The organism is Pseudomonas brassicacearum subsp. brassicacearum, from assembly GCF_008801605.1.
Taxonomy (GTDB): Bacteria; Pseudomonadota; Gammaproteobacteria; order Pseudomonadales; family Pseudomonadaceae; genus Aquipseudomonas; species Aquipseudomonas brassicacearum.
Genome location: NZ_VZPJ01000001.1, coordinates 922,331 through 1,145,892, shown reverse-complemented (window position 1 = coordinate 1,145,892; position 223,562 = coordinate 922,331). Strand labels below are relative to the sequence as shown.

Sequence of the window (223,562 nt, the reverse complement as noted above, 5' to 3'; positions counted from 1 at the left end):
CGCCGACAGGCAGGCGTACGCCAGGGCCGTGCCCATGCCCACACCAGCGGCGAAGCGCGCTTCGCGAGGCTGACGACGACCCAGGGCCTGGCCGACCCGCACCGTGACGGCCATGCCCAGGGAGTAGGGGATCATGAACACCAGGGAGCTGAAGTTCAGCGCGATCTGGTGCCCGGCCACCACCGTGGCACCGAGGCTGCCGATCAGCAGCGCGATCACCGCGAAAATGCTCGATTCGGCGAACACCGCAATGCCAATCGGCAAGCCGATGCCCAGCAGGCGCTTGATGACCGCCCATTGCGGCCAGTCGAAACGGCTGAACAGCCGGCTCGACTGATAGGCCGGTGCCCAGCGGGCCCACCCGGCCATGCCCAGGGCCATGACCCACATCACGATGGCCGTGGCCCAGCCGCAACCGACGCCGCCCATGGCGGGCACGCCGAGGTGCCCATAGATGAAGATGTAATTGAGCGGAATGTTCAGCGCCAGCCCACACAGCCCCAGCACCATCGCTGGCCGCGTGCGTCCCAGGCCGTCGCTGAAGCAGCGCAGTACGTGATACAGCGCCACGGCCGGCAGGCCCGTGCCGATGCCCCGCAGGTATTCCATGCATGGGCCAATCAGTTCGGGGTCGACATTCATGATGTGCAGGATCGGTTCGGCGCTGAACAGCGCCAGTGTGGCGATCAACCCCACCACCAATGCCAGCCACAGCGCCTGGCGCACCAGCGGCCCGATCTCGTCGAACGTACCGGCGCCGAAGCGCTGGGCAACTTTCGGGGTGGTCGCCAGCAATGTGCCGGTCATCAACAGGAACACCGGCACCCAGATCGAGTTGCCCAAAGCCACGGCGGCCAGGTCCCGCGGGCCAACCCGACCGGCCATCACCGCATCGACAAACCCCATGGCGGTGGTTGCCAGTTGCGCCACCATGATCGGCAAGGCCAGGGCCAGCAAGGTCCTGAGTTCAAGACGAACCCGGGCCGGGCGGGAGAGGGTGGTGGGGGTATCGATTGCAGGGTTCACAGGGAAAGCGTCCGAAAAGATTAAGCGCAAGGCGGCGAATTCTACGCTTTGACACAGTGGTCAGGAAAAATCCTGTGTTGTGGATTTGTAATCGTTTTTTCAGTTTTCGAGCACCTTTGGGAGCAAGGCTTGCCCGCGATGAAGATGATGCGGTCTGCCGAGGAACCGAGGCGCCGGCATCGCGAGCAAGCTTTGCTCCCACATACATTCCCTCGCCACAACATCATTCGCTCCGGGTAATGCACAGGCCCAACGGAACGCCTACACTGCCCCTCCCGCCAAAGGAGCTTTGCCATGCTGATCGTCGCCGACGAAAACATCCCCCTGCTTGATGCATTTTTCCAAGGATTCGGCGAAATCCGCCGGGTGCCGGGCCGGGGGATCGACCGGACGATGGTCGAGCAAGCCGATGTGCTGCTGGTGCGTTCGGTCAGCCAGGTCAATCGGGCGCTGCTGGAAGGCAGCAAGGTGCGCTTCGTCGGCACCTGCACCATCGGCACCGATCACCTGGACCTGGACTATCTTGCCGAGGCTGGTATCCGCTGGGCCAGCGCGCCGGGCTGCAATGCCCGTGGCGTGGTGGACTATGTGCTGGGCAGCCTGATGACCCTGGCAGAAATCGAAGGCGCGCAACTTGAGCAACGAACCTTCGGTGTGATCGGCGCAGGCCAGGTGGGCGGGCGGTTGATCGAGGTGCTCAAGGGGCTGGGCTGGACCGTGAAGGTCTGCGATCCGCCGCGTCAGGCCGCCGAAGGGGGCGACTATGTGAGCCTGGAGCAGATCATCGAGCAGTGCGATGTGATCAGCCTGCATACACCGTTGACCCGCGACGGCGAGCAACCGACCTGGCACCTGTTCGACGAAGCGCGTCTGAACCAGCTCAAGCCCGGGACCTGGCTGATCAACGCGGCCCGCGGCCCGGTGATCGACAATGCCGCGCTACGTGAAGTGTTGCTGGAACGCGAAGACCTGCAAGCGGTGCTGGATGTCTGGGAGCAGGAGCCCACCGTGGATGTGGACCTGGCCGATTTGTGCGTGATCGCCACCCCGCACATTGCCGGTTACAGTCTCGATGGCCGCCAGCGTGGCACCGCCCAGATCTACCAGGCCTTGTGCGCTTTCATGGAGCGGCCGGTTGAAGTCAGCCTCAGCGACCTGTTGCCTCGGCCTTGGCTGGGTGGCATCACCCTGGATGCCGCAACCGACCCGGCCTGGGCCTTGGCGGCGCTGTGCCGGAGCGTGTACGACCCCCGTGGTGACGACGCGAACTTTCGCCGCAGCCTGGTGGGCACAGTCGGCGAACAACGCAGCGCGTTCGACGCCTTGCGCAAGCACTACCCGCCACGGCGGGAAATCGACAGCCTGAAGGTTGGTATCGAGGGGCAGTCGGCGGCCTTGCAACAGATCGTGACAGCGCTGGGTTGTGGGAGCAAAGCTTGCTCGCGATGAACGATGACGCGGTCAGGGGACCGAGGTGCCTGCATCGCGGGCAAGCCTTGCTCCCACAACGTTTCTCGCAGGCATAAAAAACCCGACATCAAGGTCGGGTCCAATTGAAGACGGGCTGTATCACTTTTGTTCGGCAGGCTTGACCAGTCGTTTTTCCAGCTCGCTGCAGGCTTTCTGGATCATGTCTTCGGTGATCGGTACTTCGCGCCCTTGGGCATCGATGAACGAGCAGCCCAGAGACTGGTCCGGTTGCGTGCGGATTACTTGAATCTTGTCGTCGCTGCTGTGTTGCAAGGACATGGCCTGTCTCCTCATCAGGTTGTGTGCCTACTTTAATGTCGCCAGGTGACCGAGCCATGACACTCCTTGTAGGTTCATGGCGACACCTCCACTCAATCAGAAACATAGTTGCGTTTCCAGCCAGACTTTAGACCGATAACATCTAGCCTCTAGTCGTTGTGGTCATATTTAACCTGACTCATTCTGATTCAATTTGGTTCCGCTACGCTTTGGCGTCGCTGGCCGGCCTTTTTCCTGCTGCATTATCGGATGCCCTTGATGCTTTCTTCCCGACATCGCCGTGCCATACGCCTGGCCAGCGGCTTCATCGCCCCTTACCGCAAACAGGTCGTCGGCGCCTTGCTGGCCCTGATTGTCACCGCCGGTATTACCTTGTCCATGGGCCAAGGCATCCGGTTGCTGGTGGATCAGGGCTTCATGACCCGCTCACCGCACCTGCTCAATCAATCCATCGGCCTGTTCATGATACTGGTGGTGGGGTTGGCGATCGGTACGTTTTCACGTTTTTACCTGGTGTCCTGGATCGGCGAGCGGGTGGTGGCCGATATCCGGCGGCAGGTCTTCAACCATCTGGTGTACTTGCACCCCGGTTTCTACGAAAACAACCGCAGTTCGGAAATCCAGTCGCGGCTGACCGCCGATACGACCTTGCTGCAATCGGTGATCGGTTCGTCGCTGTCGTTGTTTTTGCGCAACGCCTTGATGGTGGTAGGCGGCATCGTGCTGCTGTTCATCACCAATCCCAAGTTGACCAGCATCGTGGTGATTGCCCTGCCGCTGGTATTGGCACCGATCCTGGTCTTTGGTCGTCGGGTGCGCAGCTTGTCGCGCCAGAGCCAGGACCGGATTGCCGACGTCGGCAGCTACGTCTCCGAAACCCTTGGGCAGATCAAGACCGTGCAGGCCTACAACCACCAGGTCCAGGACGAACAACGATTCTCCGTGACGGTGGAACAGGCTTTCGACACTGCCCGCAAGCGCATCGCCCAGCGGGCCTGGCTGATCACCCTGGTGATCGTGCTGGTGCTGGGCGCGGTGGGGGTGATGCTCTGGGTCGGCGGCATGGATGTGATCGCCGGGCGGATTTCCGGCGGTGAGCTGGCGGCATTCGTGTTCTACAGCCTGATCGTCGGCAGTGCCTTCGGCACCCTGAGCGAGGTGATCGGCGAGCTGCAACGGGCGGCGGGTGCGGCAGAGCGCATTGCCGAGTTGCTGCGTTCGGAGAACATTATCCAGCCGCCGGCTTCAGGTCTTGTCACGTTGCCGGAGCGGGTCCGGGGCGACCTGCGCCTCGAAGGCGTGCGTTTTTCCTATCCCTCCCGGCCTGACAGCTATGCGGTCGACGGCCTCGACCTGACTATCAAGGCCGGTGAGACCCTGGCCCTGGTCGGGCCTTCCGGTGCGGGCAAGTCAACGGTGTATGACCTGCTGCTGCGTTTCTACGATCCGGTGCAAGGGCAGATACTGATCGACGACGTGCCGTTGACTCAACTTGATCCGTTGGACCTGCGCCGTCACTTCGCCCTGGTTTCACAAAATCCGGCACTGTTTTTCGGCACGGTCGAAGAGAACATCCGCTACGGCAACCCTGGCGCAACGTCCGAGCAGGTGCGTGAGGCCGCGCAGATTGCCCACGCCCACGATTTCATCGAAAAAATGCCCGACGGCTACCAGACCCACCTGGGTGACGGTGGTCTCGGGTTATCCGGCGGTCAACGCCAACGCCTGGCCATCGCCCGGGCGTTGCTGGTGGACGCGCCGATCCTGCTGCTGGACGAAGCCACCAGCGCCCTCGATGCGCAAAGCGAACACCTGATCCAGCAAGCCCTGCCCAACCTGATGAAAAACCGCACGACCCTGGTCATCGCCCACCGCCTGGCCACGGTGAAAAACGCTGACCGGATCGCGGTGATGGATCAAGGCAAGGTGGTTGCCGTGGGGACTCACCAGGAGCTGGTTGCCAGCAATGCGCTGTACGCGCGGCTGGCGGCGTTGCAGTTCAATGTTGGCCTGGAGGCGGCAGCCGACTAAGTATGGTCCCTTGTGGGAGCGAGCTTGCTCGCGATAGCGGTGAGCCAGCTTGCATCCATGTTGAAGGTGCCACCGCCATCGCGAGCAAGCCCGATCCCACAAGGTCCAGCAAGCGAGCAAAAAGAAATGCCCGCATCTTTCGATGCGGGCATTTTTTCTTCTCAGGAACAGCTTTCGCTAATAATCACTGATCATCGAAATACCGCTCATGCCAATCCACCAGCGGTTGCGGCGAGTTGAGTTTCTGGCCGTAGATCACCGAGTACGACAACACGTTCTGCACGTATTGGCGGGTTTCGTCGAACGGGATGCTTTCGACCCAGACGTCGAAGCTCAAGTGGTCGGCGCCACGCAGCCACTGGCGCACGCGACCGGGGCCGGCGTTGTAGGCCGCCGAAGCCAGGACGCGATTGCCGTTGAACTGGCTATGAACCTGGCTCAGGTACGCCGCGCCCAACTGGATGTTCTTGTCCGGGTTCAACACTTGCTGTGGTGAGGCCAGGGGAATGCTGAACTTGCGCGCGGTTTCCTTGGCGGTGCCAGGCATCAGTTGCATCAGGCCGGCGGCACCGACGCCGGAACGGGCGTCGTCCATGAAGGCGCTTTCCTGGCGGGTAATGGCGAACGCCCAGCTTGGATGCAGGCCGCGGATCTTGGCTTCGCGCACCAGGGTGTCGCGGTGGGCCATCGGGAAGCGGATGTCCAGGTCGTCCCAGTACTTGGCCTGGCTGATGGTGCGAATGGCCGGGAAATACCACTTCAGGTCATACGCCAGTTTGGCCTGGGCGACCATTTCGTCGCGGTTGAAATGACGGCTGACGTGATACCACTCGCGGCGCCCGTCGACGATGTCCCCACGGGCATGAAATTCCAGCGCCCGACGCACGCCAGGGGTGTTGCGCACTTTGTTGATCAGCGCCTGGCTCATCACCAGCGGCTTGTTGACTAGCGAGTACGGTGACTGGGAGCGATCGGCAGCCAGGAAACCATAGAAATCCCGTTCACGGGCCAGGTGCTTGTAGAGCGCCAGCGCTTCGGGGTTCTGCGGCTGCGCCAGTTCCAGCGTGCGGGCTTGCCAGTACCGCCAGCGATTGGTGCTCGACAGCGACTCGGGCAGGCGACGGGTCAGTTGGTAGGCGTCGTCCCAGCGGGCCAGGCGCAGCAGCAGGCGCAAGCGCCATTCCGAAACGGTGTCATCGCGCAGTTCCGGGTCGTATTTCGTCATTACGTCCAAGGCCCGGCTGTCGAAGCGCTTGGCCAGGGTCAGGCCGATTTCCCGGGCAATCGCAACTTTTTCATCACGGGAAAAATGCATGGTACTGGCGTAGCCGTCCAGCAGTGCCATGGCCTTTTCCGGATCCTGGCGGGCCAGGCGACGCAGGCCGAGGCTGACGATATCGGACATCGGTTCATCGGCCGGGATGAAGCGCGAGGGCTGGTTGAGCAACTCGGGCTTTTGCGCCACGTCCACCAGCAGCTTGCCGCGGGGGGCGAGGGTGGTCAGGCCGCTGACCAGGCTGTTGGCCAGCGGGTAGTTGCGGGCCTGGGCCGCCAGTTTTGTGCGTTCCCAGCGTTTCTGTTCGGTCAACTGGCCCTGGGAGGCCCATAGACCGAACAAGGCATCGCACGCCTGGGGCTGGGATTTACCGGAGAGCCACAGCTTTTCGGTATTGGCATAGCCTTCGGCCTTCAAGCCATGGCTGAGCTGGTACTGGGCGTTAAGGCAGTCCAGTTCGGTGAAATTGAGCTTGGGATCGTAATACTTGACGAAGGTCTCCCAGTCGCCGCGTTCGGTCAGCCAACGCAGCCAGCGCAATTTCATCCAGTTGGCCTGGGGCAGGTCACCATGTTCGGCGAGGAACTTCTCGATTTCGGCGTTGCTGGCGCTCTTGAGGCGAGCGGTCAATTCGTCGTAGGCCAGATAGGGTTCCAGCGGATAATCACGCAGGGCCTGGCTGTAGCGAAAGTAAGGGCCGGAATCACCCTTGGCCAAGGCGCGCTTGGCCTCGTCGTAATATTGGCGTTGAGTGGAGATATCCACCGCCTGCGCGGATTGAACGGCAGTGGCACATACAAAAAGACACGATAAAACACTTAAAAGGCGACTGCGCATGAGACGTCCGGGCATAAAAAAACATGACAAGCCCAAGGGGTAACCCAGGGTAACTGTCTGTAGCTTAGCCTTTTGCCAGCAGCCGGCGAAAGCTTTGCAGGGCCGTCGGTGCAAGTTCGCAACATTTGTTATACAGAGTGCTTCGGTGGCGAAATTGGCGGAACCTTGAGGCCTCATCTCAGGTAGAATGCGCGCCCGGTTTTTGGAGAAGCTCATGACCCTGCTCAAATTCAGCGATGTGTCCCTTGCTTTCGGCGCTATGCCGTTGTTGGACAAGGTGTCCTGGCAGATCGCCCGTGGTGAGCGGGTGTGCATCATCGGCCGCAACGGCACTGGCAAGTCCAGCATGATGAAGCTGGTCAAGGGCGATCAAAAGCCCGATGACGGCTCGGTCTGGCGCGCGCCAGGCCTGAAAATCGGCGAATTGCCCCAGGAACTGCCGGTGGCCGACGAGCGGACCGTATTCGATGTGGTCGCCGAAGGCCTGGACGGTGTCGGCGCGCTGTTGGCCGAGTACCACCACCTGAGCCAGAACATCGTCACCGATGCCGACCTGGACAAGTTGATGCACGTGCAGCACGACCTTGAAGCCCGAGACGGCTGGCGTCTGCAGCAACTGGTCGACAGCACCCTGAGCCGCCTGCAATTGCCGGCCGACAAGACCCTGGCCGAGTTGTCCGGCGGCTGGCGTCGTCGCGTCCTGCTGGCCCAGGCCCTCGTGTCCGAGCCGGACCTGCTGCTGCTCGACGAACCGACCAACCACCTGGACATCGGCGCCATCGCCTGGCTTGAAGAAGCCTTGAAGGACTTCCAGGGTGCGGTGCTGTTCATCACCCACGACCGTTCCTTCCTGCAAAACCTGGCGACCCGCATCCTTGAACTGGACCGTGGCGGCCTGATCGACTGGAACGGCGACTACGCCAGCTTCCTGGTGCACAAGGAAGCGGCGCTGGCGGCGGAAGAAACCGCTAACGCGTTGTTCGATAAGAAACTGGCCCAGGAAGAAGTCTGGATTCGCCAGGGTATCAAGGCGCGTCGCACCCGCAACGAAGGCCGTGTGCGGGCGCTCAAGGCCTTGCGCATGGAGCGCAGTGAACGTCGCGAGCGCACCGGCAAGGCCAACATCCAGCTGGATACCGCTGACAAGTCCGGCAAGCAGGTGATGGTCCTTGAGAATGTGAGTTTCGCGCACCCGGGCGGCCCGTTCCTGATCAAGGACTTCTCCATGGTGCTGCAGCGTGGCGATCGCATCGGCCTGCTGGGTGCCAACGGTACCGGCAAGACCACCTTGCTCAAGCTGATGCTCGGTGGCCTGGTGCCGACCAATGGCAAGGTGGAAGAGGGCACGAAGATCGACGTCGCCTACTTTGACCAGTTGCGCCATCAGTTGGACCTGGAAAAGACCGTGATCGACAACGTCGCCGAAGGCCGCGATTTCATCGACATCGATGGCCAGAGCCGCCATGTGCTGAGCTACCTTGGCGATTTCCTGTTCAGCCCCCAGCGTGCCCGTACGCCGGTCAAGGCGCTGTCGGGTGGCGAGCGCGCCCGTCTGTTGCTGGCCAAGTTGTTCAGCAAGCCGGCGAACCTGCTGGTGCTCGACGAACCGACCAACGACCTGGACGTGGAAACCCTGGAGTTGCTGGAAGAGGTGTTGCTGACCTTCAACGGCACCGTGCTGATGGTCAGCCACGACCGGGCATTCCTCGACAACGTGGTCACCAGCACTCTGGTGTTCGAAGGCGAAGGCCTGGTGCGTGAATACGTCGGTGGCTATCAGGACTGGCTGCGCCAGGGCGGCTCGCCGCGTCTGCTGGGAGTAACCGAAAGCAAGTCTGGCAAGGCCGACCTGAATTCGGCCGTGGTCAAGGCCGAGCCAGCCCCGGTAGCTGCCGCGGCGACCCCGGCACCGGCCAAGAAAAAACTCAGCTACAAGCTGCAGCGTGAGCTGGAGGCGCTGCCGGGTGACATCGACGCGAAGGAACAGCAGATCGCCGCGGTGGAAGCCGAGATGGCTGACGCCGGCTTCTACCAGCGACCTGCTGCCGAAACCGCCAAGGTCATCGCGCATCTGGAGCAGTTGCAGGTCGAGCTGGACGCACTGGTCGAGCGCTGGGCTGAACTGGACGCTTGATCTGCTGTTGAAAAAAAATCCCGGAATTCAGCAATGAACGCCGGGATTTCTATTTGAGACGCTATTCCCCTGTAGGGGTGAGCCTGTGGGAGCAAAGCTTGCTCCCACAAGGTCAGGGTCTGGGGTTATGTGCGCTTGACCAGATGTACCGCCAGCACATCGCAAGGCGCGCCATGCAGCACGTCGTTGGCGGTCGAGCCCAGCAACAGCGCCAGGCCGTGGCGACCATGGCTGCCGACCACAATCAGGTCGCAGCCCTGTTCCTTGGCCAGGTGATGGATCTCCTGGCGCGGCTGGCCGTAGGTCAGGTGGCTGAATTCCTTCTTCAGGGCAGGGTATTTCACGATCAGTCGGTCAAGGCGTTCCTTGGCCTGGTCGAATTGCTGCTGCTGCAATTGGGAAAGGTCCATGGGCACGTCGCCGCCGAAGGCCATGGCCATCGGTTCGACGATATGCACCAGCGACAGCTTGGTGTCCCGGCTTTCGCAAAGGGCGAGGGCGCGCTTGACGACCGGATCGCATTCTTCAGTGAGGTCGACGGCGACCAGAACGTGTTCGTAGTACATGGAAAGCACTCCAGAGAATTGCGATACGGTAAGTATGGCTGGTTTCAAGCGCATTGACGGCGACGTGGCTCAATGGGCTCATCAGAATTCGGGAGTACGAATATGACGGTCTGGATAGTGGTGTCAATCCTGTTGGTGGTGTTAAGTCCACTGGCATGGTTGCGTCCGTCCCGTGTTCAGAGCGGTCGCATGGCCCTGCGCATGGAAGCACGACGCCTGGGCCTGGCCATGCAGCTGGCGCCGCAGGAGTGGCCGCACTGGCTCGGCCAGCAGCCGCCAAACCCCTGCGCCCAGTACCACCGGCCCCGGCGTGGCAAGGAACCGGCGGTCTGGAGCTATTGGCAGACTGCGCCAGGCGTCTGGGTCAACCAGTGGCGAGAAGTCTGCCAGGATGAGTCCCTGCTCAATCATTTCGAAAAATTGCCGGCCAACGTCTACAAGGTCGAAGCCGATCGGCAAATGATCGCCTTGTACTGGGGCGAGAAGGGCGAAGCGACTGTTTTGCAAGATATTTGCGCGGTGCTCAAGGCGCTGGCCTGAGGCATAAAAAAGCCCGACAGTCTCATCGGGCGGGTTGGCCAGGCAGGCCGGTAATCAATCTCGTGTCAGGACGTGCGTTCGTAACGTCCTTTGTTCCCAATTTTCAATCGCGTCCCGACAGCGTAGACGGCTGGATCCGATATGTCTGGAATTAGGGCGATTTTTCTAATTATTGATCCTATGAATAGCTGCTCATGCGGCGCCGTGTTGCGGATCCGTACGGTACGGAAATGACCGAGAAGTCGCGTTCACGCCTATGTTTAGGGCGATTGACAATTGTCGGAAATTCCGTGAAGGTGACGTACCCAAATCAAACGGGCGTATGAATTGAGCGTTTGTATTTTCAGAATGCTCCTACAGACCCCGACTATCGCGTTGACGGGTGTGCCTGGCGGATTGGCGTAGCATCGACGGTAAACGTCAATGCCGAACCAGTGGTCAGCGTTCAACGTGTACTGTTCAGCTTCCATATCGTGGAGATCAGTTGATGATTTACGAAGGTAAAGCCATCACGGTTAAGGCTCTTGAAAGTGGCATCGTCGAATTGAAATTCGACCTCAAGGGTGAGTCCGTCAACAAGTTCAACCGTCTAACCCTGAATGAATTGCGTCAGGCCGTGGACACTATCAAGGCAGATGCTTCGATCAAGGGTGTGATCGTCAGCAGCGGCAAGGACGTGTTCATCGTCGGTGCCGACATCACCGAATTCGTCGACAACTTCAAGCTGCCCGATGCCGAACTGATCGCTGGCAACCTCGAAGCCAACCGTATTTTCAGCGACTTCGAAGACCTCAACGTACCGACCGTCGTGGCCATCAACGGCATCGCCCTGGGTGGCGGCCTGGAAATGTGCCTGGCGGCGGATTACCGCGTCATGTCCACCACGGCCAAGATCGGCCTGCCGGAAGTCAAGCTGGGCATCTACCCAGGCTTCGGCGGCACCGTGCGCCTGCCGCGCCTGATCGGTGCCGACAACGCCATCGAGTGGATTGCCGCCGGCAAGGAAAACCGTGCTGAAGACGCGCTGAAGGTCGGTGCCGTGGATGCCGTGGTCGAACCTGGCAAGCTCCAGGAAGCGGCCCTTGAAACCATCAAGCGCGCCATCAGCGGCGAGTTCGACTACAAGGCCAAGCGTCAGCCGAAGCTGGAAAAGCTCAAGCTCAACGCCATCGAACAAATGATGGCCTTCGAAACCGCCAAGGGTTTCGTGGCCGGTCAGGCAGGCCCGAACTACCCAGCGCCGGTCGAAGCGATCAAGACTATCCAGAAAGCCGCGAACTTCGGTCGTGACAAGGCTCTGGAAGTCGAAGCCGCCGGCTTCGTCAAGCTGGCCAAGACCTCGGCTGCGCAAAGCCTGATCGGTCTGTTCCTCAATGACCAGGAACTGAAGAAAAAGGCCAAGGCCTACGACGAAATCGCCAGTGACGTGAAGCAGGCCGCCGTGCTCGGCGCCGGCATCATGGGTGGCGGTATCGCCTACCAGTCGGCGTCCAAAGGTACGCCGATCCTGATGAAGGACATCAACGAACACGGGATCGAGCAAGGCCTGGCCGAAGCCGCCAAGCTGCTGGTCGGCCGTGTCGACAAAGGTCGCATGACCGCTGCGAAGATGGCCGAAGTGCTCAACGGCATTCGTCCGACCCTGTCCTACGGCGATTTCGGCCATGTCGACCTGGTGGTTGAAGCCGTTGTCGAGAACCCGAAGGTCAAGCAGGCGGTACTGGCTGAAGTCGAAGACAAGGTCAAAGAGGACACCATCCTGGCCTCGAACACCTCGACCATCTCCATTTCGCTGCTGGCCAAGGCCCTCAAGCGTCCGGAGAACTTCGTCGGCATGCACTTCTTCAACCCGGTGCACATGATGCCGCTGGTGGAAGTGATCCGTGGCGAGAAGTCCAGCGAACACGCCGTTGCTACCACCGTGGCCTACGCCAAGAAAATGGGCAAGAACCCGATCGTCGTCAACGACTGCCCGGGCTTTTTGGTCAACCGCGTGCTGTTCCCGTACTTTGGCGGTTTCGCCAAGCTGGTCAGCGCCGGTGTGGACTTCGTGCGCATCGACAAGATCATGGAAAAATTCGGCTGGCCGATGGGCCCGGCGTACCTGATGGACGTGGTCGGCATCGACACCGGCCACCACGGTCGCGACGTCATGGCCGAAGGCTTCCCGGACCGCATGAAGGACGACCGTCGTTCGGCCGTCGACGTGCTCTACGAAGCCAAGCGCCTGGGCCAGAAGAACGGCAAGGGCTTCTACGCCTATGAGACCGACAAGCGCGGCAAGCAGAAGAAAGTTGCCGACTCGTCGGTTCTGGAAGTGCTCAAGCCGATCGTCTACGAGCAGCGCGAAGTCACCGACGAGGACATCATCAACTGGATGATGATCCCGCTGTGCCTCGAAACCGTGCGTTGCCTGGAAGACGGCATTGTCGAAACCGCCGCCGAAGCCGACATGGGTCTGGTCTACGGTATCGGTTTCCCTCCATTCCGTGGCGGTGCGCTGCGCTACATCGATTCGATCGGTGTCGCCGAGTTCGTTGCCCTGGCTGACCAGTACGCTGATTTGGGCGCGCTGTACCACCCGACCGCGAAGCTGCGTGAAATGGCCAAGAACGGCCAGAGCTTCTTCGGTTAAGCGCCCAACGACTAGAGCGAGAGAACATTTATGAGCTTGAATCCTAGAGACGTCGTGATTGTCGACTTCGGTCGTACGCCAATGGGCCGCTCCAAGGGCGGCATGCACCGCAACACCCGCGCCGAAGACATGTCGGCGCACCTGATCAGCAAACTGCTGGAGCGCAACGTCAAGGTCGACCCCAACGAAGTCGAAGACGTGATCTGGGGCTGTGTGAACCAGACCCTGGAGCAGGGCTGGAACATCGCCCGCATGGCCTCGCTGATGACCCAGATTCCTCACACGGCGGCGGGCCAGACCGTCAGCCGCCTGTGCGGTTCGTCCATGAGCGCACTGCACACCGCCGCCCAGGCGATCATGACCGGCAACGGTGACGTGTTCGTCGTCGGTGGTGTCGAGCACATGGGCCACGTGAGCATGATGCACGGCGTCGATCCGAACCCGCACATGTCGCTGTACGCGGCGAAAGCCTCGGGCATGATGGGCCTGACAGCGGAAATGCTTGGCAAAATGCACGGCATCACCCGCGAACAGCAGGACGCCTTTGGCGTGCGCTCCCACCAGCTCGCCCACAAGGCGACCGTGGAAGGCAAGTTCAAGGATGAGATCATCCCGATGCAGGGCTACGACGAGAACGGTTTCCTGAAGCTGTTCGACTTCGACGAAACCATTCGTCCGGAAACCACCCTGGAAAGCCTGGCGGCCCTCAAGCCGGCATTCAATCCGAAGGGCGGCACCGTGACAGCCGGTACCTCGTCGCAGATCACCGATGGTGCCTCGTGCATGATCGTGATGTCGGCCCAACGTGCCCAGGACCTGGGTATCCAGCCGATGGCGGTGATTCGTTCGATGGCCGTGGCGGGTGTGGATCCGGCGATCATGGGCTATGGTCCAGTACCGGCCACGCAGAAAGCCTTGAAGCGCGCAGGCCTGGGTATTGCCGATATCGACTTCTTCGAACTCAACGAAGCTTTCGCCGCACAGGCCCTGCCAGTGCTGAAAGATTTGAAAGTGCTCGACAAGATGAACGAGAAGGTTAACCTGCACGGCGGCGCGATCGCCCTGGGTCACCCGTTCGGTTGCTCCGGTGCGCGTATCTCCGGCACGCTGCTCAACGTCATGAAGCAGAATGGCGGCACCTTTGGTGTGTCCACCATGTGCATTGGCCTCGGCCAGGGCATTGCCACTGTCTTCGAACGCGTCTAAGCGTTGCGTTGATGGAAGCCGGGGCCAAGTGCCCCGGTTTTTGTTTTTTCGGGTTTAGTAAAAAAGATTTTGTTTTTATTTTGAAAAAATTTGAGTGAGGGCCAAAGCATGCCGATACAACCTGGGCTCTACCAGCATTACAAAGGTCCGCAGTACCGCGTATTCAGCATCGCGCGGCATTCCGAGACCGAGGAAGAAGTGGTCTTCTATCAAGCCCTGTATGGCGATTACGGCTTTTGGGTGCGTCCCTTGAGCATGTTCGAGGAGTCCGTCGAGGTTGACGGCGAACAGGTGCCACGCTTTGCTTTGGTGCAGGCCGAGGAGAGCATTTTTTCCAAGCCTTGAGGCCGGTAAGCGGGCAACCCTGCGCTTGACCTCACCTTGCAGCCACTATATATAGCGGTGCCGCGTCAGGCGCCAACCGCCTTTCACTTTTTAGAATTCAGGAATTTTCTGATCCATGGGCAAATCGCTGGTCATTGTGGAATCCCCGGCTAAGGCCAAGACCATCAACAAGTATCTGGGCGACCAATACGTGGTGAAGTCGAGTATCGGCCATATCCGAGACCTGCCCACCAGCGGTTCGGCTAGCGCCAGCAAGGAGCCAGCCGCCAAGCGCGGCAAGGCTGCTGCCGGTGAAGCGCCGGCGCTGTCGCCGAAAGACAAGGCGCGCAAGCAGCTGGTCTCACGCATGGGGGTCGATCCGGAACACGGCTGGAAAGCCAAGTACGAGATCCTCCCGGGCAAGGAAAAGGTCATCGAAGAGCTGCGCCGGCTCGCCAAGGATGCTGACACCATCTATCTCGCGACGGACTTGGACCGCGAAGGGGAAGCCATTGCCTGGCACCTGCGCGAAGCCATTGGTGGGGATGACAGCCGCTACAAGCGCGTGGTGTTCAACGAAATTACCAAGAAGGCCATCCAGGAAGCCTTCTCCCAGCCGGGCGAGCTGGATATCGATCGGGTCAACGCTCAACAGGCGCGTCGCTTCCTCGATCGCGTGGTGGGCTACATGGTCTCGCCCCTGCTGTGGGCCAAGATCGCCCGCGGCCTGTCGGCCGGTCGCGTGCAGTCGGTCGCCGTGAAGCTGGTGGTGGAGCGCGAGCGGGAGATCCGTGCGTTCATCCCTGAAGAGTACTGGGAAGTCCACGCCGACCTCGGCACCGCCAAGGGCGCTACCGTGCGCTTCGACGTGGCCCGGGAGAAGGGCGAGGCCTTCAAGCCGCTCAACGAAGCCCAGGCCATGGCCGCGCTGGAGAAGCTCAAGGCTTCCAGCTACAGCATCGTCAAGCGCGAAGACAAGCCGACCAGCAGCAAGCCGTCGGCGCCGTTCATCACCTCCACGTTGCAACAGGCCGCGAGCAATCGCCTGGGCTTTGGCGTGAAGAAAACCATGATGATGGCCCAGCGTCTGTACGAAGCCGGCTACATCACTTACATGCGTACCGACTCGACCAATCTTTCGGTCGATGCCGTGGCGATGGCACGCACTTATATAGAAAGCGAGTTCGGCAAGAAGTACCTGCCGGACACGCCGAACGTCTACAGCAGCAAGGAAGGCGCACAGGAGGCTCACGAAGCGATTCGTCCGTCCGATGCCAACACCGAGCCAAGCAAGCTGTCGGGCATGGAGCGCGATGCCGAGCGTCTCTACGAGCTGATCTGGCGCCAGTTCCTGGCCTGCCAGATGCTGCCGGCGCAATACCTGTCGACCACGGTCAGCGTCGGTGCCGGCGACTTCGAGCTGCGCGCCAAGGGCCGCATCCTGAAGTTCGACGGCTATACCCGCGTCATGCCGCAGATCACCAAGCCTGGGGATGACGACGTCCTGCCGGACATGGCCCAGGGCGACGTGATGAAGCTGATCAAGCTTGATCCGACCCAGCATTTCACCAAGCCACCGGCTCGTTACTCCGAAGCCAGCCTGGTCAAGGAAATGGAAAAGCGCGGCATCGGTCGTCCTTCGACCTACGCAGCGATCATCTCCACCATCCAGGACCGCGGCTATGTGGCGCTGCACAACCGTCGTTTCTATTCGGAAAAGATGGGTGACATCGTTACCGAGCGTTTGTCCGAGAGCTTCTCGAACCTGATGGACTACGGCTTCACCGCCGGTATGGAAGAGAACCTCGACGATGTGGCCCAGGGCGAGCGCGACTGGAAAAACGTTCTCGACGAGTTCTACGGCGACTTCAAGAAAAAGCTCGAAGTGGCCGAAAGCCCTGACAGCGGCATGCGCGCCAACCAGCCGGTCATGACCGATATCCCGTGCCTGACCTGCGGGCGCCCGATGCAAATCCGTACCGCCTCGACCGGCGTGTTCCTCGGTTGCTCGGGCTACAGCCTGCCACCCAAGGAGCGCTGCAAGGCGACGGTCAATCTGGTGCCGGGTGACGAAATCGCCGCGGACGACGAGGGTGAATCGGAATCCCTGGTGCTGCGTGGCAAGCATCGCTGCCCGATCTGCAGCACGGCGATGGACGCCTACCTGCTGGATGAAAAGCGCAAGCTGCACATCTGCGGTAACAATCCGGACTGTGCTGGCTACGAGATCGAAGAGGGCACTTATCGCATCAAGGGCTACGAAGGTCCGAGCCTGGAGTGCGACAAGTGTGGCAGCGAGATGCAGCTCAAGACCGGCCGTTTCGGCAAGTTCTTCGGCTGCACCAACCCGACCTGCAAGAACACCCGCAAACTGCTCAAGAGCGGTGACGCGGCGCCGCCGAAGATGGACCCGGTGAAGATGCCTGAGCTCAAGTGCGAGAAGGTCAACGACACCTACATCCTGCGCGACGGTGCTTCCGGCCTGTTCCTGGCGGCCAGCCAGTTCCCGAAAAACCGTGAGACCCGTGCACCGTTGGTGATGGAAATCGTGCCGCACAAGGACGAGATCGATCCCAAGTACCATTTCCTCTGCGAAGCGCCGCAGAAGGATCCGGAAGGGCGCCCAGCGGTCATTCGCTACAGCCGCAAGACCAAGGAGCAATACGTGCAGACCGAAGTCGACGGCAAGCCGACCGGCTGGAAAGCCTTTTACGACGGCGGTAAGTGGACGGTGCAAGACAAGAGTTGATGGCAGCACTCGCGTGTGACAAAGGGACTTGCTGTGGCGAGGGCGCTTGCTCCCGCTGGACCGGTCCGACGTTTCGGGCGCAGCCGTCCCAATAAGTCCCATGTGAACAAAAGGCCGCATGACAACCCATAGGTTTTCATGCGGCCTTTTTGTTTTTGGCTTGCAGTGGCCTCGGTTGATCCATGACACTGTCGCACTTGCGTGAAGCTTTCATTTCGTTGGGGAGATGCCGCCATGGCCCACGAACTCTATACCCGCACCAATCAGAAAATCTATTTCGCCGGTCTGTCGCTTGAGGCGCTTACCAGGGCCGAGGACGGACGTGCGATGAATTCCCCGGCGCTGCTCCAGGCAGGGCGCGAATCCGTGCTGTTTCACCTGTACGGTGCATTGTTGGGGTTGTGCCATGAAATCGCCGGTTTCTATCGCCTGCCTCAAGCGAATGCACCGCGGGCCGAGCTGTTGTTGACCCGCGAAGTGCTGGAAACCATTGCTATCCCGGAATTGGCCGAAATGGTCGAGCTGGCGCACAACCCGGAAACCTGGCTGGCGAAGCTATTGGCGGCCCATGCGGCGCTGTTCGAACCGCCACGTGCCCCGCGCAAGCCCAAGGGGGACGTGACCCAGCCGTTGATCGTGGCGGTCAATCTGGACGAACAAGAACCCGAGCAGGAGTTGAGCCGGGAGGAGCTGGAGAGTTGGCGCCAGAACCTCAAGAGCCTGGCGATACGCTTTCGTGAAGGTTTGAACGAGTGCTGAGTTTCCTCTCGGCCCGTTACGTTCGTTGATAACGCTTGGTCAAGATCCCGAGCGGAGCCTGGCCGATGACTATATAATCCTCGCCTTTCGTGGAGAACAGACTTTTATGCCTACGTCCTTTCTAGAAATTGTCGAACTTCCTGATGGCCGCATCGAGCTGCGCAGGGCTGAGGACGAGGGTTCTCTGGTTACCCTGAACTTCTCCGAAGATGCCAAGGTATTCCTCCAGGGCCAACACGTCGAAGTCGCCAAGGCGATGCTGAGCGTGGGCGTTCAGATGGCAGGTCGCCTGGTTGAAGGCGAATTCAACAAGGAAGAGGGGCCGCGGGTTCTTCATTGATCCCGTCTGTCGGCTTTTTTGGATAGTGTGGCTGGTCGGCTTCTCTGCCTTGGAGAAGCCCCGCGTTTGTCTTAGCCCAATCGAATGTTCAGACTTTGTGCGTCCCCGGTACGGGCGGCGCTGATCAACTGTTGCCGTGCGGTGGCGGTCAACGGGTTGAGCCAGCTGACCACGGTGTGGCTGCGGCCCAGGCGCAAGGCTTCGCAGGTCAACTGTTGGGCGCTTTGGGTGCCCCGCGGCTGCAACAACAGGATGCGTTCGCGGTTCAGGCCGGCATCCCGCAGCCAGGCCTGGGTGACGCTGGCCGGTGGTGCGATCAGCGTCAGCCAGCGAGCATCCTGGTCCTGGCTGAGTTCTCGCAGAATCGGCGCCAGCAGGTTCAGGCAGTTTCCAGCCGCACCACGTAACGACAGTTCGCTGAAAGCCTCGGGCTCGACGCCCCAGGGCGACTCGATGACCTCTTTCAGGACTGGAACCAGCGGTTGGGCCATAAATGCCTCGAACAGCGGAAGTTGTGTGTGTTGTGGTGTGTGAGGGAACTGCATAAAGCCTCCTTTAGCGGCGAATGACGCCGACGCTCAAGCCTTCGATGACCAGGTCCTGATCTTTCAGATTCACTTCGATGGGCGCGAACTCCGGGTTCTCGGCGATGAGCCAGACCTTGCTGCCGTCGCGCTTGAAGCGCTTGACGGTCACTTCGTCGCCGATTCGCGCCACCACGATCTGGCCATTGCGGGCTTCGCGGGTGGTGTGCACGGCCAGGAGGTCACCGTCGAAGATGCCGATGTCCTTCATGCTCATGCCGTGTACACGAAGCAGGTAGTCGGCCCGAGGATGGAAGAACGAAGGATTGATGTTGCAGGACTCCTCGACATGCTGCTGGGCCAGGATCGGTGCGCCTGCCGCTACCCGGCCGATGATCGGCAGGGTGGTTTCGTCGGCCTTGGCTTCGAAGCCGGGGATGCGAATGCCACGGGATGCGCCCGGGGTCATTTCGATAGCACCCTTGCGCGCCAGCGCCTTGAGGTGTTCTTCAGCCGCGTTGGGCGACTTGAAACCCAGTTCCTGGGCGATTTCCGCGCGGGTTGGCGGGTAGCCGTTGTCTTCGAGGCAGCGTTTGATGAAGGCCAGAATCTCTGCTTGGCGTGGCGTCAGCTTTAGCATATTGATCGCTCTGTCTTTTTATACAGTGACTGGGATTATATACAGTGGAGGGCGCTTGGCAATCCTCCTTTTTTCACCGGCCGCTGGACGGTCGGTCAGGCTGTTGGATGCGACATGGCTACCACCCGTGAAAAGGTGTGGTTAAATACGTGACCGGGCGTTCGCAAAACGCCCCGGCAGGCTTGACAACCCCTAGGCTGAAACGTATGTTTCAAACAAGTGTTTGTCAGGCGGAGTAACCATGGCCCAGTCGGAAACCGTTGAACGCATTCTCGATGCTGCCGAGCAGTTGTTCGCGGAAAAAGGTTTCGCTGAAACCTCGTTGCGTCTGATCACCAGCAAGGCCGGGGTGAACCTGGCGGCGGTGAACTATCATTTCGGCTCGAAAAAGGCCCTGATCCAGGCGGTATTCTCGCGGTTCCTCGGGCCTTTCTGCCTCAGCCTCGATCGCGAGCTGGAGCGCCGGCAGGCCAAGCCTGACGTCAAGCCGACCCTGGAAGAACTCCTGGAAATCCTGGTCGAGCAAGCCCTTGTCGTGCAACCGCGCAGCGGTAACGACCTTTCCATTTTCATGCGCCTGTTGGGCCTTGCTTTCAGTCAGAGTCAGGGCCACCTGCGACGTTACCTGGAAGACATGTACGGCAAGGTTTTCCGGCGCTACATGCTGCTGGTCAACGAAGCCGCACCGCGTATTCCGCCCATCGAGTTGTTCTGGCGAGTGCATTTCATGCTCGGCGCCGCGGCGTTCAGCATGTCCGGTATCAAGGCGTTGCGCGCCATTGCTGAAACCGACTTTGGCGTGAACACCTCGATCGAACAGGTGATGCGCCTGATGGTGCCGTTCCTGGCAGCCGGCATGCGCGCCGAAAGTGGCGTCACCGATGAAGCCATGGCTGTCGCGCAATTGCGTCCGCGCAGTAAATCGACGCCGGCGCTGGCCAAGGCGTAAGTGCACGGGTGGGCGCGGCTGCCTACATCCGCTAAGCTAGCCGCCCATGCCGACTCTCGTTTCGAACCCGTTCCATTTGTCATTGCGTGACCGCGACCTGCCGGGCCTTGGGCCTTGCCGTGTGGTCGTGCCTGTGTTGTCGCGCGGGTTCATCGTTATTAAGGAAATGCTATGACTGCTGGCCTGCAAGGCTCGTTGATGGTGGACGTCGCCGGTACCTGGCTGACGGCCGAAGATCGCCACCTGTTGCGCCAGCCTGAGGTAGGCGGGCTGATCATCTTTGCCCGCAATATCGAGCATCCACGTCAGGTGCGTGAGTTGAGCGCGTCGATCCGCGCCATCCGCCCTGACCTTTTATTGGCGGTGGATCAGGAAGGTGGTCGTGTCCAGCGGCTGCGCCAGGGTTTTGTGCGGTTGCCGGCGATGCGGGCGATAGCCGATAACCCGAACGCCGAGTACCTCGCCGAGCAGTGCGGCTGGATCATGGCCACAGAAGTGCTGGCGGTCGGTCTCGACTTGAGCTTTGCCCCGGTGCTGGACCTCGATTACCAGCGCAGCGCCGTCGTCGGCAGTCGTTCCTTCGAGGGTGACCCCGAACGCGCTGCGTTATTGGCCGGTGCCTTCATCCGCGGCATGAACGCCGCCGGGATGGCCGCCACTGGCAAGCATTTTCCGGGGCATGGCTGGGCCGAGGCCGATTCCCACGTGGCGATTCCGAACGATGAGCGCAGCCTGGAGCAGATTCGCGCCAACGACCTGGTGCCGTTTGCCAGGCTGAGCAAACAACTGGCCGCCGTCATGCCGGCCCATGTCATCTACCCGCAGGTTGACCCCAATCCAGCCGGGTTTTCCCGCCGCTGGCTGCAGGACATCCTGCGCGGCGAGTTGCAATTCGATGGCGTGATCTTCAGTGATGACCTGTCGATGGCCGGGGCTCATGTGGTCGGTGATGCTGCCAGTCGTATCGAGGCTGCTTTGACGGCGGGTTGCGACATGGGCTTGGTGTGCAATGACCGTGCTGCCGCGGAGTTGGCCTTGAGCGCTGCCCAGCGCCTGAAGGTCAAGCCTTCGGCACGGATCGCCCGCATGCGCGGCCAGGCCTGTGCCTCCACTGAATACCGTCAGGACCCTCGCTGGCTGGCGGCGCTCGGCGCGCTGAGGGCTGCCCAGCTGGTTGATTGAGGAAGTGTCGTGACTGATATGCGTAATGCTCGGCGGTGCCCATGACCCAGCCAATTGAGGTGCTTCTTGAGACGGATTGGGGAGAAGACTTCCATCAGAGTTACCTTCAGCGCGGGTTCGACTACGCCGAGAGAGACCGAGTACGGATACTGCGGATAGACGAGCAATCGATTCACGCCGAATGCGAGGGTGGCGGCGATAATGTCTATCAGCAGGTGATCGAGCTCACTCGTTATCGGGGCTACGACGGCGTTCGTTACGAATGTTCGTGCCCGGTCGGTAACAGCTGCAAGCACTGCGCTGCCGTCATGTTCCATTTGATGTGGAATCCGCAAGCGCTGGAGGCCGGCTCCGCCAGCGAGCGCCTGAGTTCTGAACTTGAAACCTGGATCAAGGGTATTCCCGAGTGGGACGCCGATTCGCTACCGAGCAAAAAAGACGCCGATGTCCGGATCTTCTACAAACTCAAGAAGACGCACATAGGGCAGTGGATTTTGGAACTCTTCAAGGGGCGCCAGCTCGATGATGGTTCCCTGAAGGATCTGAAAGCGTTTGGCCAACTGACGGACATGCTGAATCGTTCTCCGAATTATATGTCCGACGTCGACAAGCAAATTGGCCAGTCGCTTATCAGCAGTCAGCATTATCACAGCCAGAACAGCTTTCCGTTGCAAGGTCGCAGCGGCGCCGAAGTGCTGGCGCTGGCATTAAAGTCCTCGCGCTTGTTCCTGGATTTCGACCCGCCGCAGCCATTGGGCGCAGGTCCGCTAAAAAATGCGCAGTTTTTCTGGGCTGAGCAGGCCAATGGCAACTATCGGTCTCGGTGGCGCAGTGGCGATCAGGTACTGGATAACCTCCTGGTGCTTGAGCCGCTTCATTATCTGGATTTATCGCGCAGGGAACTTGGCCGGCTGTCCTATGAAGTGGACGACAAATTGGCGTGCCATTTATGCCGTGCGCCGGAGGTACCCGCTCGGGATGTTGTGCTTTTCAGCCATAGGATCAACGCTGTCGACCGACCTATCCCGCCGCCGAAAGAACTGACTGAGCGCATCATCGAAGGTGTTGAACCGCGAGCGTTGTTGACGTTGGGAAGTGCAATTACCTTCCGGCACTGGAAATCTGTTCCAGAACATCGCGCGGCACTGACCTTTATTTATGATGGTCATGTGGCGGACGACAAAGCATCCACCGAACTGTCGATCCTGTCCGGAACCGAAATTTTGCGCATTCAGCGTAAACCGGATGTCGAGCAAGCCTTTCGCACCGTTCTGCGTAAGGTAGGTTTCAAGAAAACCAGTCGCAAGAGCCTTGCGCTGGCGGACATCGGGGGTGAGCTATTTCAAATGGCGGATGACCACGCCTGGTTGGCCTTCATGGACAAAGGCCTGCCGCGATTGCGTGCCGCCAATTGGCAGATCGATATCGAAGCGGGTTTTCATTTCGATCTGCAACCGTTGGAGCAGTTGTACGCCGACATCGAGGAGTCTCCCGGTCGAGAGTGGTTCGATTTACAACTGGGCATTGTCGTGGATGGAAAACGGCACAGCCTGCTGCCGATCTTGCTTCATCTGCTCCGCTCAAGCCCCGAGATGATGGATCCGGACAACCTTGATCGGCGTGGTGATGAAGAGTTGATGTTGCTCGATCTCAACGGCGGAAAGTTCGGGGCGGGTCCTGGTGTGAAGGTCGCGTTGCCATATGGGCGGGTCAAGCCGCTGATGGCAACGCTTGGTGAGTTGTACATGAAGGAGCACCGGGGTGACTCGATACGGTTGAATGCCTTTGATGCGGCCAGGTTGAATGTGCTTGAAAGCGTGCCATTGACCTGGCAAGGCGGGGAGCGCTTGCGTATGTTCGCCAAGCGATTACACGAGTCGACTCATGCTCATGTCCCGGCGCCGATGGGGCTCAAAGCCACCCTGCGACCTTATCAACTGGAAGGGTTCAATTGGATGCAGACCCTGCGCGAGCTGGAAGTCGGCGGCATCCTGGGCGATGACATGGGCTTGGGTAAAACCTTGCAGACCCTGGCTCACCTGCTTTGTGAGAAGCAGGCCGGGCGCCTGGATGTCCCGGCGCTTGCAGTCATGCCCACCAGTCTGATTCCCAACTGGCTCGACGAAGCGGCACGCTTCACGCCGCAGCTCAACGTCGTGGCGCTTCATGGTGCAGCCCGGCAAAAAGATTTCGCCAGCCTTGCACAGTACGACCTGATTCTGACGACTTATGCCTTGTTGCCGCGGGATCTGGAGGCGCTGAAACCCCAGGCCTGGAGTGTGCTGATTCTCGATGAAGCGCAGAACATCAAGAATCCCACCAGCAAGGCCGCCCAGGCTGCTCGCGAACTCAATGCCCGGCAGCGCTTGTGCCTGTCCGGTACGCCCCTGGAAAATCACTTGGGCGAACTCTGGTCGCTGTTTCATTTCCTCCTGCCCGGCTGGTTGGGGGATAACAAAAGCTTCAACCGAGACTACCGGACGTCGATCGAAAAACATGGCAACAGCGAGCGAATGCACCATCTGACGGCGCGAATAAAACCGTTTCTACTGCGGCGTAAAAAAGAACAAGTCGCTACTGAGCTGCCACCCAAGACTGAAATCGTCCATTGGGTCGACCTCAGTGACGGACAGCGGGATGTCTATGAAGCCGTGCGTGTGGCCATGGACAGGAAAGTGCGCGACGAAATCGCTCGCAGCGGCGTGGCCCGTAGCCAGATTATCATTCTCGACGCGTTGCTCAAGTTACGCCAGGTCTGCTGCGACCTGCGGCTGCTCAATACCGTACAGACCGCCAAAGCGCTACGTTCCGGCAGCGGCAAGTTGATCAGTTTAATGGAGATGCTTGAAGAGTTGCTCAGCGAAGGGCGCAAGATTCTGCTGTTTTCCCAGTTCACCTCGATGCTGTCCCTGATCGAGGAGGAACTGCAAAAGCGCAGCCTGACCTATTCCTTACTGACCGGATCCACCACGGATCGCCGCACCCCGGTGAGGGAATTTCAGAGTGGCAAGGTGTCGCTGTTTCTAATCAGCCTCAAGGCCGGCGGTACGGGGCTCAATCTGACGGCTGCCGACACGGTGATTCACTTCGATCCGTGGTGGAACCCAGCGGTGGAAAATCAGGCGACCGACCGGGCTTATCGGATCGGTCAAAACAAGCCAGTGTTCGTCTACAAGCTGATTGCCCGAGGCACGGTGGAAGAGAAGATACAGGCGCTTCAGGAGGATAAGGCCGCGTTGGCGGGCAGTCTGCTGGATGGCGGCGCGACGGGTGGGTGGAAGCTTGAGCAGAGCGATATCGAAGCGTTGTTTGCACCGTTGCCCAAGACCTGATTCACCGGCACATTCACTGGCTATGTCGCCTGATAGTCAGCCATCGCGAGCAGGCTCGCTCCCACATTGGAGTGGGGCGGGCTCCGGCTTTGTGGACGCTGCAAATCCCCTGTGGGAGCCGAGCGTGCTCGCGATGGCGGCAGTGCAGTCAACATCTGTGTAAGCTGAACCACCGCCATCGCGAGCACGCTCAGCTCCCACAGGAAACGGTGTGAATCAGCGCTTTTCCAGTTTGTCCGGCAGCGGCGCGAACAATGCTTCGATATCGTCGCTCTGCAGTTTCCAATCCCCGGCCACACGCCCGTCCAGCACACCGGCCGCGAGGTCGGATTTTTCCTTTTGCAGTAGCTGGATCTTCTCTTCCACCGTGCCTCGGGCAATCAGCTTGTAGACGAATACCGGTTTTTCCTGGCCGATGCGGTAGGCGCGGTCGGTCGCCTGGTTTTCGGTCGCCGGGTTCCACCATGGATCGTAGTGAATCACTGTGTCGGCCTCGGTCAGGTTCAGGCCTACACCGCCAGCCTTCAGGCTGATCAGAAAGATCTGACGCTTGCCGCTCTGGAATTCCTTGACGGGCGTGCGTCGGTCGCGGGTCTGGCCGGTCAGAATGGCGTACTCGACGCCGCGTTTCTTCAGCTCCTCTTCAATCAGCGCCAACATGGACGTGAATTGGGAAAACAACAGCACCCGGCGACCTTCTTCAAACAGTTCTTCGAGCATTTCCATCAAGCTGTCGAGCTTGCCCGAGGTGCTGCCTCGGGCGGGCAGGGTGGCGTCGTTGATCAGGCGCAGGTCGCAACACACCTGGCGCAGCTTGAGCAGCGCTTCGAGAATGATGATCTGGCTGCGGGCCACGCCTTTGCGGGTGATCTCGTCGCGGACCTTCTTGTCCATCGCCAGGCGCATGGTTTCGTAGACGTCCCGCTGGGCATCGCTGAGTTCGACCCAATGGATGATCTCGGTCTTGGGCGGCAACTCTGTCGCCACTTGCTCCTTGGTCCTGCGCAGCAGGAAAGGTTTTATCCGACCATTGAGGTGCTGCAGTCGTACATCGCTGCCGCGCTTTTCTATCGGTACACGGTAATCGCGGTTGAAACTCTTGACGTCCCCAAGCCACCCCGGCAGCAGGAAGTGAAACAGCGACCACAATTCGCCCAGGTGATTTTCCAGCGGCGTGCCGGACAGGCACAGCCGCTGGCGGGCGTTGAGCTCGCGGGCGGCCTGGGCGGCTTTGCTGGTGGGGTTCTTGATGTACTGGGCTTCATCGAGGATCAGCACGTGCAACGGCTGCGCGGCCAGGCGCTCGACATCCTTGGGCAGCAGGGCATAGGTGGTGAGGACCAGGTCGTAATCGGCCAATCGGTCGAAATGCTTTTTGCGCCCGGCGCCATACAGGGCCAGCACCTTGAGCTGCGGCGTGAAGTGAGCCGCCTCGTCGAGCCAGTTGGGGATCAGGCTGGTCGGCATGACGACCATGCACGGTCGGTCGAGGCGTCCGGCGTTTTTTTCGCTGAGAATGTGCGCCAGGGTCTGTAGGGTTTTGCCCAGGCCCATGTCGTCCGCGAGAATGCCGCCGACTTCCAGCTGTCGCAGCGATTGCATCCAGCTCAAGCCTTCGAGTTGATACGGCCGTAGCGTCGCGTTCAGGCCCTCTGGCGCGGTGGCGGTGTAATCCTTGATGTCCCGCAGGCGTTGGGCCAGGCCGCGAATGTGTTCGCCACCTTCCCAGGTCAACGGCATGTCCTGCAGCGGGTTCAAGCGCAAGGCGTCCGCGCTGTTGAGGCGCAGTTTGGTGGTGCCGGGTTCTTGCAGGTAAAACTCGCCCAGGGTCGCCAGCACCGGTTTCAGCCGGCCATAGGGCAGGGCCACCTGCTGCGGGCCGAACTCCGAGTTCGGACGGTTGGGCAGGTTGACCAGAATGAGTTCGTCGTCCCGACGCCGGGCCAGGCGTTCCGGGTTGAACAATTCGATGTGCGAGCGCATCAGGTTCAACAGGATCGGTAGCAGGCTCAGGCGCTCACCGTTGACGATGATCCCCAGTTCGAGGTCGAACCAGTCCCGCTCCGGCGTTTCCTCGACGGTGGCGTACCACTCGTCCACTGCCGTCAGGTCGAAGCCGAAGTCCTCGTCGATCTGCAGTTCCCAGCCCTGGCTGCGCAGTTTCGGCAGGTCGTTGAGGGTGAAGGTCAGCCAGGCACTGTCGTTGACCATCTCGTACAGTTCGCCGGCGCTTTCCGGCAGGGCCTTGCTTTGTCGGGTCGCGACCTTGAAGCCGAGGATTCGCAGCTGTTCGCGGTAGGACTGTTCCACGTCGGTGTGGCGTTTTATCCGCAGTGTCTGGGTTTCCTGGCGAATCAGCACGTCGGTGTTGCGCTGGCCGCTGACGTATTCGTCCAGGTAGCTGAACGACAGCGCGGCGCGGTGTTGAATGTAGCGCTGCATTTTGCCGTTGCGCGGCTCGAAGGCGCTGAACTCGATACTGGCCAGCCACAGGCGCGGCACCGGTTGCACGTTGTCCACCAGCACTTGTGGCGGGGCCTTGGGGCTGCGGTTGTCCAGCACGGCCTGGAGTTTCTCCAGTAATTGCGCGTCTTTTTCGGCGGCTGGGTAGGCCAGGGTTTCCTGGACTTGCAGCAACACGGCTGCGCAGTGCTTGCAGTTGATGCGCACCGGGCAGGAGCACGCGGCTTCGAGCAGAATCAGCGTGCCCTTGGCTGACTCTTTAAGGCGAATGGTCTGACGGTAGACGTTACCGCCAGAGCCTTCGCAGCTGGCGGTGATGGTGCTGTCGCCGGCCTCGACAATCCTGACGCGGTTTTCCAGCGCATAACGGCGCCCGCGCTCCAGGCTCTGTTCCTTGAATCGATTGACCCAGGAAGGTGCCAGGGGTTTGCTCAGGGGCGAGGGCATAGGCGCGCCAATCAGTCCGGAATGACTTCAGGTGCCTGCCGTGGCGCGGGCGCGGTCAACGAGGTGATCTTGATCAGCAGGCCAAGATGACCGTTGTCGAGGAAGTTCAGTTGGCCATTCTTGGTATGGCTCTGCTGCTTGAGACGCTCGCTGGCGGTGACCAGGCCATTGGCGTTGATCTGGTTGATCCAGAAATCGGCATCCACGTCGGTGAAACGGCCCAGCTTCAGTTCCAGGGTGCCTTCGATGGGGAATTGCCCGAACTGTTCGGCACCGTCGCTGATGGCGACTTTGCGTCCCTGCTCACCGAGGGTCTGCTGCCAGGCCTTATGCATCAATACCGTGTATTGGCCGCTGGCGGTGAGTTTCTCGACGATGTTGCCCATGGCCGGTGTGCGCTGGCTATCCGCGTCCAGGCGTTGCGCGCCGGCGTCCCAGTCTTCCGGTGCGGCACGGCTGACAATCGCCGGCTCGGCGTTCTGGCGCACCAGGATCATTTCAACCTGATACAGGTCATCGGCAAACGCCAGGGGAGCGACCAGGGTCAACAACAAGGTCAGTGAGCAAAACAGGCGCATGTGGCGTCCTTCAAGCAGTGGTCGGAGTGAGGCGCTCGAACAGCGCCTCTACGATATTGAAACGCTCTTCCGCGCGCTCCATGGGCACCATGAATTTGAACATCGTGGCACCTTCGAACTTGTAGCGTTTGGGCTGGCCCTGGATCAACTTGATCAGCACCAATGGATCGACCGGGGTCTGGGCCTCGAACTCGATCCGGCCGCCGTTGGGGCCGCCGTCGACTTTCTTGATGCCCAGTTGTTCGGCCTTGAGCTTGAGCTGCGTGGTACGCACCAGGTTCTTGGTCGGTTCCGGCAGCAGGCCGAAGCGGTCGATCATCTCAACTTGCAAGTCCTTGAGGCCTTCCTCGTCGCTGGCCGAGGCGATGCGTTTGTAGAGGATCAGCCGTGCGTGAACGTCCGGCAGGTAGTCTTCCGGGATCAGTGCCGGCACCCGCAGGTTGATTTCCGGCCCGCCGCCCAGGGGTTGATCGAGGTTCGGCTGTTCGCCCTTGCGGATCGACTTGACCGCGCGCTCGAGCATTTCCATGTACAGGGTGAAGCCGACGGCCTGGATCTGGCCGCTCTGGCCGTCGCCGAGCAATTCGCCGGCACCGCGGATTTCCAGGTCGTTGGTGGCCAGCACGAAGCCGGCGCCAAGGTCCTGGGTATTGGCGATGGCTTCCAGGCGCTTTTCCGCATCCGGGGTGATTTGCTGGCGCGGTGGCGTCAACAGGTAGGCATAGGCCTGGTGGTGGCTACGACCGACCCGGCCGCGCAACTGGTGCAGCTGGGCCAGGCCGAATTTGTCGGCGCGCTCGATGATGATGGTGTTGGCGCTCGGCACGTCGATGCCGGTCTCGATGATGGTCGAGGCGATCAGCACGTTGAAGCGCTTGTGGTAGAAGTCGCTCATCACCTGTTCGAGTTCACGCTCGCGCATTTGCCCGTGGCCGATGCCGATCCGCGCTTCCGGCACCAGTTCGGCGAGGTCGGCGGCGCATTTCTCGATGGTCTTCACGTCGTTGTGCAGGTAATAGACCTGGCCGCCACGCAGCAACTCACGCAGCAAGGCTTCCTTGACCGTGCTTTTGTTCTGCTCCATGACAAAGGTGCGCACCGACAGGCGCCGGGCCGGCGGCGTGGCGATGATCGACAGGTCGCGCATGCCCGACACCGCCATGTTCAGCGTGCGCGGGATCGGCGTGGCGGTCAGGGTCAGGATGTCGACTTCGCTGCGCAGGGCCTTGAGCTGTTCTTTCTGGCGCACGCCAAAGCGGTGCTCTTCGTCGATGATCACCAGCCCCAGGCTCTTGAACTTCACGTCGTCCTGCAGCAGCTTGTGCGTACCGATGACGATGTCGATCTTGCCCTCGGCCAGGTCGGCCACGGCGGCGTTCACTTCCTTGGTGGATTTGAAACGGCTCATCACTTCCACGGTCACCGGCCAGTCGGCAAAGCGGTCGCGGAAACTGTTGTAGTGCTGCTGGGCGAGCAGGGTGGTCGGCACCAGGATCGCCACCTGCTTGCCACCGTGCACGGCAATGAACGCAGCGCGCATCGCCACTTCGGTCTTGCCGAAGCCCACATCGCCACACACCAGTCGGTCCATGGGTTTGGGCGCGAGCATGTCGGCGCGCACGGCTTCGATGGTGGTCTGCTGGTCGACGGTTTCTTCGAACGGGAAACCGGCGCTGAAGGTTTCGTAGTCGGCTTTCGGATCGGCGAAGGCATAGCCCTCGCGGGCCGCGCGGCGGGCGTAGATGTCCAGCAGCTCGGCGGCCACGTCGCGCACCTGTTCGGCCGCCTTGCGCTTGGCTTTCTGCCAGGTTTCCGAGCCCAGGCGATGCAGCGGGGCCAGGGCGTCGTCGCTGCCGGTGTAGCGGGCGATCAGGTGCAGGTTCGCCACCGGCACGTAGAGCTTGGCGCCTTCGGCGTATTCCAGGGTCAGGAACTCGGCGGCCTGGTTGTCGATTTCCAGTGTCGCCAGGCCCAGGTAGCGGCCCACGCCGTGGTCGATGTGCACCACGGGTGCGCCTTCGCGCAGTTCGGTGAGGTTCTTGATGACGGCGTCGTTGGCGGCGTCGGCGCGTTTCTCGCGACGGCGGCGCTGCATGACGCGCTGGCCGAACAAAGGACTTTCGGCGACCAGGGCCAGGGCCGGGTCATCCAGGACCAGGCCGTCGTTCAACGGCGCGATGGTAATTGCCAGGCGATCCTTGCCGGCGACGAAGTCCGGCCAGCTGTCCACCGTCTTCGGTCGCAGCTTCAGGCGCTCAAGCAGCTCCAACAGCACTTCGCGACGACCCGCGGATTCGGCGGTGAACAACACGCGACCGGGGAACGCATCGAGAAAGCCAGCCAGCGCCGCCAAAGGTTGCGTGGCCTTGGCTTCGATGGCCAGGTCTGGCAACGCCTTGGCCGGGAAACGTTCACGGCCGACGCCGGTTTCCACGTCCTGCTGGCTCGCCACCACCCGTGGCCAGCTCTTGAGGCGGGCAAAACAGTCTTCCACCGGCAGGAACAGCTCGGCCGGCGGCAATAGAGGCCGGGAAGGATCGATGCGACGTTCTTCGTAGCGGTTGCGTACGTCGTTCCAGAAGTTTTCCGCAGCCTGCTCGATGCCCGGCAGGGAAAACACTTGGGTGTCCTGGGGCAAGTAATCGAACAGGGTGGAGGTTTCTTCGAAAAACAGCGGCAGGTAGTACTCGATACCGGCGGGCGTGATCCCGCTGCTCAGGTCCTGGAAGATCGGGCAGCGCCGGAAATCCACATCGAAGCGCTCGCGAAAGCGCGCCTTGAAGCGGGTCACGGCATCTTTCTGCAGCGGGAACTCCTTGGCTGGCAACAGGCGGATCGACTGCACTTTGTCGATGGACCGCTGGTTTTCCGGGTCGAAGGTGCGCAGGGTCTCGATTTCGTCATCGAACAGGTCGATGCGATAAGGCAGTTTGCTGCCCATCGGGAACAGGTCGATCAAGGCGCCGCGTACCGCGAACTCGCCATGCTCGTACACCGTGTCGACGCAGCGATAGCCACTGGCCTCAAGGCGCGTGCGCATTTGCTCGACATCGAGCTTCTGGCCGATGTCCAGCACCAGGCTGCTGCCAAGCAGGAATTGGGTCGGTGCCAGGCGATGTAGGGCCGTGGTGATCGGCACTACCAAAACGCCATGACTGAGTTCCGGCAGCCGGTAAAGGCTGGCGATTCGCTGGGAAATGATGTCCTGGTGCGGTGAAAACAGATCGTAGGGCAGGGTTTCCCAGTCCGGGAAATGCAAGACCGGCAAATCCGGGGCGAAGAAACTCAGCTCCTGTTCCAGCCGCTCGGCGCTTTGGCTGTCGGCGGTCAATAGCAGGGTGAAACGCTTTGCAGCGCTGGCAGCCTCGGCGATGGCCAGGCTCAGGGCGGCACCGGGCAGGTTGCCCCAGTGCTGTTTACCTGCCGCGGCAGGGAGAAGCGGAAGACGCAGAACGGGCACGGAAGGTTGAGCTCCAGCGTTGCGACAAAGTCGACAATTGTAGCGGGGGAAGGGGCCTGCTGTCAGTCGCAGACTACCCAGGCAGACAGGAAAACCACGGTGCGACAGGCGCGCATTGCTCCGCCGAGGACTCGGCGGCATAATGTAGCCCCTTTTTTCAGCCCCTACATGTGGAAGGTTACCGTGACTCAGAAGCCCGACCAGTGTCTTGGTGAATGGATTGATCGTGAAGCTCTCGCAGAAGCGATGATCCCTCTCATCGGTCAGCTCTACCGCAATAACAACGTGGTGAGCTCGATCTATGGCCGCAGCCTGATCAACCAGTCTGTCATCGCGATCCTCAAAGCCCACCGCTTTGCTCGCCACCGTTCTTCCGACGACAGCGAACTCTCCGTCCACGAAACATTCCCCCTGCTCAAAGCCATGAGCGAGCTCAAGCTCGGCGCGGCTTCGGTGGATCTGGGCAAGTTGGCGTTCAAATTCCGCAACGAAGGCAATGGCCGTAGCGCCGAGCAGTTCGTTCGTGAAGAGATGGCCGATGTGGTTGGCCAGCAGAACGCTTCGCCTCGCAAAGGCACTGACGTGGTCCTGTACGGCTTCGGTCGTATCGGCCGTCTGCTGGCGCGCATCCTGATCGAAAAAACCGGTGGCGGCGACGGCCTGCGGCTGCGGGCCATCGTGGTGCGCAAGGGCGCCGAGAACGACCTGACCAAGCGCGCCAGCCTGCTGCGTCGTGATTCGGTCCATGGTTCGTTCAACGGCACCATCATCATCGATGAAGAAAACAACACCATCCTCGCCAACGGCAACCTGATCCAGGTGATCTACGCGAAGAACCCGACCGAGGTCGACTACACCCAGTACGGCATCAAGGACGCACTGCTGGTGGACAACACCGGCGTATGGCGTGATGCCGAGGGCCTGGGTCAGCACCTGACCTGCCCGGGCATCGCCCGCGTCGTGCTGACTGCGCCTGGCAAGGGCAAGCTGAAGAACATCGTTCACGGCATCAACCACGGCGAAATCACCGCTGACGACAAGATCATCTCCGCTGCTTCTTGCACCACCAACGCCATCGTGCCGGTGCTCAAGGCAGTGAACGACAAGTTCGGCATCGTCAACGGTCACGTCGAAACGGTTCACTCGTACACCAACGACCAGAACCTGATCGACAACTTCCACAAGGGCGACCGCCGTGGCCGCAGCGCCGCGCTGAACATGGTCCTCACCGAGACCGGTGCTGCCACCGCCGCTGCCAAGGCCCTGCCTGAGCTGGCTGGCAAGCTGACCGGCAACGCGATCCGTGTGCCGACGCCGAACGTGTCGATGGCCATTCTCAACCTGAACCTTGAGAAAGCCGCCACCCGTGAAGAGATGAACGAGTACCTGCGCTACATGGCGCTGCACTCCGATCTGCACAAGCAGATCGACTTCGTCAATTCCCAGGAAGTGGTGTCCACTGACTTCGTGGGCTCGCGCCACGCCGGTGTCGTGGATGCTGAAGCCACCATCAGCCAAGACAACCGCGTTGTTCTGTACGTCTGGTACGACAACGAATTCGGTTACAGCTGCCAGGTGGTTCGCGTGATGGAAGACATGGCCGGTGTAAACCCGCCAGCATTCCCGCGCTAAGCCTTAGCCGCTTGTGAAAACGCCCCGACTTGTCGGGGCGTTTTTGTATCTGAAGGTTTGTGTTGGCTGGGCCGGCCTCTTCGCGAGCAGGCTCGCTCCCACAGTTGACCGAGTTGTTGCTGATGTATGCGGTCCAATGTGGGAGCGAGCTTGCTCCGGGCGGCGATCCGACGATAGCGATGTGTCAGGCGCCGCCGACGACTGAAGCTTGTGCAGTCCGCAGTGCATGCCGATTGCCCTTGAACAGCACCAGAGTCGCAATCAACCCCAGCACCGCCGCACCACTGAGCCATATCCCCGGTGCTGCCTTGTTGTCGAGCACATGAATCAGATACGTACAGGCTGCCGGGGTAAATCCGCCGAACGTCGCTGTCGCCAGGCTGTAGGCCAGGGAGAAACCGGTGGTGCGCACCTCGACCGGCATGATTTCCGTCAAGGCCACTACCATTGCACCGTTGTACGATCCATACAGGAATGACAACCACAGCTCGACGATCAGCAAATGACTGAAGCTGGGGTTCGCCACCAACCAGGACAGCGCCGGATAGGCGGTGAGGATCGCCAGGACAGTCGCACCGAGCAGCAGGGGTTTACGTCCGATCTTGTCGGAAAACGCCCCCATCACGGGCAGCCAGAAGAAATTCGACAAGCCGATGCACACCGTGACCAGCAGCGCATCCAGGTCCGACAGGTTCAGCTCGGCCTTGCCGAAGGTCGGTGTGTAGGCGGTGATCAGGTAGAACGACACGGTGGTCATCACCACCAGCGCCATGCCGGCCAAGACAATGCCGAAGTTCTGACCGATGGAGCGGACAATTTCCGACAGGCTGGGACGATGTTTTCTCGCTTGGAACTCAGGTGTTTCTTCCAGTGAGCGACGAATCACGAATATCGCCGGCACAATCATGCACCCCACCAGGAACGGTACGCGCCAGCCCCATTCGCCCATTTCCTGGGGGCTCAGCCATTGATTGAGGCCCACCCCCAGCAGGCCGGCAAACACCACGGCAGCCTGTTGGCTGGCGGATTGCCAACTGACAAAGAAACCCTTGCGCCCCGGCGTGGAAATTTCCGCCAGGTAAACCGACACGCCGCCCAGTTCCACGCCCGCGGAGAAACCTTGCAGCAATCGGCCCAGCAGCACCAGCAAGGGGGCCGCCACGCCCAGGGTGGCGTAGCCCGGCACGCAGGCGATCAGTATGGTGCCCATGGCCATCAGCGCCAGGGTGATGATCAAGCCTTTGCGGCGGCCGTGGCGGTCGATGTAGGCGCCGAGAAAAATCGCTCCGAGGGGACGCATCAGGAACCCGGCACCAAACGTGGCCAGGGACAGCATCAGCGAGGCGAACGCACTGTCGGCGGGGAAGAACGTCTTGGCGATGGCTGTGGCGTAGAAGCCATAGACCATGAAGTCGAACATCTCCAGGAAGTTGCCGCTGACAACGCGAAAAATCGCCTTGCCGTTGCTCGTTTGGGAAGACATGTGTAGGTACTCACTCTGGCAAATCTTGTATGGAAGCGCTGCGTCCCCTGCGGGAGCCTTGGTGCCTTGGAACCTGTGGGAGCAAAGCTTGCTCGCGATGAACGATGACGCGGTCTTGCTGCTAAACCGTATCGTCTGCATCGCGAGCAAGCTTTGTTCCCACAGGGCTCCATTGGCTCCCACAGTTTTTGCGTGCGCTGGAGTTCATAATGGCCGGCGCGGTTTTGAGGGGAGATGAAGATTTGTTAACTGGACGATGGATTGGGCTTATGGTGCTGGCCGGCGTGTTGTCGGGTTGCGGCAACGGCGACACCCTGGAACGCTTCGACGGCCCGACCATGGGCAGTCACTATTCCATTCAGTACGTCAGACATTCCGCCGGGCCCGCTGTGAAAACGGTGCAGGCCGAAGTGGAAAGCATCCTCGCTGAAGTGGATCGGCAACTCTCGACCTATCGCAGCGACTCGGACATCGAGCGTTTCAACGCGCTGCCGGCCAACAGCTGTCAGGTCATGCCTGGCCCGGTCCTGGAGTTGGTCCGCGTGGGTGAGCAGTTGTCGGTTCAAAGCGACGGCTCCTTCGACCTGACCGTGGAGCCGCTGCTGAACCAGTGGGGCTTCGGTCCCCAGTCCCGGGAAGAGAAAGTGCCGACCGCAGAAGCTTTGGCCCTGGTGCGCCAGCGCGTCGGCCATGGTCATTTGCGCATCGAGGGTGATCGGTTGTGCAAGGACGCTGCGGTGGAAGTCGACTTCAACAGTATCGCCGCAGGCTATGCCGTCGACCGCATCGCCGCCAGGCTCCAGGCCCTGGGTATCGACAGTTACCTGGCCGAAGCCACCGGCGAACTCAAGGCCGCGGGGCACAAGCCCGATGGTTCGGCCTGGCGCATTGCCCTGGAGGAGCCTCGGGACGACCGGCAAGTGGCCGAGCGTGTCATCGAGGTCGACGGCTACGGGGTTTCGACCTCGGGCGACTACCGTAAATATTTCGAACAGGGCGGCAGGCGTTATTCCCACACCTTTGATGCACGTACTGGTGCGCCGGTCCTACACAACCTGGCGTCAGTCACGGTGATTCATCCTTCGGCGTTGATGGCCGATGGACTATCGACGCTGTTGCTGATTCTCGGTCCTGAACGGGGTTGGGACTATGCCCAGAAACATGGCATCGGGGTATTTTTCGTGTTGCGCGATGGCAATCGTTTTGTCTCCCGTACCAACGATGCATTTGAACGGATCAGCAGCGGAAAAACCCAATGATGACAGCGCCCTGAAAGGTTACCTGTGGCGAAATAGCACAGGCAAAACTAGCCTACGACGCGACCAAGGGGTAATGTGCGCGGCGTTGACGCTTCTATAGACTGTGGCCGGGCTCGTGAACCGGCCCCAAATTGTTCCTTCATGCCGCAGGCCGGCATGATTTAGCCGTCGGTGCCAAGTGAGGCACAGCGGCCTGTTCTGAGGAGTACGCATGGCTGTCTACAACTACGACGTGGTGGTACTGGGCTCCGGCCCGGCGGGGGAAGGCGCGGCAATGAACGCGGCCAAGGCAGGGCGCAAGGTGGCGATGGTCGACAGCCGTCGGCAGGTCGGCGGCAACTGCACCCACTTGGGTACCATCCCGTCCAAGGCCTTGCGTCACTCGGTCCGGCAGATCATGCAGTTCAACACCAACCCGATGTTCCGGGCCATCGGCGAGCCGCGCTGGTTCTCCTTCCCGGACGTGCTCAAGAGCGCCGAGAAGGTGATCTCCAAGCAGGTGGCCTCGCGCACCGGCTACTACGCGCGTAATCGCGTTGATGTGTTCTTCGGCACCGGCAGCTTTGCCGATGAGCAGACGGTTGAAGTGGTCTGCGGCAATGGCGTGGTCGAGAAGCTGGTGGCCAAGCACATCATCATCGCCACCGGTTCGCGCCCGTATCGCCCGGCCGACATCGATTTCAACCATGCACGTATCTACGATAGCGACACCATCCTGAGCCTGGGTCACACCCCGCGTAAGCTCATCGTCTACGGCGCTGGCGTGATCGGTTGCGAATACGCCTCGATCTTCAGCGGCCTGGGTGTGCTGGTGGAGCTGGTGGATAACCGCGGCCAGTTGCTGAGCTTCCTGGACTCGGAAATCTCCCAGGCCCTGAGCTATCACTTCAGCAACAACAACATCACCGTGCGCCACAACGAAGACTACGACCGCGTCGAAGGCGTCGACAATGGCGTGATCCTGCACCTCAAGTCCGGCAAGAAGATCAAGGCCGATGCCTTGCTCTGGTGCAACGGTCGTACCGGCAACACCGACACCCTGGGCCTGGAAAACATCGGCGTGAAGGTCAACAGCCGCGGCCAGATCGAAGTCGACGAGAACTACCGCACGTGCGTGCCGAACATCTACGGTGCCGGTGACGTGATTGGTTGGCCGAGCCTGGCCAGTGCCGCTCACGACCAGGGCCGTTCGGCCGCCGGCAGCATTGTCGACAACGGCAGCTGGCGCTTCGTCAACGACGTACCGACCGGCATCTACACCATTCCGGAGATCAGCTCGATCGGCAAGAACGAGCAGGAGCTGACCCAGGCCAAGGTGCCGTACGAAGTGGGCAAAGCGTTCTTCAAGAGCATGGCGCGGGCGCAGATCGCCGGCGAGCCGCAAGGCATGCTGAAGATCCTGTTCCACCGCGAGACCCTGGAAGTGCTGGGCGTGCACTGCTTCGGCTACCAGGCCTCGGAGATCGTGCATATCGGCCAGGCGATCATGAACCAGCCGGGCGAATTGAACACGTTGAAGTACTTCGTCAACACCACGTTCAACTACCCGACCATGGCCGAAGCCTATCGGGTAGCGGCCTATGACGGGCTCAACCGGCTTTTTTGAGCGGCTCCGGCCGGTGGCCTGAGCCGGCCGGGGAGACCGATTTCAGCAATTCTCGAGGGTGGCAGTGGCCAAACCGGGAAAGTCTGTAATCAGGCTGTCAGCGCCAAAGTCGGCGAGCCTGCGCATCAGCGCGGGCTCGTTGACGGTCCACACCGACACATGCAGCCCCTGGCGCTGCGCCTTGATCAGGCGTTCCGGCGTGCACAGGGTCCAGTTCAGCGCCAGAATCTCGCAGCCGTAACTCTGGGCGACCTTCAACGGGTCGAGCCAGGCGTATTCGGCCACCAGTCCGCGGGAGATGTCCGGGGTCAGGTCCAAGGCTGCCTTGAGCACTTCCCGGGAGCTGGACGTGATGGTGATTTTGTCCAGCAGCCCGAAACGCTGGGCCATTTCGCGGATGCCCAGCACCGTGGCGGCGGCGCGGGTGCGCGAGGCGCTCTTGACCTCCAGTTGCCAGTGCTCGAAATCACACTTCTCGAACAGCTCCTCCAAGCGTGGGATCGGGCATGGCTTGATCCAGCCCGGGCCACCCTTGCGCGCATCGTAGGTCACCAGCTCGGCGGCGGTATGCTCCACCACCTTGCCCCGGCGATCGGTGGTGCGCTTGAGGGTCGGGTCGTGGATCACCATCAACTCGCCGTCCATCGAAAGGTGCAGGTCCAGCTCGCAACGGCGTACGCCGTGCTTGAGGCACTCCTGAAAGCCGGTCAGGGTGTTTTCCGGTGCTTCGCCCTTGGCGCCGCGGTGGCCATAAATGAGGGTCACGGTTCTTCCTTATTGATACCTGAGTCGTTCTGTTCCCGGGCCAGGCGACGCTCTTGCGCCTGTTTCTGCAGGATATAGCGGGCCAGCAACTGGCGCTGGGCGTCGGTCGGGCGTTCAAACTCGGTGCCGACGTCGAAGCCGTCGCCCTTGGGGTCGCAGTGGGTGACCCGTGCCCGCAGCAACAAGCCGAGGGCTTGCGGCATCAGCACCAGTTTGATCGACAGGTGGGTGCCGACCGCGATCGGCGTGGGGTGTTGGAAGTCGATGCCGCCTTCGGAAATGATCACCGGCTGCGGCTCGCCGATTTCGCCGAGCACCGTCAGGGCAATGACCTGGCTGAGCAGGTCGATGCGTTTGTTCATTGCCTTGAGGTATGCCGCGATGCTGCGTTCGCGCTCGCTGATCTGGCGCAGCAGGTGCTGTGACTCGAATTCGCTCAGGTGCAATTCACTGAGCAGATTGAACAGTGGAGAAGCATCCTGCAACACTTCCTGATCAGCAGCTTCAGGAATGGACAGGGGCCGAATTTCCAGTGCGATCGTGTCCTCGATACGGTAGTATTCGCGGCGATCTTCTTCATCTAATGTCGACATGGCGAACCCATGGTAGCGGCGGTGGTCTGAGTGTAAAGCTGGTTTGTGACCCCCGCCACAAGGACGTTCCTTTTCCCTCCGAACAAGCCCCGACATGTTCAGACCTCTCTTCGTATTTATCGGCACGCGTTATACCCGTGCAAAGCGTCGCAATCATTTCGTATCGTTCATTTCCCTGACGTCCATCATCGGGCTGGCCCTTGGCGTGGTCGTGATGATCGTCGTGCTCTCGGTGATGAACGGCTTCGACCATGAGATGCGCACCCGCGTGCTGGGCATGGTGCCCCACGCGACCCTCGAATCCGGCGAAGCCATCAGCGATTGGCCGAGCCTGGCCGCCAAGGTCAAGCAGAACCCGCAGGTGCTGGCCGTTGCGCCGTTCACCCAGATGCAGGGGCTGCTGACCAATGACGGCAAGGTGTCCAAGGTCTTGCTCAATGGCATCGACCCTGGGCTCGAGCGGCAGGTGTCGATCATCGACAACTTCATGCAACAGGGAAAACTCGATGACCTGGCGCCAGGCAGTTTCGGCATCGTCATCGGCGACAAGGCCGCGGCCAAGCTCGGCGTGGCCATCGGCGACAAGCTGACCTTCGTCGCCCCGGAGGTCACCGTGACCCCGGGCGGCATGTTCCCGCGCATGAAACGCTTTACCGTGGTCGGCATTTTCCATGTCGGCGCCGGCGAGCTGGATGGTTACCTGGGCGTCACCAATCTCCAGGACCTGGCGCGCCTGCATCGCTGGAAGCCGGACCAGGTCCAGGGCCTGCGGCTGAAGTTCGACGATCTGTTCCAGGCACCGCGCGTTGCGTGGACCATCGCCCAGCAGCTCGGCGAAGACCGTTACTACGCCCGGGACTGGACCCGTACCCACGGCAACCTGTACCAGGCGATCCGCATGGAAAAAGCCATGATCGGCCTGCTGCTGTTGCTGATCGTCGCCGTGGCGGCGTTCAACATCATCTCCACGCTGGTGATGGTGGTGAACGACAAGAAGGGCGACATCGCCATCCTGCGCACCCTCGGTGCCACGCCGGGGCAGATCATGCGGATCTTCATGGTCCAGGGCACGGTCATCGGCGTGATCGGTACGTTCGTCGGCGCTCTGGTCGGGATGTTCGCCGCGCTGAACGTCAGTGCCGCGATTGCCGCCCTCGAAGGCCTGATCGGGCACAAGTTTCTCAACGCCGACGTGTACTTCATCGACTACCTGCCATCGCAATTGCAGGCCGATGACGTGTTGATGGTCTGCGGCGCCGCGTTGGTCCTGAGTTTCCTCGCCACCCTGTATCCTGCCTGGCGTGCCGCGCGCACCCAGCCTGCGGAGGCGTTACGTTATGAGTGAGTCGGGCATGAGTGAAAAAGCAATCTTGAGCTGCCGCAACCTGGGCAAATCCTACGAGGAAGGTCCGGAGTCGGTGGTGGTGTTGTCGGGCCTGCAACTGGAGTTGCATCCTGGCGAGCGCGTGGCGATTGTCGGCACCTCCGGGTCGGGCAAAAGTACCTTGCTCAACCTGCTGGGCGGCCTGGATACGCCGACCGCCGGCAGTGTCTGGCTGGCTGGCGAAGAACTTTCGGCACTGAACGAGAAGGCCCGTGGCCTGTTGCGTAACCGTTCCCTGGGTTTCGTCTACCAGTTCCACCATTTGCTGCCCGAGTTCACCGCGCTGGAAAACGTCTGCATGCCGCTGTTGATCGGTCGCACGGCGATTCCTGAGGCCCGCCAGCGTGCCACGGCGTTGCTGGAGCGGGTAGGGCTGGGGCATCGCCTGGAGCACAAGCCGGCCGAATTGTCCGGTGGTGAGCGCCAGCGCGTGGCGATTGCCCGGGCCCTGGTCAACAAGCCTGGCCTGGTGATGCTTGATGAGCCGACCGGCAACCTCGACTCCCACACCGCCCAAGGCATCCAGGATTTGATGCTGGAGCTCAGCACGTCGATGCGCACCGCGTTCCTGGTGGTGACCCACGACATGAACCTGGCCCGGCAGATGGACCGCGTCCTGCACTTGCAGGAAGGTTGCCTGACGCCCATCTGACCGACCGAAACCCGGCGTTTGCTACACACGCCGGGTCTTTTATTTTTATACGGTGCCCCGCGAATGTTCAGACCGTTATCGATCTTTATCGGCACGCGCTATACCCGCGCCAAGCGCCGCAATCGCTTTGTTTCGTTCATCTCCATGACCTCGATGATCGGCCTCGCCCTGGGTGTGCTGGCGATGATCGTGGTGTTGTCGGTGATGAACGGCTTCCAGCGCGAAATGAGCTCGCGCATCCTCGGCATGGTGCCCCACGCCACTATCGTCGGCGTCAATCCGATCGACGATTGGCAGCCGGTGGCCGCCGCGGCGTTGAAAAACCCTGAAGTGACTGCCGCCGTGCCGTTTACCGAGATGGAAGGGATGCTGAGCCATAAGGGCTCGATGCAGCCGATCCAGATCAGCGGCGTCGACCCGGCCCAGGAAGGCAAGGTGTCCATCGTCGCCCAGCATATCGTCCAGGGGCGTCTCGATGCCTTGAAGCCGGGCGAGTTTGGCGTGGTGATCGGCGAAATCACCGCCCGGCGTTTTCGTCTGAATGTCGGCGACAAAATCACCCTGATCGTGCCGGAAGTCAGCACGGCCCCCGGCGGCATCACCCCACGGATGCAGCGTTTGAATGTGGTGGGTGTGTTCAAGGTGGGCGCCGAGCTGGACGGCTCCATGGCGCTGATCCACCTGGCCGATGCCGCACAGATGCAGCATTGGCAGCCGAACCAGGTGCAAAGCGTGCGTCTGGCGGTGAAGGACTTGTACGCAGCGCCGAAGGTCTCCGGTGACATTGCTACCGGTCTTGGCGCGGCCTACAAGGCCGACGACTGGACCCACACCCAGGGCAGCCTGTTCAGTGCCATGAAAATGGAAAAAACCATGATCGGCTTGCTGCTGCTGATGATCGTCGCGGTGGCGGCGTTCAATATCATCGCCACCCTGATCATGGTGGTGAACGACAAAGGCGCGGACATCGCGATCCTGCGCACCATCGGCGCCACGCCGCGGCAGATCATGGCGATCTTCATGGTCCAGGGCACGGTGATTGGCGTTGTCGGTACGCTGATTGGCGGCGTGCTGGGGGTGATCGCGGCGCTGAACGTCAGTGCGCTGGTGGGCTGGCTGGAACGGGTCAGTGGCCAGCACATCTTCAGTTCCGATGTGTATTTCGTCAGCAACCTGCCGTCGGAGCTGCAGCGCGGTGATGTACTGCTGATCTGCTCGGCCGGGTTCATTCTGAGCTTCCTTGCCACCGTGTACCCGGCGTGGCGTGCGGCGAAGATCGAACCGGCGCAGGCGTTGAGGTATTCCTGAAACGACACAGACCTCCGTGGCAGAAGGGCTTGCTGAAGATTCCGCTGTGGGAGCAAGGCTTGCCCGCGATGCAGACGACGCGGTCTGCGGGAGAAACAAGGCACCGGCATCGCGGGCAAGCCTTGCTCCCACAGATATGTTCCTTCGCCACAGGGGGGGCGTCGGGCTTAATCTCCCTTCGGTAATTCGATCAGGAACCGCGTCCAGCCATCGGCCGATTCACAGCGGATCTGTCCGCCATGGGCGCGGATGATCGAGCGGGTGATGGCCAGTCCGAGCCCCGCGTGTTCGCTGCTGCCCTCCTGGCGGGCTGGGTCGGCGCGGTAGAAGCGGTCGAACAGGCGCGGCAGCAAGTCCGCTGCAATCCCCTCGCCACTGTTTTCCACGCTGATGTTCACCCCTTGAGCCTCATCGACAATTCGCACCCGTACTTCGCCGTCAGCGGGGGTGAAGCGCAGCGCGTTGTCCAGCAGGTTGGAAAGCGCCCGGCGCAACATGTTGCGGTCACCCTCGATGCGGCCATCGCCCTCGCGGCTCAGGCGTACGTTGGTGTCTTCGGCCAGCGGCGCGAAGAAGTCCAGCAGCACGTCCACTTCCTCGGCCAATTGCAGCGGTTCGCGATTGAGCGCCAGCAGGCCGTGGTCGGCCTTGGCCAGGTACAGCATGTCGTTGACCAGTTGCGCCATCCATTGCAGTTCTTCGAGATTGCTGTGCAACGCCTCGCGGTAATCCTCCAGGGGGCGTTCGCGGGTGAGGGTGACCTGGGTGTGGGTCAGCAGGTTCGACAGCGGCGTGCGCAATTCATGGGCAATGTCGGCAGAGAACGCAGAGAGTCGCTGAAACGCATCGTCGAGGCGTCCGAGCATGGCGTTGATGCTGTGGGCCAATTCCGCCAGTTCGGCGGGCATTTGCTCCTCCGGCAGTCGGGCGTTGAGTGAGCGGGCCGAGACACTGCCGGCAATGGCGCCCATGCGCCGCAAGGGGCGCAAGGCCCGTCGGGCGGCCCAGGCGCCGAGCAAGGCAGTGGCCAGGGCCGAGAGACCGACGGTCAGCCAGATCAAGCGCTGCATGCGTTGCAGGAAGTGCTGGTGATGGGTGATGTCCAGCAGCAGGGTCAGTTGCGGCGAGTCGGCTCGATCGGGATACAACGGCGCATTCAACACCCGGTAATCGGTGTCGGCATCGTTGAGGGTCGACAGGCCGGGCCGCTCTGGCAATTGAGCGGGAATCCGGATCGAGCTGTCGTACCAGCGCACACCATCGCTGCCCTTGATGCGCAGCGCCAGGTCGGCCTGACGGCTCAGTTCATCCTCCAGGCGGGCCTGGGTCTGCTCGGCGTCGAGATCTTGCAGGGCCCGGCGCAGGCCGATCAGCTTGCCTTCGAGCAGTTGCTGGTCCAGCTCGATGAAATGCGCCTCGCTGCCACGGCTGAACAACACCCCGGCAAACAATGACACCACGGCAGTGCAGGCGGCGAACAGCAGCGCCAGGCGGCTGCTCAGTGACCACCGCCTCACAGGCTGCGCTCTTCAAGCACATAGCCCATGCCCCGCACGGTATGGATCAGTTTGCTGGGGAAGTCATCGTCAATCTTGATTCGCAGGCGTCGTATCGCGACTTCGATGACGTTGGTGTCGCTGTCGAAATTCATGTCCCAGACCTGGGACGCGATCAGCGATTTGGGCAGCACTTCGCCCTGGCGGCGCAGAAGCATTTCCAGCAAGGCGAATTCCTTGGCGGTGAGGTCGATGCGCCGACCGCTGCGTTCGACGCGACGGCGGATCAGGTCCAGGCGCAAGTCGGCCAGTTGCAGGCTGGTTTCCTGCTGTGTCGAACTGCCTCGACGCAACAGGCTGCGCACCCGTGCCAGCAACTCGGAAAAAGCAAAGGGCTTGACCAGGTAATCATCGGCGCCCAGCTCCAGGCCGTGTACCCGATCCTGTACCGCATCCCGCGCGGTGAGAAACAGCACCGGTGTATCCAGCCCGGCGCCACGGACGGCTTGCAGGATCTGCCAACCATCGCGGCCGGGCAACATCACGTCGAGGATCAGCAAGGCGTATTCACCGCTCAAGGCCAGTTGCTGGCCGGTGATGCCATCGGCCACCAGATCGGCGTTGAACCCGGCTTCGCCCAGGCCCTGGCGCAGGTATTGGCCGGTTTTGGTTTGGTCTTCGACGATCAGCAGTTTCATGGGCAGCTCAGGGCATGGTTTGAACGTGGGCGTTATACCGCGGCGGCCGGGGTCGTGGCACAACCTGACAGAGTTGTAATGCAACTGTCAGTCAATTGGCAGCCGCACCGATCTAGAGTCTTGGGCAAGTTGAACCTTACCTTGTCGGAGTATGAACATGTTGATGGTAAACCGTCTGATCCTGGCCGCCTCTGCGTTGGTATTGAGTACCTCGTTGTGGGCATCGCCCGGTGCGCACTTTAATTTCGGCCAGCCCGCACCGGCGGCCAAGGCCAGTCGCACCATCGAGGTGGTGATGGGCGACATGTCGTTCAATCCCGGTGCGCTGGATATCAAGGCAGGCGAGACGGTGCGGTTCGTACTGATCAATAAAGGCCAGTTGTTGCACGAATTCAACCTCGGTAACGCCGCGATGCATGCCCAGCACCAGCAGGAAATGCTCAAGATGCAACAGAGCGGCATGTTGACGCCAACCGGGATGAAGCCGGGAATGGACCATGCTTCGATGAATCCGGCCTCGATGGAGCACGGTGGCAAAGACGGCATGATGGGCCACGACGACGCTAACAGCGTGCTGGTTGAGCCGGGCAAGTCCGCCGAGCTGACCTGGGCTTTTGGCAAGGCTACACGGCTGGAATTTGCCTGCAACGTCCCCGGTCATTACCAGGCCGGGATGAAGGGCGACCTGACAGTCAGTCAGTAAGCACTCAAAGGCTGCGGCAAAGGCTGATAGAATCGGCTGATTCTTCAGTCAGGTTTCCGTCATGCATCCCGCAGCCGAACATTCGCCGCTGGGCAAATCCAGCGAATACATCGCCACGTACACGCCGTCACTGCTGTTCCCGATCCCGCGCACGGCGAAATGGGCGGAACTGGGCCTGACGGCCGAGACCCTGCCGTACAAAGGCGTGGATTTCTGGAACTGTTTCGAGCTGTCCTGGCTGTTGCCGTCCGGCAAGCCGGTGGTGGCCATCTGTGAATTCGCGATCCCGGCGGATTCGCCGAATATCATCGAATCCAAATCCTTCAAGCTGTACCTCAACTCCTTGAACCAGACCCCGTTTGCCGATACCGCGAGCCTGGAAGCGACCCTGCGCCAGGACCTGTCGGCGGCTGCCGGCAAAGCAGTGGGCGTGCGGATCCGCAGCCTCAAGGATGTGGAGCGTGAAGGCATCGTGGCATTGCCCGGTACGTGCATCGATGATCTGGACATCAGCGTCGACTCTTACGCGCACCCGCGTCCGGAGCTGCTGCGTTGCGATGCTTCGCGCATCGTCGAGCAAAGCCTGCACAGCCATCTGCTCAAGTCCAACTGTCCGGTGACCAGCCAGCCAGACTGGGGCAGCGTAGCGGTGGAATATCGCGGCGCGGCCCTGGACCCGGCCAGCCTGCTGGCCTACATCGTCAGCTTCCGCCAGCATTCGGATTTCCATGAGCAATGCGTGGAGCGGATCTTTCTCGACCTGCAGCGCTTGCTCAAGCCAGAGAAATTGACGGTGTACGCGCGGTATGTGCGTCGGGGCGGGTTGGATATCAACCCGTATCGCAGTACTGAAGACGTTCAACTGCCAAACCATCGCCTGGTCCGCCAATAAACGTTCCTTGTGAAAGTGAGCTCTTGTGGGAGCGAGCTTGCTCGCGATGAGTCCGGTACATTCGACATTGATGTCAGCTGACACACCGACTATCGCGAGCAAGCTCGCTCCCACAGGGATTGCATTGCAGGTCGTGAAACTAAAAAGCCCCGCTAGCGATAGCAGGGCTTTTTGCATTTAAAGGGTTCAGATCCCCATATTGCCCAAGGCTTGCACGATGTTGCGCAAGGTCCCGGCAAGGGTAGGGTGTTCCACCTCGAAGCGCTCGACAGCCAGGTTCACATTGTCGGCGAGGTTGTTGTCCGGTGCTTTGGTTTCCAACTCAAGCTCAAGTTCGATCTTTTGCATCAGCGCGTGCAGGTCATCGCGCTCGATTTCGGAAAGCGGTGGATTCTGGTCCAATTGCTCGCGCAGTTTGTTGAGCTGTTCTTGCAATTCGCGGGCAGGCATTGGCGTACTCCCTTTATTGATAGGCACTGCCATGGACCGCGACGCCGGGTCAAAAGTCCATGGCCTACCTTAAGAGTAATCTACCCTCGTGTTCCCTGCATGATCCCGGTCATGGCTTCTCGCCTTTGAGTCGGCGCAGGCTGATGTCCGCCAGGCAGGTGTCGAGTTCGCCCAGGTGATCGATCACCGAATGCACCCCCAGGCCGAACAATTGCACGGTGGCCTTGGCGCGCTTGGTTTCCCGTTCCTGTTGGCTCAGCGCCTGCCATTCGCCAGGCGTCAGGCCACACAGCGAGCCGCAGGACGCCAGGCCGATGGTCCACAAACCGGCGTTGAGCCCTGACTGCAACAACCGGGGTTCGCCACTGACCAACACGCAACCGTCCAATTGCTGGACGTTCAACGCCATCAGCGCCTGCCAGCAGGCATGTGGCGCCGGCCAAGGATTATTTGTTGCAGGAAGTTGCGGCGGTTCGATCCATGTCGGCAATGAAGCCGCCAGGGCATGGCTGACGGCAGGTGGCAATTCGTCGAGCCAGGCGCAGGGGATTTCCTGGAGCTGCAAGTGGTGCAAGCTCTCCAGGGCGCCAAGTGTTGGCTGTGCATGCTCATCCGGCGCTGCCCCTGGCTGACGGATGCGCGCGCCGAAGTCCACCAGACATCCGCTCAGGCCAAACAGTACCGCGGTCAGGCTGGGGGCGGGGAGGGGCAGGGCTTCGGGGCGGGGCATGGGAACGTCCTTGAAATAACCAGCAGCCTAAAGGGCCTCGATGACAGTCCGGTGACAGTGAAGTGAAGGGTGCCAGTCGTGGAAACGTCCTACGGCCTACTTGTTTTTTCGGTGCTGCCTATCCACGCGTTCCGTCTTATACTAGCCACCTTACCGCCTGGGCTCGGCGCCCTTGCCTGATTAATCCAAGGAGTTTTCCCCTATGCGCTGGAGCCATCGTCTAGCTCAGCTGTGTTTGTCTGCCAGCGTAGTGCTGGTTCCGTTCGCTGCCCAGGCCGCCACGGAAGAAGATCCTTGGGAAAGCATCAACCGTCCGATCTTTACCTTCAACGACACCATTGATACCTATGCGCTCAAGCCACTGGCCCAGGGTTATCAATACGTGACGCCGCAGTTCCTCGAAGACGGCGTCCACAACATGTTCCGCAACATCGGTGACGTGGGCAACCTGGCCAACAACGTGCTGCAGGCCAAGCCGGCCGCGGCCGGGGTCGACACTGCCCGGTTGATCTTCAACACCACCTTCGGCCTGCTGGGCTTCTTCGATGTGGGCACCCAGATGGGCCTGCAGCGCAGCGATGAAGATTTTGGCCAGACCCTGGGCTACTGGGGGCTGGGCAGCGGGCCGTATGTGATGCTGCCGCTGCTGGGGCCAAGCACCCTGCGTGACGCCCCGGCCAAGCTGGTCGATGACTACACGGCCCCGTATCGTTATATCGATAACGTCTCGGTGCGTAACTCTATTCGAGGCCTGAACGTCGTCGACACCCGCGCCAGCCTGTTGTCGGCCGAGAAGATGGTGAGCGGCGACAAGTATGTCTTCATCCGCAACGCCTACCTGCAAAACCGCGAATTCAAGGTCAAGGACGGCCAGGTCGAAGACGATTTTTAATTCCGACCAGTAAAACCACGAAGGCGGCCCAAAAGGCCGCCTTCTGTGCTTTGGCGTCGTGTTTGAGCGGGTTTGATCCTTCCATTGAGTTACGCTTCGCTCGGTTCTTATAACTCTCTGGACTTTGACAAATAAAGACGGCAAGCGGCTATCTGCCTGAGCTTGAAACGCCCCGCGGATGGGAGTACCGTCTGCGCCTTAGAAGGGCACCTCTGATGTAGCTGTGTGTAGGGCAAAGGCCTGAAACCGGTACGACAGAGAGGCTAGAAAGCGAATCCAGTAGTGCGTGCAAGGCCAGACGGCCCAGCCCGCTACGCCAACCTAATTCTGGCGCCGTTTGCCCACATGCCAAAAACCAGTGCCACGCTGCTGATAATCGATGATGACGAAGTGGTGCGAGCCAGTCTCGCAGCCTACTTGGAAGACAGTGGTTTCAGCGTCCTGCAGGCCAGCAATGGCCAACAGGGTCTTCAGGTATTCGAGCAAGACAAGCCCGACCTGGTCATCTGCGACCTGCGCATGCCGCAGATGGGCGGACTCGAACTCATTCGCCAGGTCACCGAGCTTTCCTCGCAGACCCCGGTGATCGTGGTTTCGGGCGCGGGCGTGATGAACGACGCGGTCGAGGCGTTGCGCCTGGGCGCGGCGGATTACCTGATCAAGCCCCTTGAAGACCTGGCGGTGCTCGAGCACTCGGTGCGCCGGGCCTTGGACCGTTCGCGTCTGTTGGTGGAAAACCAGCGTTACCGCGAGAAGCTGGAAACCGCCAACCGCGAACTGGAAGCCAGCCTGAACCTGTTGCAGGAAGACCAGAACGCCGGGCGCCAGGTGCAGATGAACATGCTGCCGGTCAGCCCTTGGGCCGTCGATGATTTCCGTTTTGCCCACCAGATCATCCCGTCGTTGTACCTGTCGGGCGATTTCGTGGACTATTTCCGGGTCGACGAGCGGCGAGTGGCGTTCTACCTGGCGGACGTTTCCGGCCATGGTGCTTCTTCGGCATTCGTCACGGTGCTGCTGAAGTTCATGACCACGCGCCTGTTGTTCGAGTCCAAGCGCAATGGCACGCTGCCAGAGTTCAAGCCTTCTGAAGTCCTTGGGCATATCAACCGAGGCCTGATCAGTTGTAAGCTGGGCAAACACGTCACAATGGTCGGTGGAGTCATCGACGAGGAGACGGGTTTGTTGACCTATAGCATCGGCGGTCACCTGCCTTTGCCTGTGTTGTATACGCCAGACAGTGTGCGTTACCTGGAAGGGCGTGGTTTGCCGGTGGGCCTGTTCAACGAGGCCACCTACGAAGACCACGTACTGGAATTGCCGCCGACATTCAGCCTGACGCTGATGTCTGATGGCATTTTGGACCTTTTGACAGAACCTACACTCAAAGAGAAAGAAGCGGCCTTGCCTGAACGGGTGAGCGCAGCGGGCGGCAGCCTGGAAGGCTTGCGTCAAGTGTTTGGATTAGCCACGCTAGGGGAGATGCCGGATGATATCGCCCTGTTAGTGTTGAGCAGGAACCTTTGATGAGTACCGGTAGAATCCAGTTCGCCGAGCAGGACGGCACCTTTGTCCTGAAGTTTGTCGGTGAAGTGCGCCTGACCCTGTGTTCGGCGCTGGATGCGACTATTGAGCGGATCTTCACTTCGTTGAATTTCAACGCCATCGTGATCGACCTGACCGAAACCCGCAGCATCGACAGCACCACATTGGGCCTGCTGGCCAAACTGTCGATCCTGTCGCGGCAGAAGGTCGGCCTGCTGCCGACTGTCGTCACCACCCACAACGACATCACCCGTCTGCTGCAGTCTATGGGCTTCGACCAGGTGTTCAACATCGTGGGCGACCCTGTGCCGTGCCCGGAATGCCTGGACGACCTGCCTGACCAGGACCAGTCCGAAGAGGAAGTGCGGGTCAAGGTGCTCGAAGCCCACAAGATCCTGATGGGGCTCAACGATTCCAATCGTGAAGCCTTCCATGACCTGGTGAATGCGCTGGAAGGGCCTTGATCCCTGGATTTTGCTTAGGCTGACCGGCCTCATCGTCGGAACGCCGCCCGGAGCAAGCTCGCTCCCACATTGGAATGCAGTCACCTGTGGGAGCGAGCTTGCTCGCGATAGCGTTTATCGATCCGCCACATCCCTCAGGACAAGCCACATAAAAAAGGGCGAACCCACCAAGGTTCGCCCTTTTTGCATGCCTTGTGAATCAGCTCAAAGCTTGGCTTGCAGCAACGCCTCCAGCTTCTCCTGGTCCCGGGCAAACTGACGAATGCCTTCGGCCAGTTTCTCGGTCGCCATGGCGTCCTCGTTGGACAACCAGCGGAACTGCGCTTCATTGAGGATCAAGCGCGCCTCCCCGGCTTGCCCTGGCGCCAGCTTGCGCTCCAGCTTGCCTTCGTCGGCGGCCAGTTTTTCCAGCAGGTCCGGGCTGACGGTCAGGCGGTCGCAGCCGGCCAGTTGCTCGATCTGGTTGAGGTTGCGGAAGCTCGCGCCCATGACCACGGTCTTGTAGTCATTGGCCTTGTAGTAGTTGTAGATGCGTGTCACCGACTGCACGCCCGGATCATCAGCGCCGGTGTAGTCGTTGCCATTGGCTTTCTTGTACCAGTCGTAGATACGGCCCACGAACGGCGAAATCAGGAACACCCCGGCATCGGCGCAGGCGGCGGCCTGGGCGAAGGAGAACAGCAAGGTCAGGTTGCACTGGATGCCTTCACGCTCCAGTTGCTCGGCGGCGCGAATGCCTTCCCAGGTGGAAGCGATCTTGATCAGCACGCGCTCGCGGCCAATGCCGGCCTTTTCGTACAGATCGATCAGGCGATGGGCACGCTTGAGCATGGCCTCGGTGTCGAACGACAGGCGCGCGTCCACTTCAGTGGAAATACGCCCTGGGATCACTTTCAGAATTTCTTGCCCGACCGCCACGGCAAAACGGTCGCTGGCCAGGCCCACATCGCCCTTGCAGTCCGCCACACAGGCGTTCAGTTGCTCGGCATAACCTTGAATGGCCGAGGCCTTGAGCAGCAGGGAAGGGTTGGTGGTAGCGTCCACGGGTTTGACGCGGGCGATGGCCTCGAAGTCGCCGGTATCGGCCACGACGGTGGTGAACTGTTTGAGTTGTTCCAGCTTGGAAGTCATGAGCGTGCTCTGTCCTATGGGTCCGTTGACATTACCCGAGGGCCGGCAGCCACTCAAGGGCGTGAAGGGGTATCGTCGGGCCCCAGCGGCAACAACCTGAAAACGGCTGTTTGAAAGGCCGGGGCGGTATCGGTAGATACGATGCCAAAACAGCGCGCAGGTTCAAAGCAAGTGACGGTTAACGCCCTTCCAGCAATTGCCCCGCCTGATCCAGCAGCGCCAATGGATCCTTGGTCTTGTGAATATCCACCGACAACAACTGCCGAAACCGCCGCGCCCCCGGGAACCCGGTGCCCAACCCCAGCACATGCCGAGTGATGTGATGCATCGCCCCACCCGCGGCCAGATGATCGGCGATATACGGCCGCAACTGCGCCAGCGCCTCGGCCCGGGTGATGACCGGCGCGGTGCTGCCGAACAGTTGCTGATCCACTTCGGCCAGCAGATACGGGTTGTGATAAGCCTCGCGCCCCAGCATCACGCCGTCGAAGGTCTGCAAATGCTCGTGGCACGCCTCCAGCGTCTTGATCCCGCCGTTGAGCACAATCTCCAACTCCGGAAAATCCGCCTTCAACCGCGCGGCCACGTCATAACGCAGCGGCGGGATGTCGCGATTCTCCTTCGGCGACAACCCCTCCAGAATCGCAATCCGCGCATGCACGGTAAAACTCGTGCAACCGGCCTCACGCACCGTCCCGACAAACTCACACAACTGCTCGTAACTGTCCCGCCCATTGATCCCGATGCGATGCTTGACCGTCACCGGAATCGACACCGCATCGCGCATGGCTTTCACACAGTCAGCCACCAAACCCGGATGCCCCATCAGGCAGGCGCCGATCATGTTGTTCTGCACCCGATCGCTGGGGCAGCCGACGTTGAGGTTCACCTCGTCGTAGCCGTGCTCCTGGGCCATACGGGCGCAGGCGGCCAAGTCGGCTGGGACGCTGCCGCCTAGTTGCAGGGCTAGCGGGTGTTCGGACTCGTGGTGGCGCAGGAAACGTTCGTGGTCGCCGTTGAGTAGCGCGCCGGTGGTGACCATTTCGGTGTAGAGCAGGGCGTGCTTGGAGAGGATGCGTAGGAAGAAGCGACAGTGGGCGTCGGTCCAGTCCATCATCGGGGCGACGGAGAAGCGCCGAGACAGCTCTTTGCGGGATGATCCAGTGTTTACGGGGGCTTCAGGTTTTTCTAAATTCATTGATACTGATCTTTTATACAGCGGTTTTTACCCATTTTTCCTTGTTTTCGGATAGCGGTTGCTACATTGTAGCAACCGGTCTCGGCAATGTAGCAACTGGATATGGGCACGATCACATCACGCAAGCGCAAGGACAATTCGACGGCCTATACGGCGCAGATACGGATTAATCGGGACGGGAAGACAGTTTATCAGGAAAGCCAAACCTTCGACCGGAAGCAGGTGGCTCAGGCATGGATCAAGCGACGGGAGACGGAGCTGGCCGCGCCAGGTGCTATCGAGCGTGCGAACCGGAAGGGGGTGACGATCAAGAAGATGATTGAGCAGTACCTGGACGAGTACGAGAAGATTCGGCCATTGGGGAAGACCAAGCGAGCGACCCTGACGGCGATCAAGGAGACTTGGCTGGGAGAGATCGATGATTCGGAGCTAAGCAGTCAGAAGCTGGTGGAGTTCGCACAGTGGCGGATGAGCAAAGAAGGCGGTGGTGTCCAGGCGCAGACGGTAGGCAATGATCTCTCGCACTTGGGAGCGGTGCTGTCAGTGGCCCGGCCTGCCTGGGGCTATGAAGTGGATCCGTTAGCGATGCCTGATGCGCGGAAGGTGTTGCGTAAGCTAGGCATGGTGAGCAAGAGCAAGGAACGAAACCGACGGCCTTCATTGGAAGAGCTAGACAAGCTCATGGCGCATTTCTTTGAAATGCAGGAGCGCCGCAACGCCCAGATCGACATGCCGAAGGTGATCGCCTTTGCGCTTTTCTCGACGCGCCGACAGGAAGAAATTACGCGGATCCGCTGGGATGATCTCGACGAGTCTCGGCAGTCTGTCCTAGTGCGCGATATGAAGAACCCCGGACAGAAGATCGGCAATGATGTGTGGTGCTACTTGCCAGATGAGGCTTGGACCATTCTGCAGAGCATGCCGAAGGTCCAGCGGGAGATATTTCCTTACAACGCTAAGTCGGTATCGGCCTCATTCACGCGGGCATGTCCGATGCTTGGCATCGAGGATCTCCATTTTCATGATTTGCGACATGAGGGGGTAAGTAGATTATTTGAACTTAATTGGGATATTCCAAGAGTTTCAAGTGTGTCAGGACACCGAGATTGGAATTCATTAAGAAGATATACTCATCTCAGAGGTAACGTAGATAGCTATAAGAATTGGAAATGGTTGGAGCGGGTCTGCAAGCATCCTTCAGCTCCACCTACAAATGGTTAATGAGATCATTAATAATGATTTGGCTGATCGCTTTCGGTCAGTCTGTAGGGCTGTAGCGATGTCAATTTTTCGTGACTTTTTAGCTCAAAATGCTATTTTGACGCCATCTTAGGAGGCGTCAATGCGAGTCGTGGATCTTTTTTCGGGGTGTGGGGGGATGAGCAAAGGTTTCGAATCCGCTGGATTCGAGCTGGCGCTGGGGATAGAGAGGTGGGCACCTGCTCGAAAGGTGTACGAGGAAAATTTCCATCATCCGGTTATCGACCTTGATTTGGCGTCAACTGTTGACGCCGCTGAAGCGATCCAGCCCTTCAGGCCTGATGTGCTCATTGGTGGGCCACCGTGTCAAGATTTCTCTGCTGCGGGCATGCGAATAGAAGGGGATAGAGCCAATCTAACTTTGTCATTCGCAGAAATAATCTGCAAAGTTAAACCTAGGTGGTTTGTTGTTGAAAATGTAATTGGGCTACGAACCAGCAAGGTTTGGGAGCGTAGCCGCGATTTATTAAAAGATGCGGGATACGGAGTTACAGAGTCCGTATTAAATGCGTCTTTTTTCGGCGTTCCGCAGAATAGAAAACGATTTTTTGCTGTCGGTCGAATTGGGCGTGATGATGGCTTTTTGAGTGACTACCTTGAGCAGGGCAAAGCTGAGCGCCCGCTGACAGTTAGGGATTATTTGGGCGATGAATTAGGGGTCGAGTTTTATTATCGGCATCCTCGCAATTGGGGAAGAAAGGCAATCTACTCTATAGACGAACCTTCAGCCACCATACGGTCCACTAATCGACCGGTAGCGCCGGGATACAAACCTCATCCTGATGATGCTGGATGTAATACTGTCGCAAAAAAACTATCCCCAAAACAACGTTCCAGGCTGCAAACATTTCCTCACGACTTTAAATTTGTCGGTACGGATACCAGTCAAGATATGATGATAGCGAACGCTGTCCCGGTGAATTTGGCAAAGCATGTAGCTAGCGCAATTCTGCGGTGTGAGAAGGATCTCTTGGCTGAAAAAGAGGAGCTGTTTAAGGGGTGGCTGTATTCGCAACAAGGCTACACCAATAGAACGATTAGTAATGTGTTGTCGCGGATAAACAGAGTTGAAAAAATACTGCAGATAAATTGTGTTGGCGCTAATGCCGCTGGTGTAATAGAGCTGCTTAAAAAGTCAGATCAATATAAGCAAACCAGTTCTAGTGTGAGGTCTCAGCTTAAAAAAGCTTTATTCTTGCGAAGTGAATACATAAACAATTTTGGTTGAAAGTTAGAGGTAGCGAGATGTGATCGCTACCTCAACTTAATTAAGAAGCGTATAAGCAAGTGCTAGTTTCGGTCGGTGCTACCAGTACTGGCCACCAAAATGGCATCTGACCTGTCCAATCTTTACCATTCTGTCGCAAAAGTACTAAAGCAGGCTCCTTCCTGGTTCTAGCCAGCAGATCTCGAATAGCCTTACCGCCAACTATTGACTCACCTGACTTGTCTTTTGACTTTAAGCCAATGTCCCGGTCGGTAGCGACTAAGATTTTTACTTTGTTGTTTGCGCTTTTGCTATAATAGCTGAGTAGTCCACTCATTGCCTCCCATTGAAACTTGCTTAAGTGCTCTAAGGATATGGCTTTTTGAGCTGTTGCAATAAGTCCCAGAGCTTCATCCAGCGTAATTTCGGAAAGTAAAGTTTTGTCTTTATAATTTTCCAGTGCTTGGTCTAGCTTCGCAAGTGCAGAGCTTGCTAATGTTCCCGGTTTTGTATCAAAGCCCTGTGGCAGCAAATAACCTGATGGCCTCACCGAGATCACTTCGCTCATTGCAACCTTGCTAGGTGAGCACGGGGTAATACCTGATTTTGAGTTGTTCTCTATAAAAATAACGGCCGAATCTTGTCCTTGCTTTTCGAATGCTTCACGTAAAGCAGTATCGGAGTGATGAATCAGCTTTAGACGAGTGAAGACAGATTGGGATGTATAGAAACGTGTCACCGCTAGATCATTTTCTGGGCGCGCGCCATACATCCGGGAGTGCTGGAGTACGGTGTCGGCCTGCATTCTCTTGGGGTTCCTGCCATAGAAGAATGAAATCAGTGAGGGGATGGTAATGCCCCTATCGAGCAGGCTGCCTCCGATAAAAATGTTAGCTTGTACCCTTAAATTTAATTCGGCAGTTGCAGGGTCAAGAAGTGAGGCAACCTGAGAATCAGAGTTTACGACTTGTACCAGATGATCTCCATCTGCTAGCAAAAGCTTTAAAGCAGCATAGCACGTAGATTTGTCTAAAATCTCGCCACTTTGCCAATTAACGGACTCCGCTAAATCCCCAAAGCAAATTTCGAAAAGCTCCTTAAACTCGATTGCATCAACATCCGCGGCTTGCTCGAAGGCAACGATAATATTGTTTACGTTTTTGTCTTGAAGATCATGAGCGGAGCGCTGCGTATCGTTGTGAATGATCATCGAGTATTTTGACAGGGTTTCGCCTTTAGCGGATTGTTGCTGGCGGCGTATGGTTGTCGCTAGCAAAAACGTTAATACGGCTCTCCTGAGGGTACTGATGCTCTCGGTTGTCCATATATCAGCGAGTTCGACATGGGTCGAATGCTTTGGCCTCAATGCATTTTGTTCGGATTCCGGTACTTCGATAAAGAGCTTGCTTCTATAGTCGTTTAGGCCGTGATCACCAAAGTAATGATCTCCACCTACATATGCTGAGTGGATCGGTAGTAATTCAGTGAAGTGTGGTTTTTTAGGGAGATATACAAAAGGATCGTATGACTCTGGTTGAAGATAGAGGGCGTAAGGCGTAGCAGTTACTTGAAGGAAAGAAATTTTCGGAACTTGCATTCTTAACTTATCAAGTTGTAGGGCAATGGAACCCTGTTCAAGCTCGCTCCGACCTTTCCGTTTTGCAAAGCGTACACTTGCCATATCTGCTTCGTCATCGACAAGCAAAACTTTTTTGTCTTTCAGGTCGGGATGTTTGTCAAAGAAAGATATAACCCTCTCCAGATTTTTTATCTCTTTCTTTGCCACGATGATGATTTTCTTTTTTAAGTCGGGGCGAGTCAATTTTGTTAAATTCATGATATCGAAGATTATTATTTTCTCTTCGTCGATGAATGTCTTGAAATCTTTGCTGATTCGACTTACGGTTTGCTGAGCTAACGTTTTAGTGCCCTTGGTTAGGACTAAGGAAATGTCATAACCCTCATCAAATGCTTTAGCGATAATACCAAGAAATCCGCCGGTTTTACCGGACTGTATTTTACCTAGGAGCATCCCAGGTTGGTCCATTGATGTGCCACTTGCTGCAAGCTTGGTCACTACATTATGAATACATTGTGTTAGAAGGGCATTATCGTTGCGTTCTGCGCTCAGGCGTCCGTAAAAGCTTTGCATTGGCACTCTATCCCTTTGGTGGGACGTAGAAACTGGATTGCTTCACGTCCTGGATGTGTTGGGTGATTGGATCCTAATGGATCCAGTCCCCCAGACACAACCTTGGGATGGCGTTTTGCCCATGGTGCATTTGCCACGAAAATCCCACCTAGACTGATAGGCCCCCGACTCGCTGTCTGTTCATCAGTTTGTCGTTCTCAAGGGTAGCCTTGGTTCGCTGTCTATCGATGTATTCTGCTAAATCTTTCAGATGTATCCCCAGCCCAGCTTTTTGGCTTTGCGCACCGAGCCGAACGACGGGAATGTCGATCTCTCCTGTCATTTGTTTGTGCTTAAATTTTTCAACCGTCAAATTCATGTAGTCGGCGCAGACTCGGGCTAGTGGAATCACGGCCTGTCCGTCATATTGAGCCATGAGCAAAAAAAGCGTGTTCATGCGGCCTCCAAGGTCTCGGCCATCAATTTCTGAGCAGGCGGCTGGCGCATATACCCCAAAAAAGGCTGCGCGAGCGAGCGATTTTGAGCAATTAGCGTTGCATTAGGTTTCGCTGCCTCGCGCAGCTTTTTGTGGGGTATAAGTGCCTCGGCAGTGGCGCTGGAAGAATCAATAATGCCTGCTGCTGCGCAGCAGAGACTGTTTTTTACAGGCGCGTCGACCCTGCTAGCGCTGCGGAGCAAAGCGGCCTGGGATGGGGTGTGGTTCTGTACTTGCTTCATGCCGCTTTCCTCCGGTGTTCGATAGCGAGTTGGTCCATCAGGCGCTGGTGGTAGGTGAGCTGGGCTTCGGTGGGTGACCACGGCCGGATGCGTTCGGGCGCGGGTTCGATGCCGACAAGGCAATCCCAGGTGGCCGGGTCAGGTGGCATCAGGTCGCGGCGCTCGGTGGCCAGGGCGATCAGGTCGGCTTGGGTGACGGATGCCGGCAGGTCCTGATCGATGCTGAAGCGGGTGCAAATGCGTTCCCAGATCCATGTCTCGACGTCCTGGTAGGCGTGCATCCACTGTTTGAGCGGCCGCACCATGTCGCCGATGTAGGCTTCGGTCGCGTCGTGGAGGAGGGCGGCGAGCTTGTGCTCGGCCGGCACCAAGTCCGCAACCAAGCAACTATGCTGGGCCACGCTGTAAAACTCGCGGGTGTGGCCGTTGAAGCGGCACAAATGAGCGAGCGAGTGCGCAATGTCTCGGGGGTCGATCATGTCGACGTCCGGCTCGAACAGGTCAAAGCGTTTGCCGGTATGCGTGAGGATCCAGTTCATGCTGCCTCCTTGACCAGGTCGGCGAGCAGCAGGGCGTTCTGGGTGTCCTTGTGCAACTTGCGCAGGGCGTCGTAGTCGATCAGCAGCGACAGCTGCCGGTCGAACTCTTTGCGGAATCGTGTCACTTCGCGCAGTTTAGCGGTGGCTTTGGCGTGTTGCTGGTGCAGCACGCCGGCAGCCTGTGGAGTCAGGCGTAACGTTGGAATGTGGCGGCTCATGCGGCACCCCCTACAGTTTTCTGCGTGGTGGTGGCGATTGCTTGGTGTTCTTGCTGGAAATACAGGGCAGCTTTTTTTGCGTCGTCAGTTCTGAGAGAAATACTGCCAGGCGCTATCTCAACCTTTGCATCGACTTTTATCTCGACGGGCTTAAGTAAATCAGCCATGGCAAGGGCCTGATCGCGTAGAGCGGTTGTTTCGCGAGTGATGGCCTTTCCGGTGCGCAGCGCGTTAAATGTGGCGGCAGCGATCCGCAGCTTTTCTGCAATATCCAGTAGCGTCTGGCGGGCAGGTTCCCCGAGTTTCGAGGCCGCCAAAGCGCGTTCGTAATGGGCGTAAAGTTTTTTGTGTTGGTCCCTGGCCTGATTTAGGGTGTGCTCAAGGTTGCGGATCTCTTCCCAATTGTCAGAGCGCTGGATGGCTTTGCCTTCATCCATTCCGTCTCGAAATCCAGCGCAGCCGCCGACGTCATAGCCTTCGCTGTAGCCCTCGGCACGGCCATTGCTGAAGCCGTTTCGGTAGGCGATCCAATAGACGGCACTCGTCGATAGGGCGATTGCTATCAGCGCATAGATTTGAATTGCAGTCATGTGGTGTGCTCCTGGTGGTTTGTGTGGCTGGTGGTGGCAGCCGTTACGGTTGGACTTCTTCGGTTGCGTCGGCCTGGGCCTTCGCGTGGACTTCGTCGGCCTTGTAGGCCTGGATGTCGATCAGTGCCGCGACGTGGCGGATGTGCGCGTACTTCGGTGCTTTGCGGCTGCTGTCCAGCGTGGTCACGGGCAGTTGAATGCGGCCGCTGGTGATTTCGGCTGCAAACGACTGCTCGTTGAGGTTGCGGAAGTACTGCACGCGCAGCTTTTCGAGGGGGATAAGCACGTCGCCGAAGGTGCGATACAGCAGCTCGACGGTGGCCGTCTCCGGTGCTGGCATCAGGCGCAGCGGGTTTTGAGGTCGGTTACTCATGAGGCTTTCGGCTCTCCATGCGTTTTGAATCGGGCCGGGTGGTTCCAGGCATTCAGGCAGTGGCGTTTGGTCAGCTCGCGCAGATGCTCCGGCACCTCAAGGAGCGCGGCGTTGCGCTCCTCTCGGGTGCGTAGGGCGATGATCTGGCGGGCGTATTCCCTAGGCCACGTCACGGTTGTCTGCCGGGATGGCAGGAAGGTCGAGGCCCAGTTGCTCTGCTAGCCAGGGGATGCCGGCCTGCCGGACGCGTGTCGATTGGCTGTACTGCATGCCCAGCGTGTCGTGGTACCAGTTGCTGTCCTTGACCCGAAGGTATTCACGGTCGCGGACGGGGAACGCCGGCAGGTTGCGGTCGGTGAGCAGACCCTTCTCGCGCATGAGCTTGATCAGGGTGGGGCGGGTCAGGCCAAAGTGCTTGGCGGTCTTTTCGAGATTGCGCTCCATGTCAGCCCTCCTATGCTGCGTGCGCGGCGGGTGTCGCCAGCGCAGCCAGGTGGTTGATGGATTCGCAAACCTGCTCGTACATCTCGGCGTCGGTGCCGTACACGGTGAAGCACTTGGTACGCGGGCTTTTGACGCCGATGCTCATGACTACGGTGATGCCCGAGCGTGTACGTGTGCGGTGCACGGCGAGCCGGATCGGCAGTTCAAAGCCCAGGTCCAGGTCGATAAACCCGCCTGTGGAAACCAGTCTGAAAACCTGTTCTCGCTGCTGGCTACTGAAAGCGCCGTACTCGCGTTCAGCATGTCGTTTCGACTGGGGTTCGCCTGTCAGGTCAGAGGGGCCGTTGACCACCTCCTCAATGAAGTCGGCGAGCTTCAGGTGAGTCTTTTTGGTGTTGGACACGGTCAGCGTGTGGCGCTCTGAGCCCAGCTCAACGGTGAAGGTGCTGTCAGTCTTGTTGCGTTCAACTTTCAGCCGAAACGCCAACACATCGCGTCGATACAAACGTCGAAGGGTGTGATTGAAAGTCCCGCTCAGGTTCACCTGGGCGCTGAGTAATGTCAGTGTGCGGTTGTCGATCAGGAATTTGCTCATGCTGCCCGGCCTCCATCGTTTGGATCGAAGGAAGTCGGCGCGGTACGGGCCTGTTGCTTGGGTTTAGACGGAATGAAGGTGCAGCCGGAAACGCGGGCTAAGCGCCTGACTTCGAAAATGCGGGATAGATCGGCAACGGCCGGATGGATATGCAGGGATGCTGTGGTGTGCATGGTTTTGCCTCGCTCTGTGGTGGAAGAGTGAGACAAATATAACCTCAAAGGTTAATAAATCAAGAATAAATAACCTTTGAGGGTGCTTTGATTGGTAGGTATGACCGTTGTTGAGAATGAGAATGAGAATGAGAATTAGTAAAAGATGGGGTCAGCCTTTTGAAGATCAGTTGTAGTGGTAATGTGGATAAAGATGTCGAAACCGTAATCACTGGTCACTTCCTTCATGCGATCCCGTATTTCCCATGGATCTAGGTTCATCCTTTCCAGAACAATAACCAGGTGCATCGTAAGTCTGCCCAGTGAAGTAAACGTACGGCTTAGGTTGTGGGCTTTTTCTAGTGTCTTAAGAAAGCGTTTAGGGTCGAAGCGATTAGTGAATAACTTTACTTCGACGACTTGTGCTTCTTGGTTCGAATAATTTGCGGCGTCGAAAACATATTTGACGGTTGATCCGCTGGGTCGAAAGGTCACATCCTCTTTGAAGTTTATGTTTAGCTCTTCGGAGAGCTTGCTAATAGCGAGTTTTTCAATTAAGACAACGTTCGCCATTAGCTTTTGATGTTCCCTTTCATATGGCTCCATAAGATCCATATATTTAGGGTCAAGCCTAGATAGCTCAGGCAGTTTCAAGTCTTTATAATAGCGTTCATCAAAGGAAGTTTGATCAACTTTGTTGCCTTTGTTAGGCTCGTTCAGCTTTCCGAGCCCGTCGCTGGGGTGAGATGCATCGTCGGCGGGAGGATTATCTGGCTGGTTGGAGTCACCACCATCTGTCGTCTTCTGGGCTTCAGGTGACGGAGATGGTTGTGATGCTTCAGGTTTGTCACCTGCGTCAGTATGATTACTCGTCTCAGTGGCTGGCGGGCTCTGTTGCGTTGTACTATGTTCCTTCGCGTCTGCCTGAACCTCTTTTGTTTCTTCTGTTAGCTTCCTGACCAGTTCTTCAGCTGTTGCTCTTCCAAATTGTGCGACAAAATTATTTTCGTCTTTGTAGTCAGAAGGTGCATATAAGGTTCGATGATTAAAGTTCAGCGTGGCAAAGAAAAGTGTCACGGTATAGATAGGGAAGAATATTAAAAAATATATGTATAATTCTTGATTGGATTCGGAGATGAAGGGGAGTACAGCAGCTCCGCCAAGTTCTGCTGCTCCAGCAAATATAGAAATTAAGGTTAGTGGATTTTTTATGTGTTTTAAATTTTCGAGCATTCTATTTGTGCACTCCAATTGCCTTGATAGACTCGATCAAAGATCAGAGATCTTCCACCGTGCGCGACCGCAGATACTCCATTCTTCGCTCATTTTTATAATTCGGTCGGGCCAATCTGGATTGAGAGCGTATAGAAACTGCTCTCCTCCCTCCTGCCTCAATTGTTTGAGAGTTGCAGCTTGATCACTTGTACGCTTAGCCGCAACGAAATGGCCCGGCAGTGCTTCAAGAGCAGGATCGATAACTATCTTGTCTCCCTCAAGAAACTTAGGCTCCATGCTCATGCCCTCGACACGTAGGATAAAAGCTCGCGGCCCCACAGGGCCGGGAGCATCAATCCATTCTTCAGCGTCACGTGGATCAAAAAAAGCGTTTGTTTCGCACCAAGCGCCGGCGGCGATTGAACCCATAACTGGCAATTTACGTCCTGTAAGGCTAATCAAAGTCGCGTTGTTAAATTCCCCGAGTCCAAAGGGCATATCGAGGTATCCCTCGTGTAGGTGAAGGGCTTTCTCGATTTCCCTGGCAATTTGATCCCCAATACCTTTAGTAGGGTTTTTCCCCCCAAACGCGCTGATCTGGGCAGGGGCTTTCCCTAGAAGCTCAGCGACATCGGTCAAACGCAGATTTTTTTCTGCGAGTAGTCGACGGAAATTCTGAAGTCTGGTTTCTGTGATTTTCATTCGCCAATTCTGGCTCGATTAACCCTGTAGGTGAATGTCCTCTTGGGTATTGCAAAAAACAACCTTTGAGGTTAATTTTGTGTCGGGAGGGCAAACCATGAAATTACGTGACTACATTGATCAGTTGAATGCGGAGATGCTCGCCGCCTATGCGAGGCGATCTCGGATTGCGACTAGCTATCTACGCGTGCACGTCAAATACGCCAGCAAAGATCCAAGTGTTTCATTGATCAAATCTTTGGCTCGCGAGAGCGAGGGCAAGGTCTCACTTTCCGAGGTTCTGGAGCATTTTGGCATCACCGAGTCGGCCATACGAAATAGGGCTGCGTAGCATAGATAGAAAAAAGGCGACCTAAAGGTCGCCCAGTTCCTCCCGGCACGCACCACCACAGCGCTGCCGGGTCGCGATAAAAGGTAGGCGGGCACACCACATGCAAACCACCTCCCTTTATCGCGCTTTCCCAAGGCTCGGAAGCCTTGGTGTTGCTGCCTTTTCCACCACAGATTGGGCAGCTGTTGCGCCAGGGGTGAACAACGGATTGTTCGCCCCGGCACGGTGCCGGTATCGATCCCTAAGATCTAGCCGGCGTTTGGGCCCTTTCAAGCCACGCGGCAAATGTATCACCACTGCATGTCGCGCGGCACTGGCAACTTATTAGGAATAATGCCATGAGCCGAATCGCTCTGAGTTGCGTCGAACGAGCACAGCGGGAAGTCCTGCCGCTCGATTTGGCGCTTTACCATGCCGCACGGGATTACCCTGGCGGCGCCGCTGCAATCGCCGCCACCACCGGCCGCAACCCCACCACGCTGCAGCACAAGCTGTCTCCCACGCACCCCAGCCACTCGGTGAACATTCAAGAGTTTGGCGAGATCCTCGAACTGACGAAGGACAGGCGCATCCTGGATGCGGTGCATGCCTTGGTCGGCGATACGATCTGGCACGAACTGTCTGAGGTGTACACCACTGACATGCCGGAAACCCTGACCATCGGCCTCGCCGAGTATTTCCGGCAGGTGGCCGATCTGGCCGATACCTGGGCCAAGAGCATTGGTGATGGGGTGGTCAGCGATCACGAGCTGGCCGCAATTCGTCTGCAGGTGTTTCGAGGTATCCAGGGGCTGCTGGGATTGTTCAACCGCGCCACGTACGTCAACCACACAACGCGGGGTGACGGCCGTGGCTGATATTGCTGATTTCGCCAATGACTTGGTACAGGAGCGAATCGATCAGGCGCTTGCTGCTCGCAGTGCGTTCAAGCCGGCGTTGCCTGGGCATTCGTTGTTGTTCTGTGAAAGCTGTGACGATCCGATCCCCGAGGCGCGGCGACTGGCCCAGCAGGGCTGCACGCAGTGTGTGAACTGTCAGTCCATCGATGAGATGCGGGAGGCTCGTCATGCTCGATGACGTGCTGAATCAATTTGCGGACTTCGGTCTGGAGCCCGCGCAGCCGCTGATTTACGGCAAGCTGACTCGATGCAAGACCACCCTGGATAAGGGCAAAGAGAAAAACGGCTGGTACGTTCTACACGAACACCATACCGAGAAGGGCGAAACTTTGATCTTCGGTGCGTTCGGCGACTGGCGTACAGGGGAAACGCAAAAGATCAAAGTTAAGCCTGGCCGGATGACGCCTGAAGAGCGAGAAGTCATGCGCGCTCGGCAGGAGGAGGCCAAGCGCAAGGCCGCTGAGAAGGCTGCCAACGCTGCCCGTCGAGCGGCTAACCGTGCCGCTGGTTTGTTCAAGCGGATGCCCGAGAAAGGCCGTAGCGCCTATCTGGATCGAAAGCAGATCGTGGGTCTGGGCGTTCGTTATGCCCCGCGCTCCGGCGCGGTTTTAGTGCCCATGCAAAACGCTCGGGACCAGATCGTCGGGTTGCAAGTGATATTCCCCGAGAAGCAAGAGGACACCGGCCGCGACAAGTCTTACTGGCCCTATGGGATGGCGAAGGAAGGTGCCTTCCACCTCATTGGTCCGCACCCTGAACCGGGCGAGCCAGTGTTGGTGTGTGAGGGCTACGCCACCGGTGCGAGCCTGCACATGGCGACCTCGTTGACGGTCGCCATTGCCTTTGATGCGGGCAACCTCATGACGGTCTCCAAGGCAATGCGCGAGCGGTTCCCGGGGCGTTCAATCATCATCTGCCGGGATGATGATTGGAAAACCAAGCGCCCTAATGGCGAGCCCTGGAACCCAGGTGAAGAGAAAGCCAACAACGCGGCTACGGTTGTGGGTGGTCAGGTAGTAGGTCCGATCTTTTCGGGGGAGCGAGAGGACAAGTGGACCGACTTCAACGACCTGCACTGTGCTGAAGGATTGGAGGCGGTGCGCCGCCAGGTTCTGGCGGTCGTGAAGCCTCCTGCAGCGGGTGGCTGGAAAGACCAGTTGGCTCGCACGGAAAACGGCATGTTGATCGCGCACATGCAAAACGTCGAGCTGATCCTGGGCAACGATGAACGTTGGGCCGGTGTGATTGGCTTCAGTGCGTTCAGCTCCAAGATCGTCAAGCTGCGTGCTGCCCCGTATGGCGGCGGTGTCGGCGATTGGGCTGACATTGATGACATGCTGGTCATGAAGTGGCTCGCGCAACAATACAACCTGCGGGTCAAGGCGAGCAGTGTTATTGAGGCTGTCAGTGTTGTTGCACACGACCATGCCTTTCACCCGGTACGCGATTATCTCAATGGCTTGGAGTGGGATCGGGTACCCCGGCTCGACACCTGGTTGACAGACATCATGGGCGTAGCCCCGACGGATTACAGCTCCAAGGTCGGTAAGCGCTGGATGGTGTCGGCGGTCGGCCGGGTGATGCAGCCGGGCTGCAAGGCTGACTCTGTGATGATCCTCGAAGGCGCACAGGGCGCCGGTAAATCCACGGCCATGTCGGTGCTGGGTGGTGCCTGGTTTATGGATACCCCCTTCGCCTTGGGCGACAAGGATGGGTTCCAGGCGATTCGCGGCAAGTGGATCGTTGAGCTGGGGGAGCTGGACAGTTTCAACAAGGCCGAGTCCACCAAGGCGAAGCAGTTCTTCTCGGCCTCGACGGACACTTACCGCGAGAGCTATGGCCGCAGAACGATGGACGTGCCACGCCAGTGTGTTTTCGTGGGTACGACGAACCAGGACGAGTACCTGAAGGATGCCACGGGCAACCGGCGTTATTGGCCGGTGGCTTGTACCAAGGTGGATCTGGACCAGTTGCGCGAAATCCGTGACCAGCTGTGGGCCGAGGCGATGTTTTGCTATCAGTCTGGCGATATCTGGTGGGTTAACCGGGAGGAGGCGCCACTGTTCGCTGAAGCTCAGGAAGAGCGCTTTGTGGTGGATGAGTGGGAAGGCCCCATTCTGACTTGGCTCGAGGAGTATCAGGTTGGAGAGACGGCGACCGGCACAGACATTTTGCTTGGGGCTTTGAAGCTGGACTACGGACATTGGGGCAAGCCTGAACAGATGCGCGTTGGGGCGATCATGCACCGGTTGGGTTGGCGTAAGGTCCGGCTATCCGCATTGCCTAAGAGCGGCGTCCGGCCCTGGGGTTACAAGAGGCCAAAAGATTGGGGTGGAGCATCGAACCTGAAAGTCCAGCCGATTCAGGAGCCATGTTTCGATGATTAAGGAAATCGATGCGCGGCTGCGTAAATGGGCCGAGGAGCTGCATAGCGACCTCAGTGCAGGCGGGCTCGCCGGTGGGAACATGGTTGCCATGATGATGGAGAGCAATGGGCAACTGATTCGAGGCCGGCGGGCGTTCCGTGCGCCCTTGGAAGGTTCTCTGGATATTGAGCTGATCGTGACCAAACATCTCGATCCGGTGCATGAGCAAATCGTGCGAGAGCACTACTGCAACCAAGACACCGACATGCGCCTGAAGTATGCCCATTGCAGCTGCGGGCGTGACACCTACTACCAGCGCCTGCATGACGCGCACCTGTGCATCTATGGGCTGTTGATCGGGATCGCTGCTTGATCCTGTCTGCGTCTGTGGCTGTCCTACCGGCTCGCCTTGTCCCACTGTTGTTTGATGCAGTTGGACGAGCGCGGGCCGCGCTGTTGTTGGTCTGTCCTACTGTCCAACCTTCCCGCACGTCCCGCCCATGTGTGAGCGTAGCGGGAGTGCATACGCGCCCATGGCGCGCACGCGTGCTCTTAGCTTTTTCTCTTTACGGGAGAGAATAGAAAATAAAGTAGGACAGTGGGGCAGGCCCCGATTCTAGGCGTCTGTAGCTGTCCTACTTTGACCCGAGATAGTGGGACAGGAAGGACAGCGCCCCAGGCGCTGGAAGCCGAAATAAAGATATTCGCCGACATTGCCTAGGCGTTCACCAGACATTCACCGGGTGGCATTAAAACAGGCTTGCTGCCACCGGAATCGACCTGTAAAAAGTACTCATCTTCGATAGGTGCGACCGCGTAAAGCGGCAGGCACCACACACCAAACCCGGCCCTTGCGCCGGGTTTTTGCGTTTAAGGGGCGGGCAATGACGAGCGAGCAGCAAGCACTGGCAGAGATGCCGATCTGGTTAGTAATTCTTCTGGCCTTGGTCGGCGGCGTATCGGGGGAGATGTGGCGTGCCGACAAGGACGGGGCGCGGGGCTGGGTGTTGTTGAGGCGCCTGGCACTGCGGTCCGGTGGCTGCGTTGTCTGCGGGGTGTCGGCGATGATGTTGATGATCGCCGCCGGCATGTCGCTCTGGACAGCAGGCGCCTTGGGAAGCCTGACGGCGATGGCCGGCGCCGATGTAGCCATCGGCCTTTACGAACGCTGGGCCGCCAAGCGGCTGGGTGTAGCAGAGGCACCACCCACCGTTGGCGGGCAGGGGTAATTTTGGCGCCGGGGACCCTGCCGTTTTTCCTGGGGTACGGGGTCGCAAACCCGCGGGAAAGCGTTAGCGGCAGGGTTGCCAGCTTACTGAAATTCAACCCATTGAAATTGAAAGGTCTGCATTGAAAAGCCGTTGAAAGGAGGGCTCATGACAGAACCACAGTACCTGTCGAAGAGCGCCTTCGCGGCCCGGATCGGCAGGGCACCGAGTTACATCACCTGGTTGAAAAACAATAACCGGTTGGTGCTCAGTGCCGACGGCAAACAAGTCGATGTTCAGGCCAGCGAAGCGTTGATTCGCGACACTGCCGACCCGAGCAAGGCCGCCGTCGCCGAACGTCACCAGCAGGACCGGATTCAGCGTGACGTGTACGGCCAGCTTTCAACCTCGGTTGAGCCGACTTGCACGGCTGCGCCGCCGCCCGCGAACACCCCTGCGGGGCAGCTACCCGACTTCCAGAAGGCCCGCGCACTGCGCGAGCACAACCTGGCCCAGCTCGCGGAAATCGAGCTGCACAAGGCCAAGGGGGCACTGGTCGCATTACCCGCTGTGAAACTGGGCGCCTACAACGCTGGCCGCCTCCTGCGCGATCAGCTGTTTGGCATGCCGCCACAGCTAGCGCCGGAGCTGGCGGTCATGACCGACCCCTGGGAAATCGAAAAGCACCTGACGGCGGCCTTGCGCCGCACGCTGGAGGACGCGGAACGCCTGTCCTCGGCGGACCTTGAACACGCCCTGAACACGAGTTGAGCCTATGCCCACGGAAATTCCTGACGGTGCAGAGGTGTACCGCGAGGCGTATTTCCGTGGGCTGCGTCCCGACCCGGATGTCTGGATCGATGTATGGGCCGACGAATACATGCGCATCCCGCGTGACACCGGCGCCGCCGAGCCCGGCCAGTACCGCACGGCGCGTACACCGTATGCCCGCGAACCCATGCGTTGCTTGTCACCGGCTCACCCCTGCAAACGCGTGGTGACCATGGTCGCCTCGCAGTTGATGAAAACCCAGATCGCCTTGAACTGGATCGGCGGCCTGATCCACATGGCGCCGTCGAACATCCTGACTCTGCTGCCTAGCCTGGGCTTGGCGAAGCGGGTCTCCTCGCGGATTGGCAAGACCATCAAGGCCACGCCGGTACTGCGCGAACGGGTGGCCTCCAGCCGCTCGCGAGACTCACGCAACACCATGGACACCAAGGAGTTCGAAGGCGGCTCGCTGTACGTCACCACAGCCGGCTCGGCGGCCAACCTTTCGGAGTTGTCGGCGCGTTACGTCTACGGCGACGAGATCGACCGTTGGGAAGTGGACATCGGCGAGGAGGGCGACCCCATCGAGCTGGCGGAAACGCGGGGCAGTACGTTCGGTCGCAATGCGAAGTTCTACTTCTCCAGTTCGCCAACCATCAAAGGTGCCTCGCGGATCTCCGACCTGTTCGAGGGCAGCGACCAGCGTCACTACTACGTGCCGTGCCCCACCTGCGGCCATATGCAGACCTTGGAATGGGAACGTCTGCACTACTCGCGGGACTTCAGCGTGGTGCACTACCAGTGCGCAGGCCCTGATTGTGACGTGCTGATCGAGGAGTACCACAAGGCCGAGATGCTCGCCAAAGGCGAATGGCGCGCCCATGCCGAGGGTGACGGCGAGACGGTGGGGTTCACCCTCAACGCCTTGTATTCACCGCTCGGCTGGATGGACTGGAAGTCCCTCGCCAAGCAGTTCGAAAAGGCCAAAAAAGCCCAGGCAAAAGGCGACCTTGAACCGATGCAGGTGTTCTACAACACCCGTTTGGCGAAGGTATGGGACAGCGCCCAGGAGCAAACCAAGGCCGATACCCTGAAGCACCGGGCACGCCTGGAAAACTTCACCCTCGGCTCGATGCCGGCCGGCGTGCTTATGATCACCGGAGCTGTTGACGTCCAGGCCAACCGCCTGGAGTTCATGGCGATGGGCTGGGGCGTCGGCATGGAGCGCTGGGTCATTGACTACCAGATCGTTGCAGGCGACCCGGCGGATGATCGCACCTGGGCGGCGCTGGACGAATTACTGAAGGCCAAGTACCGGCACCCGTGCGGTGTCGGCCTGGGCATTCTGGCAACGGCTGTCGACTCCGGCGGCCATCACACCGACGAGGTCTATCAGTTCTGCCGCGTGCGCCGCTGGCGCAACGTGTTCGCCATCAAGGGCGCGAGCAAGCCCGGCAAGCCGGTGATTGCTCAGCGGCCATCCATGGTAGACGTGACCTGGAAAGGTCAGACCGAACGTAACGGCGCCGAGCTGTGGTTTGTCGGTACCGACACGGCGAAAGACTGGATCTACAACCGCTACCCATTCGAGGCCGGCTCGGGCGCGTTGCACTTTGCCAGTGACCTGCCAGACGACTTCTTCGACCAGTGCGTGGCCGAACGTAAGGTCGCCCGCTACGTGCGGGGTCACAAGCGCATTGAATGGGTCAAGGGCAAGGCCGAGCGCAACGAAGCCCTCGACCTGATGGTGTACTGCCTTGCCATGGCGCATTACCTGGGCATCAACCGCTACAAGGAGCACGACTGGGAGCGGGTCCGCCAGGCCCTGGCGCAGTCTGGGTTGTTCGATGACGCGCTGGGGATCAAGCCCGTCCAGGGCGAACGAGTCACTCAGCCTGTTCCGGCGGCCATGCCCCAACCAACACCACAACCAGTCGCTCAAGCGGTTCAACCACGACCCGCTGCACCACCCCCTCAACGCCGTAGCTCCACTAGCGGCTATCTGAAGAGACGCTGATATGTCCTTTACACAGAAGCACCTCGACGCGGTTGAGGCGGCCATCGCTCGCGGTGAAAAAGTCGTGCGCTACACCGACCGCACCGTGGAGTACCGCACCGTCGACGAGCTGATCAAGGCTCGCGACGAGATCCGCACCTCTCTGGTCAACGCGGCCGGGCCGCGCTCCCGCGTAGTTCGGCTTTATCACGGAGGCAAAGGAGTCTGATGGCCCGACACTATCCGACGCTCAGCCGTAGCGGATTCTTGTTGCCGTCGAACATCAAGGCCAGTTACGAAGGCGCCGGAGAGGGTCGCCGATCCACTGGCTGGGATGCGCCCGACAACGGAATCAACAGCATCAACACACCGGCACTGCGCAACCTGCGCGGCCGGTCACGGGCGGCGGTGCGCAACGACCCGTATGCCTTTAACGTCATCGACAAACGCGTTAGTAACTTGATCGGCACGGGCATCACGCCAAGGCCGAACACCGAAGACAACGCGCTTCGCAAGTTGCTGCAGCTGCTATGGGATGACTGGGTGGACGAGTCGGACGCCGATGAGCACACCGACTTCTATGGGCAGCAGGCGCTGGTCGCTCGCACCGTCGAGACTTCCGGCGAATGCTTTGTCCGCTTACGACCACGCCGCCTGGACGAGGGGCTGGCGGTGCCACTCCAGGTGCAGATCCTCGCGCCGGAGTTCGTGCCCCACGACAAATTCGAGACCACGCGCACCGGCAACGCCATTCGTGCTGGCATCGAGTTCAATCCGGAGGGCAAGCGGGTGGCCTACTGGATGTACCTGTCGCACCCCCGCGACGGCGTATCGCTGAACGCTGGTTACAACCAGTTGGTACGGGTACCGGCATCGCAGGTGCTGCACATCTTCGAACCGGTGGAGCCGGGGCAATTGCGCGGTGTACCGCGCCTGTCTCCCGTACTCAAGCGCCTGCGTAGCCTGGATAACTATGACGACGCAGTGCTGTTCCGGCAGGAAGTAGCAAATCTCTTCGCAGGCTTCATCAGCCGCCCGGCGCCGGACTCTGGCCCCGTGCCAAGGGATCCCGTCACCGGTGAGCCGCTGAGCTTTGACCGTGACGGCTTCACGCCCATGGTCGCGCTGGAGCCCGGCACCATGCAGGAGCTGGGGCCCGGCGAAGAGGTTGAGTTCTCCAAGCCGCCGGACGCAGGCAACAACTACCCCGACTTCATGCGCCAACAACTGATGGCCGCAGCTGCGGGCACCGGCACGCCATACGAGATCCTCACCGGTGACATGCGTGAAGTGAATGACCGGGCGTTGCGCGTCGTGTTGAACGAGTTCCGGCGCCGCCTGGAACAGCTTCAGTTTGGCGTTTATGTGCACCAGCTCTGCCGCCCGATCCGTGCCGCCTGGATGGACATGGCGGTCCTGTCGGGTGCCTTGGTGTTGGACGACTACGCCAAACGGCGCCGTGAATACCTGCGTACGCGCTGGGTGCCGCAAGGCTGGGCTTACATCCAGCCAGTTCAGGACGTGCAGGCCCGCCGCATGGAAGTGCAAGCCGGGTTCGCCTCACGTAGCGAGATGGTCACCCGCACCGGTTACGACGCTGAAACCGTCGACGCGGAAAACGCAGCCGACAACGCTAGAGCCCAGGCGCTGGGCCTCAACTACAACACGCACGAAGCCGTCGAGGTTACTGACGACAAGGAGCAATCATGAGCAAACCAGCGCTTCCGCGCATTTACAACAGAGCCGGCCAGCGGGTGAACGTCCAGGACAAGACCTGGTACGCCGTGCAGGAGAGCGGCGAAGCCGAGGAGCGGGTTATCGAGGTGTTCGTCTACGGCGAAATCGGCACCTGGGGCATCACCGCCAATCAGTTCGTGCAGGATCTGCGCGCCATGGACGACGGCGTTTCGCCGGTTATCGCCGCATTCAATAGCATCGGCGGCGACTTGTTCGATGGTCTGGCGATGCACAACGCGTTGTCCCGCCTCGGCGAGCGTTGCACCGGCCGGGTCGATGCCCTGGCAGCCAGCGCGGCCAGTGTCGCGGTCTGCGGGGCCCACCGCGTGGTCATCGCCTCCAACGCCATGCTGATGATCCACAACCCATGGACCTACGCGGCAGGGGACGCCGAAGACTTCCGGAAAGTGGCCGACGTCCTGGATCAAACCATGGAGGCCATCATCGCGGCCTACAAGGCCAAGGCACCGGACATCGACGAAGCCGAGCTTCGGCGTCTGGTGGCGGCTGAAACCTGGCTGACTGCCAACGAAGCGGTGGCCCTGGGGCTCGCCGATGAGGTGGGCGACGGGGTGAAGGTCAAGGCGTGTCTGGGGCAGGGCGCCGTGCTGCAGCGTTACCAGCATGCCCCGGCTGAATTGCTCGCCCAACTGGACGAGCCACCTGAGCCGGATATCGAACTGGAGCCTGAACCTACTGATCTGCCCCAGGAACCTCCTGTGGCGAACTCGGCCAAGCTGGCCCTGATGATCACCCAGCGTTGTACGGCGGATGGCATCAGCAACCTGATTGAGCCACTGCTCAACTCCACCAGGCTGGAAAACGAGGCCATCGTCCTGGCGGGCTTGGCCCGCGCCAAGGCCGTAAACGATCTGTGCGTTGCCGCACGACTGCCCGAGTTCAGCGCCGAGTACGTCGCGGCCGGTTTGGATGCCGCCTCGGTTCGAGCGCGTCTGTTCGACAAGTTGGTGGGCAGCGGCAAAGGCTTCGAGATCGACAACAGCCTACCGCTCAACGCAGACCCGGCCCCGAAGGTCCAGGCCAAACAACCCGACCCCACCTCTATCTGGGCAGCCCGTCAGGCGGCGCAGTCAGGTAGCGCTAATACCTCGAAAGGAGCAAGACCATGACCATCAAACTGGAACCGATGCACGCCGGAGAATTCCTCCTGTCCGAGGGTGCCGGGAACATCTCGCGTGAAGCGATCAACGTCGCGGCAGGCCCAGCCCTGAACCCAGGGCAGGTCCTCGGGCTGATCACCGCCACAGGCGAGTTCGCCCCTTACGACCCGACATCCGAAGACGGCACGCAAACCGCCGTGGCGATCCTCTTCGGCCCGCTTGGCGAATCCGACGTGGTCCGTCGAGCCCGTGCCGTGGTGCGTCTGGCGGAGGTGAGCGAAGCCCATCTGACCGGCCTCGACCCCGACGCGGAAAGGGCCCTTGCCGCGCATTTTCTGATCGTTCGTTAAAGTGGTTGAACTAGCATGAGAGAAAACTCCACTAAGGACGATTTCTATGCCAGACCACAACGAAGCCCTAGCCAGCGCCCTGGAGCTATTGCTGATCAATCAGAACGCAATTGGCGCTGCCGTTGAAGAACTCTCCAACTGGGTCGCTGATAGAGGTTCGTTGGACGTTGCGGACAACGTCACGACTGCCTTGGAAACACTGGACCTGAATGCCGATGGGATCGGCAATGCAATTCGAGCTCTGCGTCAGGGATAGATCTACAAACAATCTTTTTTGAACCCGCTCCGGCGGGTTTTTTCATTTCTGGAGTGTACCCATGGCCGATATCGCCATTTTTGACGACGAAGCGTTTGCCGTACCAGCGCTCACCGCAGCAATCAACGAACAACCCTATCTGCCGGGCCGCATCAGCAGCCTCGGCCTGTTTCAAGAAGAGGGCGTTGCTACCCTGACAGTGCAAATCGAGAAGGATGGCGACACCCTGGCCCTGGTGCCGGCGGGTGAGCGCGGTACTTCGGGTTTGGTGGTCGGTGCCAGTAAACGCAAGATGATCCCTTTCAACACTGTGCATCTGCCTGAACGCTTCACCATCAAGGCCGACGAGATTCAGGGCATCCGAGCGTTCGGCACCCGCACTGAGTTGCAAGCAGTACAGGACGTCGTGAACACCCGACTGGCAAAAGCACGCCGGCAGCTGGACGCTACACACGAATTCCAGCGCATGGGCGCGCTCAACGGCCTGATTCTGGACGCCGACGGTTCGACACCTCTGTTGGACCTATACGCCACCTTCGGAGTATCCCGACAAAAACTGTCCATGGGGCTGAACGACCCGAGCACCGAACTGCGCGTTAAGTGCGGGGAGGCGCTGGACATGCAGGAGGACGCGCTGGGCAGCGTCACCAGCACCGGCTCCCGCGCCTTCTGTGGCAAGAATTTCTGGAACAAGCTGATCGTTCACAAGTCGATCAAGGAAACCTACATTGCCACGCAGCAAGCGGCGGCATTGCGCGGTGACGCTCGGGAGAGCTTCGAGTTCGGCGGCATCGTCTGGGAGCGCTACCGTGGCAAGGTGGCCGGTGTGGCCTTCGTCCATGATGACAAGGCGCTGCTGGTCCCTGAAGGTGTGCCGGACCTGTACATCTCGGTGTTCGCTCCGGCGGATTACATGGAAACGGTCAATACCCAGGGCATTCCGTACTACAGCAAGCTGGAGCCGTTGCCGTTCAACAAGGGTGTGGCCGGCGAAGCGCAATCCAACCCGCTGCACCTGTGCTCACGGCCCCGTGCTCAGATCCTGCTGGAACTCTAACCATGAGCTTTCGCGAGCTGGTCAGCGACCTGGACAACACGGTATTCGATGTCCTCGGCGACCCGGCGCTGATCGAAGGCCGCTCGGTCCTGGGCATGTTTTCGGCGCCATGGTTGCAACCCAAACTCGGCCGGATAAACACCGGCCTGCGCGAGCCGCATCTGGTCATCCGGGTGGCAGACGCCGAGGGCGTCAGTGAGCGGCAACAGGTCGTGGTCGACCTGCCGGTGCATGACGGCGGTGGTAATTACATCGTCGTCAGGCCGGAGCCCGGCGGCGATGGTTTGGTGACTCTGGTGCTGAGGAAATCCCCATGAGCGTCGGCAGCTACGTCAAGCAGTCGGCCAGCAGCGGCATGATTACGCTGCAGGCAGATCGGTCGGATCTGAAGGCGTTTGCTGACTTCGCTGCCCTGGTGCCCAAGGCTTCCTTAGCTGCACAGCGTCGGGCCATCAACAAAACACTACGGTGGTTGCGAACCCACATTGCCCGCACCGTCAGCCGGCAGGAACGCATCGCGGTGTCTGCCGTCCGGCAGCGCCTGCGGGCCTACCCGCTTTCCGGTAACGGGCAAGGCAAGCTGTGGTTCGGCATCAATGCGATTGAGGCCAGCCGTGCGGGGCGACCACGACAATCACGGTCGGGTGTTTCGGTAGCAGGGCGTCGATATGAGGGGGCATTTTTCAAGAAGGTCTATGGCGGGCGGCCGGACATCTGGATTCGAACCGCGAGCAAGCATTTCAAGGCCAGCGACTATCCCGACAGTGAGGTATCTGGCGGTGGTGGGGCTAGCTCAGGCTGGATCTCGGAGAACGACAGCCGCTTTCCACTCGCCAAGGCCAAGATATCCCTGGAGGACGTCCGGCCACACTTCGAGTCATGGACCAATCGGGCTCACCAGCGCCTGCTTGAGATCCTGGAGCAGGAACTGAACTTTGAACTGCAGAAGTATCTGCGAGGATCCGCCCGTGTCTGACTTCAGTCTTGAGCTTTTGTATCAGGCCGTTGAGGCTCATATCGACCAGGCGATTCCAGGATTGGCCTGCGTGCGGACCATGCCCTATATGGCCGATCATATTGACTTGCCTGCTGCGGTGATTGAGCTGGCGGAGTTGGAACCCGGCCAAGATCCCGGAACAGGGGAGACGGCGCTGGTTGCGCGTTTGGAGGTGCGCTTCATCGTTGGCGGTGAGGATGCCGAGTGCCAGCAGAAAGCGGCATTCGCCGCCGTACAAATGGCCGTGCTGTTGCGTATCCAGACATGGGGGCTGGAGGTTGAGCCCGCCGAGTTTGTTCGGGCCGCCCAAGACTGGACCCGCCCCGAGTTGGATGGTTACGCGGTCTGGGTCGTTGAATGGACACAAACTATTTACCTCGGTGAAGAGGAGTGGCCGTGGCCGAATCAACCGCCAGGCTCCTTGCTCTGGGGTTTCAGCCCTGACACTGGCTCTGGTAGCGAAGGTAGCTATCAGCCACCGGAGGATATGGCATGAGCTACCCCAGTGCGCAGCATGACCGCATGCTGGCCGGCCTGGTCAAGGATTGTTATGTGGTCGCGCTGGATCTGACCGCTTCGCCACCCGCATGTCGGGTGTCGGATGGGGACTGGGTCAGTGCCTGGGTGCGATGGCACAGCATCGCAGCCGGCAAAGCCCGTCATTGGCGAGCGCCCAGCATGGGCGAGCAGGGAACTCTGGTAAGTGCCAGCGGTGATGTGGCGCAGGGCACATTTATCCCCGGTCTGTATGGCGATGCCGGGGCACCACCGGACAACCGCGACCATGTCGAGGTGTGGCGTTTCGAGGATGGGGGCTCGCTGGTCTATGACTGGCAGGCCGGCACCTACACCATCACCGTGCCAAGCGGTACCGTGACGATCAAAGTCGGCGGAACCGAAGTGGTCGTAACGGACAGCGAGATCAACGCCACGGCAGGCGATATCACCCTGACCGGCAATGTGCTGATCAACGGCCCGTTACAGGTCACGGGCGATATCAACGGCGGCGGAAAAATCATCGATACCGGTGGCAACACGCCGAACCACAAACACTGACTCCGACATTTACCCACAGCCCGCCACGTGCGGGCTTTCGCATTTCTGGAGCTACCCAAATGAGCAAAACGCGAACAGACACCGAGCGGCCAACTGCCGTCGCGGCGTTGCCTGAGCCAGTCCAAACCGAGTCGCCGGCGCCCATCGGACCGGCGCGAGTGTTCCGCGACACCCGGTACACCTCACGCACGCTGATCATGCCAGACGGCATCTCCATGCCGGTCATTGCCGGCCAGGTTACAGCCGGCGGCGATGATCAGTACGCCTTCCTCAAGGCACACCCGGATATGCAACAGCTGGCGGAGTAATCACATGATCGGAGTGGACCGTCGCACGGGGCAGCCGCTGTCCGGCCAGGCGCATTTGCGGCAGTCCATTGAGGACATTCTGAGCACGCCTGTCGGCAGCCGTCGCATGCGGCCGGAGTACGGCAGCCAGATGCGTCGTTATGTCGACCTGCCAGTTAACGAAGGCTGGAAAAGCGCGGTACAGGCCGAGGTTGCTCGTGCCCTAGGGCGTTGGGAGCCCCGTTTGAAGCTTGAGCGTGTCCGGGTCATTGCGGTGGTGGATGGACAGATCACCTTGCAACTGACGGGCTCTTACATTGGCGATGGCGTGGTGCTGGAGGTGAACGCATGAGCACTATCGACCTTTCGGCGTTGCCGGCGCCACAGGTGCTGGAGAGTCTGGATTTTGAAGAGTTGTATCAGGACGACCTGGCAACGTTCCGCGACTACATGGGCGACAACTGGACCGCTTTCCTTGAAAGCGATCCGGTGACCAAGCTGCTGGAGCTGGGCGCCTATCGGCGCATGCAGAACCGGGCCAGGGTCAACGACGCGGCCAAGGCGCTGTTCCTGGCTCATGCCACGGGTGCCGACCTGGAGCAGTTGGCCGCCAACGTGAACCTGCAGCGCTTGGTCATCCAGGCTGAAGACTCAACCGCCGTGCCCCCAGTGCCGGCGGTGCTGGAGAGTTACGACGCGCTGCGCGAGCGGGTGCAACTTAGGTATGAGGGGCTGACCACTGCCGGGCCGCGAAACAGCTACATCTTGCATGCCCGTAACGCCTCGGGCCTGGTGGCAGACGCCACGGCCGAAAGCCCGGCGCCGGCCGAGGTGGTCGTAACGGTGCTGTCCCTGGAGGGCGATGGTACGGCCAGCCCCGAGTTGTTGGCCGAAGTCGACACTCACCTCAACGACGAAGATCGGCGGCCTGTTGCTGATCGGCTGACAGTGCAGGGCGCCGAGATCCTGCCTTATCGAGTCGATGCCGTGGTGTACATGGCCGGTACAGGCCCTGAAAACGAGGCAGCACTTGCCGAGTGCAATGCGCGCTTGCAGGCCTGGATTAACCCCCGGCGCCGCTTGGGCGTTGAGGTTGCCCGTTCGGCGATTGATGCACAGGTCCACGTCAGCGGCGTGGCCCGGGTCGAGATCCCTGGGTGGGTGGACATCCGCCCAACCAAGGCCCAAGCGGCGTGGTGCACGGGTTTCACCATAACGCGGGGTGGCAAATGAAAAGCCTGCTTCCCCTCAACAGCGCCCAGCTTGAGCGGGCCATTGAGGCGGCTATCGACGAAACAACCGAGATACCGCTTCGTACCTTGTACAACCCGGACACCTGCCCGGCGCACCTGCTTTACCAATTGGCTTGGGCCTGGTCCGTGGACCGCTGGGACGAGGCGTGGCCCGAAGAGGTCAAGCGCTCGGTGATCCGCTCTTCGTTCTACGTCCACGCCCATAAAGGAACCATCGGGGCTCTGCGCCGGGTGGTGGAACCGTTCGGCTATCTGATCGAGGTAGTCGAGTGGTTCCAGACCGAGCCCAAGGGCGTGCCAGGAACGTTTGCCCTGAAGATCGGCGTTTCCGATGAAGGCATCAGCGAAGAAACCTATCAGGAGCTGACGTGGCTGATCGACGACGCCCGGCCGGTCAGCCGTCACATGACCGGATTGGCGATCAGCCTCGAAACCCGAGGGAATTTGAACATCGGTGTTGCTCTGTATGAGGGCGACGAAATCGACGTTTACCCGCCGGTCATGCGTGACATTGAAGTCACCGGATCCTTCGGCGTGGTAGGGCGCGAACACACCATAGACATCTTGGACGTTTACTCATGATTGATCAGACCTCGCAATTTTTCGCGATTCTCACGAACGTGGGAGCGGCGAAACAGGCGAATGCCGATGCCCTCGGCGTTCCGTGGAAACTTACCGACATGGGCGTAGGCGACGCCAACGGCACCGACCCGGTTCCAAGTGCGGCCCAAACGTCGTTGATCAACGAATGGCGTCGGCGACCGCTGAATCAGCTTTTTATTGACCCCGTCAACCCGGCGGTGATTGTCGCTGAGCAGGTGATTCCGGCCGACGAGGGAGGGTTTTGGATTCGCGAAATTGGTTTGTACGACGCTGACGGGGATCTGGTGGCGGTAGCGAACTGCCCACCGAGTTTTAAGCCGATCATGTCGCAGGGTTCGGGTCGGACCCAGGTCGTGCGGATGAATTTCATCGTCAGCAGTACGGGCAACATCACGCTGAAGATTGACCCCTCGGTGGTGTTGGCAACGCGAGAGTTTGTCGAAAGGCGAATCTTGGAAGAACTGTACAAGCTCGACAACAAGCAGTCAGTGCGCGTAGCGACTACGGCCAATATCGCGTTGACTGGGCTTCAGACCATCGACGGCGTGAGCCTGCTCGCAGGTGACCGGGTGTTGGTGAAGAACCAAACGGCCTCTAAGGACAATGGTATTTACATTGTCGGCGTAGCGGCTTGGCAGCGTGCACCGGATGCTGACAGCAATGCTGAAGTCACCTCAGCGATGATTTTGTCCGTCGAGCAAGGCGCTACGCTGGCCGACACTCGCTGGCAGTTGGTGACGGATGGGGCGATTGTCCTGGGCACAACATCACTGGCTTTTCAGAACATCACGCAAGGGTTTGCCCCGCTTAGTTCTCCTGCACTGTTGGGCACACCAACGGCCCCGACGGTAGCGGGTACTGATAACAGTTCAAAAATCGCTACGTCTGCAGCCGTACGAGCCATCATGGCCCAGTTTGGGTTGGGGTCCACTGCGTTTAACTATACGGGGAACATCGATACGCTCGCGCTCGATGGGATCTATATGGTTTCAAACAGCACCACGGGCAATAAGCCGACAATCTACGGAACCTCTACGACTATCCCCAACGGCACCATTTTCCATATGGAACGTGGCAGTTCTAGCATGGCAACCCAGATATGGGATTCCCTTGTTTCCGACAACGTTGCATATATGTTTTTCCGCACCAAAAACTCAGCAGGAGCTTGGCTTCCCTGGCGACAAATCGCGACCACGGACACCGTGAATGCGGATCTTCCCTATCGTGGTGTTCAGAACTACAGCTCTGCGGGAGTTTTCACTTGGACAAAGCCGGCTGGCGTGAGTAAAGCGTGGGTTCGCGTTGTTGCGGGCGGCGGTGGTGGTGGTCGGTACTCGCATGGAGGTGGCGGTGGCGGCGGAGGTGGTATTGCTGAGGGCTTGGTTGATCTGACAGGCGTCACTACGGTGACGGTGACAGTCGGGGCCGGTGGCGCTGGCTCCGTCGGAAGCGAAGCCGACGCGCTTTCGGGGGGCGCGTCATCGTTCGGTAGCTACATGAGTGCTACCGGGGGGGCGGGTGCTTCAAAGTGGTATGGCGGTGCGGCGGGCCTGGGGGCGGGCGGGGATATAAACACGACCTTGGGAATGGGCGCACATGCGACTCGTCACGATAACGGCTCGGCATCATCCACCTCCATCTATGGTGGAGGTCACGGTGCCGGCGGTCGGGGTTATGGGGCGGGTTCAGGCTCAATAGGAACGGGCGGTATGAGCAGTACGCTCACCGGCAGTGGCGGCGGTGGCGGCAATGAAAACGGTAACGGCGGCAATGGGTCGCCTGGTCAAGTAGTCATCAGGTGGTGATCGAGATGTGGGCATTGATTCAAGACAGCTTCGTGCGCGAAGTAACAGACGTCGATCCAGCACAGCGTTTTCACCCTAATTTGTTATGGAAGCCTTGTGGCGAAAACGTGACACAGGGTTGGCATTACGATGGCGAGAAATTTATAAAGCCAGTGCCAACGGAAGATGCTTCAGCTGCTATTGAGCGGGCTTGGCGCGACGCTCAAGTTAGCGTAAGTGAATGGCTCGTGACTCGTCACCGTGACGAGCAGGATCTGGCTCAGAACACCACGCTGACGGCGGAACAATTTGCCGAACTGCTGGGGTATCGGCAGGCGCTTCGGGACTGGCCTCAGTCCGAGCACTTTCCTGATAGCCAATACCGTCCCGTGGCACCGCCCTGGATCGCCGAACAAACCCAATAAACGCCCCGCACTGACGGGGCGTTTTCCTTTCTGCTTCACCTCAAACAAGGCCCTGCATTGCCGGGCCTTTTCGTATCTGGAGAACCTATGAGCTTCTTTCACGGCGTTACCACCACGAACGTCGACACCGGCGCTCGTGTCATTGCGTTGCCTTCGTCCTCGATCATTGGACTGGTTGACACCTTTGTACCGGCGCCGGCCTACAGCGCGCAGCCGAATGACCTGGTGGTGATCACCAATGAGCGCGAAGCGGTGGCTGCCTTCGGGCCCGACTCGGCAATGACCAAAGCCTGCAAGGCCATCTACACCCGAGCCAAGGCTGTGATCGTGGCCTGCGGCGTGGCCAAGTTGGAGGATCCTGCCGAACAGACCTCGGCCATCATCGGTGGCGTGCAGGCCAATGGTAAGCGTACAGGCCTGCAAGCGCTGCTGGACGGCAAGAGCCGGTTCAACGCGCAGCCGCGGCTGTTGGTGACTCCCAAGCACAGCGCGACACAGGCTGTCGGTACCGCCCTGGTGGCAGTGGCCGACAAGTTGCGAGGGCTCGCCATCCTCGACGGCCCGAACACCACCGATGAGGCGGTGATGGCTTACGCCGAGAACTTCGGCGCCAAGCGGGCGTACCTGGTTGATCCAGGCGTGCAGTATTGGGACACCACGGCGGACGCCACGGTCGACGCGCCGGGCTCCGCCTGGGTGGCTGGCTTGTTCGCCTGGACCGACAGCGAATACGGCTTTTGGGCTTCGCCTTCGAACAAGGAGTTTGTCGGCATCACCGGTACCACGCGGCCCATCGAGTTTCTGGACGGTGACGAAACCTGCCGGGCCAACCTGCTCAACAACGCCAACATCACCACGATCATCCGTGATGACGGCTTCCGCCTGTGGGGCAACCGCACGCTGTCGAGCGATCCGAAGTGGGCGTTCGTCACTCGCGTACGGACGATGGACATCGTCATGGATGCGATCCTCTACGGCCACAAATGGGCGGTCGACCGTTCCATCACCGCGACTTACATCAAGGACGTGACTGAAGGTCTGCAAGCGTTTATGCGCGACCTGAAAGCCCAAGGCGCAATCATCAACTTCGAGGTGTATGCCGACCCGGAGCTGAACACGGCCAGCCAGCTGGAGCAGGGCAAGGTGTATTGGAACATCCGCTTCACCGACGTTCCGCCGGCAGAAAACCCCAACTTCCGCGTAGAGGTCACCAATCAATGGCTGACCGAAGTCCTCGACACCGCCGCTTAAGGAGCGACCTCAATGGCAATGATTCCCGAAACCCTGGCGAACCTGAACTTGTTCGCCGACGGCGTCAGCTTCCAGGGCGATGTGCCGAGCCTGACGCTCCCCAAGCTCACGCTCAAGATGGAAGAGCATCGCGGCGGTGGCATGGACGCGCCGGTCGAGCTGGACATGGGCATGGAAAAACAGGAAGCGAGCTTCACCACTACGGGCGTACGCCGTGAGTCGTTGAAGTTCTTCGGTTTGGCCGACGGCACGGCGTTCAACGGTACGTTCCGGGGGGCTTACAAGGGACTCAAAGGTAAAGTCACGCCGGTCATCGTCACCCTGCGTGGCACCTTGAAAGAGGTCGACATGGGCGACTGGAAGCCGGGCGACAAGGCCGAGATCAAGCACTCCGTGGGGCTGACGTACTACAAGCTCGAAGTGGACGGCCGAACCGTCTACGAGATCGACCCCATCGGCATGCGCCGTGTCATCAACGGCGTTGATCAACTGGCCGCCCAGCGTTCCGCATTGGGCCTTTAACTCTTCTTGATACCCCGCCTGGCGAGTCGCCCGGGCGGCGGTTCCTCTGTTTAAGGACACACCTCTATGAGCAGCACTGCAATCCCAAGCTGGATGACCCTGGCCGCTGACCGCGTCACTGTGAAACTGACTATGCCATCTGAAGCCAACGGCGTGCGTGTCGATACGTTGAGCCTCCGAACACCGACCGTGCGTGACCTTCGCATTGCCCGCCAAACAGCGCCCAATGATGAGGAACAACAAGATCTGAACTTGTTTGCCTCCCTGGCCGAAGTCGGTACCAAGGATCTGGATGGCTTGACGCTGAAGGACTTCAACCGCATACAGGCCGGCTATTTTCGCCTGGTGCGAGAAGATGAACTTCAACCCCAAGGTGCAGAAGCAACTGGCTAAGCGTCTAGCCACCGAGCTGAATTTTTCCGCCGCTGAAATTCTCGCCATGCCGTTCTCCGACATGGTCTGGTGGCTCTCAGACTGAAACAAGGGGTAGACGATGGCTAGCAAACTGGCGTTATCGCTGGTGATTGGCGGCGCCGTCAGTTCGACGATGGCGTCTGCCTTTCGCACGGTCGAAGGCCACATCAAAAAGCTGGAGGACAAAGGTAGCAAGGCCAAGGTCCTCAAGAGCACCATTGGCGAAACCATCCGCCTGCGCGATGAATGGAAGCGGGCGCACGATAGCGGCGCTGCTTCGGCCGATGGCCTGTTGCGCAAACTCAACGGCAACCTTGATGCCCTGCGCAAGCAGGGCGTGGAGGTAGGCAGGCTGGGGCAGGAGTACCAGCGCCTCGGCCGCGCAGCCAAAGCCGCCGATCTGCAGCTCAAGGGACACCAGCAGCTCGATGCCGGAAAGAAAGGACTCACGTCGAGCATTGGTCAGGGTGTCGTAGCCACAGGCCTGGCGGCGATTCCGACCAAGGTCAGCGCGGATTATCAGGCGATCATCCGTGACATCGCGATCAAGGCGGATGTGGTCAACAAGCCGCAAGAAACACAGCTTAGTCAGACAGTAATCCAGACCTCTCGCGATACGGGTATGGCCCGTAACGACGTGGCGGACCTGGTGAATCAGCTGGTCGGTGCAGGTATGGACCTTAAGCAGGCCATGGCCTACGCACCGACGGCCGCGAAGTTTGCCATCGGCCAGGGCGCATCCGGCGTCGACACGGCCAGCATGATCATGGCGCTGCAGCAGAACGCCAAGATCAACGACCCGAAGGTGATGCAGCAGGCCCTGGAGGCCATCGCCTATCAGGGACAGGCGGGGAGCTTCGAGGCCAGCGACATGGCCCGGTGGTTCCCTCAACTGTTGGCGAGCATGGAGAAAAACGGTAGCACCGGCATGGAAGCGGTCAGCTCCTTGGGCGCGATGCTCCAGGTGCAGATGAAAACGGCCGGGGGCTCGGACGAAGCGGCCAACAACCTCAAGAACTGGATGGAAAAAATCGGTTCGGGCGACGTGGTCAAGGCGTACAAGGACGCCGGTATCGACTATCAAGCCTCCTTGAACACTGGCATCCAGAAGGGCATGTCGACCCTGGAATCCAGCTTCGCCCTGGCGATGAAATACATCCAGGCCACCGACCCGGCGAAGGCCGCGAAGATGGCCGAGGCCCAGGCCAAGATCAGCAAAGAGACGGATCCGGAGAAGGCCAAGGCGGCGCTCGATGCGCTGGAGAAATCCCTGCGTACCGGTGACCTGTTCGCAGACATGCAGGTCAAGGCGGCGCTCACGGCCTACTCGCAAAACAAGTCGCTGTACGAGCAGTTGAAAAAGGATTCGCAGTCCTCTGGCGGGATCCTCGATAAGAACCTGGCCGAGCGGCGCGAAACGTCGAAACAGATGTGGGACGAGCTGGGCCAGGCGGTTAGCGATGGCATGCGCAGCGTGGGGGACGCCATCCGCCCGGCGACCGACGCGGTCGCCCAGGGCCTGACTTCAATTGTGCGTGGGCTGACCAAGCTTTCGGATGGCTCGCAACCGGTGGTGCTTGGGATCGCTGGCATCACCGCTGGCCTGCTGGCACTCAAGACCGCCGCCAGCGCGGTCAAGATCGGTAAAGGTCTGTACAACATCAGTCGCGGCCGGGCGATGGAACGAGGCGCGGGCGCCCTGGGTGACGCCGTCGCCAAGGCTCCTAAAACCGGTATCAAGACGGTGGATAAGGGGCTGGGAGTCCTCGGTAAGTTGATGGGGGCCGGCAACGATCCTGCAGCAGGGAGCAGCAATGAGCCGCAACGTGTGTTTGTCGTCAACGCTGATGCAATAGGCCGGGCTGGTTCTGGTCCAGGTGCAGATCCTGGCGGCGGTTCCGGCAGGCGTCAGCGTGGCCGACGAGGTCGCCGTACCGGTATTGGGACCACCCCGCGTCGGCGATTAGCCGCCCGGGTGCCCAGTCCTCCGGCCGTGTCACCCCCTGCCGCTATGTCTGTCATGCCAAAGGTGGGGCTGTTGGCTGCTGCGCCTATGGCTGCTGCGGCGGAGGCAGCGTCCGGTGGCTCGCTCGGCCGTGCGGTTCAGTCGATCAGGGGCGTCACCCGAGCCACCAAACGTATCCCCGGCGGTAACGTACTTGATGCAGGGGTGGGGGTCTTGGATACCGCGCTCAACGCCACGACCCAAGACGAAAAAGCCGAGGGTTATGGCGGTGCCGCTGGTGGTTTGGCGGGCGCACTGGCCGGCGGCGCAGCAGGTGCCGCTATTGGTTCGGTGGTGCCGGTCATCGGTACTGCAATCGGGGGCTTAATTGGTGCCGCTTTGGGCGGCCTGGGTGGCGAAAGTATCGGCGGCTTCTTGGGTAAGTCCTGGTTTGGCAGTGATGGTAAGGCCGAGGAGGCCAAGCCTCCCGAAGTTGCCAAACCAGCTGAGCCAACTCCGTCGGTGCCACCCAAGGTTGAGCAGGCTTTCAGCTTTTCGCCGCAAGTGTCCATCACCGTGCAAGGCGATGTAAAAGACCCGGCGCAGTTGGCCCGGGATCTGGAGCCGCATCTGCGCCAGTTGATGGAGTCATTCTCCCGGGACGTGGCCGCCCGCCAAGCGTCGAGTCAGTTGTTCGATTCCCCTCACGTTTAAGGAGGTGCCATGGCCTACATGGAGCAACTGCAATCGGTGTTCAAATCACTGCTTGCAGCGGGGGAGGCTGGCCGTACCAGTCTCGACGGCATGCTGGGCCCGCTCAATGGTGCAATCAGCGACATGACGGGCGCCGCCTCGGAGCTGGAGGGGGTGCCCTTCATTGGGCCTGCCATCGGCGCCAAGGTGCAACGGACCATGCGGGCAATCAACGCGGCGCAGTCCACCGTGGGCCAGGTGGCGGCGAAGTACAACCAAGCCGTCACCGCCGCCGGCCAAGTCCAAGAGCGGCTGGGTTCGCTCAAGGAACAGGCAGGCAAGGCGGGGGCCGCGATTAATCGCATTGCCGGCCAGGTGAGCCCATCACTGAGCAACATCATGCCCACCGGTTCATTTGCTCCTCAGCTGACACCAGCGGCCGAGGCGGTGAAGCCGTTCCCGCACCTGCTGATCATGCAGCCCCTGGAGCCGAACGCGCAGCCGTACTACTTCAACCTGGATACGGCGGCTTTCGAGGAACTACGTCGGCAGACGTCGTTTCGTTGGGCAGGCCAGGAACGGCTGACACGCAGCATCGCCCAGCAGGCGGTCGGCCAAGGAGAGGACAAGATCAGCCTAAAGGGCGTGATTTTTCCGGGCTTCAAAGGTGGGCTCAAACAGCTGGACACCTTGCGCACCATTGGGCGACGTCTGCAGCCGGTGAACCTAACCACTGGCTACGGCGAAGTGCTCGGCACCTGGTGCCTGCTCAACATCGAGGAAGAGCAAAGCAACCTGCTCGCGGGTGGTATTCCGCGTAAGCAATCCTTTTCACTGGAGTTTGTGAGTTATGGCGACGACCTGCAGAACGTCTGACGGGGATCTGCTGGACACCGTCTGTCATCACTATTACGGCCATCTGAATGGCACGGTGGAGGCCGTGCTTGCCGCCAATCAAGGCCTGGCCGATGAGCCTCAGCCATTTCGCGCTGGGGTGATCATCGTGCTGCCGGATCTGCCGGCGCAGACGCTGGAGGACGTTCAGTTGTGGGATTGATGGCATATTGCCTGATGTCGAGTGGGCCGATACCATTGCCCCATTTTTACTGTCGAGGGAAGACATATGGAGCGATACACGGAACTAAGGAAGGTAAAACGGACCTGGTGGCGCGAACTTAATCACCGTATTAACTGGATCCTTTTTGGGACCATTGGTGCGGTCCTTCTGGCTTTCATTCCAGTATTAGGCTGGTTTTTAGCCTTCGGAGTGATGGTCATTGTTTTGTGGAAGACCTTTGGTTTTCGCGAGACGTTGACCCATGGCAACTGTCCTGCCTGCACCAAGGCTTTGCATATCGACCCCAAGCAGGATGTTATCGCGTGTCCTGTTTGCGGCAGTTGTATGCATGTCCACGAAGACCGCTTGAGCCTGATCGATATTCCCTAACATTTCTGTACTCGTCCAGCGTTAATTACCTGAGCCCGCCTAGTGCGGGCTTTTACATTTCTGGAGTTCGACCATGCAACCTACGTTTCGCATCATCGCGGACGGCAAGGACATCACCACGCTGATTAATGACCGTCTACTGAGTCTGCGCACCTCAGACAAACCCGGCATGGAGTCGGACGATTTTGAGTTGCGGATCGATGATCGTGATCAAGCAGTTGCGCTGCCCTCGCGTGGGGCGGGTATCGAGGTGTACCTGGGATATACCGGCCAGGCCCTGACCCGTCTGGGGCGCTACACCGTCGACGAGATCGAGTTGTCGGGGCCGCCTGATACGTTGGTGATTCGAGGTAAAGCCAGTGACATGCGCGGCAGCGGCAAGACCGTGCGAAGTTGGTCTTGGGAAAACGTGCCCCTGCAGCAGATTGTCCGCGACGTGGCAGCCCGCAATGGTTGGCAGCCGGTGTGCCCGGTGCAAACCAAGGTGCCTCGAGTCGACCAGCTCAACGAGTCGGATTACAACTTCATCACCCGCCTTGCCAAGCAATATGACTGCACGGCCAAGTTGGCAGACGGCAAGCTGTTGGTCATGCCTCGGCAGGGCGGCCAGACCGCGAGCGGCAAGAACCTGAGCCCTGTGGTTCTGAGGCGCTCTGATCTGAGCCGTTATCAATTCCGTCTCGGCGACCGCAATACGCAAAAGGCCGTACGCACCAAGCACCAAGACAAAAAGTCCGGAGCCCTGAAGGTGGTCGAGCTGGACAACGATGATCTGCCGAACGGCCTGCCAGCGGTCCATACCGACCGGCATATCTACCCCAACAAGTCAGCCGCCGAGCAGGCCGCCAAGGCGCGCTTGGCCGCCTTCAATCGCAGCAGTGCCGGGGTCCGTCTGGAAATGGCAGGGCGCACTGATGTGTTTGCCGAACGATCCATCATTGTCCAGGGGATCAAGCCCGGGCTTGATGGTGAATACCTGGCTGAGGCGGTGGAGCAATTGTTTACCTCCAGTGGCTGGACCACCGCCGTCGAGTGCAATGGCGGCAAGAAGGGCAAGGCCAACGCCAAGGGTAAGAAAAAGAAGAAGGAAGCCAAGCCGGTCAAGGTCGTCCAGCTTTAAGCGCACTCAGCAGCACCCTCAAACACAACCGCAACCCGCCATCGAGCGGGATTTTTTTTGGAGCCCCCATGCCACTCACTGAGCAGCAACTACAGCGCATCATGCCCAACGCCCGCCGCCAAGCGGGCGTTTTTGTATCGGCCCTGAACGCCGCCATGGCACACCGACAGATCGATACGCCCAAGCGGCAGGCGGCATTCCTGGCCCAGGTTGGGCATGAGTCCGGCCAACTGCAGTACGTGCGGGAGCTGGGCGGCGATCAGTACCTCAGCAAATACGACACCGGTTCGCTGGCTTCGAAACTCGGCAACACCCCCGAGCCCGACGGAGATGGCCAGCGCTATCGCGGTCGCGGCTTGATCCAGATTACCGGTGCCCACAACTACCTACGCTGCAGCTTGGCGCTGTTCAGTGACGAGCGTTTGTTGCGCACGCCCGAACTGCTGGAACTGCCCCAATGGGCGGCCGAGTCGGCTGCATGGTTCTGGTGGGTCAGGGAACTGAACGTGCTGGCTGATCGTGATGAGTTCGAAATGATCACCCGGAAAATCAACGGCGGGCTCAATGGCCTGCAGGATCGCCTGCAGCTGTGGGAGCGGGCGAGGGCGGTGTTATGCGTCTCGTCGACCTGATCCCGCTGCAATACCGCGTGCTGGTCGCCGGGCTTTTACTGTGCGCTTTGGTCGCCGCTTCGGCGGCCATCGCCTGGACGGTTCAGGGCTGGCGATATGGTCAGCAGTTGGAAAAACAAGCCCGGCTCCACACCGAGACCCTCAACCAAATCACCCTGGCCTCGGCCGCGCTGCAGCGTACCGAGCAGGACAAGCGCCTGGCCCTGGAACAGCGACTGGCCGCCAAAGACCAAACCCACTATCGAGCCCTAACCGATGCCCAACGTGATCAGGATCGCCTGCGTGATCGCCTCGCTACTGCTGATGTCCGGCTGTCAGTCCTACTCGACGCCACCGATTCCACCAACGGCTGTGCAGTGCCAGCCACCACCAGCGCCGGCGGCGTGGTTCATGGAGCCACACGTGCCCGACTTGACCCGGCGCATGCTCAACGAATTATCAGCATCACCGATGCCGGCGACCGGGGGCTGATAGCCCTGGCAGCCTGCCAGGCCTACGCCAAAGAAGTTTCAACACCGAAGTGAAAAGGAGCGACCGGGGCGGATGCGCCAACATCCGATCCGGCCGCCGTCCCTGCAGATGTCCCTGCAAGTCCAGCCAAGGCTCCTGCTCCGTGCACAAAGCGCGGCGAGCCTAGCACCTGTTTATCCATACAGTAAAGGTCTTGCTCTCTATGTCTACACCCATCATCCCTTGGATGGGCGGCAAACGCCGCCTAGCCGACCGCCTCATCCCGCTCTTCCCTCCGCACGAATGCTACGTCGAAGTCTTTGCCGGCGGTGCCGCGCTGTACTTCATGCGGCCCCAGGCAGCACCGGTTGAAGTCCTCAACGACATCAACGGCGACCTGGTCACGCTGTACCGCGTCGTGCAGAACCATCTGGAAGAATTCGTGCGTCAATTCAAGTGGGCGCTCAGCTCCCGCCAGGTGTTCGAGTGGCAGAAGATGACCCGCCCCGAAACCCTCACCGACATCCAGCGCGCCGCCCGTTTTTTTTACCTGCAGCACCATGCCTTCGCCGGCAAGGTCACCGGGCAGACGTTCGGTACCGCCACGACTGGCCCGGCGATCAACCTGCTGCGGATCGAGGAAAACCTGTCCGCTGCCTGGCAGCGCCTGTCCGGCACCTATGTCGAAAATCTTCCCTGGCTTGAATGCGCTGAACGCTATGACCGCCCCCATACCTTCCACTACATGGACCCGCCTTACTGGCAGACCGCCGGCTACGGCGTGGACTTTCCGTTCGAGAACTACGAGCGGATGGCCGACTTCATGCGCCGCTGCAAGGGTAAGGTGATGGTCAGCATCAACGATCATCCGGACATCCGTCGTGTGTTCGGGGGGTTCCACTTCGAGACGTTGGACATCCGCTACACCACAGCCAACCAACGATTGGGGAAGGCCGAGGTGAGCGGTGAATTGCTAATTATGAACTGGCAGCCCGACGACTTCGGCGGCCTTTTCTGATACGTCCTAAACGGCAGGGCATAGTTGCTGCCGTTTCTTTTGGGATAGGCGACTGAACAGATGTAATAAGTTATGCACGCGCCAAAATTTCACCCAATGGGCGATTAATTTCTGAGAATGCTTTGGTAACACCATCCATTACGAAATCCAGCGCCCGGCCATGACCTTGGTGCAATGTAGCCGTGTCAAAGTTTTGATCCTGTAGCCTCTGGATCTTGTCTACTGCGTCGTGAGCATCCGCAATACGGAGGTCGTAGGTGACGAACAACATCGCGATGTTGCTGTTTTTCACATTCCAACCTTCTGGCTCGTCGGTGCTTTTAAGTGCATCCGGCGCTTCGAAGTTATCGTTATATTTCGTCAAGAGATTCAGTAAGCATTGGAGGAGCTTCAATTTGCCCAGAGTCGCGATTGCCTTCTTTGGAACTCCCATTTTTTCTAAAATCTTTCTGAGAAAACCGTCGGGCAGTTTCTGCCAAATTTCATGCATCGATTTGCATCGTGCGAGAAAGGCTTGCTGAGTCATCTCCAAAGGGGCGACCTGAGCGAGCTTGGAAAGCTGCGGGTAATGTAGCCACCCATTGGCCGCTATCTCTTTCCGTGAAAATCCGAGCAGATCGTCTACTGGCTTTTCAATGTCCAGAGCCGCTGCAAGTAAAGAAAGGTTTTCGTCAAGCGAAAGAATCTGTTTGAGGAACCTATCAACCTTGGAAACGATGTGTTCCTCATTCTGATCCTGCTGTTTTACGAGCACTGGATCCATTGCGTGTGTATGAGCGTGTATGGTTTCCCGATCTGTAACACCCTTGTAGAGATCTCTCAGTTCTACTCGGATTAAGTTTCTACCTACTCGCCGGCAACCAGTGAACGACCACTGTCCCAGATAGGAGGGGCTGCAGTTCCATCCGTTATACATATCTACAGGAGTGCTTTCGTACAAGCTGTTTTGTTCATAGCGCTCGAGAAATTTGTCATTGAGAAAGACGGTTTTATCATTCCTCATGATGTCATCGGCACTTGCACGAGTTACCTGTCCAGTAATACCAGGCCATTGCAGTCCATCTGCAGTTTGCTGAGGGCATAGATCGCAAGAAACGGCCACCACTGTTGCCGTTACTTGCAGCAATAATCCATTTTCGGTATCTCGAAGATCCGCATCAAACCAGCTTCCAGTATCGCCGAGGGAAAAAATGCTTTTTCCGTCCATTAGCTCGCGCAGTTGCGGACTGTCCTCAAGCGTCGCCTGATAGAAGAACTGCCGGACGCCACGCCCACCCCTCATCCATAAGTATCGGCGAAGGTACTCGTTTGACATAAACCAATTAACATCCCGGGAGGGTTTGAAATTGTACTGTAGAGAGACCTCTCCTTCAGCGACGCCGAACTCTGGCAGGCTCAAGTCGTCGTAGACTACGCGTTGATGCTCATTACCGATGCATCGGGGGGTCAAGCCCAATGCCATCCAAACCTTTTCGGCCAAGTTATACGTGAAGAATAAGCTGCTGCCCCACGACGCGACGATGTAGTCACACCCGCTCACATTCGGAGCGAAATTCCGTTCAGTCCCTTTCCCACCTAGCACGGGCACACCATGCGCCACCAGCCCTTCACCATAGAGAATTGGTGTCGGATTGCCGTCGTCTGGAACAACGGCCATTTGCATGTGTACCGTCTCTCGATTCTCTGTTGAAAGCTGATTCTCTGTGAAACAACTCACTTCTACTTTCTGTGCCGGATCGGTGCCAACTGGCTCAAATAGTGAACGCAGTCGGGGCGGTAATAGCTCTGCCGGAATGGGAAAGCTTCCCACGTAATCAAACATCCCCTCTTCTCCTTGGCTGGTGTGATAGCCCCCCAGCTTACTAGTGGGATCCGGTTTGGGGGGGAAATGAAGCATCATAAATGGGGGCAGTATTGATGCATACGGATTTCCGTTAGGGCAAAATTAGGGCAGATTCAGGGCCGCCATAGACCGCAGGACACCATGAACAAAGGGCGAAACCACCGTATTTTCTGGCCTTAAGCGGTATGCAGGGACGCAAGAAGGGGTTCGAATCCCTATCTGCGCTTTAACTTGAGGTCTTGCCAATGACCGCATTTGACCTTTTGCAGATGTGAATAATTTTGGAATTCAGCGGACGCCGGAGGCGATCCGCTGGAATTCTTAGCTGTCACTCAATTTCCGCAAGAAGATCAACAAATGCATTTCTTGAAGGTAATATCTTGGACGCCTTCAATACGTTGGCGAATGTGTGGTGATGGACTTCGCTGTCCATCATGGACTTGTAAAACTTAAGCTTCGATTGATAGGTTTGATCAGCATTACTCAAGCCTCTGTTTTGACGGAGTCGCCACCACTGATAGTCAATCCAACCGTGAAGTCTCCAGAATCGAGTGTTGTATATATTTACCCTTGGATCGCCCAGATCAATGTCAGTAGACATACCGCTCCATCTTCCATGGAGATAGTTGTGTAATCCAGTTTGAGGATCTCCACTCCGCGCAGTTGGGTCCGTTGGTGTTGGTCGCATGTTCGTTTGGATGAATAGCCCAAATTCATCATCTCCAGAGAATGAATCATGATTGGACTCAATTCGAGCTATCGCCCCAAGCATAGCACTACATATCTGTTTTCTATTTGGATGGCATTCTCTCTCTGGCTCTGACTCGGGAACTTTGACAGGATCAAGCGGAGATAGGTAATCTGTTGGCGGCGTGTGCCATCCACGGAAATAATGGAAGTGATTTGGAAAGTTTTCCAGAATCAATTCAATCATCGCCCGGTGCATGAATAAGAAGTCTTCACCATTGCCTGTCTCACCTTCTTGGATCTCTGGACGTTTCCAGTCTTTTGATGCAGCCTCTTTGAATTTTTCACGTATCCATTCCTTCCAATCGTCCGGAGTGTTTGGATCCTGCTCAAAGGCATGCCAGTAATCCCATCGGCGTTCGAAATGCCATTGATCGTGGTGTTCTCCCCAGCCCCGCTCAACCATCCATGAGGCAATTTCATCCGGTATTTTGATGTCTGACATTGTCACTCTCTCCTTGTGATTGTACCGCTAACGATTAAGCTAACGGCCGAGCAAAAACACCTCTGGCTAGACCGGGCATTGTGACAGTCAGGTGGACCATTGAAGGGGGTTAACACCATGGAAAGAAAACCCATTCGACTCGATCAATTCCGGCATCAGACCAAGCATAGCTGCTCATTTAACATCGCTCCATCCATCGGCAGCTTCTGGCTTAGCTGCCTGTGATGTGAACCGGCCTGGTTCTCCGAATTCCCTTCGACATGACTATCGACAGGCCTTGGTGGGCAATCTGTTAGCCGATGTCCGGTTTCTTCAATCGAGCCAAGCCTTGTTTGATATGGCCGGCGTTTTCACCCATGGTCCACAGTGCCCCGCGGACATTTTCGCCCACTTCCTAGGCTCCTTGTTCCTCAACCAGCAGTGACAACTCCATAATGGCCGCCTGCAGAGCCTGCTGGTTTTCATACAGCCTTTCCAGTACATCCGACAGTGAATAATCACCAGGCATGACGTCGACTCCTATCGAAAAAAAGTACAAGCATAGTACCGGCAGTGCCCATGTCAGGCAGCAATTGCAGCTTGCTTAGAAATTGCTACAAAGCGAAGAGGTCGCAGCGGATTAGCCAGTCTGGCTGGGGCGTTGGAGGAGGGCTAGACCCAATCCATCATGGGGCGATGGAAAGCGGTGGGGCAGTGAAATAGCTTGTAGGGGTATTGGGATCATGTGTATTGCTTGATCCAATCGATCAAGATACGAGCAGGTGCCTTGTTTCGATGGATACAACTGCAGCCTCTCTAGCTGCTTTGATTGCAGGAATGGACTGCGCGGGTACCCCCACGACCTGATCACATACGTCACACACTGAAACCAAAACGCCATTTACCTCACCAACACCATCGTCGAATGGTACGTTTCTGCGGGTAAATGTCGTCTGGACCAAGCCTTCGCAGTGACTGCAAATCGCTCGATTCTTATCGCTCTCTTGATAAAAATTCATAGCCATTGACTCATTGATGAACGCCGGAACTATAAGCTTCCTTATAGAAATTCAGCAAGAAATTGGCGTGTAGGAAACTTCTCTAAATTATGAGCGTGATCGATTGCAGAGTCGCTAGGGCGCCAGAGTCTTTGGTTTTCTCAAACGGAATCGCCTGCTACGCGCCTGGTAGCCTCGGCCACTATCATCTGATGGCGATTTTGCCTCGAAAAAAACTAAGCAGAGCGATGCCTTGTCTCACTCGCTCATGCTCATACTAATGATGGATTCGGTTTGGATATCAACCAGGCTTAATGCGCCATCGGAAAATGAGCAGCCGGTGTCGATATATACGACATTACCCAAGCGCATAATACTGGGCACTGTTGAATGTCCAACATAGAGTCGGTCTATTCCTTTGATGGGCGTGTGGTCGTTTTGCTCGATTTTTTCTCTGGCATACAGCGCTGTCTTCAAGGCTTGCCGCTGATGTTGCTCTCCAGTTTTTCCTGTGATTGCATCTTTGGCTTCCTGCCAGCCATCGTTACTTTGGATGACGGGGGCTTCGGCATGGACTATTCCAATTGTTTGATCGTTTAATAAGTCGATTTCAATGATCAATGGAAGTGCTTGCAAGGATTTTGAGAGTTCATGCTGGATGGTGGGTTGTAACTCGTACAGCCAGGCTCCACCATTTCGGATATGTCGGGGGATATCCCCATGCCCGGAGATACAGTCAATAAGCATCTGTTCGTGATTGCCACGCACTGCATGGAACCATGGCTTCTCAAGCCAGTTTAATACGTCCATGGAGTCGGGGCCGCGGTCGATGAGGTCCCCCACGGAAAAAATACGATCCAGCTCGGTGTTGAAGTCTAGTTTGTCTAAGGCCATTGTTAGAAATTTGAAATGCCCATGAATGTCGCCCACCACAAAGTCTCGACCTTCCTTGTTAGATGAGAATGATTTCGTCCTGTACATTTCGGTGGCTTTAGCAGACGTCAATTGACGGCGACTGTATCACTTAGCGAAATAAACCGTAAGGCGGTGAGCGAGGGGATAACGTTGTGCGGTCAAGCTTGAATCGCCAGCCCGATACACTTCTCAAAAACCTGCTCCATAGGCTCCATGACGCAGTTATAAGCCGCGATATTGGCGTAGATCCACTCGTCCTTCTCTATCCCCCACCAACTGATTTCAAATCCGGCATTCATGATCAGGTGTTCAAACAGGATGCGTTGCGCACGACCGTTGCCTTCGCGGAAGGGGTGTACGACGTTGATGTCGGAATAGGCCTCTGCCACAGCGACGATCAGCTCAGCCCGCTCCATGCCCTCGAACCAGTTTGCTGCTGCCAGGGCGGTGAAGATCTTGCTGGCTTGCTTCTCCATGTACTCAGGTTGGCAGAAGCGGGTGGCTTGTTTGGACATGCCAACGGTGCGCAGCTCTCCGGCCCATTCGAACAGGTCAGAAAAGAGAAGTCGATGAATGTTTTGAAGGTAAGCCAGGCTGTAGGGAGGAGGGCTGAACTCGACGTTGTCCGCTGCGATGGCCGAGAGCTGTTGTTCGGCTTCGCTTAGGGTCGGTTCGTCACGGATATCGAGTTTGTTGCGAAGGACCGTGGAGCCGGGATAGCAATAAGCGTCCTCGCCGACTCCATATTTGTCAGCCATCAGGTTCTGGTCTGGGTAAAGGCCTTCAAGACCTCTTCACGCGTTGGCATTTTGCGTTCGCCGTCGGCGAAGGTCGTTTTGAAACCTTCCAGACGGAGGCTGGCCGCGTAGTTGGATCTACGCGTCCTGGCGGCATAGGCTTTTTTGGTTTCAAGGCTGACATTGCCCATGGGCTGGACCTCAAATCGCGCTGGTGGGCGGATTATAGCCCATCCCGTTGGCGTGGCCTATGTTGCGGCCTGAACGAATCAGGGGGACTGTGCGGGTCCGCTTTTGGGTTGGCTACTCCAGATTGTGAGCAGTCTCAGATAGCAGGCCCTGGCGCAGTAGATGGTTGATGACGGCTTGATATCCGGTGCCGACATTTTCAGCTCGCTCGCGAGCGGCCTTGATCACTTCATCATCAAGCATGATGGTTATGCGGGTTTTTCCTTCGCTGTTCGTAACGGGACCCCGCTTGGCCGTGCTGAAGTCATATTCTTCTTTCATAAGTTATCCCTGGGTACTGCGCAGTTTATTTTTGAGGCTATTCGTGCGCCCATGGCTGCGCTTCACCGTACGATAAAATCTTTGATGATACCAAGGCGTTGGGCGCTCATTCGTTTCGAGATTTGTCCTTGTCGCCCATAGCTGCGCTGCCCAATCCATCGCCGGACACCCCCATCGGAAATTTCCCTCAAGACGCGTCGCTCCCCGCTGACTATCCACCCAATCACCCCGTGCGCTAAGTTCTCTCCTCGCTGCAAATTCAGCGAGAGGGTGTGGAAGCCCTCACGAAAACCTAGCGCGTTGCACCGCTAAATTAAAAAGCAGACGCTTTTCCTGGGTCTGCTGTTAAATTACGGCGGCTGTACGCGGGGCGCCTTCGGGTGCGCCGGGTCCTAGGTTCTCGGTCTTCCACACCCGCGTACAGCTGCCACCCACCAGGTGGAAGTGGTGAAGGCAGTTCCTTTACATAACCTAGGTACAAGCCAATGAAAAAGCTCACCCCCAACCCTCCGAAAACCACAATCTATCCAAGGTGGCTTTCGTCTAGCGTCACCCAAGAATATCTCCTGCCAAATATCCGAATCTCGATCCCTGATTCGCTCCCTTTGCCTGCGGCATCCCAATCCGCCACTGACCTCCCATCCCCGCAGGAGTAACTCCCTCATGTCCCGCTACATGCCTATCACCGGTATCGAAAACAATTTCCACGCAGTCCTGATCGACACAGAAGCGCCGCTGGACGTGCTGCACGACACCGCCGCTTACCGCATCGCCGCTGTCACCCAGTTGCTGGAGAACCTCGCCATGCGTTCCGACATCAGTACGGACGCCGTGATACTCCACGATTTCGCCCAAGTGCTAGCGATCCCACTGCGCGATGGGTGTGATTTGCTGGATGTGATTGGGCGGCGATTGCAGGCGCAGGTGTTGGCGTCGTAAGGGAAGTGGGCGACTTCACGAGGTCGCCTGCACTGTCTTGCTCATCACCCTTTGCAGTCTGCAACCCTGTGGGAGCGGGCTTGCTCGCGAAAGCGGTGGGACAGTTGTTGGGGATGTTGGATGTGATGCCGTTATCGCGAGCAAGCTCGCTCCCACAGTTTTTCAGGGGTGTTCACAGATAGTGCGTTCACCACAAATTCCTGTGTGGGAGCGGGCTTGCTCGCGATAGCGGTGGGTCAGTTGGTGAGGATGTTGGATGTGATGCCGTCATCGCGAGCAAGCTCGCTCCCACAGTTTTTTCCGGGGTGTTCACAGATAGTGCGTTCACCGTAAATCCATTGTTGGAGCGAGCTTGCTAGCGATAGCGGTGGGGCAGTTGGTGGGGATGTTGGATGTGCTGCCGTCATCGCGAGCAAGCCCGCTCCCACAGGTTAGTCGGCGTTTCGATGGGTTTGCTTGTATCCTCCCTGGGGGGATAGGATGACGGGGTAAATTCACCGAAACACAGGGCTCAAGTCATGAGTGCGCACGACCACGAACATCCCCACCAAAGCCATGCGGCGATCGTCAAGCGTCTCAAGCGGGCAGACGGTCATTTGCGCAGCATTATCACGATGATCGAAGAGGGTCGTGAGTGCGTGGATATTGCCCAGCAGTTGCATGCGGTGGAGAAAGCGGTGTGCCAGGCCAAGCGGACGTTGATCCAGGATCACATCGATCACTGCCTGGAGGACACCGTTTCGTCGTTGCATAAAGGCGAGCGCGCGCCGCTGGAAGCCTTCAAACAAATCACCAAGTATCTCTAGGCCCGACATGCCCAATTTTGCTGAATTGCTACAACAGGGTGGCACTCACGCCTGGCTGTATTTCCCCAGCGCTATCTTGCTGGGCGCCTTGCATGGCCTGGAGCCTGGTCATTCGAAAACCATGATGGCGGCGTTTATCGTGGCGATTCGGGGCTCGGTCAAGCAGGCGGTGTTGCTGGGCTTGGCGGCTACGCTATCCCACACTGCGGTGGTGTGGCTGGTCGCGATCGGCGGCATGTACTTGGGCCAGGAGTTGGACGCCGAAACCACCGAGCCTTATTTCCAACTGGCATCCGCTGCGCTGATCATTGCCATCGCGCTGTGGATGCTGTGGCGTACCTGGCGCGGCGAGCAGATGTTCAGGTTCGCGCAAAGTCACGACCACCATCATCACGATCACGATCACGATCACGATCATCATCACCACCACCACGAACATGACCACGGGCATCCCGAACCCAAAGGCCTGGCGCTGTCGCTGGAGGGTTACCAGGACGCCCACGAACAGGCGCATGCCAATGATATCCGCAAGCGCTTCACCAACCGGGAGGTCACCACCGGCCAGATCATCGTGTTCGGCCTGACGGGCGGGCTGATTCCTTGCCCCGCGGCCATTACCGTCCTGCTGTTGTGTCTCCAGGTCAAAGAAGTCGCGCTGGGCGGCCTGCTCGTCCTGTGCTTCAGCATCGGCTTGGCGATTACCCTGGTGACCGTGGGGGCTGCGGCGGCCATTGGCGCACGGCAGGCGTCCAATCGCTGGCCTTGGCTGGGCACCGTTGCTCGCCGGGCACCTTACTTGTCCAGCGTGTTGATCATCGGCGTCGGTCTCTACGTGGGCATCCATGGCTGGATCGGCTTGAACGCGTAGCCTCCACCGATCAGTTCGCACCTTCTGACACAGAGGGTGCGCTGCCCGGCCGCTGCAACGAAGCGCCTTCCAAGGTCTTCCACAGCTTACGCATCGTCGGGTTGCGATTGGCAATCGCACAGTACGAGCGAATCTCCAGGCGCGTGCTCCATTGCTCGCCACCGGCCCGCACCAACAGCCCGCGCTCCAACTCGTCGGCCACCGCACTCTGCGGCAACCAGGCCACGCCGTAGCCCTCGATGGCCATGCGCATCAGCAGCATCGCCATGTCCGCTTCATAGCAGCGTTCCAGCGCGATCGGTTCAGGGCCGTTGTTGATGACGATATCCGCCACGCGTCCGAGGAACGTCGTTGCCGTGTAGGCCAGGTAGGGCACTGGTTTACCGGCGCGGCCGGGCAGGCGGAACAGCGGTTCGCCCTTGCGGTTGGGCGCGCACAGGGGGATGAACGCATCGTGGCCGAGCACCAGGCTGCCAAAACGCTCGGGGTCCAGCAGGATGGGCGCAAGCGGATGGTGGTAGACCATCATCAAGTCGCAACTGCCTTCTTCCAATGCAATGACGGCGTCATGAATGTTGGCGGCCACCACCCGGGCGTTGAACTGTTCGTTGTGTTGCTGGAACTGCGAGAGCCACTTGGGCAGGAAGGTCATGGACAGGCTGTGGCCGGCGGTGATCTGGATCGAGCGTCCGGGCATTCGTTCCACGTCGCGCAGCGTCGAGCGCAACCTCAGTAATCCGGCGAGGGCCTCTCGGCTTTCATCGCAGAAGGTGACTCCCGCGGGTGTGAGTTGGACAGGGTAGGTGCCCCGGTCCACCAGCTTGACGCCCACCCATTCCTCAAGTGAGCGGATACGCCGTGACAAGGCCGATTGCGTCACGCAACGAACCTCGGCCGCACGGGAGAAGTTTTTCCATTCACCAATCGCCAGAAGATCATCCAGCCACTTGAGTTGCATATCGGAATCCCCGTTGTGAGGGCTCGATTTTACTGTGCAACTCCCCGGCATAGCGCGGCCTTTTGCTAACTATTCCAAAAGCGCATGGGGCTAGCTGGATTACTCATCATCCTCCCGAATACGCTCCTTAGAATCGATCCCTGCCAAGTAAAAAACTCCAAGAACTACTTGAGGACAGCACCGTGAAGAAGAATAAGCTCCCACGTCGAATTGCAATGGGCATTGCCCTGGGCGTACTTGTTGGTTGGGCGTGTCACCATTTCGCAGGGAGCGAGCAAAGTGCCAAAGAGATCGCCACTTACTTCTCGATGGTCACTGACATTTTCCTGCGCATGATCAAGATGATCATCGCGCCGCTGGTCTTCGCGACATTGGTGGGTGGTATCGCCAGCATGGGCAATTCCCGTTCCGTTGGCAGGATCGGGGCTCGGGCGATGGCCTGGTTCGTCACCGCTTCGCTTGTGTCGCTGCTGATCGGGATGGGCCTGGTCAACCTGTTTCAACCCGGTGCCGGGTTGAACATGGACGTGGCCCAGCACGCAACGGCGGCCGTGCCGGTCAATACCGGCGACTTCAGTCTCAAGGCGTTCATCGGCCATGTGTTTCCGCGCAGCATTGCCGAAGCGATGGCCAACAACGAGATCCTGCAGATCGTGGTGTTTTCGCTGTTCTTCGGCTTTGCACTGGCCGGTGTGAAACGGGCGGGCTACACCCGGATCACCGATTCCATCGAAGAGCTGGCGAAGGTGATGTTCAAGATCACCGACTACGTGATGGCGTTCGCGCCGATTGGGGTGTTTGCCGCGATCGCCTCGGCCATTACCACCCAGGGGCTTGGCTTGCTGGTGGATTACGGCAAGCTGATTGCTGAGTTCTACCTGGGGATCATGATTCTCTGGGCGTTGCTGTTCGGTGCCGGTTACCTGTTCCTTGGTCGCTCGGTTTTCCACCTCGGCAAGCTTATTCGCGAACCGATTCTCCTGGCCTTTTCCACCGCCAGCAGTGAGTCCGCCTACCCGAAAACCATCGAGGCGCTGGAGAAGTTTGGCGCGCCAAAGCGCGTGTCCAGCTTCGTGTTGCCCCTGGGTTATTCGTTCAACCTCGACGGTTCCATGATGTACCAGGCGTTCGCCATCCTGTTCATTGCCCAGGCCTACAACATTGATTTGAGTTTCACGCAGCAGATCCTGATTCTTCTGACACTCATGATCACCAGCAAGGGCATGGCCGGTGTCGCGCGGGCTTCGGTGGTCGTGGTCGCGGCCACGTTGCCGATGTTCAATCTTCCCGAGGCGGGGCTGTTGTTGATCATCGGTATCGACCAGTTCCTCGATATGGCCCGCACGGCCACCAACGTGGTGGGTAACAGCATCGCGACGGCGGTTGTCGCCAAGTCCGAACCACACGAAGAGGTCGACGAGGACGAGGGCGTACATGCCCCGGTTCGGTCGCGATCCGAGCCGGTGCCGGTGGCTTGAGGAGACGTTCATGAAGGCTAAAGCGAAGTCGAGTCACAAGGCTTCTGTGGTGCGCAAGTTGGGCATCGTCGGCGGGCTTGGGTCACTGGCCGGGGGCGATCTGTTCTACAAATTGGTCAAGTCCCGGGCAGTGCTCGAGGATCAGGGGCGCTACCATTTCCTGTTCGAGCAGCACCCGTTCAAGGACGTGCTGCTGCCGCTGGACCAGGGCGCGAGCATGACGTCGCGCAAGTTCTATGTGTTCCAGGTGTGCAAGTCGTTCGAGGACAGTGGCTTCGATGCGGTGATGCTCCCGTGCTTCGCCAGCCATACCTTTCGCGCTGAAATCGAGGAGGAGTTGGGCATTCCCGTGCTGGACATGATGGCCGCCTTGACCCGGCACGTCAGCCACACGGTGCCGCCCAAGACGACTTTGGGGGTGATCGCCTCCGACTTCGTGCGCCATTGCGGATTGTTCGAGCGACATTTCGGCAAAGACTTCCAGATTGTTTACCCCGACGCAGACGCTCAAGCGGGGTTGATGGAGGCGATGTACGGTCTCAACGGCATCAAGGACGGTCACCTCGAAGGCGTGCCGCTTGAAGCGGTCTACCAGGCGTGCCTCTCGTTGCAGGCCCAGGGTGCGACGGTGATCCTGCCCGGCATGACCGAGCTGTCCCTGGTCTGTGCCGATTTGCAGCGTCGCGGGATCACCGTGCTGGACGTCAATGAGATCTACGCCGACTTCGCAACGCTGGACCAGCAGCCCAGGCGCCCACCTTTCAAGCTGGGCATCGTGGGCGGCGTTGGGCCAGCCGCCACGGTGGACTTCATGGCCAAGGTGGTGGCCAATACCCCGGCGGGAAAGGACCAGGACCACATCAAGATGGTGGTCGAGCAAAACCCGCAGATACCGGATCGGACGGCCAACCTGCTGCGCGATGAAACCGACCCGACGATGGCGATGTATGCCGCCTGCAAACGTCTCGAAAGTGCTGGCGCCAATGCCATTGCGATTCCCTGCAACACTGCCCATGCCTTCGTCGAGCGGATCCAGGCGCACCTGAGGGTGCCCATCGTGAATATGTTGAGTGAGACGGTGGAGTGGATCGCGCGCACCTATGGTTCGGGCAAGGCGATTGGCCTGCTGGCGACTTCCGGTACGGTGCAGAGCCAGGTCTATCACCAGGCGGCGCGCCAGGCCGGGCTCCAGGTCCTCACGCCAGGTGTCGATTACCAGGCGATGGTCATGGACGCCATCTACGGACCGCGGGGTATCAAGGCCGGCTTCACACAGGGGCTCTGCAAGGAGCAACTGTTGCTGGCGGCCGAGCATCTGTGCGAGCTGGGGGCGGGGGTGTTGATCCTGGGGTGCACGGAGTTGCCGCTGGTGCTGGCGCATTGCGAGGCGTTCGAGATCAATGGGCACAGGGTAGCGCTTGTTGATCCGACGATGATCCTGGCGCAGAGGTGCGTTGCGTTGGCGCAAAAGGCACCGCTCAGTGGGAGCAAGCTTTGCTCCCACTGATGAATCAACCAGCCTTGGCCGACCCGCGTAGCGCCGCAATGTCGCGCTTGGGCGGCACGCCAAACAAGCGGGCGTATTCGCGGCTGAACTGGGAAGGGCTTTCGTAACCCACCTTGAAGGCCGCACTCGCCACGTCCACGTGCTCGTTGAGCATCAAGCGTTTTGCTTCGTTCAACCGCAGCCACTTCTGGTATTGCAGCGGGCTCATCGCCGTGAGCTGGCGGAAGTGGTGGTGAAACGTCGGCGCACTCATTTGCACTCGCGCGGCGAGGTCGTCTACGCGCACGGGTTCGGTGTAGTTCAATTTCAACCAGTCGATGGCCTTGGCGATCCGGTAGCCCTGGCTATCGACCGAGGCGATCTGCCGCAGCCGGGCGGCCTGGTCGCTGAGCAGCAACCGGTAGTGGATCTCACGCTGGATCAACGGCGCCAATATGGGGATCGCTTCGGGTTCATCCAGCAACCCCAGCAGACGTGCGAACGGCGCCAGCAGGTCGGGTGTTGCGGTGCCAATCCCCGCGCCGATCCCGACTGCTCGATCACGCGGCGGCGACAGGCTGCCTTGGGCGATCAGATCGGCCACCATGCGCAAGTCGAGCCTCAGGACCAGGCCCAGGCAGGGCTGTTCCGGGCTGGCCTGCATCACCTCGGAATTGGCGGGGATGTCCAGGGAGGTCATGAGGAACCGCCCGGTGTCGTAGCCATAGGCTTCGCCGCCGATCCAGACCTGCTTCTCGCCTTGGGCCACCAGCACGATGCTCGGTTCGATCATGCAAATCACCGGCGGCGCCGGGGCTTCACGCCGAAAGAAGGCGAGGCCGGCGATGGGCGTTTCAAAGTCGCCCGGGTGTGAGGTCCGGCCGCCGATGATGGCGGCCAGAGTCTCTTGTACGGATCTGCGTTGGATGGCCATGTCGGGTCCGGGTGTCATCTCAGCTCAAGCGCTATAGGCAGAACATTAACTCGGCAAACGAAGCGCTGCCTATGCGAAATGGAGAAGCTCATAGAATCAGGCAAGAATTTAACCGTAATGCACTACCTGCCGGCCGGGATGAGCCCTGAAGATAGAACCTCATTCAATCCAGCAAGGAGTCTTCTGATGCGTGTACAAGCCTACGGCGCCCACGCGGGCGACAAGCCCCTTGAACCCCTGCAGATCACTCGTCGCACGCCGGGCGCGCATGACGTCCAGATCGACATCGCTTTTTGTGGTATCTGCCATTCGGACCTGCACCAGGTGCGTGCCGAGTGGGCGGGTACCCAGTTCCCTTGCGTGCCGGGCCACGAAATCGTCGGTCGGGTCGCGGCGGTCGGCGCCCATGTGTCCGGCTTCAAGACCGGCGACCTGGTGGGCGTCGGCTGCATCGTCGACAGCTGCAAGCATTGCGACGACTGCGACAGCGGTCTGGAAAATTATTGTGACGGGATGATCGGGACCTACAACTTTCCCACCCCGGATGAGCCCGGTTGGACGCTGGGTGGCTATTCGCAAAACATCGTGGTGCATGAGCGCTATGTGTTGCGCATTCGTCACCCCGAAGCCCAACTGGCCGCCGTCGCGCCGCTGCTCTGCGCAGGCATCACCACCTATTCGCCGCTGCGCCACTGGAACGTCGGGCCGGGCAAGAAAGTCGGCGTGGTCGGCATCGGTGGCCTGGGCCACATGGGCATCAAGCTTGCCCATGCGATGGGGGCTCACGTCGTGGCGTTCACCACCTCCGAGTCCAAGCGTGAGGATGCCAGGCAGTTGGGGGCCGACGAGGTCGTCGTGTCGCGCAATGCTGAAGAAATGGTCGCGCACACCAAGAGTTTCGATTTCATCTTGAACACCGTGGCGGCCCCTCACGACCTGGACGCGTTGCTGGTGCTGCTCAAGCGCGACGGCACGATGGCCCTGGTGGGCGCCCCGGCAACCCCGCATCCTTCGCCGAATGTCTTCAACCTGATCATGAAGCGGCGCACCCTCGCCGGGTCGATGATCGGCGGCATCCCCGAGACCCAGGAGATGCTCGATTTCTGCGCAGAGCACGGCATCGTCGCCGACATCGAACTGGTTCGGGCCGAGCAGATCAACGCGTCCTACGAGCGCATGCTCAAGGGCGATGTGAAGTATCGCTTCGTGATCGATAACGCGACCTTGGTCGGCTGAAGACAGGCGCCAGCGGACCGCTCGCGAAAGCGGTCTGCCTGAGGCGGTGATGTTGGATGTGCCGCTGTCATCGCGAGCAAGCTCGCTCCCACACGGGGAGGTGTGGCGGGCACGAAATATGTGAACACCCCCATTCAAAACTGTGGGAGCGAGCTTGCTCGCGATAGCGGTCTGCCTGAGACAGTGGTGTTGAATATGCCGCCGTCAATCTGCCCACAGATCCATCAAAGAAACACAGGATTGTCCTCCAATGACAGATAACTCATCGCCACAAGTCCAGCCCGCCTGGGGCGCGGTACTTGCCATGGCCCTCGCCGCATTCGTGCTCGTTGCCTCGGAGTTCATGCCAGTCAGCTTGCTGACGCCGGTAGCGGCGGATCTTCACGTCAGCGAAGGGCAGGCCGGTCAAGGCATTGCCGTCTCTGGCGCCTTTGCCCTGATCACCAGCCTGTTCATCGCATCGATCGCCGCCCGGGTCGACCGCAAATGGCTCCTTTTGGGGCTGACATTGCTGATGATCGTTTCAGGCACCGTGGCGGCGTTTGCACCAAACTATGCGGTATTCATGCTCGGTCGCGCGTTGATCGGCGTGGCGATTGGCGGCTTCTGGTCGCTGTCGGCGGCCACGGCCATGCGGCTTGTGCCGGACGATCAGGTTCCGCAGGCACTGGCCATCGTCAATGGCGGCAATGCCTTGGCGACGGTGATCGCTGCGCCGCTGGGCAGTTTCCTGGGGGCGATCATCGGTTGGCGTGGCGCGTTTTTCTGCATCGTGCCCGTCGCCGCCATCGCCCTGGTCTGGCTGCTGTTACGCCTGCCCTCCATGCCTTCGCAGGCGAAGCAAGGCAGTACCAATGTCTTCAAGTTGATGACCCGGGCGCCGGTCGCACTCGGCATGCTGGCGGTCAGCACATTTTTCATGGGCCAGTTCATGTTGTTCACCTACCTGCGACCGTTCCTTGAAACGGTGACGCAGGTGAGCGTTTCCATGCTGTCCTTCATGCTGTTGGTGATCGGTGTGGCGGGATTGCTGGGCACCTTTCTGATCGGGGCCTGCCTGAAAAACAACCTCTATCGGACGCTCATCGTCATCCCGCTGTTGATGGCCGCGATTGCCATTGCCCTGGTGGGGTTCGGTGGCTCGATCACGATCACGACCGTCCTGCTCGGCCTTTGGGGCCTGGTGGCCACGGCGGCGCCCGTAGGTTGGTGGACCTGGCTTTCGCGGACGCTGCCGGAAGATGCCGAAGCCGGCGGCGGCCTGATGGTGGCGATCGTCCAGCTCGCCATCGCCGCGGGCGCGACAGTGGGCGGCCTTCTGTTCGACCTGAGTGGCTATCGCGCGACCTTCGAAACCAGTGCGGCGGTGTTGGGCGTTGCTGCTGTTCTTACGGTGCTGGCCGCTCGGTCAGCGCTCCGGGAATCTTCATCGACTACGCAAGCAACGCCCTACAGCACGGTGGGTTGAGGTAAATATCCGTCAGTCGAGGATGACCTGGTGCTGCGCCGCGCCAGGGGCATAGGGCGACGGAGCTTCGCGGACCGCGTTCTGGGTCAGGAAGGAAGCGATCAGCAACACGATGCCTATCGCCGCAGGAACTGCACCGCGCGGCTTGCGCACACCGATGTGCGCGGACCCCGACAACAGCAAGTGATAGAGCATGCCTGCATAAGCCAGGTCGCTGAGCGCCACACTTGTGCGCGACAGGATGGCGACCACCCCGAGGACTTTCAGGACGGTGAGCATCGGTACCAGATAGCTGGGGTAACCGAGGTCAGCCAGCGCCTGGCCGACCCAGGCCTTCTTGGTGACGTACAGCGTTGCGGACGCCAGGTAAAGCAGGGCCAACGCCGCGGTACTGATCCAGTAGAGGTAGTGTTCAATCATGAGGTTCTTCCTGAGTGGGCTGGGTTGAATCGACAAGTGGCGAGAATGTCGCCTAACATGAAAGCCCACAAGAAGGATGAAAAAGTGATGGTTAGTATGGAAAACCAGACTAATGAGCACGCCAGCATCAGCATGCACGAGCAAATGCGCCGCGCATTCGCGCTGCTCTCGGGCAAGTGGAAACTGGAAATCATGTGGTTGCTCAATCAGCGGATCTACCGCTTTGGGGAACTGCGAAAGGCCATTCCCGGCATCACGCAACACATGTTGACGGCGCAACTTCGCGAGCTGGAAAGAGATGGCCTGGTGTCTCGCACTGTGTTCGCAGAAGTGCCGCCGCGGGTGGAATACGAAATCACGCAAAAGGCCCGAGGGCTGGGGCCGACGATGGAGGCGCTGACGACCTGGTGGACGGAATATGGCAACAGCGTGCCTGTGAAGGGGACCACGCGCGGGCGCAAAGCCAAAGACAGTTGAAAGGGCGACCTCAAGGGTCGCCCACTTGTGTTAAAGCCCCAGGCCTTGCTCTACCAGCGCGAGCAAGGTGTCCTCGTCCAGCATGGCGGGTTCAGGACGCGGTTGTCCGGACAGGCGCAGTGCCTGGATATGCCAGAGCGATTCACCATGTTCGCCGAGTGTGCGCACGATGCAGTGTTCCTGCCCCTTCATATGGACTTCAATGCATCCCTCTCCCTTGGACGAGAAACGCGCAATCGGGTCGAATGAAATGCGCTGGTGATTGCCTTCGATCACCAGCTGATCGATGGCGTAGCTGTACGTCGAACCGCTGGAATGACTTTCAAATACATGGGTGGGGTTACGCCGAATGTCCAGGCCTGCCTCGCACACGGGCGCCAGCCAGATTTCGATCTGGCGATACAGTTCGTAGACCTGGGCGGGCCAGTGCTCGATCGCCAGGTCGGCGCAGTTGTCGGTATCCGCGCGGGTTTGCTGGGTTTTCCTCAGTTTGGCCGCTAGCTCGTCTGCCTTGCTCATGTCGATTCCCTGTCGTGATGATAGGTTGAGCTTAGCTGATGGGCTGGGGTGTTCATTTGCGCTGGGTCATGGGGTGGTGTGTTGTTGAGTTTCGGTGCGATGACGATTACCGGAACAATTTATGAGGAGCAAGTCATGCACATGAGAATACTGAGCAATAACGACCTGGGACCGTTGCGCGATGCGCTCACCCTGGCCGGTCTTCCCGTGGACGACCTGACATACCCTGGTCGAAAGTTCTTCAGCTTCAGCCACCAAGGCGTTGACGTGGCATTTGGTGGCCTTGAGGGGGAGGGGCGCGACCGGTTGCTACGTTCGCTGGTTGTCCTTGAGGGGCAGCGGGGGAAGGGCACTGGCGCGGCGGTGTTGGCCGCTATCGAGGCGTTTGCGAAACGTGAGGGTGTAGAGCAGCTCCATCTGCTGACTGACAGCGCCGCGGCGTTTTTTACCGGCCAGGGCTATCAGGCGCGGGACCGCTCGCTGGCGCCTGCTTCGATCAGTGCGACGGCTCAATTCAAAACCTTGTGCCCGGCTTCGGCGACGTACCTGAGCAAACGCCTCGTCTAGCGCAGCAAATGCACCGCCAGCCCGGCCAAGCCGCACGCCAGCAATACCTGGATCACCCCCAGCTTGTAGCGAAACAGCGCAATGGCCGCTGCGATTGCGATGATTGCCGACGGCCAGTCCAGGGCACCTGCAAAACCGTTGGGCCAGAGTACGTGGTAACCGAAGAAGCACGCCAGGTTGAGGATCACCCCGACCACCGCCGCGGTGATCGCAGTCAGCGGCGCGGTGAATTTCAGCGCGTTGTGCGTCGATTCCACCAACGGGCCGCCGGCCAGGATGAACAGAAACGAGGGCAGGAACGTGAACCAGGTCACCAGCGTGGCCGCGACGGCCCCGGCGAGAAACGCCTGTTCGGGACCAAACACCTGCATCACGTAGCCTCCGACGAAACCAACGAAGGCCACGACCATGATCAGCGGCCCGGGCGTGGTTTCGCCCAGGGCCAGGCCATCGATCATTTGTGTCGGCGTCAGCCAGCCGAAGTGTCCGACGGCGCCCTGGTACACGTAGGGCAAAACCGCATAGGCGCCGCCAAACGTCAGCAATGCAGCCTTGGTGAAGAACCAGGCCATTTGCGTCAGCGTGCCTTCCCAGCCGAACACCGCGGTCAGCAGGCCCATTGGCAACGCCCACAACAGGGCACCGATGATCACCAGCCGGGCGAGCCTGAAGGCGCTGAACCGGACGTGGTCCGGGGGCGGGGTGTCATCGTCGATCAATGCCGGACCGAAGGATTGGTGCTTGTCATCGTGGCCGCCCAGGCTGAATTTTTCCGGTACCCAGCGACCGCCCAGGTAACCGATGACGGCGGCACCCAGCACGATCAGCGGGAAGGGCACGTTGAAGGCGAATATCGCGGCGAACGACGCCGCGGCGATCGCCCACAGCCAATTGTTCTTGAGTGCGCGGGAGCCGATCCGGTGGGCGGCATGCACCACGATTGCCGTTACCGCTGGCTTGATGCCGTAGAAAATGCCCGCCACTATCGGCACTTCGCCAAAGGCGACGTACAGCCAGGACAACGCGATGAGAATGAACAACGAAGGCAGCACGAACAGTGCCCCGGCGATGATCCCGCCCCAACCGCGGTGCATCAGCCAGCCCAGGTACGTGGCCAGTTGCTGGGCTTCTGGTCCCGGCAGCAACATGCAGTAATTAAGGGCATGCAGGAATCGTCGTTCGGAAATCCAGCGTCGGCGCTCCACCAACTCCTGGTGCATGATCGAGATCTGCCCCGCAGGGCCGCCGAAGCTGATGAAGCCCAGTTTGAGCCAGAACCAGAAGGCCACGCGCAGGCTGACGGCGTCGGGTCTGGTCAGGGGGCGTTCGTCATCGGTTCGGGTCGGTTTGCTCATGGGCGACGGGGCACGTAAAAGTCAAAGGCGATCTACGTTATGAGGCGTTACGCAATTTAGATAGCCCCCCGGCAAGCTTTGCTTGTAAAAAAGGTCTGCTTGTGAAAAACAGCCCTTCAAACAGTTGAAACACAAGGTTGAAACAATCATCGCCCGATCATCCCGCTTTCGCACAATCGCCCCAAGGAGTGGGTCAATGAAACAACGTCTTGCCATTGTCGTGCTGATCGTACTGACACTGGGTTCCATGGGCGCGGCCAATGCCCGCGAATCCGGCAACGCACGGGCGCAATCCGTGGCCGGGGTGTTTGATTACTACTTGCTGGCGCTGTCCTGGTCACCGACGTTCTGCCTGACTCACCAGAAGGATGCGCAGTGTTCCGGCAAGGGCTACGGCTTTGTGCTCCATGGCCTCTGGCCGCAATACACCCGGGGCGGCTGGCCGCAAGCCTGTGCGCCCCAGGTGCCGCTGACGGCGGCGGAGCAGAACAAGGGCCTGACCTTGTTTCCCACCCGCAAGTTGATGGCACATGAATGGTCCAAGCACGGCACGTGCAGTGGCCTGGGTGCCATGGGCTACCTGGAAGTTGCCGACAAAGCCTTGGACGCGGTGAAAATCCCACCGCAGCTGCAACCATTCAATTCCTCGTATTATTTCGAGGCTGATGAAATCATCCGGCTGTTCCGCCAAAGCAATCCAGGCATCGCTCCCGACGGCATAGCGGTGATTTGCAGCGGGCCGCAACTGTCGGAAGTGCGGGTGTGCATGGACAAGGACTTGGCGTTCGCCGCGTGTGGCAGGGGCGTCAGGACACAATGCCGCGCCGGGGAGATCCGGGTGCCGCCGGTACGGTGAGAGCGACGGCCCTAGCCACAAGTGTTCATCGTTCTGAAGAGGGCATTTTTATCGGCTGGCAGGCGGGGTTTTGGATCCACTGCAGCCACCCATCGGCTCTGCTGCACGGGCAAATTGCCGCCTCACAAGCGGTAGGCTAAGCTCACGAATATTGGGGGCTTTGAGCGAATTCGCTCATGTTTTGCCCCCTTCAGGAATTCGCTTGCCTATCTCTATTTTCGATCCTTTCCATGTCCCTGGCGGTGCCTTGAAGCGCCTGCCGTTGCTCAAGGCAGCGGTTACGTTTATCGCGGCGGTGTGCCTGTGCCTGTGCGGTCTGCTTTACCTGCAACTGGAGCAATCGCGCAGCCACGACCTGGAGTCGGCCCGCGTCGCTTCGGCGACCCTTACCCGGGCCATGGCCCAGCAGGCCCAGGACACCTTCCTCCAGACTGATCTGGTGTTGGCCAGTCTGACGGATTGGATCCAGGTCGATGGCTACGGCCCCGCCGTACAGCCACGCTTGCAGCAGACCTTTGCCCGCCGTGTGCAATCGCTTGAGCAATTGCATGGCCTGTTCCTGTTCGACAAGCACGGTCACTGGGTGGTGACCTCTTTTGACAACCTGCACAGGGGCGCAGGGGTGGCGGACCGGGATTATTTTGCTTTCCACCAACAGAATGCCTCCTTGATCGCTCATATCGGCCCAGCGATTCGCAGCCGGCAAAACGGCGAATGGATCATTCCCGTTTCCCGCCGTTTGAACGATCAGGATGGCAACTTCCAAGGCGTGTTGATGGCCGGCATCAAAATGTCGTACTTCGACCGATTCTTCAAAAGCTTCAGCCTGGATGAGCAAGGCGAGATGGCCCTGGCTTTGTCTGACGGGACACTCTTGGCCCGGCGCCCCTTCGATGAGGGACGGATCGGTCACCCGCTGGCCGAGGAACACATCTACAACCATGTCCTGACCGGCGGGATGTCTGGCGATGCACTCATCCGTTCGACCATCGACGGTGTCGTCAGGCTGTATGGACACCAGCATCTACAGGCTTATCCGCTGGTGGTCACTGCTGCGATGTCTGAGGACGCGATCCTGTCGGGGTGGCATGACCGGGCTTTCCAATCCAGCCTGATTGTCGGCCTGGTGGTGCTGGGCATTTGCTTGTTCGGCTGGGTATTCGTGCGCCAGGTACGTAACAGCGAACGGATCGAAGCGGACTTGCGCAAGGCTCAGCAAGCGTTGGAGCTGATTGCCACCCATGACAGCCTCACCGGGCTGGCGAACCGGCGTCTGTTCGAACGTGCCCTGGACATCGAGTTCGGCCGGGGCGCCCGTCAGCGCAGCCCCTTGAGCCTGATCATGCTCGATATCGATTTTTTCAAGCGCTACAACGACGCCTATGGGCACGTGGCCGGGGACCATTGCCTGGCGGAAGTGGCCAAGGTGCTCAAGGACTGTTGCCATCGCAAGGCCGATCTGGCGGTGCGTTATGGCGGCGAAGAGTTTGCGGTTTTGTTGCCCGACACCAATCTTTCGGGGGCCATGGCGTTGGCCGAGCAGATCCGCCGCAGCGTCATCGACAAGCACATCACCCACTCCGGCTCCCCGACCGGCCACCTCACGGTGAGCCTGGGCTGTTATGCCTTTGTGCCCAGCGGCCTGGACAGCATCGAAGTCTTCATCCAGCGGGCCGATGCGGCGCTTTACCAGGCCAAGCACGGCGGCCGCAACCGTGTGGCGGTGTTATCGACGGAAAGTGGGCTCGATACGCTGGCGCGCTCGGATCGTTGAGATCGGTTGGAATCATCGGCAACGTGCCACGGTCCATTGTTCAGACACTGTGCTGGTGCCATATACGAGGTGTGTAGGTTCTTTCGCAAAAAACCGTGGGCTCGCCAAGTGATCAGGCAGCGGGTGCTAAGGTTGGGAGCATGACTGGCCGCGGACCCTCACCGTTCTCGATCGGAGCCAGCGTTGACAGGACAGGAGCAGATCAATGGATTCCGCTGCCGATACCCCTTCAAACACTGCGCGTCACACACCGATTACCCGTCGCCTGGTCGTGGCGGTCGGGGCACTATTTGTCCTGGGCATCCTGGTGGCGGTTGCCGCGTTGTTCGATATTGCGCAAAAGCTGGACGCGGAGGATGTGCGCAAGACGCATTTCTATATCGAGCGCGCCCTTGAGAATCGCACCACCGCCGCGAAAAACTACATCGCCAGTTACGCCTACTGGACCACGGCCTACGAGCGCCTCAACGGCGAGGTCGACGTGCAATGGGCCTACGCCGAACAGAACATGGGAAAGACCCTGTTCACCAACGATGAATACGAGGGTGTGTTTGTCATTGATCGGCAACGCACCAAATACGCCGTGGTGCGCGGGCGCAATGTACAAGGTGATGCCGCGGTTTATATGAATGCGTCGCTGACCAACCTGGTGGACCAGCTCCAGGCGCAGCCCGACCTGACGATGTCCACGACCCGCTACACCTTGTTCGAGGGCTGGCCGGCCATCGTCACGGCGTCGGTGATTCTGCCCAATGACGAACGGCCCCAGGTCGAGTCCAAAGGCACCTCGGTCTTGCTGTTCGTCGACCAACTGACACCGGTCAAGCTGCGCAAGCTGGGCAAGAGTTATGGCCTCGCCGACTTGAACCTCAAGAAAGACATCGAGCTTGAGCCCGGCCAGCCGGCCGTGCCGCTGGACAGTACCGGTTTCAGCCTGGTGTCCCGCCTGGAGCGGCCGGGCCAGCAATTGCTCTGGTCCCTGGTGCCGCCGCTGGGTGGCGCATTGTTTATTCTCGCACTGCTGACTGCCTACTTTTCTCGCTATGCGTTGCGCACGGCACGGCATGTGGACGCCAGTTACGACAGCCTGGAACAGTCGGCGCATGCGCTCGAGGCCAGCGAAGAGCGCTTTCGGGCCGTGGCCGAGGCGGCCTCCGACTGGATTTGGGAAATCGACGGGCAGCAACGCATCACCTATCTGTCGGGGCGTTTCAATACGGTCACCGGGTTTTCCGACCAGCAATGGCTGGGGCAGGACATCGAGCAACTGCTGTATTGCGATACCACGCCGATTGCCCTCTGGCTGGGCAAGTTGACGGAGGAACAGAACGCCAGCAACTTGCGCTGTTCCTACCGCGATCATTCCGGGCAATTGCGTTTCTGCCGTGTATCGGCACGCCCGATCTATAACAAGGCTGAGGTGGTGGGCTATCGCGGTACCGCCAGCGACATCACCGATGAAGTGGCGGCCCATGCCCAGGTCCAGCATCTGTCGATGCATGATGCGCTGACCGGCCTGCCGAACCGTAACAAGCTGGCGCGGCACCTCGATGATGCGCTGGTGGCCAAGGAGCATTCCGCACCGCTGACCTTGCTGATGGTCGACCTGGACAATTTCAAGCCGATCAACGACTCCCTCGGCCACCCGGCCGGCGACGCGGTGTTGCTGGAAGTGGCCCAGCGACTGCGCGACTGCACCCGCGAGCAAGACCTGGTGGCGCGCCTGGGAGGGGACGAGTTCGTGGTGGTGCTCAACGGGATGGAGCACACCACTGAGATCGACCGATTCTGTGAGCGGCTGATCGACAGCCTGCAGCAGCCGATCCTCTACGAAACCCATTCGTTGCACATCGGCGCGAGCATTGGTATCGCTGTCAGCCGCCGCCAGGGTTATGTACCCGGAGAACTGATCCGCTGCGCCGACATTGCCTTGTACCAGGCCAAGTCCGAGGGCAAGAAAACCTGGTGCTATTTCGCCTCGCAGATGAACGATCAGATCCAGCATCGTCGCCAACTGGAAAGCGACCTGCGCCAGGCTGTGAAGAAAAACGAATTCGTCCTGCATTTCCAGCCGCGCTACACCGTCGATGGTCGGGAGATCGTGGCGGTCGAGGCGTTGGTTCGCTGGCAGCATCCGACCCAAGGTTTGTTGAGCCCCGACGCCTTCATTCCATTGGCCGAGCAAACCGACTTGATCGTCCCGCTTTCGCAATGGGTATTGCGCGAGGCCTGCGAAACCGCGCTGACCTGGCCGGGAGAATTGATGGTCTCGGTCAACCTGTCGCCGGCGCAGTTCGAGCGCAGCGATGTGGTGGAGGATGTGCGACAGGTGTTGATCGAAACCCGTTTCCCGGCGAGTCGCCTGGAACTGGAGATCACTGAAAACGTGATGCTCAACGACGTTGATGGCGCCCTGCAGGTCATGAATGCCCTGAAGGAACTGGGCGTGCGCTTGAACATGGACGATTTCGGTACCGGTTATTCGTCCCTCGGTTATCTGCGCACCTATCCATTCGATGGCATCAAGATCGACAAGCGCTTCATTGCTTCGATGAGCAACAGCAGCAATGACCGCGCCGTGGTACAGGCGATCATCAACCTGGGCAAGGCCATGGGGCTGACGGTGACTGCCGAGGGCGTGGAAACCCAGGCCCAGCTCGGCTCACTGGGCTCGGACCAATGCCACGAAGTGCAGGGTTATTTCCTCAGCCGGCCGATCGACAAGCAAGCCTTTGCACACTTATTGGCGAGTGGCCTGCCGTTGCCGAAAACGGGTTCCTGAAAACCTGTTGCAACCACCCAGTCCGGTTGTCGGTCACAACTGTGACTTGGCATTTCGAGTTCTGGCGCTATGAAAAACCTTCGGATCGCGACCTTCAACATCAATGGCATCCGGGCCCGGCTGCCCAACCTGCTGGAATGGCTGGAGCGGGAAAAACCCGACATTGCCTGTTTGCAGGAGCTCAAGGCGGTGGACAAGGATTTCCCGGCGGCGGAGCTGGAGTCGGTGGGGTACGGGGCGATCTGGCATGGGCAGGCGTCCTGGAACGGCGTTGCGATCCTGGCCCGTGACGCGCAGCCGCTGGAGAGCCGCCGAGGCTTGCCCGGTGGGGATGACGACAATCACAGTCGCTATCTGGAGGCGGCGGTGCATGGCGTGCTGGTGGGCTGCCTGTACCTGCCCAACGGCAATCCGCAACCGGGTCCGAAGTTCGATTACAAGCTGGCGTGGTTCGAACGGCTGATCGACTACGCCCAAGGGTTGCAGGCCAGCGATCACCCCGTGGTGCTGGCCGGTGATTACAACGTGGTGCCCACCGACATGGACATCTACAGCCCGCGCTCCTGGCTCAAGGATGCGCTGTTGCAGCCAGAAAGCCGCGCGTGCTACCAGCGGCTGCTGGACCAGGGCTGGACCGATTCGTTGCGCCACCTGTATCCGGACGAGCGGATCTACACTTTCTGGGATTATTTCCGCCAGCACTGGCAGAAAAACTCCGGGCTGCGCATCGATCACCTGCTGCTCAACCCGGCTGCCAGCGCCTACCTGAGCGAGGCCGGCGTGGACGCCTGGGTCCGGAACCAACCCCATCCCAGTGACCATGCGCCCACCTGGATCCGGCTGGCGTCACGCAAGCGGCGGTGACCAGGGAAGCATCCGGTCGATTGTTGTCTCTGTGAGGGGAATGCCTTATACCTGGCGCCCAATAGCAGTGCGCTTGTCGTGAGCGCAGCGCCGACCCTGGAAAAGGACACCCCTCATGAGTCACCCCCAACTGAGCGACACGGCCCGCTATCTGCGGCGCCTGGGTTTCGACGCCCCCCCAGCGCCGACCCTCGACACGTTGCGCCAACTGCAACAGCGCCATACCGCCGAATTCCCTTTTGAAACCCTGTCGACCTTGCTGCGTCAGCCCGTGCCCGTCGACCTTGAATCGGTCGAACGAAAAGTGTTCGAACAGGGGCGCGGTGGCTATTGCTATGAACTCAACCAACTGTTTTTGGCGCTGTTGCTGGAGTTGGGTTTCGACGCCCGCGGCATCACCGGGCGCGTGGTGATGAACGCGCCTGAAGGCTCTTGGGCTGCCCGGACCCACCGGCTGAGCCTGGTGACGTTCGACGGCGTGCGCTACATCACTGACGTCGGCTTTGGTGGCATGGTGCCCACTGCGCCGTTGTTGCTGGACAGCCGTGAAGCCCAAGCAACGCCCCATGAGCCGTACCGCATCGAAACCCATGCGGACGGTTATATGTTGCGCGCCAACGTCGCCGACGAATGGCGGCCGATGTACCTGTTCGATCTGCAACGCCAGGAAGACATCGACTACACCCTCGGTAATTGGTACGTCAGCAGTCACCCGGAATCGCCGTTCATGGGCCGGTTGATGGTCGCGCGTACCGGTGACGGGTTGCGCAAGACCCTGAACGGCAACAGCTATGCGGTGCACCGGATAGGGCAGGAGAGCGAGCGCCGGGTGATCGCCGATGCCGATGAGTTGATCGACTTGCTCGAACAAGAGTTTGGCCTGCGCGTACCGCCGCGCGAGCTGTTGCGGCCGGCGATCGTGGGGTTGCTCCAGCCATAAAAAGGCTGTTGGCCGGGGAGCCTGTTCCTGCGTATGGCAACAAGTTGTATACAACTCTATGGACATTTGTCCTGAGTTTTGAATACAGTGTGCCCATAACAAAAAACAGGGAATCCCCGAACCATGAAAACGCCCCATGTTTCACTCCCACGGCCCGAGGACGAAAACCTTGGCGTCGGCGCGAATATGGCTTACGGCCTGCAACATGTGTTGACCATGTACGGTGGCATCGTCGCCGTGCCATTGATCATCGGCCAGGCGGCCGGGCTCTCGCCCGCGGACATCGGTCTGTTGATTGCCGCGTCATTGTTCGCGGGGGGCTTGGCAACGTTGCTGCAAACCCTCGGCCTGCCGTTTTTCGGCTGCCAACTGCCCTTGGTGCAAGGCGTATCGTTCTCGGGCGTGGCGACGATGGTGGCGATTGTCGGCAGCGGCGGGGAAGGCGGCTTTCAAGCCATCCTTGGCGCGGTGATCGCCGCGTCCCTGATTGGTTTGCTGATTACCCCGGTGTTTTCACGCATCACCCGGTTCTTTCCGCCACTGGTCACCGGCATCGTGATCACCACCATCGGCCTGACCCTGATGCCGGTGGCGGCGCGCTGGGCCATGGGGGGCAACAGCCATGCCGCTGATTTCGGCAGCATGGCCAACATCGGCCTGGCCGCAGTGACCCTTGTGCTGGTGCTCCTGCTGAGCAAAATGGGTAACGCAACCATTTCGCGGTTGTCGATTCTGTTGGCGATGGTGATTGGTACCGTCATCGCTGTGTTCCTCGGCATGGCGGACTTTTCATCGGTCGGCCAGGGCCCGATGTTCGGCTTCCCGACACCGTTCCATTTCGGCATGCCGACTTTCCACATCGCCGCCATCCTGTCGATGTGCATCGTGATCATGGTGACCTTGGTGGAAACCTCCGCCGACATCCTGGCGGTGGGCGAGATCATCGACACCAAAGTCGACTCCAGGCGCCTGGGCAACGGCTTGCGGGCCGACATGCTGTCGAGCATGATCGCGCCGATCTTCGGTTCCTTCACCCAGAGTGCCTTTGCCCAGAACGTCGGGCTGGTGGCGGTGACCGGGATCAAGAGCCGTTTCGTGGTGGCGACCGGCGGGGTCTTCCTGGTGGTGCTCGGCCTGCTGCCGTTCATGGGCCGGGTGATCGCAGCGGTGCCGACCTCGGTACTGGGCGGTGCTGGTATCGTGCTGTTCGGCACGGTGGCTGCCAGTGGCATCCGCACGCTGTCCAAAGTCGACTACCGCAACAACGTCAACCTGATCATCGTCGCCACTTCCATTGGTTTTGGCATGATTCCCATCGCTGCACCGAACTTCTATGACCATTTCCCGAGCTGGTTCGAGACCATCTTTCATTCGGGCATCAGTTCTTCGGCAATCATGGCGATCGCGCTGAACCTGGCGTTCAACCACTTCACCGCCGGTAACTCCGACCAGCAGTCGGTTTTCGCCGCCGGCACCGAGCGAGTGTTGCGCTACCAGGACCTGGCGGCGCTTCGTGAAGGTGATTACTTCAGCGATGGCAAGCTGCACGACTGCGATGGCAACGAGATTCCCGTGGTGACTGAGCCTGTTCACGGGGCGGCGGAGCATGCGCCGGTCCGTTTGAAAAGCAGCGAGCACGTCTGACAATTACACTGTGGCGAATATGAAAAAGCCTGTGATCATTGATCACAGGCTTTTTTTTGCCACCCGGGAAGCTGATTACCAGCGACCGTAATGACCACGAGGCGGGCCATAGTAGTAGCCCCGTGGTGGCCCGTAATACACCGGCGCTGGGCGATAGTAGATCGGTTGCTCTACATACACCGGCTGTGGCTGGTAGTAGACCGGCGGTGGTTGCTGCACATAGACCGGCTGCGGTTGGTAGTAGACCGGTTGTTGCTGCACATACACCGGCCGATCACGGTTGATGAGGGCCGAGCCAACGATGGCCGAACCGACGATTGCGCCAAACACTGCGGGCCCCTCCCAACCACCACGACCGTGGGCGGATGCCTGGCCGGTGACCGCGAGTGCCCCCATGAGCAGGGCGATGATGGGAAGTCTACGATTCATGGCTGTTCCTCGTTTCGGCCCCGGCGCCTGTGGTCTGTAACAGACCCGATGAGGGTCGCGGGGATACTTGCTCTGACAACGATTTTCTCAGGATTTGCGACGCCGTTGGGTAAATATTGTGTAAGGTCTGTAGCGCTTTTCCTTACCGCGCCGCGTCATCCAGGGGCCTGAGACCGGGTCGGGGCTGGCGGTATCATCATCGAATAAAACCTTTCGCAGCGGTGATTCCGTCTGTCCGAAAGTGAATTGCAAGGAGACACGCATGCAGATCAATCCCAACAAAGACACCCAACTGTGCATGTCGCTATCGGGGCGTCCCGGAAACTTCGGCCTGCGCTTTCATAATCACCTGTATGAACAATTGGGCCTGAATTTCTATTACAAGGCGTTCAGCAGCCGGGACCTGCCTGGAGCAGTGGGCGGTATCCGTGCCCTGGGAATTCGTGGATGCGGCGTGTCGATGCCGTTCAAGGAAGCCTGCATTGCCCTGGTGGATGAGCTGGATCCTTCCGCCGCGGCGATCCAGTCCATCAACACCATCGTCAATACCAATGGCCATCTGAAAGCCTACAACACCGACTACATCGCCATCGCCCAGTTGTTGCAAAGCCACGCGGTGCCCAAGGACTCGACCTTTGCCTTGCGCGGCAGCGGCGGCATGGCCAAGGCTGTGGCCAGTGCCTTGCGCGATGGGGGTTACAAGAACGGGCTGATCGTTGCCCGCAATGAAGCCGCCGGGCGAGCCCTGGCCGAGTCCCTGGGGTATGAATGGCAAGCTGACCTGGGTACCCGGCGGCCACAGATGCTGATCAACGTCACGCCGATCGGCATGACCGGGGGGCCGGAAGCCGACCAGTTGGCGTTTGAGCCCGAGACCATCGTCGCGGCCGAAACTGTGTTCGATGTCGTGGCGATCCCGTCGGAAACGCCGCTGATCGTGCGCGCCAGGGCCGAAGGCAAGCGGGTCATCACCGGGCTGGAAGTCATTGCGATCCAGGCACTGGAGCAGTTCGTGCTGTACACCGGCGTGCGGCCCAACCTGGAGCAATTCGAAAAAGCCGTGGCCTTCGCCCGGTTGGCGTAGGCGCTGCTATTCCAGCCGCGACAGGCGTTCTTCCAGGGCCGCGATCCGCGCTTCGAGTTCTTCGATGCGCTCCAGCGAGACAGCGCCGCCGGCTCCACGCTCCACCGGGTGCTGGCGGGCGGCGAGAATCGCCTCGATGTCCGCCGGGTCGCCCATGGCGTGCACATAGCGGTCTTCGCGCTGGCCGGCCTGGCGTGGCACCAGCAGCGCCAGCCCCCGGGCGATCAGGCGTTCAAGCTGGTGCACCACTTGTTCGGCGTCTTCGAAGTCGTGCATCCGACCGCTGCGGGTCAGTAGCTCATTGACGGTTTGCGGGCCACGCAGGAACAGCAGGCCCATCAGGATCACTTGGGCCGGTACCAGCTCCAGGGCTTTGTCGACCCGATGTTCCCAGCGGTCGGCGCGGCTGCCCATCACCAGTTTGGTAAAGCCGCGACCTTCCAGTGCCCGCAGGCTCTGGCCGACCTGGCCCGGATTGAGGTTCATCACCGGTTCGCGGCTGGTTTTCTGGTTGCAGGCCAGGACCAGGGCGTTGAGCGTCAGCGGGTAGGTCTCGGGGTTGGTGGCCTGCTTCTCGACCAGCGTGCCGAGGATGCGGATTTCCGTGCTATTGAGCCGTGGTTCTTCAGCCTGGCTTTGTTCTTCGATGCTCATCGCGCGTTCCCTATGCTGTGGAAGCCGCCTAGCCTAATCCTTGCGCAATAAAAGACAAGCTGTGCAACAAGCCGTGGCTATAATCGCAGCCGTTTGATTCATTCTTTCCTGCCACCTGCATGAGATCGCCATGACTATTTCCCTGTACGCCGCTTCCGTCCCGGTTTTCAAGCAGATGCTCAACGCGTTGAGCGACGTTCTGAACAAGGCCGAAGCCCACGCCACCGCGAAGAACATCGACCCGAACGCCTTCCTGCAAGCTCGCCTGTACCCGGACATGTTCCCACTGGTGCGCCAGGTGCAGATCGCGGTGGACTTCGCTAAAGGTGTGTCTGCACGCCTGGCCGAGATCGAAGTGCCGAAGTATGAGGACAGCGAGACCACGTTCGCCGAGCTGCAAGCCTTGATCGCCAAGGTCTTGGCCTTCATCGACGGTATCCGCCCTGAGCAGATCGATGGCAAGGAAGGCATCGAAATCGTCACCCGTCCGGGCACGCCGAAGGAAAAACGCTTCAGCGGCCAGAACTACCTGCTGACCTACGGCCTGCCACAGTTCTTCTTCCACGTCACCACCACCTATGCCTTGCTGCGCCACAATGGCGTGGAAGTGGGTAAGCGCGACTACATGGGCGCGTTCTAACCCCGCAGGCATGAAAAAGCCCGGGACGGTGTGGGCCGTTCCCGGGCTTTTTTGTGGCTGACTGGCACATCCTCGGCGGATGTACCGCCGCTATCGCGAGCAAGCTCGCTCCCACAGGGGGCAGTGGCGCTCACACAATAGCTGCTACACAACACATCCCCTGTGGGAGCGAGCTTGCTCGCGATAGGGACCGAACAGCCACCGCAACTGTTACGCCGTACGCGCGAGCTTCTCTTCCTCACCCAGGCATGCGGCCGCTGTGAACAGCACATCCGTAGACGAGTTCAACGCCGTCTCCGCCGAGTCCTGCAGGACACCGATGATGAAACCCACCGCGACCACTTGCATGGCGATTTCGCTGGGAATGCCAAACAGGCTGCATGCCAGGGGAATCAGCAACAGCGAACCGCCGGCCACCCCGGATGCGCCGCACGCGCAAATCGCCGCGACAACGCTCAGCAGCACGGCCGTTGGCATATCCACTGCGATACCCAGGGTATGCACGGCCGCCAGGGTCAGCACGGTGATGGTAATGGCGGCGCCCGCCATGTTGATGGTCGCGCCCAGTGGGATCGACACCGAATAGGTGTCTTCGTGCAGGCCCAGGCGTTTGCTCAGTTCCAGGTTCACCGGAATGTTTGCCGCCGAGCTGCGGGTGAAAAACGCCGTGATACCACTCTCGCGCAGGCAGGTGAACACCAGCGGGTAGGGATTGCGACGCAGTTTCCAGAACACGATGAGCGGGTTGACCACCAATGCCACGAACAGCATGCAGCCAATCAGTACGGTGAGCAGGTGCAGGTAGCCGAGCAGGGCGCCGAAACCGGAGGTTGCCAGGGTCGAGGCGACCAGGCCGAAGATCCCCAGTGGGGCGAAGCGGATCACCAGGCGCACGATCACGGTCACGCCGTTGGACAGGTCTTCGAGCACGGTACGGGTGGTCTGGCCAGCATGACGAATGGCGATGCCCATGCCGATAGCCCAGGCCAGGATGCCTATGAAGTTACCGTCCATCAGCGCCCGGACCGGGTTATCCACCACGCTCAGCAGGAGGCTTTGCAGCACCTCGCTGATGCCACCGGGCGCCGTGACTGCGACGTCTTGGGTCGACAGCACGAGGCTGGACGGAAACAGCGTGCTGGCAACCACCGCGACCACTGCGGCGGCGAAAGTGCCCAGCAGGTAGAGGAACAAAATCGGCCGGATATGGGTTTCCTGGCCATGCTTATGGTTGGCGATCGAAGCCATGACCAGCACGAACACCAGGATCGGCGCCACGGCCTTGAGCGCGGACACGAAGACCTTGCCGATGAATGCGGTGGACTTGGCCACGTCGGGCGCCAGCCAAGCCAGGACGATACCGGCGATCAGGCCGATGACGATTTGCGTCACCAGGCTGGTGCGTTTGAGGCGTTGCATAGGGGTAACGGACGAAGCTGTCATAGCGGCATCTCTGATTTTATTGTGTGCGACGGTCGACGAGTCAGGGCAACAAGCGGGCAGGCCACATGAGCGGACCGTGAGAAAAGTACGGCGTTTTGCAGGCCGCGGACTTTATCACAGCCCGATGAAAAATCTGACGGACCTGTGACGATCCGTCACTCGGGTGTTCAAGCGCGTTTTGTCTGGTGGACGCATTCTGTTAGGCTTTGCCTTCATCACCTTTCTATATCCGCCAGCGAGCCCACGGGCTGACGCTGGTGTCGTCGTTTCGCTGGAGTTCTGCATGTTGTTACCCATTTTTCTGTTGTCGGCCGCCGGTTTTACGGTGCTGACCACGGAATTCGTCATCGTTGGCCTGTTGCCCTCTATCGCCCGCGACTTGCAGGTCAGCATCCCCCAGGCCGGGCTGCTGGTGACGTTGTTCGCGTTTACGGTGGCGGCGTTCGGGCCATTCCTGACGGCCTGGTTCGCCCGTTTTGAACGGCGCAAGTTGTTTATCAGTGTGCTGGTGATGTTCGGCCTGGCCAACATGCTCGCCGCAGTCGCCCCCAACATCTGGGTGATGGCCGTTGCCCGGTTGATTCCGGCCCTGGGCCTGCCGGTGTTCTGGGCGCTGGCCAGTGAAACGGCGGTGGACATTGTCGGGCCACAGTTGGCCGGGCGGGCCATCGCCCGGATCGGCTTTGGCATCGTCTGTGCCACGGTGTTCGGCATTCCCGTGGGCACGTTGATTTCCGATGCGTTTGGCTGGCGCAGTGCGTTCGCGATCCTGGCGGTCATCGCCTTCGCCAAGGCGTTGCTGCTGTTTATCTACTTGCCGAAAACCAATCTGCACCAGCATCAGGTGAGCTTTCGTTCGCAATTCAAGATCCTGCGCAGCCCGTTGATGCAAGGGCATGTGCTGTTGTCGATCCTGGTGTTCAGTGGCATGTTCACCGCCTACACCTATCTGGCGGATATCCTCGAACGCCTCGCCGGGTTCGATGGCACCCTGGTGGGCTGGTGCCTGATGGGCTTCGGCGCCGTCGGGCTGCTGGGCAATTCCCTGGGCGGTCGGGCGGTGGACCGGCATCCGTTGATCGCATCGATGGTCTTCTGCCTGTTCCTGATCGGCGGCATGGTGGCGTTGGTGCCGAGCATTCATTCACCCCTGGCGCTGGCGGCGGCGATGGGCATCTGGGGCGTGACCCAGGCGGCCTTGTTCCTGGTCAGCCATGTGCGGCTGATGAAGGCGGCCCCGCAGGCCCCGGCCTTTGCCGCATCGTTGAACATCGCCGGGGCCAACCTGGGGATTGGCCTGGGGGCGATGGTTGGTGGCCGGGTCATTGATACCCTGGGCCTGGGCAGTGTCGGGTTTGCGGCGGCCGGGTTCATCTTCGTATCGATCCTGCTGGCGTTGCTGCTGATGACCTTTAAACCTCGTGTCGCCTGCTAAGCGCTGAACAACTCGCGACGCGCGCCTTCGGCAATCGCGACGATGCCGGGGTGGCTGACCTTGCGCTCCACGGAAATGGCGTAGAAGGATTCGCTCACCGCGTCGGTCTGGCCGATCACTTCTACGCCGTACTGGCGCTTGACCTCTTCGGCGATCACGCTCGGGCCGATGAAAATCCCGCTGCCTGATTGGCCGAAGGCCTGCATCAATGCGCTGTCGTCGAACTCGCCGACGATGCGCGGCTGGATCTGTTGCTCGGCGAACCAGCGTTGCAAGCGGCTGCGCACCACGGTTTCCGGTCCGGGAATCAGCAACGGAGCGTCATGCAGGCCGTGGGGGAAATCCCGCCCGTAGCGTTCGGCCAGCGCGGCGGTGGCGAAAAAGCTGATCCCGCATTCCCCCAGTTTCTGGCTGTAGCCCTTGATGTCCAGGTGGGTCGGCATCGGGCTGTCGGAAATCACCAGGTCCAGACGCTGGATCGCCAGGTCCGCCAGCAGCCGTTCGAGCTTGTCCTCGCGACAGGTGATGCGTAGCGGCTCACTCAACTCCATGGTCGGCGCGAGCAGCCGGTAGACGATGGATTTGGGCACCACATCCGCCACCCCGACCCGAAACAGGGTTTGCTGCTCGTTGGGCTGGGCGCGCAGCATCAATTCCAGCTCACCGCCCAACTGGAACATGTGTTCGGCGTAGGGCAAGGTCTGGCGGCCGGCCTCGGTCAGTTCCAGCTGCCGTCCGACGCGGCGAAACAGCTTGATGTTATAGGTCTGCTCGAACAGGGAAATCTGCCCGCTGATGGTCTGAGGGGTCAGGTTCAACTGCTCGCAGGCGCGCACGATGCTGCCGGTTTTCGCCACCACCCAGAAGTAATGCAATTGTCGGTAATTGAGCATGGGTTCACGCGGATTCGTAAAAACCGAAGTATAACCGCTGAAAATACGAATTTTCCTGAAGTGTTCGCGTCTCTAGAATGCCTGGCCATTGGCGGGCCATTTTCGTGCACCTTCTATTCTCTCAAGAGGCATTTATTTCATGACATACAAATCCCTGGGACTTGCAGCCTTGTTGACGATGTCTGCAATGACATTGGCGGGCTGTGAACAGGCTGAAAAAAGTGCCCAGCAACTGATGGGACAGGCTGCGCAAACCGCCAAGCAGGCCATCGATGACACCCACAAGGCCGCCGAACAGGCGATCAGCGAAGCCACCGGCGGGTTGATCAGCCCGAAGAAGAAGCCGGCCGACGAAGCTGACGAAACACAAACCCCGACCAAAACCATCTAACACGTCACATCAGTCAGGACTGACCCATGGATTATCTTCTGCAGCTCGCCGCCAGCCCCACCGCGTGGATCGCCCTGGCAACTCTGGTGGTCATGGAAATCGTGCTCGGCATCGATAACCTGATCTTCATTTCGATTCTGACCAACAAGCTGCCCGCCCAGCACCGTGCCAAGGCACGGCGGATCGGTATCGGCATGGCGCTGATCCTGCGCCTGGGCTTGTTGAGCACCATTGCCTTCATTGTGCAGTTGACCGAACCGGTCATCGAAATCCTGGGTCAGGCGTTCTCCTGGAAAGACATGATCCTGATTGCCGGTGGTCTGTTCCTGCTGTGGAAAGCGACTACTGAAATCCACCACAGCATGGACCCGGCACCGGATGATCCCAAGTCGGCCACGTCCGGCGTGACCCTGGGCTTTGCTGCAGCGATTGGTCAGATCCTGATGTTGGACCTGGTGTTCTCCATCGACAGCATCATCACGGCTGTGGGCATGACCGAGCATTTGCCGATCATGATCATCGCGGTCGTTGTGTCGGTACTGGTGATGCTGCTGGCAGCCGAACCGCTGGCCAAGTTCATCAATGACAACCCGACGGTGGTGATGCTGGCCCTGGGCTTCCTGATCATGATCGGCATGACGCTGATCGCCGAAGGCTTCGGTGCCCATGTGCCCAAGGGTTATATCTACGCGGCCATGGCGTTCTCGGCGGCGATCGAAGTGTTGAACATGTTGTCCCGTCGGGCCAGGGAAAGGGCGTTGGCCGACAACGCCTGATGCCACGCAAACAGAAGCCACCCGGGTCGAGGCCCGGGTGGTTTTTTTTGAGGGTTTGAAAAGCGAATGCTCAGTGTGCGGTGGCGTGGCGTCGCGCGGATTTTGTGGTTTTTTCCGATTGCGCAGGTGGCGCGTGATGATGGCGCCGGGTGATCCGAAGCACGCCCCACAGCATGGCCGTGGCTACGCTCAGCCAGCCGAATATCAGCATCAGAATTGTCGTGGTCAGGCTCATCTGTGCCTCCTTTTATCCCCAGTCCGGGATCACGCACCTAATACATGGACAGTCTAGTCGCTCAAGTGTTGCAGGTAATCGATCCGTGGCGGTCGGGCACGGATCGGTTCGTTCTATCGCGCTCGTAAAACTGCCGTTATGGCTATACCCAGGGCTGTGCGCGCCTTATGATCGTCGACCCAAGCCTGGCCCGGATGCCGGGTGCCTGAACAAGAGAGTCATCATGTCGCCGGTCATTTCATCTTTTCGATCACTGGTACTGACGCTGTCCTGCCTCGTTGCCCTGGTGGGGTGTGCGGGCAGTGTGTCGCCGCAGATCCAGCGCCTGCCCGAACGGGTGGAGCTCAACAGCGTGCCGTTCTTTCGCGGCGAAATGTACCAGGGCGCCCCGCAGTCCCTGGCTGCCCTGCTGACGTTGCAAGGCACGGTGATCACGCCGGGGCTGCTGGAGAAACCGTTGCACCTGCCGGGTGGCGAAGCCGGTTTGCAGCAGAATATGCAAACCCTGGCGCGCGAATACGGGCTGCTGGTGTATCCCCTCGACGCCAAGCTGCCGGCGTTGTTGGAACAGGTCGCGGCAGGCTATCCGGTGCTGGTGCGCTATGTCGACGGTTCGGCGTTCTGGGCCGAGCCTCGGTACGGGATTCTCGCTGGCTACAACCGTCAGAAGCAGACGGTATTGCTGCGCTCAGGCATGAACCGACGGCAGTTGATGAGCTTCAGTGCCTTCGAATCGGCCTTCAAGAGCGCAGGCGGCTGGGCGGTGCTGGTCCAGCGACCTACGCAGCTTCCGGCCAATGTCGACTCGCAGCGGTGGCTCAAAGCGGCGGCCGAATTGGGCGGGGCAGGGCAGGAGCAAGCGGCGGCGCGGGCCACCAAGACCTTGGAAGCGGCGCATTGATCGTTCACCCCGTTCGTCACTTGCCGGGCACAACCTGGCAGGCCTGAGGCTCTTATCGTCAGGGTTGGGCATTTTCCGACCCGTGATTGGAGGAGGCACGCATGGCACAGTCGAAAACACCTACGGGGCCACATTCGTCAGAGCATTCCAGTGGTGATGACCTGGGGTTCGATCCGGATTCGCCGGACCTTGAGGACCCCCAGGTTGATCCGGTAGGGCCGGCCAAGGCGCCTCTGGACAAGAAGGATGGGCGTAAGCCCAAGCCCAAGCCCTATGATCCGCTGGGTGACCTGAAGGCCTAGGCATTATCTGTTCCGAGAGGCGTGGGTTGGTGTGTATATCCGTTATTTAGGTAACGGATATACACACCAAAGCAATAAAACAAAAAAACGGCGCTCCCCATTTCTGAAAGAAGCGCCGCTTTTTCTAAGTGAACAGCATTACGACGAGTCGGGGCTTTTCTGTGTGCCGCGGATTATTGGGAGGCTTCCACCACACCACTCTGGCGGCTCTTGAGATTCTTGGCAGCCTTGTATTGCAGGGCCACTGACGGCACGTCGGTGCTTTTTCCGGTCTCGACCCAGCTACGAATCCGGCTGGCATCGGCGAAGTGCGTGAACTTGCCGAATGCATCGAGGATCACCAGTGCCATCGGGCGATTGCCCATCTTCGTCACCAGCACCAGGCAGTGGCCGGCCTCGTTGGTGAAACCGGTCTTGGTCAACTGGATATCCCAGTTGGCCTTGTGGATCAAGTGGTCGGTGTTGCGAAAGCCCAGGCTATACACAGGCTTGCGGAAGGTAACGGTCTTTTCCTTGGTGGTGCTCAGTTCGCTCAGCAATGGATACTTGCGAGCGGCGATCAGCAGCTTGGTCAGGTCCCTGGCGGTCGAGACGTTGTGGATCGACAGGCCCGTCGGTTCGACGTAATGGGTGCTGGTCATGCCCAGCGCCTTCGCCTTGGCGTTCATGGCGGCAATGAACGCCGCATAGCCACCTGGATAGTGGTGGGCGAGGCTGGCGGCGGCGCGGTTTTCCGAAGACATCAGGGCGATCAGCAGCACGTCCCGGCGCGACAGCTCGCTGTTGAGTTTGACTCGGGAAAACACGCCCTTCATCTCTGGGGTGTTGGCAATGGTGATGGAGATGTACTCATCGAGGTTCTGTTTGGCATCCAGCACGATCAGGCCGGTCATCAACTTGGTCACCGACGCGATGGGTACCACCACGTCCGGGTTGCTCGAATAAACGACTTTATCCGTCTGCAGGTCCAGCAACATCGCGCTGCCCGAGGCGACTTGCAGCTTGGTCGTGTCCCGGGGGGCCGCGATGGTTTCCTGTGCAACGACATTTTGCGTGATAAAGCTGCCTGTGAAAGCGATGAATAGGCTGATGATGGAAAGACGGATTTTCACGCGAGTAGACTCGATAGAGTTGAAGGTGCCGTTGAGCAACGACTTTTAAAAAAAACGTCGCATTTTAGGAGTATGGGCGACAGCAGCGCTATATGCCTGTATCGCCAGGGCTTGTGAATAAATAAAGTTTCATGAGGGGGATTTTGGCGAAACGAATCTGAAAAATTCGTAATTTGGCGGCTAAAGTCCGGTCGCCAGAAACACCTGTGGGAGCAAGCTTGCTCGCGATAGCGACGTGTCAGTCAACTGGATGTTGGCCGGTCCATCGCTATCGCAAGCAAGCTCGCTCCCACAGGTTTGTGGACGCGTATCAGCTGTGCAGCGTTTCAGCCGCGTACAACGTGTTTTCCAGCAGGCAGGCGCGGGTCATCGGGCCTACGCCGCCAGGTACCGGCGTGATCCAGCCGGCGCGGGGCAGGGCGGTCTCATAGACCACGTCGCCCACCAGCTTGCCATCTTCCTGGCGATTGATGCCCACGTCGATGACGATGGCGCCTTCCTTGATCCACTCGCCCTTTACCAGGCCGGGTTTGCCGGCAGCCACCACCACCAGGTCCGCGCGGCCGACATGGCCAGCCAGATCCTTGGTGAAACGATGGGTCACGGTCACGGTGCAGCCGGCCAGCAGCAGCTCCATGGCCATTGGACGACCAACGATGTTGGACGCACCCACCACTACGGCGTCGAGGCCATACAGGTCCACGCCAGTGCTTTCCAGCAGCGTCATGATGCCTTTAGGGGTGCAGGGGCGAAGCAACGGAATGCGCTGGGCCAGGCGACCGACGTTATAAGGATGGAAGCCATCGACGTCTTTGTCCGGGCGGATACGCTCCAACAGCTTGGAGGCGTCGAGGTGTTCAGGCAGCGGCAGCTGGAGCAGAACGCCGTCGATGTTCGGGTCATCGTTCAGGCGATCGATCAGATCGGCCAACGCTTGCTGGGTGGTTTCGGAAGGCAGGTCGTAGGCCTGGGAAAGGAAGCCGACCTCTTCACAGTCTTTACGCTTGTGCGAGACATAAACCTGAGAGGCAGGATCGCTGCCGACCAGGATCACCGCAAGGCCGGGCGTACGCAGGCCTTGCTGGCGGCGCTCGGTGACTCGTTGGGCGATCTGCTGGCGCAGGCTGGCGGCGATCGATTTGCCGTCGATAAGTTGTGCAGTCATTGCGCGTGGTTAACCATCGAGAGGGGAAAAAAAGAGAACGCATTCTCGCATGCCGGGGCGTGGGGGCAAAGGCGCTTGGTCTGCAAATTCCCCTAACCCCTTTAATTAAATGAATTTTTTTCAAAAAAGAGTTGACGACCTATCAGGCCGTCTATAACATTCGTCGCACTTGTCGGGCACAGCCTAGCACTGGTTAAGAAGGTGGAGCGGAGTTGGTTGTTTCAACTCGGTAAAACTGAAAGCACTTAGTTTGTAATCGTCCAAGAATACAGATTAAAAAGGCGCCCGTAGCTCAGCTGGATAGAGCATCCGCCTTCTAAGCGGATGGTCGCAGGTTCGAGTCCTGCCGGGTGCGCCAATTAGGCAGCTTTGGCACAAGTAAGGCAACAAGGCAATATGGTGGGCGTAGCTCAGTTGGTAGAGCACGGGATTGTGACTCCCGTTGTCGTGGGTTCGATCCCCATCGTCCACCCCATATTCTAGAAAGGCGCCAGATCTAACAATCTGGCGCCTTTGCTTTAAAAGCTTGATACGCGGATGTGGTGGAATTGGTAGACACACTGGATTTAGGTTCCAGCGCCGCAAGGTGTGAGAGTTCGAGTCTCTCCGTCCGCACCATACAAGTCGCTATTTAAATAGCAGAAAACGGCGCAGTACCTGAAAAGGGCTGCGCCGTTTTTGTTTTCAGTGGTTCTGTGTTTGGCGTCGGTACGGTTTTTGGAGCTGCGCGCAGCGGTCGGTTCTTCGTGAATGTGTTTCGTGATGATGCGCGGTATGCCCGTTGGTCTCCTTGTGGGGCGGGGCGCTGCGCGACCGGACAAGCCCCTTCTATATATAGAAGCGTTGGCGCAGAGCCTTGGACTGAATCGACTGTATTTGCAATCCGGGTGGGGCATGACCGTTTGCCCTGTCCTAAATCCGGCGCCTGTTTCCAGCGCGTTTTCAGTAGGGTGACTTCTTGAGTTTGACCTACTAGAATGCATGCCCTTGATTCTGGGGTCGGAAACGCCCGGCCAACGTCTGTGCAACGAGGAATATCCATGCAAGTTTCTGTTGAAAATACTTCTGCTCTTGAGCGCCGCATGAGCATCACCGTGCCGGCTGAGCGCATCGAGACTCAGGTCAACAAGCGTCTGCAGCAGACTGCCCAAAAGGCCAAAATCCCAGGTTTCCGCCCAGGCAAAGTGCCAATGAGCGTGATCCGTCAGCGTTACGAAGCTGATGCGCGTCAGGAAGCCGTGGGCGACGTGATCCAGTCTTCGTTCTACGAAGCGGTCGTCGAGCAGAAGCTGAACCCGGCCGGCGCTCCGTCCGTCGAGCCTAAAGTGCTGGAAAAAGGCAAGGACCTGGAATTCGTCGCCACGTTCGAAGTGTTCCCTGAGTTCACGGTTGCCGGTTTCGAATCCATCGCCGTCGAGCGCCTGAGCGCTGACGTGTCGGATGCCGACCTGGACAAGATGCTGGACATCCTGCGCAAGCAGAACACCCGTTTCGAAGTGACTGAGCGTGCTGCCCAGAACGAAGATCAACTGAACATCGATTTCGTCGGCAAGGTCGACGGTGAAGTGTTCGCGGGCGGTTCCGCCAAGGCTACCCAGCTGGTGCTGGGTTCCGGCCGCATGATTCCTGGCTTCGAAGACGGCCTGGTTGGCGCCAAGGCCGGTGAAGAGCGCGTTCTGAACGTGACCTTCCCTGAGGACTACCAGAACCTGGACCTGGCTGGCAAAGCCGCCGAGTTCACCGTGACCGTCAACACTGTTTCCGAGCCGAAACTGCCTGAGCTGAACGAAGAGTTCTTCGCCCAGTTCGGCATCAAGGAAACCGGTCTGGAAGGTTTCCGCACCGAAGTTCGCAAGAACATGGAGCGTGAGCTGCGCCAGGCCATCAAGTCCAAGGTCAAGAACCAGGTCATGGACGGTCTGCTGGCCTCCAACCCGATCGAAGTGCCAAAGGCCCTGCTGGACAACGAAGTGAACCGTCTGCGCGTGCAGGCTGTTCAGCAGTTCGGTGGCAACATCAAGCCGGACCAACTGCCTGCCGAACTGTTCGAAGAGCAAGCCAAGCGCCGCGTCGTGCTGGGCCTGATCGTCGCCGAAGTGGTCAAGCAGTTCGAACTCAAGCCTGACGAAGCCCGCGTTCGCGAGCTGATCCAGGAAATGGCCTCGGCCTATCAAGAGCCTGAGCAAGTCGTGTCCTGGTACTACAAGAACGACCAGCAACTGAACGAAGTCCGTTCGGTTGTGCTGGAAGAACAAGTTGTGGATACTGTTCTGCAGAAAGCTAGCGTGACCGATAAAGCGGTCTCTTACGAAGAAGCGGTCAAGCCGGTGGAAGCTCCACAAGCCGATTGATGGTTCTGCGGTAAGAAATAAACACCCATAAGCCAGCCTTCGTGCTGGCTTATGCGTATTCAAGACATAACTATTTGGGAGTGACTGCGAGACATGTCCCGCAATTCTTTTTATCAGCAGAGCTCTGACATCCAGGCCGCAGGCGGCCTGGTCCCGATGGTTATCGAGCAGTCCGCCCGCGGCGAACGTGCCTATGACATCTACTCGCGTCTGCTCAAGGAACGCGTCATCTTTCTGGTGGGCCCGGTAGAGGACTACATGGCCAACCTGATCTGTGCGCAACTGTTGTTCCTTGAAGCCGAAAACCCGGACAAGGATATCCATCTCTATATCAACTCCCCTGGCGGTTCGGTGACGGCGGGCATGTCGATCTACGACACCATGCAGTTCATCAAGCCTAACGTTTCGACGACCTGTATCGGTCAGGCTTGCAGCATGGGTGCGTTTTTGCTGACAGCTGGTGCCCATGGCAAGCGTTACTGCCTGCCGAACTCGCGCGTGATGATTCACCAGCCGCTGGGCGGTTTCCAGGGCCAGGCATCGGATATTGAAATCCATGCCAAGGAAATCCTCTTCATTCGCGAGCGCCTCAATACCTTGATGGCCAAGCACAGCGGGCGCACGCTAGAAGAAATCGAGCGCGATACCAACCGCGACAATTTCATGAGCGCTGAAGCCGCACGTGAATATGGTCTGATCGATGAAGTGATCAACCAGCGCCCCGCTTAAAAAATAAGCAGCTCAAAATGAGGTTGATCGGCAGGTCCGATCACCTGCGGGCTTGAAAAAGCCCGCAATTGCCTTCATCTTGTGTTGCAAGCCTATCGGATTTGGATCGATCGAATGACTGACACCCGCAACGGCGAGGACAACGGCAAACTGCTTTATTGCTCCTTCTGTGGCAAAAGCCAGCATGAAGTGCGCAAATTGATTGCCGGCCCCTCGGTCTTCATTTGCGACGAGTGCGTCGACCTGTGCAATGACATCATCCGCGAGGAGGTGCAGGAAGCCCAGGCCGAGAGCAGCGCGCATAAATTGCCTTCGCCTAAAGAAATCAGCGGCATCCTTGATCAGTATGTGATTGGTCAGGAACGTGCGAAAAAGGTACTGGCCGTAGCGGTGTACAACCACTACAAGCGCCTGAACCAACGTGACAAGAAGAATGACGACGTCGAACTCGGCAAGAGCAACATCCTGCTGATCGGCCCGACAGGCTCGGGTAAGACCCTGCTTGCCGAAACCCTGGCCCGCTTGCTGAACGTTCCGTTCACCATCGCCGACGCAACCACCCTCACTGAGGCGGGTTATGTGGGTGAGGATGTCGAGAACATCATTCAGAAGTTGTTGCAGAAGTGCGACTACGATGTGGAAAAGGCCCAGATGGGCATTGTCTACATCGATGAAATCGACAAGATTTCCCGCAAGTCCGACAACCCGTCCATCACCCGGGATGTTTCCGGTGAGGGCGTGCAGCAGGCCTTGCTCAAGTTGATCGAAGGTACGGTCGCTTCCGTTCCACCCCAAGGTGGTCGCAAGCATCCGCAGCAGGAATTCCTGCAAGTCGACACCCGTAACATCCTGTTCATCTGCGGTGGTGCGTTCTCCGGCCTGGAAAAGGTTATTCAAAACCGTTCCACCCGTGGTGGCATTGGTTTCAACGCCGAAGTGCGCAGCAAGGAAGAAGGCAAGAAAGTCGGTGAATCCCTGCGTGAAGTCGAGCCTGACGATTTGGTCAAGTTCGGTCTGATCCCGGAATTCGTCGGTCGTCTGCCGGTCCTGGCGACGCTGGACGAGTTGGATGAAGCGGCGTTGATGCAGATCCTGACCGAGCCGAAGAACGCCCTGACCAAGCAGTATGCCAAGTTGTTCGAAATGGAAGGTGTAGACCTGGAATTCCGTTCCGACGCGCTGAAATCGGTCGCAAAACGTGCCCTGGAGCGTAAGACCGGTGCCCGTGGATTGCGCTCGATTCTCGAAGGCGTATTGCTCGACACGATGTACGAGATCCCCTCGCAGTCCGAGGTGAGTAAAGTCGTGATCGATGAAAGCGTCATAGAAGGCAAGTCCAAGCCACTGTATATCTATGAAAACAGTGAGCCGGCTGCCAAGGCCGCACCGGACGCTTAAGCGTTCGGCTGCCGGAACAAAGGAGGGGCCTTCGGGCCCCTTTGCTTTTTGCGCGTTTTAGACGTGTCTTAGCGCTTGTTTTTTTTCAAGGCTGCCCCCATCTTGGTTTCAAGCTTACTTCCATCTGTTTCCGGCCCGAGGGCCGCCGTAGAGGCGAAATCATGAAGACAACCATCGAATTGCCTCTCCTGCCATTGCGCGATGTCGTGGTGTATCCGCACATGGTTATCCCGCTGTTCGTGGGGCGCGAGAAGTCCATCGAAGCCCTTGAGGCTGCGATGGCGGGTGACAAGCAGATTCTTTTGCTGGCTCAGAGAAACCCGGCCGATGATGATCCCGGCGAAGACGCACTGTATCGCGTAGGTACGATTGCAACGGTTCTGCAATTGCTCAAGCTGCCCGACGGCACCGTCAAGGTCCTGGTCGAAGGCGAGCAGCGCGGTGCTATCGAGCGTTTCAGCGAAGTGGACGGCCATTGCCGGGCCGAGGTGTCGCTGATCGAAGAGGTCGATGCGCCCGAGCGTGAGTCAGAGGTGTTTGTCCGCAGCCTGCTGTCGCAGTTCGAACAATACGTGCAACTGGGCAAGAAGGTGCCTGCAGAGGTCCTGTCGTCGCTTAACAGCATCGATGAGCCTGGGCGACTGGTCGATACGATGGCGGCCCATATGGCCCTCAAGATCGAGCAGAAGCAGGAAATTCTCGAAATCATTGATTTGTCGGCCCGTGTCGAACACGTGCTGGCACTGCTCGACGGCGAAATCGATCTGTTGCAGGTCGAGAAGCGCATTCGCGGTCGCGTCAAGAAACAGATGGAGCGCAGCCAGCGCGAGTACTACCTGAATGAGCAGATGAAGGCCATTCAGAAAGAGCTGGGCGATGGTGACGAAGGCCACAACGAAATCGAAGAGCTGAAAAAGCGCATCGATGCCGCCGGCTTGCCCAAGGATGCACTGGCCAAGGCCCAGGCTGAGCTGAACAAGCTCAAGCAAATGTCGCCGATGTCTGCTGAGGCCACCGTAGTGCGCTCCTACATCGACTGGTTGGTCCAGGTGCCGTGGAAAGCCCAGAGCAAGGTGCGTCTGGACCTGGCGCGTGCCGAAGACATCCTCGACGCCGACCATTACGGCCTGGAAGAGGTCAAGGAGCGTATCCTTGAATACCTCGCCGTGCAGAAGCGCGTGAAGAAGATTCGTGGCCCGGTCCTGTGCCTGGTCGGTCCTCCTGGGGTCGGTAAAACCTCCCTTGCGGAGTCGATTGCCCACGCGACCAACCGCAAATTCGTACGCATGGCTCTTGGCGGCGTGCGCGATGAGGCGGAAATTCGGGGGCATCGCCGTACCTACATCGGTTCGATGCCAGGAAGATTGATTCAAAAGATGACAAAGGTCGGCGTGCGCAATCCGCTGTTCCTTTTGGACGAAATCGACAAGATGGGTAGCGACATGCGCGGCGATCCCGCCTCTGCGTTGCTCGAAGTCCTCGATCCTGAGCAGAATCACAACTTCAACGATCACTACCTGGAGGTCGACTACGACCTGTCGGATGTGATGTTCCTCTGCACCTCCAACTCCATGAATATTCCGCCGGCGTTGCTGGACCGGATGGAGGTGATTCGTCTTCCGGGCTACACCGAGGACGAGAAGATCAACATCGCCGTGAAATACCTTTCGCCCAAGCAGATCCAGGCCAACGGCCTGAAAAAAGGCGAGCTGGAATTCGACGAGGAAGCGATTCGCGACATCATCCGCTACTACACCCGCGAAGCCGGTGTACGTGGCCTGGAACGGCAGATTGCCAAGGTCTGCCGCAAGGCGGTCAAGGAACATGCGCTGGAAAAACGCTTCGCGGTCAAAGTCACTGCGGACCTGCTGGAGCACTTCCTGGGCGTACGCAAGTTCCGCTACGGCCTCGCCGAGCAACAGGATCAGATCGGCCAGGTGACTGGCCTGGCCTGGACCCAGGTCGGTGGTGAGTTGCTGACCATCGAAGCGGCCGTGGTGCCGGGCAAGGGGCAACTGATCAAGACCGGTTCCCTGGGCGACGTGATGGTCGAATCGATCACCGCTGCGCTGACGGTGGTTCGCAGCCGCGCCCGGAGCCTGGGCATTCCCCTGGACTTCCATGAGAAGCGCGACACGCATATCCACATGCCTGAAGGGGCTACGCCCAAGGACGGCCCAAGCGCTGGTGTAGGCATGTGCACGGCCCTGGTCTCGGCATTGACCGGTATCCCGGTGCGTGCCGACGTCGCCATGACGGGTGAAATCACGCTGCGCGGCCAGGTCCTGGCGATTGGCGGCCTGAAGGAAAAACTGCTGGCGGCACACCGTGGTGGGATCAAGATCGTGATCATTCCCGAAGAGAATGTCCGCGACCTGAAGGAAATTCCTGACAACATCAAGCAAGATCTTCAGATCAAACCCGTTAAATGGATTGACGAGGTCCTGCAAATTGCGCTGCAATACGCGCCGGAGCCCTTGCCGGATGTGGCTCCGGAGATTGTCGCGAAGGAAGAAAAGCGAGAGTCTGACTCTAAGGAAAGAATTAGCACGCATTAATACGCATTTGCCTGGGGGGCTTCCTTGACAGTTTTTTAGAGCCCTTGTTATAAAGCGGCTCTTAAGTGTCTGCAGGCCATTCAGCACTCGTTTTGCTTTCACCAAAAAAACTTAGAATCATCTCAAATAGATATAAGGGGACTTAGAGTGAACAAGTCGGAACTGATTGATGCTATCGCTGCATCCGCTGATATCCCGAAAGCTGCTGCTGGCCGTGCGCTGGACGCTGTAATCGAATCCGTCACTGGCGCTCTGAAGGCTGGCGACTCCGTTGTTCTGGTTGGTTTCGGTACCTTCTCCGTGACCGATCGTCCTGCTCGTATCGGTCGCAACCCGCAGACCGGTAAGACGCTGGAAATCGCTGCTGCCAAAAAGCCAGGCTTCAAAGCTGGTAAAGCACTGAAAGAAGCCGTTAACTAAGGTTTCGTTGAGTTTATCCGGGTCGGGGTCATGCCTGGCTTGGCAGCGGAGCGGTAACACGGCCGGTTGCAACCGGTCTGGCACACCAGGGCTTGAAGGTTAGAGCCCGGTCCGCTCCGCCAGTTACGAGAAGGCGCATCCTCGGATGCGCCTTTCTTCTATCCGGATTCTACCCACGCTCCACGGTTGCCTAAATTTGAAGTTCAACCGTTTCTGGGGGACGCATGCTGCAGAATATCAGGGACAATTCACAAGGCTGGATTGCCAAGACCATCATCGGGGTCATCGTCGCATTGATGGCGTTGACCGGTTTCGATGCCATTTTCAAAGCCACTACCAACAGCAACGAAGCGGCCAAGGTCAACGGCGAAAACATCAGCCAGAACGAGCTGAGCCAGGCGGTCGATATGCAACGCCGTCAGCTCATGCAACAGCTGGGCAAGGATTTCGACGCCTCCCTGCTGGACGAAAAAATGCTGCGTGATTCGGCGCTCAAGGGCCTGATCGACCGCAAGTTGTTGTTGCAAGGCGCACACGATGCGAAATTCGCTTTCTCCGAAGCTGCGCTTGATCAAGTGATCCTGCAGACGCCTGAGTTCCAGGTTGATGGCAAATTCAGCCCCGAGCGTTTCGATCAGGTGATCCGCCAGCTGGGTTACAGCCGTATGCAGTTCCGCCAGATGCTGGCTCAGGAAATGCTGATCGGTCAGCTGCGCGCCGGCCTGGCAGGCAGCGGTTTCGTCACCGATGCCCAAGTGCTGGCATTTGCACGCCTGGAAAAACAGACGCGTGATTTCGCCACCTTGAACATCAAGGCTGATCCTGCCTCCGTCAAGCTGACCGATGATGAGGTCAAGGCTTACTACGACCAGCACGCCAAGGAATTCATGACGCCTGACCAGGTGGTCATCGATTACCTCGAACTGAAGAAGGCCTCTTTCTTCGATCAGGTCAGCGTCAAGGACGAAGACTTGCAGGCGGCCTATCAGAAAGAAATCGCCAACCTGTCCGAACAGCGTCGGGCTGCGCACATCCTGATCGAAGTGAACGACAAGGTGACCGAAGCCCAGGCCAAGGCGAAGATCGAAGAGATCCAGGCTCGCCTGGCCAAAGGCGAGTCGTTTGAAGCGTTGGCGAAGGAGTTTTCCCAGGACCCGGGTTCGGCTAACAATGGCGGCGATCTGGGCTACGCCGGTCCTGGTGTCTACGATCCGGAATTTGAAAAGGCCTTGTACGCCTTGAAGAAGGACCAGGTCTCGGCACCGGTACGCACCGATTTCGGTCTGCACCTGATCAAGCTGCTGGGTGTCGAAGCGCCTGAAGTGCCTACGTTTGCCAGCCTCAAGGACAAGCTGACCCGCGAGCTGAAGACTCAACAGGTGGAGCAGCGTTTCGTTGAGGCGACCAAGCAACTGGAGGATGCCTCGTTCGAAGCGTCCGACCTGGCGCAACCCGCCCAGGACCTGAAGCTGACCGTCCACACATCGGCCCCGTTCGGTCGTGAAGGCGGCGAAGGGATTGCGGCCAATCGTGCCGTAGTTACTGCTGCGTTCAGTCCGGAAGTGCTGAATGAGGGGGCCAACAGCACCGCCATCGAGCTGGACCCGGAAACCGTCGTGGTGCTGCGTGCCAAGGAGCACCGCAAGCCTGAGCAACTGCCGCTGGAAAGCGTGGCAGGGCCGATTCGTGCTCAATTGACCAAGGAACACGCCAGCGCGGCAGCCAAGACCCGCGCCGACGAGCTGATCGCCAGCCTGCGCGATGGCAAGGTTGCACTGGACAAGCCGGTCGACGGCCAAGGCTGGAAAGCCACCCAGGCGGCAACCCGCAACCAGGAAGGCATCGACCCGGCGGTGCTGCAAGCATTGTTCCGCATGCCCAAGCCTGAGTCCAAGGACAAGCCGACGTTCACCAGCGTGACCTTGCCTGATGGCAGCCTGATGGTCGTGCGTTTGAATGGCGTGAACGAAGCGGCGGCACCGACTGACGAAGAGAAGGCGGAATATCGCCGCTACCTCGCGTCCCGTGTTGGTCAGCAGGACTTTGCGGCGTATCGCAAGCAGTTGGAGAGCCAGGCGGAGATCAAGCGTTTCTAATTGCTTGATGCTTTTTCAAACCTGGTTGTGATGCTGTTCAGTTAGAAAAAACGGCGATTCTTCAGAAATGGGGAGCGTCGTTTTTTTTGGCTTGGGTTTTGTGAGTAGATCCATTACCGCAGAAATGGATATACACACTGAACTACGCCGCTCTGAACGTGATATCAAAATCTTCATTAACGGCGCAACTGAACAGGATTAAGCTAAATCCCGGATTTTTTTGTGTCTGCTTGTTGCTCGGGGCGGGTGTTCGTCGATCTATCCGCTTGGCGTCTTTTTCCTGCAAACAACCCCCAGTAAACTTGTAACCCCCTTGAAACAAGATTAGCCACGCTGCCAGGTCGCGTTCTGTTGCACAATACGCCCCGGACCGTTTTTCTCAGGATGTTCAATGTTCAAATCATTTCCCATGCGCACCGTCGGGCTTGCACTGGTGCTGGCCGCCGCAGCCGGTTGCTCGTCGAAGAAAGCCGCCATTTACGAGCACGAGAACTTCGATGACTCCGGCACGTTCTCGCGCACGTATCCGGTTAACGACGCGGCGACCTGCGAGGCCGGGCGTCGGGCGTTGCTCAGCCAGGGCTACATCATCACCAGCAGCGATCCGAAGCTGGTCAGCGGTCACAAGAGTTTCCAGCAGACCGGCGACACTCACATGGAAATCAGTTTCAACCTGGTCTGTGCCGAGGACGGCGGTGCCGGACACCGTGCGACCATGTTCGCCAACGCCTTGCAGGACCGTTATGCCCTGAAGAAAACCAACAACTCCGCCAGCCTGGGTGTGGGCGTGCTGGGTTCGGTGTCGATGCCGATCGGCTCCTCGGATGATTCGATGGTCAAGGTCGCCAGTGAAACCGTGTCGGCGGCCAAGTTCTATGAGCGCTTCTTTGCCCTGGTGGAGCTGTTCCTGCCTCCCGAGGCGAAGAAAGCGGCCGATAACGCCGAGAAACCGAAAGCTGAACTGGGCATTCCGGAAACCAAGGTCGAACCGGCCGCCCTGATGCCTGCTCCAGCGCCTGCACCGGAGCCTGTCGCCCCCGCGCCCGCGCCGGCCCCTGTCGAAACAGCTCCTACGGTGTCGGAGCCCGTCGCACCGCCGAGCGAGCCTGCACCGATTGCGCCCGAGTCGTTCGAGTCTGCGCCGACGACGGAAACCGTTACACCACCACCGTCCAGTTCGTTGCCGGCCCCGACCGAGCCGATCCAGCCGCTTCCGGCATCCTGAGGTCCAGTGGCAGGGAGTAATGCCCTGTCACACTTCACACGGTAATTTCCCGACCCTGTGCTACGTTTAATTCATGAAGCCTTTGCTTCATGTTTTGTTCATAAAGCAGCTTTATGCTGATGCCAGCGCCATCAGGCATTGGTTTCAATGACAGGGGAAGGACACGTAATGGATGATTATCAGGAAGAGCTGCTGGAATACCAGGCGTATGAACTGGACCCGTTGGAACCCGCCGAAGATGCGACGGAGTTGTGAGGATCGCTACACGCTACAAGTGGTAAGCGCCAAGCCAGGTTCTTGAAGCTCAAACCCCTCGGTGACTACGACGAAACTCTCCGGGCGTCTGGTTGTTCCAGCGCTTGAAGGCTCGTTGAAATGCCTCGGCTGAGGCGAATCCCAATAGATAAGCGATTTCGCCGAACGCCAGTTCGGTATCGCGTATGTAGGTCATGGCCAGGTCGCGGCGGGTGTCGTTGAGGATGGCGCGAAACTGCGTGCCTTCCTCGGCCAGCTTGCGACGCAGGGTCCAGGTCGGCAGCTTCAGGCGGGCCGCCACTTCTTCCAGGTCGGGTTCCCGGCCGCCGTTGAGCAACGGTCCCAGCAGTTGGATGATGCGCTCGCGCAGGCTGCGGGTGCGGGTCAGTTGTTCCAGTTCCCGTTCACACAACTGAAGCAGATGGTGCCAGGTGCTGGGGCAATGCTGTGGGTTGCGCTGGGCGAGGCTGTCCAGGCCCAGGCGCAGTTGATTCTGTTCGGCGCCAAATTGGATCGGGCAGTCACCGAGCGTGCGGTAGGCCTCCAGGTATGCCGGCTCCTCGAATTCGATTTCGATGCGTTCTGGCCGCAGCGCGATGCCGCTGACGCTGGACAGTTGCGCAAGCCAGCCGGCAATGATCGAGTCCACGACAAAGCGGTTGTAGGCGTTATACGGGCTGATGGAATAGAACCGTAGCCAAGCGCCTCGGGCATCTTCATGGAAACTCGATTGGCCGCGATAGTTGGAGCCATACAGCGGCTCGAAGCGGATCATGCAGCGGGCGGCCTCGCGCACGGTTGGCGCCTGGGCCGCGGTGACGCCCGCGAGTCCGGCCTGGCTCAGACGGCCGAGTTGGCCCATGCGCAGGCCCAAGGCCGGGTCCTGGGTCTGTTGAATCGCGGCGTGGCCCAGGCGCATGTAGCGTGGGATCGACAGCCTTGCCCCGGGCTCGGCCAGGCGCGCGGCATCGAGACCGTACTGTTCGAGCAAAGGTTGAGGGTCTTGCCCATGGCTGGCGACGGCGTCAGCCAGGCTATGGACGAAGCCCACTGACAGGTCGCCCAGGCGCATCGGCCGCGGTTTCATGTTCACAACCACAGGTTCAGCAGGCGGGCGCCACGGGCGTTGCCATCGGAGAAGTGTTGGCCGTCGTGGCTGATGAAACTCTGGCCGGCACTGCCGCTGTCCCAGAACTGGCCCCGCAGGAACACGCTGACGCCGGCCCGGGCCTGGCTGATGGGCAGTTGGCCGGTCAGTGTCAGGCGATGCCAGGCTTGGCCCTCGCTCACTTCACCGGGCTTGAGGCTCACCTCGCTCGGCGTGGACAGGCCTTTATAACCGCTCCAGGGTTTTTCCCACGTATCGCGACCGGTGATGAAGGCGGGCACGGCAATCAGTTGCGCGCCCTGGTCGTTGAGTTGCCGGTAGTGGAGCGGATACCAACTGTCGCTGCCGATCAGCACGCCCAGGCGCCCGGCTGGGGTGTCGATGACTTGGACAGCGGTCGGTCGGTCGGCCCCAAGCACGTCGCGCTGTTCAAACACTGGATGTCGTTGGCGTTGTGGCTGGCCGATCGGCCGGCCATCGCTGCCGAACACCAGGCTGCTGTTGTACAGCGCACCGCGACCGATCTTCAGTTCACCGTCGCTGACACTGGGCTCGGGAAGCACGATGGAGCCGGCCACCAGGGTGATACCGAACTCCTTGGCCAGCCCACCGAACAGTGCTTGATAGTCATGGGCCATGCGCTCGGCTTTCATGCGCAGGTAGGCATCGTCCAGTCGGCTATCGCCTTGAGCGCTGACCAATGCCTGGATAAACGCCAGCGGATTGCTGACCGCCAGCCAGTTCATGGCGTCCTTCAGGCTGGTGGCCTGGTACAACTCGTCTTTTTCGCCGCCGACCATCAGCCAGGTGCCGATGTGCTCGGGCAGGACCACCACGGTCTTGGCATTGAGGAAGCCCTGGTCGCGAGCCGTCTGCAGATAGGCCGCCAGTTTGCGATGCAGGCGCTCGGGGCTCTGGTAGTCGGTGGGGAACAGTTCGGGTTGGATGCCCAGCAGGTTGCCGCGGTCGGCGGGCGTGCCCTGGTCGACCGCCAGGCTGATGCGCAGGTCTGACAGGTAATGACCCGCCGGACGATCCGTCGTCCACAGTGCGTAGGTGATCAGGGCGGCAATCAAGGCCAAGGAAAACAGCAGGTACAGAAATTTGCGCATGGGGGAACAGTCAGCGGCCGTGTGCAGGTTCGTGATTTTTCATCAAGAGCTACGGGGCAGGGTACGGTAAAACAAGGGATTAGCGAAGGGCGGGCGCTGATTTGTACGCACGGTAAGCACACACAGAGGGTGTCCAGGAATCTTGGGACACCCTCTACGCTGGCAAGGCGCGCTAGTGACTTTTGGCTTTCCGGATCCGGATCAGAATCAGCAACATGATCAGCAGCACCGGTGGCGTCATGCCCACCAGCGCTTCGCGGGCCGAGAGGTTTGCGCCCAAGGTGTGCAGCCCGCTATAGACCAGTTTGAACAGGTTGATCAGGTAGTAGGTGATGGCAATGATCGACAGACCTTCCACCGCGCGCTGGATCTTGATCTGTGCATCGGCACGCGCATTGAGGCTGCGCAGGATCTCGGCGTTCTGGTCTTCCATCTCGACTTGTACGCGGGCTTGCAGCAGGTCACCCAGGTTGGCGACGCTCATGGCCAGTTGTTCAAGGCGCTGTTCGGTGGCTGCGCAATAACGCACCGTGGGTTTGAAACGCCGTTCGATGAACACGCCCAGCCGCTGGCAATCGCCCAGGTGACTTTCGCGCAACTCCCCCAGGCGCTCGAACACCAGTTGGGCGTAGGCGCGGGTGGCGCTGAAACGGTGGCGATTCTTGACCGTGCTACTGACGACCTGGCGAGACAGCAGGGCGATGTCCTCCAGCAGGGCCTTGGCATGCACGCCGCTGGCATTGGCGTTGCGTTCGGACAGGCTCACCAGGGTGCGATCGAATTCGTTCAGTTGCGGGTCCAGTGCCTTGGCGGTATTGAGCGACAAGGACGCCATCATGCGATAGGTCTCGATTTCCAGCAGGCGCCGGATCATGCGGCCCTGGCGATAAGCGTTGAGCCGTCGGTTGATGAACAGCAGGCGATTGGTGCCATCCTCGGTCAGGCGAAAATCGCTCCAGACCACCGCATCGCCACCGCCCACGCAAGAGCCGCAAGGGTCCTTGAAACCGTAGCTGGACAGGTCGAGACCGGCTTCGGCGCGCACCACCACCTGAACCGCATTGATGAGGTGCTGGGAATGGCCTTCGATACCCTGGGCAAGGCATTCGGGCAGCGTTGTCCAGTGCAGTTCATTGGTGCTGGCGGGAACAACCAGGGTCAGGGTGAAGAACTCGGCGTGGCGCTCCCACTTGAGCGGATGTCCTTCAAGGCGGGTGATGCCTTGTGCGGCCTCTGCTGCGACGGTTTCAGGGCACAGTCGTTCGAGCAACGCGTTGCACTGGGCATTGTCGCCAAGAAACGCCAGGTGGAAGACGTGGGCCGGCTCGTCGAAATACAGCGACGGGCGGGCGTGCAACTCGTTGTGCAGCATTTTTCGTTGGGGATGCATGCAATGAGCACCATGTTATTAGGGTTATTTTTGGTTTCAGCACCTGGGCCAGCGTTGATAGGACTGGCTCACCCCGCCGAGAGTCACGCACGACTGATCGGCACCCTGCACATTTGGATCATTAAGTTGTCAGTTACGGTCATTGAGTGCCCGCATCCCGACTCTTACGCTGTGGGTCATGACAGACGCAGGCCGCAGAGCTTGCGCTTTTCCCCGTGATCGCCCGTTGTGGAGTTACCGATGACCGCCTCTCATTACCCGCATCTGCTGGCCCCGCTGGACCTGGGTTTCACCACCTTGCGCAACCGTACCCTGATGGGCTCGATGCACACCGGCCTGGAAGAGAAACCCGGCGGCTTCGAGCGTATGGCGGCGTATTTTGCCGAGCGCGCCCGGGGCGGCGTGGGTCTGATGGTCACCGGCGGGATCGGACCGAACGACGAGGGTGGTGTCTACTCCGGCGCGGCCAAGCTGACCACCGAAGAAGAAGCGCTCAAGCACCAGATCGTTACCCGGGCCGTACACGAGGCCGGTGGCAAGATCTGCATGCAGATTCTCCATGCCGGGCGCTACGCCTACAGCCCCAAGCAGGTGGCACCGAGCGCGATCCAGGCACCGATCAACCCATTCAAGCCCAAGGAGCTGGACGAGGAGGGTATCGAGAAACAGATCAGCGATTTCGTCACCTGCTCGGTACTGGCCCAGAAGGCCGAATACGACGGCGTCGAGATCATGGGCTCGGAAGGTTATTTCATTAACCAGTTCCTGGCGGCCCACACCAACCACCGTACCGACCGTTGGGGCGGCAGCTATGAAAACCGCATGCGCCTGCCGGTGGAAATCGTCCGTCGAGTGCGCGAGGCGGTAGGCCCGAATTTCATCATCATCTTTCGCCTGTCGATGCTCGATCTGGTGGAAGGTGGCAGTTCCTGGGACGAAATCGTCCAGTTGGCCAAGGCCATCGAGCAGGCTGGCGCGACGATTATCAACACCGGTATCGGTTGGCACGAAGCGCGAATTCCCACCATCGCCACCAAGGTTCCGCGCGCCGCGTTCAGCAAGGTCACGGCCAAGCTGCGTGGTTCGGTCAGCATCCCGCTGATCACCACCAACCGCATCAACACCCCGGAAGTGGCCGAGCAGATCCTGGCCGAAGGCGATGCCGACATGGTCTCCATGGCCCGGCCGTTCCTGGCCGATCCGGAGTTCGTCAACAAGGCCGCTGCCGGTCGCGGCGATGAAATCAACACCTGCATCGGCTGCAACCAGGCGTGCCTGGACCACACCTTTGGCGGCAAGCTCACCAGTTGCCTGGTCAACCCGCGGGCCTGCCACGAAACCGAGCTGAACTACCTGCCGGTGACCCAGGTGAAGAAAATCGCCGTGGTCGGTGCCGGCCCGGCCGGGTTGTCCGCTGCCACGGTGGCGGCCGAGCGTGGGCACCAGGTGACGCTGTTCGATTCGGCCAGTGAAATCGGTGGTCAGTTCAACATTGCCAAGCGCGTGCCGGGCAAGGAAGAGTTTTTCGAAACCCTGCGCTACTTCAAGCGCAAATTGCAGACCAGCCATGTCGAGCTGTGCCTCGACACCCGGGTGGATGTGGCGCAATTGGTGGCTGGCGGTTATGACGAGATCATCCTCGCCACCGGCATCGCACCGCGCGTGCCGGCGATTCCTGGCGTGGAGCATGCCAAGGTGTTGAGCTACCTGGACGTGATCCTCGAGCGCAAGCCGGTGGGCCGCAGTGTCGCGGTGATCGGTGCCGGCGGTATCGGCTTCGACGTGTCGGAGTTCCTGGTTCATCAAGGCGTTGCCACCAGCCAGGACCGCGAGGCGTTCTGGAAGGAGTGGGGCATCGACACCCACCTCGAGGCTCGCGGCGGCGTGGCCGGGATCAAGGCCGAACCTCATGCGCCGGCGCGCCAGGTGTTCCTGCTGCAACGCAAGACATCCAAGGTCGGTGACGGCCTGGGCAAGACCACCGGCTGGATTCACCGCACGGGCCTGAAGAACAAGCAGGTGCAGATGCTCAACAGCGTCGAATACCTGAAGATCGACGACGAGGGCCTGCACATTCGCATCGGCGAAACCGGTGAGCCGCAAGTGCTGGCCGTGGACAACATCGTGATCTGCGCCGGCCAGGATCCGCTGCGTGAATTGCAGGAAGGCCTGGAGGCGGCGGGGCAGAAGGTTCATCTGATCGGCGGTGCCGACGTGGCGGCGGAACTGGACGCCAAGCGGGCGATCAACCAGGGTTCGCGGTTGGCGGCGCAGTTGTAAGGCAGCGCCCCAGGAAAACCCTTGTGGGAGCGAGCTTGCTCGCGATAGCCGCAGGTCAGTCAACATTCATGCTGCTGACTAACCGCCATCGCGAGCAAGCTCGCTCCCACAGGGGATGTGGTGAACCTGAAATCACCCGCTGCCAAGCTGTTAAGATGCCGGCCTGTTTCCCCTCGGGCCTGCTGCCATGCTGCTTCCCGCCCTCGATTGGCATCCCCAACCCCGACTCGAACCCCTTCACCTGGACTGGCTCGCCCGTGCCGGTGTTGAGGTGGCGGTGTTGCGCCTGGACCGGATCGATCCACTGATCAGCGGCAACAAGTGGTTCAAGCTGGTCCATCATTTGCGCGCCGCCCATGAGGCCGGTGCCGAGGGGGTCATGAGCCTGGGCGGGGCCTATTCCAACCATTTGCATGCGTTGGCGGCGGCGGGCAAGCGCTTCGGGTTTCCCACGGCGGGGCTGTTGCGTGGTCAGCCCCAGGACACGCCGACGGTGCGCGACCTGAAAGCGTTTGGCATGGACCTGCACTGGTTGGGGTATGGCGGGTACCGAGAGCGACACGCGCCGGGTTTCTGGGCGCCGTGGCAGATCCGCTATCCACATTTGCATCCGGTGCCCGAGGGCGGTTCAGGATTACCCGGCGCACAAGGCTGCCAGGTATGGGCAGCCAGTGTCCGTGAACAACTGGCGACGTTGGGATGGGCGGATTTTCACGGTTGGTGGCTGGCCTGCGGCACCGGTACGTCGTTGGCCGGGCTGGTGCTGGCCGAAGCGGGACAGCGCCCGGTCTATGGCGTGCTGGCGGTGCCCCAGGACCATGGCGTGGCGCAGCAAGTCGAACGCATCGTGGGGGAGGCGGGGCTTTGCAGTCCACTTTATGAATTGTTCGACGGCAGCCGTGGCGGTTTCGCCCGGGTCGATGCTGAACTCACCGCGTTCATCGACAGCACGGCGGCCATCGAACTGGAGCCGTTGTACACCGGCAAAGCCTTGATGTTGCTTAGAGCACGGGTCGAGGCCGGAGGGTTTGCCCCAGGCACCCGTTTGATCTTCGTCCACACCGGCGGTTTGCAAGGCCGCCGAGGGTTCGAGTGACGGCGATCAGCCGCGCTTGGGCATCATCCGCAGCAGCGTGTTGTCCCGTACCACATAGTGGTGGTACAGCCCCGCCAAGGCATGCAGGCCAATCAACCAATAGCCGATAGTGCCGCCCAGCACATGCCAACCTTCCAGCTGCTTGGCAAATTCCTTGTCCTGATCGATGAGCAAGGGCAGATCGAAACCATAGAACATCACCTGATGCCCTTCGGCGCTGGTGATCAGCCAGCCCAGCAGCGGCATGGCGATCATGAACAGGTACAGCGCCCAGTGCATCAGGCGAGCGAGAACGGTTTGCCATGCAGGCGACGCCGGGAAAATCGCCGGTGCCTTACCCATGCTGCGGGCGAACAGGCGTAGCCAGACCAGCAGGAACACCGTCAGGCCGAGCATGAAGTGCGCTTCCTTGATCAGGGTCCGGCCGCCACTGCCCTTGGGGAAAATCCCTCGGAACTCGATGCAGGCATAAACCACGGCCAGCAGAACCAGCATCAGCCAATGCAAGGTTACCGTGACGGTACTGTAGCGGCTTTCTGAGTTTTTCCAGGGCATTGCAGGTATCTCCAACGATCAGGGTAGAGCGCCGTCTAGAGCGGCGTTATCCGTTTACTGTAAGCCCGTTTCGCTGGGTTTGCATGAGCCAGATCAGTTTTGCCGGCATGAAGTTACAGGGTTGAGTCAGGGCGTGAAGTCCGGCGGATTCAGCAGCCAGTCCAACAGCATCCCCGCATCATGATTGCCACGGGGCGATTTCGGGCGCGTGGCGGTATGGTCTGCGCCGGTATCGACAGCCCCTGGGCACAGCACCGGTCGATCAGGGTCGCCATCGAGAAAACTCACCAGCACTTCGCTGCCGGCCATCAGGTTGGGGCTGCCATCCAGCGTCAGCCGCGATACGGGCAGCGTGATGCCGTCCTGGTCCGGCGTCCATAGGCTGACACGCACCTGGCCACGTTCATCGGGGCTGGCCGGCTGGCCGGCGCGGCCGAGTACATGGGCCAGGTGGTACCCGGGGATGCAGGGCTTGGCATGCTTGAGGGCTGGCCTGAACGCGGTGGACCAGGGAATGGCGGTGAACCGGTTGCGGTAGTCACGGGACGACGGTGCGGCGGGCTGGTCCGGTTCCAGGATCGAAAACTGCCGTCCGCGGTGCTGGACCTCGGTGATCAGCCATTGATCGTTGAAGGCTGCAACCGGGTGTTCGCAGATCTGCACGATGTTGCCACCGTGCAGGACCGGTTGGGTACTGTGGCCATGGATTTCCCGTTGCCGGCAGCGCAGCCGTTCAAGGTGGCGGCGACTGGCCTGGTAACGGTGTGCCAAGGCCGGGTTGTCGCGCATGGCTTTGTGATCGATCCGCTCAAGAGGTTGATTCGCCGCCGAGGCGTTGGCTTCGGGCGGAGCCCGGTCACTGAACCCGACGGGCAGGCCAGGCATCATCGGATGGTGACGCAAATACAAGCGTTTGGCGGCCGGTAGCTGGCTGTCGTTCGGACGCAGGGGCAGTTCGACGGGGCGCGCGGGAAAGCTCTTCGGGTCTTCGGCAAACACCAGGGCATGACCCTGGGGAGCGTGTTCGAAGTGGTAATGAATGCCTTCTTCCTCGCACAGCCTTTGCAGGAGGGTCAGGTCGCTTTCGTCGTACTGTATGCAAAACGGGCGACATGGATACTGCCCATGGGGCAGTTCGAAACGGTAACTGTCGACGGGTAGCGCGTGTTCTTCCAGCAGCCGTTGCAGCACCTGCACCACGCTGAGCCGATGGAAAACCCGGCGCCGCGGACCTTGCTCCAGTTGCTGGAGGTAGGGGACCAACGTCAGGCGATAGCCGATGCGCCGCGGCGCCAGGGTACTCAGGCTGACGCTGTGGACAATCCCATGGACGCCCGATTCGCCGTCAAGGCGCAGGAAAGCCGGATGCCCCAAGATCAGCTCAGGATCTATCGGCGGGGCCAGGCCGATCAGTTCGAGGTCAAAGCGGTATGGCTGGTTGAGGGCTTCGCGGCCATTGAACCGCAAGACTTGCAGTTGCAAGTCGCTTTGCGTGAGCGTCAGGCTGAAGGGACTTTCCGTGTCGTTGCGCATCGCAGCTCCTACTGGCGGGAAGAGAGGCGCAGAGGGTACGAAACTGCGGGGGGAAACGGTGCTTGTGAGTCGCTATTTCAGAAATGCCCTACAACACGCTGTGAAAATGTCGATCCGGCGGGGTGAATTTTTTGGTCGATCAGCCGGTTTAGGCCGTATAAACTTGCGCCACAGCGCCGGCCGGCAGATGTCTCGGCGCGTCAGACAAGAGAGTGAGTAATGGGCGCACAGTGGAAGGTTAAACACAAAGAAGCGGCTGCCAACGCCAAGGGCAAGATCTTCGGCAAATTGGTGAAGGAAATCACCATTGCCGCACGCAACGGCGCTGATACCGCTACCAACGCGCACTTGCGACTGGTGGTCGAACAGGCGAAGAAGGCCTCGATGCCCCGCGAGACCCTGGAACGTGCGATCAAGAAAGGTTCTGGCCAGCTCGGTGAAACCGTGCAATACCACCGCGTCACCTACGAAGGGTTCGCACCGCACCAGGTACCGCTGATCGTTGAATGCGTGACCGATAACATCAACCGTACCGTTGCCGAAATTCGCGTCGCGTTCCGCAAGGGCCAACTCGGCGCCTCGGGTTCGGTGGCGTGGGACTTCAACCATGTCGGCATGATCGAAGCCGCGCCGGACAGCCCGGACGCCGATCCGGAAATGGCCGCCATCGAGGCCGGTGCCCAGGATTTCGAGCCGGGCGAAGAGGGTGCGACTTTGTTCCTCACCGATCCTGCCGATCTCGATGCCGTCCAGAAGGCCTTGCCGGAGCAGGGCTTCACCGTGTTGTCGGCCAAGCTGGGCTACCAGCCGAAAAACCCGGTCAGTGGCCTGACCGACGAGCAGATGGCTGAAGTCGAAGCCTTCCTCGAAGGCCTCGACAACCACGATGACGTGCAGGACATGTTTGTCGGGTTGGCCGGTTAAGCAGTACACCCCTGTGACGAGGGAATTTATCCCAGGGTGCGGTTCACTCTGTGGGAGCAAGGCTTGCCCGCGATGAAGACGACGCGGTCTCTGAGAAAACGAGGTGTCCGCATCGCGGGCAAGCCTTGCTCCCACAGATAAATCCCCTCGCCACAATAAGTAGTGTGTTTGTTAGTTTGGGGGGCTGGTTTAGTCGATGTGTTTGAAGTCGCTCAGCAACCTTTCAATCTCATCGAACCCCGGCCGCGCCAGTACATCTGACTGACAGCAGCGCACCTGCAGATCCTGCAACCCTGCAAGCTCCTCAGCGCTGAGCCCCGGTTCGATCCGCGCCAGCAATTCCCCCAGCAAAATCCCGAAGGCCCGCACTTCGATGCGTTGCAGTGCGCGGGTTTGCACGTTGTCCGTGGTGGCGTGGAACGACGCCGCGCCAAAATCCCCCAGCAGACAATCGCCCTGGTCATCGCACAGAATATTGTGCCCGTAGAGATCCCCGTGGGTGATGCCCTGGCGGTGCAGGTGCGCCGCCACCGAGGCGATGCCATGGGCGATGCGCAGGGCCGCCGGAGCGCTCAGGCGCAGTTCATCGGCATAGACGTCGCGGCTGCACGACGCCAGGCTCGGCAGTCCGGCGAGGTTACGGTAGCTGGGTTCGATCAGCGCCATCACCAGCCCGGCCTGTTGCTCGGGGTGCCCGGCAACCTGGCCCAACACCTCAATCAGGTTCGGGTGTCGACCGGCAGTGATGCAGGCATGCATCTCATGCAGGGGCGAGCCGTCGCTGGTCATCTGCCCTTTGTACAGCTTCACGGCGACCTTTCGTGCCACCTGGCCGGGCGCCTGCCAGAGCGCTTGATGAATCACCCCCGACGCGCCTTCGCCCAGTTGTTGCTGCAGTTCCAGATGCGACCAGTCGATAGGCGTCGTGGTATTCAGGGCCGCCGCCTCTGCCTGGGCTTCCAGCGGGTTGCCGGCGTAGGCCAGCCAACTGAGACTCGGCAACGTGAGCAGCCATTGCGGCAGTTCGCTCAGTTGGTTGGCGGCGATGCGTAGCAGTTCGAGGCGATGACACAGGCCCAGGCTCGCCGGCAACTGCTGCAAACGGTTGCCGGCCAGCATCAGTTTTTGCAGATAGGGGCGTTGGCCCAGTTCATCCGGCAATTGGCTGACGCAGTTGTCGGTCAGGATCAGCCAGCGCAGCAGTGGCGGCAATGCGGCGCCCGTGACGTGCGTGATGCGGTTGGCCTTGAAACCGACCATGGTCAAGGCGCTGCAACGGCCCAGGCATTCGGGCAGTTCTGTGAAGCGGTTGTCCGAGCAGAACAGCACGCGCAGGCGAGTCAGCCGATGCAGGTCGTCGGGCAGCGTGTCCAACTGATTGCCGCTGAGGTTGAGAATTTCGAGGGAATCGGCCAGGTCGAAGATTTCCCGGGGAAATTCCGTCAAGCCGCAGGCCAGGTCCAGCCGGGTAATGCCGGAGAGCTGGCCGGCGCGTAGTTGGGCGAGGGTGTGCATGGAGGGGGTCGCTGTTGATCAAGGGGAGGGGCTGGCGCCCGTAGCCAGACAGTTAACCAATAATCAGCTCAGTACAACACCCTGTGGCGAGGGGATTTATCTGTGGGAGCAAGGCTTGCCCGCGATGAAGACGGCGCGGTCTCTGAGAAGACGAGGCGCCTGCATCGCGGGCAAGCCTTGCTCCCACAGCAATTTTTCACAACAGTTTTTCCCACAACAGTGTTGCTTCCCTCGCCACAGTCGATCGCTCTAGCGCTCGATGCTGCGGTTCCAGCGGGCGTTCCAGGCCGGGCGTTGTTCGTTGACCTGATCCCAATCCACGGCAATCGCCGTTTCCAGGTATTGCTTCATCGCCTCCACCTGACCGCGAGTCTTGTCGGTGGTCGGGGTGTTGGGGTTGGACGGGATCTGGTCGCCTTCTTCCAGGGCGATGGCCTGGGCTTGCGGGGTCAGCAGGAAAGCCGCGAGCTTTTGCGCCAGTTCCGGTTGGGTATTCTGGGCGATGGCACATTCGGCGACGTTTAGGACCACGGCGCCTTCCTTCGGCTGGGCATATTCGACCGGCATGCCCTTGATTTTCAATGCGGTCACCTGGGTTGGCGTCAGTGGGAACAGCGCGGCTTCGTCGGTCTGCAGCATTTCGGATATCTTCGCCGAGCTCGGGATGTACTCCAGCACGTTGCGCCCCACCGTGTTCGGCCAGGCCTTGAAGCCCGGTTCGACGTCGGTTTCGCTGCCGCCCTGGATCCGGTTGAACATCAAAAAGCCGTGCAGGCCGAACGTGGATGAGGCCATCGACTGGAACACCACTTTGTCCTTGAAGCGTGGATCGGCCAGGTCCATCCATGAGGTGGGCGTATTCCAGCCCTTTTCCTTGAAAAGCCGGGTGTTGTAGGCCAACCCCGTCACCCCGAGGCTGACGGCCACGGCCTGATCCTTGATGCGCCCCTTGGCCGGGATCTGCGCCAGGGGCGGGCTGTCCTCGAGCTTGTCGCACAGGCCCATGGCGATGGCGCGATACATGATGCCGTCATCGAGGAACATCACATGCATCTGCGGGTTGCCTTTGCTGGCCTGGACTTTGGCCAGGATGTCGGCGGAGGTGCCGGGTACGATGACCACTTTGACGTTGTTGGCTTTCTCGAAAGCCGGCAAGACCTTGTCGGCATAGAGCCGCTCCATGGTTCCGCCGTTCATGCCCAGGTAGAGCGTCGGCTCGGCCAACGCCTGGGTGACCGGGAGCAGGGCGCCCAGGCAAGCGGAACCCAGCGAGCAGAAACCGAACAGTGCACTGCGTTTGACGTTATTCATTGGCGCGACCTTCCTCTATCAAGCAACGGAGATGGAGTGAAACCGGGTGATGGAAAACGCATCCAGCGGCGTGGTCGAAGCCCCGCTGCAGATGATCTCGGTGAGCGCCTGGCCCACCGCCGGGCCGATCTGGAAGCCCGCGCCGGCAAAGCCGAATGCGTGCAACAGACCAGGCTGGGTGCTGCTGTGGCCGATCACCGGTTGGCGATCTGGCAGGTAACCTTCGGTGCCGCTCCAGGTACGAATCGCCTGGGCGCCCTCCAAAAACGGGTAGAGCTCGACGGCCTGGCGCAGGATTTCCAGCATTGCGCTCTGGCCGGGTCGGGCGCGTGCAGCGTCCAAGGCAAAACCCTGCCCGCCGCCCAGCACGCAATTGCCGCGCGAGACTTGGCGGGCATAGATACCGCCGCCCTCGACGCCAGTGCTGGCGTCCATGACCAAAGGCAAGGGTTCGGTGACCAGCATCGCTGGGTGCCCGGCGTGCATCGGCACCGCTTCGCCGAATTGCGCGGCGAACTGGCTCGCCCAGGCACCGGCGCAGTTCAGCAGCCAGGGCGCGTGGTACGTCAGGCCCGTTGCGGTGTGTACGACAAAGCGCTGGCCGTCGTGCACAACGTTGCTGACGGCGCATTGTTCGTGGACTTGCGCGCCATGCCGGCGAGCGGCCTGGGCAAAGGCTGGCGATACCAGGCGCGGATTGGCATGGCCGTCGTCCGGGCACAGCGACGCCCCGACCGCAACGGCGCCGACCCACGGAAAACGGCCGCGCAGCGCCTTGCGATCAAGCAGTTGCAGATTCAGGCCAAAGCCCTGGCTGGCGGCGGCATAGTCGTGCAGCGCTTGCAGATCTTCCGCGCTGCGGGCCAGCTTCAGATGACCGCTGCGCTGGTACTCACCGTCGATGCCGATCAACTGTGGCAACTGGCTCCAGATCTCATGGGCCCGTTGCGACAAGGGCAATTGCGACAGCGGTCGGCCCTGGCGGCGCACACCGCCGTAGTTCACGCCGCTGGAGTGCGAACCGCAGAAGTCGCGCTCCAGCAACGCCACCCGGCGTCCGGCCTTGCTCAGGAACAATGCGGCCGAGGCGCCGACGATGCCGCCGCCAATGATCACTGCATCCACTTCGATCATGGCTCGACCTCCAGGCCGAACGGCACGGGCTTGATCGGCGCCTGGGCCCGCAAGCGGCCGATGCTGGACACGGTGCGGCCACTTTCGCGGGCAATGATTTCCGCTGCGGCGGCACCGCACATTCGTCCCTGGCAACGGCCCATGCCGACCCGGCAATGCGCCTTGACCCGATTGATCTCCCAATGGCCTTCGCCCACCACCCGGCGAATGTCGCCGGCGCTGACTTCTTCGCAGCGGCAAATCATCAGGTCATCGACAGCGTCTGCGGCCCACTCTTCAGGAAAGGCAAACGCACGTTCCAGGCCCTCTCGGAAATGGCCGATACGTTCGAGGGATTGTTCCAACTGAGTGCAACGCTGCGGGTCGATCAGATAACCAATGTCTTCGAGCAAGGCGAGGGCCGCCCGTTCACCGGCCATCTCAGCGGCGTCGGCGCCCATGATGCCGGCGCCGTCACCGGCCAGATAGATCCCCGGCACGCTGCTGCGACCAGCGCGATCCCGTCGTGGCAGCCAGGCGCGGTTGAGGGCGTTCCAGGAAAACTCGCAACCCAGCAGGTCGGCCAGCTGGGTTTCACTGCGCAAGCCGTGGGCGAAGGCCACCGCGTCGCAGTCGAGGGTGTGTTCGCCATTGGCGTTGCGCCATTTCAGCGACTGCACTCGGTGTTCGCCGTCGAGATGCGACAGGCTCGCGCCTTGGTGCACGGCGATGCCATGGGCGGTCAGCCAGGCGCGATAATAGAGGCCTTTGGCGAGGGTGGCCGGTTGTGCGAGCAGGCCGGGCAGGGCACGGACCTGGGCGCTAAAGGGCGAACTGTCGAGGACCGCGACCACGTTGGCGCCGGCCCGGGCGTATTGATAGGCCACCAGATACAGCAGGGGGCCGCTGCCGGCGAACACCACCCGCTCACCGATGGCGCACCCCTGGAACTTCAGGGCGATCTGCGCCGCGCCCAGGCTGTACACCCCGGGCAGAGTCCACCCGGGTACCGGCAGGATCCGGTCGGTGGCACCGGTTGCGACGATTATGCTGGCGTACTCGAGGCGGTCGGCGCGGCCTTCATGCAGGGTATCGAGCAGGCCGGCTTCGGCGTTCCACACCAGGGTGTCGGGACGGTAATCGAGCTGTTCGCGCAATGCGTCGAGCGTCTGGTGGATGGCGTTGGCCTTGTGCGCTTCGAAGCCATAGAGCTTGCCTGGCGAGCGCTTGAAGTTGGCCGGTTGGCGCCGATAGATCTGCCCGCCACCGCGGGCGGCTTCGTCCAGCAGGATCGGGTATAGGCCGTGGGCGACCAATGTCTGCGCGGCACGGATACCGGCGGGGCCGGCGCCGATGATGGCTATAGGTTTCATTGCCACCTCATTGGCCGGGCCGGGGGATTTGTGCTGTGCTTGAAGCCGTCATCGCGAGCAAGCTCGCTCCCACAAGGGGTCTGTGGTGGATGCGGCTCTTGTGCGCGCCGCAGTTCCCCTGTGGGAGCGAGCTTGCTCGCGATGAGGCCAGGCCAGTCGACAGTGTTCATACCTGACGCCCCGGTTCGCGGCTGATGTGCTGGCCGGCTTCGAGCAGGGTCGAGCAGGCGCGTACGCGGCGGCCGTCGCCCAGGCGGACCCAGCAGTCCTGGCAGGCGCCCATCAGGCAGAAACCGGCCCGGGGTTCGGCGCTGAAGTCGCTGCCGCGCAGGTGTTCGCTGCAGGTCAGCACGGCGGTCAGCAGCGTGTCCCCCAGCAGGCCGGTGGCAGGCTGGCCGTCGAGGGTAAAGTCCAGGGCCGGGCGGTCGCCTTCGGCCAGTCGTTTCAGCAGCGCCATGGTGTCCTCATTGTTTGCCTACCAGGACCCGATCCAGGCCATAGACCCGGTCGAGCAGAATCATGGTCAGCGCGGTGAGCGCGATGACCAGTGCCGAAACCGCCGCCATCATCGGGTCGATGGATTCGGTGGCGTACACGTACATGCGCACCGGCAAGGTTTGCGTGGCCGGCGAGGTGACGAAGATCGACAGGGTGACTTCATCGAAACTGTTGATGAACGCCAGCAGCCAGCCCCCGGCTACCCCCGGCAGAATCATCGGCAAGGTGATTTGCCGGAACAGCGTGAAGCGCCCCGCCCCCAGCGATTGCGCGGCCTGTTCGGCGCTGCGGTCCAGGCCGATGGCCGAGGCCAGCACCAGGCGCAACACATAGGGCGTGATCACCAGCACGTGGGCGAAGATCAGCCAGGCAAAGCTGCCGTTCACGCCCATCAGCGCAAACAGGCGCAGCAATGCGACCCCCAGCACCAGGTGCGGAATGATGATCGGCGACAGGAACAGGCCGTTGAAGAAGTCCCGGCCGGGGAACTCGAACCGGGTAATCGCGAGGGCCGCCGGCACCGCGATCAACGTCGCCAGCGAGGCCGCGCTGAACGCCAGGACCAGGCTGTTGTAGAACGCATCGACAAAGTCCGCGCGTTCGAACACGGCGCGAAACCAGCGCAGGGAAAACGTCGTGGTCGGCAGGCTCAAGGTGTTTTCCGGGGTGAAGGCGACGAGGCAGACCACCACCAGCGGCGCGAGCATGAAGACCACCACCAGGGCGTGAAACAGCAGCGCGAAAGGACCGTTTCTGGACATGAAGAATTACCCCAATGACTTCTTGTAGCGGCCTTCGATCATCCGGTTCCACGACAGCATGATCAGCAGATTGAGCAGCAGCAGGGCAACGGCAATGGCCGCGCCCATGGGCCAGTTCAGCTCCGACAGGTACTGGTCGTAGATCAACGTGGCGACCATCTTCAAGCGCCGTCCGCCGAGCAAGCCGGGAATCGCGAAGGAACTGGCGGCGAGGCCGAACACAATCAGCGTGCCGGACAGCACGCCGGGCATGATCTGCGGCAACACCACTTTTCGGATCACCGTGAACTGGCTCGCTCCCAGAGACAGCGCGGCCTGTTCGGCGGCCGGGTCGAGTTTCTGCAGCGAGGTCCAGACCGGAATGATCATGAACGGCAACATCACGTGGACCAGGGCGATGACCACGGCGAATGGCGTATAGAGCAGCTTCATCGGCGAGCCGCCGAAGGCTTGCAGGGCCTGGTTGACCAGGCCGTCGGCGCCGAGCAGGAGGCTCCAGCCAAAGGCGCGCACCACCACTGAAATCAGCAGCGGGGTGAGAATCAGGATCAGGAAAATCGAGCGCCACGGTGCGCCCATGCGGCTGAGAATGTACGCCTCGGGCACGCCGATCAGCACGCACAGGAAAGTGGTCAGGGCGCTGATCCAGAACGTGCGCAAAAAGATCTCGTAGAAGTACGGATCGCCCAACAGGCTGGTGTAGTGCTCGAAGGTATAGGCGTCGCCGTTGATGCCCGAGCTGTAGTCGAAGACGTTGAACGACAGGACCAAGGTCAAGCCCAAGGGAATGACCAGCAAGCCCAGGTACAAGGCCAGGGCTGGCGCGGACATCAGGTAGCCTTGGCGACCGCGGCGCATCGCATCGATCAGCTTCATGCCGGCACCTCGTCCGCAGTCAGCACCCGCAGCAGCGTCGGGTCCCAGTCCAGGCCCACCGCCGTGCCTTCGAGCAGGGGCGCGGAGCCGTCGTTGCGGCGCACCACGCAGAGTTCACCCAGGCTGGTCGAGACGCCGTACAGCCATTGGCTGCCAAGGAAGAAGCGGCTGACGAGGGTGCCTTGCAGTCGCCCTGAACCGGCCTCGCACAGGTCGATTTTTTCCGGGCGCAGGCTTAGCGTCAGCTCGCCATTGCCCTGGCTGCAGGCTTGAACGACTCCCGCACTGTCCCGCATGCCGGGCAGCAGGTTGGCTTTGCCGACGAAGCCGGAAATGAACTCGGTGCGAGGGTGCTCGTAAAGGGTGTACGGCGCATCGATCTGGGTGATGCGCCCGGCCTGCATCACCACGACCCGGTCACTGATCGACAGGGCTTCGGACTGGTCGTGGGTCACCATCAGCGTGGTGATCCCGACTTCGCGCTGGATGCGGCGGATTTCGTATTGCATCTCTTCGCGCAAATTGGCGTCGAGGTTGGACAGTGGCTCGTCGAGCAACAGCACTGGCGGCTCGATCACCAGTGCCCGGGCCAGTGCCACGCGTTGGCGCTGGCCGCCCGAGAGTTCTCGCGGATAGCGGTCGGCGTGGCGGTCCAGGCGTACCAGTTTCAACACCCGGTCTACCCGTTGTTGCAGTTCGGTATTGGCCACTTTGCGCATGCGCAGGCCGAAGGCGACGTTGTCCTTGACGGTCATGTGGGGAAATAGCGCGTAGCTCTGGAACACCACACCCAGGCCACGGCTGGCGGGCTTGGCGTGGGTAATGTCGCGACCATCCAGCAGGATGCGCCCGCTGCTGACTTCGACGAAGCCGGCGATCATCTGCAGGGTTGTGGTTTTGCCGCAGCCGGAAGGTCCCAGTAGCGAGACGAACTCGCCTTTTTCCACCGACAGATTGGTGGCGACCACGGCGTCGATATCGCCGTAACGTTTGCCAAGTCCTTCAAGTTGCACAAAAGCCATAGCTGCGCTCCACCTGAGATTGTTATGCGTCGCCCGCGGGCGCGCTTTTTTATGGGCAGATACGAAAGGGTGTTGCTGGGGTGCGTTGGCGCTCGACCTTGAGTCGGCTGCCGCTGTTGTTCGAATCGCCCCTGTCTGGACGAAGAGTAGGACGAAGAATAGGATGGGCTCAATGGACTATTTCACTGAAGCGAAGACTATTTTCAGTTTCATTCAGTGAGTAAATTTAATGACGAGAAATGGCATGTCTAATTCCACTGATCGGAATAATGAGAAAGGCGAAGTCGGTGTCGGTGCGGTCTCCCGGCTGTTTGCCGTGCTGCGCAGCCTGGGTGACACCGCCGAGGGTGGGGAGCGGGTGACACAATTGGCCCAGCGCATCGGCCTGTCCCAGCCCACCACGCATCGCTTGCTGCGCAGCCTGATGGACGAAGGCATGGTCGAGCAGGACGCACGCAGCAAACGCTATCGCCTGAGCCTGGAGTTCTTCGCCCTGGCCGCCCGCGCCGGCAACACCGGCAACCTGCGCGAACTGGTGCGCCCGGCGATGCTGCGGTTGTCGGCCTCCCTGGGGGACTCGTTATTTTTGCTGGCACGCAGTGGTTTCGACGCGGTCTGCCTGGACCGCAGCGAGGGGCCGTTTCCGATCCGCACGTTCACCGGCGACATTGGCGGCCGCGTGGCGTTGGGCGTGGGGCAGGGCAGCTTGGCGATCCTGGCGTTTCTGCCGGAGGAAGAGCGCGACACGGTGATTCAATACAACCTGCCGCGGCTAAAGGATTTCCATTTGTACGACGAAGTCTTCCTGCGTTCGGAAGTGGAGAACGTCCGTACGCTGGGCTACGCCGGGCGTAACACCGGTGTATTGCAAGGCATGGCCGGGGTGGCCGTGCCGATCCTGGACCGTGACGGCCGCGCCGTGGCCGCCTTGAGCGTGGCAACGGTGAGCGACCGCCTGGGGCCCGATCGCCTGCCGACGGTGGTGGACATGCTCAAGCGCGAGGCGGCCCTGATCGGACCGCGGATCAACCCGTTCGACCCGTTGCTGCGCAGGCCTTCGCAGGTGTTTGGGCAGGGGTGAACACACTCTCAAGAGCGGCCTGTATCCCCTGTGGGAGCGAGCTTGCTCGCGATAGCGGAGGTTCAGTTAGAAATGATGTCGACTGATACACCGCCATCGCGAGCAAGCTCGCTCCCACAGAGATTCCCACAAGGGTAGGGGGCTCAGAACTTCAGGGTCTGCTTGAGCCGTTGCACCGTCGGCGTATCACTGGGAATGACCATCGCATAGTTGTAGCCCGGCCCGGACCAGTACTCGGCTTGCAACTCGCCCTCGCGGCGACTGCCCCGGGGCAGGAGGAAGTTTTTCGGGCCGGGTGGGCGCACGTAGAAGCTGATTTTCTGACCGCTCGGGTCCTGATAGACCACCATTGCCGCCGCGCCTTGTTCGGTGCTGAGCAAGCGCCCGCTGATCGGCTTGAAGCCTGCGCCCGACAGGTCTGGCAGCCGGTCGGCCTGGGTGAAGTAGCGGTCGAGCCAGCCTTGCATGCTCTGCTCGTCACTCGTCTGGTAATCGGCCGGAAGGATGCCCTGTTGGGCAATCAAGCGGTATGCCTGCAGGGCGTCAGCCATCGGGGCAGCAGCGCTGAGCAGGGTCATTTGCCGCGCCTGCCAGCCACTGACCCCGCCCACGCTGACAGCCAGCAGCAACACCGCGGCGCTGGCCAGGTGGCGGCGGGAGCGATGTTTCAGGTGCTGGCGAATCATGGCTGGGTCGAGGTCGGGGTTGGGCGGCTGTTGCAAAGCGCCGCTCAGGGCCGTGCGCAGGTGTTGCGCGTCCTGTTGCCAGGCGCGGACCCGGGCGGCGACTTCCGGCTGGTTGGCCAGGTAAGCCTGCACCAGGCGCTGGTCGGCCTCGCTCAGTTGGCGATCGACGTAGGCGTGCAGGTCGCTGTCGCTGGGGGGCATGCTGATCATTTGAGTATCCGCAGGGTAGGGCGGGTGATTTCGCCGTCGCTGAGTTGGCGCAGGGCCTGGCGAGCGCGGGACAGGCGGGACATTACCGTGCCGATCGGCACGTCGAGGATGTCGGCGACTTGCTGGTAACTCAAGCCTTCCACCGACACCCACAACAACAGTGCACGTTGTTCCGTCGTGAGTTGATCGAAGGCCTGCAGGGACGATTGCGCGATCACGCTGCGCTCGGCCGAAGGGTGGGCATCGTCGCGGCCGGTGAAAAACTCCAGCATGCGCGCATACCGACGGGAGCGGCGATGACCGTCGAGAAACTGCCGGTACAGAATCGAAAACAGCCAGGCCCGCAGATCGCCGTCCGGACGCTTGTCGTTCCACTTGGACAACGCCCGCTCCAGGCATGCCTGCACCAGGTCATCGGCGTTGCTCGGGTTGCGCGTCAGCGACACGGCAAAACGCCGTAGCCTGGGGATGAGCTCGCGCAACTGTTCGTCGAGTGCGTTCATGAAAGTGTGGCTTCTATGGGCAGTCATTGCGCCGGGACTGGAAAGACGATCCGCGAACGAGATTATTCCAGTGCAGGAAAAATAAATACGAGGCGTGGGAATAAACCTGTCACGCCTTCGTCTGACGGGTCCTTTCCAACAAATGGCCCCGAGCCTTGGAGCTTTCTCATGGTAGATCCTTCACCCTCTTCGAGCCGGCCACCCTTGAGTGCCGCCGGCCTGATATTGCGTCTGAGCGGCATCGCGGTGATTGTTGCCGCGCTGGCCGGGGTGTTTGCCTACGTCAATGGCAGCCTCGACCCACAACGCCTGACACCGCAGGCATTGGTCAATGTGCTGGAAAAAAACAACGGCGTTCACCCGGGCTTCCGACGCAACCACTCAAAAGGTGTCTGCGTCGCGGGCTATTTCCAAAGCACGGGCGAGGCCAGCGCCTATTCCAGCGCCCAAGTATTCTCGCAGCCGCAAACGCCAGTGGTTGGGCGTTTCGCCTTGCCCAGCGGCAACCCCTATGCGCCGGACGGCAGTGTGCCGATTCGCAGCCTGGCACTGCGTTTTACCCAGGCCAACGGCCAGCAATGGCGCACTGGCATGAACAGCATGCCGGTGTTTCCGGTGGGCACGCCCGAAGCCTTCTACCAACTCCAGCAAGCCCAGTCGCCGGATCCTGCCACCGGAAAACCGAACCCTGCGGCCGTACCGGCGTTCTTTGCCGCGCACCCCGAAGCGGCGCCGTTCCTGCAATGGATCAAGACCGCCAAGCCGTCGGCCAGCTACGCCACTGAAACCTACAACGGCATCAACGCGTTCTATCTGGTCAACCCCGCCGGGCAGCGCCAGGCGGTGCGCTGGGGCGTGGTGCCGATGAGCCAGGACGCTGCGGATGCGACCCCACCCCAGGGCGGCGACTTCCTCGAGCAAGACTTGGTGAAGCGTCTCGCCGCCGGGCCGTTGCGCTGGCAGCTGAACATCACCCTGGCCAACCCGGGGGACCCGGTGAACGATGCCAGCAAGGCCTGGCCCGCTGACCGCAAGGTCCTCAATGCCGGCACGCTGGTGCTCGAGCGCACTCAGGCGCAGGACAACGGCGAGTGCCGCGACATCAACTATGACCCGCTGATCCTGCCCCAAGGGATCGAAGGTTCCGAAGACCCGCTATTGGTCGCGCGTTCCGCCGCCTATGCCAGTTCCTATCTGCGCCGTACCAGCGAAGTGAGCCAGTTGCCCGCCAAACAGGAGTCCCGCCCATGAGCGCCCCTCGTCACTTTGCACCGCTGGCCCGGCTGCTGCACTGGCTGATGGCAGTGATGATCATCGCCATGCTGTTCATCGGCGCGGGCATGGTCGCCTCGGTCTCCGAACGCCATGAATGGCTGCTGCAGTTGCACAAACCATTGGGTATCGCGATTTTGCTGTTGGTGATCGTGCGCCTGGTGGTGCGTTTTACCACCCGTCAACCGCCGCTGCCGGCGGATCTGCCGGCCTGGCAAGTGCTGGCGGCAAACGCCTCGCATGTGCTGTTGTACGCCCTGATGCTGGTCCTGCCGCTGTTGGGTTGGGGCATGATTTCGGCGGCGGGGGACCCGGTGATGCTCGGCGACTCGTTGCAACTGCCCTCGATTCTGCCAGCCCACGCCCAGACGTTCGCACTGCTGCGCAAGGCCCACGGGTACTTGGCTTACCTGTTGTTCGTGACGGTGCTGGTGCATCTGGCGGCGGCGTTGTTTCACGCTTGGGTGCGCCGGGATGAGGTATTGGACAGTATGTTGCGCGGCAAGGGTTGATGGGTTGTGGCCAGGGAGCAAGCTCCCTGGCCACAGAGGATTGATCAGGTCATTGGATCAGCGCAATTCGTCGACCATGGCCTCGATGGTGCTCAATACATCCTTGCCCAGTTGCATCGAGCGTTTGCCAGACCAGCCGGTGATCGGGTTCGGGTGATCGTTGTGGTCCTTGAACGGCATTTCCAGGGTCAGGGACAGGCAGTCATATTTCTGCCCGACCGCGTTGCAGGCCAGGGTCATGTTGGCCTGGCCCGGTTCGTCGCGGGTGTAGCCGTGAATGGTCTGGAAGTCTTTGGTCTGGTGCTTGAGATGGCTGCGAAAGCGCTCTTCGAGTTCGGCAATGCGTGGCGTGTAGCCCGGGTTGCCTTCGCAACCGGCGGTGAAGACGTGGGGAATTTCCTCATCGCCATGAGCATCGAGGAACAGATCGACGCCGTACTTTTCCATTTGCTGCTGGACGAAAAAGACCTCGGGACTGATTTCCGGACTGGCGTTCTGCCAGGCACGGTTGAGGTCCTGGCCCATGGCGTTGGTCCGCAGATGCCCGTGGAACGCGCCGTCCGGGTTCATGTTCGGCACCAGGTACAGATCGGCCTTGGCGAGCAACTGGTTCAGTTGCGCATCGTCCTGCTGCTGGAGGCGTTCGATCACGCCCTCCATGAACCACTCGGCCATGTGCTCGCCGGGATGCTGCTGGGCGATGATCCAGACTTTGCGCCGGCCTTGCGCACCGCTGCCTTTGCGCAGCAGCTGAACGTCACGGCCTTCCACGCTTTTACCGACGGCCAACAGTTCGGCGCCGGCCTTGTGCTGCGCTTGCTCGATCAGCCAATCGTGCCGGCCGCGACTGTAGGGTTCGAAGTAGGCGAACCAGGCGTTGGTCTGTTCGGTCTCCAGATAAAAACGCAGGGCGTCGCCTTCAAATTGGGTCGGAATGCGGAACCAGTTGACGTGATCGTAGGAAGCAACGGCCTGGTAGCCCGTCCAGGCCTTGTTGTAAGACGATTGGCTGGCGTTGAGCAGCCGGAAGGAATACTCCTGGCCGACGTGCAGGCCGCTGGCCTTGAAGTGGAACCACTGGAAATGGGCGCTGCGGGTGTCGGGCCTGATCTTGAGCAACGACTGCAACGGGTTGCTGATGTCGACGACCTCGATGTTACCGCTGTCGAAATTGGCGCTGATATCAAAGGAAGATTTAGCCACGGTCACGATTCCTGGAGAGGATTTTCATGGCCATTACTGTACACGCAAGAAGGGGGAGCCGAGACGATTTGCGTCACGTAAAAGAGGGGGCGTCCTCCCTGGACGCCGAGCCAGCTTAGAGAGTCTGCAATTGATTCTCAAGTGCTGGCTGTCGATAGTTTCAGCCTGCGTGGCGGGGCTGCTCTTGCAATCAGATATTCATTTGCTATCATCGCCGCCACCGAATTGGCAGCTCCCAAAAAGACTTCATTAGCCTGAAGCCATAAGCCGAAAAATCGGCAAAAAAAGACCCGGCAAAAAGCCGGGTCAAAAACCGTGATTAGCCTGATGAGGAGATATTCCAGAAGTCCGACCTAAGGTCTTCTGGTCTATCGACTGATCTCGCGACCAGCTGATGCAATAATAATCATTATCATTTGCAAGTCAAATGGTTTTATCGCATCGATTGGAAAGTTTTTCTCGTTGTCCGCGTTCGCGGCGACATTCCCAAGCGTTACCTCTAGCGAGTCGGGTAGCGATCCAGGGATCGGTCAAGCATCACCTTGACCAGATCAATCATGTGCACCACCGAAAATGCCAGGTCACGGCTCGAACCGTTCAACTGGTTGGCGGACTCGTGGGCGGTTGCCGCAGCGCAGCGCAGCAGGTCGCAGGCGTGAACAAGGGCTTCTTCTGCGCTGATGCTGTGGTTGACGTCGAAGAAGCGATGTTCCGCCTGTGCCTGCGAAACACCTGGTTTCAAGTAATAGTCGAGGGCGCGTTTGGCCGCCGGGCAATCCTGCAAGGAAGGGAACGTGCTGTCGAAAGGGCTGCCGGGTTGGTCTTTGTCGGGTGTATCCATGGTGATGAAAATCTCCGTGTGTGGGGCTGAACTCCTGAATCCAGAGTAGTACTTATCGTAATTGTGACGATAATTTAAATACTACAATTTGTGTTTTGAATGGCCGGAGTCATCCACGTATCGTGCCGCACATGGATAAATGGATAGAGTTGGTCAAGGCCAAGATGAAGGAGCTGCGCATCACGCAAGTGGTGCTGGCAGAACGGTTGGGAATGTCCCAGGGCGGCGTCGGCCATTGGCTGACCAGGCGCCGGCAACCCAGTGTCGAAGACATGAACCGGGTCCTGCGGGAGCTGGGGCTGGAGTTCCTGGAAGTGGCGATGGTGATTCGCGAGCCGGACACCTCCACGGACGAAGGCCTGGCCCTGGCGCAGAAGTACAACCCGTACTTCCGCTACCCGGTCAGTGAGTGGCACGAGGTTGGCGAGGTTCGCGAAGGCGATCCTGGCGCCTACAGCCAGGTGCGCTACGAACTGACGGACTACCACGCCCTGGGGGCCGCGTTCTGGCTGGTGGTGGTGGGCGACGCGATGACCGCACCCAGCGGGCTGAGCATTCCCGAGGGCATGTCGATCCTGGTGGATCCGGCGATCGAGGCGGTGCCAGGCAAACTGGTGGTCGCCTGCTTGCCTGGCAGCACTGACGCGACCTTTCGCAAATTGATCGAAGAGAGCGGGCAGCGTTACCTGGTTCCGCTCAATCCGACTTACCCGAAAAACCTGTACACCGAGCAATGTCGCCTCATCGGTGTGGTGGTGCAGGCCACCATCAGGTTCTGACTGGATCGGCCCAGGGAGCGGGCCGATGCCTATTCTTCGAACGCCACCAGGGCGCTGCCTTCGCTGACCATTTCGCCTTCCTGGCAATACAGCGCCTTGATCACCCCGGCCTTGGGCGCACGAATGCTGTGCTCCATTTTCATGGCCTCCAGGACCACCAGTTGAGCCCCGGCTTCCACCGGCTGGCCGACACCCACCAATACCCGCACGATACTGCCGTTCATGGGCGCGGCCAGGCCGCCTTGATGGCTGTGGCTGGCCTCGGCGGCGGCCAACGGGTCGTACAGGTCGATCCGGTGCAGGTCACCCGCCCATTGCAGGTACAGGCTGTCGCCCAGGCGAATAGCCCGATGACTGCGGCGCAGGCCGTGGTGCTCGATCACCAGTTGCTCGCCCTTGAGTTCCACGCAATGGGCGCTAACGTCCAGCGTCAGCGCGCGATCCTGGCCTTCGCAGCTCAGGTGCAAGGTGGTTTCCCTTGGCAGCCCCAGACGCAGCCCGGTGGTGCTGGCCCAAGGCGAATCGGCATCATCGCAGCGCACGCGCGGTGTCAGGTTCAAGGCGAAGCCCTGGGCGGCTGCGAACCAGAACGCATCATCCAATTCGCCCGGCTCTGGCAGCAATTGCGCCTGGTAACGTGGGATAAATCCGGTGTCCAGTTCTGCCGCCGCGAAGGCGGGGTGGGCCACGATTCGGCGCAGGAACCCGATGTTGGTTTTCAGCCCGCCAATGGCAAATTCGTCGAGCATGCTCAACAGCCGCAAGCGTGCCTGTTCGCGATCCTCACCCCAGGCAATCAGCTTGCCGAGCATCGGGTCGTAGAACGGCGAGATTTCATCGCCTTCTTCAACCCCGCTGTCGACCCGTCGACCCGGACCCTCGGCCGATTCGCGATACAACGCCAGGCGTCCGGTGGCCGGCAGGAAATCGTTGACCGGGTCTTCGGCATATAGCCGCACTTCGATGGCGTGACCGAGCAGCGGCACTTGCGCTTGAGTGATCGGCAGCGGTTCGCCTTGGGCGACACGGATCTGCCAGGCCACCAGGTCCAGTCCGGTGATCGCTTCGGTGACCGGATGCTCGACCTGCAAGCGGGTGTTCATTTCCATGAAGAAGAATTCGCCCCGCGCATCCAGCAGGAACTCCACCGTGCCGGCCCCGACGTAACCAATCGCTTGGGCTGCGCGCACGGCGGCTTCACCCATGGCCTGGCGCAATTGCGGGGTCAGGCCGGGGGCGGGGGCTTCTTCCACCACTTTCTGGTGGCGGCGCTGGATCGAGCAATCGCGTTCGTTGAGGTACAGGCAGTTGCCGTGTTGGTCGGCAAATACCTGGATTTCCACATGGCGCGGCTTGAGCAGGTACTTTTCCACCAGCATCCGTGAGTCGCCGAACGAGGACTGCGCTTCACGCTGGGCCGAAGCCAGGGCTTCGGCCAGTTGGCTGACGTCCTCGACGACTTTCATGCCCTTGCCACCACCGCCGGCCGTGGCCTTGAGCAATACCGGGTAGCCGATGTGCTCGGCGGCGTCGCGAAAGGTCTCCAGGTCCTGGGCTTCGCCGTGATAACCGGGCACCAGGGGCACCCCGGCGGTTTCCATCAAGGTCTTGGCCGCCGATTTGCTGCCCATGGCATCGATGGCCGAGGCCGGTGGGCCGAGGAAGATCAGCCCGGCGCTTTCAATCGCCCGGGCGAACCCGGCGTTCTCGGATAGAAAACCATAACCGGGATGGATGGCCTGGGCGCCGCTGGCTTTCGCTGCGGCGATCAGTTTGTCGATTTGCAGGTAGCTGTCGGCGGCCTTGCTGCCGCCCAGGTCGACGCGGATGTCGGCTTCACGGCTGTGGCGGGCATCGCGGTCGGTGGCGCTGTGGACGGCAACGGTGGTCAGGCCCATGGCCTTGGCGGTGCGCATCACGCGGCAGGCGATTTCGCCACGGTTGGCCACCAGCAACGTGGTGAGGGCAGGGGCGCTCATCGACTCGGCTCCTTGTTATTCGATTCGGCTTGCCAGTTTGGCGCACGCTTTTGCAGGAAAGCCCGCAGGCCTTCCTGGCCCTCCGGGCTGACGCGGATGCGAGCGATGGCGTTTTCGGTGTAGCGCCGCAGCGCTGGGGTAAGGGCGCCGTTACCGACTTCACGCAGCAGTTCCTTACTGGCGCGCATGGCCGCCGGGCTGTTGAGCAGCAGGTTGTCGATCCACTGTTCGACCTGCTGGTCCAGGGCCTCGGCCGGGTAGCTTTCCGACAGCAAACCGATTTCTTTCGCACGTTGCCCGTCGAAGCGTTCCGCCGTCAGGGCATAACGACGCGCGGCACGCTCGCCGATGGCTTGCACCACGAACGGGCTGATCACCGCTGGCGCCAGGCCAATGCGCACTTCCGACAGGCAGAACTGTGCTTCATCGGCGCCAATGGCCATGTCACAAGCGCTGATAAGCCCCAGTGCGCCACCGAACGCGGCGCCCTGGACGACGGCCAGCGTGGGAATCTTCAGCTTGGCGAGGTTGTACATCAGCTCCGCCAGTTCCCGGGCGTCATCGAGGTTGGTGTGGTAGTCGAGCTCGGCCGATTGCTGCATCCAGGCGAGGTCGGCGCCGGCGCTGAAATGCTTGCCGCGACCGCGGATCAGCAGGAAGCGCAAGCTTGGATCGCTGCTGACGTGGTCCAGGGCCAGGATCAGTTCGCGGATCATTTCGGCGTTGAACGCGTTGTTTTTCGACTCGCGGCTGAGCCACAGGGTGGCAACGCCCCGTGGGTCGGTGTGCAGTTCGAGGGTGTTGAAGTTATCCATGGGCATTCCCCGTTTACATCCGGAACACGCCGAAGCGGCTCGGTTCGATAGGCGCGTTCAGTGACGCGGACAAGGCCAGGCCCAGCACATCGCGGGTCTGGGCCGGGTCGATGACGCCGTCGTCCCATAGCCTGGCACTGGAATAGTAGGGGTGACCCTGTTCTTCGTACTGATCGAGGATCGGTTGCTTGATCTCGGCTTCCTGCTCGGCGCTGAAGGGGTGGCCGCTGCGTTCGGCTTGTTCACGCTTGACCTGCACCAGCACGCCGGCCGCCTGTTCGGCGCCCATCACGCCAATCCGCGCGTTCGGCCACATCCACAGGAACCGCGGGTCGTAGGCGCGACCGCACATGCCGTAGTTACCCGCGCCGAAACTACCGCCAATGATCACGGTGAATTTTGGCACTTTGGCGCAGGCCACGGCCGTCACCAGTTTGGCCCCGTGCTTGGCGATGCCGCCGGCTTCGTACTTCTGCCCGACCATGAAACCGGTGATGTTCTGCAGGAACAGCAGGGGGATTCCGCGCTGGCAGGCCAGTTCGATGAAGTGCGCGCCTTTCTGCGCGGCTTCGGCGAAGAGAATGCCATTGTTGGCCAGGACCGCGATCGGGTAGCCATGCAAATGGGCGAAGCCGCACACCAGCGTCGTTCCGAACAGCGCCTTGAATTCGTCGAACACCGAACCGTCCACCAGGCGCGCGATCACCTCCCGCACATCGAACGGCTGCTTGGCGTCGGCCGAAACCACGCCGTACAACTCGTCGCCCGAGTAAAGCGGGGCAATTGGCAGGCGATGCTGCAACTCGCCCTGTTTGCGCCAATTGAGGTTGGCCACGCTGCGGCGAGCCAGGGCCAGGGCATGTTCGTCGCTGTCGGCGTAATGGTCGGCCACGCCTGAGATCTTGCAGTGCACATCGGCGCCGCCCAGGTCTTCGGCACTGACCACCTCACCGGTGGCGGCTTTCACCAACGGTGGGCCGGCGAGGAAAATCGTCGCCTGCCGGCGAACCATGATCGCCTCGTCCGCCATGGCCGGCACATAGGCGCCACCGGCGGTGCAGGAACCCATGACCACGGCGATCTGCGGGATGCCCTGGGCACTCATGTTGGCCTGGTTGAAGAAGATCCGGCCGAAGTGCTCGCGGTCCGGGAACACTTCGTCCTGGCGCGGCAGGTTGGCGCCGCCGGAGTCCACCAGGTAAATGCAGGGCAGGCGGTTCTGCTGGGCGATGGTCTGGGCGCGCAGGTGTTTTTTTACCGTCAGCGGGTAGTAGGAGCCACCTTTGACCGTCGCGTCGTTGGCGACAATCATGCATTCGACGCCTTCCACTCGGCCGATGCCGGCAATCACGCCAGCCGCCGGCACGTCTTCGCCATAGACTTCATGGGCTGCCAATGGGCTGATTTCCAAAAACGGCGAGCCCGGGTCCAGCAGCCGGTTGATGCGCTCACGGGGCAACAACTTGCCTCGCGAGGTGTGCCGCTCCTGGGCCTTGGGACCGCCGCCTTGGCGAATTTGCGCGAGCAGTGTGCGCAGGGCCTCGACGTGTCCGAGCATTGCATCGCGGTTGGCGATGAACTCCGGCGAGCGCGGGTTGAGCTGAGTGTGCAGCGTGGCCATGGTCAGCTCCGTTAGCGGGTTTCGTTGAACAGTTCGCGGCCGATCAACATCCGACGAATCTCACTGGTGCCAGCACCGATTTCGTACAGCTTGGCGTCACGCAGCAGACGACCGGCCGGGAATTCATTGATGTAGCCATTGCCGCCGAGGATCTGGATGGCGTCGAGGGCCATTTGCGTGGCGCGTTCGGCGCTGTAGAGGATCACCCCGGCGGCGTCCTTGCGGGTGGTTTCGCCGCGCTCGCAGGCCTGGGCCACGGCATACAGGTAGGCGCGGCTGGCGTTGAGCTGGGTGTACATGTCAGCGACCTTGCCCTGGATCAGCTGGAATTCGCCAATGCTCTGGCCGAACTGCTTGCGGTCGTGGATGTAGGGCACGATCAGGTCCATGCAGGCCTGCATGATCCCGGTCGGGCCGCCAGAGAGCACGACGCGCTCGTAGTCGAGCCCGCTCATCAGCACTTTCACGCCACCGTTGAGTGCGCCGAGGATGTTTTCTTCCGGCACTTCGACGTCATCGAAAAACAGCTCGCAGGTGTTGGAGCCGCGCATGCCGAGCTTGTCGAATTTGTTGCTGCGGCTGAAGCCTTTCCAGTCGCGCTCGACGATGAAGGCGGTGATGCCATGGGGACCTTTTTCCAGGTCGGTCTTGGCGTAGATCACGTAGGTATTGGCATCGGGGCCGTTGGTGATCCAGGTCTTACTGCCATTGAGCACGTACTTGTCGCCATGCTTGTCGGCCCGCAGTTTCATCGATACCACGTCGGAGCCGGCGTTCGGCTCGCTCATCGCCAGGGCACCTATGTGTTCGCCGCTGATCAGCTTGGGCAGGTATTTGGTTTTCTGTTCGTGATTGCCGTTGCGGTTGATCTGGTTCACGCAGAGGTTGGAGTGGGCACCGTAGGAGAGGGCGACCGAGGCCGAGCCGCGGCTGATTTCTTCCATTGCCACTACGTGGGCCAGGTAGCCCAGGCCAGCGCCGCCGTATTCTTCCGGTACGGTGATGCCCAGCAGGCCCATGTCGCCGAACTTGCGCCACATGTCGGCGGGAAACAGGTTATCGATATCGATCTGCGCTGCTCGCGGCGCCAGCTCGGCCTTGACGAAGGCCTGCACCTGGTCGCGCAACATGTCGATGGTTTCGCCGAGGGCAAAGTTCAGGGATGGGTAGCTCATGGGACACCTTTGGCTTTTTTATCGGGTGCGGAGAGTGGCGGAATCGCTCTCACCTTTACGTTAACGTAAGCTTGTGACGAGAGGCTGTCAATCGCCCTTTACGTTAACGTCAACTTGAGCCAGAGTAAGTGCGCTTCAATAGCTTTACCCAAGGCATCTGTGCGTGAGATTCCACTGCTACACCCACTAATAAAGACAAGAGGGGGCGTCATGGATCAACCCGGTTCGCATTCGCAGCTCAGCTACACCCGTGGCTCCCAGGCCAAGGCTTTGCTGGCCCAAACCATCGGCGAGGTTTTCGACCAGACGGTGGCCCGCTATCCCGAGGGCGAGGCGTTGGTGGTTCGCCATCAATCGCTGCGTTATACCTGGCAACAACTGGCCGACGCCGTTGATCTGCACGCCCGAGCCTTATTGGCGCTAGGCTTGAAAGCCGGCGATCGCCTTGGCGTGTGGGCGCCCAATTGCGCCCAGTGGTGCATCAGCCAGTTCGCCAGTGCGAAGATCGGCGTCATTCTGGTCAACATCAATCCAGCCTATCGCGTTTCTGAACTCGAATACGTGCTGAAACAATCCGGATGCCAATGGCTGGTGTGTGCCGGGGCGTTCAAGACTTCGGATTATCACGCCATGTTGCAAGCGCTGGTACCAGAGCTGGCGGAGCAATCGATTGGCCACCTGCAGAGCGAACGCTTGCCGGATTTGCGCGGTGTGATCAGCCTCGATTCCCAGCCACCATCAGGTTTCCTGCCCTGGTCGCAACTGGCCGCCCTGGGTGCGGCGGTGACGCCGGAACAACTGGCTGAACGCCAATCCAGCCTGCGGTCCGATCAACCGGTGAATATCCAGTACACCTCCGGCACCACTGGTTTCCCCAAGGGCGCCACCCTCAGTCATCACAACATTCTCAATAACGGATACATGGTCGGCGAAAGCCTGGGCCTGACGGCTGGCGATCGGCTGGTGATCCCGGTGCCGCTCTACCATTGCTTCGGCATGGTCATGGGCAACCTGGGCTGCATGACCCATGGCAGCACCATGATCTACCCCAGCGATGCCTTCGACCCGTTGCTGACGCTCAAGGCCGTGGCCGAGGAAAAAGCCACGGCACTGTATGGCGTGCCCACCATGTTCATCGCCCTGCTGGACCAGCCGCAGCGGGGCGACTTCGACGTGTCCAGCCTACGCACTGGCATCATGGCCGGGGCCACATGCCCCATCGAAGTGATGCGACGGGTCATCAACGAAATGCACATGGCCGAAGTGCAGATTGCCTACGGCATGACGGAAACCAGCCCGGTGTCGTTGCAGACCGGTCCTACAGACGAACTGGAACTGCGCGTAACCACCGTCGGCCGTACCCAGCCGCAACTGGAAAGCAAAATTATCGATGAGGCCGGCAATATCGTCCCGCGTGATGCTGTCGGTGAGTTGTGTACCCGTGGCTACAGCGTGATGCTCGGTTACTGGAACAACCCCAAGGGCAGCACCGATGCCATCGACCCGGATGGCTGGATGCACACGGGCGATCTGGCGACCATGGACGAGCAGGGCTACGTGCGCATCGTCGGGCGCAACAAGGACATGATCATCCGCGGCGGGGAGAATATTTACCCGCGTGAGCTGGAGGAGTTCTTCTTCACTCACCCGGTGGTGGCGGACGTGCAAGTGATCGGCATCCCGTGTTCGCGCTATGGCGAGGAAATCGTCGCCTGGATCAAGTTTCATCCCGGCCACAGTGCCTCCGAGCAAGAACTGCAGGCCTGGTGCAAGGAGCGCATCGCTCACTTCAAGACGCCGCGTCATTTCAAATTCGTCGAAGAATTTCCCATGACGGTCACCGGCAAGATCCAGAAATTCCGCATGCGCGAAATCAGCATCGAAGAACTGCGCGATAGAGAAGGCTGAGCAAAATCCCCTGTGGGAGCGGGCTTGCTCGCGAAGGCGGCGCCACAGTCGATGAAGATGTTGGATGGGCTGGCCTCTTCGCGAGCAAGCTCGCTCCCACAGGTTTTGCGGTGCACATGGGCTTTGGGTCTGCTGAAGATCCAGTGTGGGAGCGAGCTTGCTCGCGATAGCAGTGGCCCAGCCACATAGATGCCGGCATGTGCCCCGCTCTTGCTCTTGCTCTTGCTTTAGATCTTGATCTGGGGCGCCCCGTTAAACCACGCTGGCCGAACGCAGGCATTGCGCAGTGGGCATCCCGGCATGGATGCCGGGATAGCCGCGCTGGGCCATGGATGGCCCTTCGCGGCGGCCCACGGAGCAATGCCTTCGTTCGGGCACACCGAGCCTAGGCGAGGTGCCGAGTGGTGGGGCAAGAGCGTTTTGCTTACTTTTGCGCTTCTCAAAAGTGAGCCGCCGTAAGGGCGGAACCCTAAGCCGCCATTACCGCAGCAACGGATATGTACTCGATCAACAAAATCCAGGCCACCTGCAGGCCGCCTTCGCGAGCAAGCCCGCTCCCACAAGAAAAGCTCAAACCCCAGACAGCACAAAGGGGAGCCGAAGCTCCCCTTTAATTTTTTCGTCGCGTGCTCTTTTTTTATTATTGAGGGGCGGCCTGTTGTTGTTTTTGGCAGCCGTTGCCCTTTACCGCTGTTTTTGGCGATCCCCATCCGGGATCAAGAGCAAACGTATTTTTTTGAGCGCTGATCTGCTTTTTCGCCTTGCGATCCAACCGATTCGGGAGCTACCTGAAGGTAGTTTTATTGTTCTCTGCCCGGTTGCGGGTTGCTCCTGAAAGCACCCTGAAAAGCACATCCTCTCCAAAAAAATCTGTTAGCTGCGTCTCTGCCGTGTTGTTTTTGTTATGTCAGAGTCGTTTCGTCTTGTTTTTATTGGGTTTGCTGCGTTTTTTTATTCTTGTTATGCAAGAGATATAGCAGGTGGCGTGCCAACTTTTAAAACTCTATATAAATCAATAAGTTGTATTTTTTCGTCGAAAAAGCTGACGCGCCAGACCTGACAAATTGTTTCCGTGTTACTCGTTTCACCGCTGTTACAAGGCCAGCGGTAACACCTCACTGTGCGCTGCGGGCCTTGGCGACACGCGAACCGCTAGGGCGGCCGAGCACGTCGCAGATCTGCCGACCCGCGGCGATCAGGGCGTCCAGGTCGACACCGGTTTCGATACCCAAGCCATTGAGCAGGTACAGCACGTCTTCGGTGGCAACGTTACCGCTGGCGCCCTTGGCATAAGGGCAGCCGCCCAGGCCGGCGATGGAGCTGTCGAACACCGCGATGCCTTCCAGCAGGCTGGCGTATACGTTGGCCATGGCTTGGCCGTAGGTGTCGTGAAAGTGTCCGGCGAGCTTGTCCCGAGGCACTTCGGCGCCCACCACCTCGAACATCCTGCGGGTGGCCCCGGCGGTGCCCGTGCCGATGGTGTCGCCCAGGGAGACCTCGTAGCAGCCCATGGCATACAGCTCCCGAGCGACCCAGGCCACCTGTTCTGGCTTGACCGCCCCTTCATACGGGCAGCCCAGCACGCAGGACACGTAGCCGCGCACACTGACGCCGTGCTGCTTGGCGGCTTCCATGATCGGCGCGAAGCGCTCCAGGCTGTCCTTGATGGAGCAGTTGATATTGCGCTGGGAAAACGCTTCGGACGCGGCGGCGAACACCGCCACCTCTTTTACACCTGCCGCCAGCGCGTCTTCAAAACCTCGCAGGTTCGGCGCCAGGGCGCCATAGGTCACACCGGGCTTGCGCTGGATCTGCGCGAACACCTCGGCGGAACCGGCCATTTGCGGCACCCACTTGGGCGAGACGAAACTGCCGACTTCGATGTAGCCCAGGCCGGCGGCGCTCAAGGCATCCACCAGGCGCACCTTGTCGGCGACGCTGATGGGCTGTGCTTCATTCTGCAGCCCGTCACGGGGGCCGACTTCGATCAGGCGTACAAAGGAGGGGAGGGACATGGGGATTGACCTGTAGTGAGTTGCCAATATATCGAGAACGATGCTGCCCCCTGTGGGAGCGAGCCTGCTCGCGATAGCGGTATGTCAGTCAACATTGATGTTGTCAGTTACATCGCTATCGCGAGCAGGCTCGCTCCCACAGGGGGAAAGTGTTACTGGACGATTTCCTCGCCCTTGATCGTCTGCTCCAGCGCCTGGATGCAGCGTTCTTCGGCGGTGTCGAGTTCCAGCTTCATCTGTTCGATGTCCAGCAATTGCTGTTCGAGCTGTTCCCGGCGCTCGGTGATTTTCGCCAGCATGCTGTGCAGCTGTTTCTGATTGCCGCTGGAGGGGTCGTAGAGTTCGATCAGCTCGCGGCACTCGGCCAGGGAAAAACCAATGCGCTTGCCGCGCAGGATCAGCTTCAGGCTGACCTTGTCCCGTGGCGAATAAATGCGCTCCTGGCCCCGTCGCTCCGGGCTCAACAGGCCTTGTTCTTCATAGAAGCGGATGGCCCGGGTGGTGATATCCAGTTCGCGGGCGAGGTCGGAGATGCTGTAGGTCTGGCTGCTCATGGAAGCGCTCGAAACGAAAGGGACTGGCGCTAAGCTAAAGGCAGGTTGACGTTCGCGTCAAGCAATGACGTTTCTGCACACAAAACCTTGTGGGAGCAAGCTCGCTCCCACAATTTTGATCGCCTAAACCTTGTCGAGCTTCTTCTCATGGGCCGTCACCTGCTGGCACAGCTCGATCATCTGCTCGCGCATCCAGCGGTTGGCCGGGTCCTGGTCCGTGCTTTCGTGCCAGTAGAGGTGGGTTTCCACCGGCGGCACATCGTTGACCGGTAACAGGAAGGCGTGCAGATCGTGGCGACGGGCAAAGCGCTCGGGGACGGTCATGACCATGTCCGTTTGTTGCAGGACCTGGGAGGCCATCAGGTAATGCTGGGAGCGCAGGGCGATCTTGCGCTGGATACCCATCTTGCCGAGGGCCAGGTCGACATAACCCAGCCCGTTGCGGCGGCTGGAAATATGCACGTGGGTCTGCGCCAGGTAATCATCGAGGCTGATTTTTTCCTTGCCCGCCAACGGATGCCCCTTGCGCATGGCGCACACGTAGCGATCTTCCATCAACTTGACGTGGCGTACCTGCGGGTCGGTGTTGAGCGGTGCGTCCACCGCGAAGTCGAGGCGGCCGGCGGCCAGCTCCTTGGTGGTTTCACGGCGCTTGGACAGGAAACTCTCGATCGCCACGGTCGGTGCCAGGCGACGCAGGCGCTGGAACAGCAGCGGCAGGATCACGCCTTCGGTGAGGTCGGTCATGCTGATGCGGTAGGTCTTGACGGCCTGCAACGGGTTGAAGATCCGGCTTTCCTGCACCGACACCCGCAGCAGCGACAGGGCGTTGCGCACCGGACCGATGATGTTCTGGGCCATGGGCGTCGGCACCATCCCCTGGGCGGTGCGCACGAAGAGCGGGTCGTTGAAGGTTTCCCGCAGACGCGCGAGGGCATTGGACACGGCCGGCTGAGTGATGCCGACGATCTGCCCGGCACGGGTCAGGTTGGCTTCGGTGTAGATCGCATCGAAGACAATGAAAAGGTTGAGGTCGACCTTGCTCAGATTCATGGCGCTGCACTCTTATTCTTGGGCTTGTTGTGAGGTGCCGGGTGGCGATGAGAATCAGTGAAACATATATCGGTGATGAATGTTAATACACGCCGAGAATAGGTTAGGTAAATTTTCGTAGCTGAACTAGCATCGATTTCATGACCTAAAACAACCTCTGCCAAGAAGGTGCTGCTCATGGATTTTGCCTATTCCCCCAAGGTTCAGGAACTGCGTGAACGCGTCACGGCGTTCATGGATGCCTATGTCTACCCGGCCGAAGCAGTGTTCGAACGGCAAGTGGCCGAAGGCGACCGCTGGCAACCCACGGCCATCATGGAAGAGCTCAAGGCCAAGGCCAAGGCAGAAGGCCTGTGGAACCTGTTTCTGCCTGAGTCCGAACTGGGTGCCGGCCTGACCAACCTGGAATACGCACCGCTGGCAGAGATCATGGGGCGCTCGTTGCTGGGGCCGGAGCCGTTCAATTGCTCGGCGCCGGACACCGGCAACATGGAAGTGCTGGTGCGCTACGCCAATGAAGAACAAAAGCAACGCTGGCTCGAGCCACTGCTGCGCGGCGAGATCCGCTCGGCTTTTGCCATGACCGAGCCGGACGTTGCCTCTTCGGACGCCACGAACATGGCCGCCCGTGCCGAGCGCGACGGCGACCAGTGGGTCATCAATGGCAAGAAGTGGTGGACCTCAGGAGCCTGCGACCCGCGCTGCAAGATCCTGATCTTCATGGGCCTGAGCAACCCTGATGCGCCACGCCATGCCCAGCACTCGATGATCCTGGTGCCAGTGGACACCCCTGGCGTCAAGATCGTCCGGCCGCTGCCGGTGTTCGGCTACGACGATGCGCCGCACGGGCATGCCGAAGTGCTGTTCGAGAACGTGCGGGTGCCGTACGAAAACGTCCTGTTGGGTGAAGGACGTGGCTTTGAAATTGCCCAGGGTCGCCTTGGCCCGGGCCGGATTCATCACTGCATGCGTTCCATCGGCATGGCCGAGCGCGCATTGGAGTTGATGTGCAAGCGTGCCGTCAGTCGCACGGCCTTCGGCCAGCCGTTGGCGCGTCTTGGCGGTAACATCGACAAGATTGCCGACTCGCGGATGGAAATCGACATGGCGCGCCTGCTGACGTTGAAGGCGGCGTACATGATGGACACGGTCGGTAATAAAGTGGCGAAGAGCGAAATCGCCCAGATCAAGGTCGTCGCGCCGAACGTGGCCTTGAAGGTCATTGATCGGGCGATCCAGATCCACGGTGGCGCCGGGGTCTCCAACGATTTCCCGCTGGCCTACATGTACGCCATGCAACGCACCCTGCGCCTGGCCGACGGCCCGGATGAAGTCCACCGCGCGGCCATCGGCAAGTTCGAGATCGGCAAGTATGTGCCCAGGGAAATGTTGCGCAGCAAGGGCTAGGATCTGGCCCACCACGGGCCTCTGTGGGAGCGAGTCCGCTTACTCCTTGACGCTCATGTACTCCTCGGCCCAGCGGATGTAGTCCTCGGGCTGGGTGTAGGTGTGGGTCAGTTCGGTGGCGCTCAGGTCCGAAGCCTGGGTGAAGATCTGCCGTTGTTCGCGAAGGCTGTCGTAGGTCGCCTTGATCGCGGCGAAATAGGCGCCGTGGCCGTCGATGGTCACGCGCACACCCAACTCGGCCAGGCGCTTGTCGTCGCGCAGCAACGGGTTGCCATAAGTGACAAGCATCAGCGGCACCGTCAGGTTTTCGCTGATCTTATCCAGATGATCGAAGTCTTGCACGCCCACCATGCAAATCCCGTCCGCCCCGGCACGCTCATATTGCTGGGTACGGCTGATGATTTCCTGGACCGGCAGAATCGCGGCGTTGGTCCGGGCGATGATCGCCATTTCCGGATCGACTCGCGCCTCCAGCGCCGCACGAATCTTGCCGACACCTTCGGCTACGCCGATCAGGTCGGTGGATTTACGCCCGAACTGGGCCGGCAGCAAGGTGTCCTCGATGGTCAGCGCCGCGATGCCGGCCCGTTCCAGTTCAACGATGGTGCGCATCACGTTCAGGGCATTGCCATAGCCGTGGTCGGCGTCGGCAATGACCGGCAGTTGGGCCACGCGGCCGATGCGGGTGGCCTGTTCGGCAAATTCGCTGAGGGTGATCAGGGCGAAGTCCGGCGCGCCCAATACTTGCAACGATGCCACCGAGCCTCCCAGGATGCCTACTTCGAAACCCAGGTCAGCGGCAATGCGCGCCGACATCGGGTCAAACACCGAGGCGGTGTGGTAGCAGGTGTTGGAAGCCAGCAATTGGCGAAAGTTACGACGCAAATCTTGATGGGAAAGCCTGGACATATGAGTTCCACCAATGGAATGGAAAGGCTTGAGCAAAAGTGTCAACGCCGAAAGATCCAAAGGCTATCACGTGGCAGGCGCAAAGATGATGACGAATGTGTATGGGTGATGCCGTTATGGCATCGAAAGAAGGCTGCAGGCCCGGAAAGTCTGCAGCCGGGCAAAAAAAGCCCATTTCAAACTATTCAGTCTTCGGTCGGTAGGCTCCAGAACTGCTTGATCTCATGGATGTTTCCGACGTTGAAGCGCGTCGGGAAGCCGGGGAGCGTGCAGTGGATTTCGTTGGTTAACTGCATGGCGGTATCGACCACATTGGTACCCGCCCGCAGTAATGGGGTTTCATCCCAGTCTTTCATCAGGTTATTCATGGTTTCTCCTTCTTTAGTTGTTGGACAGCGAATGACTAGCTGGCGTTGAGCTGTGACAGCGTCTCTGTAAACAGTGCGATCTCTGGCGCAGCGATGCCGGGGTAAAGCGGTCTGTAATTTTTATCGAAACACCAAGCTTCGTCGATCTTGACCAGGTGTTTAGGATGAATAAGTACACTCAATGAAGCGGACATTGACTTCGGGGCGATTTGCTTATGGATTTCCTGTAGTGCAGGCATGTGCAGGACTTCACCTGGCGCAAGTTTAAGTTTTCGCACTTTACCCAGTCTGGGTTTTTTACCTTTTTGCAGCGGTAGATTATCAAGTATTTCGCGTGTAATGGTGGTGTAGCCATCTCCGCTGTAGCCGACTGCATACATTTCAAAGTCGTGACTGTGGTTCAGGTTATAAATGAATGTTTCGCTTTCATCATGAGTCTCTACCGGCGACCAGAATCCCAGGCGAAGGGTGAATGAATCATTCTTGTGCAGTACAAAACCATAGGCGTTATAGAGGCTGTTGCGCGTACTGAAACCGTCTCGCTGGAGGGTGGTATAAAGATGATCGCTCAATAGACAACGGTTTTTGGCCAGTTGGCGCAAGTCTGCAATGATCCTGGTTTTGTCTCGCTGCAGGTCATAAGTGTTCAGTCGCTCGACAAACGTTTCCAGGTTCATGCCGCCAGCTCCAGTGGACGGAGCAAATTGTCCAGGCGGGCGTCCTTGCGTTTTTTCAGCGACGGGACGTAACTCAACGCGTTTTGCGGGTCAGCCCGATAAAGCATCTGGAAGGCTTTCCATGCCACGGCAGGGTGATAATGGTAGATCAGCTCCCCGGCAACCCTGACACCTTCCGGGTCCTGGATCGTTTCGAGTAATTCGAGGCTCAACAGGTACCGGGCGGTACTATTGTCTTGAGGCAGCCAGGCTGTTTTGCGCAATGAGACAGGATCAAATACGTTGATGTCTGCACTGCGGTCGGGGAAATTGATTCTGCCAATCAATGCAGGTTGTTTTTTGCCCCTTTGAGAATAGTCGAATAAGGTTCGATTGCCATCAATGATCAGCGGATTGCAGTTGTCGATGATCGAGGTGTCGGTTTTTTCAAGTTGATGCGTTTTGAGGGTGTATTGCTGGATTTCGAAAGGCTGATCAAGTGCGAATAGGATACTTTGACCGGGCACCGAGTACAGTTGCGAAGAGGCGGTGTTAGATGCTGGTGCCTTGACACTGATATTGCCCACGCTCGTGCAATGCAGCGTGATAGTCCCGGTATGCGGGTTGGTCATGTTCATGATGGCCGCGCGTCGAGACTGTGCCGTGGCAACGTTGTGTTGTATATCCAGATCGGCGATCAATTGTTTGACTTGCGCGGTCATGTCTAATGTCTTGATTTTCTCCGCTATGCGTTCGAGCGGTATTCGTGTAGCAATCAGATTCTTGATCATGAATATTGTCGTTACAGTGGGGCGATGCGCGAAAGTATGGGTCCCGAGTAGGTAAGTGGCAATTATGCAATTGTGGAGAAGTATTGCTGATTAACGAAGTTCTTATGTATTGAATATCCAAGGTCGGGCGGTACCTTGGCTACGCCGCCACCGCCTGTTGCCCCTGCCTGGGCAATACCACGGCCCGCACCGTATCACCCGGTTGCACTTGCAGGCGTTTGGCGGTGAGGCGATCGACGAGCAGCTTGTGGCCATGCAGGTGTGCGCGAGCGCTGGTGACGCGGCAGTTTTCCAGGCGCCGATTGTGAATCAGCCAGACCGGTGCCTGTTCGTCCGGGGTGCCAATGACCAGGGTCAGCATCTGGCTGTCGCGCACGGTACGGATCTTCGACACTGGCGCCTCGATCACCGGGCCGCCGTCAAAGATGTCGATGTAGCCCTTATGGCTGAAACCTTCGGCACTGAGGATCTTCAGGGCCGGCTCGGTGTTCGGGTGAGCCTTGCCGATCACCGCCTGGGCCTGTTCGGTGAGCAGGCAGGTGTACAGCGGCTGGCGTGGCATCAGCTCGGCGATGAACGACTTGTTGCCCATGCCGGATAGCTGATCGGCGTAGCTGAAATCCTTCTTGAAAAAATGCCGTCCCAGGCTGTCCCAGAACGGCGAACAGCCTCGTTCGTCGGCATGGCCGCGCAGTTCGGCGATCAGTTTTTCGCCGAACAGCTGGGAGAACTCGGCCACGAACAGCAGGCGCGCCAGGGACAGCAGGCGTCCGTTGTGACCGTGACGTTGCTCGGGGTGCAGGAACAACGAGCAGATTTCCGATTGCCCGGACATCTCGTTGTTGAGGAACAGGGTCGGGATCTGCCGCTGGATCCCCAGCTCCGGCGCCGAGCTGACCGTCAGCCCGACCCGATAGTTGTACCAGGGCTCGCGCAGCCCGACCGCGCCGGTCAGGGCACTGATACCCAGCACCTGCCGGTCATCGTCTTCGAGCACGAACAGGTAATCGGCGTCGGCACGTTCGACTTGCCCGGCAAAGGTTCGTTGGGCCCAGCGAATGCGGTGGGCCAGGCGCTCTTCGTTGGCTGGCAGGCTGGTGAAGCCGGGACCTGCGCAACGGGCCAGGTCCAGCAACGCGGGCAGATCGGTAATGGCGACCGGACGGACAATCATGCTGCAGCTCCTTCATTGTGTCGGTCCAAGCGCCAATGCGTGCCACGGGATCGAGTGAGGTTCATAGGGCAACCACCCGGATCCGCTCGCCATCCAAGACGCCCAGGGCGGCCAGCATGTCGGGCGACAGGGCCACGGGGCCTTCGGCGTTGACGTCCAGCTCGGCGACGATGGCCCGGTAGTTTCCAAGACGGTCGTTGCTCACCAGGTAACGGCCTCTGGCATCGATCTGCAGGCTTTGCCGGGCCGTGGCGCTCCGACTTTGCGTGATGGTACGGACGTTGGCGATACGGGCATGCAAGGTCGGCCCACCGTCGAAGATATCGACGTAGCTGTTGGTCTCGAAACCCTCGCGCGCCAGGATGTCGAAGGCCTCCTGGCCGTCGGGATGCACCCGGCCGATGCAGGCCTGGGCGGCTGGCGGCAGCATGGGTACGTAGATCGGGTATTGCGGCATCAGCTCCGCGAGAAAGGTTCGGCTCTGCAAGCCACACAACCGTTCGGCTTCGACGTAGGGCAGGTCGAAGAAGTGCTGGCCTATGGCGTCCCAGAAAGGCGACTGGCCGTCCTCGCTGCTGAAACCGACGATTTCGGTGATGACCGATTCGGCAAAGCGCTGGGGATGGGCGGCGATGAACATCAGTCGGGCCCGGGACAGCAGCTCCGATTCCGGCGTGCGCACCCGCTCGGCGTCGATGTGGAAGCCACGTAGCAGCGTCTGTCCGTTGAGGTCCTGGCACAGCGACAGCGCGGGCACGCCATGCTGGATGTTCAGCTCCCGGGATTCGCTGGAAAACGGCCGGTTGCGCAGGCTGTAGAACGGTTCGTTGCACCCGGTGCTGGAGAGAATTTCCGAACAACCGACCAGGCGCCCGGATTCCAGGTCCTCCAGGACAAAAAAATAATTCTCCGCGCCAGGGCCCTGCACATCGGCCTCGAACGAGGTGCACGAGTCGAGGATCTTTTCCTCCAGGCGCGCGGTATCGTCCGGCAGCGACGTGACACCCACCAGGCTGTCACGGGCCAGTTGTTGCAGTTGCGGCAGATCGGTTAATTGAACTGGACGTAAGGCCAGCATGGATTGCACTCCTGTTCCAGAGAGCCCGATGACCAGCACCGGGCTTGACGATCACTGTCGATGTCCACGCGTTGTAACCACGGTTGGCCGAGTCCTTCGGCCGCCGGCCCTCACTGACCGGCCGGATCGGGCACGGCGGTAGGGTTGCCGAATTTGTTGAGCACACACAGATAGATCACGCCCGCGGCGATCCAGATCAGGCCGAGCTTCTGCGCAGCCACGCCCATGTTGTACATGATGGCCGCGACGATCACGAAGCCGATCAGCGGGCAAATCAAGTGGCGAATCAGTTGGCCGGACTGCTGGCGACGCCAGTAATGGTTGATGACGGTGATGTGCAGCAACATGAAGCCGCTCAGGGCACCGAAGTTGACCAGGGAGGTGAGGGTGTCCACGGCGTCGATGAACAGGTAGCAGATCAACAGCGACAGCACTGCCACCAGGTAGATGCTCAGGTACGGGGTGTTGTGTTTCGGATGGACCTTGGCCAGCACCTTGGGCAACTGGCCGTCCCGGGCCATGCCGAACAACAGGCGCGATACCGCCGCCTGCGAAGTGATCGCCACGGCCACGCCCCAGGCCAGGGCCGTGGCAACCGCGGTCAAGGTGGCCAGCCAGCTGCCGGCTGCCAATTCGGCGATTTCATAGAATGCGGTGTCGGCGGACTTGAAACCCATGCCGGCGGCCAGGTCCGTGGCGATCCAGGTCTGCACCACGAAGATCGCTCCCATCACCAGCAAGGTCACCAGGGCAGCCTTGCCGACGCTGCGGCCCGGGTCGTCCTTGATCTCTTCAGCCAGGGTGGAAATGGCGTCGAAGCCCAGGAACGACAATACCGCGATGGACACGGCTTGCATCAGCAGGGCGAAGTTGAAATGTTCGGGGCTGTAAAGCGGTGCCAGGGTCAGTTGGCCGTTACCGGCACCACCGTGCAGGGCATTCCAGGCGTAGAACAGGAAAATCCCCAGCACCACCAGTTGCGCCAGCAGGAAAATGATATTCATCCGAGCGGTGAAGGTGATGCCCCGCAGGTTGACGAAGGTCGCGCTCACCAGGAAGGCCAGGATGAAACCGACCTTGGGGATGTCCGGGTACAGATGGTTCAGCGCCATGGCGGCGTAGACATAGAGCAGCGGCGGGATCAGCAGGTAGTCCAGCAGCATCAGCCAACCGGCAATGAAGCCAACGTGTGGGTTAAGGCCCCGTTGCGCGTAGGAATAGACCGAACCTGCCACCGGAAAGGCCCGGGCCATGCTGCCGTAGCTCAAGGCAGTAAACAGCATCGCCACCATGCCGATGATGTACGCCAGCGGCACCATCCCCGGTGCCTCGGCGTTGACATAGCCATACACGCCGAACGGGGCGATGGGGATCATGAAAATCATCCCGTATACCACCAGGTCTGTCAGCGACAGGCCGCGTTTCAATTCCTGTTTGTAGCCAAATGCCTCAATGCTCATGAGCCGTTTTCCTTTTCAGCTGTGGGGTTGCTCTTGCTTGCTGTCTGTCGCAGGAAACTTGCCGCTGCCGCGCTACAGCAGGGGCGCCAGGTAGGCGCTCCAGGTCCGTACCGCTTCGGGGCTGCGCAGTTGGTCGTTGCGCACTTCGATCAACACCGAATCCAGGCCGCGGCCATCGCCGTGCACCGGGACCGTCATGTCGGTCAGGGGGTTGATCTTGTAGGGCTGGTTGCCCGCCGCCCGCAGCGAATGCCGGCCCAGCCCGTCGACGATGTGCTGGGCGTATTCCTTGGCTTCGCCGAACAGCACGCCCGCTTCCAGGGCGCGCGGCTGGCCGTAGAACACCGGGGTGAAACTGTGGATGCCCACCACGCGCACCGGTCGGTTGGCGGCCAGGCGCTGGTCGATCAACGCCTGCAACCGATCATGGAAGGGATGGAACAGGCGCTGCTGGCGATATTCGCGAGTGGCGTCGTCCAGGGCATGGTTACCCGGAACCTGGTAGATCTCGCTCTGGGCCGGAATGCTGTCGGGCACGTGCAGCGGGCGGTTGAGGTCGATCAACAGCCGTGAGTAATTGGCCGACAGCAACGTTGCGCCGAGGGTTTCGGACAGGCGTTCGGCCAAGGCCAGGGCACCGATGTCCCAGGCAATGTGCTCCTGGGAGGCCGTTTCATCCAGCCCCAGGTCGTTCAGCGCATCGGGAATGAAGCGGCTGGCGTGTTCGCACACCAGCAGCACCGGGTGTTCGGATTCCTCCCGGGCCAGTCGGTAGGGTGGCCTGGTGTAGAGGCCCGATTCAGCACACTCAATAGATTCGTGCATAGTGCTCACAACGCTCGGCAGGTGACAGCGCCTCGGTCAAGGCCAGCTCCTGGGCCTTCAAGGCGAAGTAGGTTTCAACCAGCGGGCCGGGCAGGGTCTCGACCAGCGCCCCGCTGTGGCGCAGGCAGTCCAGTGCCTGGGCCAGGGATGTCGGCAGCGCGATAATGCCACGGGCGTGCCGTTGTGCTTCATCCAGCTCATCGGGTATTTCATCAGTGACAGCGTTCAGGGCCAGTCGTTGCTGGATGCCCAGTCGCCCAGCGATCAACAGCGCTGCCATCGCCAGGTGCGGCGAAGCGGTGGCGTCCATGGCGCGGAACTCCAGGTTGTACTGGTTCGCCAGCGGTTTGCCGCTCAGGCTTACGGTCGGGCAGATGCGCAGCGCCGCTTCGCGGTTGCGCTGTCCCAGGCACGCATAGGACGCGCTCCAGTGATGAGGCTGCAGGCGTTCGTAGGACACCGGTGTCGGCGCGGTCAGCGCACACAGTGCAGGCAGATAGTGCAGCACACCAGCGGCCCAATGCTGGCCGAGGCTGGACAAGCCGTTGCTGCTGGCGGCGTCATGCAGCACCGGGTCCGCGCTCAGATCCTGCAGGCTCAGGTGCAAATGCACGCCGTTGCACACGGCGTTTTCCGCGGTCTTGGGGGCGAAGCTCAGGTCCAGGCCCATTTGCCGGGCGATCTCGCGGGTGATTTCCCGTACGTTCACGGCCCGGTCGGCGGCGGCTACGCCCAAAGTCGGGCGGCAGGTGATTTCGTATTGATGCTGGCCATATTCCGGCAGGAACATTTCCGGCTCGACACCGCCGGCCCTCAGGGCACTGAGCAACCATCCGGCGAATTCGGCCTGCTGGCGCTGGGCCTGGAGGCTGAAGGCCAGGCGATCAGGCTGCGCAGGCGTGGCAACCAGGTTGAATTCATGCTCGAACGCGGCGAAAACCTGCAAGCCCAGTTCGGCGCGATAACGCTCCACTTCGTTCTGCAACAGCGTGCGCGGGCAGGCGTTCCAGGGCCGGCCGTCGGTCTCGCGTACATCGCAATGGATAAAGTCGAGGACGGGCGCCTGGGCGTCGGGGCCGTTGTTGACGGTCACCCGGCTGGACAAGTCCGGCACCAGTCGCAGGTCGCCATAGGCGCCCCAGGGGTTGGTCGAAGCGATGATGTCCTGGGGCGTCAGCGCGCTGTTGGCCGGCACCCAGCCACAACCGGCGGTGACGTAGTGGGGCAATTCATCGCTGGGAAACGAGCGCCCACGGGTCACGCCGATCAGGTCGGTGGTCACCAGGGTCGTGACGGGCAACGGGGCGAGGACGGCGGCAGGATCGAGGCGGCTCATGGCTGCATCTCCTGCAAACGCGCGAGCACGGTGTCGGTATCGGTGATCCAGCAATAGCCCTTGATCGCGTTCAGGCACGCCAGGTGCCGTTGTTCGGTGTAGGTGGCGCAGGCATCTTCCACCAGCGTGACCAGGTAGCCGCGATCGGCGGCGTCGCGCACGGCCATGTCGACGCACTGGTCGGTGACGATGCCGGCGACGATCAAGTGGCGGGTCTGCAGGTTGCGCAGCACATAGTCGATGTTGGTGGAATTGAAAACCCCTGAGGAGGTCTTGGGCAGCACGATTTCGTTTTCCAGCGGCGCCAGTTCGGCGATGATCTGCGCCTCGGGGCTGCCCTTGGGCAGGTGCATGTCCGACAGTTTGTGATCCAGGGAACGGTCGCGGCCATCGGCGGTGAGGCTTTCGATGTGGGTGTGCAACACGTTGTGCTTCCCTTCGCGCATCGCGTTGAGCAAGCGCTGCTGGTTGGGGATGACCTGCTGGCGGGCCCGCTGGATGAAATACTCGGCCTCGCGGGTGTGCAGGTGGGCATCGAATTGCGGTTCCAGCCAGGCGCGTTGCATGTCCACCAGCAGCAAGGCGGTGTGCTGGCAGGTGAACGGCAAATCCCGGGGTGAGCGGTGGGGGAGCGAGAACATCCTTATTTTTCCTCCAACAGGTGCGTGTTGAATTCCGTGCGCAAGGTATCGATGCCTTCCAGGCGTTCGGCCAGCTCGGGGCATTGCAGGGTCAGGCAGGCAATCAGTGCCTCGACCTGGGCCAGCGCTGGCACCAGGCTGTCGAAGGCCGAGATCGATTCCACCGGGGCGCTGATGATCAGGTCGGCCAACTCGCGCAACGGCGAAGCGTAGACGTCGCTGAACAGCACGACGCGGGCGTGGCGCTCCTTGGCCGCGCTGGCCACACGCAGGGCCTGGGCCTGGTAGCGACGGTAATCGAAGATCAGCACCACATCCTGGCGCTGCACGTCGAACAGCCGGTCAGGCAGTTGGGCGTTGTCTTCCAGGGCGAAACAGCCGGCGCGCAACAGCCGCAAATGGTTGAGCAGGTAGTGGGCCAGGAAGCTGCTGAAGCGCCCACCGAAGCAATGCACGTGATGGCGGCTGTCGAGCAACCACTGCACGAGAATGCGCACGTCTTCGGGTTGAGTCAGGGCCTGGGTGTCGATGAGGTGGCGTTGACTGGCGGCCAGGTACTGGCTCCAGGTATCGCCTTGCTGCAATTTGGCCCGCGGTTTCAACAGGGTGCGGGGGGAGCGCAGGCGATGGTCCATGTCACTGAGCAGGGCATCCTGGAATTCGGCGTAACCGCCAAACCCGAGTTTTTTCACCAGCCGCACGATGGTCGGGTCGCTGACGCCGGCATGGTCTGCCAGGCGTGACATCGGGCCGAGGCCGTTGCGTGGGTAGTGATCGAGCAGGGCACGTACGACCTTGCGTTCCGACGGCGTCAAAACCAGGCCGGGATCGGTGATCAGGTCTCTGAGAGGTGGCATCCGTGCTCCTTGCCAGGATGGGTGTTGAATTTCTTTCATAACTCCTGAAAACAGTATTTATGTAGCTGGTGCTACATGTCCAGTGGTTTTTACGTTCCGTTTAAAATGCTCGAATATTGTGCGAAACCCTTGTAGGAGTTGGTCCCGGCTGAGTAGACCAGGTATGTCAGTCGATACTTCTGGCGATGTCGGACATAACGCCTTTTTGTCTCATTTATTTGATTTCGTATAAGGTGCTGTACAACTAAAAGCATGAATATCCCGCCCATGCGACCTTTTCGATTGCCTGAGAATCCAGTGTGCAAGCCACTCGTCTGACCTTGATCTGCCACGCCCGCACCGCCGCCCAGAAGCAGGCGCGCTTTGGCCTGGACGAATCGCTGGACGCCGACTGGCTGGCACGCCGCGCGCAGGTCGAGCATCGCTACCGAAATGTCCGGCAACTGCTGTGCGGGCCGGAACTGCGCACGCGCCAGACCGCCGCGTTGTTCGGCGCCGAGCCCGAGCAGGACCAGGCCCTGGCCGATTGCGATCTGGGACGCTGGCGCGGATTGTCCATCGATGACTTGCTTCAGGCTGAACCGCAAGCCCTGCAAAGCTGGCTCGACGATGCCGAGGCGGCTCCCCATGGTGGTGAATCTGTCGCCCAGTTGTGTCGCCGTGTCGGGGGTTGGCTGGCCAGTCTGGAAACCCGGCCAGGACATCTGCTGGCCGTCACCCACCCCTTCGTGATCCGCGCAGCCCTGGTGAATGTCTTGGGTTGCCCGGCCGCCACATTCAACCGGATCGACATTGAACCGTTGTCCACCCTCGAATTGCGTTTCAACGGCGTATGGCGATTACGCACCCAGGGACCTGGCCAGGAGGCGCCGCGATGAAGAAATTGTCAGTCATCGGCATTGGGGCCGGCGATCCGGATCACCTGACGATGCAGGCAGTGAAAGCCTTGAACCGCTTGGAGGTGGTCTTTCTCATGGACAAGGGCCCGGCCAAGGACAAACTGTTGGACCTGCGGCGCGAAGTCTGTCGGCGCTACATCGTTGATCGCACCTACCGTTTCGTCGAAGCCTACAGCCCGGAACGCCAACGCGGCGACCTGGACTACAAGGACAGCGTCGAAGCGTTGAACCGCGCTAAACAGGCCACCTTCGAACGCTTGATCAATGAAGAACTGTCCGACGGTCAACGGGGTGGTTTTCTGGTGTGGGGCGATCCGGCGCTGTACGACAGTACCGTGCGCATCCTGCAGGCGATCCTCGATGCGGGCCGCTGCGCCTTCGAATTCGAGGTGATCCCCGGCATCACCAGCGTCCAGGCCTTGGCCGCCCGGCATAAAGTGCCTTTGAACAGCATTGGCGGTTCGCTGGAAATTACCACCGGACGCCGGTTGGCGGCGGGGCAGGTGGGTGATGCGGCGAGTGTGGTGGTGATGCTCGATGCCGAGGACGCCTATCGCCAGGTGAGCGATCCGGATACGCACATCTACTGGGGTGCCTATGTGGGGACGCCGGATGAAATCCTTATCGCCGGCCGCCTGGGGGACGTGGCCGATGACATCGAACGCACCCGTAAGGCCGCGCGCAAGGCCAATGGCTGGATCATGGATACTTATTTGTTGCGTAAACCTCAATGACGCTTGCACATCAACCTGTGGCGAGAGGGCATGTGGGAGCAAGGCTTGCCCGCGATACAGGCGATGCGGTCTTCCAGAAATCGAGGCGCTCATATCGCGAGCAAGCCTTGCTCCCACATATGTGCCCTCACCACAGCAGCGTTCGACAGCTTCATCACCAGTAGGCTATTTACCCCCGCCCAAACCGCTCCCGATACACCGACGGCGCCAACCCGACGACGCTGCGAAACGCCACGCGAAAGCTTTCCACCGAGCGGTAGCCGCACAGTTGCGCGATGTTGTCGGTGTTGTCCCCGGTGCTTTCCAGCAATTCGCGGGCCCGGGCCAGGCGTTCATGTTGCAGCCAGGCCTTGGGCGACACGCCGCAGGCCTGGGTGAAATGGCGCAGGAAGGTGCGTTCGCTCATGGCCGCCTGGCTGGCCAGTTCGCGCACCCCGAGGGGTTCGTGCAGGCGTTCGCGGGCCCATTGCATGACACTCGACAGGTCGCTGCGTGGCGTGCGGCTGACCGGCGAGGGAATGAACTGCGCCTGCCCGCCCGTACGTTGCGGCGACATCACCAACCGGCGTGCCACGGCGTTGGCGACCTGGACGCCATAGTCCCGTGCCACCAGGTGCAGGCAGGCATCGATACCGGCGGCGCTGCCCGCCGAGGTGATGACCTGTCCTGAATCCACGTACAGCACATCCGGGTCTACCCGCACGGCCGGAAAGCTTGCGGCCAGTTCGTCGGCGTAGCGCCAATGAGTCGTGGCGCCCAGCCCGTCGAGCAACCCGGCGGCGGCGAGTACGAAGGCACCGGAGCAGATCGACAGCAGGCGCGCACCACGGGCGTGGGCCCTGCGCAGTGCTTCGAGCAACGCCTGGGACGGTGGTTCGCTGCGGTTGCGCCAGCCTGGCACGATGATGGTCCGGGCGGTTTCGAGCAGTTCCATACCGCCATCGGCCAATATCTGGAAGCCGCCCATGGCGCGCATCGGGCCGTCATCGACCGCGACGATCCGATGCGTGTACCAGGGGAAATCGAATTCCGGTCGCTCCAATCCGAAGATCTCGACGGCGACACCGAATTCGAACGTGCACAGGCCGTCGTAGGCAAGAATCGCGACCAGACCAGGGTTAGGCTGCATTTGGCGGAAAATTCCCACAGAGTGTCTTGTGCGCCACTGTAGCGGTAAGCATCGGGGGGATAAAGTCTCTTCACGCCTTATCTATCCTGGAGTACACGCCCATGACCAGCCTGGTTCGCGAAGTGCCTGCTGCCCCCTCCGATATCGCCCTGCAGCATTTCAGCCGTCGCCTGACATTCGAAACTGATTGTTCCGACGTTCACGCCAGCCAACAGGCCGGCAATATCGATTTTGTGCTGGTGGATGTACGCGGACCACTGGCCTACGAACGCGGCCACGTACCCGGGGCGATCAACCTGCCAACCCGCACGCTCACCGCCCAGGCGCTGGCCGCCTATGCCAAGACCACCCTGTTCGTGGTGTATTGCGCTGGCCCGCATTGCAATGGCGCGAACAAGGCGGCAGTGCGCCTGGCAACGTTGGGCTACCCGGTCAAGGAAATGATCGGCGGCGTCATGGGCTGGCTCGATGAAGGCTTTCGCCTGAGCGGTACAGTGGAGCGCATGGCGGAGGAGGCGATCAGCTGCGACTGCTGAGACAGCGCAAACAGCTCTTTGTGGGAGCGAGCTTGCTCGCGATGACGGCGGCACATTCGGCATTGAGGCACGCTGACGCACCGCGATCGCGAGCAAGCTCGCTCCTACAGAACTTCGGCGTTACAACACGGCATTAGTGGCTTTTTATAAGTATTTGTCGCCTCAACATAATTCCCCTCCCGAGTGCCCCTCTAGACTCCCGGCCACTTCGGTTTTTGCTGACCGAACGCTGCTTACGAATCTGCCTATAACGATCAATAAAATACCTGCGCACTCAGGAGCGAAAATGAACAAGCTAGCCATGTTCGGTGCCCTGGCACTGTCCGTATTGTCCCTGTCGGCCGTGGCCGAAGAGGCCAAGCCGATCCGCCTCGGGATCGAAGCCGGTTACCCGCCTTTTTCGATGAAAACCCCCGACGGCAAGCTGACCGGCTTCGATGTCGATATCGGCGACGCCCTCTGCGAGCAGATGAAGGTCAAGTGCACCTGGGTCGAGCAGGAGTTCGATGGCCTGATCCCCGCGCTGAAAGTGAAGAAGATCGATGCGATCCTGTCGTCCATGACCATCACCGACGATCGCAAGAAAAACGTCGATTTCACCATCAAGTACTACCACACCCCGGCGCGGTTCGTGATGAAGGAAGGCTCCGAGGTCAAGGACCCGCTGACCGAGCTCAAGGGCAAGAAAGTCGGTGTGCTGCGTGCCAGTACCCACGACCGTTTCGCCACTGAAGTGCTGGTGCCCGCCGGGATCAACCTGGTGCGCTACGGCTCCCAGCAGGAAGCCAACCTGGACATGGTTGCTGGTCGCCTCGACGCCATGCTGGCCGACTCGGTCAACCTCGACGACGGTTTCCTGAAGACCGATGCTGGCAAAGGCTTCGCCTTCGTGGGCCCGACCTATGAAGACGCGAAATACTTCGGCGGTGGCGCCGGCATTGCGGTGCGCAAGGGCGATAAGGTCCTGGCCGACAAATTCAACGCCGCCATCAGCGAAATCCGCGCCAATGGCACGTACAAGAAAGTGCAGGACAAATACTTCGCCTTTGATGTCTACGGGCATTAATCGGTAAGAGCTGCTGTAGGAGCTGCCGAGCGAAGCGAGGCTGCGATCTTTCCACTGCCAGTTGAGTCCAGAGCGAAAGATCAAAAGATCGCAGCCTCGCTTCGCTCGACAGCTCCTACACAGCTCCTACGCCTAGTCATTCGGAGATTTCATGCAACGCATCGACCATACCCTGCCATGGAGCCACCTGGGCACCGAGCGTCGGCTCAGTGTGTTTCGTTACGGCCATGGCCCGCGCAAGGTTTATATCCAGGCCAGCCTGCACGCCGACGAACTGCCGGGCATGCGTACTGCCTGGGAGCTGAAGCAGCGGCTCAACGACCTCGAGGCGCAAGGCCTGCTCAAAGGGGTGATCGAGCTGGTGCCGGTGGCCAATCCCATCGGCCTGGATCAACATCTGCAAAGCGCCCACATGGGGCGTTTCGAACTGGGCAGTGGCAAGAATTTCAACCGCTCTTTCGTGGAGCTCAGTGCGCCGGTGGCGCAACGCATCGGTGATCGGCTGGGTGACGACCCGGCCGCCAACATCACCTTGATCCGCCAGACCATGGCCCAGGTTCTCGACGAGCTGCCGGCGCCGCTTTCGCAACTTGAAGCACTGCATCGCCTGCTGCTGCGCCATGCCTGCGACGCCGACATCACCCTGGACCTGCATTGCGATTTCGAGGCAGCGATCCACTTGTATGCCTTGCCGCAACAGTGGCCGCAATGGCGCTCCCTGGCCGCACGCTTGAAGGCCGGGGTGGCGTTGCTGAGTGAAGATTCCGGTGGCAGTTCGTTCGACGAGTCCTGCTCCTCACCCTGGTTGCGCCTGGCCAAAACCTTTCCGGCGGCGTCGATCCCAGCGGCGAACCTGGCGACGACGCTGGAGCTGGGCAGCATGGGCGACACTCGCGTGGAACAGGCCCAGGCCAATTGTGAAGCCATCCTCGGGTTTTTGGCCGAGCAGGGTTTTATCGCCGGGGACTGGCCATCCGCCCCCGCCGAATGCTGCGAAGGCTTTCCGTTCGAAGGCACCCAATACCTGTTCGCGCCGCACCATGGTGTGGTGAGCTTCCTGCGTGAGGCCGGTGAATGGGTGGAGCGCGGCGATCCGCTGTTCGAAGTGGTCGATCCGTTGAATGATCGGGTCACCACCGTGCGGGCTGGCACCAGTGGCGTGCTGTTTGCCCTGGACCGCGGGCGCTACACCCAGCCGGGCATCTGGCAGGCAAAAGTCGCCGGGCGTGAACCGATTCGTACGGGGAAATTGAGCAACGACTGATAAGTGCTGTCTACCTCACCGCACGCTTCTTGTCGTGCGGCTATCGAACGATGGAGGAAGATTGATGTTTAAAGCGCTCGCCCTGTTTCTATTGCTGGTCTCGTCCGGGTTGCAAGCCCAACCCTCGCTGCACACGGACTTGCCGCTCAACTACCTGGCCCAAGCCGATGAGCAAGCCGGCAACCGCCCGCTGGTGATCTTCCTGCACGGCTCCGGCAGCAACGAACAGGACCTGTTCGAACTCAAGAGCGAGTTGCCCCGGGATTACAACTACCTCTCGGTGCGGGCGCCGAAGAGCATGGAACAGGACCGTTATCAGTGGTTCGCGAAGACGGGCGACGGTGCCTACGACGGTGACACCTCGGACTTGAAGGCCAGCGGTCAGATGCTGCTGGACTTCATCGACAAGGCTCGGGCCAAGTACTCGACCGATGCGAGCAAGGTCTACCTGGTAGGGTTCAGCCAGGGCGCGATGATGAGCTACGAAGTGGCCCTGCGACACCCCGAAGCCGTCGGCGGTATTGCCGCAATGGGTGGGCGGGTCCTGTCAGTGCTGCGGGCGGAACTGACCCCAGATGAATCGCGCCGGACACTGGCGGTGTTCATCGGCCATGGCACGGCAGACCCGATCATTCCCTACCACGATGGTACCGAGGCCAACAGCTTCCTGAAGACCCTGGCGCTGGAACCGGAATTCCATGCCTACCCGGGCGTCGGCCACAGCATCAGCGCCCTGGAAGTGCAGGACCTGCGGGCCTGGCTGGAGCGGCTCAATCCCTGACTACCCTAAGCCCTTGTGGGGAAACCCTGTGGGAGCCGAGCTTGCTCGCGATAGCGGTGGGTCAGCTTGCGTCAATGCCAGGATGTGCCAACGCCATCGCGAGCAAGCTCGGCTCCCACATTCCCACATGTTCCGGGGCGCTTATTTACCGCTGGCGATCTGTTTCACCAACGCTTCATGACCGGCCTTGTCGCTGGCCCGGGAGATGATCTGCACCACGGCCATGTGCGTGCCGGAGGCACCCAGCAGCGTGGTGTCGAGGGTTGGCCCGCCGCCCTGGGTCGCGCTGGTGTCGAGCTGACGCAGGCCCAGGCCGGTGCCTTTTTGGGTCAGGCTTTTTTCGCTGAGGATCTTGGCGTCCGGCAGGGCCTTGATGCGTTGGGCGGCGAAGTCGGCCATGGTGGTGTCGAGGAATGCACCATCGTCGTCCTTCACATTCGTACCGTTGACGATGGTGTTCTCAGCGGCAATCACCACGGTCCTGCTGGTGGCATTGCTGTACATCGTCCCTGTCGCCCCAGCGGTGCCCTGGGCCACTTCACCAGCGGGTAGCGGCGTCGCCGTGAAGCCCTTGGGCAAGGTGAAGGTGAACTTGCCGCCGAGCATCGACACTTTCTGCGCCGGTGCATCGCCGGCAGGTTTGGCCGGGGCCGCTTGGGCGGATACCACGACCAGGCTGGCGATGGCCCCCAGCAACAGGGCGGCGGCTTGTTTACTCAGCAATGACATTGAAACGCTCCACAGATGGTCGTGCCTGGAGGCCGATCATCCCATGGGCGTCGCACCTGACTCCAGCGCCAGTGCAGAAGAGACCGTCATTTTGGCGAAAGGTGTGCGGTGTCGCCGGGCGGTGGCCGCACCAGCAGGCGTCGGGTCACCAGCAACATGGCCATCGACACCGCGACGCCCAAGGCAAAGGCGGGCATGCCCAGCATCGGCAGGGCGAGGGCCAGGGTCAGGCAGAAGGCGGCGAAGCAATACATGCCGGTGGCCGTCGCCCGCAGCAGCGCGGCGGTGAAGGCCGGTCCCCGGGTTTGTTGGGAGAACACCGCCATGACACTGCCCAACACCGGGAATACCGCCAGCAGCCCGCTCCAGCGCTCGCCCACGGTACTGGCCAGCAGCGTCACCGCCAGGGTCAACAGCGCGCCGGCGATCATGCGCAGCAGCAATTTGTCGGATTTGGCCGCCGGCCCGTTCATCACCGGTCGGACCGTCGGGAACAGATATGGCGCCGCCAGCAGCGCGACCAGGGCGATCAGGCTCGACAACGGCAGCGAAGCCGGTAGCCAGGACAGGATCAACGCCACCAAGGCCCAGACCCCTAGCGCGATGCCCAGCGCCCAGGGCCAGTTGCGATGCTGGGCGACCTGGGCGTACACCACGCAGAAAGCGATCATCGCGAACATCGCCGCCAGTGCCGCGGTCGCCGACTGCGCGGCAAACAGCTCGCCTTGTTCCACGGCCAGGAACAACAGGATCGGTCCCACTACGACGGGCAACCCCGAGAGCCAGCCGGCCACGCTCGGCCCCCAACGCCTGCCCGCCCGGGAAATCAGCAGCAGGAACGTGGGAATCACCAGCAATTTGAGCAGCAGCACGCGGTCATCCTTGTCAGTCGTCGAGGCGCCACGTTAGCACCGCCCGCACCGCAAACCCACTGTGGGGGCGAGCTTGCTCGCGATGGCGGCCGCACTGGCACGAAAGACCCTAAGGCTCAACCCCACGCAGCACTGAAACGCCGCGCCAACCCCTCACGCTCGAAGTGTTCGGTGATGAAGTCGATAAAGGCGCGAGTCTTGGCCGGCAAGGACACGCTCGATCACCCGGCCTGAAGCACTCAGTCGGGTTCCACGTCCAATTGCAGGCTGTCGTCTGCCAGGCGTTTGGCTCGCCGGACAATGCCGCTGATGCGTCGGCCTTCGGCATTGAACACCACGAGCTGGGCCTTGTGCAGATCCTTCGGCAGCGGAGGTCGCACGTGCAGCGTGAACCATGGCGGTCTGCCGTCGTCAAGGCGTTTGACGTCGAACTCGCAGCTGACACTTGTGGTATTGCGACCAAACATCGTGTCGAGAGCGTAATCAAGATGAGTGCTGTCGGCAGCAGGGTCGAGGGACATCGGCGGTCTCCTGGATGGGTACGCACGGCTGATGTTCAAGTGATTCTTCCCGCAATGGAAAATTCCATTGAGTGATCTGTAGAGATTAGCCTCAATCTGTGGGAGCAAGGCTTGCCCGCGATGCAGGCGCCTCGGTTCACAAAGGACCGCGTCGACTTAATCGCGGGCAAGCCTTGCTCCACAGATCATTCCCTTCTCCCCAAGAGCCGGGCGGCTGTTGATCAAAGACCAGGCACGCCGTCTTTCCACGCCGACCAGTTTTTCACAATGTCCTGCACCAGCGGGTTGCCGGTGCGGAAGAGGTTTTCCAGCGCCGGGACGAACGCGCCCTGGTCGGCATATTTGAGCAGGTTGTCCACTTCGTTGCCGCCGGGCTCGGGGCGGTCGAAATCGGACCCGGCCCGCAGCACGGCCAGCCGGTTGATGTCCACCCGGCCTTCGCGGCTGGCCCGGAGCAGGGCCTCGTAGGTGGAGTTGTCTTCCTGTTGGGTGGTGCAGTAGACACCTTTGTTATCGGTGAGCAGGCGGGTCCAGACTTCGGCGCGCTCGCTCAGGCGCGTACCGGAGAACCAGGTGTTGCCGGCCAGGGTGTCGCAGCGGGTCACCACCGGCGGCTGGTTGGCCGGGGCGTACGGATACTTCAAGCGCCAGGCCGCCGATTCCTTGCTTTCCGCCAAGCTCACCTTCTGGCTGAGGGCAAAGGCCTTGGCTTGCAGGGCCGGGTTGAGTTCGAAGACTTCCGTCTTGTAGTCCAGCGGCGGCTTTTCATTCGGCCCCTTGGTATTGATGCCCAGGTAGCCGGTGGGCCAGTCCTTGGGCACATCCCGCGAATCCAGCTCCCACTGGGTGCCGAACTCCACCAGGTAATGGGCCCAGGCCGTCGTGCCAAGCGTGCCGTGGTGCGGGTTGATGCCGGCGATCCCGGCCACCAGGAAATAGCTTTTACGCAGGTCGACGGTGGGGGAGAGCGCCAGGGCCAGTGTCGAGGCGGCAGCGTTGGTCTGGCCCATGCTGGTGATCAGCAGGCAGACCCGTTCGGCATTGCAGCGGATCGTCGGATACTCGGCGGACAGCCCCGGCACGCGGATTTCAGTCTTGAGTTCGAGGCGTTCGATCCAGTTCTGCGCCTCGGGGGCGAACATCGTGATCAGCATCACTTTGGGTTGAAGCGGCGGCGCGGCCCCGGCAGTCGAGCAGAACAGGGCCGTGCAGGCCAGGCCGATTGAAATAGACAGGCGATTGATCATGTATTCGTGACCTCCATGGATTCGAAGTGGTGCTTCTACGGTTTGCTCAGAATTGATAGCCAACCCCGGCGTAGTATCCCCAGCCATCGGAGCGGGCGCGGAAGTTGCCGTCGCCAAAGTTAAGCTCACTGCCGTCCTGCCAGTTGCCGCCGTTGTGAAAGTAGCGGCCCACCAGCGTAAAGCGCAGGTGCGTGAACGAATACAGCAGGACGTTGGTGGCGACCGTGGCGTTGGCGGTCCGGGCAGGGTTGTCCTTGTGCAGGTCCGAACCGAAATCGAAGTTGGTGAAGCCAATGTAAGTCAGGGATGCGCCGTTGCTGAACTGGCTGATCGGCACGATGTATTTGAGCTGGGCGCGGTAGCCGTCCCAGGAGTATTCATTGCTGGCGCCATAGTTTTCCCACTGATAACGACCATAGAAGTTGGCCGACAGGTTGACCCTCGAGTGGGTGTCGATGTCGGTGCCCAGGCCGCTGTACAAGGTGTTCGCACGATTGGCGCTGTTGCTGCCGTGATCGTAGATCCAGTCGAACGCCACATACCACTCCTTGAACGGACCGATGGCCAGGCTGCGACCGGCAAGGTAGTCGATGGAAATACGCGGTTCGTGCTCCATGAATACGGGGGAACCGTGGTCCCACACACCTTTGTCGTGACTGTTGCCAATGTTGAAAATCTTTGGAATGTCGACGTAGCCATAGAGCTCGAAGGGCCCTTTGCGTCCGAAGTATTCATATTCCAGATAGACATCGTCGACCGGTTGCGGGCCGAAGCTGATGTCCTTGCTGCCTATGAGCGTCAGGTCCTGGTTGTACCAGTCCGAGAGGTAAGCGCCTTTTTTCGAGGGGGTAGCCTCGGGGCTGAGGGCTTCGCCCTGGGCGGACGCCTCGGCGGTTTGGGCTTGGGTCGTGGTGCTGAGTAGTCCGGTAACGGCGGTCAGTAGCAGGGCGGCTGCCAATACGCCGGGTGTAGCGCGACACCGGGAAGTGCAGTGCATGGAAAGTCCTTGTTCGTGCGGGCCGAAGCCCGGGTTCCGTGGTTGAAAAAAAGCCATCGATCCGCTGGGTAGGATCGATTGCGCAAACGTTTGCACATGTCGTACCAGTTTTTTGTATTGGCTTGAAATGCATGGGGTTCAGGCTTTTTTCCTGTCCTGTTGGTCAGGCTTGGTGCACCGAATTCGGCAGCGTCGTATGAAGTGGCACCAACGTGTTGCAGTAGCATGTGCTCGACGCGGCACTGAGTCGGTGGCGTTGCTGGTAGAATCGGCCATCTTGACTGACCAGAGGTATGCCCATGAGCGAGCCGATTCGCCTGACCCAGTACAGCCACGGCGCCGGCTGCGGCTGCAAGATTTCGCCCCAGGTACTGGAAGTGATCCTGGCCGGCAGCGGTGCGCAGAACCTTGATCCCAATTTGTGGGTCGGCAATGCGTCCCGGGACGATGCTGCGGTGTACGCCATCGACGAGGAGCGCGGGGTGGTCTCGACCACCGACTTCTTCATGCCGATTGTCGATGATCCTTTCGATTTCGGTCGCATCGCCGCCACCAATGCCATCAGCGATATCTACGCCATGGGCGGTGACCCGCTGATGGCCATTGCGATTCTCGGCTGGCCAGTCAACGTATTGGCCCCGGAAATTGCCCGGGAAGTGATTCGCGGCGGTCGCTCCGTGTGCGACGAGGCCGGTATTCCCCTGGCCGGCGGGCATTCGATCGACGCGCCTGAGCCGATTTTCGGCCTGGCGGTCACAGGCCTGGTACAAAAGCGCCATATGAAACGCAACGACACGGCCACCGCCGGTTGCCGCCTGTACCTGACCAAACCCCTGGGTATCGGCATCCTCACCACGGCGGAAAAGAAAGGCAAGCTGCGCGCCGCCGACGTCGGCCTGGCCCGTGACTGGATGTGCACCCTCAACAAACCTGGCAGCCGCTTCGGCAAGCTCGACGGCGTGACGGCGATGACCGACGTCACCGGGTTCGGCCTGCTCGGTCACCTGGTGGAAATGGCCGACGGCAGCCGACTGACCGCGCGCATCCGCTATGACGCGGTGCCGCGCCTGCCGGGTGTCGAGTACTACCTCGACCAGGGGTGTGTGCCGGGCGGTACGCTGCGCAACTACGACAGTTACGCCAGCAAGGTCGGTCGGGTCCAGGAACTGCACAAGCGCGTGCTGTGCGACCCGCAGACCAGCGGCGGCCTGCTGATTGCCGTCACCCCTGAAGGCGAGGCCGAGTTCCTGCGGGTTGCCGCTGAACTCGGGCTGGCGCTGGAACCTATCGGCGAACTGGTCGAGCGACAGAGTTACGCGGTCGAGGTGTCTTGATGAGCAATGACATCACCGATTACCGCGACATCTTCCTCAACGACCGGCCGATGATGGACACGCGCGCCCCGGTCGAATTCATCAAGGGGGCCTTCCCCGGCGTGATCAATTTGCCGTTGATGACCGACAGCGAACGGCAACGTGTCGGTACCTGCTACAAACAGCAGGGGCAACAGGCCGCCATTGTCCTGGGGCATCAACTGGTGTCCGGCGAAATCAAGGCCGAACGCATCCGGGCCTGGGCCGAGTTCGCCAAGACCCATCCTGACGGCGTGCTGTATTGCTTTCGCGGCGGCCTGCGTTCGCAGATCGTACAGCAATGGCTCAAGGATGAAGCGGGCATTGATTACCCCAGGGTCGGCGGCGGCTACAAGGCCATGCGCACCTTTTTGCTGGACACTGTCGAGCAGGCGGTAGCCCAATGCGACCTGGTGCTGCTGGGCGGCATGACCGGCACCGGCAAGACCGAAGCGCTGGGGCAACTGAGCAATAGCCTGGATCTGGAAGGTTATGCCAACCATCGCGGTTCCAGCTTCGGCAAACGCGCCACCGGCCAGCCTTCCAACATCGATTTTGAAAACCGCCTGGCCGTGGACGTACTGAAAAAACGCGCCAGTGGCATCGAACAATTCGTGCTTGAAGATGAGAGCCGTGCGGTCGGCAGTTGTGCCTTGCCGCTGCCCTTGTACCAGCGCATGCAACAGGTTCCGATGGTCTGGCTGGAAGACAGCCTGGAGCATCGGGTCGAGCGGATCCTGCAGGATTACGTCATCGACCTGTGCGCGGAATTTGTCGCCGTACATGGCGACGAAGGTTTCTCGTTGTTTTCCGAGCGGTTGCTGGCAAGCCTGGACAACATCCACAAGCGCCTGGGCGGTGACCGTCACCGGCGCCTGATGAACATCCTGGAAACCGCCCTGGCCGAGCAGGCCAACAGCGGCGCCGTCGACTTGCATCGCGGTTGGATCGAAGGCTTGCTGCGCGAGTATTACGACCCGATGTACGTGTTCCAACGGGAAAAGAAGGGGCTGCGGATCGAGTTCTCGGGGGAGCAGGCGGCGGTGCTGGAATATCTGCGGGAGCGTGTGCCCCGGGGAGGGTGACCACAGGTTTGATATCCACTGTCAATCCCTGTGGGACCGGGCTTGCCCGCGATAGCGGTGTTTCAGTCACATCAATATCAATGGGTCTGACGCTATCGCGAGCAAGCTCGCTCCCACAAAGGGAATTAGCGACTGATCAAGTCGGACAGGCTTCCTTGCCATTGTCCAAGCCTTGCTTGTAGCTCTGGCTGGTGAGGCTGGCCTTGCCGTTGTGCCAGGTCAGGGTCAGCACATACAGCGAATCAAAGTCTCCCGAGGCCCAGTCTTCGGTAATGGTTTGCTCCTTGCCGACCGCCTCGCCGGCGACCTTGTTGATCAGCTCCGGCAGGTAGCCATGGGACCAGGCGGTATAGATGGTGGCGTTGTGGTACTTGTCGTGCAGCAGTTCGTCAGCCAGGTCGCTGGTGTCGTTGGCCGAATAATTGATGTTCACCGGCAACCCGAGCTTGATGGCGCTGGGGCTGATGGTCATCAGCGGGCGAATATAACTGTAGGAGTTGTCCTGCTCGCCCTCTTCGACATTGCGGGTCGGGTTGGCCGCGAACACGTAGTCGGCCTTGCCGAATTTTTCCGGCAGCAGGGTGGCCAGGTCGATGGCGCGGTTGAGGCCCTGGCAGTTGAGTTGGCCCAGGCCACCGGCGGGTTTCTCGGCGTGGCGCAGGAACACCAGGGTCTGCACGCCGTCGGCTGGTTGGGCCCGGCTGATGCTGGATTCCAGCGCCAATCCCAGGCCGCAGACCACAAGCAGCGTCGGCAGCAGTAGCCACGAACGGTGTTTGAAGCGTCTGGCGAAATTCAGTGGGTTCATCATCGAATAATTATTCTTCAGCACTCTTGAGTCAGGCTGACAAACCCTGGCACCACGAAGCGGCTGGCTTCGGGTGTTTTCCCTGTCGTTACGCCGCGTTGAATCCTCGGGGGCATTGCTCAGAGTCCCTTCAAGCCCTTTGGTTCGATCCTGGCGGGTCCCGGTGCACTGTAAGGCCTCCTGTGTGGAGGTAGGGCGAATGTTAGCGACAGGATGTTGCGGATTTAAGAAGGGCCGATGTGAATTCCGTGACGGGCAGTGATGCCGTCCCGTACATCTTGGATTATCCTCGGGCTTTCCTTCATTTCCGAGCCGACCCCATGCCCGACTTGACCCCATTCCCCATCACCGAAAAGTGGCCTGCCCAGTACCCGGAGTGGATCCAGCTCTACTCCCTGCCCACCCCCAACGGCGTGAAGGTCTCGATCATGCTGGAAGAGATCGGCCTGCCGTACGAGCCCCACAAAGTGGACTTCGCCAGCAACGACCAGTTGTCGCCCGAGTTCCTTTCCCTGAACCCCAACAACAAGATCCCGGCGATTCTCGATCCCCATGGGCCGGGCGACCAGCCGTTGGCTTTGTTCGAGTCGGGGGCGATCCTGATTTATCTGGCGGACAAGAGCGGGCAGTTGCTGGCGCAGGAGTCGGCGGCGCGCTACGAGACGATCCAGTGGCTGATGTTCCAGATGGGCGGGATCGGGCCGATGTTCGGGCAACTGGGGTTCTTCAACAAGTTTGCTGGCAAGGACTACGAGGACAAGCGGCCGCGCGATCGCTACGTCGAGGAAAGCAAGCGCCTGCTCAAGGTGCTCGATGGTCGTCTGCAAGGGCGTGACTGGATCATGGGTGAGCGCTATACCATCGCGGATATCGCCACGTTCCCCTGGGTGCGCAATTTGATCGGATTTTACGAGGCCGGTGATTTGGTCGGTATCCAGAATTTCCCCAATGTGACGCGGGTGCTGGAGCGCTTCCTGGCTCGACCGGCTGTGGCGCGCGGGTTGAAGATTCCGGAATGAGTTAAACCCGACGACTCGCCGATTCGATTACAAGCCACCGGCTGACGTGCATCAATGGCTCGCTGACCTTGCGAGTAGATTATTGCCTGGCCGGTAACACTCTGTTTTCCACCCGCCGTTTGTGCCCTGGCCGGCCAGGGCATAAGCTTTGCTCTTTGTGATCGAGCACCCATTTCTGCCCAGGAGCCCCATGTCCAGCCAGTTCCCCGAAGCACGTCCACGCCGTCTGCGTCGCAATGCAAGCCTGCGCAGCTTGTTCCAGGAAACCGAGTTCACCTTGAACGACTTGGTGCTGCCGATTTTCGTCGAAGAAGAAATCGATGATTTTGTGCCGATCAAGAGCATGCCCGGCGTGGTACGCATTCCTGAATCGAAGCTGGCCGGCGAGATCGAGCGCTATGCCCGTGCCGGCATCAAGTCGGTGATGACCTTTGGTGTGTCCCATCACCTGGACAACGACGGCAGCGATACCTGGAGCGAGCGCGGCCTGGTGTCGCGCATGGCCGGGATCTGCAAAGACGCAGTGCCGGAGATGATCGTGATGTCCGACACCTGCTTCTGTGAATACACCGATCATGGTCACTGCGGTGTGCTCCACGGCGATGAAGTGGACAACGACCGGACCCTGGTCAACCTGGGCAAGCAGGCCGTGGCGGCGGCCCGCGCCGGTGCCGATGTGATCGCGCCATCGGCGGCCATGGACGGGCAGGTCCAGGCGATTCGCCGGGCCCTGGATGAAGCCGGCTTCAGCCAGACAGCAATCATGGCCTATTCCACCAAGTTCGCCTCGGCACTCTATGGCCCGTTCCGCGAGGCCGGCGGCAGCGCGTTGAAAGGCGACCGCAAGAGCTACCAGATGAACCCGATGAACCGCCGCGAAGCATTGCGCGAATCCTTGCTCGACGAGCAGGAGGGTGCCGATGCGCTGATGGTCAAGCCGGCCGGTGCCTACCTCGATATCATCCGCGACATTCGCCAGGCTTCGAACCTGCCGTTGTCGGCTTATCAGGTCAGTGGCGAATACGCGATGATCAAGTTCGCCGCCCAGGCTGGTGCCATCGACGAAGCCCGCGTGGTACGCGAGAGCCTTGGCGCCATCAAGCGGGCGGGGGCAGACCTGATCTTCACCTACTTTGCCATGGACCTGGCGCTGAGCGGGATCTGATCCTGCACTGCCCCCGGAGTTGGCTGTGAGTCCATGTTCACCGCCATTCCCACATGGTTTTAGATGATAGGAGATTCTAGGTACACCACCATTCTCCTGTGGGAGCGAGCTTGCTCGCGATAGCGGTGGGTCAGCTTGTATCAGTGTTGCCCGTGCCGCCGCCTTCGCGAGCAAGCTCGCTCCCACATTGGGCATAGCCCGCATCCACTTTTGATCGTATGGTTGCTCCGGAATAACGAACCCGATGGAGCACCATGCAATTCAACCGATTGATGATCAGCCTTGCTGCGCTGCTGGCCTTGGCCGGTTGTGGCAGCCGTCAGGCGCAGGAGCCTGAGCGTCAGCCTGCTGAGGTCAAGAAGCAGATTGTGCAGTTGTTGCCGGCCAAGACTGTGGATCGCGAAGGCTGGGCGACTGACATCTACGTGGCCTTTGCAGCCCAGCAGATTCCCTCTACCACGCAGAACATCTGTGCTGTCCTGGCGGTGACCGAACAGGAGTCGACGTTCCAATCCGATCCGCCAGTGCCGGGGCTGGGCAAGATCGCTCGTCAGGAAATCAACCGCCGGGCGGCGAAGGTGCACATTCCGGAGCTGTTGGTCAGTGGCGCACTCCAGGTGCGTTCGTCCAACGGCAAAAGCTACAGCGATCGGCTCAATGCGGCGCGTAGCGAGAAGGAGCTGAGCGAGATTTTCGATGATTTCATCAGCATGGTGCCGCTGGGCAAGACACTGTTCGGCGGTTTCAATCCGGTGCACACCGGTGGACCGATGCAGGTCAGCATCGCGTTTGCCCAGGCCAATGCGCGCAATTATCCCTATACGGTGGAAGGCTCGATTCGTCGCGAAGTGTTCAGTCGTCGTGGCGGGATGTATTTCGGCATCGCGCATTTACTGGGCTATCCGGTGAGCTACACCGAGCCGTTGTATCGTTTTGCCGATTTCAATGCTGGCTGGTACGCCAGCCGCAACGCAGCTTTCCAGCATGCGGTGAGTGTGGCGTCGGGCATTTCCCTGGCGCTGGACGGCGATCTGATTGCCCATGATTCCATCATGCCAGGCAGTACGGAACTGGCGGTGCGCACGCTGGGCAAGTCGTTGGGAATGCGCAACCCGACCATTCGCGATCAATTGGAGCAGGGTGACAGCCTGGCGTTCGAGGACAGCAAGCTCTACAAGCGCGTGTTCGAACTGGCTGAAAAGGCCGAGGGCAAAGCGTTGCCACGGGCGGTATTGCCGGGGATCGTGCTCAAGAGCCCAAAGATCACGCGCAAGCTGACCACAGCGTGGTTTGCCAAGCGGGTGGATGAGCGTTATCAGCGATGCATGGCGCGAGCGTCGGGGCGTTAACCAGGCGTTGGCGCGTGAAAAAGCCCGGTGGATGAGGCCGGGCTTTTAGGGGGATGGGTTTGGTGCGGGATCAGTCTCAAGCGGTGTATCGGGTAGGCTGCCAGGCAACTCATGCGTGGTTTTCGATCAGGCGATCAGAGCCACCCTCAGCGACACGACGTTCCAGCAAGCGATCGGCACCACCTTCGGCGACGCGGTTTTCCATCAGGCGGTCGGAGCCACCTTCAGCGACACGACGTTCCAGCAGGCGATCGGCACCGCCTTCAGCGACGCGGTTTTCCATCAGGCGGTCGGAGCCACCCTCAGCGACACGACGTTCCAGCAAGCGATCGGCACCACCTTCGGCGACGCGGTTTTCGATCAGGCGATCAGAGCCACCCTCAGCGACACGACGTTCCAGCAAGCGATCGGCACCACCTTCGGCGACGCGGTTTTCGATCAGGCGATCAGAGCCACCCTCAGCGACACGACGTTCCAGCAAGCGATCGGCACCGCCTTCAGCGACGCGGTTTTCGATCAGGCGATCAGAACCGCCTTCGGCGACGACGGGTTGGGACGAGGCGGCAAATACGTTGGCGGCCAGTACAGAGAAAGCGAGGCTGAGGATGACTTGGCGTTTCATGATGGTGTGCTCCGGGGGTGCAGTGGTTTGTGTGGGGCCATTGTTGTCCCGGGCGATCATCAAGAGAACTTCATTGACATGATGGTGAACATCGACGGCAGTGATAGCTCGTTGGCCCGCTGCCGGTCAGCTTGATGGAACACTGACGGGCTCGCGGGCTCTATCGGCTAACGCTTATGCAGGAGGTGCTTTCATGTATCAGTTATTCGGTTGCAGGCAATCCGGCTCTTCGGCGGTGGAGGTTGCCCTGTGTCTCTGTGAGGTGGCTTATCAGCGGGTCGATGCCTATTCGACGCAAGACAACGATGCGGCGAAAGAGCTCGAGGCGCTCAATCCTCTGAAGCAGGTGCCGACCCTGCAGTTGCCAGATGGCTCGGTGCTGACCGAAGCGGCCGCAATCCTGATTCACCTCGGGTTGACCTTTCCCGCATCGAAGCTGCTCCCCCAAGACCCTGCCCAGCGCGCGCAAGCCATACGGGGCCTGGTCTACATCGCGGCCAATTGCTACACGCCCATCGGCATTATCGATTTTCCGGAACGCTGGCTGGACGAGGCGGACGAAGCGACTCGGCAGCGATTGATATCCGGCACGCAGCAACGGCTGTATCGCAATTGGGCGCGGTTTGCCGACCAGTTCCCGGCCCGACCTTTTCTAGGCGGTGACGAACCGGGGGCGCTGGATATCCTGGCGGCGGTGATCACGAAGTGGAGAAACACGCGGGAGGCGATGCTGAGCGCCCGCCCAGCGTTCCACGAGTTGTTGGAGCGCATCGACCACCATCCGCGCGTTGCGCCGGTGCTGTCGCTGCACTGGCCGTTGTAGGCGCTGCCGAGCGAAGCGAGGCTGCGATCTTTCCCCTGACGTGCGTCTCAAGCGAAAGATCAAAAGATCGTCCGAACGCGGCCCGAGCCTTTGGCAGCGCCTACGGGGTCAAGGGCAGGCTTTGCGTGCAGCCGCCTGTTCAACAAGGCCGGCAAATTGCCGGACATTTTCCTGATGCGCTGTCACCAGCTCGTCGATACTGGCGCCCGCTGGGGTTTGCAGGCTGCTGCGGCACGTGAGGGGGCGGGCGTCGTTGCCCAGGTTGCGCAGGCGCCATTGCACATCCATGCGGGCATAGCGGCCAGGGATCGAGTCGAAGCGTTGCACGTCTACCCGCAGCAATGATTTCGGTGCGCCAGGGTTGCTCAGTTGTTCGTCCAGGCTGCTGTGCAGTTCATCGGCCAGGCTGGCGCCCCACCATTCGGTTTCCAGGATCGCCAACCCGCTGTTGCCCTGGCGAATGACCATCTGGGTGCGATCCACTTGGGGTGGGACACTGACCTGTTCAATCTGGATGTCCACGCTGGAGCGCGATTGGCCTGCCGGTTGGGCCGGGCTCAGGGTGTGGTAGTGGATCGGATCGCTGCGGCAGGCGCCGAGCAGCAATGCCACGGCAACCAGGGTGAGTTTCAGCGTCAGTGGCATGGGGCGGGCTCCTGTGATCATTCTTTCACCGGCAATGTGAGGTTCTGCGCCGGTGCGTCCTTGGGACGGCCGCGAAGCAGCGATTCGGGATGGCGGCTCAGGTAGTCCGACAGTTCGCGCAGCGAGCGCGACATACGCCCCAGGTCGTCCAGGGTCTGGGTCAGTTGTTCGCGCTGCGGTGAGTCTTCAGCCAGGGTCGAGTTGGCTGATTGCAGGGTCTTGCTGACGTCTTGCAAGGTGCTTTGCACGCCCGGCAGGGTCTTGCTGTTGAACTGGGTCAGGCCTTTGCGCAGCTCCACCAGGTTGCCATCCAGGTTGCCGGCAATGCTCTCCAGTGGCAGTTTGTTGATCCGCTCGATCATCGCCTGCAGTTGTTCCTGCAGTTGCTGGAGACTGCCCGGAATGGTCGGGATACGCACGGGCCGGGCGCTTGGGTCGAAGGCGACTTTTTCCGCCTTGGGGTAGAAATCCAGCGAGATGTACAACTGCCCGGTCAGCAGGTTGCCGCTGCGGGCCTGGGCGCGCAGCCCTCGCTCGACGAAGCTGCCGATCAGGCGGGCGCCAGCGGCTTCGTCGTCTGGATTGTGATTGAGCGACTTGAGCAGTTTTTCATGGGCCTTGCCCAGGCGTTGCGGGTAGATCACCACGCCGACGTTGACCGGAAAGCTGCGCTGTTTCTCATCGAAATCCAGATGGATGGCCACCACCCTGCCGACTTCCACCCCGAGGAACTCCACCGGCGCACCGACGCGCAAGCCGCGCAGCGCCTGATCGAAGCGCAGGGCCAGGTATTGCGCCTTGCCATCAGGCGGGGCGAGGGCGCTCTGCTGGTCGGCAAACAGCTCATAGGTCTTGTCCTCGCTGGCGGGGACGTCGTTGGGGCTGTACTCCGGCGCCCGAAACGCGATGCCGCCCAGCAGCAAGGCCGAGAGCGATTCGGTCTTGACCGCGAAACCATTGGCGCCGACGTTCACGTCCACGCCGCTGACGTTCCAGAACCGGGTGTTTTCGGTGACATACACATCGTTGGGGGCGTTGACGAATACGTCGATGTTGACGCCTTTGCCCTCGGCGTCCAGGGCGTAGGACACCACTTGGCCCACCGGGATCTTGCGCAGATACACCGGCGAGCCGATGTCCAGCGAACCGAGGTCCTGGGAATGCAGGGTGAAGCGCTTGCCCGGTTCGCCGTAGGTGATGGGCGGCGGGTTCTCCAGGCCCGTGAAGGACTTGGCGCGCACTTTCGACTGGCCGGCGTCGGCGCCGATGAAATCCCCCGACAGCAAGGTGTCGATCCCCGAGATACCGCCGGCCCCGATGCGTGGCCGTACGACCCAGAACACCGAATCTTCGTGAGTGAAGGTGTCGGCTGTCTTGGCGAGCTTGACCGTGGCGGTGACGTTCTTCTGGTCCTCGCTCAGTTGCACGTCGGTGACCTGGCCGATGACCACGTTGCGATATTTGACCTGGGTCTTGTTGGCGGTCAGGCCTTGGCCGGTCTTGAAGGTGATGGTGATGGTCGGGCCTTCCTGCAGCCAGTTGTGGACCACCAGGGAAATGCCCACCAGCACCGCGATGATCGGCACGATCCACACCAGCGACACCGTCCAGCGGCGGGTGGTGACGTGGGCGCGGCCGGGGGCGGGTTGCTGCCCGTCAGTGGCTTGCGACTTCATCCATGACCTCCTCGGATGGTTGAGTGTCCCAGATCAGCCGGGGGTCGAAACTCATGGCCGACAGCATGGTGAACAGCACCACGAGGCCGAAGAACAGGATGCCCGGTCGTGGTTCGATGTCGCTCAATGCCTGGAACTTGACCAGGGCCGCCACCAGGGCAACCACCAGCACATCGAGCATCGACCAGTAGCCGATGACTTCCACCAGCCGGTACAGCTTCGCCCGCTGGACCTGGGCCCAGGTGCTGCGCCGCTGTGCGGTCACCAGCAACAGGGTCAGCACCACGAACTTGATGCCGGGCACCGCGATGCTGGCGATGAAGATAATCAGGGCGATGTCCCAGGCGCCACTTTGCCAGAACTCGATGACGCCGCTGATGATGGTGCTGTCGGCGCCTTCGCCGAGCATCTGGGTATTCATGACCGGCAGCAGGTTGGCCGGGATGTAGAACACCAGCGCGGCGAGCATGTAGGCCCAGGTGCGGGTGATGGCGTCGGGTTTGCGTCGATGCAGGGCGGCGTCGCAGCGGGGGCAGGTCTGGGGCTCGTCGGTCATGTCGCAGGCCAGGCCGCAACTGTGGCACAGGCACAGGTCCAGGTCGCGGGCCTCTGGCGGGGTGTCCAGCGGCTGGCCGTTCACAGGCTGTCCCACAGGTCGCGGACATCGCGCCCGGCAATGCGGATCATCAGCAGGCTCAGGGCCGCCAGGGCGAACAGGCCGATGCCCGGGAGCACGTCCAGCAGGCCGGCGAGCTTGATCACCGCCACCAGCGCGCCCAGCAGGCACACTTCCAGCATGCTCCAGGGCCGCAGGGTTTCAAGGCTGCGCATGCACAGGTTGAACCCCGGTGCCCGCCGCTGGAGGTAGGCATGGCCCAGTACCCAGAGCAGGAGCGCCAATTGAAAGGCCGGTGCGATGATGATCGCCACCGCTGTCACCAGGGCGATGAAGGTGATCGGCCCATGGCTCAGCGCCACGATGGAATCCCATAACGTCGCGCTGTTGCTCAGGCCCTGGAGGCGGATGCTCATGATCGGGTAGATGTTGGCGAAGGCCCACAGCACCGCTGCCGTCACGCTCAAGGCCAGGCGCTGCTCGATGGTCAGGCCGTTGTAGCGCTGGATCACCGCGTGGCAGCGCACGCACGAAGCTTTCTGGTGCGCGACGAGCACCACCGGCTCGTACACCGCATCGCAATGTTCACAAATGATCAGTCGGTCGGTGTTGGCCATTGGGATGCTCGCAGGAACAACCCCTTCAATATAGAAGTGCCTTGAGAATGAGCAACCCGACCGAATGGATCATTCCCCGCGAATGTATTGCTCCAGTTGTTTGATCAGATCGGCCTGTTCGGCGATGGCTTCCTTGACCAGGTCGCCGATGGACAGCAGGCCGACCAGTTTGCCGTCCTCTACCACTGGTAAATGCCGCAGGTGTTTTTCGGTCATGATGCTCAGGCAGGTCTCGACGTTCTGGTGCGGGTCGATGGTGATCACGGGGGAGACCATGATGTCACTGACCTTCGTGCCCACCGATGAGCGCCCGCGCAAGACCATTTTGCGGGCATAGTCGCGCTCGCTGATGATCCCCAGCACTTCATCGTTCTTCACTACCAGCAACGCACCGACGTTCTTCTCGGCCATGCGCATCAGGGCCTGCAATACCATGTCGTCCGGTGAGATGGTGTGCACTTGCTGGTTCTTCTCGTCTTTTATCCGGAGCAACTGCGCGACGGTTTTCATGGGGGGCCTCGGGTGTTGTTTTTGCTGGTTGTTAAAGCATCGTAGACCCAACGGCGCAGAGCAAGCGGTAAAGCGGCGGCCAGTCGTCCAAAAGCGTCATTACCGGGGGATTTCCCACCGATGTGATGCCATCCAGCATTGTGGCGAGGGGCGTCCCTCTGTGGGAGCAAGCCTGTGGGAGCAAAGCTTGCTCGCGATGAACGATGACACGGTCTAGCAGTTGAACCGCATCGCGGGCAAGCCTTGCTCCCACAAAGGAATAAATCCCCTCGCCACAGGGTAGAATCGTCGCCTACGTAGAATTCGAGGTTGCAGCGGTGGATTTACAGCAGGGCTTCGTCCTGACCCGGCATTGGCGCGATACCCCGGCCGGCACCGAAGTCGAGTTCTGGCTGGCGACCGACGCCGGTCCCCAGCGCGTGCGCCTCCCAGTGCAAACGTCGGTGGCCTTTGTGCCGCAGATCCAGCGCGGCCAGCTCGAAGCCTTGCTGCAAGGGGAGAAGGAGGTAGAACTGCGCCCCCTGGACCTGCTGGATTTCGAGCATCGTCCGGTGCTGGGATTGTATTGCCAGCAGCATGCCCAACTGATGCGCCTGGACACCACCCTGCGCCGCGCCGGCGTGGAGGTGTTCGAAGCGGACATCCGGCCGCCGGAGCGCTACCTGATGGAGCGCTTCATCACCGCCCCGGTCTGGTTTGGCGGTACGCCGGCTGCCGATGGCCTGCTGGTCGATGCCCAGATGAAGCCGGCGCCCGAATACCGTCCACCGTTGCGCCTGGTGTCCCTGGACATCGAAACCACCGCCCAGGGCGAATTGTATTCCATCGCCCTGGAAGGCTGCGGCGAGCGCCAGGTCTACATGCTCGGGCCAGCCAATGGCGACGATACCGGCGTGGATTTCCAGCTGGAATACTGCGAATCGCGCACGGTGCTGCTGAAGAAACTCAACGATTGGTTCGCCCGTTTCGACCCTGACGCGATCATTGGCTGGAACCTGGTGCAATTCGACCTGCGAGTGCTGCATGAACACGCCCGGCGCCTGGCGGTGCCGTTGCGTCTGGGACGCGGTGGCGAAGAGATGCAATGGCGCGAGCACGGCGCGCGCAACAACCACTTCTTCGCCTCGGCCGCTGGCCGGCTGATCATCGACGGTATCGAGTCCCTGCGTTCGGCCACCTGGAGTTTCCCCTCGTTCAGCCTGGAAAACGTCGCCCAGACGCTGCTGGGGGAGGGCAAGTCCATCGATAACCCGTACCAGCGCATGGACGAGATCAATCGCATGTTCGCCGAGGACAAGCCGGCCCTGGCCCGCTACAACCTCAAGGACTGTGAACTGGTGACACGGATCTTCGCCAAGACCGAGTTGCTCAAGTTCCTCTTGGAGCGGGCCAGCGTCACCGGGCTGCCGGCGGACCGCAGCGGAGGTTCGGTGGCGGCCTTCACGCACCTGTACATGCCGCTGATGCATCGCCAAGGGTTTGTTGCACCCAACCTGGGCCAGCGTCCGCCCGAGGCCAGCCCGGGTGGTTTTGTCATGGACTCCCAACCGGGCCTCTACGAGTCGGTGCTGGTGCTGGACTACAAGAGCCTGTATCCATCGATCATCCGCACCTTCCTGATTGACCCGGTGGGTTTGATCGAAGGGTTGCGTCACCCGGATGACCAGGAATCGGTGCCAGGCTTTCGCGGGGCGCGCTTCTCCCGTACTCGACATTGCCTGCCAGCCATCGTGGCGCGGATCTCCGAAGGCCGGGAGACCGCCAAGCGCGAGCACAATGCGCCGCTGTCCCAAGCGTTGAAAATCATCATGAACGCCTTTTATGGCGTGCTCGGTTCCAGTGGCTGCCGTTTCTTCGACACACGCCTGGCCTCGTCCATCACCCTGCGCGGTCACGAGATCATGCAGCGCACCCGCCAGTTGATCGAAGCCCAGGGGCATGTGGTGATCTATGGCGATACCGATTCCACGTTCGTTTGGCTTCGTCGTGCCCATGGCCAGGAGGAAGCGGCCAGGATCGGTCGCGAGTTGGTGGCCCACGTCAACCAATGGTGGCGTGAGCAGGTGCGCGATGAGTTCGGGCTGGAGAGTGCGCTGGAGCTGCAGTTCGAAACGCATTTCAAGCGCTTTCTGATGCCGACTATCCGCGGCGCCGAGGAGGGCAGCAAGAAACGCTACGCCGGATTGGTAACCCGTGCCGATGGCAGCGACGAAATCGTCTACAAGGGCCTGGAAACCGTGCGCACCGACTGGTCGCCGCTGGCCCGGCAGTTCCAGCAGGAGCTGTACGGGCGGATTTTCCACCGCAAGCCCTATCAGGATTATGTGCGCGATTATGTGCGGCAGACCCTGGCCGGCGCGTTCGATGAACGGTTGGTCTACCGCAAGCGTCTGCGTCGGCCGCTGGAAGACTATGAACGCAACGTCCCACCCCATGTGCGGGCCGCGCGGCTGGCCGATGAGTTCAACCAGCGCCAGGGCCGTCCGCGGCAATACCAGAATGGCGGCTGGATCAGCTACGTCATCACCGTCGCCGGCCCCGAACCGCTGGAAATCCGCAGTGCGTCAATCGATTACGACCACTACGTGACCAAACAGCTACAGCCGGTGGCGGATGCGATCCTGCCGTTTGTGGATGATGATTTTTCGACGTTGGTGGGTGGACAGATGGGGTTGTTCTGAAACTCCGTGGTATTCAGGCCGAGCCCGTGGTCAGGGTTTATCCCCTGTGGGAGCAAGGCTTGCCCGCGATGCGGGCGCCTCGTTTTTCCTAGGACACCGTATCGCCTCCATCGCGGGCAAGCCTTGCTCCCACAGATGAACTCCCTCGCCACAAGTCAGTGTGAATCCCGAGGTTGAATGGGTCTTCAGACCATCGCCAAGCGCTGCTTGCGCTGGGGCTGGGGAAATATCAGGTCTAGGGCTGCCAGGTCTTGCGGTTCCAGCTTGAGGTTGGCCGCTTCGGCATTCAAACGCACATGCTCAGGTTTCACGGCCTTGGGAATGGCAATCACATTGTCCTGGCGCAACAGCCAGGCCAGTGCGATCTGCGCCGGTGTGGCGCGATGGCGTTCGGCGATCTGTCCCAGGGTGTGATCCTTGAGCAGGTGTCCGCCCTGGCCGACCGGGCAGTAGGCCATGACGGGCATGGACTGGCGCTGGCACCAGGGCAGCAGGTCGAATTCGATGCCGCGTTCCTGCAGGTTGTACAGCACTTGGTTGGTCGCGCAGGCCGGCGCGGCCAGTTCTTCAAGGTCCGCTACATCGAAGTTCGACACGCCCCAACGGCCGATCTTGCCTTCTTCGCGCAGCCGCTCGAAGGCTTCGACGGTTTCGTCCAGCGGGTACTGCCCGCGCCAGTGCAGCAGATAAAGGTCGATGTAATCGGTGTCGAGCCGCCGCAGACTGCGTTCGCAGGCCAGGGGAATGCCTTTGCGACTGGCGTTGTGAGGGTAGACTTTACTCACCAGGAAAACCTGGTCGCGCAGGCCGGTGATCGCTTCGCCAACGACGGTTTCGGCACCGCCTTCGGCATACATCTCCGCCGTGTCGATCAGGGTCATGCCCAATTCGATTCCCAACCGCAGGGCGGCCACTTCTTTCTTGTGATGAGACGGTTCCTCACCCATGCGCCAGGTGCCCTGGCCAATGACCGGTACGGACACACCCGCCAATTCCAGCGTCCTCATGCCTTTCTCCTGTTGTGCTGATCGATAATCCAATGGACAGCAGGATAGTCGTAGGAGCTGGCGAAGCCTGCGATCTTTTCGCTCCAAACTCAATTGTCTGGGGAAAGATCGCAGCTTCGCTTTGCTCGACAGCTCCTACGGGTGTGGTGCTTTTTTTTATTTCGCGGAGAACTTCAACACCATGGTCTGGGTGTAGGTCTGGCCCGGATCAAGCCGCGTCGAAGGGAAGTTCGGCTGGTTGGGCGAGTCGGGGTAGTGCTGGGTTTCCAGGGTGAACGCGCCCCAATGTGGATAGACCTTGCCTTGCTTGCCCTTGACGGTGCCGTCGAGGAAGTTGCTGGTGTAGAACTGCACGCCAGGCTCGGTGGTGTAGAGCTGCAGGCGTCGTCCGGAGTCCGTGTCATACACCTCGGCGGCCAGTTTGTTCACGTCGCCCTTGGCGTCCAGCGCCCAGTTGAAATCGAAGCCGCCTTGTTTCGGTTCGGCGAATTTGAGTTGTGGGTGATCGGCCTTGATATGGGTGCCGATGGCGGTGGGTTGGGTGAAGTCCATCGGTGTGCCGGCCACGGGGGCCAGTTCGCCAGTGGGAATGAGCTTGCCGGTGACCGGCGTGTAATGGGCCGCGTGCAGGGTCGCGACCTGCTCGAGTATGTCGCCGTTGCCTGCCCCGGCCAGGTTGAAATAGCTGTGGTTGGTCAGGTTCAGCACTGTGGGCTTGTCGGTGGTGGCTTTGTACTCGATGCGCAACTCGTTCTGTTCGTTGAGGCTGTAGGTGACGTCGGTCTTCAGTGCACCGGGGAAACCCATCTCGCCATCGGCTGACAAGTAGGTCAGGGTGACGCCCACCGAGTCCTTGGCATTATGGGGCTGGGCCTTCCAGACGCGCTTGTCGAACCCTTGCGGCCCGCCGTGCAAGGAATTGCCATGGTCGTTCTGCGGCACCTGGTAACGCTTGCCGTCCAGCTCGAAGGCGCCGTCGGCCAGGCGATTGCCGAAGCGGCCGATGGTCGCGCCGAAATACACGCTGCCGTTCTTCTGGTAACCCTGCACGTCGTCGAAGCCGAGCACGATGTCGGCGGCCTTGCCGTGTTTGTCCGGCACGCTCAATGACTGGAGGATGCCGCCGTAGGTGATGACCGTGGCCTCCATGCCGTGACTGTTGCGCAGCACGAATTTTTCCACCGCCGTGCCGTCGTCGGTTTTGCCGAACGCACCACGTTCGTTGGTCAGGCCGGCAGCGTGGGAAGCCGAGGTGGCGATCATCAGAGACACTCCGAGGGCCGTGAGCAGTTGTCTGGATTCAAGCATGGTATGACCTTCCTTCCTGTTGTTTTGTTGTTGTTTTGAACGCGGGGCGAGTCCGCTACTGGTCGGACAGCGCTGAAGGTTTTTCTGGTTAGTAGTCTTTCTATTTGATGGGTGAGAAGGGATTTATAGCCATTAATAAGGATTTATCAATTAAAAAGTAAGACTAATTGAGTGAGGGGGATGTTGCTGGAGACCGAAGGTTTGCTCCGGGTACTGCACTTTTGCGATTTTTGCCGCTCTATCCATGGCCTGGAAGCGACGACCCCCCATCGCTTCCCCATGCCCAGACCGAGATTCGATGGCCGGTGTTTTTTATTCTGTGACGAGATTGCGCCGTTGTTGCCTGGCATTGTTGGTCGGTGTGTCGATGCTGTTCAGCGGCGGCTGCAGCCATCAGCAGGGGCAGGACATGGTCACGCAGTTCAGCAACGCCAGGCCCCAGGAGTTCTTGCAGACCAGCGTCGATCGCATGGCCACGTTGTCGATGCACGACAACCTGCAAAGCCTCTATCTGCTGATGAACAAGCTGTACCTGCGCAACCCCGAGGAACTGCGCAAGTCCGGTTTTCTCGACGCCCGCACTGCGGAAAAACAGGTGCGCATGGCCATCGAGCAGCAACAGCCCTTGCCGACCCTGGGTGGCAAGAAGGACCTGGCAGCCCTGAGCTATGCCATGAGCCCGGAATTTCTCGGCGATCGGGTAGGGGCGTTCATCTATGCCATTGGCAGCATGCTGGTCACCGCGCACGGCAATCGCCTCGAGTTCTACATGACCGACACCATCGACCCGCGTTTTGTCAGCAACGCGGCGCGCAATATCGAAAAGGCCACCTGGCTGCTGAGCCAGCGGCAGAACAAGGACGGCAAGCTGTTGCTGTTTTCCAATGAGATTTCGGAGGAGGGCAGCAACCTGAGTTTCGCCGTGGAGTTCGGAAAAATCGTCGCCCGATTGGACCTGCTGACCCAGATGCTCGATGAGCGCTACCGGCGGATCGGCTTGAATTACGCCCAGAGCCTGCTGTTCCTCAACTTCCTGCCGGTTCAGTGAAGCTATGGAAAAGGAATAAAGATAGATCACATCGATATAGGAGGTTATAAGAAAAATCGCTATGCTCGCGGCCAGATTTTTCACGCGGTCGTGCTGAGACGGGTTTAATGGATTTCGGTAATGTCGGTTTAGTCGTTGCAGGCCTGGTGGTCGGTTTCATCGTTGGGATGACCGGCGTCGGCGGTGGTTCGCTGATGACCCCGATCCTGTTGTGGTTTGGTATCAACCCTGCGACGGCGGTAGGTACGGACCTGCTGTACGCGGCTATTACCAAGTCTGGTGGTGTCCTGGTTCATGCAAAAAATCGCAACATCGACTGGGCGATTACTGGCTGGCTGACGTTGGGCAGTGTGCCGGCGGTCGGCTTGACGCTGTGGTTCCTCAGCAGCCTGCACAGCTCCCCCGAGGCGATGAACGCGGTAATCAAGCAAGCCTTGGGCTTTGTGTTGTTCGCCACCGCCCTGGCGATCCTGTTCAAGAAGCGCCTGCTGCAATTTGCCCACGACCGCGCTGGCGGCCACTACAACCCCTCCGGTTCGCGCCTCAATGTGCTGACGGTCATCACTGGCCTCGTGCTGGGTGCGATGGTCGCCTTGACCTCCATCGGCGCTGGCGCCCTGGGCACTGTCGCGCTGTTCATCCTCTACCCGTTCCTGGTCACCAAGCGCCTGGTGGGCACCGAGATCGCCCACGCCGTACCGCTGACCCTGGTGGCTGGCCTGGGCCATGCGAGCATGGGCAACATGGACTGGCACATCCTGGGTTTCCTGCTGATCGGTTCGTTGCCGGGGATCTACCTGGGCAGTCATTTGTCGGGACGCATCTCCGACGAATTGCTGCGCCCGTGCCTGGCGGTGATGCTGGCGATGATCGGGTTCAAGCTGGCGTTCTAGAACAGTCAGCTCAAGTCCAATAGTGTGGGAGCGAGCTTGCTCGCGATAACGGTGTGTCAGTCGACTCGATGTTGGGCGTCATGACGCTATCGCGAGCAAGCTCGCTCCCACAATTAGTCTCTCCCGACTTCAGCGCTCTCCTTGCGGTTGCGCAATGAACCCCCTGGCCTAAGCTTCAAGTCAGGCAGGCGCAGTATTGAGCGACTCTCGCGGAACAATCGCCGCCCTGTGCAATCAGTACAGCGTAAATATCAAAAGGAGAGGCGCATGCTCATTCGGTCGTTGACCTTCGCTACCTTGCTGGCCATCGCCGGCCCACTGTTCGCTGCCGATGGCGACTCGCCGCTGTTGGCGGACGCAGGCAAGTCACGTCCCCTTGTCGTCATCGCGCCCAGCACGGTCGACCCTGCCTGGGTGAGCCTGAAAAAGGCCTTGGATGAACCGGCAGGCAAGCAGGGCTTTTCCGAGCGCAACATGGTGCTCTATACCGTGCTCAATACCATTGGGCAGCGCGATGGCAAGGATCTGGATCCGCAAAGCACCATGGCGTTGATTCGCTCGCTCAAGCTGGGAGCCGGAGCACAGACCAAGATCATCCTGGTGGGCAAGGACGGGGAAAAGAAGCTTGAGCATTCCGGGGCGATCGAACTGAAAGACCTCTTCGATGCCGTCGATAAACTGCCTGCGGCAGAGAAAGAAGCAACACCTCCAGCCCCACCACCCGCGCCAGAGCCTGCACCGACCAAGGATGCGAAAGGCGCCAAGCCTGGCAAGGCAGTCAAGCCGGCGGGGCCGGTGAAGCCGCTGGATGATTGATTTCCGCCGACAGACTCTTGTGGTGAGGGGATAAATCCCCTCGCCACAAGTGAGCCCAGCCGATTTATTTCACGTCCAGCGCAGCGAGGATCCGATGCGCCGCTTTCACCCGTTCTTCGATCGGGTAGTTCCTGTTCGCTAGCATGACGATCCCCATGTCCTTTCCGGGTACGAACGCCGCGTATGCGCCGAAACCGTTGGTAGATCCTGTCTTGTTGATCCAGGCGCCGTCCGGCGCTGGGCGAGGCGGGTTGAGAGGTTCGACTTTTTGTGGGGTCAGGGCCATTTGCGGTGTGTTGCCAGCGAGCAGGTCATCCAAGGTGAACGGAGCGGGGTAGAACTCCCAGCCCAGCCCCTGATTCATCCCGCCAACCCTGTAGAAACCTGTATGCGTCGTGGCGATCGCTTGCTTCAGATCCGCGTCCAGTTTTTCCGGTCGCAGGTTGGCCTCGAGGAAACGCATCAGGTCCGATGAGCTGGTTTTCACCCCGTAGGCCTCGGAGTCCAGGGCTCCCGGTCCGACCCGGACGGGCTTGCCGTCTTTTGCATAGCCTTGGGCGTATCGGCCCAACTGATCCTGCGGCACCCGCACATAGCTGTGCTGGAGGCCCAGCCCTGGCATCAGCGTGCGCTCCATCACCTCGTCAAACGGCCGCTCCAGGCTGCGGGCTGCCAGATAGCCGAACAGGCCGATGCTCGGGTTTGAATAGAGCCGCTGAGTGCCGGCCGGGTAGAGCGGCTTCCAGGTCGTGTAATAACTGAACATCCGGTCCGGATGGTCCGCCTCGGCGGGGAACTGCAACGGCAGGCCACCGGCGGTATAGGTGGCGAGGTTGAGCAGGCTGATACCCTCGAAGGCACTGCCGCGCAGCTCGGGAGCAAAGCGACTGGCCGGGTCCGCCAGGGACAGCTTGCCCTGGGCCTGGGCATAGGCGCCAAGGGTGGCGGTGAAGGTCTTGCTGATCGAGCCGATTTCGAAGAGAGTCTGGTCGGTGACCGGCTTTTTCGTGTCCTTGGAGGCCACGCCGTAGTTGAAGTAATGGCGTTGACCGTTGTAGGTGATCGCCACGGCCATGCCGGCGATGTCCTGTTGCTTCATCAAGGGCTGGATCGTGGCATTGACAGCGTCTTCAATACGATCCTGGGCAAAGCCCGGAGCTGCCCCGCAAACCAGGAAAAAAGTGCCTGCGAGTATCGATTTAGCCATGTGCATGTCGGACCGTCTCCTTGGATGGCGGTGGTTCAAGCCGCTCTGCATCCAGCAGCTTTCGATGCCTGAGTGCATCTTGGGGTGGTCAATCTAGGAGGTTTTCGGTTGTTCGGCAATCGGTGCTCATCCGGCTCAAGGGCGCTTCGGAGTCGTCCGACTGGACCGCAGGAGTGTTCCTACGAAAATCTTCGGTCGCCGGCTTTTCGGTGTCGCATGGCAAACCACACAAACCCACGGCTGCCGGGTAAACTTGCGCTCTTTCTAAAGGAGTTCACATGAGTTACTACCAGCCCGGCATTCTCGCCACCCCTGTTCCGCCTCAGGCCCGTCATTTGTTTTTTGCCCTGGAATCGGTCGAGGCATTGCCGGCTGCGATAGACAAACTCCTGTTGCTGGTCGATGGGCGGGCCGTGGTCGGTTTTGGCGAATCGCTGGTCCAGGCGCTGGGCGCCCAGGTCGAAGGCTTGCGAGCCTTCCCAGCGTTGGCCGGCGTAGGCGTGGACAACCCCTCGACCCAACACGCGCTGTGGTGCTGGCTGCACGGCGAAGACCGCGGCGAGCTGATGCACCGCAGTCGCGCCATCGAGGCGGTGCTGGCCCCGGCGCTGCGCCTGGTGCAGATGAACGAAACCTTCCGCCATATGACCGGCCATGACCTGACCGGCTACGAAGACGGCACCGAAAACCCTCACGACGAAGCGGCCATCGCCGCCGCCCTGACCCAGGGAGTCGATGGGGTGCGCGGTGGCAGTTTCGCCGCGATCCAGCAATGGCAGCACGATCTGGATGGCTTCGCGGCGATGCAACCCCATGAGCGCGACAACATCATGGGCCGTCGCCTGAGCGACAACGAAGAACTCGACGACGCGCCGGAATCGGCCCACGTCAAGCGCACCGCCCAGGAAAGCTTCGCCCCGGAGGCGTTCGTGGTGCGTCGTTCCATGCCGTGGATCGAAGGCGACCGTGCGGGGCTGATGTTCCTGGCGTTCGGTTTCTCCCTCGATGCTTTCGAGGCACAACTGCGCCGCATGAGTGGCCTGGAAGACGGCATCACCGATGGCCTGTATCGCATGAGCCGGCCAATCACCGGCGGCTATTACTGGTGCCCGCCACTGTTGGACGGACGCCTGGATCTGCGCGCCCTGGCCCGGTAAGCGCAACGGTTTGTGCAAAGCGTGACGTGAACGCTATTCTTGGGCCGGATGTCTATCCGTGGAATGGGGGAAGCAAACGTGGATAAAGTCATCGTCATCACCGGTGGCGGCCGCGGAATCGGGGCGGCCACGGCGCTGTTGGCTGCCGAGTTGGGCTATCGGATCTGCATCAATTACCAGTCCGATGAGAGTGCCGCGCAGGAGGTGCTCGAACAGGTCCGGGCCAAGGGCGCGCAGGCGATTGCCGTGCGGGCCGACGTGAGCATCGAAGACGAAGTGATCGGCCTGTTCGACCGGGTGGACGCCGAGCTGGGCCGTGTCACCGCCCTGGTGAACAACGCCGGCACGGTCGCGCAGAAATCCCGGCTCGATGAAATGTCCGAATTCCG

General features: G+C 60.1%; 214 protein-coding genes, 3 tRNA genes and 2 pseudogenes (2 of these 219 running past the window's edge). 120 read left to right on the top strand and 99 right to left on the bottom strand.

The features are described 5' to 3' along the window. Positions 1–1,026 carry the 5' portion of an MATE family efflux transporter gene (locus F7R20_RS05160; protein ID WP_003199625.1) on the bottom strand. The gene continues 378 nt to the left of window position 1, outside the view, so the window shows 1,026 of its 1,404 coding nt (coding positions 1–1,026); the start codon lies at positions 1,024–1,026; its stop codon lies beyond the left edge, outside the window. Positions 1,027–1,320: 294 nt separating this feature from the next. Here F7R20_RS05160 and pdxB point away from each other — a divergent pair, with 294 nt between their 5' ends. Next, a complete protein-coding gene (pdxB, locus tag F7R20_RS05155; protein ID WP_003199627.1) occupies positions 1,321–2,475 on the top strand; it encodes a 4-phosphoerythronate dehydrogenase PdxB in 1,155 nt (384 codons plus the stop codon). Between the two features lie 120 nt (positions 2,476–2,595). On the opposite strand, the gene F7R20_RS05150 is transcribed toward pdxB, so the two are convergent. After that, entirely contained in the window at positions 2,596–2,775 is a 180-nt protein-coding gene (locus F7R20_RS05150) for a PA1571 family protein (protein WP_003199629.1), read from the bottom strand. Positions 2,776–3,024: 249 nt separating this feature from the next. On the opposite strand from F7R20_RS05150, the gene F7R20_RS05145 reads away from it, so the two are divergent. Then, entirely contained in the window at positions 3,025–4,806 is a 1,782-nt protein-coding gene (locus F7R20_RS05145; protein ID WP_162276481.1) for an ABC transporter transmembrane domain-containing protein, read from the top strand. A gap of 184 nt (positions 4,807–4,990) precedes the next feature. Here the strand turns inward: F7R20_RS05145 and F7R20_RS05135 are convergent, their stop codons facing one another. Continuing rightward, positions 4,991–6,919 (bottom strand): transglycosylase SLT domain-containing protein, encoded by a 1,929-nt coding sequence (locus F7R20_RS05135; protein WP_003199632.1) that lies wholly within the window; start codon positions 6,917–6,919, stop codon positions 4,991–4,993. Positions 6,920–7,133: 214 nt separating this feature from the next. Between F7R20_RS05135 and F7R20_RS05130 the strand changes: the two genes are divergently transcribed. Further along, a complete protein-coding gene (locus F7R20_RS05130; RefSeq protein WP_003199634.1) occupies positions 7,134–9,053 on the top strand; it encodes an ATP-binding cassette domain-containing protein in 1,920 nt (639 codons plus the stop codon). Positions 9,054–9,178: 125 nt separating this feature from the next. Here F7R20_RS05130 and F7R20_RS05125 read toward each other — a convergent pair whose 3' ends face one another. Then, positions 9,179–9,619 carry a universal stress protein gene (locus F7R20_RS05125; protein ID WP_003199636.1) on the bottom strand — a complete coding sequence of 147 codons (441 nt, stop codon included), beginning with the start codon at positions 9,617–9,619 and terminating at the stop codon, positions 9,179–9,181. A 102-nt stretch (positions 9,620–9,721) separates the two neighbouring features. Between F7R20_RS05125 and F7R20_RS05120 the strand changes: the two genes are divergently transcribed. From F7R20_RS05120 to F7R20_RS05090, 7 genes are all read left to right on the top strand, one after another. Next, entirely contained in the window at positions 9,722–10,159 is a 438-nt protein-coding gene (locus F7R20_RS05120) for a hypothetical protein (protein ID WP_003199638.1), read from the top strand. A 487-nt stretch (positions 10,160–10,646) separates the two neighbouring features. Continuing rightward, positions 10,647–12,794, top strand: a complete 2,148-nt coding sequence (fadB, locus tag F7R20_RS05115; protein WP_003199641.1) for a fatty acid oxidation complex subunit alpha FadB — start codon at positions 10,647–10,649, stop codon at positions 12,792–12,794. Between the two features lie 30 nt (positions 12,795–12,824). Next, positions 12,825–14,000 (top strand): acetyl-CoA C-acyltransferase FadA, encoded by a 1,176-nt coding sequence (gene fadA / locus F7R20_RS05110; RefSeq protein WP_003199643.1) that lies wholly within the window; start codon positions 12,825–12,827, stop codon positions 13,998–14,000. A 108-nt stretch (positions 14,001–14,108) separates the two neighbouring features. After that, positions 14,109–14,345: a DUF1653 domain-containing protein gene (locus F7R20_RS05105; protein WP_003199644.1), complete on the top strand. Its 237-nt coding sequence runs from the start codon at positions 14,109–14,111 to the stop codon at positions 14,343–14,345. A gap of 115 nt (positions 14,346–14,460) precedes the next feature. Next, positions 14,461–17,073, top strand: a complete 2,613-nt coding sequence (gene topA / locus F7R20_RS05100; RefSeq protein ID WP_003199646.1) for a type I DNA topoisomerase — start codon at positions 14,461–14,463, stop codon at positions 17,071–17,073. Positions 17,074–17,307: 234 nt separating this feature from the next. After that, entirely contained in the window at positions 17,308–17,832 is a 525-nt protein-coding gene (locus tag F7R20_RS05095; protein ID WP_003199647.1) for a DUF6586 family protein, read from the top strand. A gap of 106 nt (positions 17,833–17,938) precedes the next feature. Beyond that, the gene (locus F7R20_RS05090; RefSeq protein ID WP_003183419.1) at positions 17,939–18,172 is read left to right on the top strand and encodes a hypothetical protein; all 234 of its coding nucleotides are present in this window, start codon (positions 17,939–17,941) and stop codon (positions 18,170–18,172) included. Positions 18,173–18,243: 71 nt separating this feature from the next. Here F7R20_RS05090 and sulA read toward each other — a convergent pair whose 3' ends face one another. Next, the gene (gene sulA / locus F7R20_RS05085) at positions 18,244–18,717 is read right to left on the bottom strand and encodes an SOS-induced cell division inhibitor SulA (protein ID WP_003199648.1); all 474 of its coding nucleotides are present in this window, start codon (positions 18,715–18,717) and stop codon (positions 18,244–18,246) included. A gap of 10 nt (positions 18,718–18,727) precedes the next feature. Next, a complete protein-coding gene (gene lexA / locus F7R20_RS05080; protein ID WP_003199651.1) occupies positions 18,728–19,336 on the bottom strand; it encodes a transcriptional repressor LexA in 609 nt (202 codons plus the stop codon). Positions 19,337–19,577: 241 nt separating this feature from the next. On the opposite strand from lexA, the gene F7R20_RS05075 reads away from it, so the two are divergent. From F7R20_RS05075 to F7R20_RS05065, 3 genes are all read left to right on the top strand, one after another. Continuing rightward, positions 19,578–20,285, top strand: coding sequence for a TetR/AcrR family transcriptional regulator (locus F7R20_RS05075; protein ID WP_003199653.1), 708 nt, complete (start codon positions 19,578–19,580; stop codon positions 20,283–20,285). A 183-nt stretch (positions 20,286–20,468) separates the two neighbouring features. Further along, complete coding sequence (gene nagZ / locus F7R20_RS05070; protein ID WP_172831549.1) at positions 20,469–21,467, top strand: beta-N-acetylhexosaminidase; 999 nt, start codon at positions 20,469–20,471, stop codon at positions 21,465–21,467. 41 nt (positions 21,468–21,508) lie between these two features. Then, the gene (locus F7R20_RS05065) at positions 21,509–24,799 is read left to right on the top strand and encodes a DEAD/DEAH box helicase (protein ID WP_003199657.1); all 3,291 of its coding nucleotides are present in this window, start codon (positions 21,509–21,511) and stop codon (positions 24,797–24,799) included. A 216-nt stretch (positions 24,800–25,015) separates the two neighbouring features. On the opposite strand, the gene F7R20_RS05060 is transcribed toward F7R20_RS05065, so the two are convergent. Genes F7R20_RS05060 through mfd form a run of 3 tightly spaced genes read right to left on the bottom strand, consistent with a single transcriptional unit; the run spans position 25,016 to position 31,747 of the window. After that, positions 25,016–27,709, bottom strand: a complete 2,694-nt coding sequence (locus F7R20_RS05060; protein ID WP_003199659.1) for a DEAD/DEAH box helicase — start codon at positions 27,707–27,709, stop codon at positions 25,016–25,018. A gap of 11 nt (positions 27,710–27,720) precedes the next feature. Continuing rightward, positions 27,721–28,287 carry a CsiV family protein gene (locus F7R20_RS05055; RefSeq protein WP_003199661.1) on the bottom strand — a complete coding sequence of 189 codons (567 nt, stop codon included), beginning with the start codon at positions 28,285–28,287 and terminating at the stop codon, positions 27,721–27,723. Positions 28,288–28,297: 10 nt separating this feature from the next. After that, entirely contained in the window at positions 28,298–31,747 is a 3,450-nt protein-coding gene (mfd, locus tag F7R20_RS05050) for a transcription-repair coupling factor (protein WP_003199664.1), read from the bottom strand. 168 nt (positions 31,748–31,915) lie between these two features. On the opposite strand from mfd, the gene F7R20_RS05045 reads away from it, so the two are divergent. Further along, positions 31,916–33,379 (top strand): glyceraldehyde-3-phosphate dehydrogenase, encoded by a 1,464-nt coding sequence (locus F7R20_RS05045; RefSeq protein WP_003199666.1) that lies wholly within the window; start codon positions 31,916–31,918, stop codon positions 33,377–33,379. Between the two features lie 184 nt (positions 33,380–33,563). On the opposite strand, the gene tcuC is transcribed toward F7R20_RS05045, so the two are convergent. Further along, positions 33,564–34,862: an MFS transporter gene (gene tcuC, locus F7R20_RS05035; protein WP_003199667.1), complete on the bottom strand. Its 1,299-nt coding sequence runs from the start codon at positions 34,860–34,862 to the stop codon at positions 33,564–33,566. Positions 34,863–35,131: 269 nt separating this feature from the next. On the opposite strand from tcuC, the gene F7R20_RS05025 reads away from it, so the two are divergent. Both F7R20_RS05025 and sthA read left to right on the top strand, forming a co-directional pair. Further along, positions 35,132–36,121 (top strand): FAD:protein FMN transferase, encoded by a 990-nt coding sequence (locus F7R20_RS05025; RefSeq protein WP_013692627.1) that lies wholly within the window; start codon positions 35,132–35,134, stop codon positions 36,119–36,121. Positions 36,122–36,332: 211 nt separating this feature from the next. Continuing rightward, positions 36,333–37,727, top strand: a complete 1,395-nt coding sequence (gene sthA / locus F7R20_RS05020) for a Si-specific NAD(P)(+) transhydrogenase (protein WP_003183399.1) — start codon at positions 36,333–36,335, stop codon at positions 37,725–37,727. A 42-nt stretch (positions 37,728–37,769) separates the two neighbouring features. Here sthA and F7R20_RS05015 read toward each other — a convergent pair whose 3' ends face one another. Together F7R20_RS05015 and F7R20_RS05010 are read right to left on the bottom strand one after the other, a co-directional pair. Continuing rightward, positions 37,770–38,492, bottom strand: a complete 723-nt coding sequence (locus F7R20_RS05015; RefSeq protein WP_003199672.1) for a glycerophosphodiester phosphodiesterase — start codon at positions 38,490–38,492, stop codon at positions 37,770–37,772. Beyond that, on the bottom strand, positions 38,489–39,085 hold the full coding sequence (locus F7R20_RS05010; protein WP_003199673.1) for a PilZ domain-containing protein: 597 nt from the start codon (positions 39,083–39,085) through the stop codon (positions 38,489–38,491). The genes F7R20_RS05015 and F7R20_RS05010 overlap by 4 nt, the downstream gene beginning before the upstream one ends. A 94-nt stretch (positions 39,086–39,179) precedes the next feature. Between F7R20_RS05010 and F7R20_RS05005 the strand changes: the two genes are divergently transcribed. The 3 genes from F7R20_RS05005 (at position 39,180) to F7R20_RS04995 (ending at position 42,429) form a co-directional block, all read left to right on the top strand. Next, complete coding sequence (locus F7R20_RS05005) at positions 39,180–40,430, top strand: lipoprotein-releasing ABC transporter permease subunit (protein ID WP_003199675.1); 1,251 nt, start codon at positions 39,180–39,182, stop codon at positions 40,428–40,430. 7 nt (positions 40,431–40,437) lie between these two features. Next, on the top strand, positions 40,438–41,121 hold the full coding sequence (lolD, locus tag F7R20_RS05000) for a lipoprotein-releasing ABC transporter ATP-binding protein LolD (RefSeq protein WP_162843734.1): 684 nt from the start codon (positions 40,438–40,440) through the stop codon (positions 41,119–41,121). Positions 41,122–41,184: 63 nt separating this feature from the next. Continuing rightward, positions 41,185–42,429 carry a lipoprotein-releasing ABC transporter permease subunit gene (locus F7R20_RS04995; RefSeq protein ID WP_003199679.1) on the top strand — a complete coding sequence of 415 codons (1,245 nt, stop codon included), beginning with the start codon at positions 41,185–41,187 and terminating at the stop codon, positions 42,427–42,429. A 167-nt stretch (positions 42,430–42,596) separates the two neighbouring features. On the opposite strand, the gene F7R20_RS04990 is transcribed toward F7R20_RS04995, so the two are convergent. Both F7R20_RS04990 and F7R20_RS04985 read right to left on the bottom strand, forming a co-directional pair. Further along, complete coding sequence (locus tag F7R20_RS04990; RefSeq protein WP_003199681.1) at positions 42,597–43,946, bottom strand: heavy metal sensor histidine kinase; 1,350 nt, start codon at positions 43,944–43,946, stop codon at positions 42,597–42,599. Further along, positions 43,943–44,623, bottom strand: coding sequence for a heavy metal response regulator transcription factor (locus F7R20_RS04985; RefSeq protein WP_003199682.1), 681 nt, complete (start codon positions 44,621–44,623; stop codon positions 43,943–43,945). Before F7R20_RS04985 ends, F7R20_RS04990 begins: the two co-directional genes overlap by 4 nt. Positions 44,624–44,780: 157 nt before the next feature. Here F7R20_RS04985 and copI point away from each other — a divergent pair, with 157 nt between their 5' ends. Continuing rightward, a complete protein-coding gene (gene copI, locus F7R20_RS04980; RefSeq protein ID WP_003199684.1) occupies positions 44,781–45,326 on the top strand; it encodes a copper-resistant cuproprotein CopI in 546 nt (181 codons plus the stop codon). A gap of 61 nt (positions 45,327–45,387) precedes the next feature. Then, the gene (gene queF / locus F7R20_RS04975) at positions 45,388–46,218 is read left to right on the top strand and encodes an NADPH-dependent 7-cyano-7-deazaguanine reductase QueF (RefSeq protein ID WP_003199685.1); all 831 of its coding nucleotides are present in this window, start codon (positions 45,388–45,390) and stop codon (positions 46,216–46,218) included. A 186-nt stretch (positions 46,219–46,404) separates the two neighbouring features. Here queF and F7R20_RS04970 read toward each other — a convergent pair whose 3' ends face one another. Both F7R20_RS04970 and F7R20_RS04965 read right to left on the bottom strand, forming a co-directional pair. Then, entirely contained in the window at positions 46,405–46,668 is a 264-nt protein-coding gene (locus F7R20_RS04970; protein ID WP_003199688.1) for a DUF4404 family protein, read from the bottom strand. A gap of 109 nt (positions 46,669–46,777) precedes the next feature. Continuing rightward, positions 46,778–47,398, bottom strand: a complete 621-nt coding sequence (locus tag F7R20_RS04965; RefSeq protein WP_003199690.1) for a hypothetical protein — start codon at positions 47,396–47,398, stop codon at positions 46,778–46,780. 202 nt (positions 47,399–47,600) lie between these two features. Here F7R20_RS04965 and F7R20_RS04960 point away from each other — a divergent pair, with 202 nt between their 5' ends. The 3 genes from F7R20_RS04960 to rssC all read left to right on the top strand — a co-directional run bounded on the left by F7R20_RS04960 (position 47,601) and on the right by rssC (position 50,299). Further along, positions 47,601–48,290, top strand: a complete 690-nt coding sequence (locus F7R20_RS04960) for an MlaA family lipoprotein (protein WP_003199692.1) — start codon at positions 47,601–47,603, stop codon at positions 48,288–48,290. Positions 48,291–48,635: 345 nt separating this feature from the next. Next, a complete protein-coding gene (gene rssB / locus F7R20_RS04955; protein WP_003199694.1) occupies positions 48,636–49,817 on the top strand; it encodes a two-component system response regulator RssB in 1,182 nt (393 codons plus the stop codon). Next, entirely contained in the window at positions 49,817–50,299 is a 483-nt protein-coding gene (rssC, locus tag F7R20_RS04950; RefSeq protein ID WP_003199696.1) for an anti-sigma factor antagonist RssC, read from the top strand. Before rssB ends, rssC begins: the two co-directional genes overlap by 1 nt. Before the next feature lie 204 nt (positions 50,300–50,503). Here the strand turns inward: rssC and tal are convergent, their stop codons facing one another. Further along, positions 50,504–51,430 carry a transaldolase gene (gene tal, locus F7R20_RS04945; protein WP_003199698.1) on the bottom strand — a complete coding sequence of 309 codons (927 nt, stop codon included), beginning with the start codon at positions 51,428–51,430 and terminating at the stop codon, positions 50,504–50,506. 178 nt (positions 51,431–51,608) lie between these two features. Continuing rightward, a complete protein-coding gene (gene dusA, locus F7R20_RS04940) occupies positions 51,609–52,628 on the bottom strand; it encodes a tRNA dihydrouridine(20/20a) synthase DusA (RefSeq protein ID WP_081352381.1) in 1,020 nt (339 codons plus the stop codon). Positions 52,629–52,730: 102 nt separating this feature from the next. Here dusA and F7R20_RS04935 point away from each other — a divergent pair, with 102 nt between their 5' ends. Next, positions 52,731–53,849, top strand: a complete 1,119-nt coding sequence (locus F7R20_RS04935) for a tyrosine-type recombinase/integrase (RefSeq protein ID WP_081352382.1) — start codon at positions 52,731–52,733, stop codon at positions 53,847–53,849. Positions 53,850–53,970: 121 nt separating this feature from the next. Beyond that, positions 53,971–55,116 carry a DNA cytosine methyltransferase gene (locus F7R20_RS04930; RefSeq protein ID WP_081352383.1) on the top strand — a complete coding sequence of 382 codons (1,146 nt, stop codon included), beginning with the start codon at positions 53,971–53,973 and terminating at the stop codon, positions 55,114–55,116. Positions 55,117–55,156: 40 nt separating this feature from the next. On the opposite strand, the gene F7R20_RS04925 is transcribed toward F7R20_RS04930, so the two are convergent. From F7R20_RS04925 to F7R20_RS04875, 11 genes are all read right to left on the bottom strand, one after another. Then, the gene (locus tag F7R20_RS04925; protein WP_081352384.1) at positions 55,157–57,247 is read right to left on the bottom strand and encodes a Z1 domain-containing protein; all 2,091 of its coding nucleotides are present in this window, start codon (positions 57,245–57,247) and stop codon (positions 55,157–55,159) included. A gap of 148 nt (positions 57,248–57,395) precedes the next feature. Then, on the bottom strand, positions 57,396–57,683 hold the full coding sequence (locus F7R20_RS04920; protein ID WP_081352385.1) for a pyocin activator PrtN family protein: 288 nt from the start codon (positions 57,681–57,683) through the stop codon (positions 57,396–57,398). Continuing rightward, entirely contained in the window at positions 57,680–57,964 is a 285-nt protein-coding gene (locus F7R20_RS04915; RefSeq protein ID WP_081352386.1) for a hypothetical protein, read from the bottom strand. Before F7R20_RS04915 ends, F7R20_RS04920 begins: the two co-directional genes overlap by 4 nt. Next, positions 57,961–58,503: a phosphohydrolase gene (locus F7R20_RS04910; RefSeq protein ID WP_081352387.1), complete on the bottom strand. Its 543-nt coding sequence runs from the start codon at positions 58,501–58,503 to the stop codon at positions 57,961–57,963. The genes F7R20_RS04915 and F7R20_RS04910 overlap by 4 nt, the downstream gene beginning before the upstream one ends. Continuing rightward, positions 58,500–58,721 carry a hypothetical protein gene (locus F7R20_RS04905; RefSeq protein ID WP_081352388.1) on the bottom strand — a complete coding sequence of 74 codons (222 nt, stop codon included), beginning with the start codon at positions 58,719–58,721 and terminating at the stop codon, positions 58,500–58,502. The genes F7R20_RS04910 and F7R20_RS04905 overlap by 4 nt, the downstream gene beginning before the upstream one ends. Beyond that, positions 58,718–59,311 (bottom strand): FliH/SctL family protein, encoded by a 594-nt coding sequence (locus F7R20_RS04900; protein ID WP_232002316.1) that lies wholly within the window; start codon positions 59,309–59,311, stop codon positions 58,718–58,720. Before F7R20_RS04900 ends, F7R20_RS04905 begins: the two co-directional genes overlap by 4 nt. A gap of 43 nt (positions 59,312–59,354) precedes the next feature. Further along, the gene (locus F7R20_RS04895; RefSeq protein WP_081352389.1) at positions 59,355–59,684 is read right to left on the bottom strand and encodes a pyocin activator PrtN family protein; all 330 of its coding nucleotides are present in this window, start codon (positions 59,682–59,684) and stop codon (positions 59,355–59,357) included. 159 nt (positions 59,685–59,843) lie between these two features. Continuing rightward, entirely contained in the window at positions 59,844–60,128 is a 285-nt protein-coding gene (locus tag F7R20_RS04890) for a phage antirepressor KilAC domain-containing protein (RefSeq protein ID WP_081352390.1), read from the bottom strand. A gap of 10 nt (positions 60,129–60,138) precedes the next feature. After that, positions 60,139–60,723, bottom strand: coding sequence for a hypothetical protein (locus F7R20_RS04885; protein WP_081352391.1), 585 nt, complete (start codon positions 60,721–60,723; stop codon positions 60,139–60,141). A gap of 308 nt (positions 60,724–61,031) precedes the next feature. Beyond that, entirely contained in the window at positions 61,032–62,108 is a 1,077-nt protein-coding gene (locus F7R20_RS04880; RefSeq protein ID WP_151180594.1) for a hypothetical protein, read from the bottom strand. A 36-nt stretch (positions 62,109–62,144) separates the two neighbouring features. After that, on the bottom strand, positions 62,145–62,792 hold the full coding sequence (locus tag F7R20_RS04875) for a LexA family protein (protein WP_081352392.1): 648 nt from the start codon (positions 62,790–62,792) through the stop codon (positions 62,145–62,147). Positions 62,793–62,889: 97 nt separating this feature from the next. On the opposite strand from F7R20_RS04875, the gene F7R20_RS04870 reads away from it, so the two are divergent. From F7R20_RS04870 to F7R20_RS04700, 35 genes are all read left to right on the top strand, one after another. After that, positions 62,890–63,123 (top strand): hypothetical protein, encoded by a 234-nt coding sequence (locus F7R20_RS04870; protein WP_081352393.1) that lies wholly within the window; start codon positions 62,890–62,892, stop codon positions 63,121–63,123. A 338-nt stretch (positions 63,124–63,461) separates the two neighbouring features. Then, entirely contained in the window at positions 63,462–63,980 is a 519-nt protein-coding gene (locus tag F7R20_RS04865) for a phage regulatory CII family protein (RefSeq protein WP_043042002.1), read from the top strand. Then, positions 63,973–64,200, top strand: a complete 228-nt coding sequence (locus tag F7R20_RS04860; RefSeq protein ID WP_014339657.1) for a TraR/DksA family transcriptional regulator — start codon at positions 63,973–63,975, stop codon at positions 64,198–64,200. The genes F7R20_RS04865 and F7R20_RS04860 overlap by 8 nt, the downstream gene beginning before the upstream one ends. Then, on the top strand, positions 64,190–66,409 hold the full coding sequence (locus F7R20_RS04855) for a VapE domain-containing protein (RefSeq protein WP_081352394.1): 2,220 nt from the start codon (positions 64,190–64,192) through the stop codon (positions 66,407–66,409). Before F7R20_RS04860 ends, F7R20_RS04855 begins: the two co-directional genes overlap by 11 nt. Continuing rightward, positions 66,402–66,761, top strand: coding sequence for a PA0613 family protein (locus tag F7R20_RS04850; RefSeq protein WP_081352395.1), 360 nt, complete (start codon positions 66,402–66,404; stop codon positions 66,759–66,761). Before F7R20_RS04855 ends, F7R20_RS04850 begins: the two co-directional genes overlap by 8 nt. Positions 66,762–67,272: 511 nt before the next feature. Next, positions 67,273–67,617 (top strand): phage holin family protein, encoded by a 345-nt coding sequence (locus F7R20_RS04845; protein ID WP_081352396.1) that lies wholly within the window; start codon positions 67,273–67,275, stop codon positions 67,615–67,617. Between the two features lie 147 nt (positions 67,618–67,764). Further along, positions 67,765–68,367: a terminase small subunit gene (locus F7R20_RS04840; RefSeq protein WP_081352397.1), complete on the top strand. Its 603-nt coding sequence runs from the start codon at positions 67,765–67,767 to the stop codon at positions 68,365–68,367. A 4-nt stretch (positions 68,368–68,371) separates the two neighbouring features. After that, positions 68,372–70,384, top strand: a complete 2,013-nt coding sequence (locus F7R20_RS04835) for a phage terminase large subunit family protein (protein ID WP_081352398.1) — start codon at positions 68,372–68,374, stop codon at positions 70,382–70,384. 1 nt (position 70,385) lies between these two features. Further along, entirely contained in the window at positions 70,386–70,592 is a 207-nt protein-coding gene (locus F7R20_RS04830; RefSeq protein WP_043041996.1) for a phage head-tail joining protein, read from the top strand. Next, on the top strand, positions 70,592–72,073 hold the full coding sequence (locus F7R20_RS04825) for a phage portal protein (protein WP_081352399.1): 1,482 nt from the start codon (positions 70,592–70,594) through the stop codon (positions 72,071–72,073). The genes F7R20_RS04830 and F7R20_RS04825 overlap by 1 nt, the downstream gene beginning before the upstream one ends. After that, entirely contained in the window at positions 72,070–73,230 is a 1,161-nt protein-coding gene (locus F7R20_RS04820; RefSeq protein ID WP_081352400.1) for a head maturation protease, ClpP-related, read from the top strand. Before F7R20_RS04825 ends, F7R20_RS04820 begins: the two co-directional genes overlap by 4 nt. After that, a complete protein-coding gene (locus tag F7R20_RS04815; protein ID WP_081352401.1) occupies positions 73,227–73,571 on the top strand; it encodes a head decoration protein in 345 nt (114 codons plus the stop codon). The genes F7R20_RS04820 and F7R20_RS04815 overlap by 4 nt, the downstream gene beginning before the upstream one ends. A gap of 46 nt (positions 73,572–73,617) precedes the next feature. Next, positions 73,618–73,827: a hypothetical protein gene (locus F7R20_RS04810; RefSeq protein ID WP_081352402.1), complete on the top strand. Its 210-nt coding sequence runs from the start codon at positions 73,618–73,620 to the stop codon at positions 73,825–73,827. A gap of 61 nt (positions 73,828–73,888) precedes the next feature. Then, a complete protein-coding gene (locus F7R20_RS04805) occupies positions 73,889–74,884 on the top strand; it encodes a major capsid protein (RefSeq protein ID WP_081352403.1) in 996 nt (331 codons plus the stop codon). Positions 74,885–74,886: 2 nt separating this feature from the next. Further along, positions 74,887–75,201, top strand: a complete 315-nt coding sequence (locus tag F7R20_RS04800) for a head-tail joining protein (RefSeq protein WP_081352404.1) — start codon at positions 74,887–74,889, stop codon at positions 75,199–75,201. Beyond that, entirely contained in the window at positions 75,198–75,860 is a 663-nt protein-coding gene (locus tag F7R20_RS04795; RefSeq protein ID WP_043041990.1) for a hypothetical protein, read from the top strand. Before F7R20_RS04800 ends, F7R20_RS04795 begins: the two co-directional genes overlap by 4 nt. Continuing rightward, positions 75,853–76,377: a hypothetical protein gene (locus F7R20_RS04790; protein WP_081352405.1), complete on the top strand. Its 525-nt coding sequence runs from the start codon at positions 75,853–75,855 to the stop codon at positions 76,375–76,377. The genes F7R20_RS04795 and F7R20_RS04790 overlap by 8 nt, the downstream gene beginning before the upstream one ends. Further along, positions 76,374–76,937, top strand: coding sequence for a phage baseplate assembly protein V (locus F7R20_RS04785; protein WP_081352406.1), 564 nt, complete (start codon positions 76,374–76,376; stop codon positions 76,935–76,937). Before F7R20_RS04790 ends, F7R20_RS04785 begins: the two co-directional genes overlap by 4 nt. A 59-nt stretch (positions 76,938–76,996) precedes the next feature. Beyond that, positions 76,997–77,245, top strand: a complete 249-nt coding sequence (locus tag F7R20_RS04780; protein WP_081352407.1) for a hypothetical protein — start codon at positions 76,997–76,999, stop codon at positions 77,243–77,245. Between the two features lie 4 nt (positions 77,246–77,249). Continuing rightward, positions 77,250–77,576, top strand: coding sequence for a GPW/gp25 family protein (locus F7R20_RS04775; RefSeq protein WP_069971005.1), 327 nt, complete (start codon positions 77,250–77,252; stop codon positions 77,574–77,576). After that, positions 77,573–78,457 (top strand): baseplate assembly protein, encoded by an 885-nt coding sequence (locus F7R20_RS04770; protein ID WP_081352408.1) that lies wholly within the window; start codon positions 77,573–77,575, stop codon positions 78,455–78,457. The genes F7R20_RS04775 and F7R20_RS04770 overlap by 4 nt, the downstream gene beginning before the upstream one ends. Continuing rightward, positions 78,454–79,059: a phage tail protein I gene (locus tag F7R20_RS04765; RefSeq protein ID WP_081352409.1), complete on the top strand. Its 606-nt coding sequence runs from the start codon at positions 78,454–78,456 to the stop codon at positions 79,057–79,059. The genes F7R20_RS04770 and F7R20_RS04765 overlap by 4 nt, the downstream gene beginning before the upstream one ends. Next, on the top strand, positions 79,056–80,885 hold the full coding sequence (locus F7R20_RS31865) for a phage tail-collar fiber domain-containing protein (RefSeq protein WP_081352410.1): 1,830 nt from the start codon (positions 79,056–79,058) through the stop codon (positions 80,883–80,885). The genes F7R20_RS04765 and F7R20_RS31865 overlap by 4 nt, the downstream gene beginning before the upstream one ends. 5 nt (positions 80,886–80,890) lie before the next feature. Then, on the top strand, positions 80,891–81,289 hold the full coding sequence (locus F7R20_RS04755) for a phage tail assembly chaperone (RefSeq protein WP_081352411.1): 399 nt from the start codon (positions 80,891–80,893) through the stop codon (positions 81,287–81,289). Positions 81,290–81,376: 87 nt separating this feature from the next. Next, complete coding sequence (locus F7R20_RS04750; RefSeq protein ID WP_081352412.1) at positions 81,377–82,540, top strand: phage tail sheath subtilisin-like domain-containing protein; 1,164 nt, start codon at positions 81,377–81,379, stop codon at positions 82,538–82,540. Between the two features lie 12 nt (positions 82,541–82,552). After that, positions 82,553–83,062: a phage major tail tube protein gene (locus tag F7R20_RS04745; RefSeq protein ID WP_014339636.1), complete on the top strand. Its 510-nt coding sequence runs from the start codon at positions 82,553–82,555 to the stop codon at positions 83,060–83,062. Positions 83,063–83,128: 66 nt separating this feature from the next. Next, positions 83,129–83,455, top strand: coding sequence for a phage tail assembly protein (locus F7R20_RS04740; protein WP_081352413.1), 327 nt, complete (start codon positions 83,129–83,131; stop codon positions 83,453–83,455). A gap of 100 nt (positions 83,456–83,555) precedes the next feature. Further along, positions 83,556–86,135, top strand: coding sequence for a phage tail tape measure protein (locus F7R20_RS04735; RefSeq protein WP_081352414.1), 2,580 nt, complete (start codon positions 83,556–83,558; stop codon positions 86,133–86,135). 9 nt (positions 86,136–86,144) lie between these two features. Further along, positions 86,145–86,990 carry a phage tail protein gene (locus F7R20_RS04730; protein ID WP_081352415.1) on the top strand — a complete coding sequence of 282 codons (846 nt, stop codon included), beginning with the start codon at positions 86,145–86,147 and terminating at the stop codon, positions 86,988–86,990. Beyond that, positions 86,965–87,171, top strand: a complete 207-nt coding sequence (locus F7R20_RS04725) for a tail protein X (RefSeq protein ID WP_043041979.1) — start codon at positions 86,965–86,967, stop codon at positions 87,169–87,171. Before F7R20_RS04730 ends, F7R20_RS04725 begins: the two co-directional genes overlap by 26 nt. A 66-nt stretch (positions 87,172–87,237) precedes the next feature. Continuing rightward, the gene (locus F7R20_RS04720; protein ID WP_043041978.1) at positions 87,238–87,561 is read left to right on the top strand and encodes a hypothetical protein; all 324 of its coding nucleotides are present in this window, start codon (positions 87,238–87,240) and stop codon (positions 87,559–87,561) included. A gap of 73 nt (positions 87,562–87,634) precedes the next feature. Continuing rightward, entirely contained in the window at positions 87,635–88,681 is a 1,047-nt protein-coding gene (locus tag F7R20_RS04715; protein ID WP_081352416.1) for a phage late control D family protein, read from the top strand. A gap of 68 nt (positions 88,682–88,749) precedes the next feature. Further along, a complete protein-coding gene (locus F7R20_RS04710) occupies positions 88,750–89,313 on the top strand; it encodes a glycoside hydrolase family 19 protein (RefSeq protein WP_043041976.1) in 564 nt (187 codons plus the stop codon). After that, on the top strand, positions 89,295–89,837 hold the full coding sequence (locus F7R20_RS04705) for a lysis system i-spanin subunit Rz (RefSeq protein ID WP_081352417.1): 543 nt from the start codon (positions 89,295–89,297) through the stop codon (positions 89,835–89,837). Before F7R20_RS04710 ends, F7R20_RS04705 begins: the two co-directional genes overlap by 19 nt. A gap of 149 nt (positions 89,838–89,986) precedes the next feature. Next, the gene (locus F7R20_RS04700; RefSeq protein WP_081352418.1) at positions 89,987–90,781 is read left to right on the top strand and encodes a DNA adenine methylase; all 795 of its coding nucleotides are present in this window, start codon (positions 89,987–89,989) and stop codon (positions 90,779–90,781) included. A 70-nt stretch (positions 90,782–90,851) separates the two neighbouring features. Here the strand turns inward: F7R20_RS04700 and F7R20_RS04695 are convergent, their stop codons facing one another. The 7 genes and pseudogenes from F7R20_RS04695 to F7R20_RS04660 all read right to left on the bottom strand — a co-directional run. Further along, the gene (locus F7R20_RS04695) at positions 90,852–92,603 is read right to left on the bottom strand and encodes a hypothetical protein (protein ID WP_081352419.1); all 1,752 of its coding nucleotides are present in this window, start codon (positions 92,601–92,603) and stop codon (positions 90,852–90,854) included. 349 nt (positions 92,604–92,952) lie between these two features. Next, positions 92,953–93,816, bottom strand: a complete 864-nt coding sequence (locus F7R20_RS04690) for a hypothetical protein (RefSeq protein WP_151180592.1) — start codon at positions 93,814–93,816, stop codon at positions 92,953–92,955. Positions 93,817–94,108: 292 nt separating this feature from the next. Next, positions 94,109–94,324: pseudogene (locus F7R20_RS04685) on the bottom strand (hypothetical protein). A gap of 727 nt (positions 94,325–95,051) precedes the next feature. After that, positions 95,052–95,723 (bottom strand): metallophosphoesterase, encoded by a 672-nt coding sequence (locus tag F7R20_RS04675; RefSeq protein WP_230494500.1) that lies wholly within the window; start codon positions 95,721–95,723, stop codon positions 95,052–95,054. Positions 95,724–95,866: 143 nt separating this feature from the next. Beyond that, entirely contained in the window at positions 95,867–96,466 is a 600-nt protein-coding gene (locus tag F7R20_RS04670) for a putative adenosine monophosphate-protein transferase Fic (protein ID WP_003199784.1), read from the bottom strand. Beyond that, positions 96,466–96,636, bottom strand: a complete 171-nt coding sequence (locus F7R20_RS04665; RefSeq protein WP_003199786.1) for a YhfG family protein — start codon at positions 96,634–96,636, stop codon at positions 96,466–96,468. The genes F7R20_RS04670 and F7R20_RS04665 overlap by 1 nt, the downstream gene beginning before the upstream one ends. Before the next feature lie 133 nt (positions 96,637–96,769). Further along, positions 96,770–96,955 (bottom strand): annotated as a pseudogene (locus F7R20_RS04660) (BrnA antitoxin family protein); the annotation flags it as partial. Positions 96,956–97,618: 663 nt separating this feature from the next. Here F7R20_RS04660 and F7R20_RS04655 point away from each other — a divergent pair. The 3 genes from F7R20_RS04655 (at position 97,619) to F7R20_RS04645 (ending at position 99,568) form a co-directional block, all read left to right on the top strand. Beyond that, complete coding sequence (locus F7R20_RS04655; protein WP_003199791.1) at positions 97,619–97,894, top strand: hypothetical protein; 276 nt, start codon at positions 97,619–97,621, stop codon at positions 97,892–97,894. 518 nt (positions 97,895–98,412) lie between these two features. Further along, positions 98,413–98,700 carry a metal-sensing transcriptional repressor gene (locus F7R20_RS04650; protein ID WP_003199793.1) on the top strand — a complete coding sequence of 96 codons (288 nt, stop codon included), beginning with the start codon at positions 98,413–98,415 and terminating at the stop codon, positions 98,698–98,700. A gap of 7 nt (positions 98,701–98,707) precedes the next feature. Next, the gene (locus F7R20_RS04645; RefSeq protein WP_003199795.1) at positions 98,708–99,568 is read left to right on the top strand and encodes a nickel/cobalt efflux transporter; all 861 of its coding nucleotides are present in this window, start codon (positions 98,708–98,710) and stop codon (positions 99,566–99,568) included. A gap of 10 nt (positions 99,569–99,578) precedes the next feature. On the opposite strand, the gene F7R20_RS04640 is transcribed toward F7R20_RS04645, so the two are convergent. After that, the gene (locus tag F7R20_RS04640; protein ID WP_003199798.1) at positions 99,579–100,526 is read right to left on the bottom strand and encodes a LysR substrate-binding domain-containing protein; all 948 of its coding nucleotides are present in this window, start codon (positions 100,524–100,526) and stop codon (positions 99,579–99,581) included. Between the two features lie 182 nt (positions 100,527–100,708). Between F7R20_RS04640 and F7R20_RS04635 the strand changes: the two genes are divergently transcribed. Together F7R20_RS04635 and cuyB are read left to right on the top strand one after the other, a co-directional pair. Next, positions 100,709–102,004 carry a dicarboxylate/amino acid:cation symporter gene (locus tag F7R20_RS04635; protein WP_003199800.1) on the top strand — a complete coding sequence of 432 codons (1,296 nt, stop codon included), beginning with the start codon at positions 100,709–100,711 and terminating at the stop codon, positions 102,002–102,004. Positions 102,005–102,014: 10 nt separating this feature from the next. Beyond that, the gene (gene cuyB, locus F7R20_RS04630) at positions 102,015–103,511 is read left to right on the top strand and encodes a cysteate racemase (RefSeq protein ID WP_003199804.1); all 1,497 of its coding nucleotides are present in this window, start codon (positions 102,015–102,017) and stop codon (positions 103,509–103,511) included. Positions 103,512–103,515: 4 nt separating this feature from the next. Here cuyB and F7R20_RS04625 read toward each other — a convergent pair whose 3' ends face one another. Then, positions 103,516–104,424, bottom strand: coding sequence for an AraC family transcriptional regulator (locus tag F7R20_RS04625; protein WP_003199806.1), 909 nt, complete (start codon positions 104,422–104,424; stop codon positions 103,516–103,518). A 186-nt stretch (positions 104,425–104,610) separates the two neighbouring features. Here F7R20_RS04625 and F7R20_RS04620 point away from each other — a divergent pair, with 186 nt between their 5' ends. Together F7R20_RS04620 and F7R20_RS04615 are read left to right on the top strand one after the other, a co-directional pair. After that, positions 104,611–105,660 carry an NAD(P)-dependent alcohol dehydrogenase gene (locus F7R20_RS04620; protein ID WP_003199809.1) on the top strand — a complete coding sequence of 350 codons (1,050 nt, stop codon included), beginning with the start codon at positions 104,611–104,613 and terminating at the stop codon, positions 105,658–105,660. 250 nt (positions 105,661–105,910) lie between these two features. Next, positions 105,911–107,128: an MFS transporter gene (locus F7R20_RS04615; protein ID WP_003199811.1), complete on the top strand. Its 1,218-nt coding sequence runs from the start codon at positions 105,911–105,913 to the stop codon at positions 107,126–107,128. Between the two features lie 12 nt (positions 107,129–107,140). Here the strand turns inward: F7R20_RS04615 and F7R20_RS04610 are convergent, their stop codons facing one another. Beyond that, on the bottom strand, positions 107,141–107,548 hold the full coding sequence (locus F7R20_RS04610) for a DoxX family protein (protein WP_003199813.1): 408 nt from the start codon (positions 107,546–107,548) through the stop codon (positions 107,141–107,143). Positions 107,549–107,635: 87 nt separating this feature from the next. Here F7R20_RS04610 and F7R20_RS04605 point away from each other — a divergent pair, with 87 nt between their 5' ends. Beyond that, complete coding sequence (locus tag F7R20_RS04605) at positions 107,636–108,025, top strand: winged helix-turn-helix transcriptional regulator (RefSeq protein WP_003199815.1); 390 nt, start codon at positions 107,636–107,638, stop codon at positions 108,023–108,025. Positions 108,026–108,055: 30 nt separating this feature from the next. Here F7R20_RS04605 and F7R20_RS04600 read toward each other — a convergent pair whose 3' ends face one another. After that, a complete protein-coding gene (locus tag F7R20_RS04600; protein ID WP_003199816.1) occupies positions 108,056–108,544 on the bottom strand; it encodes a hypothetical protein in 489 nt (162 codons plus the stop codon). Positions 108,545–108,679: 135 nt separating this feature from the next. On the opposite strand from F7R20_RS04600, the gene arsN2 reads away from it, so the two are divergent. Beyond that, the gene (gene arsN2, locus F7R20_RS04595) at positions 108,680–109,111 is read left to right on the top strand and encodes an arsenic resistance N-acetyltransferase ArsN2 (protein ID WP_003199818.1); all 432 of its coding nucleotides are present in this window, start codon (positions 108,680–108,682) and stop codon (positions 109,109–109,111) included. Here arsN2 and chrA read toward each other — a convergent pair. Further along, positions 109,108–110,466, bottom strand: coding sequence for a chromate efflux transporter (gene chrA / locus F7R20_RS04590; protein WP_003199820.1), 1,359 nt, complete (start codon positions 110,464–110,466; stop codon positions 109,108–109,110). The two genes, arsN2 and chrA, sit on opposite strands and share 4 nt — an antisense overlap. 196 nt (positions 110,467–110,662) lie before the next feature. Between chrA and F7R20_RS04585 the strand changes: the two genes are divergently transcribed. From F7R20_RS04585 to F7R20_RS04560, 6 genes are all read left to right on the top strand, one after another. Next, positions 110,663–111,322, top strand: coding sequence for a ribonuclease T2 family protein (locus tag F7R20_RS04585; protein ID WP_003199822.1), 660 nt, complete (start codon positions 110,663–110,665; stop codon positions 111,320–111,322). Between the two features lie 202 nt (positions 111,323–111,524). Next, positions 111,525–113,096, top strand: a complete 1,572-nt coding sequence (locus F7R20_RS04580; RefSeq protein ID WP_003199824.1) for a GGDEF domain-containing protein — start codon at positions 111,525–111,527, stop codon at positions 113,094–113,096. Positions 113,097–113,301: 205 nt separating this feature from the next. Continuing rightward, positions 113,302–115,878: a bifunctional diguanylate cyclase/phosphodiesterase gene (locus F7R20_RS04575; protein ID WP_003199826.1), complete on the top strand. Its 2,577-nt coding sequence runs from the start codon at positions 113,302–113,304 to the stop codon at positions 115,876–115,878. A 69-nt stretch (positions 115,879–115,947) separates the two neighbouring features. Further along, positions 115,948–116,742: an exodeoxyribonuclease III gene (xth, locus tag F7R20_RS04570; protein WP_003199827.1), complete on the top strand. Its 795-nt coding sequence runs from the start codon at positions 115,948–115,950 to the stop codon at positions 116,740–116,742. A gap of 115 nt (positions 116,743–116,857) precedes the next feature. Continuing rightward, a complete protein-coding gene (locus tag F7R20_RS04565) occupies positions 116,858–117,682 on the top strand; it encodes an arylamine N-acetyltransferase family protein (protein WP_003199829.1) in 825 nt (274 codons plus the stop codon). Positions 117,683–117,805: 123 nt separating this feature from the next. Next, a complete protein-coding gene (locus F7R20_RS04560) occupies positions 117,806–119,326 on the top strand; it encodes a nucleobase:cation symporter-2 family protein (RefSeq protein WP_003199831.1) in 1,521 nt (506 codons plus the stop codon). Between the two features lie 75 nt (positions 119,327–119,401). Here the strand turns inward: F7R20_RS04560 and F7R20_RS04555 are convergent, their stop codons facing one another. Then, a complete protein-coding gene (locus F7R20_RS04555) occupies positions 119,402–119,755 on the bottom strand; it encodes a hypothetical protein (protein WP_003199833.1) in 354 nt (117 codons plus the stop codon). A gap of 262 nt (positions 119,756–120,017) precedes the next feature. Here F7R20_RS04555 and F7R20_RS04550 point away from each other — a divergent pair, with 262 nt between their 5' ends. Beyond that, positions 120,018–120,839 carry a shikimate 5-dehydrogenase gene (locus F7R20_RS04550; RefSeq protein ID WP_003199836.1) on the top strand — a complete coding sequence of 274 codons (822 nt, stop codon included), beginning with the start codon at positions 120,018–120,020 and terminating at the stop codon, positions 120,837–120,839. Positions 120,840–120,845: 6 nt separating this feature from the next. Here F7R20_RS04550 and F7R20_RS04545 read toward each other — a convergent pair whose 3' ends face one another. Then, positions 120,846–121,493, bottom strand: a complete 648-nt coding sequence (locus F7R20_RS04545) for a YceH family protein (protein WP_003199838.1) — start codon at positions 121,491–121,493, stop codon at positions 120,846–120,848. Positions 121,494–121,623: 130 nt separating this feature from the next. Between F7R20_RS04545 and F7R20_RS04540 the strand changes: the two genes are divergently transcribed. Continuing rightward, complete coding sequence (locus F7R20_RS04540; protein WP_003199840.1) at positions 121,624–122,133, top strand: DUF1993 domain-containing protein; 510 nt, start codon at positions 121,624–121,626, stop codon at positions 122,131–122,133. A 210-nt stretch (positions 122,134–122,343) separates the two neighbouring features. Here F7R20_RS04540 and sstT read toward each other — a convergent pair whose 3' ends face one another. After that, the gene (gene sstT / locus F7R20_RS04535; protein ID WP_003199842.1) at positions 122,344–123,576 is read right to left on the bottom strand and encodes a serine/threonine transporter SstT; all 1,233 of its coding nucleotides are present in this window, start codon (positions 123,574–123,576) and stop codon (positions 122,344–122,346) included. A 283-nt stretch (positions 123,577–123,859) separates the two neighbouring features. Here sstT and F7R20_RS04530 point away from each other — a divergent pair, with 283 nt between their 5' ends. After that, positions 123,860–125,011: an MFS transporter gene (locus F7R20_RS04530; protein ID WP_003199844.1), complete on the top strand. Its 1,152-nt coding sequence runs from the start codon at positions 123,860–123,862 to the stop codon at positions 125,009–125,011. On the opposite strand, the gene nhaR is transcribed toward F7R20_RS04530, so the two are convergent. Beyond that, positions 125,008–125,904, bottom strand: coding sequence for a transcriptional activator NhaR (nhaR, locus tag F7R20_RS04525; RefSeq protein ID WP_003199846.1), 897 nt, complete (start codon positions 125,902–125,904; stop codon positions 125,008–125,010). The genes F7R20_RS04530 and nhaR overlap by 4 nt on opposite strands. A gap of 139 nt (positions 125,905–126,043) precedes the next feature. On the opposite strand from nhaR, the gene F7R20_RS04520 reads away from it, so the two are divergent. Together F7R20_RS04520 and F7R20_RS04515 are read left to right on the top strand one after the other, a co-directional pair. After that, positions 126,044–126,295 carry a hypothetical protein gene (locus tag F7R20_RS04520; RefSeq protein ID WP_003199848.1) on the top strand — a complete coding sequence of 84 codons (252 nt, stop codon included), beginning with the start codon at positions 126,044–126,046 and terminating at the stop codon, positions 126,293–126,295. Positions 126,296–126,321: 26 nt separating this feature from the next. Beyond that, positions 126,322–127,071: a TerC family protein gene (locus F7R20_RS04515; RefSeq protein ID WP_003199850.1), complete on the top strand. Its 750-nt coding sequence runs from the start codon at positions 126,322–126,324 to the stop codon at positions 127,069–127,071. Between the two features lie 70 nt (positions 127,072–127,141). On the opposite strand, the gene F7R20_RS31585 is transcribed toward F7R20_RS04515, so the two are convergent. Then, a complete protein-coding gene (locus tag F7R20_RS31585) occupies positions 127,142–127,306 on the bottom strand; it encodes a hypothetical protein (protein WP_003199851.1) in 165 nt (54 codons plus the stop codon). Between the two features lie 223 nt (positions 127,307–127,529). Between F7R20_RS31585 and F7R20_RS04510 the strand changes: the two genes are divergently transcribed. Together F7R20_RS04510 and F7R20_RS04505 are read left to right on the top strand one after the other, a co-directional pair. Next, complete coding sequence (locus F7R20_RS04510) at positions 127,530–128,207, top strand: hypothetical protein (protein WP_003199853.1); 678 nt, start codon at positions 127,530–127,532, stop codon at positions 128,205–128,207. A gap of 101 nt (positions 128,208–128,308) precedes the next feature. After that, positions 128,309–128,509, top strand: coding sequence for a DUF6021 family protein (locus F7R20_RS04505; protein WP_003199854.1), 201 nt, complete (start codon positions 128,309–128,311; stop codon positions 128,507–128,509). 173 nt (positions 128,510–128,682) lie between these two features. On the opposite strand, the gene pbpG is transcribed toward F7R20_RS04505, so the two are convergent. Both pbpG and folD read right to left on the bottom strand, forming a co-directional pair. Beyond that, positions 128,683–129,621 (bottom strand): D-alanyl-D-alanine endopeptidase, encoded by a 939-nt coding sequence (pbpG, locus tag F7R20_RS04500; protein ID WP_003199856.1) that lies wholly within the window; start codon positions 129,619–129,621, stop codon positions 128,683–128,685. Positions 129,622–129,931: 310 nt separating this feature from the next. Then, positions 129,932–130,786: a bifunctional methylenetetrahydrofolate dehydrogenase/methenyltetrahydrofolate cyclohydrolase FolD gene (folD, locus tag F7R20_RS04495; RefSeq protein ID WP_003199858.1), complete on the bottom strand. Its 855-nt coding sequence runs from the start codon at positions 130,784–130,786 to the stop codon at positions 129,932–129,934. A gap of 281 nt (positions 130,787–131,067) precedes the next feature. Between folD and F7R20_RS04490 the strand changes: the two genes are divergently transcribed. From F7R20_RS04490 to F7R20_RS04445, 10 genes are all read left to right on the top strand, one after another. Continuing rightward, positions 131,068–131,144: transfer RNA gene (locus F7R20_RS04490), tRNA-Arg, on the top strand. A 41-nt stretch (positions 131,145–131,185) separates the two neighbouring features. Continuing rightward, positions 131,186–131,261, top strand: a tRNA-His gene (locus F7R20_RS04485). A 58-nt stretch (positions 131,262–131,319) separates the two neighbouring features. Next, a tRNA-Leu gene (locus F7R20_RS04480) sits at positions 131,320–131,404 on the top strand. Positions 131,405–131,826: 422 nt separating this feature from the next. Next, positions 131,827–133,137 (top strand): trigger factor, encoded by a 1,311-nt coding sequence (gene tig / locus F7R20_RS04475; protein ID WP_003199860.1) that lies wholly within the window; start codon positions 131,827–131,829, stop codon positions 133,135–133,137. A gap of 93 nt (positions 133,138–133,230) precedes the next feature. Next, complete coding sequence (gene clpP, locus F7R20_RS04470; protein WP_003199862.1) at positions 133,231–133,866, top strand: ATP-dependent Clp endopeptidase proteolytic subunit ClpP; 636 nt, start codon at positions 133,231–133,233, stop codon at positions 133,864–133,866. A gap of 114 nt (positions 133,867–133,980) precedes the next feature. After that, the gene (gene clpX, locus F7R20_RS04465) at positions 133,981–135,264 is read left to right on the top strand and encodes an ATP-dependent Clp protease ATP-binding subunit ClpX (protein ID WP_003183176.1); all 1,284 of its coding nucleotides are present in this window, start codon (positions 133,981–133,983) and stop codon (positions 135,262–135,264) included. Positions 135,265–135,425: 161 nt separating this feature from the next. After that, positions 135,426–137,822, top strand: a complete 2,397-nt coding sequence (gene lon, locus F7R20_RS04460) for an endopeptidase La (RefSeq protein WP_003199864.1) — start codon at positions 135,426–135,428, stop codon at positions 137,820–137,822. A 147-nt stretch (positions 137,823–137,969) separates the two neighbouring features. Further along, on the top strand, positions 137,970–138,242 hold the full coding sequence (locus F7R20_RS04455) for an HU family DNA-binding protein (RefSeq protein WP_002552737.1): 273 nt from the start codon (positions 137,970–137,972) through the stop codon (positions 138,240–138,242). Between the two features lie 224 nt (positions 138,243–138,466). Continuing rightward, entirely contained in the window at positions 138,467–140,338 is a 1,872-nt protein-coding gene (locus F7R20_RS04450) for a SurA N-terminal domain-containing protein (protein ID WP_081352420.1), read from the top strand. Between the two features lie 391 nt (positions 140,339–140,729). Beyond that, positions 140,730–141,563 (top strand): DUF2242 domain-containing protein, encoded by an 834-nt coding sequence (locus tag F7R20_RS04445; protein WP_003199930.1) that lies wholly within the window; start codon positions 140,730–140,732, stop codon positions 141,561–141,563. 304 nt (positions 141,564–141,867) lie between these two features. On the opposite strand, the gene F7R20_RS04440 is transcribed toward F7R20_RS04445, so the two are convergent. The 3 genes from F7R20_RS04440 to F7R20_RS04430 form a co-directional block, all read right to left on the bottom strand. Beyond that, entirely contained in the window at positions 141,868–142,905 is a 1,038-nt protein-coding gene (locus F7R20_RS04440; protein ID WP_003199937.1) for an AraC family transcriptional regulator, read from the bottom strand. A 2-nt stretch (positions 142,906–142,907) separates the two neighbouring features. Then, on the bottom strand, positions 142,908–144,038 hold the full coding sequence (locus tag F7R20_RS04435; RefSeq protein ID WP_003199939.1) for a carbon-nitrogen hydrolase family protein: 1,131 nt from the start codon (positions 144,036–144,038) through the stop codon (positions 142,908–142,910). A gap of 172 nt (positions 144,039–144,210) precedes the next feature. Next, a complete protein-coding gene (locus tag F7R20_RS04430) occupies positions 144,211–145,428 on the bottom strand; it encodes a DUF3422 domain-containing protein (RefSeq protein ID WP_003199942.1) in 1,218 nt (405 codons plus the stop codon). A 240-nt stretch (positions 145,429–145,668) separates the two neighbouring features. Here F7R20_RS04430 and F7R20_RS04425 point away from each other — a divergent pair, with 240 nt between their 5' ends. Both F7R20_RS04425 and F7R20_RS04420 read left to right on the top strand, forming a co-directional pair. Next, positions 145,669–147,708 carry an oxidoreductase gene (locus F7R20_RS04425; protein WP_003199946.1) on the top strand — a complete coding sequence of 680 codons (2,040 nt, stop codon included), beginning with the start codon at positions 145,669–145,671 and terminating at the stop codon, positions 147,706–147,708. Positions 147,709–147,895: 187 nt separating this feature from the next. After that, on the top strand, positions 147,896–148,804 hold the full coding sequence (locus tag F7R20_RS04420) for a 1-aminocyclopropane-1-carboxylate deaminase/D-cysteine desulfhydrase (protein ID WP_003199948.1): 909 nt from the start codon (positions 147,896–147,898) through the stop codon (positions 148,802–148,804). Positions 148,805–148,810: 6 nt separating this feature from the next. On the opposite strand, the gene F7R20_RS04415 is transcribed toward F7R20_RS04420, so the two are convergent. After that, positions 148,811–149,359, bottom strand: a complete 549-nt coding sequence (locus tag F7R20_RS04415) for a cytochrome b (protein ID WP_003199949.1) — start codon at positions 149,357–149,359, stop codon at positions 148,811–148,813. Between the two features lie 126 nt (positions 149,360–149,485). Further along, positions 149,486–150,892 (bottom strand): type VI secretion system Vgr family protein, encoded by a 1,407-nt coding sequence (locus F7R20_RS04410; RefSeq protein ID WP_003199950.1) that lies wholly within the window; start codon positions 150,890–150,892, stop codon positions 149,486–149,488. 219 nt (positions 150,893–151,111) lie between these two features. On the opposite strand from F7R20_RS04410, the gene F7R20_RS04405 reads away from it, so the two are divergent. After that, complete coding sequence (locus F7R20_RS04405; protein ID WP_003199952.1) at positions 151,112–151,816, top strand: YebC/PmpR family DNA-binding transcriptional regulator; 705 nt, start codon at positions 151,112–151,114, stop codon at positions 151,814–151,816. A 189-nt stretch (positions 151,817–152,005) separates the two neighbouring features. Here the strand turns inward: F7R20_RS04405 and F7R20_RS04395 are convergent, their stop codons facing one another. From F7R20_RS04395 to F7R20_RS04360, 8 genes are all read right to left on the bottom strand, one after another. Next, positions 152,006–153,331 (bottom strand): leucine-rich repeat-containing protein kinase family protein, encoded by a 1,326-nt coding sequence (locus F7R20_RS04395; RefSeq protein WP_003199956.1) that lies wholly within the window; start codon positions 153,329–153,331, stop codon positions 152,006–152,008. Between the two features lie 249 nt (positions 153,332–153,580). Continuing rightward, complete coding sequence (locus F7R20_RS04390) at positions 153,581–154,642, bottom strand: ABC transporter substrate-binding protein (protein ID WP_003199958.1); 1,062 nt, start codon at positions 154,640–154,642, stop codon at positions 153,581–153,583. 18 nt (positions 154,643–154,660) lie between these two features. After that, positions 154,661–155,776, bottom strand: coding sequence for an NAD(P)/FAD-dependent oxidoreductase (locus F7R20_RS04385; RefSeq protein WP_003199962.1), 1,116 nt, complete (start codon positions 155,774–155,776; stop codon positions 154,661–154,663). Then, positions 155,773–157,128, bottom strand: a complete 1,356-nt coding sequence (locus F7R20_RS04380) for an FAD/NAD(P)-dependent oxidoreductase (RefSeq protein ID WP_003199963.1) — start codon at positions 157,126–157,128, stop codon at positions 155,773–155,775. Before F7R20_RS04380 ends, F7R20_RS04385 begins: the two co-directional genes overlap by 4 nt. A 166-nt stretch (positions 157,129–157,294) precedes the next feature. Next, positions 157,295–157,585 (bottom strand): (2Fe-2S)-binding protein, encoded by a 291-nt coding sequence (locus F7R20_RS04375; protein ID WP_003199964.1) that lies wholly within the window; start codon positions 157,583–157,585, stop codon positions 157,295–157,297. 7 nt (positions 157,586–157,592) lie between these two features. Beyond that, entirely contained in the window at positions 157,593–158,387 is a 795-nt protein-coding gene (locus F7R20_RS04370) for an ABC transporter permease (protein WP_003199966.1), read from the bottom strand. Positions 158,388–158,393: 6 nt separating this feature from the next. Continuing rightward, positions 158,394–159,263: an ABC transporter permease gene (locus F7R20_RS04365; protein ID WP_003199968.1), complete on the bottom strand. Its 870-nt coding sequence runs from the start codon at positions 159,261–159,263 to the stop codon at positions 158,394–158,396. Next, positions 159,260–160,285 carry an ABC transporter ATP-binding protein gene (locus F7R20_RS04360; RefSeq protein ID WP_003199970.1) on the bottom strand — a complete coding sequence of 342 codons (1,026 nt, stop codon included), beginning with the start codon at positions 160,283–160,285 and terminating at the stop codon, positions 159,260–159,262. Before F7R20_RS04360 ends, F7R20_RS04365 begins: the two co-directional genes overlap by 4 nt. Before the next feature lie 244 nt (positions 160,286–160,529). Here F7R20_RS04360 and F7R20_RS04355 point away from each other — a divergent pair, with 244 nt between their 5' ends. Beyond that, the gene (locus F7R20_RS04355; RefSeq protein WP_003199972.1) at positions 160,530–161,366 is read left to right on the top strand and encodes an IclR family transcriptional regulator; all 837 of its coding nucleotides are present in this window, start codon (positions 160,530–160,532) and stop codon (positions 161,364–161,366) included. Positions 161,367–161,509: 143 nt separating this feature from the next. Here the strand turns inward: F7R20_RS04355 and F7R20_RS04345 are convergent, their stop codons facing one another. Next, on the bottom strand, positions 161,510–162,262 hold the full coding sequence (locus F7R20_RS04345) for an anti-sigma factor family protein (protein WP_003199974.1): 753 nt from the start codon (positions 162,260–162,262) through the stop codon (positions 161,510–161,512). Then, complete coding sequence (locus tag F7R20_RS04340) at positions 162,259–162,765, bottom strand: sigma-70 family RNA polymerase sigma factor (protein ID WP_003199976.1); 507 nt, start codon at positions 162,763–162,765, stop codon at positions 162,259–162,261. The genes F7R20_RS04345 and F7R20_RS04340 overlap by 4 nt, the downstream gene beginning before the upstream one ends. Before the next feature lie 168 nt (positions 162,766–162,933). On the opposite strand from F7R20_RS04340, the gene F7R20_RS04335 reads away from it, so the two are divergent. Continuing rightward, positions 162,934–164,016, top strand: a complete 1,083-nt coding sequence (locus tag F7R20_RS04335) for a catalase family peroxidase (RefSeq protein ID WP_003199978.1) — start codon at positions 162,934–162,936, stop codon at positions 164,014–164,016. Continuing rightward, the gene (locus F7R20_RS04330; protein WP_003199979.1) at positions 164,013–164,549 is read left to right on the top strand and encodes a cytochrome b; all 537 of its coding nucleotides are present in this window, start codon (positions 164,013–164,015) and stop codon (positions 164,547–164,549) included. Before F7R20_RS04335 ends, F7R20_RS04330 begins: the two co-directional genes overlap by 4 nt. A gap of 57 nt (positions 164,550–164,606) precedes the next feature. On the opposite strand, the gene F7R20_RS04325 is transcribed toward F7R20_RS04330, so the two are convergent. Then, positions 164,607–165,758, bottom strand: a complete 1,152-nt coding sequence (locus F7R20_RS04325) for a M14 family metallopeptidase (RefSeq protein ID WP_003199982.1) — start codon at positions 165,756–165,758, stop codon at positions 164,607–164,609. A 493-nt stretch (positions 165,759–166,251) separates the two neighbouring features. After that, entirely contained in the window at positions 166,252–166,593 is a 342-nt protein-coding gene (locus tag F7R20_RS04320) for a DUF6124 family protein (RefSeq protein WP_003199984.1), read from the bottom strand. 131 nt (positions 166,594–166,724) lie between these two features. On the opposite strand from F7R20_RS04320, the gene F7R20_RS04315 reads away from it, so the two are divergent. After that, positions 166,725–167,372, top strand: a complete 648-nt coding sequence (locus F7R20_RS04315; RefSeq protein WP_003199987.1) for a LexA family protein — start codon at positions 166,725–166,727, stop codon at positions 167,370–167,372. A 29-nt stretch (positions 167,373–167,401) separates the two neighbouring features. Here the strand turns inward: F7R20_RS04315 and F7R20_RS04310 are convergent, their stop codons facing one another. From F7R20_RS04310 to F7R20_RS04295, 4 genes are read right to left on the bottom strand one after another with little or no spacing between them, the layout of a single operon-like run. Next, positions 167,402–169,351 carry an acetyl/propionyl/methylcrotonyl-CoA carboxylase subunit alpha gene (locus F7R20_RS04310; RefSeq protein WP_003199989.1) on the bottom strand — a complete coding sequence of 650 codons (1,950 nt, stop codon included), beginning with the start codon at positions 169,349–169,351 and terminating at the stop codon, positions 167,402–167,404. Further along, a complete protein-coding gene (locus F7R20_RS04305; RefSeq protein WP_003199991.1) occupies positions 169,348–170,166 on the bottom strand; it encodes a gamma-carboxygeranoyl-CoA hydratase in 819 nt (272 codons plus the stop codon). The genes F7R20_RS04310 and F7R20_RS04305 overlap by 4 nt, the downstream gene beginning before the upstream one ends. Before the next feature lie 13 nt (positions 170,167–170,179). After that, positions 170,180–171,787 (bottom strand): carboxyl transferase domain-containing protein, encoded by a 1,608-nt coding sequence (locus F7R20_RS04300; protein WP_003199993.1) that lies wholly within the window; start codon positions 171,785–171,787, stop codon positions 170,180–170,182. A gap of 11 nt (positions 171,788–171,798) precedes the next feature. Next, on the bottom strand, positions 171,799–172,962 hold the full coding sequence (locus tag F7R20_RS04295) for an isovaleryl-CoA dehydrogenase (RefSeq protein ID WP_003199994.1): 1,164 nt from the start codon (positions 172,960–172,962) through the stop codon (positions 171,799–171,801). Positions 172,963–173,172: 210 nt separating this feature from the next. Between F7R20_RS04295 and F7R20_RS04290 the strand changes: the two genes are divergently transcribed. Further along, positions 173,173–174,870, top strand: a complete 1,698-nt coding sequence (locus tag F7R20_RS04290) for an AMP-binding protein (RefSeq protein WP_003199995.1) — start codon at positions 173,173–173,175, stop codon at positions 174,868–174,870. 1,115 nt (positions 174,871–175,985) lie between these two features. Here F7R20_RS04290 and F7R20_RS04280 read toward each other — a convergent pair. From F7R20_RS04280 to F7R20_RS04270, 3 genes are all read right to left on the bottom strand, one after another. After that, positions 175,986–176,885 carry a hydroxymethylglutaryl-CoA lyase gene (locus tag F7R20_RS04280; protein ID WP_003199998.1) on the bottom strand — a complete coding sequence of 300 codons (900 nt, stop codon included), beginning with the start codon at positions 176,883–176,885 and terminating at the stop codon, positions 175,986–175,988. 152 nt (positions 176,886–177,037) lie between these two features. Next, on the bottom strand, positions 177,038–177,439 hold the full coding sequence (locus F7R20_RS04275; protein ID WP_003200000.1) for a MerR family transcriptional regulator: 402 nt from the start codon (positions 177,437–177,439) through the stop codon (positions 177,038–177,040). 123 nt (positions 177,440–177,562) lie between these two features. Next, positions 177,563–178,492: a LysR family transcriptional regulator gene (locus tag F7R20_RS04270; RefSeq protein WP_003200002.1), complete on the bottom strand. Its 930-nt coding sequence runs from the start codon at positions 178,490–178,492 to the stop codon at positions 177,563–177,565. Positions 178,493–178,669: 177 nt separating this feature from the next. On the opposite strand from F7R20_RS04270, the gene F7R20_RS04265 reads away from it, so the two are divergent. Further along, positions 178,670–179,899, top strand: a complete 1,230-nt coding sequence (locus tag F7R20_RS04265; RefSeq protein WP_003200004.1) for an acyl-CoA dehydrogenase — start codon at positions 178,670–178,672, stop codon at positions 179,897–179,899. 39 nt (positions 179,900–179,938) lie between these two features. On the opposite strand, the gene F7R20_RS04260 is transcribed toward F7R20_RS04265, so the two are convergent. The 11 genes from F7R20_RS04260 to F7R20_RS04210 all read right to left on the bottom strand — a co-directional run bounded on the left by F7R20_RS04260 (position 179,939) and on the right by F7R20_RS04210 (position 189,994). Further along, positions 179,939–180,808: an isocitrate lyase/PEP mutase family protein gene (locus tag F7R20_RS04260; protein WP_081352421.1), complete on the bottom strand. Its 870-nt coding sequence runs from the start codon at positions 180,806–180,808 to the stop codon at positions 179,939–179,941. A 185-nt stretch (positions 180,809–180,993) separates the two neighbouring features. Then, the gene (locus tag F7R20_RS04255; protein WP_003200007.1) at positions 180,994–181,176 is read right to left on the bottom strand and encodes a hypothetical protein; all 183 of its coding nucleotides are present in this window, start codon (positions 181,174–181,176) and stop codon (positions 180,994–180,996) included. 35 nt (positions 181,177–181,211) lie between these two features. Beyond that, complete coding sequence (locus F7R20_RS04250) at positions 181,212–181,853, bottom strand: hypothetical protein (protein WP_003200009.1); 642 nt, start codon at positions 181,851–181,853, stop codon at positions 181,212–181,214. Then, a complete protein-coding gene (locus F7R20_RS04245) occupies positions 181,850–182,623 on the bottom strand; it encodes a hypothetical protein (protein WP_027912588.1) in 774 nt (257 codons plus the stop codon). Before F7R20_RS04245 ends, F7R20_RS04250 begins: the two co-directional genes overlap by 4 nt. A gap of 139 nt (positions 182,624–182,762) precedes the next feature. After that, a complete protein-coding gene (astA, locus tag F7R20_RS04240) occupies positions 182,763–183,797 on the bottom strand; it encodes an arginine N-succinyltransferase (protein WP_003200013.1) in 1,035 nt (344 codons plus the stop codon). A 61-nt stretch (positions 183,798–183,858) separates the two neighbouring features. Continuing rightward, a complete protein-coding gene (locus tag F7R20_RS04235) occupies positions 183,859–184,875 on the bottom strand; it encodes an arginine N-succinyltransferase (protein WP_003200016.1) in 1,017 nt (338 codons plus the stop codon). Positions 184,876–184,985: 110 nt separating this feature from the next. Next, positions 184,986–186,335, bottom strand: coding sequence for an APC family permease (locus F7R20_RS04230; protein ID WP_003200017.1), 1,350 nt, complete (start codon positions 186,333–186,335; stop codon positions 184,986–184,988). A 72-nt stretch (positions 186,336–186,407) separates the two neighbouring features. After that, positions 186,408–187,160, bottom strand: coding sequence for an N-formylglutamate amidohydrolase (locus F7R20_RS04225; protein WP_003200019.1), 753 nt, complete (start codon positions 187,158–187,160; stop codon positions 186,408–186,410). Further along, positions 187,144–188,496: a type I glutamate--ammonia ligase gene (locus F7R20_RS04220; protein WP_003200021.1), complete on the bottom strand. Its 1,353-nt coding sequence runs from the start codon at positions 188,494–188,496 to the stop codon at positions 187,144–187,146. The genes F7R20_RS04225 and F7R20_RS04220 overlap by 17 nt, the downstream gene beginning before the upstream one ends. Next, positions 188,493–189,137: an isochorismatase family cysteine hydrolase gene (locus tag F7R20_RS04215; protein ID WP_003200023.1), complete on the bottom strand. Its 645-nt coding sequence runs from the start codon at positions 189,135–189,137 to the stop codon at positions 188,493–188,495. Before F7R20_RS04215 ends, F7R20_RS04220 begins: the two co-directional genes overlap by 4 nt. 2 nt (positions 189,138–189,139) lie before the next feature. Continuing rightward, on the bottom strand, positions 189,140–189,994 hold the full coding sequence (locus F7R20_RS04210) for a MurR/RpiR family transcriptional regulator (RefSeq protein ID WP_003200024.1): 855 nt from the start codon (positions 189,992–189,994) through the stop codon (positions 189,140–189,142). 299 nt (positions 189,995–190,293) lie between these two features. Between F7R20_RS04210 and F7R20_RS04205 the strand changes: the two genes are divergently transcribed. Both F7R20_RS04205 and cobF read left to right on the top strand, forming a co-directional pair. Continuing rightward, positions 190,294–190,872 (top strand): histidine phosphatase family protein, encoded by a 579-nt coding sequence (locus F7R20_RS04205; protein ID WP_003200027.1) that lies wholly within the window; start codon positions 190,294–190,296, stop codon positions 190,870–190,872. Beyond that, complete coding sequence (gene cobF / locus F7R20_RS04200) at positions 190,869–191,627, top strand: precorrin-6A synthase (deacetylating) (protein ID WP_003200029.1); 759 nt, start codon at positions 190,869–190,871, stop codon at positions 191,625–191,627. Before F7R20_RS04205 ends, cobF begins: the two co-directional genes overlap by 4 nt. Positions 191,628–191,796: 169 nt before the next feature. On the opposite strand, the gene ftrA is transcribed toward cobF, so the two are convergent. Beyond that, positions 191,797–192,756, bottom strand: coding sequence for a transcriptional regulator FtrA (gene ftrA / locus F7R20_RS04195; RefSeq protein WP_003200032.1), 960 nt, complete (start codon positions 192,754–192,756; stop codon positions 191,797–191,799). A 101-nt stretch (positions 192,757–192,857) separates the two neighbouring features. Between ftrA and F7R20_RS04190 the strand changes: the two genes are divergently transcribed. The 4 genes from F7R20_RS04190 (at position 192,858) to F7R20_RS04175 (ending at position 196,403) form a co-directional block, all read left to right on the top strand. Continuing rightward, positions 192,858–193,292 (top strand): rhodanese-like domain-containing protein, encoded by a 435-nt coding sequence (locus tag F7R20_RS04190; RefSeq protein ID WP_003200034.1) that lies wholly within the window; start codon positions 192,858–192,860, stop codon positions 193,290–193,292. Between the two features lie 286 nt (positions 193,293–193,578). Beyond that, positions 193,579–194,358, top strand: coding sequence for an ABC transporter substrate-binding protein (locus tag F7R20_RS04185; RefSeq protein WP_003200036.1), 780 nt, complete (start codon positions 193,579–193,581; stop codon positions 194,356–194,358). 151 nt (positions 194,359–194,509) lie between these two features. Next, positions 194,510–195,622 (top strand): M14 family metallopeptidase, encoded by a 1,113-nt coding sequence (locus F7R20_RS04180; RefSeq protein WP_003200038.1) that lies wholly within the window; start codon positions 194,510–194,512, stop codon positions 195,620–195,622. Between the two features lie 64 nt (positions 195,623–195,686). Further along, positions 195,687–196,403, top strand: a complete 717-nt coding sequence (locus F7R20_RS04175) for an alpha/beta hydrolase (protein ID WP_003200040.1) — start codon at positions 195,687–195,689, stop codon at positions 196,401–196,403. 141 nt (positions 196,404–196,544) lie between these two features. Here the strand turns inward: F7R20_RS04175 and F7R20_RS04170 are convergent, their stop codons facing one another. The 5 genes from F7R20_RS04170 to F7R20_RS04150 form a co-directional block, all read right to left on the bottom strand. Then, complete coding sequence (locus F7R20_RS04170) at positions 196,545–197,132, bottom strand: DcrB/PsbP domain-containing protein (RefSeq protein WP_003200042.1); 588 nt, start codon at positions 197,130–197,132, stop codon at positions 196,545–196,547. Between the two features lie 86 nt (positions 197,133–197,218). Beyond that, positions 197,219–198,004: a hypothetical protein gene (locus F7R20_RS04165; RefSeq protein WP_003200044.1), complete on the bottom strand. Its 786-nt coding sequence runs from the start codon at positions 198,002–198,004 to the stop codon at positions 197,219–197,221. Positions 198,005–198,243: 239 nt separating this feature from the next. Beyond that, positions 198,244–198,525, bottom strand: a complete 282-nt coding sequence (locus F7R20_RS04160) for a hypothetical protein (protein WP_003200045.1) — start codon at positions 198,523–198,525, stop codon at positions 198,244–198,246. A gap of 221 nt (positions 198,526–198,746) precedes the next feature. Beyond that, the gene (locus F7R20_RS04155; protein ID WP_003200047.1) at positions 198,747–199,772 is read right to left on the bottom strand and encodes a purine-nucleoside phosphorylase; all 1,026 of its coding nucleotides are present in this window, start codon (positions 199,770–199,772) and stop codon (positions 198,747–198,749) included. 46 nt (positions 199,773–199,818) lie between these two features. Next, a complete protein-coding gene (locus tag F7R20_RS04150; protein ID WP_003200049.1) occupies positions 199,819–200,769 on the bottom strand; it encodes a nucleoside-specific channel-forming protein Tsx in 951 nt (316 codons plus the stop codon). 299 nt (positions 200,770–201,068) lie between these two features. Between F7R20_RS04150 and selD the strand changes: the two genes are divergently transcribed. Next, positions 201,069–202,103, top strand: coding sequence for a selenide, water dikinase SelD (gene selD / locus F7R20_RS04145; protein WP_003200050.1), 1,035 nt, complete (start codon positions 201,069–201,071; stop codon positions 202,101–202,103). Then, positions 202,103–203,206 carry a tRNA 2-selenouridine(34) synthase MnmH gene (mnmH, locus tag F7R20_RS04140; RefSeq protein ID WP_003200052.1) on the top strand — a complete coding sequence of 368 codons (1,104 nt, stop codon included), beginning with the start codon at positions 202,103–202,105 and terminating at the stop codon, positions 203,204–203,206. Before selD ends, mnmH begins: the two co-directional genes overlap by 1 nt. Positions 203,207–203,342: 136 nt before the next feature. Here the strand turns inward: mnmH and F7R20_RS04135 are convergent, their stop codons facing one another. Then, a complete protein-coding gene (locus F7R20_RS04135) occupies positions 203,343–204,017 on the bottom strand; it encodes a hypothetical protein (protein WP_027912578.1) in 675 nt (224 codons plus the stop codon). 317 nt (positions 204,018–204,334) lie between these two features. Between F7R20_RS04135 and F7R20_RS04130 the strand changes: the two genes are divergently transcribed. The 3 genes from F7R20_RS04130 to F7R20_RS04120 all read left to right on the top strand — a co-directional run bounded on the left by F7R20_RS04130 (position 204,335) and on the right by F7R20_RS04120 (position 207,547). After that, entirely contained in the window at positions 204,335–205,033 is a 699-nt protein-coding gene (locus tag F7R20_RS04130; RefSeq protein WP_003200057.1) for a glutathione binding-like protein, read from the top strand. Positions 205,034–205,223: 190 nt separating this feature from the next. Continuing rightward, positions 205,224–206,198 (top strand): porphobilinogen synthase, encoded by a 975-nt coding sequence (gene hemB / locus F7R20_RS04125; protein WP_003200059.1) that lies wholly within the window; start codon positions 205,224–205,226, stop codon positions 206,196–206,198. 254 nt (positions 206,199–206,452) lie between these two features. Continuing rightward, complete coding sequence (locus F7R20_RS04120; protein WP_003200061.1) at positions 206,453–207,547, top strand: DUF1615 domain-containing protein; 1,095 nt, start codon at positions 206,453–206,455, stop codon at positions 207,545–207,547. A gap of 109 nt (positions 207,548–207,656) precedes the next feature. Here the strand turns inward: F7R20_RS04120 and F7R20_RS31860 are convergent, their stop codons facing one another. After that, positions 207,657–208,169, bottom strand: a complete 513-nt coding sequence (locus F7R20_RS31860; protein ID WP_033028182.1) for a hypothetical protein — start codon at positions 208,167–208,169, stop codon at positions 207,657–207,659. A gap of 193 nt (positions 208,170–208,362) precedes the next feature. Between F7R20_RS31860 and F7R20_RS04110 the strand changes: the two genes are divergently transcribed. Continuing rightward, the gene (locus F7R20_RS04110) at positions 208,363–208,992 is read left to right on the top strand and encodes a glutathione S-transferase family protein (protein WP_003200064.1); all 630 of its coding nucleotides are present in this window, start codon (positions 208,363–208,365) and stop codon (positions 208,990–208,992) included. Positions 208,993–209,100: 108 nt separating this feature from the next. On the opposite strand, the gene F7R20_RS04105 is transcribed toward F7R20_RS04110, so the two are convergent. The 5 genes from F7R20_RS04105 to F7R20_RS04085 all read right to left on the bottom strand — a co-directional run bounded on the left by F7R20_RS04105 (position 209,101) and on the right by F7R20_RS04085 (position 213,056). Further along, positions 209,101–209,637, bottom strand: coding sequence for a PqiC family protein (locus F7R20_RS04105; RefSeq protein WP_013692685.1), 537 nt, complete (start codon positions 209,635–209,637; stop codon positions 209,101–209,103). Positions 209,638–209,654: 17 nt separating this feature from the next. Then, on the bottom strand, positions 209,655–211,313 hold the full coding sequence (locus tag F7R20_RS04100) for a PqiB family protein (protein WP_003200069.1): 1,659 nt from the start codon (positions 211,311–211,313) through the stop codon (positions 209,655–209,657). Beyond that, the gene (locus tag F7R20_RS04095; protein ID WP_027912575.1) at positions 211,294–211,938 is read right to left on the bottom strand and encodes a paraquat-inducible protein A; all 645 of its coding nucleotides are present in this window, start codon (positions 211,936–211,938) and stop codon (positions 211,294–211,296) included. Before F7R20_RS04095 ends, F7R20_RS04100 begins: the two co-directional genes overlap by 20 nt. Before the next feature lie 11 nt (positions 211,939–211,949). Further along, positions 211,950–212,546 carry a paraquat-inducible protein A gene (locus tag F7R20_RS04090; RefSeq protein WP_003200073.1) on the bottom strand — a complete coding sequence of 199 codons (597 nt, stop codon included), beginning with the start codon at positions 212,544–212,546 and terminating at the stop codon, positions 211,950–211,952. A gap of 69 nt (positions 212,547–212,615) precedes the next feature. Then, positions 212,616–213,056, bottom strand: coding sequence for a CBS domain-containing protein (locus F7R20_RS04085; protein ID WP_003200075.1), 441 nt, complete (start codon positions 213,054–213,056; stop codon positions 212,616–212,618). 317 nt (positions 213,057–213,373) lie between these two features. On the opposite strand from F7R20_RS04085, the gene F7R20_RS04080 reads away from it, so the two are divergent. Then, positions 213,374–215,737, top strand: a complete 2,364-nt coding sequence (locus tag F7R20_RS04080) for a DNA polymerase II (protein WP_003200077.1) — start codon at positions 213,374–213,376, stop codon at positions 215,735–215,737. Positions 215,738–215,922: 185 nt separating this feature from the next. Here F7R20_RS04080 and F7R20_RS04075 read toward each other — a convergent pair whose 3' ends face one another. Further along, complete coding sequence (locus F7R20_RS04075) at positions 215,923–216,744, bottom strand: aldo/keto reductase (protein WP_003200078.1); 822 nt, start codon at positions 216,742–216,744, stop codon at positions 215,923–215,925. A 156-nt stretch (positions 216,745–216,900) separates the two neighbouring features. Continuing rightward, positions 216,901–218,052, bottom strand: a complete 1,152-nt coding sequence (locus tag F7R20_RS04070; RefSeq protein WP_003200080.1) for an aldose epimerase family protein — start codon at positions 218,050–218,052, stop codon at positions 216,901–216,903. A 298-nt stretch (positions 218,053–218,350) separates the two neighbouring features. On the opposite strand from F7R20_RS04070, the gene F7R20_RS04065 reads away from it, so the two are divergent. From F7R20_RS04065 to F7R20_RS04055, 3 genes are all read left to right on the top strand, one after another. Then, positions 218,351–219,100: a hypothetical protein gene (locus tag F7R20_RS04065; protein WP_003200082.1), complete on the top strand. Its 750-nt coding sequence runs from the start codon at positions 218,351–218,353 to the stop codon at positions 219,098–219,100. A gap of 107 nt (positions 219,101–219,207) precedes the next feature. Next, positions 219,208–219,993, top strand: a complete 786-nt coding sequence (locus F7R20_RS04060) for a sulfite exporter TauE/SafE family protein (protein ID WP_003200084.1) — start codon at positions 219,208–219,210, stop codon at positions 219,991–219,993. A gap of 267 nt (positions 219,994–220,260) precedes the next feature. Beyond that, positions 220,261–220,809, top strand: coding sequence for a DUF4174 domain-containing protein (locus F7R20_RS04055; protein WP_003200085.1), 549 nt, complete (start codon positions 220,261–220,263; stop codon positions 220,807–220,809). 64 nt (positions 220,810–220,873) lie between these two features. On the opposite strand, the gene ampC is transcribed toward F7R20_RS04055, so the two are convergent. Continuing rightward, positions 220,874–222,022 (bottom strand): class C beta-lactamase, encoded by a 1,149-nt coding sequence (gene ampC / locus F7R20_RS04050; RefSeq protein WP_003200087.1) that lies wholly within the window; start codon positions 222,020–222,022, stop codon positions 220,874–220,876. A 272-nt stretch (positions 222,023–222,294) separates the two neighbouring features. On the opposite strand from ampC, the gene F7R20_RS04045 reads away from it, so the two are divergent. Both F7R20_RS04045 and F7R20_RS04040 read left to right on the top strand, forming a co-directional pair. Then, entirely contained in the window at positions 222,295–223,173 is an 879-nt protein-coding gene (locus F7R20_RS04045; RefSeq protein ID WP_003200089.1) for a Dyp-type peroxidase, read from the top strand. Positions 223,174–223,251: 78 nt separating this feature from the next. Continuing rightward, positions 223,252–223,562 carry the 5' end (the start) of an SDR family oxidoreductase gene (locus F7R20_RS04040; RefSeq protein WP_003200090.1) on the top strand. It continues 436 nt past the right edge of the window, so 311 of the gene's 747 nt are visible here — the first part of the coding sequence; the start codon lies at positions 223,252–223,254; its stop codon lies off the right edge, out of view.

Excerpts from the sequence above, each read along its gene's own strand:
- F7R20_RS04545 (WP_003199838.1), bottom strand. The coding sequence starts at position 121,493 with ATGAGCATCGAAGAACAAAGCCAGGCTGAAGAACCACGGCTCAATAGC.
- F7R20_RS05090 (WP_003183419.1), top strand. The coding sequence starts at position 17,939 with ATGCCTACGTCCTTTCTAGAAATTGTCGAACTTCCTGATGGCCGCATC.
- F7R20_RS04920 (WP_081352385.1), bottom strand. The coding sequence starts at position 57,683 with ATGAACACGCTTTTTTTGCTCATGGCTCAATATGACGGACAGGCCGTG.
- F7R20_RS04185 (WP_003200036.1), top strand. The coding sequence starts at position 193,579 with ATGAACAAGCTAGCCATGTTCGGTGCCCTGGCACTGTCCGTATTGTCC.
- F7R20_RS04620 (WP_003199809.1), top strand. The coding sequence starts at position 104,611 with ATGCGTGTACAAGCCTACGGCGCCCACGCGGGCGACAAGCCCCTTGAA.
- F7R20_RS04305 (WP_003199991.1), bottom strand. The coding sequence starts at position 170,166 with ATGGATAACTTCAACACCCTCGAACTGCACACCGACCCACGGGGCGTT.
- F7R20_RS04385 (WP_003199962.1), bottom strand. The coding sequence starts at position 155,776 with ATGATCGAAGTGGATGCAGTGATCATTGGCGGCGGCATCGTCGGCGCC.
- F7R20_RS04910 (WP_081352387.1), bottom strand. The coding sequence starts at position 58,503 with ATGAACTGGATCCTCACGCATACCGGCAAACGCTTTGACCTGTTCGAG.
- F7R20_RS04100 (WP_003200069.1), bottom strand. The coding sequence starts at position 211,313 with ATGAAGTCGCAAGCCACTGACGGGCAGCAACCCGCCCCCGGCCGCGCC.
- F7R20_RS04450 (WP_081352420.1), top strand. The coding sequence starts at position 138,467 with ATGCTGCAGAATATCAGGGACAATTCACAAGGCTGGATTGCCAAGACC.
- F7R20_RS04565 (WP_003199829.1), top strand. The coding sequence starts at position 116,858 with ATGAGTCACCCCCAACTGAGCGACACGGCCCGCTATCTGCGGCGCCTG.
- hemB (WP_003200059.1), top strand. The coding sequence starts at position 205,224 with ATGTCCAGCCAGTTCCCCGAAGCACGTCCACGCCGTCTGCGTCGCAAT.
- astA (WP_003200013.1), bottom strand. The coding sequence starts at position 183,797 with ATGATTGTCCGTCCGGTCGCCATTACCGATCTGCCCGCGTTGCTGGAC.
- F7R20_RS04335 (WP_003199978.1), top strand. The coding sequence starts at position 162,934 with ATGGTAGATCCTTCACCCTCTTCGAGCCGGCCACCCTTGAGTGCCGCC.
- F7R20_RS04130 (WP_003200057.1), top strand. The coding sequence starts at position 204,335 with ATGCCCGACTTGACCCCATTCCCCATCACCGAAAAGTGGCCTGCCCAG.
- F7R20_RS04765 (WP_081352409.1), top strand. The coding sequence starts at position 78,454 with ATGAAAAGCCTGCTTCCCCTCAACAGCGCCCAGCTTGAGCGGGCCATT.
- F7R20_RS04715 (WP_081352416.1), top strand. The coding sequence starts at position 87,635 with ATGCAACCTACGTTTCGCATCATCGCGGACGGCAAGGACATCACCACG.
- fadB (WP_003199641.1), top strand. The coding sequence starts at position 10,647 with ATGATTTACGAAGGTAAAGCCATCACGGTTAAGGCTCTTGAAAGTGGC.
- F7R20_RS04645 (WP_003199795.1), top strand. The coding sequence starts at position 98,708 with ATGCCCAATTTTGCTGAATTGCTACAACAGGGTGGCACTCACGCCTGG.
- F7R20_RS05045 (WP_003199666.1), top strand. The coding sequence starts at position 31,916 with ATGTGGAAGGTTACCGTGACTCAGAAGCCCGACCAGTGTCTTGGTGAA.
- F7R20_RS05095 (WP_003199647.1), top strand. The coding sequence starts at position 17,308 with ATGGCCCACGAACTCTATACCCGCACCAATCAGAAAATCTATTTCGCC.
- ftrA (WP_003200032.1), bottom strand. The coding sequence starts at position 192,756 with ATGCAGCCTAACCCTGGTCTGGTCGCGATTCTTGCCTACGACGGCCTG.
- F7R20_RS04295 (WP_003199994.1), bottom strand. The coding sequence starts at position 172,962 with ATGAGCTACCCATCCCTGAACTTTGCCCTCGGCGAAACCATCGACATG.
- sulA (WP_003199648.1), bottom strand. The coding sequence starts at position 18,717 with ATGCAGTTCCCTCACACACCACAACACACACAACTTCCGCTGTTCGAG.
- F7R20_RS04280 (WP_003199998.1), bottom strand. The coding sequence starts at position 176,885 with ATGTCCCTCCCCTCCTTTGTACGCCTGATCGAAGTCGGCCCCCGTGAC.
- F7R20_RS04935 (WP_081352382.1), top strand. The coding sequence starts at position 52,731 with ATGGGCACGATCACATCACGCAAGCGCAAGGACAATTCGACGGCCTAT.
- F7R20_RS04870 (WP_081352393.1), top strand. The coding sequence starts at position 62,890 with ATGAAATTACGTGACTACATTGATCAGTTGAATGCGGAGATGCTCGCC.
- F7R20_RS04210 (WP_003200024.1), bottom strand. The coding sequence starts at position 189,994 with ATGCCACCTCTCAGAGACCTGATCACCGATCCCGGCCTGGTTTTGACG.
- F7R20_RS04875 (WP_081352392.1), bottom strand. The coding sequence starts at position 62,792 with ATGAAAATCACAGAAACCAGACTTCAGAATTTCCGTCGACTACTCGCA.
- F7R20_RS04275 (WP_003200000.1), bottom strand. The coding sequence starts at position 177,439 with ATGAGCAGCCAGACCTACAGCATCTCCGACCTCGCCCGCGAACTGGAT.
- selD (WP_003200050.1), top strand. The coding sequence starts at position 201,069 with ATGAGCGAGCCGATTCGCCTGACCCAGTACAGCCACGGCGCCGGCTGC.
- F7R20_RS04175 (WP_003200040.1), top strand. The coding sequence starts at position 195,687 with ATGTTTAAAGCGCTCGCCCTGTTTCTATTGCTGGTCTCGTCCGGGTTG.
- F7R20_RS04830 (WP_043041996.1), top strand. The coding sequence starts at position 70,386 with ATGTCCTTTACACAGAAGCACCTCGACGCGGTTGAGGCGGCCATCGCT.
- F7R20_RS04610 (WP_003199813.1), bottom strand. The coding sequence starts at position 107,548 with ATGATTGAACACTACCTCTACTGGATCAGTACCGCGGCGTTGGCCCTG.
- F7R20_RS05005 (WP_003199675.1), top strand. The coding sequence starts at position 39,180 with ATGTTCAGACCTCTCTTCGTATTTATCGGCACGCGTTATACCCGTGCA.
- F7R20_RS04420 (WP_003199948.1), top strand. The coding sequence starts at position 147,896 with ATGCTGCTTCCCGCCCTCGATTGGCATCCCCAACCCCGACTCGAACCC.
- F7R20_RS04290 (WP_003199995.1), top strand. The coding sequence starts at position 173,173 with ATGGATCAACCCGGTTCGCATTCGCAGCTCAGCTACACCCGTGGCTCC.
- lon (WP_003199864.1), top strand. The coding sequence starts at position 135,426 with ATGAAGACAACCATCGAATTGCCTCTCCTGCCATTGCGCGATGTCGTG.
- F7R20_RS04755 (WP_081352411.1), top strand. The coding sequence starts at position 80,891 with ATGTGGGCATTGATTCAAGACAGCTTCGTGCGCGAAGTAACAGACGTC.
- F7R20_RS04345 (WP_003199974.1), bottom strand. The coding sequence starts at position 162,262 with ATGATCAGCATGCCCCCCAGCGACAGCGACCTGCACGCCTACGTCGAT.
- F7R20_RS04260 (WP_081352421.1), bottom strand. The coding sequence starts at position 180,808 with ATGTCCAGGCTTTCCCATCAAGATTTGCGTCGTAACTTTCGCCAATTG.
- F7R20_RS04340 (WP_003199976.1), bottom strand. The coding sequence starts at position 162,765 with ATGAACGCACTCGACGAACAGTTGCGCGAGCTCATCCCCAGGCTACGG.
- F7R20_RS04520 (WP_003199848.1), top strand. The coding sequence starts at position 126,044 with ATGACATACAAATCCCTGGGACTTGCAGCCTTGTTGACGATGTCTGCA.
- F7R20_RS04930 (WP_081352383.1), top strand. The coding sequence starts at position 53,971 with ATGCGAGTCGTGGATCTTTTTTCGGGGTGTGGGGGGATGAGCAAAGGT.
- F7R20_RS04600 (WP_003199816.1), bottom strand. The coding sequence starts at position 108,544 with ATGAGCAAGGCAGACGAGCTAGCGGCCAAACTGAGGAAAACCCAGCAA.
- F7R20_RS05130 (WP_003199634.1), top strand. The coding sequence starts at position 7,134 with ATGACCCTGCTCAAATTCAGCGATGTGTCCCTTGCTTTCGGCGCTATG.
- F7R20_RS04900 (WP_232002316.1), bottom strand. The coding sequence starts at position 59,311 with ATGACTGCAATTCAAATCTATGCGCTGATAGCAATCGCCCTATCGACG.
- F7R20_RS04045 (WP_003200089.1), top strand. The coding sequence starts at position 222,295 with ATGAGTTACTACCAGCCCGGCATTCTCGCCACCCCTGTTCCGCCTCAG.
- F7R20_RS04315 (WP_003199987.1), top strand. The coding sequence starts at position 166,725 with ATGGATAAATGGATAGAGTTGGTCAAGGCCAAGATGAAGGAGCTGCGC.
- F7R20_RS04885 (WP_081352391.1), bottom strand. The coding sequence starts at position 60,723 with ATGAGCAAATTCCTGATCGACAACCGCACACTGACATTACTCAGCGCC.
- F7R20_RS05120 (WP_003199638.1), top strand. The coding sequence starts at position 9,722 with ATGACGGTCTGGATAGTGGTGTCAATCCTGTTGGTGGTGTTAAGTCCA.
- F7R20_RS04540 (WP_003199840.1), top strand. The coding sequence starts at position 121,624 with ATGACTATTTCCCTGTACGCCGCTTCCGTCCCGGTTTTCAAGCAGATG.
- F7R20_RS05060 (WP_003199659.1), bottom strand. The coding sequence starts at position 27,709 with ATGCCCTCGCCCCTGAGCAAACCCCTGGCACCTTCCTGGGTCAATCGA.
- F7R20_RS04705 (WP_081352417.1), top strand. The coding sequence starts at position 89,295 with ATGCGTCTCGTCGACCTGATCCCGCTGCAATACCGCGTGCTGGTCGCC.
- F7R20_RS04970 (WP_003199688.1), bottom strand. The coding sequence starts at position 46,668 with ATGCCTGCCCGCGAATTGCAAGAACAGCTCAACAAACTGCGCGAGCAA.
- F7R20_RS04575 (WP_003199826.1), top strand. The coding sequence starts at position 113,302 with ATGGATTCCGCTGCCGATACCCCTTCAAACACTGCGCGTCACACACCG.
- F7R20_RS04810 (WP_081352402.1), top strand. The coding sequence starts at position 73,618 with ATGCCAGACCACAACGAAGCCCTAGCCAGCGCCCTGGAGCTATTGCTG.
- F7R20_RS04665 (WP_003199786.1), bottom strand. The coding sequence starts at position 96,636 with ATGGGCAATGTCAGCCTTGAAACCAAAAAAGCCTATGCCGCCAGGACG.
- F7R20_RS05125 (WP_003199636.1), bottom strand. The coding sequence starts at position 9,619 with ATGTACTACGAACACGTTCTGGTCGCCGTCGACCTCACTGAAGAATGC.
- F7R20_RS04585 (WP_003199822.1), top strand. The coding sequence starts at position 110,663 with ATGAAACAACGTCTTGCCATTGTCGTGCTGATCGTACTGACACTGGGT.
- F7R20_RS04415 (WP_003199949.1), bottom strand. The coding sequence starts at position 149,359 with ATGCCCTGGAAAAACTCAGAAAGCCGCTACAGTACCGTCACGGTAACC.
- F7R20_RS04300 (WP_003199993.1), bottom strand. The coding sequence starts at position 171,787 with ATGGCCACGCTGCACACTCAGCTCAACCCGCGCTCGCCGGAGTTCATC.
- F7R20_RS04650 (WP_003199793.1), top strand. The coding sequence starts at position 98,413 with ATGAGTGCGCACGACCACGAACATCCCCACCAAAGCCATGCGGCGATC.
- F7R20_RS05135 (WP_003199632.1), bottom strand. The coding sequence starts at position 6,919 with ATGCGCAGTCGCCTTTTAAGTGTTTTATCGTGTCTTTTTGTATGTGCC.
- copI (WP_003199684.1), top strand. The coding sequence starts at position 44,781 with ATGTTGATGGTAAACCGTCTGATCCTGGCCGCCTCTGCGTTGGTATTG.
- F7R20_RS04270 (WP_003200002.1), bottom strand. The coding sequence starts at position 178,492 with ATGAATCTGAGCAAGGTCGACCTCAACCTTTTCATTGTCTTCGATGCG.
- F7R20_RS04785 (WP_081352406.1), top strand. The coding sequence starts at position 76,374 with ATGAGCTACCCCAGTGCGCAGCATGACCGCATGCTGGCCGGCCTGGTC.
- cuyB (WP_003199804.1), top strand. The coding sequence starts at position 102,015 with ATGAAGGCTAAAGCGAAGTCGAGTCACAAGGCTTCTGTGGTGCGCAAG.
- F7R20_RS04155 (WP_003200047.1), bottom strand. The coding sequence starts at position 199,772 with ATGATCAATCGCCTGTCTATTTCAATCGGCCTGGCCTGCACGGCCCTG.
- F7R20_RS04560 (WP_003199831.1), top strand. The coding sequence starts at position 117,806 with ATGAAAACGCCCCATGTTTCACTCCCACGGCCCGAGGACGAAAACCTT.
- F7R20_RS04890 (WP_081352390.1), bottom strand. The coding sequence starts at position 60,128 with ATGGAGCGCAATCTCGAAAAGACCGCCAAGCACTTTGGCCTGACCCGC.
- folD (WP_003199858.1), bottom strand. The coding sequence starts at position 130,786 with ATGACTGCACAACTTATCGACGGCAAATCGATCGCCGCCAGCCTGCGC.
- F7R20_RS04730 (WP_081352415.1), top strand. The coding sequence starts at position 86,145 with ATGGCCTACATGGAGCAACTGCAATCGGTGTTCAAATCACTGCTTGCA.
- F7R20_RS04695 (WP_081352419.1), bottom strand. The coding sequence starts at position 92,603 with ATGTTTGATTACGTGGGAAGCTTTCCCATTCCGGCAGAGCTATTACCG.
- F7R20_RS04390 (WP_003199958.1), bottom strand. The coding sequence starts at position 154,642 with ATGAATAACGTCAAACGCAGTGCACTGTTCGGTTTCTGCTCGCTGGGT.
- F7R20_RS04795 (WP_043041990.1), top strand. The coding sequence starts at position 75,198 with ATGAGCGTCGGCAGCTACGTCAAGCAGTCGGCCAGCAGCGGCATGATT.
- F7R20_RS04745 (WP_014339636.1), top strand. The coding sequence starts at position 82,553 with ATGGCAATGATTCCCGAAACCCTGGCGAACCTGAACTTGTTCGCCGAC.
- F7R20_RS04750 (WP_081352412.1), top strand. The coding sequence starts at position 81,377 with ATGAGCTTCTTTCACGGCGTTACCACCACGAACGTCGACACCGGCGCT.
- F7R20_RS04220 (WP_003200021.1), bottom strand. The coding sequence starts at position 188,496 with ATGAGCCGCCTCGATCCTGCCGCCGTCCTCGCCCCGTTGCCCGTCACG.
- F7R20_RS04425 (WP_003199946.1), top strand. The coding sequence starts at position 145,669 with ATGACCGCCTCTCATTACCCGCATCTGCTGGCCCCGCTGGACCTGGGT.
- sstT (WP_003199842.1), bottom strand. The coding sequence starts at position 123,576 with ATGACAGCTTCGTCCGTTACCCCTATGCAACGCCTCAAACGCACCAGC.
- F7R20_RS04430 (WP_003199942.1), bottom strand. The coding sequence starts at position 145,428 with ATGCATCCCCAACGAAAAATGCTGCACAACGAGTTGCACGCCCGCCCG.
- F7R20_RS04835 (WP_081352398.1), top strand. The coding sequence starts at position 68,372 with ATGCCCACGGAAATTCCTGACGGTGCAGAGGTGTACCGCGAGGCGTAT.
- F7R20_RS04605 (WP_003199815.1), top strand. The coding sequence starts at position 107,636 with ATGGTTAGTATGGAAAACCAGACTAATGAGCACGCCAGCATCAGCATG.
- F7R20_RS04625 (WP_003199806.1), bottom strand. The coding sequence starts at position 104,424 with ATGGCCATCCAACGCAGATCCGTACAAGAGACTCTGGCCGCCATCATC.
- tal (WP_003199698.1), bottom strand. The coding sequence starts at position 51,430 with ATGACTTCCAAGCTGGAACAACTCAAACAGTTCACCACCGTCGTGGCC.
- F7R20_RS04365 (WP_003199968.1), bottom strand. The coding sequence starts at position 159,263 with ATGAAGCTGATCGATGCGATGCGCCGCGGTCGCCAAGGCTACCTGATG.
- F7R20_RS04065 (WP_003200082.1), top strand. The coding sequence starts at position 218,351 with ATGGCCGGTGTTTTTTATTCTGTGACGAGATTGCGCCGTTGTTGCCTG.
- F7R20_RS04505 (WP_003199854.1), top strand. The coding sequence starts at position 128,309 with ATGGCACAGTCGAAAACACCTACGGGGCCACATTCGTCAGAGCATTCC.
- F7R20_RS04700 (WP_081352418.1), top strand. The coding sequence starts at position 89,987 with ATGTCTACACCCATCATCCCTTGGATGGGCGGCAAACGCCGCCTAGCC.
- F7R20_RS04075 (WP_003200078.1), bottom strand. The coding sequence starts at position 216,744 with ATGAGGACGCTGGAATTGGCGGGTGTGTCCGTACCGGTCATTGGCCAG.
- F7R20_RS04855 (WP_081352394.1), top strand. The coding sequence starts at position 64,190 with ATGCTCGATGACGTGCTGAATCAATTTGCGGACTTCGGTCTGGAGCCC.
- F7R20_RS04960 (WP_003199692.1), top strand. The coding sequence starts at position 47,601 with ATGCGCTGGAGCCATCGTCTAGCTCAGCTGTGTTTGTCTGCCAGCGTA.
- F7R20_RS04395 (WP_003199956.1), bottom strand. The coding sequence starts at position 153,331 with ATGCACACCCTCGCCCAACTACGCGCCGGCCAGCTCTCCGGCATTACC.
- F7R20_RS04905 (WP_081352388.1), bottom strand. The coding sequence starts at position 58,721 with ATGAGCCGCCACATTCCAACGTTACGCCTGACTCCACAGGCTGCCGGC.
- F7R20_RS04330 (WP_003199979.1), top strand. The coding sequence starts at position 164,013 with ATGAGCGCCCCTCGTCACTTTGCACCGCTGGCCCGGCTGCTGCACTGG.
- F7R20_RS04825 (WP_081352399.1), top strand. The coding sequence starts at position 70,592 with ATGGCCCGACACTATCCGACGCTCAGCCGTAGCGGATTCTTGTTGCCG.
- lexA (WP_003199651.1), bottom strand. The coding sequence starts at position 19,336 with ATGCTAAAGCTGACGCCACGCCAAGCAGAGATTCTGGCCTTCATCAAA.
- F7R20_RS04710 (WP_043041976.1), top strand. The coding sequence starts at position 88,750 with ATGCCACTCACTGAGCAGCAACTACAGCGCATCATGCCCAACGCCCGC.
- F7R20_RS04405 (WP_003199952.1), top strand. The coding sequence starts at position 151,112 with ATGGGCGCACAGTGGAAGGTTAAACACAAAGAAGCGGCTGCCAACGCC.
- F7R20_RS04740 (WP_081352413.1), top strand. The coding sequence starts at position 83,129 with ATGAGCAGCACTGCAATCCCAAGCTGGATGACCCTGGCCGCTGACCGC.
- F7R20_RS04110 (WP_003200064.1), top strand. The coding sequence starts at position 208,363 with ATGTATCAGTTATTCGGTTGCAGGCAATCCGGCTCTTCGGCGGTGGAG.
- F7R20_RS05065 (WP_003199657.1), top strand. The coding sequence starts at position 21,509 with ATGACCCAGCCAATTGAGGTGCTTCTTGAGACGGATTGGGGAGAAGAC.
- F7R20_RS04735 (WP_081352414.1), top strand. The coding sequence starts at position 83,556 with ATGGCTAGCAAACTGGCGTTATCGCTGGTGATTGGCGGCGCCGTCAGT.
- F7R20_RS31865 (WP_081352410.1), top strand. The coding sequence starts at position 79,056 with ATGATTGATCAGACCTCGCAATTTTTCGCGATTCTCACGAACGTGGGA.
- rssC (WP_003199696.1), top strand. The coding sequence starts at position 49,817 with ATGAGTACCGGTAGAATCCAGTTCGCCGAGCAGGACGGCACCTTTGTC.
- F7R20_RS04120 (WP_003200061.1), top strand. The coding sequence starts at position 206,453 with ATGCAATTCAACCGATTGATGATCAGCCTTGCTGCGCTGCTGGCCTTG.
- F7R20_RS04250 (WP_003200009.1), bottom strand. The coding sequence starts at position 181,853 with ATGAACCTGGAAACGTTTGTCGAGCGACTGAACACTTATGACCTGCAG.
- tcuC (WP_003199667.1), bottom strand. The coding sequence starts at position 34,862 with ATGTCTTCCCAAACGAGCAACGGCAAGGCGATTTTTCGCGTTGTCAGC.
- F7R20_RS04925 (WP_081352384.1), bottom strand. The coding sequence starts at position 57,247 with ATGCAAAGCTTTTACGGACGCCTGAGCGCAGAACGCAACGATAATGCC.
- F7R20_RS04780 (WP_081352407.1), top strand. The coding sequence starts at position 76,997 with ATGAGCAAAACGCGAACAGACACCGAGCGGCCAACTGCCGTCGCGGCG.
- F7R20_RS04915 (WP_081352386.1), bottom strand. The coding sequence starts at position 57,964 with ATGAAGCAAGTACAGAACCACACCCCATCCCAGGCCGCTTTGCTCCGC.
- pdxB (WP_003199627.1), top strand. The coding sequence starts at position 1,321 with ATGCTGATCGTCGCCGACGAAAACATCCCCCTGCTTGATGCATTTTTC.
- F7R20_RS05075 (WP_003199653.1), top strand. The coding sequence starts at position 19,578 with ATGGCCCAGTCGGAAACCGTTGAACGCATTCTCGATGCTGCCGAGCAG.
- F7R20_RS04865 (WP_043042002.1), top strand. The coding sequence starts at position 63,462 with ATGAGCCGAATCGCTCTGAGTTGCGTCGAACGAGCACAGCGGGAAGTC.
- F7R20_RS04150 (WP_003200049.1), bottom strand. The coding sequence starts at position 200,769 with ATGCACTGCACTTCCCGGTGTCGCGCTACACCCGGCGTATTGGCAGCC.
- F7R20_RS04320 (WP_003199984.1), bottom strand. The coding sequence starts at position 166,593 with ATGGATACACCCGACAAAGACCAACCCGGCAGCCCTTTCGACAGCACG.
- F7R20_RS04690 (WP_151180592.1), bottom strand. The coding sequence starts at position 93,816 with ATGTCAGACATCAAAATACCGGATGAAATTGCCTCATGGATGGTTGAG.
- arsN2 (WP_003199818.1), top strand. The coding sequence starts at position 108,680 with ATGCACATGAGAATACTGAGCAATAACGACCTGGGACCGTTGCGCGAT.
- F7R20_RS04105 (WP_013692685.1), bottom strand. The coding sequence starts at position 209,637 with ATGCCACTGACGCTGAAACTCACCCTGGTTGCCGTGGCATTGCTGCTC.
- dusA (WP_081352381.1), bottom strand. The coding sequence starts at position 52,628 with ATGAATTTAGAAAAACCTGAAGCCCCCGTAAACACTGGATCATCCCGC.
- F7R20_RS04170 (WP_003200042.1), bottom strand. The coding sequence starts at position 197,132 with ATGTCATTGCTGAGTAAACAAGCCGCCGCCCTGTTGCTGGGGGCCATC.
- F7R20_RS04230 (WP_003200017.1), bottom strand. The coding sequence starts at position 186,335 with ATGAGCATTGAGGCATTTGGCTACAAACAGGAATTGAAACGCGGCCTG.
- F7R20_RS04255 (WP_003200007.1), bottom strand. The coding sequence starts at position 181,176 with ATGAATAACCTGATGAAAGACTGGGATGAAACCCCATTACTGCGGGCG.
- clpP (WP_003199862.1), top strand. The coding sequence starts at position 133,231 with ATGTCCCGCAATTCTTTTTATCAGCAGAGCTCTGACATCCAGGCCGCA.
- F7R20_RS04180 (WP_003200038.1), top strand. The coding sequence starts at position 194,510 with ATGCAACGCATCGACCATACCCTGCCATGGAGCCACCTGGGCACCGAG.
- nhaR (WP_003199846.1), bottom strand. The coding sequence starts at position 125,904 with ATGCTCAATTACCGACAATTGCATTACTTCTGGGTGGTGGCGAAAACC.
- F7R20_RS04510 (WP_003199853.1), top strand. The coding sequence starts at position 127,530 with ATGTCGCCGGTCATTTCATCTTTTCGATCACTGGTACTGACGCTGTCC.
- clpX (WP_003183176.1), top strand. The coding sequence starts at position 133,981 with ATGACTGACACCCGCAACGGCGAGGACAACGGCAAACTGCTTTATTGC.
- F7R20_RS04845 (WP_081352396.1), top strand. The coding sequence starts at position 67,273 with ATGACGAGCGAGCAGCAAGCACTGGCAGAGATGCCGATCTGGTTAGTA.
- F7R20_RS04190 (WP_003200034.1), top strand. The coding sequence starts at position 192,858 with ATGACCAGCCTGGTTCGCGAAGTGCCTGCTGCCCCCTCCGATATCGCC.
- F7R20_RS05055 (WP_003199661.1), bottom strand. The coding sequence starts at position 28,287 with ATGCGCCTGTTTTGCTCACTGACCTTGTTGTTGACCCTGGTCGCTCCC.
- F7R20_RS04515 (WP_003199850.1), top strand. The coding sequence starts at position 126,322 with ATGGATTATCTTCTGCAGCTCGCCGCCAGCCCCACCGCGTGGATCGCC.
- xth (WP_003199827.1), top strand. The coding sequence starts at position 115,948 with ATGAAAAACCTTCGGATCGCGACCTTCAACATCAATGGCATCCGGGCC.
- F7R20_RS04815 (WP_081352401.1), top strand. The coding sequence starts at position 73,227 with ATGACCATCAAACTGGAACCGATGCACGCCGGAGAATTCCTCCTGTCC.
- F7R20_RS04550 (WP_003199836.1), top strand. The coding sequence starts at position 120,018 with ATGCAGATCAATCCCAACAAAGACACCCAACTGTGCATGTCGCTATCG.
- F7R20_RS05145 (WP_162276481.1), top strand. The coding sequence starts at position 3,025 with ATGCCCTTGATGCTTTCTTCCCGACATCGCCGTGCCATACGCCTGGCC.
- F7R20_RS04090 (WP_003200073.1), bottom strand. The coding sequence starts at position 212,546 with ATGGCCAACACCGACCGACTGATCATTTGTGAACATTGCGATGCGGTG.
- F7R20_RS05025 (WP_013692627.1), top strand. The coding sequence starts at position 35,132 with ATGGTGCTGGCCGGCGTGTTGTCGGGTTGCGGCAACGGCGACACCCTG.
- F7R20_RS05105 (WP_003199644.1), top strand. The coding sequence starts at position 14,109 with ATGCCGATACAACCTGGGCTCTACCAGCATTACAAAGGTCCGCAGTAC.
- chrA (WP_003199820.1), bottom strand. The coding sequence starts at position 110,466 with ATGAGCAAACCGACCCGAACCGATGACGAACGCCCCCTGACCAGACCC.
- F7R20_RS04380 (WP_003199963.1), bottom strand. The coding sequence starts at position 157,128 with ATGAAACCTATAGCCATCATCGGCGCCGGCCCCGCCGGTATCCGTGCC.
- F7R20_RS04085 (WP_003200075.1), bottom strand. The coding sequence starts at position 213,056 with ATGAAAACCGTCGCGCAGTTGCTCCGGATAAAAGACGAGAAGAACCAG.
- F7R20_RS05150 (WP_003199629.1), bottom strand. The coding sequence starts at position 2,775 with ATGTCCTTGCAACACAGCAGCGACGACAAGATTCAAGTAATCCGCACG.
- F7R20_RS04530 (WP_003199844.1), top strand. The coding sequence starts at position 123,860 with ATGTTGTTACCCATTTTTCTGTTGTCGGCCGCCGGTTTTACGGTGCTG.
- queF (WP_003199685.1), top strand. The coding sequence starts at position 45,388 with ATGCATCCCGCAGCCGAACATTCGCCGCTGGGCAAATCCAGCGAATAC.
- F7R20_RS04055 (WP_003200085.1), top strand. The coding sequence starts at position 220,261 with ATGCTCATTCGGTCGTTGACCTTCGCTACCTTGCTGGCCATCGCCGGC.
- F7R20_RS04805 (WP_081352403.1), top strand. The coding sequence starts at position 73,889 with ATGGCCGATATCGCCATTTTTGACGACGAAGCGTTTGCCGTACCAGCG.
- F7R20_RS04410 (WP_003199950.1), bottom strand. The coding sequence starts at position 150,892 with ATGCGCAACGACACGGAAAGTCCCTTCAGCCTGACGCTCACGCAAAGC.
- F7R20_RS04135 (WP_027912578.1), bottom strand. The coding sequence starts at position 204,017 with ATGATGAACCCACTGAATTTCGCCAGACGCTTCAAACACCGTTCGTGG.
- F7R20_RS04440 (WP_003199937.1), bottom strand. The coding sequence starts at position 142,905 with ATGAAACCGCGGCCGATGCGCCTGGGCGACCTGTCAGTGGGCTTCGTC.
- F7R20_RS04985 (WP_003199682.1), bottom strand. The coding sequence starts at position 44,623 with ATGAAACTGCTGATCGTCGAAGACCAAACCAAAACCGGCCAATACCTG.
- F7R20_RS04235 (WP_003200016.1), bottom strand. The coding sequence starts at position 184,875 with ATGCTGGCCTTACGTCCAGTTCAATTAACCGATCTGCCGCAACTGCAA.
- F7R20_RS04670 (WP_003199784.1), bottom strand. The coding sequence starts at position 96,466 with ATGGCTGACAAATATGGAGTCGGCGAGGACGCTTATTGCTATCCCGGC.
- F7R20_RS04880 (WP_151180594.1), bottom strand. The coding sequence starts at position 62,108 with ATGCTCGAAAATTTAAAACACATAAAAAATCCACTAACCTTAATTTCT.
- F7R20_RS04655 (WP_003199791.1), top strand. The coding sequence starts at position 97,619 with ATGTCCCGCTACATGCCTATCACCGGTATCGAAAACAATTTCCACGCA.
- ampC (WP_003200087.1), bottom strand. The coding sequence starts at position 222,022 with ATGCACATGGCTAAATCGATACTCGCAGGCACTTTTTTCCTGGTTTGC.
- F7R20_RS04310 (WP_003199989.1), bottom strand. The coding sequence starts at position 169,351 with ATGAGCGCCCCTGCCCTCACCACGTTGCTGGTGGCCAACCGTGGCGAA.
- F7R20_RS05010 (WP_003199673.1), bottom strand. The coding sequence starts at position 39,085 with ATGTCGACATTAGATGAAGAAGATCGCCGCGAATACTACCGTATCGAG.
- F7R20_RS04840 (WP_081352397.1), top strand. The coding sequence starts at position 67,765 with ATGACAGAACCACAGTACCTGTCGAAGAGCGCCTTCGCGGCCCGGATC.
- F7R20_RS04245 (WP_027912588.1), bottom strand. The coding sequence starts at position 182,623 with ATGATCAAGAATCTGATTGCTACACGAATACCGCTCGAACGCATAGCG.
- F7R20_RS04725 (WP_043041979.1), top strand. The coding sequence starts at position 86,965 with ATGGCGACGACCTGCAGAACGTCTGACGGGGATCTGCTGGACACCGTC.
- F7R20_RS04435 (WP_003199939.1), bottom strand. The coding sequence starts at position 144,038 with ATGCGCAAATTTCTGTACCTGCTGTTTTCCTTGGCCTTGATTGCCGCC.
- F7R20_RS04370 (WP_003199966.1), bottom strand. The coding sequence starts at position 158,387 with ATGTCCAGAAACGGTCCTTTCGCGCTGCTGTTTCACGCCCTGGTGGTG.
- F7R20_RS04070 (WP_003200080.1), bottom strand. The coding sequence starts at position 218,052 with ATGCTTGAATCCAGACAACTGCTCACGGCCCTCGGAGTGTCTCTGATG.
- F7R20_RS31585 (WP_003199851.1), bottom strand. The coding sequence starts at position 127,306 with ATGAGCCTGACCACGACAATTCTGATGCTGATATTCGGCTGGCTGAGC.
- topA (WP_003199646.1), top strand. The coding sequence starts at position 14,461 with ATGGGCAAATCGCTGGTCATTGTGGAATCCCCGGCTAAGGCCAAGACC.
- F7R20_RS04215 (WP_003200023.1), bottom strand. The coding sequence starts at position 189,137 with ATGTTCTCGCTCCCCCACCGCTCACCCCGGGATTTGCCGTTCACCTGC.
- F7R20_RS04355 (WP_003199972.1), top strand. The coding sequence starts at position 160,530 with ATGTCTAATTCCACTGATCGGAATAATGAGAAAGGCGAAGTCGGTGTC.
- tig (WP_003199860.1), top strand. The coding sequence starts at position 131,827 with ATGCAAGTTTCTGTTGAAAATACTTCTGCTCTTGAGCGCCGCATGAGC.
- F7R20_RS04360 (WP_003199970.1), bottom strand. The coding sequence starts at position 160,285 with ATGGCTTTTGTGCAACTTGAAGGACTTGGCAAACGTTACGGCGATATC.
- F7R20_RS04775 (WP_069971005.1), top strand. The coding sequence starts at position 77,250 with ATGATCGGAGTGGACCGTCGCACGGGGCAGCCGCTGTCCGGCCAGGCG.
- F7R20_RS04850 (WP_081352395.1), top strand. The coding sequence starts at position 66,402 with ATGATTAAGGAAATCGATGCGCGGCTGCGTAAATGGGCCGAGGAGCTG.
- F7R20_RS31860 (WP_033028182.1), bottom strand. The coding sequence starts at position 208,169 with ATGAAACGCCAAGTCATCCTCAGCCTCGCTTTCTCTGTACTGGCCGCC.
- F7R20_RS04965 (WP_003199690.1), bottom strand. The coding sequence starts at position 47,398 with ATGCCCCGCCCCGAAGCCCTGCCCCTCCCCGCCCCCAGCCTGACCGCG.
- mnmH (WP_003200052.1), top strand. The coding sequence starts at position 202,103 with ATGAGCAATGACATCACCGATTACCGCGACATCTTCCTCAACGACCGG.
- F7R20_RS04995 (WP_003199679.1), top strand. The coding sequence starts at position 41,185 with ATGTTCAGACCGTTATCGATCTTTATCGGCACGCGCTATACCCGCGCC.
- F7R20_RS04800 (WP_081352404.1), top strand. The coding sequence starts at position 74,887 with ATGAGCTTTCGCGAGCTGGTCAGCGACCTGGACAACACGGTATTCGAT.
- cobF (WP_003200029.1), top strand. The coding sequence starts at position 190,869 with ATGAAGAAATTGTCAGTCATCGGCATTGGGGCCGGCGATCCGGATCAC.
- F7R20_RS04160 (WP_003200045.1), bottom strand. The coding sequence starts at position 198,525 with ATGTCCCTCGACCCTGCTGCCGACAGCACTCATCTTGATTACGCTCTC.
- F7R20_RS04225 (WP_003200019.1), bottom strand. The coding sequence starts at position 187,160 with ATGCACGAATCTATTGAGTGTGCTGAATCGGGCCTCTACACCAGGCCA.
- F7R20_RS04060 (WP_003200084.1), top strand. The coding sequence starts at position 219,208 with ATGGATTTCGGTAATGTCGGTTTAGTCGTTGCAGGCCTGGTGGTCGGT.
- F7R20_RS04375 (WP_003199964.1), bottom strand. The coding sequence starts at position 157,585 with ATGGCGCTGCTGAAACGACTGGCCGAAGGCGACCGCCCGGCCCTGGAC.
- F7R20_RS04820 (WP_081352400.1), top strand. The coding sequence starts at position 72,070 with ATGAGCAAACCAGCGCTTCCGCGCATTTACAACAGAGCCGGCCAGCGG.
- F7R20_RS04265 (WP_003200004.1), top strand. The coding sequence starts at position 178,670 with ATGGATTTTGCCTATTCCCCCAAGGTTCAGGAACTGCGTGAACGCGTC.
- rssB (WP_003199694.1), top strand. The coding sequence starts at position 48,636 with ATGCCAAAAACCAGTGCCACGCTGCTGATAATCGATGATGACGAAGTG.
- F7R20_RS04770 (WP_081352408.1), top strand. The coding sequence starts at position 77,573 with ATGAGCACTATCGACCTTTCGGCGTTGCCGGCGCCACAGGTGCTGGAG.
- sthA (WP_003183399.1), top strand. The coding sequence starts at position 36,333 with ATGGCTGTCTACAACTACGACGTGGTGGTACTGGGCTCCGGCCCGGCG.
- F7R20_RS04445 (WP_003199930.1), top strand. The coding sequence starts at position 140,730 with ATGTTCAAATCATTTCCCATGCGCACCGTCGGGCTTGCACTGGTGCTG.
- F7R20_RS04615 (WP_003199811.1), top strand. The coding sequence starts at position 105,911 with ATGACAGATAACTCATCGCCACAAGTCCAGCCCGCCTGGGGCGCGGTA.
- F7R20_RS04895 (WP_081352389.1), bottom strand. The coding sequence starts at position 59,684 with ATGAGTAACCGACCTCAAAACCCGCTGCGCCTGATGCCAGCACCGGAG.
- F7R20_RS04720 (WP_043041978.1), top strand. The coding sequence starts at position 87,238 with ATGGAGCGATACACGGAACTAAGGAAGGTAAAACGGACCTGGTGGCGC.
- F7R20_RS04555 (WP_003199833.1), bottom strand. The coding sequence starts at position 119,755 with ATGAATCGTAGACTTCCCATCATCGCCCTGCTCATGGGGGCACTCGCG.
- F7R20_RS04640 (WP_003199798.1), bottom strand. The coding sequence starts at position 100,526 with ATGCAACTCAAGTGGCTGGATGATCTTCTGGCGATTGGTGAATGGAAA.
- fadA (WP_003199643.1), top strand. The coding sequence starts at position 12,825 with ATGAGCTTGAATCCTAGAGACGTCGTGATTGTCGACTTCGGTCGTACG.
- lolD (WP_162843734.1), top strand. The coding sequence starts at position 40,438 with ATGAGTGAAAAAGCAATCTTGAGCTGCCGCAACCTGGGCAAATCCTAC.